This window comes from Cobetia sp. QF-1, assembly GCF_002213105.1.
In the GTDB taxonomy this organism is placed as follows: Bacteria; Pseudomonadota; Gammaproteobacteria; order Pseudomonadales; family Halomonadaceae; genus Cobetia; species Cobetia crustatorum.
The window spans coordinates 230686-461371 of the sequence record NZ_NBVS01000004.1 but is presented as its reverse complement, the minus strand read 5'-3'; the positions used below and the strand labels follow the sequence as shown (position 1 = coordinate 461371).

At 57.6% G+C, this 230686-nt stretch carries 181 protein-coding genes, 3 pseudogenes and 1 riboswitch (2 of these 185 running past the window's edge); of the genes and pseudogenes, 88 read left to right on the top strand and 96 right to left on the bottom strand.

The window, feature by feature from the left end; all coding sequences use genetic code 11:
- From CFN46_RS10435 to CFN46_RS17855, 6 genes are all read left to right on the top strand, one after another.
- Window positions 1-686 carry the end of an IS1380 family transposase gene (locus CFN46_RS10435; RefSeq protein ID WP_088743481.1) on the top strand. The gene continues 733 nt to the left of window position 1, outside the view, so 686 of the gene's 1419 nt are visible here — the last part of the coding sequence; the start codon falls outside the window, past its left edge; it ends in the stop codon at window positions 684-686.
- Window positions 687-1143: 457 nt separating this feature from the next.
- Window positions 1144-1608 (top strand): hypothetical protein, encoded by a 465-nt coding sequence (locus tag CFN46_RS10430; protein ID WP_088743480.1) that lies wholly within the window; start codon window positions 1144-1146, stop codon window positions 1606-1608.
- Between the two features lie 276 nt (window positions 1609-1884).
- Window positions 1885-3405, top strand: coding sequence for an SAVED domain-containing protein (locus CFN46_RS10425; RefSeq protein ID WP_088743479.1), 1521 nt, complete (start codon window positions 1885-1887; stop codon window positions 3403-3405).
- 34 nt (window positions 3406-3439) lie between these two features.
- Complete coding sequence (locus tag CFN46_RS10420; RefSeq protein WP_088743478.1) at window positions 3440-4567, top strand: nucleotidyltransferase; 1128 nt, start codon at window positions 3440-3442, stop codon at window positions 4565-4567.
- A gap of 286 nt (window positions 4568-4853) precedes the next feature.
- Window positions 4854-6428: a ThiF family adenylyltransferase gene (locus CFN46_RS10415; RefSeq protein WP_176426458.1), complete on the top strand. Its 1575-nt coding sequence runs from the start codon at window positions 4854-4856 to the stop codon at window positions 6426-6428.
- Window positions 6429-6440: 12 nt separating this feature from the next.
- The gene (locus tag CFN46_RS17855) at window positions 6441-6950 is read left to right on the top strand and encodes a Mov34/MPN/PAD-1 family protein (RefSeq protein WP_088743476.1); all 510 of its coding nucleotides are present in this window, start codon (window positions 6441-6443) and stop codon (window positions 6948-6950) included.
- Between the two features lie 345 nt (window positions 6951-7295).
- On the opposite strand, the gene CFN46_RS10405 is transcribed toward CFN46_RS17855, so the two are convergent.
- The 4 genes from CFN46_RS10405 to CFN46_RS10390 all read right to left on the bottom strand — a co-directional run bounded on the left by CFN46_RS10405 (window position 7296) and on the right by CFN46_RS10390 (window position 12807).
- Entirely contained in the window at window positions 7296-7811 is a 516-nt protein-coding gene (locus CFN46_RS10405) for a flavin reductase family protein (protein WP_088743475.1), read from the bottom strand.
- Between the two features lie 273 nt (window positions 7812-8084).
- Window positions 8085-9119 (bottom strand): methionine synthase, encoded by a 1035-nt coding sequence (locus CFN46_RS10400; RefSeq protein ID WP_088743474.1) that lies wholly within the window; start codon window positions 9117-9119, stop codon window positions 8085-8087.
- 97 nt (window positions 9120-9216) lie between these two features.
- Window positions 9217-10206 (bottom strand): DUF1852 domain-containing protein, encoded by a 990-nt coding sequence (locus CFN46_RS10395; RefSeq protein ID WP_088743473.1) that lies wholly within the window; start codon window positions 10204-10206, stop codon window positions 9217-9219.
- Window positions 10207-10755: 549 nt separating this feature from the next.
- Entirely contained in the window at window positions 10756-12807 is a 2052-nt protein-coding gene (locus tag CFN46_RS10390; RefSeq protein ID WP_254918462.1) for a sigma-54-dependent Fis family transcriptional regulator, read from the bottom strand.
- Between the two features lie 400 nt (window positions 12808-13207).
- Between CFN46_RS10390 and CFN46_RS10385 the strand changes: the two genes are divergently transcribed.
- Window positions 13208-15004, top strand: coding sequence for an NAD(P)/FAD-dependent oxidoreductase (locus CFN46_RS10385; protein ID WP_088743472.1), 1797 nt, complete (start codon window positions 13208-13210; stop codon window positions 15002-15004).
- A gap of 84 nt (window positions 15005-15088) precedes the next feature.
- Entirely contained in the window at window positions 15089-15865 is a 777-nt protein-coding gene (locus CFN46_RS10380) for an SDR family NAD(P)-dependent oxidoreductase (RefSeq protein WP_043336843.1), read from the top strand.
- A gap of 263 nt (window positions 15866-16128) precedes the next feature.
- Here the strand turns inward: CFN46_RS10380 and CFN46_RS10375 are convergent, their stop codons facing one another.
- Complete coding sequence (locus CFN46_RS10375; RefSeq protein WP_024952471.1) at window positions 16129-17169, bottom strand: SDR family oxidoreductase; 1041 nt, start codon at window positions 17167-17169, stop codon at window positions 16129-16131.
- A 147-nt stretch (window positions 17170-17316) separates the two neighbouring features.
- Here CFN46_RS10375 and CFN46_RS10370 point away from each other — a divergent pair, with 147 nt between their 5' ends.
- Window positions 17317-18231: a LysR family transcriptional regulator gene (locus CFN46_RS10370; RefSeq protein ID WP_211242444.1), complete on the top strand. Its 915-nt coding sequence runs from the start codon at window positions 17317-17319 to the stop codon at window positions 18229-18231.
- Window positions 18232-18319: 88 nt separating this feature from the next.
- Here CFN46_RS10370 and CFN46_RS10365 read toward each other — a convergent pair.
- The 3 genes and pseudogenes from CFN46_RS10365 to CFN46_RS10355 form a co-directional block, all read right to left on the bottom strand.
- A pseudogene (locus CFN46_RS10365) lies at window positions 18320-19492 on the bottom strand (IS3 family transposase).
- A 60-nt stretch (window positions 19493-19552) separates the two neighbouring features.
- Window positions 19553-19816 (bottom strand): IS3 family transposase, encoded by a 264-nt coding sequence (locus CFN46_RS10360; RefSeq protein ID WP_088743471.1) that lies wholly within the window; start codon window positions 19814-19816, stop codon window positions 19553-19555.
- Entirely contained in the window at window positions 19813-20100 is a 288-nt protein-coding gene (locus CFN46_RS10355) for a transposase (protein ID WP_088743470.1), read from the bottom strand. Before CFN46_RS10355 ends, CFN46_RS10360 begins: the two co-directional genes overlap by 4 nt.
- A 73-nt stretch (window positions 20101-20173) precedes the next feature.
- Here CFN46_RS10355 and CFN46_RS10350 point away from each other — a divergent pair.
- Window positions 20174-21250 (top strand): annotated as a pseudogene (locus tag CFN46_RS10350) (aspartate aminotransferase family protein); the annotation flags it as partial.
- A gap of 264 nt (window positions 21251-21514) precedes the next feature.
- Here CFN46_RS10350 and CFN46_RS10345 read toward each other — a convergent pair.
- Entirely contained in the window at window positions 21515-23542 is a 2028-nt protein-coding gene (locus CFN46_RS10345; protein ID WP_088743468.1) for a TonB-dependent receptor, read from the bottom strand.
- A 357-nt stretch (window positions 23543-23899) separates the two neighbouring features.
- On the opposite strand from CFN46_RS10345, the gene CFN46_RS10335 reads away from it, so the two are divergent.
- Window positions 23900-24778, top strand: a complete 879-nt coding sequence (locus tag CFN46_RS10335; protein ID WP_024952241.1) for an ABC transporter substrate-binding protein — start codon at window positions 23900-23902, stop codon at window positions 24776-24778.
- Between the two features lie 106 nt (window positions 24779-24884).
- On the opposite strand, the gene CFN46_RS10330 is transcribed toward CFN46_RS10335, so the two are convergent.
- From CFN46_RS10330 to CFN46_RS10280, 11 genes are all read right to left on the bottom strand, one after another.
- Window positions 24885-25877: a nucleoid-associated protein gene (locus CFN46_RS10330; protein ID WP_024952240.1), complete on the bottom strand. Its 993-nt coding sequence runs from the start codon at window positions 25875-25877 to the stop codon at window positions 24885-24887.
- Between the two features lie 80 nt (window positions 25878-25957).
- A complete protein-coding gene (locus CFN46_RS10325; RefSeq protein WP_176426456.1) occupies window positions 25958-27013 on the bottom strand; it encodes a LacI family DNA-binding transcriptional regulator in 1056 nt (351 codons plus the stop codon).
- Between the two features lie 145 nt (window positions 27014-27158).
- Entirely contained in the window at window positions 27159-28877 is a 1719-nt protein-coding gene (locus CFN46_RS10320; protein ID WP_088743466.1) for an alpha-amylase family glycosyl hydrolase, read from the bottom strand.
- Window positions 28878-29013: 136 nt separating this feature from the next.
- Complete coding sequence (locus tag CFN46_RS10315) at window positions 29014-30318, bottom strand: ABC transporter substrate-binding protein (RefSeq protein ID WP_254918461.1); 1305 nt, start codon at window positions 30316-30318, stop codon at window positions 29014-29016.
- Window positions 30319-30410: 92 nt separating this feature from the next.
- Window positions 30411-32075 carry an alpha-amylase family glycosyl hydrolase gene (locus CFN46_RS10310; RefSeq protein ID WP_088743465.1) on the bottom strand — a complete coding sequence of 555 codons (1665 nt, stop codon included), beginning with the start codon at window positions 32073-32075 and terminating at the stop codon, window positions 30411-30413.
- 41 nt (window positions 32076-32116) lie between these two features.
- The gene (locus CFN46_RS10305) at window positions 32117-33766 is read right to left on the bottom strand and encodes an alpha-amylase family glycosyl hydrolase (protein ID WP_088743464.1); all 1650 of its coding nucleotides are present in this window, start codon (window positions 33764-33766) and stop codon (window positions 32117-32119) included.
- A gap of 151 nt (window positions 33767-33917) precedes the next feature.
- Window positions 33918-35024, bottom strand: coding sequence for an ABC transporter ATP-binding protein (locus tag CFN46_RS10300; protein WP_088743463.1), 1107 nt, complete (start codon window positions 35022-35024; stop codon window positions 33918-33920).
- Window positions 35025-35069: 45 nt separating this feature from the next.
- The gene (locus CFN46_RS10295; protein WP_088743518.1) at window positions 35070-36710 is read right to left on the bottom strand and encodes an alpha-glucosidase family protein; all 1641 of its coding nucleotides are present in this window, start codon (window positions 36708-36710) and stop codon (window positions 35070-35072) included.
- A gap of 26 nt (window positions 36711-36736) precedes the next feature.
- The gene (locus CFN46_RS10290; RefSeq protein ID WP_084208934.1) at window positions 36737-37579 is read right to left on the bottom strand and encodes a carbohydrate ABC transporter permease; all 843 of its coding nucleotides are present in this window, start codon (window positions 37577-37579) and stop codon (window positions 36737-36739) included.
- Window positions 37580-37590: 11 nt separating this feature from the next.
- Entirely contained in the window at window positions 37591-38565 is a 975-nt protein-coding gene (locus CFN46_RS10285; RefSeq protein WP_088743462.1) for a carbohydrate ABC transporter permease, read from the bottom strand.
- Window positions 38566-38580: 15 nt separating this feature from the next.
- Complete coding sequence (locus tag CFN46_RS10280; protein WP_088743461.1) at window positions 38581-39849, bottom strand: ABC transporter substrate-binding protein; 1269 nt, start codon at window positions 39847-39849, stop codon at window positions 38581-38583.
- 373 nt (window positions 39850-40222) lie between these two features.
- On the opposite strand from CFN46_RS10280, the gene CFN46_RS10275 reads away from it, so the two are divergent.
- Entirely contained in the window at window positions 40223-41764 is a 1542-nt protein-coding gene (locus CFN46_RS10275; protein ID WP_254918460.1) for a carbohydrate porin, read from the top strand.
- 204 nt (window positions 41765-41968) lie between these two features.
- On the opposite strand, the gene CFN46_RS10270 is transcribed toward CFN46_RS10275, so the two are convergent.
- Window positions 41969-42337 (bottom strand): PH domain-containing protein, encoded by a 369-nt coding sequence (locus CFN46_RS10270; RefSeq protein ID WP_024950899.1) that lies wholly within the window; start codon window positions 42335-42337, stop codon window positions 41969-41971.
- Window positions 42338-42724: 387 nt separating this feature from the next.
- Between CFN46_RS10270 and CFN46_RS10265 the strand changes: the two genes are divergently transcribed.
- Window positions 42725-42919, top strand: a complete 195-nt coding sequence (locus tag CFN46_RS10265) for a CsbD family protein (RefSeq protein ID WP_024950898.1) — start codon at window positions 42725-42727, stop codon at window positions 42917-42919.
- Window positions 42920-43106: 187 nt separating this feature from the next.
- Here the strand turns inward: CFN46_RS10265 and phnP (CFN46_RS10260) are convergent, their stop codons facing one another.
- Window positions 43107-43883 (bottom strand): phosphonate metabolism protein PhnP, encoded by a 777-nt coding sequence (phnP, locus tag CFN46_RS10260; RefSeq protein WP_254918470.1) that lies wholly within the window; start codon window positions 43881-43883, stop codon window positions 43107-43109.
- Between the two features lie 743 nt (window positions 43884-44626).
- Here phnP (CFN46_RS10260) and CFN46_RS10255 point away from each other — a divergent pair.
- From CFN46_RS10255 to CFN46_RS10225, 7 genes and pseudogenes are all read left to right on the top strand, one after another.
- On the top strand, window positions 44627-45295 hold the full coding sequence (locus tag CFN46_RS10255; protein WP_088743459.1) for an ABC transporter permease: 669 nt from the start codon (window positions 44627-44629) through the stop codon (window positions 45293-45295).
- 46 nt (window positions 45296-45341) lie between these two features.
- Window positions 45342-46532 (top strand): ABC transporter ATP-binding protein, encoded by a 1191-nt coding sequence (locus CFN46_RS10250; protein WP_254918459.1) that lies wholly within the window; start codon window positions 45342-45344, stop codon window positions 46530-46532.
- 4 nt (window positions 46533-46536) lie between these two features.
- Window positions 46537-47268 carry an ABC transporter permease gene (locus CFN46_RS10245; protein ID WP_088743458.1) on the top strand — a complete coding sequence of 244 codons (732 nt, stop codon included), beginning with the start codon at window positions 46537-46539 and terminating at the stop codon, window positions 47266-47268.
- Window positions 47269-47371: 103 nt separating this feature from the next.
- On the top strand, window positions 47372-48253 hold the full coding sequence (locus tag CFN46_RS10240) for a glycine betaine ABC transporter substrate-binding protein (RefSeq protein ID WP_088743457.1): 882 nt from the start codon (window positions 47372-47374) through the stop codon (window positions 48251-48253).
- A gap of 75 nt (window positions 48254-48328) precedes the next feature.
- Window positions 48329-49213 (top strand): annotated as a pseudogene (locus CFN46_RS10235) (glycine betaine ABC transporter substrate-binding protein).
- A gap of 163 nt (window positions 49214-49376) precedes the next feature.
- Window positions 49377-50795, top strand: coding sequence for an MmgE/PrpD family protein (locus CFN46_RS10230; protein WP_088743456.1), 1419 nt, complete (start codon window positions 49377-49379; stop codon window positions 50793-50795).
- A 65-nt stretch (window positions 50796-50860) separates the two neighbouring features.
- The gene (locus CFN46_RS10225) at window positions 50861-51703 is read left to right on the top strand and encodes a nitrilase-related carbon-nitrogen hydrolase (RefSeq protein WP_088743455.1); all 843 of its coding nucleotides are present in this window, start codon (window positions 50861-50863) and stop codon (window positions 51701-51703) included.
- 230 nt (window positions 51704-51933) lie between these two features.
- Here the strand turns inward: CFN46_RS10225 and CFN46_RS10220 are convergent, their stop codons facing one another.
- The 3 genes from CFN46_RS10220 to CFN46_RS10210 all read right to left on the bottom strand — a co-directional run bounded on the left by CFN46_RS10220 (window position 51934) and on the right by CFN46_RS10210 (window position 55743).
- The gene (locus CFN46_RS10220) at window positions 51934-53421 is read right to left on the bottom strand and encodes a CoA-acylating methylmalonate-semialdehyde dehydrogenase (protein ID WP_088743454.1); all 1488 of its coding nucleotides are present in this window, start codon (window positions 53419-53421) and stop codon (window positions 51934-51936) included.
- Between the two features lie 101 nt (window positions 53422-53522).
- A complete protein-coding gene (locus CFN46_RS10215) occupies window positions 53523-54806 on the bottom strand; it encodes a Xaa-Pro peptidase family protein (protein ID WP_088743453.1) in 1284 nt (427 codons plus the stop codon).
- A gap of 55 nt (window positions 54807-54861) precedes the next feature.
- The gene (locus tag CFN46_RS10210) at window positions 54862-55743 is read right to left on the bottom strand and encodes a hypothetical protein (protein WP_088743452.1); all 882 of its coding nucleotides are present in this window, start codon (window positions 55741-55743) and stop codon (window positions 54862-54864) included.
- A 113-nt stretch (window positions 55744-55856) separates the two neighbouring features.
- Between CFN46_RS10210 and CFN46_RS10205 the strand changes: the two genes are divergently transcribed.
- Window positions 55857-56795 (top strand): LysR family transcriptional regulator, encoded by a 939-nt coding sequence (locus CFN46_RS10205; protein ID WP_088743451.1) that lies wholly within the window; start codon window positions 55857-55859, stop codon window positions 56793-56795.
- A gap of 180 nt (window positions 56796-56975) precedes the next feature.
- Here the strand turns inward: CFN46_RS10205 and phnP (CFN46_RS10200) are convergent, their stop codons facing one another.
- From phnP (CFN46_RS10200) to CFN46_RS10135, 14 genes are all read right to left on the bottom strand, one after another.
- The gene (gene phnP, locus CFN46_RS10200) at window positions 56976-57794 is read right to left on the bottom strand and encodes a phosphonate metabolism protein PhnP (RefSeq protein WP_088743450.1); all 819 of its coding nucleotides are present in this window, start codon (window positions 57792-57794) and stop codon (window positions 56976-56978) included.
- Window positions 57795-57927: 133 nt separating this feature from the next.
- Window positions 57928-58488 (bottom strand): ribose 1,5-bisphosphokinase, encoded by a 561-nt coding sequence (gene phnN, locus CFN46_RS10195; protein WP_088743449.1) that lies wholly within the window; start codon window positions 58486-58488, stop codon window positions 57928-57930.
- Window positions 58488-59648: an alpha-D-ribose 1-methylphosphonate 5-triphosphate diphosphatase gene (locus CFN46_RS10190; protein ID WP_088743448.1), complete on the bottom strand. Its 1161-nt coding sequence runs from the start codon at window positions 59646-59648 to the stop codon at window positions 58488-58490. The genes phnN and CFN46_RS10190 overlap by 1 nt, the downstream gene beginning before the upstream one ends.
- Window positions 59645-60439: a phosphonate C-P lyase system protein PhnL gene (gene phnL, locus CFN46_RS10185; protein WP_088743447.1), complete on the bottom strand. Its 795-nt coding sequence runs from the start codon at window positions 60437-60439 to the stop codon at window positions 59645-59647. Before phnL ends, CFN46_RS10190 begins: the two co-directional genes overlap by 4 nt.
- A gap of 76 nt (window positions 60440-60515) precedes the next feature.
- On the bottom strand, window positions 60516-61334 hold the full coding sequence (gene phnK / locus CFN46_RS10180; protein WP_088743446.1) for a phosphonate C-P lyase system protein PhnK: 819 nt from the start codon (window positions 61332-61334) through the stop codon (window positions 60516-60518).
- Window positions 61331-62191 carry an alpha-D-ribose 1-methylphosphonate 5-phosphate C-P-lyase PhnJ gene (locus tag CFN46_RS10175; RefSeq protein ID WP_088743445.1) on the bottom strand — a complete coding sequence of 287 codons (861 nt, stop codon included), beginning with the start codon at window positions 62189-62191 and terminating at the stop codon, window positions 61331-61333. Before CFN46_RS10175 ends, phnK begins: the two co-directional genes overlap by 4 nt.
- Window positions 62188-63444 (bottom strand): carbon-phosphorus lyase complex subunit PhnI, encoded by a 1257-nt coding sequence (locus CFN46_RS10170; RefSeq protein WP_088743444.1) that lies wholly within the window; start codon window positions 63442-63444, stop codon window positions 62188-62190. Before CFN46_RS10170 ends, CFN46_RS10175 begins: the two co-directional genes overlap by 4 nt.
- Window positions 63444-64148 (bottom strand): phosphonate C-P lyase system protein PhnH, encoded by a 705-nt coding sequence (gene phnH / locus CFN46_RS10165; RefSeq protein WP_088743443.1) that lies wholly within the window; start codon window positions 64146-64148, stop codon window positions 63444-63446. The genes CFN46_RS10170 and phnH overlap by 1 nt, the downstream gene beginning before the upstream one ends.
- Window positions 64149-64150: 2 nt before the next feature.
- The gene (gene phnG / locus CFN46_RS10160; protein ID WP_088743442.1) at window positions 64151-64627 is read right to left on the bottom strand and encodes a phosphonate C-P lyase system protein PhnG; all 477 of its coding nucleotides are present in this window, start codon (window positions 64625-64627) and stop codon (window positions 64151-64153) included.
- Window positions 64624-65481 carry a phosphonate metabolism transcriptional regulator PhnF gene (phnF, locus tag CFN46_RS10155; protein ID WP_088743441.1) on the bottom strand — a complete coding sequence of 286 codons (858 nt, stop codon included), beginning with the start codon at window positions 65479-65481 and terminating at the stop codon, window positions 64624-64626. The genes phnG and phnF overlap by 4 nt, the downstream gene beginning before the upstream one ends.
- 90 nt (window positions 65482-65571) lie before the next feature.
- Entirely contained in the window at window positions 65572-66366 is a 795-nt protein-coding gene (gene phnE, locus CFN46_RS10150; RefSeq protein ID WP_088743516.1) for a phosphonate ABC transporter, permease protein PhnE, read from the bottom strand.
- A gap of 130 nt (window positions 66367-66496) precedes the next feature.
- A complete protein-coding gene (gene phnD / locus CFN46_RS10145; RefSeq protein WP_088743440.1) occupies window positions 66497-67552 on the bottom strand; it encodes a phosphonate ABC transporter substrate-binding protein in 1056 nt (351 codons plus the stop codon).
- A 138-nt stretch (window positions 67553-67690) separates the two neighbouring features.
- Window positions 67691-68551 (bottom strand): phosphonate ABC transporter ATP-binding protein, encoded by an 861-nt coding sequence (phnC, locus tag CFN46_RS10140; protein WP_088743439.1) that lies wholly within the window; start codon window positions 68549-68551, stop codon window positions 67691-67693.
- Between the two features lie 341 nt (window positions 68552-68892).
- On the bottom strand, window positions 68893-69786 hold the full coding sequence (locus tag CFN46_RS10135; protein ID WP_024950885.1) for a LysR family transcriptional regulator: 894 nt from the start codon (window positions 69784-69786) through the stop codon (window positions 68893-68895).
- 114 nt (window positions 69787-69900) lie between these two features.
- Between CFN46_RS10135 and CFN46_RS10130 the strand changes: the two genes are divergently transcribed.
- From CFN46_RS10130 to CFN46_RS10105, 6 genes are all read left to right on the top strand, one after another.
- Window positions 69901-71355, top strand: a complete 1455-nt coding sequence (locus CFN46_RS10130; RefSeq protein WP_088743438.1) for an aldehyde dehydrogenase family protein — start codon at window positions 69901-69903, stop codon at window positions 71353-71355.
- Window positions 71356-71364: 9 nt separating this feature from the next.
- Entirely contained in the window at window positions 71365-72366 is a 1002-nt protein-coding gene (locus CFN46_RS10125) for a dipeptidase (protein ID WP_176426455.1), read from the top strand.
- Between the two features lie 111 nt (window positions 72367-72477).
- A complete protein-coding gene (locus CFN46_RS10120; RefSeq protein ID WP_088743437.1) occupies window positions 72478-74094 on the top strand; it encodes a BCCT family transporter in 1617 nt (538 codons plus the stop codon).
- Between the two features lies 1 nt (window position 74095).
- A complete protein-coding gene (locus CFN46_RS10115; RefSeq protein ID WP_088743436.1) occupies window positions 74096-75895 on the top strand; it encodes a hypothetical protein in 1800 nt (599 codons plus the stop codon).
- On the top strand, window positions 75892-76680 hold the full coding sequence (locus CFN46_RS10110; RefSeq protein WP_088743435.1) for a DUF3726 domain-containing protein: 789 nt from the start codon (window positions 75892-75894) through the stop codon (window positions 76678-76680). The genes CFN46_RS10115 and CFN46_RS10110 overlap by 4 nt, the downstream gene beginning before the upstream one ends.
- A gap of 97 nt (window positions 76681-76777) precedes the next feature.
- A complete protein-coding gene (locus CFN46_RS10105) occupies window positions 76778-77155 on the top strand; it encodes a RidA family protein (RefSeq protein WP_088743434.1) in 378 nt (125 codons plus the stop codon).
- A gap of 91 nt (window positions 77156-77246) precedes the next feature.
- Here the strand turns inward: CFN46_RS10105 and CFN46_RS10100 are convergent, their stop codons facing one another.
- The 4 genes from CFN46_RS10100 to CFN46_RS10085 form a co-directional block, all read right to left on the bottom strand.
- A complete protein-coding gene (locus CFN46_RS10100; RefSeq protein ID WP_088743433.1) occupies window positions 77247-78269 on the bottom strand; it encodes a GTP-binding protein in 1023 nt (340 codons plus the stop codon).
- Between the two features lie 63 nt (window positions 78270-78332).
- Window positions 78333-80078, bottom strand: a complete 1746-nt coding sequence (locus tag CFN46_RS10095; RefSeq protein ID WP_176426454.1) for an amidohydrolase — start codon at window positions 80076-80078, stop codon at window positions 78333-78335.
- A 90-nt stretch (window positions 80079-80168) separates the two neighbouring features.
- Complete coding sequence (locus tag CFN46_RS10090; protein WP_217897812.1) at window positions 80169-81404, bottom strand: YjiH family protein; 1236 nt, start codon at window positions 81402-81404, stop codon at window positions 80169-80171.
- Window positions 81405-81707: 303 nt separating this feature from the next.
- Entirely contained in the window at window positions 81708-82448 is a 741-nt protein-coding gene (locus CFN46_RS10085) for a class II aldolase/adducin family protein (RefSeq protein WP_088743431.1), read from the bottom strand.
- Window positions 82449-82618: 170 nt separating this feature from the next.
- Between CFN46_RS10085 and CFN46_RS10080 the strand changes: the two genes are divergently transcribed.
- Entirely contained in the window at window positions 82619-83521 is a 903-nt protein-coding gene (locus tag CFN46_RS10080) for a LysR substrate-binding domain-containing protein (RefSeq protein WP_217897811.1), read from the top strand.
- 40 nt (window positions 83522-83561) lie between these two features.
- Here CFN46_RS10080 and csiR read toward each other — a convergent pair whose 3' ends face one another.
- Entirely contained in the window at window positions 83562-84245 is a 684-nt protein-coding gene (csiR, locus tag CFN46_RS10075; RefSeq protein ID WP_088743430.1) for a DNA-binding transcriptional regulator CsiR, read from the bottom strand.
- A 229-nt stretch (window positions 84246-84474) separates the two neighbouring features.
- Here csiR and glaH point away from each other — a divergent pair, with 229 nt between their 5' ends.
- The 3 genes from glaH (at window position 84475) to CFN46_RS10060 (ending at window position 88871) form a co-directional block, all read left to right on the top strand.
- Window positions 84475-85437, top strand: a complete 963-nt coding sequence (glaH, locus tag CFN46_RS10070; RefSeq protein ID WP_088743429.1) for a glutarate dioxygenase GlaH — start codon at window positions 84475-84477, stop codon at window positions 85435-85437.
- A gap of 70 nt (window positions 85438-85507) precedes the next feature.
- Entirely contained in the window at window positions 85508-86749 is a 1242-nt protein-coding gene (gene lhgO, locus CFN46_RS10065; RefSeq protein WP_088743512.1) for an L-2-hydroxyglutarate oxidase, read from the top strand.
- Between the two features lie 277 nt (window positions 86750-87026).
- Entirely contained in the window at window positions 87027-88871 is a 1845-nt protein-coding gene (locus CFN46_RS10060; RefSeq protein WP_254918457.1) for a type VI secretion system Vgr family protein, read from the top strand.
- On the opposite strand, the gene CFN46_RS17745 is transcribed toward CFN46_RS10060, so the two are convergent.
- The gene (locus tag CFN46_RS17745) at window positions 88833-89120 is read right to left on the bottom strand and encodes a hypothetical protein (protein WP_254918456.1); all 288 of its coding nucleotides are present in this window, start codon (window positions 89118-89120) and stop codon (window positions 88833-88835) included. The two genes, CFN46_RS10060 and CFN46_RS17745, sit on opposite strands and share 39 nt — an antisense overlap.
- On the opposite strand from CFN46_RS17745, the gene CFN46_RS17740 reads away from it, so the two are divergent.
- From CFN46_RS17740 to CFN46_RS10040, 6 genes are all read left to right on the top strand, one after another.
- The gene (locus CFN46_RS17740) at window positions 89100-89624 is read left to right on the top strand and encodes a DUF2345 domain-containing protein (protein ID WP_369597145.1); all 525 of its coding nucleotides are present in this window, start codon (window positions 89100-89102) and stop codon (window positions 89622-89624) included. The genes CFN46_RS17745 and CFN46_RS17740 overlap by 21 nt on opposite strands.
- Before the next feature lie 10 nt (window positions 89625-89634).
- Window positions 89635-90564 carry a DUF4123 domain-containing protein gene (locus tag CFN46_RS10055; protein WP_176426453.1) on the top strand — a complete coding sequence of 310 codons (930 nt, stop codon included), beginning with the start codon at window positions 89635-89637 and terminating at the stop codon, window positions 90562-90564.
- Window positions 90561-93347, top strand: a complete 2787-nt coding sequence (locus CFN46_RS10050) for a T6SS effector BTH_I2691 family protein (RefSeq protein WP_088743427.1) — start codon at window positions 90561-90563, stop codon at window positions 93345-93347. The genes CFN46_RS10055 and CFN46_RS10050 overlap by 4 nt, the downstream gene beginning before the upstream one ends.
- An 8-nt stretch (window positions 93348-93355) precedes the next feature.
- Window positions 93356-94390, top strand: coding sequence for a DUF6708 domain-containing protein (locus CFN46_RS17440; protein WP_141103653.1), 1035 nt, complete (start codon window positions 93356-93358; stop codon window positions 94388-94390).
- 90 nt (window positions 94391-94480) lie between these two features.
- Window positions 94481-94759 carry a PAAR domain-containing protein gene (locus tag CFN46_RS10045; protein ID WP_088743426.1) on the top strand — a complete coding sequence of 93 codons (279 nt, stop codon included), beginning with the start codon at window positions 94481-94483 and terminating at the stop codon, window positions 94757-94759.
- A 255-nt stretch (window positions 94760-95014) separates the two neighbouring features.
- Complete coding sequence (locus CFN46_RS10040) at window positions 95015-95602, top strand: GNAT family N-acetyltransferase (RefSeq protein ID WP_088743425.1); 588 nt, start codon at window positions 95015-95017, stop codon at window positions 95600-95602.
- Between the two features lie 85 nt (window positions 95603-95687).
- Here CFN46_RS10040 and CFN46_RS10035 read toward each other — a convergent pair whose 3' ends face one another.
- The 4 genes from CFN46_RS10035 to CFN46_RS10020 form a co-directional block, all read right to left on the bottom strand.
- A complete protein-coding gene (locus CFN46_RS10035; RefSeq protein WP_088743424.1) occupies window positions 95688-96452 on the bottom strand; it encodes an SDR family NAD(P)-dependent oxidoreductase in 765 nt (254 codons plus the stop codon).
- A gap of 306 nt (window positions 96453-96758) precedes the next feature.
- Window positions 96759-98234, bottom strand: coding sequence for a mannitol dehydrogenase family protein (locus CFN46_RS10030; RefSeq protein ID WP_088743423.1), 1476 nt, complete (start codon window positions 98232-98234; stop codon window positions 96759-96761).
- Window positions 98235-98381: 147 nt separating this feature from the next.
- Entirely contained in the window at window positions 98382-100142 is a 1761-nt protein-coding gene (locus CFN46_RS10025; protein ID WP_088743422.1) for a cytosine permease, read from the bottom strand.
- A 541-nt stretch (window positions 100143-100683) separates the two neighbouring features.
- Window positions 100684-102963 (bottom strand): molybdopterin cofactor-binding domain-containing protein, encoded by a 2280-nt coding sequence (locus CFN46_RS10020; RefSeq protein ID WP_088743421.1) that lies wholly within the window; start codon window positions 102961-102963, stop codon window positions 100684-100686.
- A gap of 349 nt (window positions 102964-103312) precedes the next feature.
- Here CFN46_RS10020 and CFN46_RS10015 point away from each other — a divergent pair, with 349 nt between their 5' ends.
- Window positions 103313-103792, top strand: a complete 480-nt coding sequence (locus CFN46_RS10015; RefSeq protein ID WP_084487933.1) for a MarR family winged helix-turn-helix transcriptional regulator — start codon at window positions 103313-103315, stop codon at window positions 103790-103792.
- Window positions 103793-103947: 155 nt separating this feature from the next.
- On the opposite strand, the gene CFN46_RS10010 is transcribed toward CFN46_RS10015, so the two are convergent.
- The 4 genes from CFN46_RS10010 to CFN46_RS09995 are packed head-to-tail and all read right to left on the bottom strand — an operon-like array spanning window position 103948 to window position 107367.
- On the bottom strand, window positions 103948-104592 hold the full coding sequence (locus tag CFN46_RS10010) for an N-carbamoylsarcosine amidohydrolase (protein WP_024950872.1): 645 nt from the start codon (window positions 104590-104592) through the stop codon (window positions 103948-103950).
- A gap of 10 nt (window positions 104593-104602) precedes the next feature.
- Window positions 104603-105355, bottom strand: a complete 753-nt coding sequence (locus tag CFN46_RS10005; protein ID WP_024950871.1) for an Asp/Glu racemase — start codon at window positions 105353-105355, stop codon at window positions 104603-104605.
- Between the two features lie 15 nt (window positions 105356-105370).
- The gene (locus CFN46_RS10000; protein WP_088743420.1) at window positions 105371-106204 is read right to left on the bottom strand and encodes an alpha/beta fold hydrolase; all 834 of its coding nucleotides are present in this window, start codon (window positions 106202-106204) and stop codon (window positions 105371-105373) included.
- Window positions 106201-107367, bottom strand: coding sequence for an FAD-dependent monooxygenase (locus CFN46_RS09995; protein WP_024950869.1), 1167 nt, complete (start codon window positions 107365-107367; stop codon window positions 106201-106203). The genes CFN46_RS10000 and CFN46_RS09995 overlap by 4 nt, the downstream gene beginning before the upstream one ends.
- 463 nt (window positions 107368-107830) lie before the next feature.
- On the opposite strand from CFN46_RS09995, the gene CFN46_RS09990 reads away from it, so the two are divergent.
- The 5 genes from CFN46_RS09990 to CFN46_RS09970 all read left to right on the top strand — a co-directional run bounded on the left by CFN46_RS09990 (window position 107831) and on the right by CFN46_RS09970 (window position 114316).
- On the top strand, window positions 107831-108871 hold the full coding sequence (locus tag CFN46_RS09990) for a hypothetical protein (RefSeq protein ID WP_024950868.1): 1041 nt from the start codon (window positions 107831-107833) through the stop codon (window positions 108869-108871).
- Window positions 108872-109043: 172 nt separating this feature from the next.
- Window positions 109044-109538 carry a (2Fe-2S)-binding protein gene (locus CFN46_RS09985; protein WP_088743419.1) on the top strand — a complete coding sequence of 165 codons (495 nt, stop codon included), beginning with the start codon at window positions 109044-109046 and terminating at the stop codon, window positions 109536-109538.
- Window positions 109531-112578: a c-type cytochrome gene (locus CFN46_RS09980; protein WP_088743418.1), complete on the top strand. Its 3048-nt coding sequence runs from the start codon at window positions 109531-109533 to the stop codon at window positions 112576-112578. The genes CFN46_RS09985 and CFN46_RS09980 overlap by 8 nt, the downstream gene beginning before the upstream one ends.
- Window positions 112579-112602: 24 nt before the next feature.
- Window positions 112603-112791 (top strand): hypothetical protein, encoded by a 189-nt coding sequence (locus tag CFN46_RS09975; RefSeq protein WP_024950866.1) that lies wholly within the window; start codon window positions 112603-112605, stop codon window positions 112789-112791.
- Window positions 112784-114316: a sodium:solute symporter family protein gene (locus CFN46_RS09970; RefSeq protein ID WP_088743417.1), complete on the top strand. Its 1533-nt coding sequence runs from the start codon at window positions 112784-112786 to the stop codon at window positions 114314-114316. Before CFN46_RS09975 ends, CFN46_RS09970 begins: the two co-directional genes overlap by 8 nt.
- Window positions 114317-114442: 126 nt before the next feature.
- Here the strand turns inward: CFN46_RS09970 and CFN46_RS09965 are convergent, their stop codons facing one another.
- Window positions 114443-115051 carry a helix-turn-helix domain-containing protein gene (locus tag CFN46_RS09965; protein ID WP_051510666.1) on the bottom strand — a complete coding sequence of 203 codons (609 nt, stop codon included), beginning with the start codon at window positions 115049-115051 and terminating at the stop codon, window positions 114443-114445.
- Between the two features lie 360 nt (window positions 115052-115411).
- Between CFN46_RS09965 and CFN46_RS09960 the strand changes: the two genes are divergently transcribed.
- The 5 genes from CFN46_RS09960 (at window position 115412) to CFN46_RS09940 (ending at window position 120692) form a co-directional block, all read left to right on the top strand.
- A complete protein-coding gene (locus CFN46_RS09960) occupies window positions 115412-116470 on the top strand; it encodes a C4-dicarboxylate ABC transporter substrate-binding protein (protein ID WP_088743416.1) in 1059 nt (352 codons plus the stop codon).
- Between the two features lie 78 nt (window positions 116471-116548).
- Window positions 116549-117064 (top strand): TRAP transporter small permease subunit, encoded by a 516-nt coding sequence (locus tag CFN46_RS09955; protein WP_024950862.1) that lies wholly within the window; start codon window positions 116549-116551, stop codon window positions 117062-117064.
- Entirely contained in the window at window positions 117061-118389 is a 1329-nt protein-coding gene (locus tag CFN46_RS09950; protein WP_088743415.1) for a TRAP transporter large permease subunit, read from the top strand. Before CFN46_RS09955 ends, CFN46_RS09950 begins: the two co-directional genes overlap by 4 nt.
- A gap of 33 nt (window positions 118390-118422) precedes the next feature.
- The gene (locus CFN46_RS09945; RefSeq protein ID WP_024950860.1) at window positions 118423-119463 is read left to right on the top strand and encodes an Ldh family oxidoreductase; all 1041 of its coding nucleotides are present in this window, start codon (window positions 118423-118425) and stop codon (window positions 119461-119463) included.
- 314 nt (window positions 119464-119777) lie between these two features.
- Window positions 119778-120692, top strand: coding sequence for a LysR family transcriptional regulator (locus CFN46_RS09940; RefSeq protein ID WP_176426452.1), 915 nt, complete (start codon window positions 119778-119780; stop codon window positions 120690-120692).
- 152 nt (window positions 120693-120844) lie between these two features.
- Here CFN46_RS09940 and CFN46_RS09935 read toward each other — a convergent pair whose 3' ends face one another.
- A complete protein-coding gene (locus CFN46_RS09935) occupies window positions 120845-121594 on the bottom strand; it encodes a 2OG-Fe(II) oxygenase (protein WP_088743413.1) in 750 nt (249 codons plus the stop codon).
- Window positions 121595-121677: 83 nt separating this feature from the next.
- Window positions 121678-122466 carry a CmcJ/NvfI family oxidoreductase gene (locus CFN46_RS09930; RefSeq protein WP_141103652.1) on the bottom strand — a complete coding sequence of 263 codons (789 nt, stop codon included), beginning with the start codon at window positions 122464-122466 and terminating at the stop codon, window positions 121678-121680.
- Between the two features lie 195 nt (window positions 122467-122661).
- Between CFN46_RS09930 and CFN46_RS17570 the strand changes: the two genes are divergently transcribed.
- Together CFN46_RS17570 and CFN46_RS09920 are read left to right on the top strand one after the other, a co-directional pair.
- Window positions 122662-122799, top strand: coding sequence for a hypothetical protein (locus CFN46_RS17570; RefSeq protein ID WP_176426451.1), 138 nt, complete (start codon window positions 122662-122664; stop codon window positions 122797-122799).
- 136 nt (window positions 122800-122935) lie between these two features.
- A complete protein-coding gene (locus CFN46_RS09920) occupies window positions 122936-124030 on the top strand; it encodes an ADP-ribosylglycohydrolase family protein (protein ID WP_217897810.1) in 1095 nt (364 codons plus the stop codon).
- Window positions 124031-124201: 171 nt separating this feature from the next.
- Here the strand turns inward: CFN46_RS09920 and CFN46_RS09915 are convergent, their stop codons facing one another.
- Window positions 124202-124924, bottom strand: a complete 723-nt coding sequence (locus CFN46_RS09915; RefSeq protein WP_088743411.1) for a hypothetical protein — start codon at window positions 124922-124924, stop codon at window positions 124202-124204.
- Between the two features lie 827 nt (window positions 124925-125751).
- On the opposite strand from CFN46_RS09915, the gene CFN46_RS09910 reads away from it, so the two are divergent.
- The 3 genes from CFN46_RS09910 (at window position 125752) to CFN46_RS09900 (ending at window position 126939) form a co-directional block, all read left to right on the top strand.
- Window positions 125752-126096: a hypothetical protein gene (locus tag CFN46_RS09910; RefSeq protein ID WP_024950854.1), complete on the top strand. Its 345-nt coding sequence runs from the start codon at window positions 125752-125754 to the stop codon at window positions 126094-126096.
- Window positions 126097-126168: 72 nt separating this feature from the next.
- Window positions 126169-126519 carry a hypothetical protein gene (locus tag CFN46_RS09905; RefSeq protein ID WP_024950853.1) on the top strand — a complete coding sequence of 117 codons (351 nt, stop codon included), beginning with the start codon at window positions 126169-126171 and terminating at the stop codon, window positions 126517-126519.
- 72 nt (window positions 126520-126591) lie between these two features.
- The gene (locus tag CFN46_RS09900) at window positions 126592-126939 is read left to right on the top strand and encodes a hypothetical protein (protein ID WP_024950852.1); all 348 of its coding nucleotides are present in this window, start codon (window positions 126592-126594) and stop codon (window positions 126937-126939) included.
- Window positions 126940-127322: 383 nt separating this feature from the next.
- On the opposite strand, the gene CFN46_RS09895 is transcribed toward CFN46_RS09900, so the two are convergent.
- Window positions 127323-128216, bottom strand: a complete 894-nt coding sequence (locus CFN46_RS09895; protein WP_024950851.1) for a LysR family transcriptional regulator — start codon at window positions 128214-128216, stop codon at window positions 127323-127325.
- Between the two features lie 136 nt (window positions 128217-128352).
- Between CFN46_RS09895 and CFN46_RS09890 the strand changes: the two genes are divergently transcribed.
- The 15 genes from CFN46_RS09890 to CFN46_RS09820 all read left to right on the top strand — a co-directional run bounded on the left by CFN46_RS09890 (window position 128353) and on the right by CFN46_RS09820 (window position 146252).
- Window positions 128353-129339 carry a zinc-dependent alcohol dehydrogenase family protein gene (locus CFN46_RS09890; protein WP_024950850.1) on the top strand — a complete coding sequence of 329 codons (987 nt, stop codon included), beginning with the start codon at window positions 128353-128355 and terminating at the stop codon, window positions 129337-129339.
- A gap of 61 nt (window positions 129340-129400) precedes the next feature.
- Window positions 129401-130207: an SDR family NAD(P)-dependent oxidoreductase gene (locus CFN46_RS09885; RefSeq protein WP_088743410.1), complete on the top strand. Its 807-nt coding sequence runs from the start codon at window positions 129401-129403 to the stop codon at window positions 130205-130207.
- A gap of 528 nt (window positions 130208-130735) precedes the next feature.
- Complete coding sequence (locus CFN46_RS09880) at window positions 130736-131077, top strand: hypothetical protein (protein ID WP_088743409.1); 342 nt, start codon at window positions 130736-130738, stop codon at window positions 131075-131077.
- Window positions 131078-131149: 72 nt separating this feature from the next.
- Window positions 131150-131482 (top strand): hypothetical protein, encoded by a 333-nt coding sequence (locus CFN46_RS09875; protein ID WP_088743408.1) that lies wholly within the window; start codon window positions 131150-131152, stop codon window positions 131480-131482.
- Between the two features lie 596 nt (window positions 131483-132078).
- Window positions 132079-133107 carry a LacI family DNA-binding transcriptional regulator gene (locus CFN46_RS09870; RefSeq protein ID WP_088743407.1) on the top strand — a complete coding sequence of 343 codons (1029 nt, stop codon included), beginning with the start codon at window positions 132079-132081 and terminating at the stop codon, window positions 133105-133107.
- A 493-nt stretch (window positions 133108-133600) separates the two neighbouring features.
- Complete coding sequence (locus CFN46_RS09865) at window positions 133601-134845, top strand: Gfo/Idh/MocA family protein (protein WP_088743406.1); 1245 nt, start codon at window positions 133601-133603, stop codon at window positions 134843-134845.
- 123 nt (window positions 134846-134968) lie between these two features.
- Complete coding sequence (gene araD, locus CFN46_RS09860) at window positions 134969-136696, top strand: L-arabinonate dehydratase (RefSeq protein WP_217897809.1); 1728 nt, start codon at window positions 134969-134971, stop codon at window positions 136694-136696.
- Window positions 136697-136803: 107 nt separating this feature from the next.
- Complete coding sequence (locus CFN46_RS09855) at window positions 136804-137760, top strand: SMP-30/gluconolactonase/LRE family protein (RefSeq protein ID WP_176426450.1); 957 nt, start codon at window positions 136804-136806, stop codon at window positions 137758-137760.
- A gap of 48 nt (window positions 137761-137808) precedes the next feature.
- Window positions 137809-138591: an HpcH/HpaI aldolase/citrate lyase family protein gene (locus tag CFN46_RS09850; protein WP_088743404.1), complete on the top strand. Its 783-nt coding sequence runs from the start codon at window positions 137809-137811 to the stop codon at window positions 138589-138591.
- A 55-nt stretch (window positions 138592-138646) separates the two neighbouring features.
- A complete protein-coding gene (locus CFN46_RS09845; protein WP_088743403.1) occupies window positions 138647-139411 on the top strand; it encodes an SDR family NAD(P)-dependent oxidoreductase in 765 nt (254 codons plus the stop codon).
- 352 nt (window positions 139412-139763) lie between these two features.
- Complete coding sequence (gene iolD / locus CFN46_RS09840; protein ID WP_088743402.1) at window positions 139764-141614, top strand: 3D-(3,5/4)-trihydroxycyclohexane-1,2-dione acylhydrolase (decyclizing); 1851 nt, start codon at window positions 139764-139766, stop codon at window positions 141612-141614.
- A 124-nt stretch (window positions 141615-141738) separates the two neighbouring features.
- Window positions 141739-142941 (top strand): Gfo/Idh/MocA family protein, encoded by a 1203-nt coding sequence (locus CFN46_RS09835; protein WP_088743401.1) that lies wholly within the window; start codon window positions 141739-141741, stop codon window positions 142939-142941.
- Between the two features lie 92 nt (window positions 142942-143033).
- Window positions 143034-143990 carry a TIM barrel protein gene (locus CFN46_RS09830; protein WP_254918454.1) on the top strand — a complete coding sequence of 319 codons (957 nt, stop codon included), beginning with the start codon at window positions 143034-143036 and terminating at the stop codon, window positions 143988-143990.
- A 164-nt stretch (window positions 143991-144154) separates the two neighbouring features.
- Window positions 144155-145660: a sugar porter family MFS transporter gene (locus CFN46_RS09825; RefSeq protein ID WP_088743399.1), complete on the top strand. Its 1506-nt coding sequence runs from the start codon at window positions 144155-144157 to the stop codon at window positions 145658-145660.
- Between the two features lie 196 nt (window positions 145661-145856).
- Window positions 145857-146252 (top strand): VOC family protein, encoded by a 396-nt coding sequence (locus CFN46_RS09820; protein ID WP_088743398.1) that lies wholly within the window; start codon window positions 145857-145859, stop codon window positions 146250-146252.
- 194 nt (window positions 146253-146446) lie between these two features.
- On the opposite strand, the gene CFN46_RS09815 is transcribed toward CFN46_RS09820, so the two are convergent.
- From CFN46_RS09815 to CFN46_RS09775, 9 genes are all read right to left on the bottom strand, one after another.
- Window positions 146447-147901 carry a sugar porter family MFS transporter gene (locus CFN46_RS09815; RefSeq protein WP_088743397.1) on the bottom strand — a complete coding sequence of 485 codons (1455 nt, stop codon included), beginning with the start codon at window positions 147899-147901 and terminating at the stop codon, window positions 146447-146449.
- 147 nt (window positions 147902-148048) lie between these two features.
- On the bottom strand, window positions 148049-148891 hold the full coding sequence (locus CFN46_RS09810; RefSeq protein WP_217897808.1) for a sugar phosphate isomerase/epimerase: 843 nt from the start codon (window positions 148889-148891) through the stop codon (window positions 148049-148051).
- A 100-nt stretch (window positions 148892-148991) separates the two neighbouring features.
- Window positions 148992-150494, bottom strand: coding sequence for a CoA-acylating methylmalonate-semialdehyde dehydrogenase (locus CFN46_RS09805; protein ID WP_088743396.1), 1503 nt, complete (start codon window positions 150492-150494; stop codon window positions 148992-148994).
- Between the two features lie 54 nt (window positions 150495-150548).
- Window positions 150549-151451 carry a myo-inosose-2 dehydratase gene (iolE, locus tag CFN46_RS09800; RefSeq protein ID WP_088743395.1) on the bottom strand — a complete coding sequence of 301 codons (903 nt, stop codon included), beginning with the start codon at window positions 151449-151451 and terminating at the stop codon, window positions 150549-150551.
- Window positions 151452-151579: 128 nt separating this feature from the next.
- Window positions 151580-153457, bottom strand: a complete 1878-nt coding sequence (iolD, locus tag CFN46_RS09795) for a 3D-(3,5/4)-trihydroxycyclohexane-1,2-dione acylhydrolase (decyclizing) (RefSeq protein WP_088743394.1) — start codon at window positions 153455-153457, stop codon at window positions 151580-151582.
- Window positions 153454-155445, bottom strand: coding sequence for a 5-dehydro-2-deoxygluconokinase (gene iolC, locus CFN46_RS09790; RefSeq protein WP_088743393.1), 1992 nt, complete (start codon window positions 155443-155445; stop codon window positions 153454-153456). Before iolC ends, iolD (CFN46_RS09795) begins: the two co-directional genes overlap by 4 nt.
- Before the next feature lie 118 nt (window positions 155446-155563).
- Window positions 155564-156346, bottom strand: a complete 783-nt coding sequence (locus CFN46_RS09785; protein ID WP_084209753.1) for an ATP-binding cassette domain-containing protein — start codon at window positions 156344-156346, stop codon at window positions 155564-155566.
- 110 nt (window positions 156347-156456) lie between these two features.
- On the bottom strand, window positions 156457-157575 hold the full coding sequence (locus CFN46_RS09780) for an ABC transporter permease (RefSeq protein ID WP_176426449.1): 1119 nt from the start codon (window positions 157573-157575) through the stop codon (window positions 156457-156459).
- A gap of 73 nt (window positions 157576-157648) precedes the next feature.
- Window positions 157649-158662, bottom strand: a complete 1014-nt coding sequence (locus CFN46_RS09775) for a sugar ABC transporter substrate-binding protein (protein WP_084208914.1) — start codon at window positions 158660-158662, stop codon at window positions 157649-157651.
- A 360-nt stretch (window positions 158663-159022) separates the two neighbouring features.
- Between CFN46_RS09775 and CFN46_RS09770 the strand changes: the two genes are divergently transcribed.
- The 3 genes from CFN46_RS09770 to iolB all read left to right on the top strand — a co-directional run bounded on the left by CFN46_RS09770 (window position 159023) and on the right by iolB (window position 161885).
- Window positions 159023-159943: a MurR/RpiR family transcriptional regulator gene (locus CFN46_RS09770; protein WP_088743392.1), complete on the top strand. Its 921-nt coding sequence runs from the start codon at window positions 159023-159025 to the stop codon at window positions 159941-159943.
- 107 nt (window positions 159944-160050) lie between these two features.
- Window positions 160051-161046 (top strand): inositol 2-dehydrogenase, encoded by a 996-nt coding sequence (iolG, locus tag CFN46_RS09765; RefSeq protein WP_088743391.1) that lies wholly within the window; start codon window positions 160051-160053, stop codon window positions 161044-161046.
- 35 nt (window positions 161047-161081) lie between these two features.
- Window positions 161082-161885, top strand: a complete 804-nt coding sequence (iolB, locus tag CFN46_RS09760) for a 5-deoxy-glucuronate isomerase (RefSeq protein WP_084208911.1) — start codon at window positions 161082-161084, stop codon at window positions 161883-161885.
- Between the two features lie 396 nt (window positions 161886-162281).
- Here iolB and CFN46_RS17650 read toward each other — a convergent pair whose 3' ends face one another.
- The 5 genes from CFN46_RS17650 to CFN46_RS09740 all read right to left on the bottom strand — a co-directional run bounded on the left by CFN46_RS17650 (window position 162282) and on the right by CFN46_RS09740 (window position 168473).
- Window positions 162282-162410, bottom strand: coding sequence for a putative transporter small subunit (locus CFN46_RS17650; RefSeq protein WP_211242445.1), 129 nt, complete (start codon window positions 162408-162410; stop codon window positions 162282-162284).
- 26 nt (window positions 162411-162436) lie between these two features.
- Window positions 162437-164140 carry a sodium:solute symporter family protein gene (locus CFN46_RS09755; RefSeq protein WP_088743390.1) on the bottom strand — a complete coding sequence of 568 codons (1704 nt, stop codon included), beginning with the start codon at window positions 164138-164140 and terminating at the stop codon, window positions 162437-162439.
- Between the two features lie 936 nt (window positions 164141-165076).
- Window positions 165077-166492 (bottom strand): amidase, encoded by a 1416-nt coding sequence (locus tag CFN46_RS09750; RefSeq protein WP_088743389.1) that lies wholly within the window; start codon window positions 166490-166492, stop codon window positions 165077-165079.
- 204 nt (window positions 166493-166696) lie between these two features.
- On the bottom strand, window positions 166697-168223 hold the full coding sequence (locus CFN46_RS09745) for a sodium:solute symporter family protein (RefSeq protein ID WP_088743388.1): 1527 nt from the start codon (window positions 168221-168223) through the stop codon (window positions 166697-166699).
- A 10-nt stretch (window positions 168224-168233) separates the two neighbouring features.
- On the bottom strand, window positions 168234-168473 hold the full coding sequence (locus tag CFN46_RS09740) for a hypothetical protein (protein ID WP_088743387.1): 240 nt from the start codon (window positions 168471-168473) through the stop codon (window positions 168234-168236).
- A gap of 345 nt (window positions 168474-168818) precedes the next feature.
- Between CFN46_RS09740 and CFN46_RS09735 the strand changes: the two genes are divergently transcribed.
- The 3 genes from CFN46_RS09735 to CFN46_RS09725 all read left to right on the top strand — a co-directional run bounded on the left by CFN46_RS09735 (window position 168819) and on the right by CFN46_RS09725 (window position 171976).
- Complete coding sequence (locus CFN46_RS09735; protein ID WP_088743386.1) at window positions 168819-171011, top strand: OsmC domain/YcaO domain-containing protein; 2193 nt, start codon at window positions 168819-168821, stop codon at window positions 171009-171011.
- A gap of 168 nt (window positions 171012-171179) precedes the next feature.
- On the top strand, window positions 171180-171509 hold the full coding sequence (locus CFN46_RS09730) for a hypothetical protein (protein WP_088743385.1): 330 nt from the start codon (window positions 171180-171182) through the stop codon (window positions 171507-171509).
- Window positions 171506-171976, top strand: a complete 471-nt coding sequence (locus tag CFN46_RS09725) for a hypothetical protein (RefSeq protein ID WP_088743384.1) — start codon at window positions 171506-171508, stop codon at window positions 171974-171976. The genes CFN46_RS09730 and CFN46_RS09725 overlap by 4 nt, the downstream gene beginning before the upstream one ends.
- 122 nt (window positions 171977-172098) lie before the next feature.
- Here CFN46_RS09725 and CFN46_RS09720 read toward each other — a convergent pair whose 3' ends face one another.
- The 6 genes from CFN46_RS09720 to CFN46_RS09695 all read right to left on the bottom strand — a co-directional run bounded on the left by CFN46_RS09720 (window position 172099) and on the right by CFN46_RS09695 (window position 179240).
- Window positions 172099-173271 carry a fumarylacetoacetate hydrolase family protein gene (locus tag CFN46_RS09720; RefSeq protein WP_088743383.1) on the bottom strand — a complete coding sequence of 391 codons (1173 nt, stop codon included), beginning with the start codon at window positions 173269-173271 and terminating at the stop codon, window positions 172099-172101.
- A 44-nt stretch (window positions 173272-173315) separates the two neighbouring features.
- Window positions 173316-174743: an FAD-binding oxidoreductase gene (locus CFN46_RS09715; RefSeq protein ID WP_088743382.1), complete on the bottom strand. Its 1428-nt coding sequence runs from the start codon at window positions 174741-174743 to the stop codon at window positions 173316-173318.
- A gap of 151 nt (window positions 174744-174894) precedes the next feature.
- The gene (locus CFN46_RS09710) at window positions 174895-176151 is read right to left on the bottom strand and encodes a TRAP transporter large permease (RefSeq protein WP_088743381.1); all 1257 of its coding nucleotides are present in this window, start codon (window positions 176149-176151) and stop codon (window positions 174895-174897) included.
- Window positions 176148-176633, bottom strand: a complete 486-nt coding sequence (locus CFN46_RS09705; RefSeq protein WP_024952487.1) for a TRAP transporter small permease — start codon at window positions 176631-176633, stop codon at window positions 176148-176150. The genes CFN46_RS09710 and CFN46_RS09705 overlap by 4 nt, the downstream gene beginning before the upstream one ends.
- Before the next feature lie 73 nt (window positions 176634-176706).
- On the bottom strand, window positions 176707-177825 hold the full coding sequence (locus CFN46_RS09700) for a TRAP transporter substrate-binding protein (RefSeq protein WP_088743380.1): 1119 nt from the start codon (window positions 177823-177825) through the stop codon (window positions 176707-176709).
- Window positions 177826-177941: 116 nt separating this feature from the next.
- Window positions 177942-179240, bottom strand: a complete 1299-nt coding sequence (locus CFN46_RS09695) for an L-fuconate dehydratase (RefSeq protein WP_088743379.1) — start codon at window positions 179238-179240, stop codon at window positions 177942-177944.
- 362 nt (window positions 179241-179602) lie between these two features.
- Here CFN46_RS09695 and CFN46_RS09690 point away from each other — a divergent pair, with 362 nt between their 5' ends.
- Window positions 179603-180529 carry a LysR substrate-binding domain-containing protein gene (locus CFN46_RS09690; RefSeq protein ID WP_024952485.1) on the top strand — a complete coding sequence of 309 codons (927 nt, stop codon included), beginning with the start codon at window positions 179603-179605 and terminating at the stop codon, window positions 180527-180529.
- A 209-nt stretch (window positions 180530-180738) separates the two neighbouring features.
- Here the strand turns inward: CFN46_RS09690 and CFN46_RS09685 are convergent, their stop codons facing one another.
- Complete coding sequence (locus tag CFN46_RS09685) at window positions 180739-182331, bottom strand: aldehyde dehydrogenase (NADP(+)) (RefSeq protein WP_088743378.1); 1593 nt, start codon at window positions 182329-182331, stop codon at window positions 180739-180741.
- Window positions 182332-182738: 407 nt separating this feature from the next.
- On the opposite strand from CFN46_RS09685, the gene CFN46_RS09680 reads away from it, so the two are divergent.
- The 3 genes from CFN46_RS09680 (at window position 182739) to CFN46_RS09670 (ending at window position 187679) form a co-directional block, all read left to right on the top strand.
- The gene (locus tag CFN46_RS09680; RefSeq protein ID WP_248623692.1) at window positions 182739-184517 is read left to right on the top strand and encodes an IlvD/Edd family dehydratase; all 1779 of its coding nucleotides are present in this window, start codon (window positions 182739-182741) and stop codon (window positions 184515-184517) included.
- A 137-nt stretch (window positions 184518-184654) separates the two neighbouring features.
- The gene (locus CFN46_RS09675) at window positions 184655-186457 is read left to right on the top strand and encodes an IlvD/Edd family dehydratase (protein ID WP_024952483.1); all 1803 of its coding nucleotides are present in this window, start codon (window positions 184655-184657) and stop codon (window positions 186455-186457) included.
- Window positions 186408-187679, top strand: a complete 1272-nt coding sequence (locus CFN46_RS09670; RefSeq protein WP_369597144.1) for an aldose epimerase family protein — start codon at window positions 186408-186410, stop codon at window positions 187677-187679. Before CFN46_RS09675 ends, CFN46_RS09670 begins: the two co-directional genes overlap by 50 nt.
- On the opposite strand, the gene CFN46_RS09665 is transcribed toward CFN46_RS09670, so the two are convergent.
- Window positions 187625-188848, bottom strand: a complete 1224-nt coding sequence (locus CFN46_RS09665; RefSeq protein WP_024952481.1) for an ROK family protein — start codon at window positions 188846-188848, stop codon at window positions 187625-187627. The two genes, CFN46_RS09670 and CFN46_RS09665, sit on opposite strands and share 55 nt — an antisense overlap.
- A gap of 391 nt (window positions 188849-189239) precedes the next feature.
- On the opposite strand from CFN46_RS09665, the gene CFN46_RS09660 reads away from it, so the two are divergent.
- A complete protein-coding gene (locus CFN46_RS09660; RefSeq protein WP_088743377.1) occupies window positions 189240-190007 on the top strand; it encodes an SDR family NAD(P)-dependent oxidoreductase in 768 nt (255 codons plus the stop codon).
- Window positions 190008-190123: 116 nt separating this feature from the next.
- A complete protein-coding gene (locus CFN46_RS09655) occupies window positions 190124-191545 on the top strand; it encodes a sugar porter family MFS transporter (RefSeq protein WP_051510958.1) in 1422 nt (473 codons plus the stop codon).
- A gap of 106 nt (window positions 191546-191651) precedes the next feature.
- On the opposite strand, the gene CFN46_RS09650 is transcribed toward CFN46_RS09655, so the two are convergent.
- The gene (locus CFN46_RS09650) at window positions 191652-192416 is read right to left on the bottom strand and encodes a FadR/GntR family transcriptional regulator (protein WP_024952478.1); all 765 of its coding nucleotides are present in this window, start codon (window positions 192414-192416) and stop codon (window positions 191652-191654) included.
- 151 nt (window positions 192417-192567) lie between these two features.
- Window positions 192568-193491: a LysR substrate-binding domain-containing protein gene (locus tag CFN46_RS09645; RefSeq protein WP_088743376.1), complete on the bottom strand. Its 924-nt coding sequence runs from the start codon at window positions 193489-193491 to the stop codon at window positions 192568-192570.
- A gap of 213 nt (window positions 193492-193704) precedes the next feature.
- Between CFN46_RS09645 and CFN46_RS09640 the strand changes: the two genes are divergently transcribed.
- On the top strand, window positions 193705-194388 hold the full coding sequence (locus tag CFN46_RS09640; RefSeq protein ID WP_088743375.1) for a type 1 glutamine amidotransferase domain-containing protein: 684 nt from the start codon (window positions 193705-193707) through the stop codon (window positions 194386-194388).
- Between the two features lie 186 nt (window positions 194389-194574).
- Here the strand turns inward: CFN46_RS09640 and CFN46_RS09635 are convergent, their stop codons facing one another.
- The 9 genes from CFN46_RS09635 to CFN46_RS09595 all read right to left on the bottom strand — a co-directional run bounded on the left by CFN46_RS09635 (window position 194575) and on the right by CFN46_RS09595 (window position 215130).
- Window positions 194575-203148, bottom strand: a complete 8574-nt coding sequence (locus CFN46_RS09635; protein ID WP_254918452.1) for a glucoamylase family protein — start codon at window positions 203146-203148, stop codon at window positions 194575-194577.
- Between the two features lie 318 nt (window positions 203149-203466).
- Complete coding sequence (locus CFN46_RS09630; protein ID WP_088743373.1) at window positions 203467-204186, bottom strand: Crp/Fnr family transcriptional regulator; 720 nt, start codon at window positions 204184-204186, stop codon at window positions 203467-203469.
- 569 nt (window positions 204187-204755) lie between these two features.
- On the bottom strand, window positions 204756-206588 hold the full coding sequence (gene atzF / locus CFN46_RS09625; protein WP_254918451.1) for an allophanate hydrolase: 1833 nt from the start codon (window positions 206586-206588) through the stop codon (window positions 204756-204758).
- On the bottom strand, window positions 206588-210415 hold the full coding sequence (gene uca, locus CFN46_RS09620; RefSeq protein WP_088743372.1) for an urea carboxylase: 3828 nt from the start codon (window positions 210413-210415) through the stop codon (window positions 206588-206590). The genes atzF and uca overlap by 1 nt, the downstream gene beginning before the upstream one ends.
- Window positions 210416-210596: 181 nt before the next feature.
- Complete coding sequence (locus CFN46_RS09615; protein WP_254918450.1) at window positions 210597-211331, bottom strand: urea amidolyase associated protein UAAP2; 735 nt, start codon at window positions 211329-211331, stop codon at window positions 210597-210599.
- Between the two features lie 67 nt (window positions 211332-211398).
- Window positions 211399-212157, bottom strand: a complete 759-nt coding sequence (locus CFN46_RS09610; RefSeq protein WP_088743370.1) for an urea amidolyase associated protein UAAP1 — start codon at window positions 212155-212157, stop codon at window positions 211399-211401.
- Window positions 212141-213052, bottom strand: a complete 912-nt coding sequence (locus CFN46_RS09605) for an ABC transporter ATP-binding protein (RefSeq protein WP_088743369.1) — start codon at window positions 213050-213052, stop codon at window positions 212141-212143. Before CFN46_RS09605 ends, CFN46_RS09610 begins: the two co-directional genes overlap by 17 nt.
- Window positions 213049-213873 (bottom strand): ABC transporter permease, encoded by an 825-nt coding sequence (locus CFN46_RS09600; protein WP_077371317.1) that lies wholly within the window; start codon window positions 213871-213873, stop codon window positions 213049-213051. The genes CFN46_RS09605 and CFN46_RS09600 overlap by 4 nt, the downstream gene beginning before the upstream one ends.
- A gap of 108 nt (window positions 213874-213981) precedes the next feature.
- Window positions 213982-215130 carry a putative urea ABC transporter substrate-binding protein gene (locus tag CFN46_RS09595; protein ID WP_088743368.1) on the bottom strand — a complete coding sequence of 383 codons (1149 nt, stop codon included), beginning with the start codon at window positions 215128-215130 and terminating at the stop codon, window positions 213982-213984.
- A gap of 53 nt (window positions 215131-215183) precedes the next feature.
- A riboswitch (guanidine-I (ykkC/yxkD leader) is annotated at window positions 215184-215291 on the bottom strand.
- Between the two features lie 315 nt (window positions 215292-215606).
- Here CFN46_RS09595 and CFN46_RS09590 point away from each other — a divergent pair.
- The 3 genes from CFN46_RS09590 to CFN46_RS09580 all read left to right on the top strand — a co-directional run bounded on the left by CFN46_RS09590 (window position 215607) and on the right by CFN46_RS09580 (window position 217962).
- Window positions 215607-216083 (top strand): hypothetical protein, encoded by a 477-nt coding sequence (locus tag CFN46_RS09590; protein WP_088743367.1) that lies wholly within the window; start codon window positions 215607-215609, stop codon window positions 216081-216083.
- A gap of 232 nt (window positions 216084-216315) precedes the next feature.
- Window positions 216316-217197, top strand: a complete 882-nt coding sequence (locus tag CFN46_RS09585) for a hypothetical protein (protein WP_088743366.1) — start codon at window positions 216316-216318, stop codon at window positions 217195-217197.
- Window positions 217198-217272: 75 nt separating this feature from the next.
- A complete protein-coding gene (locus tag CFN46_RS09580; protein WP_088743365.1) occupies window positions 217273-217962 on the top strand; it encodes a hypothetical protein in 690 nt (229 codons plus the stop codon).
- Between the two features lie 129 nt (window positions 217963-218091).
- On the opposite strand, the gene CFN46_RS09575 is transcribed toward CFN46_RS09580, so the two are convergent.
- From CFN46_RS09575 to CFN46_RS09555, 5 genes are read right to left on the bottom strand one after another with little or no spacing between them, the layout of a single operon-like run.
- On the bottom strand, window positions 218092-218916 hold the full coding sequence (locus CFN46_RS09575) for an ABC transporter ATP-binding protein (RefSeq protein WP_088743364.1): 825 nt from the start codon (window positions 218914-218916) through the stop codon (window positions 218092-218094).
- Complete coding sequence (locus CFN46_RS09570) at window positions 218913-220070, bottom strand: iron chelate uptake ABC transporter family permease subunit (RefSeq protein WP_088743363.1); 1158 nt, start codon at window positions 220068-220070, stop codon at window positions 218913-218915. The genes CFN46_RS09575 and CFN46_RS09570 overlap by 4 nt, the downstream gene beginning before the upstream one ends.
- A complete protein-coding gene (locus CFN46_RS09565) occupies window positions 220067-221119 on the bottom strand; it encodes an iron ABC transporter permease (RefSeq protein WP_088743362.1) in 1053 nt (350 codons plus the stop codon). Before CFN46_RS09565 ends, CFN46_RS09570 begins: the two co-directional genes overlap by 4 nt.
- On the bottom strand, window positions 221079-222284 hold the full coding sequence (locus CFN46_RS09560) for an iron-siderophore ABC transporter substrate-binding protein (RefSeq protein ID WP_254918449.1): 1206 nt from the start codon (window positions 222282-222284) through the stop codon (window positions 221079-221081). Before CFN46_RS09560 ends, CFN46_RS09565 begins: the two co-directional genes overlap by 41 nt.
- A gap of 20 nt (window positions 222285-222304) precedes the next feature.
- Window positions 222305-224497 (bottom strand): TonB-dependent siderophore receptor, encoded by a 2193-nt coding sequence (locus tag CFN46_RS09555; RefSeq protein WP_088743361.1) that lies wholly within the window; start codon window positions 224495-224497, stop codon window positions 222305-222307.
- A gap of 342 nt (window positions 224498-224839) precedes the next feature.
- Here CFN46_RS09555 and CFN46_RS09550 point away from each other — a divergent pair, with 342 nt between their 5' ends.
- From CFN46_RS09550 to CFN46_RS09535, 4 genes are all read left to right on the top strand, one after another.
- Complete coding sequence (locus tag CFN46_RS09550) at window positions 224840-226087, top strand: histidinol-phosphate transaminase (protein ID WP_254918448.1); 1248 nt, start codon at window positions 224840-224842, stop codon at window positions 226085-226087.
- A gap of 461 nt (window positions 226088-226548) precedes the next feature.
- Window positions 226549-227931, top strand: a complete 1383-nt coding sequence (locus CFN46_RS09545) for a glutamate decarboxylase (RefSeq protein ID WP_088743360.1) — start codon at window positions 226549-226551, stop codon at window positions 227929-227931.
- Window positions 227932-228064: 133 nt separating this feature from the next.
- Window positions 228065-229837, top strand: coding sequence for an aspartate:alanine exchanger family transporter (locus tag CFN46_RS09540; RefSeq protein ID WP_246116532.1), 1773 nt, complete (start codon window positions 228065-228067; stop codon window positions 229835-229837).
- A 238-nt stretch (window positions 229838-230075) separates the two neighbouring features.
- Window positions 230076-230686: the 5' portion of a glutamate carboxypeptidase gene (locus tag CFN46_RS09535; protein WP_088743358.1), read on the top strand. 637 nt of this gene lie beyond the right edge of the window; 611 of the gene's 1248 nt are visible here — the first part of the coding sequence; it begins with the start codon at window positions 230076-230078; its stop codon lies beyond the right edge, outside the window.

Sequence of the window (230686 nt, the reverse complement as noted above, 5' to 3'; positions counted from 1 at the left end):
CCCAGGTTCGGGTGCGTATCGACGCCGGCTTCACCGACAACGACACGCTGGAGGCGCTGGAGAAGCGCAGCATCGAGTACCTGGGCCGGCTGCGCAGCCACAAGGGCTTGCAGGCGCTGGCAGCGCCCTACCTGAAGCGGCCACGCGGCCGGCCACCTGAGCAGCCTCGGGAGTGGTGCCACGACCTTGAATACCAGGCCGGTACCTGGCCAACGCCACGACGCGTGGTGCTGGTGGTTCAGGAACGCCCCGATGACCTGCTGCTGCATGCCTTCTTCCTGGTCACCAACCTCGGCAAGTTCGACTGGCCGCCCGAGAAGATCCTGGCACTCTATCGCAAGCGCGGCAGCGCCGAAGCGCACATGGGCGAGGTGAAGTCGGCGCTCGACGTGCATCTCTCGTCGACCGATCGCGGTGCCTCCACCGTCCAGGACGTGATGGCCCGCAATGAGGTGAGCCTGTTGCTGAGTCTCTACGCCTATCAGGTTCTGCATGGCCTTCGCTGCTTGCTGGGGCGCCAGACTCGGCAGGGTTGGAGCCTGAGCCGGATGCGTGAACAGGTGCTCAAGGTGGCGGCGACGCTCTCGCTGCACGCTCGGCGCATTACCGTTCACCTCGGCGATGCGGCTGATAAATGGTGGCCTGCCTTGCTGAAGGGGCTGCCGAAGCTGACCGCGCTCAGCTGACGTTCGGCGCAACCACCATAGCTTCAAGAATCGAGCGACCGCAGCGACGGTCGACGATGACGGCTGCTTTAACGGCGTGATTAATTCCTGAACGTTATATAGATACGACAGAAGAGCAGCATTTGGGCATGATTCAGCGGGCCGTTACGGCGTAGATAGCGCCCCTGGTGCGAGAACCCAACGGCCAGCCACTTCAAGCCGCCCGATCAGGGCACTCGTGAATAAGGCGGGCTAATGGGCGTCGATCGACTGCCTGCTGTGCGTTGGAAACTCGCTAATATCCAGAGGATGGAGGCTGACAAGCATCGTCAGTCTCTGGAACTATTGGAGCAGGCTTTGGGCAGGCTTCACCCATGATGCGGCGTGCCCTGGAGGTTTAACGGCCTAAGTCGACTTCTCCTTATATCCCTGAGGCGCTAGGCTGTTACGCATAATTACGCCACGCGCAGGGAATGACATGGCGAACAGCAATGAAGCTCAGTTCAAGCGGGACATCATCGAGGCCATAACGGCCTATGACTGGGAGGTCGGCATAGCCGGCGACTGCGAGCTTGCGGGGGAGGAGGTCAGCGAGCTGGAACTGCCTAACTACCGCCTCACCAAGCGCGAGAAGAAGAGCCTGCGCCTGGAAGAGGCCGAGGGTGACTACGGCCTCACCCCGGTTAGTGATATGTGCTCCGGCAAGCCCCGCGACCCCGGAAAGCGGCGCTTGGCCGAGATCATTGACAGGCTCAACGACCTCCACGATGCCGAGGTCAACGCCGAAGACAAGCTGCGCTTCGCCAACGGTATTGCCGAAGGCATCGAGCGTGACGAAGCGGTGATGGCCCAGGTGCGCAACCACAGCGAAGTTCAGGTGATGCACGGCATCTTCCCCAAGAAGGTTACCGACGCTGTGCTCGACGCCCTTAGCGACCACTAGAAGCTCAGCATGCCGCTGCTGGAGGACGAGGAAACGGGAAGGCAGTTTGTATTGTTGATTTTGCAGCTGCTGGCGGGGAGATCGAGCCGTGACTCGCGTGCTTAGTAGGCAGCTAAGGAGGAGGTCAGTTATGGCGGATAACTATCCGAAGCGGACATGGCGGGGGAAGACGGCAAGATGTCCATTCGGTATGTGCTGCATGCGCGGTGATCGATGTTTGGCGCACGAGGACATAACTATGACAACAAAGAAACAGCGGGCACGGAGGCAATCTTAATGGCGCTGAATCAAGTCGGGGCCCGAACGGAAGGCGACGTGTTCCAGGGGTTGTTCTTCTGGCGACAGGCCGCCGACCTTCTTCGACCTGCCTCAAGGGTTGAACGTGTCGTACTGGAGCACGACGAGGCTGACGGCGTGGATGACGTGGCCGTGTTCTACAGCAAGTCCGGTGTCAACGCCGGTGGCTGGGTGGTGAGCGCCGACTACTTTCAGCTCAAGTACCACGTCGACAACCGGGATTCGTACAGCTCTGACGCCTTGATCGATCCAGCTTTCATCAACGCGAAGTCCTCCCTGCTTCAGCGATTCCATTCCGCCTACACCAACCTCGCGTCCGAGCATTCCGGCTTCAGACTGCATCTCGCGTCCAATTGGCGCTGGAAGGACGACGACAAGCTGGCGCAGCTGTTACGCGAGTACGATGGCGCACTGCCTCGGAAGTTCTTTGATGACGGCCCCCGGAGCGCACTTGGCAAGGTGCGCGAGAAGTGGCGAACCCACCTTGGGCTTGAGGACGACGCTTTCAGGGCATTCGCGAAGACGCTGCGTTTTCAACTGGACCACTTCGGACGCCGAGATTTCAAGGCGTATGTCTACACGACACTGGAGGCGGTAGGTCTAAAGACACCAAGTGCTGATCAAGCCGCGTGCCCGTACGAGAGCTTGATCCAGCAGTTCTTGATGAACGGTCCGAACTCATTCGACGGGGCGTCATTTCGGGAGCTGTGCGAGCGCGAGGGGCTTCTGACCAACGGTTCCTGCGGCCGCCCCCGACCGCCGGCGATCGGCGTTCGCAGCTTCGTCCGTTTTGCAGAACGGCTCGAATCCGAGGTCGATGAGATCATCTGTGTCTCGAACAACTTCGAGGGACGGCATCTGGCAGGGAGCGGCTCGTGGCACACCGCAGCATCCCAGGTACTAGCCTATCTGGGCGATCCTGACCGCCGCGCACGACTAAGAGGTGTTCCGTCTGCGATCGCCCTGGAGTGCCACGGTTCGTTCGCGCTGTTGGCTGGGTGGGAATTGAGCCGGAACTCGGGCGTGGACCTCGCGCCGATCCAGAAACCCAGCCTAGAGATCTGGAGGCCATCGTCGGATGCCGAGTGTGATGCTTCTTGGATCGCTCAGACGTTCGAATTGGCGGCGGAACACCCGGATATCGCCCTCTGCCTGTCGGTCACGCATGACGTGCGTGCGGATGTCGAGGCGTTTCTCGCATCGGAAGGTGCGCCCCAGGTGGGCCGCCTCGTGTTAGTGAGTCCAGTCGGTGGCCCATCTCCACAGAGCATCGAGGGGCCAGATCACGCGTACCGGCTCGCCACGCAGCTTCCTGGCGTCCTCGCCGAAGCTCGTCCGTCCCGTGCGGCTCGTGCTCATATTTTCTTTGCATGCCCGAACGCACTGATGTTCTTCATCGGCCAGCAGCGCGAAGCGATGGGGCGGGTTGCGCTGTACGAGTTCGACTTTGGTATAGAGCGGGGCGGGTCGTACAGCCATTCCCTTTCGCTTCCTGTCTAGGCTAGCTCCCGCAACGAAGCCAATGAGGTACCTGATGATTCTTCAGTCTGATTTCAACAAGTTTTTGCAGGAGATCCGGCCGACGAAGGCGATGCGAGATCAACTGATCAAAGGGCACAAGACTTTGCGTGAACGCCTAAACGAGGATGAGGAACTCAAGCCAATCTTGGTCAGCGATTTCCTGCAAGGCAGCTACCGCCGATACACCGCTGTACGCCCCAAAGGCGACAAGCGCTCGGACGTAGACCTCATCATTGTCACCAAGCTGGACGAGACCGAGTACACGCCTAAGAAAGCTATGGCTCTCTTCGAGCCTTTCCTGAATAAGCATTACAGGGGAAAGTGGCGTCCCCAAGGCCGTTCCTTCGGTATCGAAATGAGCTATGTAGACCTCGACATTGTTCCGACTTCCGCTCCGGCGAGGCAGGAATACGGAATACTTCAGTCTGACGCTGTCACTTCTGATGACGATATCTTCGAAGCTCGAGACTGGCGCCTGCATCGGTCTTGGCTTGCACTACACAACCGCTCGCGCATCGACGCAAGGTCGCTGCTTGATCAAGCCGCTAGCGAAGCAGAGTGGCAGGCGAAACCACTTCGGATCCCGGATCGCGATGCAGACGAGTGGGATGATACTCATCCCCTTGAACAAATTCGCTGGACCCGCGATAAGAACTCACGATGCAACGGGCACTTCGTTAACGTAGTGAAGTGCATCAAGTGGTGGAGGCTCGAGCATTATGCCGACCCCGTACACCCTAAAGGATTCCCACTCGAGCGCTTGATCGGAGAGCACTGCCCTGATGGCCTCGGGTCCGTGGCAGAGGGCGTAGTGAAAACGCTCGAAGCGATCGTAAGCAGCTACTCTGTTTTGGTGCTTGCCAAGGGAAAACCGACGCTCCCAGACTATGGCGTTCCGTCGCATGATGTGTTCAAGCGAATCACCGGAAAGGACTTCTGCACGTTCTACGACCAGGTTAAGACTGGAGCTGAACTGTCGAGGCGGGCTTTAGATTCCGAGGACCGCACGGAGAGTGGCAACCTCTGGTGTGAGATGTTCGGCTCCAAGTTTCCCGAGCCGCCGAACAATGGGTCAGGAAAGAAGGGAGGCTTCACCCCACCCATAGGCCCGGCTGCGCCTGGCACTGGCCGGTTCGCGTAGAGGAGGATGAATGGTGGACGAGGCGCCAAGGTCCATTCGGGTCGCACTTGATCGACTTATAGGTGTGCCCAGCGTAGCATTGGAGTCGCACCCAGAGTTCATCTCGGGTGAGTCTGCGTGGGCAGTTCGTCTTCGACTGACCTCTCCGCGCTCCTCTGACTTCGTGGCCGAGCAAACGTGTTGGGTCGTCCTAATTGATGGCTCCTATCCTGCCGGTAGCATACGCATCTTTCCAGCTCAAAACGGTGGCATCGTCCACACGTTTCCGCATCAAGACCGGAATGTCGTGTCCACCTCGAATCACGCAACTTGGCGAACCGGCAAGCCGTGTCTCGATAGTCCATCCCAACGTCTCGGGCGCATTGCTGGAGGTCCGGAGCCCAAGGGCGATGTAGAACAACGGTTACGCTGGCACGTCGAGCGTTGTATCGCTTGGCTCGAGGTTGCTGCAAATGACCAGTTGATGGTGAGAGACGAGCCTTTCGAAGTCCCGCAGTGTCCTTTTGATCTTATCAACTCCTGCTTCACTGTGATTCACGATGAGGGCGCAGACTCATGGGAAGCTTGGGGTAAGCACGTAGGACATCACGGTGAGGTTCACTGGGGCGTGATTCCAAGCCTTGATAAAACAATTGTCGCGGAGAATTTTTTCGACACGCGTGGTGATTGGATTCGAAGTTGTCGTCGCGGCTATCAATCAAGTGAGAACCCGTGGGTCGGCTATTGGTGGCTATGGCCATCACCAATCGTGATTCCGCCGTGGCATGCTCCAGGTACGTGGGCCGAGCTTCGACGAGCCGGTGCGAGGCTCAATGTGGATGTCGATGGTTTCTTCCGTTGGATGGTCCACCAAGCCCGAGGAAAGGAGGATGTGATCATTATCCTCGGGTATCCGATTCCCTCGCGTTGGCATGGCGCTCCGGTTGAAGTTCATTGGCAGGCTATCTCGTTGCCTGCAATTCCCACAAATAACACCCCGATGAAAGGGTTTCGGGACAACCAGCGCGGACGGTATGAGCGACTGCGCTTGGGACTCTTCAGCGGGAGCAAGAAATTATCATACCTGCCAACGGAGAACTGGCATCCAGACCGACTGCAGGCGCGCGGGCGACTGCACGCAGAAGTCCGAAAAAGCTCAGTGGCTTTAATCGGTGCCGGTGCCCTCGGTTCTGCCGTCGCCGAACTCTTGGTGCGCGGTGGTGTAGCCGAGATCATTATCATCGACCATGACGACCTCAACGCTGGAAACCTTGTGCGTCATACGCTCACAGGTGAAGCTCTCGGATACAATAAGGCGAAAGCCGTAGCTGCTAGACTCCAGGCAGCTGCTCCGATGTCGCGAGTCAACTCGTTGGCGGCACCACTCCCTCACGGCGACGCACTCCAGACGCTCTTGGAGTCCTTCGAAGTCGTTCTGGACTGCACTGGTGACGATGATGTCCTCAGAAGACTCGACGCAGCTTGGTGGCCTGTCCCACGACGATTCCTCTCAGCTTCTCTCGGGTTCTCCGCAGCTCGATTGTTTTTATTCAGGGCGCACGCATGCTGTTTTCCTTTAGAGAAGTTCACGGGCGCCGTTGGACCATGGCTTGCGGAAGAGCGTTTAAAATGGACGGTGAGTGGGGAGACGCTTGAGGGGGCGGGCTGTTGGTCACCTTTGTTTCCGGCGCGAAGCGATGACGTGTGGCTTGCAGCAGTTGCGACGGTCAAATACTTGGAGAAAGCTGAAGTGGGGATGATTCCTGATGGTCTTATCGTTCTTGAGCAACGCTTTGATGAAGGTCTTGCAGGCTACCAGCTCGTTGAGTTGGGGGAAGCATGTGACGATTCGTCGCCATCCATACTTGAACCTGGCCAATAACGGGGATACCCGATGAGTTGCGGTCGCGACTGGATCACGCCATGCAGGGGGTATGCCCTTCGATTGACGGTCGCAGCATGGAATCAAATTGATCGCGAGTGCGGGCACTCGGGAGAAATTGAAACAGGTGGAATTCTGGTCGGACACTACACGACTGATAAGTCGACGGTCGTTGTGATAGAAGCACTTTCCCCGACAAAGGATTCAGCTCGCGGCCGGAGTTGGTTTCATCGAGGAATCAGGGGGTTGCATGAGCTACTAGAGAAGCGCTGGGAGGGCCGAGTTCGAACCTACTACATCGGCGAATGGCACTACCACCCAGCTAGTATTGTAGAACCAAGCGGCGATGACTTGGCTCAGATGTACGATATCAATGCCGATTCTCGATACAGTTGTCGGGAGCCTGTGATGCTGATTTTTGGCCAGGCACAGCGTGGTGAAGAGCGACCGGTTAGAGCCTTTGTCTTCCCACAGGGTGAGTTACACATCGAGTTTAAAGAGCACGCAGGTGCTGGACGATGAGCTGTAGTTTATTAATTACAGACAACATCTATTTATTGCATGTTAGTTGATTCTAAATTTCTGCTTCTGGCCGTAAGAGGTCAGCATGCCTTTGAGGCGAGCAGTTTTCGCTGCTCTGAGGCATGCTACTCGAGAGAGAGGGACCCCCCGATGGTACACGAGCGGTACACATACCAGCCTCGTGTGCTATCCTCAACCTTCGCTAAGCTACTGATTCCAAAGAGCCGTACATTTCGCTCGATTACGGTCGCTTTCCCTTTTTTTCAGTAACTTATTGTTTTATAAGTAAAATCATAATCCCCTAGTCTGATCCTAAAGAATCCAGCCGATTAGTATTCTCCAGTCTTATTCTTCTCCAGCCAAGCCCCCGTACTTCCCTTTGAAATACAATAGCGGCCGAGCGGTCGCAATAACATCCAGATTTAGTCCCTTCACTTCCCCGATCACGATCAGGTGATCACCTGCGGGGTGCTCTGCGTGAATCTTGCAGTCGAGCCAGTGCAGGCTGTCATTGATGACTGGGTTGCCGAGGGGAGAGAGTTTCCAGTCGATGCCTTGCCATTTATCCGCGCCGCGCATAGCGAATTGGTTGGAGACATGGCTTTGTTCGCTGGAAAGAATGTTGACGGCAAAGCGCTCTGCCTGGCGGATCTTCGGGTAGCTGAAGGAGCTTGCCTTGACGCTGAAGGAGACCAGCGGCGGGTTCATCGAGACGCTGTAGAACGACTGGCAGGTGAAGCCGATCGGTTCGTCGTCGACCTGGGTAGTGATGATGGTGATGCCGGAGGCGAAGTGGCCGAGGGCTTCACGGAAACTGGCGGGGTCGATGGTGGGGGCTGGGTTAGTGTTGGAGAGCGACATGGCAAATCCTCGGAGATTGGGGAGGTAGTAATGATCAGCCGTGGGGGAAGGGCTGCAGCGATAGCGCTGGACTGAGCGCTTGAGTGACAGGGGTGTGAGTGATGAAAAAATGGCCGTCGTGAATCCTTCACGATGGCCATTTTTGTTTGCGGCGGTGTCAGTCGCGTCTGCTTTCACTCTCGAGCACTATCGTCGGGCCAACTCGGTTTGGAACTAGCTGGACGCTATCTGTCAGTGCTGTGCCCTAGCCCGCGCTCTGTCTCGGCCAAGCGATCAGCGCTGTGCTTCGAGTTCCTTGCGCACGATAGCGGCGCCGGCGCTGAGTGCCAGCAGCTTGCCGCGGGCGACTTCACGGGAGAGAGGTGCCATGCCGCAGTTGGTGCAGGGGTAGAGCTTGTCGGCATCCACGAACTGCAGCGCCTTGCGCAGGGTCTCGGCGACTTCTTCCGGCGTCTCGATGGTGTTGTTGGCGACGTCGATGGCACCAACCATCACCTTCTTGCCACGGATCAGCTCGATCAGCTCCATCGGCACGTGAGAGTTGTGGCATTCCAGCGAGACGATATCGATGTTGGATTGCTGGAGCTTGGGGAAGGCTTCTTCGTACTGACGCCATTCTGAGCCCAGGGTGTTCTTCCAGTCGGTGTTGGCCTTGATGCCGTAGCCATAACAGATGTGGATGGCGGTCTCGCACTTGAGGCCTTCGATCGCACGCTCCAGCGTGGCGATGCCCCATTCATTCACTTCATCGAAGAACACGTTGAAGGCCGGTTCATCGAACTGGATGATGTCGACGCCTGCCGCTTCGAGTTCCTTGGCTTCCTCGTTGAGGATCTTGGCGAATTCCCACGCCAGTTTCTCGCGGCTCTTGTAATGGCCATCGAAGAGGGTGTCGACCATGGTCATCGGTCCCGGCAGCGCCCACTTGATCGGCTGATCGGTCTGCGAGCGCAGGAACTTGGCATCTTCGACGAACACCGGCTTCTGGCGGGAGACCGGACCGACCACGGACGGCACGCTGGCCTCATAGCGATCACGGATCTTGACGGTTTCGCGCTTCTCGAAATCCACGCCATTCAGGTGTTCGATAAAGGTGGTGACGAAGTGCTGACGCGATTGCTCGCCATCGCTGACGATGTCGATCCCGGCGTGCTGCTGCTCCTGCAGGGAGACGCGCAGCGCATCCTGCTTGCCCGCGATCAGTGCCTCACCTTCGAGCTTCCAGGGGGACCAGAGGACCTCCGGTTCGGCGAGCCAGGACGGTTTCGGCAGGCTGCCAGCGGTGGAGGTCGGGAGTAATCTCGTCATGATGAATAACCTTGTCCTTGGAATGGTTCAGATAGCGAATGTCGTTCGTCGATCAGCGCGCGCTGTTTGCGGATCAGTGAGCTGACCGATGATGGATTTATCGGTTGGCGGACCAGTTGGCGGACCACTGCTCGAGCAGGTTCTGGTAGGGCTTGATGAAGCTCTCTTCCACGAACTTGCCCTGCTCGATGGCGAGCTGGCTGCGCTCTTCGCGGTCGTACACGATGCGCGTCAGTGAATGGTCCTGCTGCTTCAGGCTCGCCTGATAGGATTTACCGGCCACGGAATTGGCGTTGTAGACCTCGGGACGATAGATCTTCTGGAAGGTGTCCATGGTGCTGATGGTGCTGATCAGTTCCAGATTGCTGTAATCGTTGAGCAGGTCGCCGGTGTGGTAGAAGGCCAGCGGTGCAACGCTGCCCGGCGGCATGAAGTAGCGCACCTTCAGGCCCATCTTGCTGAAGTAGGCATCGGTCAGGGAATCATCGTCCTGGCGATATTCCATCCCGAGGATCGGGTGCACGTTCTCGGTCTGCTGGTAGGTCTTGGTGGTGGAGACGCTGATGCAGATGACCGGCGGCTTTTTGAAGCATTCCTTGTAGGCAGCAGAACCCACGAAGGCCTGGAACAGATTGCCATGCAGTACGCCGAACTGCTCCGGCACGCTGAAGGAATCCTTGCCCTTGTTGTGCTCCAGCAGGCGCACGCTGAAGTCATAATCGCGCACGTAGGACGAGAAGTTGTTGCCGGTCACGCCGTCAATGCGCTGATTCGTCTGGTGGTCGACGATGGTGGTCTGCAGGATCTCGATGATCGGCAGGGCATTGTCGGAACGCGCGGCGTCGAGATTCAGCTCGACGGAGATGATGTCCAGCTCGACGGAGTAACGATCGCCCTTGGGGTTGTCCCAGTTGGCCAGCGCATTGAATCGGTTGTTGATCATGTTCAGCGTGCTGCGCAGGTTCTGCTGACGGCTCTCACCACGCGCCAGGTTGGCGAAGTTGGTGGTCAGGCGGGTGTTTTCCGCCGGAACGTAGTTCTCGTCGAAGCGCAGACTGTTGATGCTGAAACCGAATTCGTTGTTCATGGCGTTCACCCTGATCCTGAGAGAGAAAATTCACTGTGTCGTCGACATCTTCCCGTGATCTTTCAGGCGTCTCGTGAGCGGGTTGCTCTCTGTGAGAACGCATCCATGCCGGGAGAGGCACGCTGCTCGCCATCACGTTCCGTGTGCTGGCTGTGAAGTGCAGCGTCATGGGAAGTCTTCATCAACGATCTGATGCAGGTGAGTATCTAGTGCCTGTCTCCATGACACAAACTGGATTTTTTAATGTTCAAGTTGAGTTAAATTCATGATGAGGGCGGGCGTCATTTCGCGCGTTGTGAAAGCCGGCGAATCGAGCGGGGATAGGTGGGCTCAGCAAGCACGCAACGTGAGCCGCAGAGACGTTGACGTGAGGAGTGGGTAAGAAGGGTAAGAAGGGAAAGAGGGGTAAGGGGGAAAGAATGGAGAAACACACACGCTGGCCCGAACTTCCGCTCGGGCCTGTGTGTGGCAAGCACCTGACGTTTCAGAGCACGTCACCCTCATGCACTCTTCACGTTCTCCATACTCGGCCATGAAGATGCAGCTGGCTCATGAGGCGAGCGGCTGATGATTGGGCGCCACCAGGCCATGGCGGCGCATGCGGCGGTAGATGGTGGGCCGCGAGACGCCGAGTTGGCGGGCGACCTGGCTGACGTTCCAGTCCGTGTGGCGCAACAGCTCGAGCAGTTCGTTGGCGTCCGCATCAGTCCCCGCATCAGCCCCTGCAGACGCGGGCGCTGGAGAGGCCGGGTTCGAGGAAGCGCCGGATGCGAAGGGGGAGGCAGCGGCAAGCGGACTGGCAGCCCCGCGGGTGCTGCCGGTGTGGGTCTGGCAGACCTCCGGCAGATCATGCAGGGTGATTTCATCGCCTTCCGCGGTGGCCATCGCGAAGGCAATCGCATTGCGCAGTTGGCGTATGTTGCCCGGCCAGTGATGACTCAGCAGCGCACTGATGGCATCGGCGCGCAGGTGGAGTGACTGTTCGCGTTCGGCTTGCAGTTCCGCATGCAGCTTGCGAATGAGGTAGTGACGATCGGCGCGCTCACGCAGTGCAGGTAGCAGGAGTTCGGCGCCGTTGAGTCGGTAGTAGAGGTCTTCGCGGAATTGCCCGCTGGCGATCAGCTCCGTGACATCACGATGCGTGGCAGTGATAACGCGAATATCCACCTTGATGGGCGTCTCGGCCCCCAGTGGCGACACCTCCCGTTCGGCGAGCACGCGCAGCAGGCGTGACTGGAGCGACAGCGGCATGTCGCCGATCTCATCCAGAAACAGCGTGCCGCCGTCGGCCTGTTGGATCAGGCCGCGCATGCCCTTGGGCCTTCCTCCCGTGAAGGCGCCCGGCAGATAGCCGAAGAGTTCACTTTCAATCAGCGATTCCGGAATGGCGGCGCAGTTCACCGCCACGAAGGGCGACTTGGCGCGTGGTCCGCTGTCATGCAGCGCCCGCGCCAACACTTCCTTGCCGGTTCCCGTCTCGCCACGAATCAGGATGCTCACGTTTTCATGGCGCATGCGGCGCGCCAGCTTGAGCAGCCGGTGCATGGAAGGGTCGTCTCCCGCGAGCTGGTCCAGCTCGGGCACCGGGTCATCCTGCTGGCTGACGGTGGGGAGGGCCCGCACCGGATAGCCGCGTGGCTCGATCAGTGTCACGAAGACGATGGCGTCATCCGCCCGCAGGCGGAAGGCGCGAATCTGATCCCGGCTGGCGTGCGGAATGCTCAACAGCTCATTGAGCTCCCCATCGAACAGCTGCGTGACGGCGGGCAGGGTGGAGACCGTCCACGGTGGCCAGCGCTCCAGATGCGCATCGATCAGACGCCGGCCTTCGTGGTTGGCGGCGATCACCTTGCCATCTTCCTGAATGGCAAACAGGCCGCGACCATTCAGGTGCACGAATTCCCGCGCGGTATCGAAGCGAAGGATCAGGCAATCCCGATAGCGATGCAGGAAGTAGGCATCCTCGATCATGCGGGCATGCAGGGTGACGAGGGAGAGCGCAAAGGTCTGGCTCTCCTGCGGGCGGGGCGACTTCAGCGCCGAGATGTCGAGGGCGGCGATCACACGGCCCTGGGGATCGGTGATGGGGGCTGCGGTGCAGGTCAGGTCGATGTGGGTGGCATCGAAGTGCTCACGCTGATGGCAGGTGACGGCTGCACCATCGTGCAGACAGGTGCCCGCCGCCGAGGTACCGGCATAGCGCTCGTTCCAATCCGAGCCGAGATAGAGACCCGCGCGCCGCAGCTCACTCAACTGATCACGTTGACCCCGAAAATCCACCGCGATGCCGCGTTGATCGGTGAGGATCAGCGCATAGCCATGTTGTGCGATCTGACTATAGAGCCGCTCCACACCGGCACGTGCCACGTGCAGCAGCTCATCCGCCGATTCCTGATGATCGCGCAGCGCCTGCTGGGTGAGAACGCGGACCGGGCGAGGGCGGCTGGGATCGAGCTGATATTCCTCCAGACAGCGCTGCCAGGAGCGACGGATGACATCGCGCTGCGTCTCAGGGAAGACGTCGCGGCCTTCGCCCAGTTGCATCAGGGTCTGGATATGCTGCCGCTTGTCGGGCTGCATCGTGTCGAGTTGGCGGATCATGGCTGCCTCGGCGCTGGCCGTCTTGAGACGGCTCTTTTGGTAGTGGCTATGGCGCTTGTGAAAGTGGCAATCGCGGTTGTCACAACAGTGGCCATAGCAATAGCGGCGTGTACTCCTTCAAGCGTATGCGGTGTGGCGGGAGCGTCAATCATCCTGTCCTGCATCCTTGGTCGGGGCGTTACAGGTGTAACGCCCCGTGTCAGGCGTACGGCGTACAGTTGTCACGAGGACGGTGGAATGCCCAGCGAGGCGAGGAGGGTGGTGATTCGGTAGTGGCGAATTTTTGTCATTCACGACAAGTGCTTACGAGCTTTGTCAGTCGTGCATGACGAAGCTGGCATGCTTGATGCCTTGGATGGAAGGCGTGACTACAACATCCAACAACACGCGGAGAGACGCCATGACCGCACGCACGCCAACTCAGATCGCTCAGCAATGGCTCGATGATTTCGAGTCCTCCCTGACTCAGCGCGATATCGCCCGGGTTCTCTCGTTGTTTGGCGAGGAATGCTACTGGCGCGATTTGATCGCCTTCACCTGGAATCTCAAGACGTCGGAGGGCAAGGACGAGATCCAGTCGATGCTCGCGGCGACCCTCGAGCATGTCGCTCCCTCTCGCTGGCAACTGGATGGTGAGGCCAGTGAGGCCGGCGGCATCGTCGAGGCCTGGTTCACCTTCGAGACCGCCGATGCACGCGGCAAGGGCTTGTTGCGCCTGAAGGAAGGGCGCTGCTGGACGCTGTTGACCGCCATGCGTGAACTCAAGGAATTCCCTGAGCCGCTGGGCATGCAGCGCCCCAAGGGCGCCGAGCATGGAGCCAACAAGCAGCGTGAGACCTGGCTTGAGTCGCGTCAGCGCGAAGAGGCTGAACTGGGCTACGAGCGCCAGCCGTATTGCGTGATCATCGGTGGCGGTCAGGGCGGCATCGGGCTGGCCGCAAGGCTCAGACAGATGGATGTGCCGACCATCGTGATCGACAAGAATCCGCGTGCGGGCGATGCCTGGCGCAATCGCTACAAGTCCCTGTGTCTGCATGATCCGGTGTGGTACGACCACATGCCCTACATCCCCTTCCCGGCAAACTGGCCGGTCTTCGCGCCCAAGGACAAGGTCGCGGACTGGCTGGAGATGTACACCAGGATCATGGAGCTCAATTACTGGAACTCCACGGCCTGCGAGAGTGCGCACTTCGATGAGGCGAGCGGCGAGTGGGTGGTCGAGGTGGTACGCGACGGCAAGCCCGTGACCCTGCGGCCCAAGCAGCTGGTGCTGGCCACGGGCATGTCGGGCATGCCCAACGTGCCACACTTCCCGGGGGCCGAGACCTTCGAAGGCGAGCAGCAGCACTCCAGCCAGCACCCGGGGCCGGATGCCTATCGTGGCAAGAAGGTGGTCGTGGTGGGCGCCAACAATTCCGCTCACGATATCTGCGCCGCGCTGTGGGAGCACGATGCAGATGTGACCATGCTGCAGCGCTCCTCCACGCATGTGGTGAAGTCCAACTCGCTGATGGAAGAGGCGCTGGGGCCGCTCTATTCCGAGCAGGCGGTGCAAAACGGCATCGATCACCACAAGGCGGACCTGATCTTTGCCTCGATTCCCTACCGGATACTGCCTGACTTCCAGCGCCCGATCTTCGAGGCGATCCGCAAGCGCGACGCCGACTACTACCGTCGGCTGGAGGCGGCAGGCTTCCTGCTCGATTTCGGCGATGACGACTCGGGCCTGTTCCTGAAATACCTGCGCCGCGGCTCCGGCTACTACATCGATGTGGGCGCCTGTGATCTGGTCGCCAATGGTGACATCAAGCTGCGCAGTGGCGTCGGCATCGAGCGCATCAATCCGCGCTCGGTCATCTTGACCGATGGCTCGGAATTGCCCGCTGATCTGATCGTCTATGCCACCGGCTACGGCTCGATGAATGGCTGGGCGGCACGCATCATCTCGCAGGACGTCGCCGACAAGGTCGGCAAATGCTGGGGCATGGGCTCCGATACGCTCAAGGACCCCGGGCCCTGGGAGGGCGAGCTGCGCAACATGTGGAAGCCGACCCAGCAGCAGGCGTTATGGTTCCACGGCGGCAACCTGCACCAGTCCCGCCACTATTCCCAGTATCTGGCGCTGCAGCTCAAGGCGCGGCTCGAGGGTATCCCGACGCCGGTCTACGGCCTTCAGGAAGTCCACCACCTGAGCTGAGGCCAGTGGCGCTGGACCGTGTGCCAGCGTCATGGCAGCAGCGCAGCATTTGCAGATTTCAGTGAGAGATTCAGGAGACGACTCATGCAACTGAACGACAAGATTGCACTGGTGACAGGTGGTGGGCGCGGTATTGGCCAGGGGATCGCGCTGGCATTGGCCAAGGCGGGCGCGGATGTCGTGGTGGCGGATCTGGATCTCGCCATCGCCCGCGAGACGGCGGCAAAAGTGGAGGCACTGGGTAGACGGTGTCTGGCGCTACAGGTCGATGTCGCAGATGCGGCGTCCGTGCGGCGCTTGATTGAAGAGGCAGAGGTCGGACTCGGCCCGCTCGATATCGCCGTCAACAATGCCGGCATCATCGGCATCCATTCCATCGATGCGCTGACGGTGGAGGAGTGGGACCGCGTCATGAACGTCAATGCGCGAGGTACCTTCTTGTGTACTCAGGCCGAGGTCGCCGTGATGCGCTCACGCCGCGTCGGGCGGATCATCAACGTGGCCTCGATGGCCGGCAAGGTCGGCTTTCCTGATCTGTCGCACTACTGTGCCTCGAAGTTCGCGGTCATCGGCTTTACCAATGCCGTCGCCAAGGAAGTGGCAGCGGAAGGCATCACCGTCAACGCGATCTGCCCGGGCGTGGTGGGCACCGGCATGTGGCGGGGCGAGAGTGGGCTCTCGGCACGCTGGAGTCAGGAAGGCGAAAGCGAGCCCGCTGCATGGGAGCGCCTGCAGAAGAGCCTGCTGCCCCAGGGAGTCGCCCAGACACCTGAGGACATGGGGCAGCTGGTGGTCTACCTCGCCCAGGCCGAACACGTGACAGGGCAGGCCATCGCCGTCGATGGTGGCTTCACGCTGTAAGCTAGCGCTGATCATGGTTCGATACATGATGACAGCACGAGACAGGCCACCTTCGCTAATGGAAGGCGGCCTGATTGTCGTGACGGCTCCTGACTTCTGTCACTTGAAGGCTTTATGACCCTCGCTCATGGGGCGGTCTACTCTGCAACCGCGTAGGCTCATGCGGTTATCTGTCAGCGTGTTAGTGCCCCCGTAGTACGTCATCGCTCAAGCACTTAGGGCGAATCGAGCAGGTGCGTACCAGAGGGTCGAGTGATCAAACGTCAAGGGATCAGGCGGCGTTCCTTCATGGCCTCAAGGTGCTGAATGAGACTCTGGGGTGAGTGGCGACACATTTCTGCAAAGCCGGCTTGGCGAGCCTTCGTCAAATCAAAGACAGCGTCCTCTTCGACATGGAAGATGAAATCTCCGAAGCCACCTTGGGCAATCTTGTCGATATCTGTCTCGGCAAGTCCTTGGCGCTCTGCAAGCGTCTTCCAAGTGCCTGACACGGCAGCGAGACGTGTCTCCAACGAAATAGGTTGAGGCTCGCCGGTCTCAAGCCCAAACCAGTTGGCGATCTCTGGCCAGACGTGGCGCCACCGAATCTGATCACCATTGGTGACGTTATAGGGCCCTTGCTGGTTCTCTGCGATGGCCCACAGGGCGGCTTTGCCCACCAGATCGGCATCGCAGATGTTCAGCAAGATATCGTAGGCACGCGCCGTACCGGGAAATTGCATGGCAACACCGAGCTCCCGGCAAAGCGTGCCATAGAGACCGATAAGGTTACCGAGGTTCATGGCTGAACCCAGGGAATGGCCTATCACGATGTCGGGACGCAATGCGGTCCAACGAATTCCCTTGCCTTCGAGTTCGCGAGCCAGATCTTCATGCTCGAAATACAGGTTGGGGGGGAAATGCCGGCTGTCCTCTTCTCGAGCCGGTGTTTTGTAGACCCCGAGGTGAGCACCGTAGACCTTCCCGCCCTGTACGAAGACCTGGTGCTCGATTGACGCTTGGGATTCTTCAAGCACCTGGAAGAGGTGCCGCATCATGTCGCCATTCTGTTGTGCTTCAGTGGCAGGGTCCGGATCCGGTTTCAAGGCGGCGTAAAATACGTGCGTCACGCTGCTCAGTACATCACTTGCATCTCGCAAAGAGGCAATATCCAAGAGATCGGCGCTGATGTGGTGTCCGCTTCCCGGACCCTCTGAGGAGCGAGAGAGTGTCGTGACTCGCCATCCTGCCTCTTCAAAGGCCAATGTTGCTGCACGGCCGATGACGCCACTGGCACCAGCGACTAATAGGTGATGTTGGCTCATGAGACTCTCCTGTCCTGTGGCGCATGATCATGGGAGGGGTCGCCCATGACGTCGGCCCTGACAGTGGCATTGTTTGTTTTGCTAATAAATGCTCGACTGATGAATTCATCCTTCACTATATGGTGAATAATGGATCGCTTGGCGTTAATGAAACTTTTTGTGGATATCTGTGAGCGTGGGTCAATGGCGGCGGTGGCCCGTCAGCGAGGCCAGTCCCCGTCATTGGTCACCCAAGCCTTACAGAAGCTTGAGCAGCAGGTCGGGGCCAAGCTTATCGTCAGAACAACGCGTGCCATGCATTTGACGGCGGAAGGCGAACAATTTCGAGACGACAGCGAAAGGATCCTGGCCGAGTATGACAAGGCTCTTGAGCGGATCTCGGGCACAGGGTCGCTGAGTGGCACCATCAGGCTGACGGCGACCAATGATTTTGGCCGCACGCGCCTACCACGGCTGATCGATCAGTTCCTGATACAGCACCCGGAAGTAAAATTTGAACTCGTGCTATCCGATGGAGTGTTGGACCTGGTCGATGAACGATTTGATCTGGCCATTCGTCATGGGCCGATGGCGGACTCAAGCTTGACGTCACGACGTCTCGTCAGTACCCATCGTGTTGTGTGTGCGGCACCTGCTTATTGGCAGGACGCAGGGCGCCCCCAACACCCATCAGAGCTGTCATCCCACCAGTGCATGGTGCTCGCTCGCCCAGGAGCGCCCCAGAACCATTGGGAGTTCCAGGAGGCAGGGCAGGTATTTTCCGTGACGGTGGCGGGGAACCGAATGGCCAGCGATGGTGGCGCGTTGCGCGAGTGGGCGATCGCAGGGGCTGGAGTGATATTTAAATCGATGGTGGATGTGGCAGAGGATATTGAGGTCGGACGACTGGAAGTTGTGCTGAATGACTATCGGATTCCTGAAGTGAATCTGTACGCCGTGTTTCCGGAAGGCAGATATGCAAGTCGACGGATCAGTACCTTCATCGAATTTCTTCACGACAAGCTTGGCAGTGAGAGAGAGGCCTCACACTGCCAGAGTCGTGCATCCAGCTCCCGCGCTTGAGGGCTGCCGGGGAGTGGCAAGGGCAAAGAACGACCCACATCATGTCTATGGCAGGCTGGGCCTCGGATGGCCAATCCGGTTGTAGTGGTCAAGTGTTTTTGGCCACCGATCTTTGAGCATTCCAGTAGTTCTTTTCTGCCAAGTTCGGCGGTATCCCATCGTTATGCTTGTGCGGCCTGAGGCTGCTGTAGTGACCGATCATATAATCAGTGACAGATCGCTTCGCCGCAGCGACATCGGGATAGCCGATCTCTGGTATCCATTCCGTTTTCAGGCTTCTGAAGAAGCGCTCTGTTGGGGCATTGTCCCAGCAATTGCCACGGCGACTGAGACTCAGCGTCATTCGGTAGCGCCAAAGCATCTGCCGGAATGCCCGGCTGGTGTACTGGCAACCCTGATCCGAATGAAACAGGATATTCCGTGGCTCTCCACGCGATTCGTAGGCCATGGTCAGCGCTTTCTTTACCAGCTCCGTGTTCGGCGATAGGGACAATGCCCACCCCACGGGTTTACGAGCATACAAGTCGATGACCACTGCCAGATAAGCCCAGCGTGCCCCTGTCCAAATATAGGTAATGTCGCCGGTCCATACCTGATTGGGCTGCTTTACATCGAACTCCCGAAAGAACATTCGGTATATCCAGGTGTGGCTGATCAGCCTTCTTGTAGGCGTGCCTCGGCGGCTGCGAACTCATCAGCCCCAGCTGCTTCATCCGCCTGCTGGCCCGATAACGACTCAACTGTATTCCTGCCTGCGTGACCATTTTTGCAATGCTGCGAGCGCCGGCAGAGCCGTTACTGACGGTATGCGCCTCGACAACCTGATCCAGCAGCTTCTGCTCAGTCTCACAGGGCCTTCTATCCCGGTCACGCCAGGCCCGGTAGCTACTGCGATGCACCCCAAACACTTGACACAAGTGCTGCACCGCATAGCTCTCTTCAAGTCGCTCGATTATCGAGAATTGCTCAGGGAGTCCGACATCAAGAGAGCGGTAGCCTTTTTTAATATTGCCTTCTCTTCCTCCACCCGCCGCAGCTTGCGCTTCAGTTCCTGGATCTCACGCTGTTCCGGCGTCAGAGCCTCACCTTTCAGCGGCGCCTTGCCTGCTCGCTCAGCCCGAAGCCTGCGTACCCAATATTCCATGGTGGATTTGCCAACTCCCATGGCCTCACACGCCGCCTTCAGCGTGTAACCCTGATCGACCACGAGTTGGGCCGCTTCCAAGCGAAATTCCGGGCTGAACGTTCTCTTCTTCGTCATCATCTGCACCTGACTGTCTCTGTGAGTGATCATACACTCAAAATCAGGTGGCCAGATTCACTATGCCACTACAGTGCCACTACACTTGCGGTTCACCGCGTATCCCTGGCGATTGAGATGGGCTGACATCCGTCGTGAGCCATAGACCGGTGTGCGCAGATGCTCCGCGTCGATCAGACGCATTAACTCCAGGTCATAGGCCCCTAGCGCCTTGCGCTGATAGTACATTGAGGAGCGACTGATACCGAGTAGCTGGCACTGACGCCGGAGGCTGATGTCGGGCGCCTGCGGCTCGACCAGTGCCACGCGCTGGGCCCGGCTCAACGACCGAGCCCGCGTGACAAAAAATCCCGTTCCACCGTCAGCTTGCCGATCTCGCGGTAGAGCGTATCGATCTCCTCCTGGGTCTTCTGAGCGGTTTTACCGGAACTCTTGCTCTCGAAGACGCCGGTGGCATTGTCCAGCAGTTCGCGTTTCCACTGACTCACCATGGTGGGGTGGATCTCGAAGCGGGCTGCGATCTCCGACGTGGTCTGCTCTCCCTTGAGGGCGGCGAGGGCTACCTTGGCTTTGAACTCACTGCTGTACTGTCGACGTTTCCTGCTCATGATCAAGCTCTCCTGGTCGGTCTGATCAGAGCTTAGCGCCTGGTCCGAATTCCGGGGACCACTTCACCAGGCGGTCGCTGAACAGATGGGGGCCCTCAACGTGCACAACCGCTATCTGCACGAAGGCATCCATCGCTATGCCGAGCGTCTGCTGGACACGCTGCCGCGCGCGCTCAATCGACTGGTGATGATGTGTACCGGCAGTGAAAGCAACGACATGGCGCTGAGGCTGGCGCGTGGCTGGACGGGCCGGCAGGGGATCATCGTCACCGAGGCGGCCTACCACGGCAACACGGCCGCCGTGACGGAAGTTTCACCGTCTTCCTACAAACAGGGAACGCCGCCGGATCACGTACATATCCTGCCGATCTCCCGGATGAGTGAGCAGGCAGACCCGGCCGTCTGGTTCGCCGAGCAGGTGCGGTACGGCATCGAACAGCTGGAGGCGAGGGGCCATGGATGCGCGGCGCTGCTGGTCGACTCCATCTTCTCGAGCGATGGCATCTATGCCGACCCCGCAGGTTTCCTGAAGCCCGCGGTCGAACTCCTGCAGTCCCGGGGCGGCCTGTTCATCTCCGATGAGGTCCAGCCCGGCTTCGGGCGCACGGGGCAGGGGATGTGGGGCTTCTCGCGCCACGGCGTGACGCCGGATGTGGTGACCATGGGCAAACCGATGGGCAACGGCTTCCCGATGTCCGGGCTGGCGGCACGCGAGGAGTTGCTGGCGGTCCTGAACGCTGATGTGGGCTACTTCAATACCTTCGGCGGCTCACCGGTCGCCGTGGCGGCGGGCACGGCGGTGCTGGACGTGATCGCCGAGGAAGACCTGATGGCCAATGCAGAGCGTCAGGGCGAGTACTTCAAGCGACAGCTGCAGGACATTCAGGCACGCTTCGAGGAGGTGAGCGATGTACGAGGCGCCGGGCTTTTCCTGGGGCTGGACCTCTGTGACCCGACGCGTGACGGAGCGCCGGACGCCCAGCGCACCACGGCGTTGATCAACGACCTCAAGCGCAATGGCGTGTTGATCGGCGGGGCCGTCAAGTCCGGCAGTACCTTGAAGATTCGCCCGCCACTGTGCATCGAACGCTCGGAAGCCGACCTCTTCCTGGACAGGTTCGAGCAATCCTTGAGAACGACTGCCAGGTAACCCACTCGCAACACGTCATGGGTCATCGGTGAATAACTCCGCTGCGGAGCTGCAAGTTGCAATTGAAACACTTGCCAAGGTGCAAGCTTTCCGCGAGTGGTTCTTGGAGGAAAATGGCAGCGAGTATCGTGGATCTGATGGAAGATGCTGATGATGACACCGGCCCTCATGCCTGACGTCCTATTTTTAGGTTATGAACTGAAACGCGACAAGGGGAGCCTCGGCTCCCCTTGTCGCGTCAGCATGAATGCTTCTAGTTGAGGGTCAGAAGTCCATGGTCAGCCCCAGGTTCAACCGGCGGCCATCCAGTACCACGCCGTAGGTATCATTGGTGACTTCCTTGTCGGCGATGTTGTAGAGGCCAGCCTTGACGCGAGCGTTCTCGTTCAAGGCATAGACGACACCCACATCGAAGAAGGTATAGCTGGGCGTGCCTTCGCTCATGCTGGTCCGTGACAGGTAATCACTGGTTTCGCCACGGTAGTTCCCCTGTGCCCACAGGTTGAGGTCGTGAGTGGCTTGCCAGTCTAGCGCCACGTTGAGCATATGTTCCGGGATCTTGTTCAAGGGCTCGCCCTTGAATTCACCACTTTTCTGCTCGGAGTCGGTGTAGGTGTAGCTGGAGCTAAGGTTCACGCTTGGCGTGATGGCATAGTCCAGTGACAGCTCGATACCCTGCATGACAGCTTCGTCGATGTTGCGGTAGGTGCTGACGAAATAGTAATCAGTGCCGGCATAGCTGCACTCGCGGAAGGCGGGATCGGAGAAACCTTCATCCGGGCCCTGGCAGAGGCGGTCTTCGGAGATCTTGTCCTTGAACTGGGTGTAGAACAGGGTGGCGCCGGCGCTGAGCGTGCCAGACTGGTTCTGGAAGACGGTGCCCAGCTCGTAGTTGGTACTGGTTTCCGGATCCAGCTCCTCGTTACCGATGATGACAGCGCTGCCCCGACCGGTTCGACGTCCAAAGCCCTCTGTCGCAGCGGATAGGCTCGGCTGACTATAGCCCGTGGAAACCCCGCCCTTGAGTGTCCATTGCGGGTCAAGGTGATAATTGGCGTAGACGCGCGGCGAGAGATGTCCGCCAAACAGCTCGTCATCGTCGTAGCGCAAGCCGGTGGTGACGTTGAGGTCCTCGGTCAGACTCCATTCCATCTCGACGAATAGCGCCGCGATCCAGCGATCGACGTTATCGACGGCCCCCGGGACATTCGAATCCAGCAAACCATTGGTCTCATCGGTCAGCTGCTCGAATTTGTACTGACCGCCGAAGGTCAGCATATGGTCGCCCCAGAAGTACGTGGTCTGGTTGTTGAGCGTGGTGACTTCTTCGCGTTTCTCATCATCGGAATCCAGCACGTTCTCCGAGATGTCGTGCTGCAGATAGGTGTCCGTGAGGAAGCTGCCGTAACTTCCCTTGTGGCCAAGGGTATAGACATCCTTGTCGTAGCGATAACGACTGGTTTCGGAATCATCTGCGATGCTCACGCCAGCATTGTGAGTGTATTCTTTCTTGGAGGCGGTATAGCCGAGCGTGAACGCATTGTCCTCATCTGGTGTCAGCGTGAACTCGGCACCTCCTTGACGTGTGTCGCTGTCGGGCATGCTTTCAGCATTGTCGCTACCGCCCTGGTAATCGCTTTCTTCATAACCGGTCCAGTTTCCGTGGACCTTGAGACCGAGCAGGCCTTCGATGAGCGGCCCGCTGGTATAGAAGCTCAGTTGCTGCCCGTCATTGCTGATGTCGTTGAGCGAATGGGTGTATTCCGTCGTGACAGACCCCGACCAATCATCCGCCACTTTTTTTGTGATGATGTTGATGACGCCGCCCATGGCTTGTGAGCCGTACAGCGATGACATCGGTCCGCGAATCACTTCCACTCGCTCGATCATCGAGATTGGGGGGAGGCCAATCTGCTTGCCTTCATCATTGCCATTGGTATTGACGGAGCGGCCAGCCGAGAGAGGGCGGCCATCGATCATGTAAAGCGTGTAGCTGTTGTCCATCCCTCGAATACTGATGTCCTGAGAATTCCCGCCCCCCGTGACATAGACGCCAGGCACATTATCCATGGCATCTGTGATGTCCGTGTACGACTGCTTGTTGAGCTGCTCGCCGGTAATGACCGAGATACTGGCAGGGGCATCCGAGATCACCTGTTCGTAGCCGGAAGCTGTCACCACCACAGGTTCCAACTGGCTGGAGTCGTCAGCCTGTACGCCAGCAGGTAGGCAAGCGGCGGCGATACCGATAGCCAAGGCCGATCGAGCAAAGGGGAGTGCGGGGACTGTCATGTTCCTGGATCCTTGAGGTCGCGATTATGTCGTTATTGAGCCACGAGTTTTTTAGGGTTGTGGGCCACTGAGTGCTCTGTTGACGTCGACTTCGGGTTGGGAATACGACAGGCATCATCGCATCAGTGTCGATCTTTTTTTCGTGTTTAAGAAAACAAATGATAAACATTCGTATTTTATAGTTCAGGTGTGTTTCTTTGTTGACAGAGTTGCGTTCTACGCAACCCTTGGTGATGGCATGGAGTCGTTCGTAAATTGCGGGTTATGCAACGCACAGTTGCATGATTTTGAGGAAATAGTCGTGCTAGGATCGCAAACACAAATGATATTAATTATTATTCAATAAAGGGAATGTCGATGAACGTCACTGGGCTCACCTTGTCTGTCTCTACTCTGTTGTTGGCTGCTTTACCCTTGAGTGCACAGGCACACGAAGTCGCCGGGGGAGAGCATGGCCCTTCCGTCGTGAGTCTGGACTGGGGCGCTGCCGATACGCTGGATGAGCTGGGCTTGGCCGAGCATCTCGTCGGGGTTCCACATCAGTCTGCACCCGCCTATGTGTCGCATTTGATCAAAGATCGAGCAGATGTCGGCGGACTCAAGGAGCCTGATGTCGAGGCGATCGCGGGATTGGAGCCGGACCTGATTCTGGTCACCGGCCGTCAGTCTGGATCGCTTGAGGCGCTCAAGGCTGTGGCGGAGACGCGTGATGTCACTCTCGAAGAAGGCAATTACTTCGAAGCATTTAGTGACAAGGTGCTGAGCCTGGCGTCCCCGTATCATGCTGAGGAAAAGGCGCACGATCATCTTGCAGCGCTTGAGTCTGCAATCGATACGGCACGGGAGGGGCTCGTTAACGATCTTCGAGTGCTGGTCGTGACTCACAATGACGGTCGCTATGCTTTGCGTAACGAGCCGGTAGTGACTGAGCTGCTGCAGATCGAACAGCCGGCGTTGCCGGATTCCGTGGAGCCGGTCAGCCGTGGTGCGCGTACTTTCTACCCGCTGACGCCAGCGAATATTGCCGAGATGGCGCCGAATGCTCTTTATGTGGTCGATCGCAGTGCTGCCATTGGCCAGACCCCGATGGATGCTGACGCGCTTGAGGCCGCGCTGGCCGATGCTGGCGGCGCGGACATTGGTGTCACCGTGCTATCCCCGGGGCTTTGGTATCTCTCCGGCAATGGCTTGCAGAGTGTACGTGCTCAGATGAATGAAGTTCTCGAAGGGCTGTAAAGGCCGGGGCACACGGTTTCTTGTCAGACACACGAAGGCCAGGCATCTGCCTGGCCTTCGTGTGTCTGCCGGGTGTGCATCAGGTGATGTCGTCTGATCAGAGGCTTCAGCGTTGCTTGAGCTGATCGCGCAGGCCCGTCGGGACCTGCTTGATGATCAGACGGTCACTCGCTTCATCGTATTCCACCGAGTCGCCCAGCAGGTGCGAATCAAAGCTGATCGAGACGCCCGCGGCGCGCCCGGTGAAACGCTTGAACTGGTTGAGCGTCTTCTTGTCCGGCGGGATTTCCGGTGACAGCCCATAGTCGCTGTTGCGAATGTGGTCGTAGAAGGCCTGCGGGTGCTCTTCATCGATCAGCTCAGACAACTGATCCAGCGTGATTGGCTCGCCGAGCTTGGCCTGATCAGTGGCGTAGTCGACCAGGGTATCGGTTTTCTCGCGACTGGCCTCCTCGGCCATGTCTTCCTTCTCGACGTAGTCGCTGAAGGCCTTGAGCAGGGTGCGGGTTTCCTGACCGGCATCCCGCTGCTCCTGTGCGCCCAGCGTTTCGGCGAAGGCCTCGGCGAGCTTGGTGCGTCCGCGATCGCGCGCCCAGGACAGATAGGGGTGAGACGTCGAGCTGCCTTGCCATTGACTGATATCCAGTCGTGCGGCCAGCGACATCTGGGTCATGTTGAGCTGTCGGGCGGGGGTTACCGCGAGGGACTCGTCGATCGCGAAGCCGTCACGATGGTGCAGCAACGCCATGAACAGGTGACGCGTCTCGCCCTGTTGGTGATCCACCACCAGCAGATGACCGCCTGTCGGGAGGTTGTCATCGATCAACGGCATGAGTCGACCGGCAAGCGTCTGGGTCAGGCTCGCGAAATCGCTATCACCTGCGAGGAAAGACGCCAGCTCGGCGGGGAAGGCGGCAGGTGCGTCTTCATTGAAACGGCCCCAGTTCTTGGCCTTGCCGTGGTAGGCATCATTGAGCCCGGACACCAGATCCTCCAGTGCATCGGATGCCGGCAGGGCAGTGGCGGCAGGCACCAGCTGGGCCGGCGTCTCGCTATTGCCCTTGTCGATACGGTGAATGATGCTGTGCAGGATCGGCATGGAAACCTCCCTCGGCTGCGATGAACGGGCTGGGGATGATACCTGCCACGCCCCATAGCGTCACTCCTGGCGACACCTCCTCACGGACAGGTCTCGCCCTGGATCAGCTGTGTCGAGAGCCGGTGTGATGACGCGGGCTCCAGCCCCAGAATCATTCGCGCGGCAAGGCGGCCTTTCTCGGTACTGTCCTGGTGGACGGTGGTCAGGCGCGGTGACCGATATTGTCCTTCCTCGATGCCATCGAAGCCGGTGATACGCAGATCCTCGGGAATTCGGATGCCACGTTGTTCGGCCAGGGTCACGGCGGTCAGAGCAATACGGTCTGACATGCACAGCAGGAGGTCTGGCCGCTCGCCGGCCGGCAGGTCGAGTATCTCTGCCAGCACCGGCGCGCAGACCTCATAGGTGTTTTCCTCGATGTTCCACATCGCGACGTCTTCCAAAGCCACCTCTCGCTCAGTCAGGGCGCGATGAAAACCTGCCAGACGTGAGCGGGTGATTGTCTGACCCGTCGGAATCAGCGCGTGGGCATCGGTGATGGGGCCATTGCAGGGCGTGTCGGTCAGGCGCAGGTTGACGATGCCGATACGACTGGCGGGTGTCTGCAAGGCATGTTGCGCGATGGCGTAGCAGGCGGGCTCATCATCCACATGGATGGCGGGGTGATCGCCCAGATCGAAGTCGACGGCCACGATAGGCTTGTGACCCGCACTCTGGAGTTCTTCCACCAGCGCCATGCTGGCCATCAGCCCGTAGACGATGAAGCCATCGGCGATGCTGGAAGACCCGGGCACCTGGGAGGCATTCTGGCGGCCTGAAAGCAGCAGTAGGGTATGGCCGTGAGCATCCAGCACTTCCGCGATGCCCGACAGCAGTTCGCTGGCGACGGCGTCCTTGAGGCTGTAGGTCAGCGTCTCCGCGAGTACCACGGCGATGATCCGTGAGCGCCCCGTGCGCAGACTGCGCGCCTTGGCGTCCGGGCCACGGTAGCCAAGGCGTCTGGCCTCCTCGAGCACCCGCTCGCGCAATGCTGGCGAGAGCTGGTCGGGGCGGTTGAAGGCGTTGGAGACGCTGGCGGTGGAGACGCCGAGTTGTGCGGCTAGCTCCTTGAGAGTGATGCGGCGAGGCGATGACACAGGCGTCGGGTTCCTGAAGATGAAAAGCTTGAACGATTAAGTGCAGAGATAGCATATCGCCACGTACCAGAAATGCCCAGAAAGTGAGGGAGTTGGCCGAACGAGCGGTCAACTGCGCACAAGGTGTCCAGCCGGGCAACGCTTGCTAGCGGTCCTGCACATGCGGGGTATCGGTTGGCACGACCAGCCAGACAGCCATCCCCGGCAACAGCCTCAATTGGCCTGCTTCAAGCGAGGGCGTTGCCATGCCGGGCAACGAGACGATCTCTATCGGGACATGACGCTGGCCAAGAGGCGTTCGGAAGCCCAGCAGGGTCGGCAGATCGAGCATGACGGGGGCGTTGTCGTGTTCCGGGTCGTGACTTGTTTCGTGTGCCAGATTGGCCAGGCACACCATCTGCTGGTAAGGGGTGTGACGTATCACACCAAAGATACCCTTCGGCAATTCGGACGGGGAGATGAGCATCTGTTGCCCCGTCTTCAGCGTCGCATTCTTGCGACGCAGTTCCAGCAGCTTGCGAACGCGATTCAGCAGGCTCTCGGACGCCTCTTGTTGCAGCGAGACCGCCTGTGACTGATGAGGGGCATGGACGGGAAGCCAGGGCGACAGGGAGTCAGCGCAGAAACCACCATTGCGTTGAGGCTCCCACACCATGGGCGTGCGACAGCCATCGCGTCCCTTGACCTCGGGCCATAGCGCGATTCCGAAGGGGTCCTGCAGCTCGGCGTAGCTCAGCTCCGCTTCCTCGAATCCAAGCTCTTCGCCCTGATAGAGGCAGAGGCTGCCCCGCAATGAGCAGAGTACCGTCAGAGCCAGCAAGGCGCGTGCGCTCCCCCAGCGGCTGGCACTGCGCGGAACATCATGATTGGACAATGCCCAGCACGGCCAGGCGTCTTCGCCATGCTCGGCAAAGCGTGCCAGAACGGCGTGCAAGTCCACGGCATCGCCCGTGCTGTTGAGCAGGTCGAAGGTGTAGGCCATATGCAGGCGGTGCTGGCCCGCGGTGTAGGCTGCCATGGCGGGAAGCGGGTCGCTGCCTCCGACCTCGCCGACGCTGGTGGCGCCGGGGTATTCCTCCAGCAGGGCACGAATCTCTTCCAGATAGTCGAGATTCTCTGGCTGATCCGCATTGTGTTTCAGCAGTTGATAGCTGCGGGGATGCCCACGGCTACGGTAGTCGTCCGAGGACGGCGGATTGTCCGTCAGCGCCTGGTCATGGAAATAGAAGTTGGCGGTGTCGAAGCGGAACCCGTCGACGCCCAGCTCCAGCCAGAAGCGCAGATTGTCGAGCTGTGCCTGACGCACCTCCGGATGATGAAAGTTCAGGTCCGGCTGGCTGGCGAGAAAGTTGTGCAGATAATACTGGCAGCGCCGTGAATCGAAGGTCCAGGCCGGGCCACCGAAGGCGGCTAACCAGTTATTGGGCGCACCGCCGTCCGGGCGCGGGTCCGCCCAGACATACCAGTCAGCCTTGGCATTGTCCCAGGATTGGCGACTTTCCCGGAACCACGCATGCTGATCGGAGCTGTGTGACAGCACCTGATCAATGATGACGCCCAGCCCGAGCTCATGTGCGCGGGCGACGAGCCGCGAGAAGTCCTCCAGAGTGCCGAACAGGGGATCGATGTCACGGTAGTCCGAGACGTCATAGCCGAAGTCCTGCATGGGCGAGGTGAAGATGGGGGAGACCCAGATGGCGTCCACCCCCAGGGTCGCGAGGTAGTCCAGACGTTGGATGATGCCGGCAATATCGCCGACACCATCGCCATTGGCGTCCATGAAGCTGCGCGGATAGATCTGATAGAGCGTTGCGCCGCGCCACCAGTCGTGTGCGGCATGGCGATGGAGTTGGGTAGATGTCATTGCACGATCCTTGTTGTCGAGGCGGCAGGGGTCACGGGCATGCTAGAGCGCCGGAAAGGCCCCGCGTCTCTGCGCGAGACCTTCCGGGCGTCATCAGTCTGCAGGCGCAAGGCCTGGCGGGGTGAGGCCGTTGGCGTTACCAGCCGCGGCGTCCGATGCGGGTGAGTTCTCTCCCGAGCGCTTCCACCGCCTGAGCACCGGTCTCCTCGCCCGACAGCACCTGATGGGTGCGGTTGAAGAAGGCATTGGAGACGCGAGCGTAGGCATCGCCCGTCACCGAGGCCGGGCGCGCGACGCCGGTTCTGAGCGCTTCATAGAGCTCCCCCATCGAGGGGGTGCTCGCCAGCACCTCGTCATCCTGATAGAGGTGTTCGATGGTGGGGTTGCGCCCCATCTTCATGGCATGGGCCTTTTGCTGCGGGGCGGCGGTGATGTAGGCGACCAGCTCCGCTGCGGCCTGTGGGTGCTCCGAGTAGCGTGATACCGCAAGATTCCAACCGCCCAGGGTTGCGCGTGACTCGCCCTGCGGGCCATGCGGGAGGGGGGCCATGCCGACCTTGCCTGCCACCGGACTGCCCTCGGCCTGGCTGAGCTTCCAGACATAGGGCCAGTTGCGCAGGAACAGCGCATTGCCCGACTGGAACAACCCACGTGACTCCTCCTCGGTATGATTCAGCGCACCTTCCGGAGCGATGCTGCCGATCCAGGAGGCGGCAAGATCGAGTGCCTCGGCGGCGCGCGAGTTGTCGATGGTGACCTCACCGGCATCATCCACCAGGGTGCCGCCGCCCTGGCTTGCGACCCACTCCAGTGCGTTGCAGGTCAGCCCCTCGTAGGCGCGCCCCTGGAAGCTGTATCCCCAGAAATCGGCATTGCCGGCGTCACGTTCCGCCGCCTGGATCGTGCGCGCCGTCTCGGTGAGTTGCTGCCAGGTCTCCGGCACCTGCTGGTCGTATTTTTCCAGCAGGTCCTTGCGGTAATAGAGCACGCCTGCGTCGGTGTACCAGGGCATGGCCACCAGACGTCCCTCTACGGTGCCGTTGTCGACCAGCGCGGGGAAGAAGCCCTCGGTGGCGTCGTCGGGCAGATAGCGGGAAAGGTCGACCAGGTGATCGTCGAGCAGCCCTGGCCACGCCATGTCGACGATCAGCACGTCGATGTCACTGGAGCCGCTGCTCAGCAGCTGCTGATACAGCGAGAGCTTCTCGGTGGTGTCGTTGGGAGTGGAGATCACATTGACACGATTGCCGGATTGCTCAGCCCATTGCTGGGCGAGCTCCGGGCACATGTCGGAATCTCCGCCAGGGCCACAGGCAATCGTGACCTCGGTGGCCAGTGCGAGGGGTGCCGTCAATGAGGCCCCGCTCAACAACAGGGCACCGGCGCTACCCTTGAGGGTCGTGAGCATCCGTTGGCGTGGGGTGCTGATAACAGAAGGCATGGCGTGCGACTCCATCATTGTGATTGTTGTTGCGGCGTCCGGGATGACCGTCATCCACCGAGCATCCCGTGAAGCATCGAATCTGCCAGGCGTCAGTTGAGGGCGAGCCACATGGCGCTGCCTGGCATCAGCGACAGGGGGTGGTGAGAGGCGTGTGTCGCCGTGACACCGGCGATCTCGAGGGTGGTCCAGGTGGTGATATCTGGCGCCAGTTGACTCGGGTCGATCACGCTCGGCGTATCGCCTGTCCCGAGGTGTGCCAGACACAGCAAGCGTTGCGCTCCATGCTGGCGCACGCTGGCGAAGACGTTGTCCGGGAGCCGCTCGGGGGCAATCAGGGTCTGATCACCCTCGCGCAGCACCTGGCTGGTCCCGCGATAGCGCAGCAGGCGACGTGCTCGCGACAGGAAGCTGTCATCACGGTTTTCCTGCTGCGCCACCGACAATGGCAACTGGCGTGGGGAGACCGGTAACCAGGGCGTGGCCTCAACGCCGGACTTCGTCGCGCAGCGGCTGAACCCACCGTTCAGGCTGTCATCCCAGACCATCGGCGTGCGACAGCCATCGCGGCCCTTGATCTCGGGCCACAGGTTGATGCCGAAGGGGTCCTGCAGGTCCTCGAAGGCCAGCTCCGCTTCGGGAAGCCCCAGTTCTTCTCCCTGATAGAGGCACAGGCTGCCACGCAGCGAACACAACACCGTCAGGGCGAGCAGGGCGCGCGATTCTCCCCAGCTGGTCGCACTGCGTTCCACGTCATGATTGGACAGGGCCCAGCAAGGCCAGGTGTCTTCGCCTTGCTCGGCAAAGCGCGTCAGCACGTCGTAAAGCGCGCGGGCATCGCCATCACTGTTGAGCAGGTCAAAGGTGTAGGCCATGTGCAGGCGGCGTTGGCCGGCGGTATAGGCAGCCATGGTCGGGAGAGGGTCATTGCCGGCGATCTCGCCGACACTGGTGGTGCCCGGGTACTCATCGAGCAGGTCGCGGATGCGCTCCAGATACGCCAGATTCTCCGGTTGCTCGATATTGTGCTGCATCCGCTGATAGCTCTGCGGGTTGCCCGGGTTGACGCCTTCGCGCGCCATCGCCGGGTTGTCGGTCAAGGCGCGGTCATGGAAGTAGTAATTGACGACGTCGAAGCGGAAGCCGTCCACCCCCAGATCCAGCCAGAAGCGCAGGTTGTCCAGCTGCGCCTGGCGCACCTCGGGATGATGGAAATTCAGATCCGGCTGACTGGCCAGGAAGTTGTGCAGATAGTACTGGCGACGCTTGGCATCGAAGCTCCAGGCGCGACCACTGAAGGCTGCCATCCAGTTGTTGGGCGGGTTGCCATCCGGGAGCGGGTCGGCCCAGACATACCAGTCGGCCTTGGCGTTGTGGCGGTCCTGACGGCTTTGCTGGAACCAGACGTGTTGATCGGAGCTGTGAGACAGCACCTGGTCGATGATCACGCGCAACCCCAGCTGGTGGGCTTGCGAGACCAGGTGCTTGAAATCCTCCAGGTGGCCGAACATCGGGTCGACATCCCGATAGTCCGCGACGTCATAGCCGAAATCATTCATCGGCGAGGTGAAGAAGGGGGACAGCCAGATGGCATCCACGCCGAGGCTGGCCACATGGGGCAGGCGCTCGATGATGCCGGCCAGGTCGCCGATGCCGTCGCCGTTGGCATCCATGAAACTGCGGGGGTAGATCTGATAGATCGTGGCACCACGCCACCAGTCGAGGCGTGCGTGAGGATCGAGTTGAGACAGGGTCATCATGACCTCCTTGTGAGTCGCGTGATCGGCAAGCGGGAGATTCAGTGCACCTCGCCAACACAGCGCGCGATGGCAACGCCGTGGGGCGGCAGCGTCAGGCGACCTGCCTGCCAGTGACCATTGATCATGCCGGGGGCATCCTCGAGGGCTTCCGCTCGCCAGGCGGTCTCCAGAGTCAGGGCCTGAGCAGAGAAGTTGAGCGCGATCAGCAACGACTCGCCGCCTGAGAGACGCGTGAAGCAGATGACTTCCTCATGCAGCGAGTGGAAGTGGATCTCTCCTCGGCTGAGGGCGGGGTGACGGCGGCGGAAGGCGAGCAGCTCCCGGCTGGCATTCAACAGCGATGCCGGGTCGTGTTCCTGATGGTCGACGGCCAAGGCATGATGGAAGTCGGGAACCGGCAACCAGGGAGACACGCGAGAGAAGCCCGCATGTGACTCACCGGCCTGCCACGGCATGGGCGTCCGGCAGCCGTCGCGTCCCTTGTAGCGTGGCCAGAAGGTGATGCCGGCGGGGTCCACCAACTGGTCATGGCGTAGCTGGGCTTCACTCAGCCCCAGTTCTTCGCCCTGATACAGACAGACGCTGCCGCGCTGGGTCAGCAGGAAGGCGAGATAGAGGCGCAGGCGCGCCGGCGAGGCTTCGGCGTCCCAGCGCGTTGCCAGACGTGTGACATCGTGATTTCCCAGCGCCCAGCACGGCCAGCCGTCCCCGATCTGCGCTTCCATCGTCTGTAGGGTCGCCAGGAGGTGGCCGGGTGAGGCGTTCTCGGTCAGCAGATCGAAGGAATAGGCCATGTGCAGCCGCTGGTCGCCCCGGGTGTACTCGGCCATGACGCGCAAGGAGTCATCGTCGCCGACCTCGCCAACGCTGGTGGTGCCGGGGTATTCATCGAGCAGACTCCGCAGCCGTTCGAGAACGGCGAGGTTCTCGGGTTGGGTCTTGTCGTGAAGATGTTGTTGATAGCCGTAGGGGTTGTCCGGGCGCACGCCAATGAAGCCCTCGGCGATCTCACGCCGCGGCGGGTTATCCTTTAGCTCACCATGTGTGCAGAAGTTGATGGCGTCCAGGCGGAAACCATCCACCCCCCGCTCCAGCCAGAAGCGCACTTCTTCAAGAATGGCCGTCACGACTTCGGGGTGATGGAAGTTGAGGTCCGGCTGCTCGATCAGGAAGTTGTGCAGGTAGTACTGGCAGCGGCGAGTGTCCCATTGCCACGCGGAGCCCCCGAAGATCGATTGCCAGTTGGTGGGCGGTGCGCCATCGGGTCTGGGGTCTGCCCAGACATACCAGTCGGCGCGCGGGTTATCGCGGCTCTGGCGGCTTTCCTCGAACCACGGGTGGGCGTCGGAGGTGTGTGAGAGCACCTGATCGATGATGACTTTCAGGCCGCGCGCATGCGCTGCCTCGACCAGACGGTCGACGTCCTCCAGGGTGCCGAACATCGGGTCGACATCGCGATAGTCGCTGATGTCATAGCCGAAGTCCTTCATGGGCGAGGTAAAGAAGGGGGATAGCCAGATCGCATCGACATTCAGCGAGGCGATGTAATCCAGGCGCTCGAGGATGCCCGGCAGATCACCGATGCCATCGCCATTGCTGTCCTGAAAGCTGCGCGGGTAGATCTGATAGATGACGGCGCCGCGCCACCAATCGTGGGCCGACACCTGGGTGTCTCGAATCGTGGACATGCGAGTCTCCTGGGCGGGAACCATGGCTCCCGCCCGTGGGGTCCTTGCGGAGAATGAAGCGGTTGGCCTGAGGCGCCGTGAGCAGGCGCTGGATACTCAGTCCTGGCTGCCAGGCCCTCGAGAAAAAGCCCTGCAGAACAGGCCCTGAACGTCAGGCTGCCTGGCGTTGCTGGGTCAGGCTCAGCGCGCGATCCTGGCTGTCGAAGAGATGCACGTGCTCCAGGTCCGGCACCAGCGCGACGCGTTGGCCGATCTTCCACTGACTGGGGGCTTCACTGCGGTGGATCAGCAGGCTGTCGCCGACTTTCGGATCCAGATAGACATAGACTTCGTTGCCCAGGTACTCGACGTTGACGATCTCGAAGGCGTTGTCGCCACGGGCCTCTTCCAGGCAGAGGTGTTCGGGACGAACCCCCAGCATCAGACGGCTACCAACGCGCTCGCTACCGGCATCGCGAGGCAGGCCCAGCTCGCCGATCCCGGCCGTCGTGATGCGACAGTTATTGGCATCGCTGCTCAATAGCTCCGCCGGCAGGAAGTTCATGGTCGGGGAGCCGATGAAGCCGGCCACGAAGCGGGTCGCCGGTGCCTGATAAAGTGTCTGGGGACTGCCGACCTGTTCGATACGGCCATCACGCAGTACCACGATCTTGTCGGCCAGGGTCATGGCTTCGACCTGGTCGTGGGTGACGTAGACCATGGTGGAGCCCAGGCGGTGGTGCAGGCGGGCGATCTCATTGCGCATCTGCACCCGCAGTGAGGCATCCAGGTTGGAGAGCGGCTCATCGAACAACAGGATCTTCGGCTCACGCGCCATGGCGCGCCCCATGGCGACGCGCTGTCGCTGGCCGCCGGAAAGCGCCTTGGGCTTGCGGTGCAGCAACTCCTCGAGCTGAAGGATGCGCGCCGTCTCCATCACGCGTTGTTCGACGCTTTCCTTGTCGGTCTTGGCAAGCTTGAGGCCGAAGGCCATGTTCTCGTACACCGTCATGTGCGGGTAGAGGGCATAGGACTGGAAGACCATGCCCACGCCGCGCTCACGCGGGGGGAGGTCATTGACCAGATCGTTGGCGATATGCATCTCACCGTCGGTGATCGATTCCAGCCCGGCGATCAGGCGCAGTAAGGTCGACTTGCCACAGCCTGACGGCCCGACGAAGACCACGAATTCTCCGCTGCCGATCTTCAGGTCCAGGTCCTTGATGATGTGCGTGCTGCCGAAGGTCTTGTTGATCTTGGAGAGGGTTACGCTTGTCATCTTGCGACTCCCAGCCGGTGCTCGGCACCGGCTTTCGAAAGAAGGTTAGTCGAGTGCCAGGAAGGCAGCCTGATAGGGCGGCAGTACCAGGCGCGCTGTCTGGGGCTGAGCCTCATCCAGTTCGGCAGTGAAACCCGTGCCCTTGAGAAGACGCGCGCCGCCTGCGTAGGCTTGCGGCAGCGCGGTACTTAGTTCAGTGCCTGTGAGATTGAACAGGCACAGCATGCGCTGACCGTCATGCTCACGCAGGAAGCCCAGAAGCTCGTCCCCCACGTCGACCAGTTGAATGTCCCCCTCACGCAAGACCGGATGCTGACGGCGGAAGTTCAGCAGAATCCGCGTGGCATGAAGCACAGAGTTAGCGTCGTCTTCCTGGTTGGCCACGGCCAGTGGCAGGTGGCGCTCATCGACCGGTAGCCAGGGCTCGACACTCGAGAAGTCCCCCTGGGCCGTCTGACGCCAGGGCATGGGGGTCCGGCAACCGTCGCGGCCCTTGAACTCCGGCCACAGCACCTTGCCGTAGGGGTCCTGAATGCGCTCGAAGGGCACGTCGGCTTCCGGCAGGCCCAACTCCTCACCCTGATAGAGGCAGACGCTGCCGCGCAGTGACAGCACCATGGCCAGAGCGACCTTGGGGTAGGCCACCGGGTCTTCGTCGGCGCCCCAGCGTGTGGCGCTGCGCACGACGTCGTGGTTCGACAGCGCCCAGCACGGCCAGGCATCGCCGGCCAGACGCTGGAAGCGCTCGATGACTTCGCGGAGATAGCCTGCTGAGTGCGGCGCATTGAGCAGATCAAACCCGTAGGCCATGTGCAGCTTGTCGCCCCCGGCGGTGTACTCCGCCATGCGCTCCAGCGGCTTGTCATCACCGATTTCGCCCACCGTGGTGGTGCCGGGGTACTCATCCATCAGGGCGCGCAGCGCTTTCAGGAAGTCGAGGTTTTCCGGACGGCTCAGGTCATAGACGTGTCGCTGCCAGGTATAGGGGTTGGAATCCGGCGCGCCCAGGGTCTTGGCCTCGCCCGCCGGCACCGGCGGGTTGTCGCGCAGGGCCTGATCATGGAAGTAGAAGTTGACGGTATCCAGGCGGAAGCCATCCACGCCCAACTCAAGCCAGAAGCGCATGTTGTCCAGCTGTGCCTGTCGGGCTTGCGGGTGGTGGAAGTTCACGTCGGGCTGGCTGGTCAGGAAGTTGTGCAGGTAATACTGCTGGCGACGCGAGTCGAAGGTCCAGGCCGAGCCGCCGAAGATCGACAGCCAGTTGTTGGGCGGCGTGCCGTCGGGCTTGGGGTCTGCCCACACGAACCAGTCGGCCTTGTCGTTGGTGCGGTCCTGACGGCTCTGCTGGAACCAGGGATGCTGGTCGGAGGTGTGGCTGATCACCTGGTCGATCATGACCTTCAGGCCCAGGGAATGGGCGCGCTCCAGCAGGGTCTTGAAGTCCTCTAGGGTGCCGAACATCGGGTCGACATCCCGGTAGTCGCTGATGTCATACCCGAAGTCGAGCATCGGGGAGGTGAAGAAGGGCGACAGCCAGATGCCATCCACGCCCAGCGATGCCACGTAATCGAGTCTGGTGGTGATGCCCGGCAGATCGCCGATCCCGTCGCCGTTGCTGTCCAGGAAGCTTCGTGGGTAGATCTGGTAGATGACGCCACCGCGCCACCAGCTGGAGGAGGTCTGCATTTGGGCTTCGAGCAATGACATGACGATTATCCTTTGACGGCGCCGGCGGTCAGGCCGGAGACGATGCGGCGCTGGAAGATCATCACCAGGATGACCAGCGGTATGGTGACGGTGACGGAGGCGGCCATGATCGGGCCCCAGGGGAGCTCATGCTGGCTGCCGCCGGAGATCAGGGCGATGGCGACCGGCACGGTGCGTTCGCTGTCGGTCAGCGTGAAGGTCAAGGCGAACAGGAACTCGTTCCAGGCCGCGATGAAGGCGAGCAACCCGGTGGTGGCCATGGCCGGCCACATCAGGGGCAGGAAGACCTTGGTGATGGTCTCCCACGGCGTGGCACCGTCCATGATCGCGGCCTCTTCCAGTTCCATGGGCAGTTGACGCATGAAGGTCGTCAGTACCCAGACGGTGAAGGGCAGCGTGAAGATGGTGTAACTGAGAATCAGGCCACCGGGGTTGTTGTAGAGATTCAGGCTGCGAATCACCTCGAAGAGCCCGGAGAGCACTGCGACCTGAGGGAACATCGAGACCCCGAGGATGATCAGCATCACGGTGGAGCGGCCGCGAAAGCGCACGCGTCCCAGCGCATAGGAGGCGGTGATGCCCAGCAGCAGCGCGATCAACACGACGCTCAAGGCGATCAGGATCGAGTTGCCGATCGCCTGCAGGAAGCTCTTCTGCGCAAAGATCTGGGCATAGTTGCTGAAGTCCAGCGAGGTCAGCCAGTAGTTGACCTCGAACAGCTCACTGGACGGTTTCAGTGAGGTGATCACCGCGTAATAGAAGGGGAACACGGCGTAGACGATGATGATGGCGATCAAGGCCCATTTGCCGACATGCTTGGCGAGTCGGGTCAGCTGGTAGCGGTTCATCGGAGTCTGATTCATTTCTCCACTCCCAGTTGGCGGCGGCCAAGGTAGAGGTAGGCCACGACGGCCAGCGCGATGATCAGGAACAGCATCGTGGAGGCGGCACTGCCGTAGCCCACGTCCTGGAACTCCACCAGTTGCTGGCGGGCGTAGATGGACATGGTCATGGTGCTCGACGAGTTGGAGGTCAGCACATAGATGACGTCGAAGACGCGCAGTGCATCGAGAAGACGGAAGATCACGGCGACCAGTAGAGCCGGGGTGATCAATGGCAGGGTGACACGGAAGAACACCTTCACCGGGTGGATGCCATCGACCTCGGCGGCTTCATAGCAGTCCCTGGGCAGCATCTGCAGCGCGGCGAGTACCAGCAGTGCCACGAAGGGGATGGTCTTCCAGACATCGACCATGATCACGGCCCACATCGACAGATCGGCATCCGCTGTCCAGGCCAGGGGCGCATCGATCAGCCCCAGCCCCATCAACATGTGGTTGATGATTCCGAACTGGTCATTGAGCATCCAGGCCCACATCTTGGCGGAGACGATGGTCGGGATGGCCCAGGGAATCAGTACCGCGGCCCGGACCAGCATGCGTCCCTTGAATTCGGCATTCAGGAGCAGCGCCACGATGATGCCGAAGACGACTTCCAGCGATACCGAGATGACGCTGAAATAGACGGTGTTCCAGACGGAGTTCCACCACACCGGGTCAGCCAGCAGGCCGTACCAGACGCCGTCGTCCTTCACGAGATAGTTCTCGAAGCCGATGAAGGCGGCACCGGTCGTGTCCGAGAGCGAGGCATCGGTCAGGCTGAGATAGAAGGTTCTCAGCAGGGGCCAGCCGGCCACCAGCGCCAGTGCGACCAGCATCGGGGCGAGATAGGTCCAGGCCGCGCGTACCCGCTGGCGTCTGACCTTGGTGCCGCGTTTGCGAGTCCTGGCCGAGGGCGAGCCCGTCGGCACTGACTCATTGAGCGTGGTTGTCATGCGAAACCTCCCGGGTTACCAGCGACGACGTTTGATGCGTGACAGTTCGCTCTTGAGCTGGGCAACCGCCTGGGCACCGCTCTGCTCGCCGCTCAGCACGCTATGGGTCGCGTTGAAGAAGGCATTGCTCACCTGGCCGTAGTTGTCTCCGGTGACGGCTGACGGACGGGCCACGGCATTGGTGAAGGTGTCGTAGAGCGTGCCGAAGAAGGGCACGGCGGTGAGCACTTCCTCGTCCTGATACAGCGCCGTGAGGGTCGGGTTGTAGGCGGCCTGGATGGCTCGGCGTTTCTGCTCGGGTTCACCGGTGAGGAAGGCCACCAGCTGAGAGGCGAGCTCGGGATTCTCGCTGTACTTCGAGACCGCCAGATTCCAGCCGCCCAGCGCCGCCGCGCTTTCTCCCTCGGCGCCATGGGGCAGCTTGACCACCCCGACCTTGCCGGCCACCTTGCTGTCATCGCTCTGGGTCAGCGACCAGGCGTAGGGCCAGTTGCGCATGAAGACGGCGTTGCCGGACTGGAAGATGCCGCGGGCTTCTTCCTCGGAATAATTGAGTGCGCCCTGCGGGGTGATCTCGCCGATCCAGCTGGCGGCCAGGTCGAGTGCAGTGGCCGTGTTGGGGTTGTCGATGGTGATCTCGCCATCGGCATCGACAATGGCGCCGCCGTCATTGCTGGCGACCCACTCCAGGGCGTTGCAGGTCAGGCCCTCATAGGCACGCCCCTGGAAGACGTAACCCCACATCTTCTCGCTGCCCGCCTCACGCTCCTTCGCCTGGATCTGCGTGGCGGTCTCTGTCAATTCCTGCCATGTCTCGGGAGGTGCGAACCCGTACTTCTCCAGCAGGTCCTTGCGGTAGTAGAGCACCCCGGCATCCGTGAACCAGGGCATGGCCACCAGGCGGCCATCCACCGTGTTGTTGTCGACGATGGTCGCGAAGTGGCCTTGCGCCGCCTTTTCGCCGAGCGTCTGGTGCAGATCAAGCAGGTGATTGGCGAGCAGCCCCGGCCAGACCACATCGATCTGCAGGACGTCGATATCCCCGGACTGGGCCGACAGAATCTGCTGGTAGAGCGAGAGGCGTTCCGTCGAGGAATTGGGCGTGGAAACGATGTCGACTTCATGGCCGGTCTTTTCCTCCCAGGCCGCGACGCCCTGTTCACAGAGTTCCAGCTCGGCCCCGACCGCACCGCAGGAGATGGTCAGGTCCGCGCCCATGGCAGGGGCGGTGGTGGCCACTCCCAGCAGGGCGACGCTTGAGGCGATCAGTGTCTTGCGTTGCATGGCAAATCCTCGTCACTTGTTGTTGTTGGGCATTCATCGGCCATCTGGCGGGGGAGAATCCTGAGGTTGTCCGATGGTGCTTCTTAAACGATTAAGGCGTGATCACAGTCAAGCGATTGGCGTCGATATCCGCAACCTGAACTTTGGTCTTGCTGTCGCTGATATGTCGCCAGAAATGGGAGTTTTACGCGGTGATCGCTCCCCTTTGGTCGAATTTCGACATAGGTCGTGTGTCTGAGAGGCCAGATTGCCACTAGGGTCTTAAACGATTAAGTGAGTATGGCGCCTACGACAACGCCAATGACGAAGGCGCCACTTCGCTGATCATCGCCAAGCGAGTGATTCGTCAACAACAACAAAGGCTCTCTCCAACATGACTACTTCCCCCCAGCGCCCGCTCAAGGCCCCTCTGGCCATGGCTGTTGCCATTGCCATCATGAGTACCAGTGGTCTCGCCACTGCCGACAGCACGGGCGACATCGAGGCGCGGCTCGCAGAGCTGGAGCAGCGCATCAATGACGCCGAACAGCGGGCCAGAGCAGCGGAACGCCGCGCCGCCGAGGCAGAGCAGGCGATGGCTGTTCAGCGCCGAACGAATGAGACTGATCAACCCGCGCGCGTGACCGCGCAGACCGAGGACCTCGAAGAGCGTCTGGCCGCCGTGGAGCGTCAGGCCAGTGGCGAGGAAGGTTTCTCCTTCAATGCCTATGCCCGCTCAGGTCTCCTGATCGGGGAGGGTGGCAAGAGCATTGATGGCGGCCCCTATCTCACCCCGGCGGGGTCGGTGGGGGGAGCGGTCGGGCGGCTGGGGAATGAGCCCGATACCTATGTCGAGACGGTGCTCAACTACAAGACGCGCTACGACAACGGGGCAAAGGCGCACTACCGCACCATGATTGCCGACGGGGTGGAGACCAGCAACGACTGGACCTCGGACGAGTCCAGCCTGAACGTACGACAGGTCTACGTGGAATTGAGCGATCTGCCGAGCTTCACTGGCGCCTTCGAGAATTCCGCCATCTGGGCCGGCAAGCGCTTCGATCGGGACAACTTCGACATCCACTGGCTCGACAGTGACTTCATCTTCCTTGCCGGCACCGGCGCGGGTATCTACGACGTCCGGCTCACCGATGACTGGAAAGCCAACTTCTCGGTCTACGGACGCAGTTACAGTGAATATCCGACCGAGGATTCCGACACTGGCGGCGATACCGACAACCTGACCTTCACGATGAACAACTACGTCGGCAACTGGCAGTGGATGGTCAGTGCATTGTCTGCCGCAGACAACGAAGAGCGCGCCATGGACACGGGCGCCACAGCCGCGGATTCCGGGTTCCATACCATGCTGGCCTATCATGGCGACAGCTTCTTTGGTCTCGCCGACGGCAGCTTCAAGGCCGCCGTGCTGCATGGCCGAGGGCTCGGCGCGGAGACGAAGGTCATCGGGGGGGACGGGAATCTGACAGATGACGCGACCTCGACTCGACTCGGTCTGTATGGCACGACCTATCTCGCGCCCAAGTGGCGTCTGGCACCGGCCGTGCTGGCGGAAGTCAGTGAAGACCGTTACGCCGAAGGCGACGAATACTCATGGGCGACGTTCAATGCGCGTCTGGCCAATGAGCTAACGGCGAATTTCGAGATGCAATATGAACTCAGCTATCAATGGATGGATCTTGACCCCGGTGCCTCAGGCACTGCCGTGGAAGGGAGCTATCGAAAATTCACCATCGCGCCGACCTTCAAGCCTGAAGTCGGTGGCTTCTGGAAACGTCCGGAAATCCGCCTGTTCGCGTCCTGGAGTGACTGGGATGAGGAGCTCAATGACTTCTCGGATGAAGATGCGCTCGGGAGTGCAGGCTTCACGGGAGGCGAATGGGCCTTTGGTGTCCAGAGCGAAATCTGGTTCTAATCTATACATTGACTTGGTAGCGCTTAAAACGGTTTCGATCCTGCCTGCACCCAGGTGCAGGCTTTTTTAGGTTACTTGAGTACTGATCGCTATTTTTATTATGGATAGATGCTGGGTATGGCACTTTACAGAAAGCCTCTGGTATTATATTCAATATCTGTGGTTAAAATATAATTTTATTTATTATCTAAAGCAAGAGCATTGTTAAAGTATATATTTGGAAATGAATTTTGAAATTTCGACGATCTCTGTCTTCCCCGTGAATTCGAATTTTATTTTGCCAAGTGAGGAAAAATATATTTCCAGTTCCGAATCCAGATCGAAGGTGCCAGAAGTTTCAATTGAGTAAGCGACTATGTTTTTATAAGGCAGTGAGGTGAAGTCTTTTTTACTTCCGGTGAGACCTTGTACGTTGACAGCGATAATGCGCTTATTCGTGAAGACGACTCCATCGCGCATGGATTTATAAGCATCAATCACATTTTCGCCATCCAGTAGTAAAGTACTGACGCGATCAGCATATTCATTATGTTGCTTGAGTTTTAAGAAACCTTTATTGTCGAAATCTATCATGTCGTGATTATCCTTGTCCGGAGAGTATTGTTAGTGATCCGAATCAATGTTGGTGAGTGTTTGATGTAACATTCTGAACGTTTACTCATATAATGTGAATGATAATTTTACACTACTGTTTACGTTATGCTTGGGAAGGCGCTCCAAGAGGCTGGCCTGCATGGAACCTTTTATCGATATTGTTGTATGGGGTCTTCCAACTTGGACTTTGCTTTTATTCAAGGACAATGATGATGCTGCCCATTGATCAAGATGATAGAGTTGTTGTTGAATCCTAACATACGTGCTAGCTTATATTTTGATCAGATATGAGGCGTGTCAGCCTCACATCATTGATCAGTAATTGAGTTTATTTGTCGCATTACCTGATTGACTTAGGAGGCTGCCATGAATAGCGATATCGCTGAAGGTAAGTGGAAACAACTCAAAGGTAAGGTTCGTGAAGGTTGGGGAGAGCTTACTGATGATGATGTCGACGAAATTGCTGGTCGTCGGGAAAACTTTGTAGGGAAGGTTCAAGAGCGATATGGCATGAAGAAAGACGAAGCTGAGAAAGAGTGGGATAAACTATCCGATTCCTGAGGCTTTGCTAATATATGCTTCATGTAGCCGATGCTTGCACTATGCAGGTGTCGGTTTTTTAGTTTTATTTTATCGCAGTGATCTATCGTCTTGCGTACCCAGCGAGATGCTCCTGACGAAATACATCCAAACCCGCTCTCTTGAGTCAATCATGACGCAATGGCGTTGACCGATGTCATGGTGATGATCACCTGCGGCCTTGTATTGAGGGTGATGCACTAGCCGCGACCTTCCCGGACAATCGATCCCAGTCCTCCAGCGTTTCACCGTCTTGGGTAATACGCACTTTCGGGGGGAGTGGTGGCGGTACTGCCAGGCACTCAGCATCGAGTTCGTGACTGATATGCGTCAGGTAGGCGCGTGGCGGGTTGAGTCGCGCGATGATATCCAGCGCTTGAGTGATGGTGTTGTGATTGCGAGGCGTGGTGAACGCGGCGGGGTGGCTGGAATCCAGTATCACTACATCGGGCTCCCAGCTGCGTAGGAAACGCTCGGTTTCCGGGGGCAGGCCGAGCGTATCAGTGAGATAGGCCAGCCGTGTGCCACCGTCATCCAGGCAATAGCCAAGTGTCGGTTTCGAGTGATTGAGCGGCACTGGTGTCACCGTCAGGCTATCCAGCTTCAAGGGCTTGAACGGCTTGAGTCCGGACTGAAAGTCCAGAATGCCGGGATTGCGGTAGAGGTCCGCGCAGCCTTGTGGGTCCTTTGGGCCGTAGACAGGAATGCGCTCACCGCACCCCCAGCGCAGATGGAAAAGCCCCTGTACGTGATCAGCATGATAATGGGTGATCAGGATTGCCGTGGGACGCTCGAGCTCACAACTGTGCGCCAGATCCATTCGGCCTGCATCCAGCAGGTAGCGCTTGCCATCGATGCGAACCTCGGCGGAACACGGCCTACGCGTGAGGCTAGTGAAGACGCGGGCCCTGTTGCAGGCTGGGCAATCGCAGCCAAAGCAGGGCACCTGGGCGACAGAATTATTATGACCAGACAAAGCGAAGCTAGATTCTGATTTACCAATTGGCTAATAAATTGTGTGCTTTACTCTAGCCGTGTCTTGTGACACGTGCCACTTGGTGCGGGTTTTTCGTTATTTAGCAATCACGACTTTGCGTCATCGGACGTTGATCTTCAAAAACGACATGCCGATTGTACGGAAAAATGCCTAGTACAAAGCGTTCGGCCACAGCGAGTAGGGATGGTATTGGTGCTGGCCTGTCGGTTCTTCTATGAGGGAGGCTCATGCCACGAGCCTTTACTCTTTTCAGGGAAGCCATTGCCATTGCTCATGGACAGTGATTCACTAATTTTTTGTTAATCGATATTCTCTAAGTGATTGATATTAAATGATTTTTATTACTTTCAGAAGGTTTTTCTTGTTTTTCAACCCCTTGTTCCGATGAATTGTGCAACAAATCTTTGTATGGCCTTATTCCTGCAGGATCAATTATCGCTTTCGCAATGCAGCCTGCCAAGTTGATCTCGTGGCCCTTTCAGATAGGTAGGATCACTGATTTTAATAACTGGCATTTTGCATACTCATCCAAAACGATAAATAGATGCTATCTCACTTTGCTAAGCTAAGCAGGCTCCAGCGCTGGCCTCTACATGACGTCCTCCCTGAAACGTCTTCTTGATACGGCGTCTGTGGTGCCATTGGGAGACTGCGCCGGCCGTGAAGAACACAACAACGCAAGGAGATCTCGCTTGGAACTGATCCAGTATGCTCTGGACAATCTGGAGCTCTTGACCACACGCACCCTTGAGCACATCTCGCTGGTCGGGGTGGCGGTGGGTATCGCCACGCTCACTGGTGTACCCATCGGTATCGCGATTACCAAAAATGAGCGCGCAGCCAAGACAGTGCTGTATATCGCCTCGATCATCGTGACGATCCCCTCCATCGCACTGTTCGGCATCATGATTCCGATCCTATCGTTGATCGGGCAGGGCATTGGCTATGTGCCGGCTGTCATTGCCGTTTTGCTGTATTCGCAGTTGCCAATCATCCGCAACACCTATACCGCGATCAACAATGTCGACCCTGCTCTGCGTGAAGCGGCCAGAGGGCTGGGCATGAGCCAGAACCAGCGCTTGTGGATGGTCGAGATTCCACTGGCGGTACCGATCATCATGGCCGGTGTGCGCACTGCCGTAGTGCTGAACATTGGAGTGATGGCGATCGCGGCCTATATCGGTGCCGGAGGGCTTGGCACCTTTATCAGTCGAGGAATTTCCCAGTCAGACCCGCGTCAGTTGATTGTCGGGGCGGTAGCAGTCAGCGTGCTTGCCATCCTCGTCGACTACGCATTGTTGGCGCTACAGAAGCGCCTGACGCCCATGGGTATGGACCGTGCAACAGCGGCCAATGCCTGACAGCGTCATACGCGCGCCATTCTGCCAACTAGACAAGGAATTCTTCATGATCGAACTCGACAATCTCACCAAAGTCTTCGACACCCCCAAGGGTGCCGTCACGGCGGCTGACCATATCAGCATGAAGGTGCCGAGCGGCGAAATTTGTATCCTGCTCGGACCGTCCGGCTGTGGCAAGACCACCAGTCTGAAGATGATCAATCGCATCATTCGCCCGACATCTGGCCGAGTGCTGATCAATGGGGAAGACACCACCAATCTCAATACGCAGGAACTGCGTCGCAACATCGGCTATGTCATCCAGCAGATCGGACTGTTCCCGAACATGACCATCGAGGAAAATATCACGGTGGTGCCCAAACTACTGGGCTGGGACAAGACTCGGTATCGCGAGCGTGCTCGCGAAATGATGCGCATGATCGCGCTGGAACCCGATGCCTTTCTCAAGCGCTATCCGAGTGAGCTTTCCGGCGGGCAGCAGCAACGGATAGGTGTTGCGCGCGCCTTGGCGGCGGATCCGCCTGTGATGTTGATGGATGAGCCATTCGGCGCAATCGACCCCATCAATCGCGCGGTGATTCAGGATGAGTTCCTCAAGATGCAGCAGGATCTCAAGAAGACCATCATGTTCGTCAGTCACGATATCGATGAGGCGATCAAGATGGGCGACCGCATCGCGATCTTCCGTGGCGGCAAGCTGGTGCAGTATTCCCCGCCAGATGAGCTGTTGGCAGCGCCGAAGAATGACTTCGTCGAATCTTTCCTGGGAGAAGACCGTGCTTTGAAGCGCCTCAACCTGGTCAAGGTGCGTGACTTGGCGAGTGAGGACATAGGTATGGTGAGGCCGGATGACACCCTGACCACGGCACTCGAACGCATCGAAGCCTACGGCTACCAGAGCAGCATCGTGATGGTGAACGACAAGCGTCAGCCGGTAGGCATCATCAGTGCTGCCATCGCACGTACTTCCAAGGGGCATTGTCGGGATCACTTCCAGGGCGTGCCTGTCGTAGTCAGCCTCGATGACGATCTGCGCAAGGTGGCCTCGTTGATGTTTGCCAATGACATGACATGGATACCGTGCGTGGATGATGAGGGTCGCATCGTCGGTCAGATTACGCAACGGGCCATCACGCATCATCTGAGCTCCCGCTACCGGGCACATTCGGGGTCTTCCGCTGCCTTGACTTCCGGCCAGCAGGGCGAGATGTCCCCGACCACGGTGCACAAGGAATAAGCCCATGCCAACGTTGAAATTCACGGGCGTATTGCGACTGGTGGCAGTGATCGCGATCTTCATGGCTGGTGTCTGGAGCCAGTCGACTGGCGTGATCGAAGAGTTCATGTTCTATCTGCCGGATATCCAGTTCCTGACGGTGCAGCATCTGTGGCTGACGGCGCTGTCCGGCGGGTTAGCGATAGTGGTTGCCATTCCATTGGGGATCGTCCTGTCGCGCCCCAGCATGACGCGTTATGCCGAATCGGCCATGCAAGTACTCAATGTAGGCACCACCATCCCGACGCTGGCGGTATTGGCGTTGTCGATGAGCTTCCTGGGTATCGGCACGGTACCTGCTGTCTTTGGCTTATTTGTGGCGACCCTATTGCCCATCACCCGTAACACCTATGTGGGGCTCAAGGGAGTGTCACCCGCCTTGAAGGAAGCGGCATCCGGAATTGGCATGTCACCGTTCCAGCGCCTGGTGCGTGTGGAACTCCCCAATGCGCTGTATGTGATGTTTGCCGGAATCCGTACGGCACTGGCCATCAACGTCGGTACGGTACCGCTGGCCTTTCTGATCGGTGCCGGTGGGCTGGGTGAGCTGATCTTCACCGGTATCGATCTCTATGACCCGGTCATGATGTTGTCTGGCGCCATCCCTACCACACTGCTGGCGATCGGTGTGGATGTGCTGGTGGCCTTCGTGGCCTTCATCGTGGTCCCACGCGGCGTCAACCCTGCGCGAGCATGAACGAATACGCCTGTGGCAGCCAAGGCTGCTACAGGTTGGCATACCGCTAGACCTTAAAAATAACAAGTTGTTAGACCGATTTTTCATAGGATAGGAGAGCATCATGAAGACCTTGACGACCCTGCTGACAGGCGCTGCCCTAGCCGCCACGCTATCAACGGCGTATGCCGAAGAGATTGTGGTGGGTGGCAAGAATTTCACCGAACAACAGATCCTCGCGAACATGACAGGACAATATCTGGAAAGCTTGGGCTATGACGTGGAGGAGCGTTCTGGCATGGGCTCTGCCGTGCTGCGTCAGGCTCAGGAGAATGGCCAGATTGACCTCTATTGGGAATACACCGGCACGTCACTGATCAACTACAACGATGTCAGTGAACGTCTGAGTCCGGAGGAGACCTATTCCCGCGTCAAGGAATTGGATGCCAAGAAGGGTCTGGTATGGCTAGTACCTTCCGCGGCCAACAATACCTATGCGCTGGCGATGCGTGAGTCGGATGCCCAGGAGCGTGGCATCGCCTCACTGTCGGACCTCGCGCAGGCGGTCAATGATGACAAGGGACTGACCTTCGCGCTGAACGCCGAATTCTATGCGCGGGATGATGGATGGCGACCACTGCAGAAAGCCTATGACTTCCGTGTCGGGCGCGCCGACGTCAAGCGCATGGATTCCGGTCTGGTCTACCAGGCCCTGCGTGATGGTCAGGTCGATGTCGGTCTGGTGTTCGCCACCGATGGCCGCATTCCGGCGTTCGATTTCACGGTGCTCAAGGATGACAAGGGTTATTTCCCGGCCTATGCCCTGACACCAGTAGTGCGTGAGGAATCTCTCAAGGCCAATCCGGAGCTTGAGGCCCAGATGAATGCCCTGTCTGCCGAGCTCAATGACGACACCATGGCAAGCCTGAACGCGCAGGTCGATGTCGAGAGGAAGTCTGTCGAAAAAGTCGCCGAGGACTTTCTTAAGGAACACGGCCTCAAGTAATTGCTTTTTATAAAAGGGTCGACATAAATGTCGGCCCTTTAATTCCCTCGATGTCGCTTGTGAAAGGATTCAGCGATGAAACTAATAAAAATGATTGTATGCTTCATGATGACTTGGTCTATATTATCAAGCTCCGCACATGCTGATAAAATATCAGTAGGTGGAAAGAATTTTACAGAGCAGCTCATCTTATCTAGCATGACTAGTCAATATCTTGAAAGTAAAGGTTACGATGTACAGGAGCGTTCTGGAATGGGAACTGCTGTGCTGAGAAATGCACAATAAAATGGGCAGGTAGATTTATATTGGGAATATACTGGTACATCGTTGATTAGCTATAATAAAGTAACAGAAAAGCTAACTCCAGAGGAAGCTTACCAGAGGGTTAAGCAGTTAGATGGAGAGAAGGGGTTGGTCTGGCTTTCACCCTCGGAGGCCAATAATACATACGCTTTGGCAATGCGTAAAAGTCATGCCAATGAGCTAGGAATAAACATGATTTCTGACCTGGCGCGAGCGATAAATTCAGGTGAGTCGTTAGTTTTGGCATCCAATGCTACTTTTTATGCTCGCGATGATGGTTTACGACCCATGCAGAAGAAATATGGCTTTGAATTCGGGAGAAAGAATATTAAACGTATGGATCAAGGATTGACATTGCCATCTCTTGATAGCGGTGAAGTTGATGTGGCGATGACTACAGCAACCAATGGTCGTATTCCGGCTCTTGATTTAACCGTTCTAGAAGATGATAAGGAATTTTTCCCGGACTATGCCTTAACACCGGTAGTACGTGAGGAAGTTCTTGAAGCTAATCCTGAGCTCGAGGCTCAGATGAATGAGCTCTCGGCAAAGCTCAACGATAGCGTTATGGCTGGTTTGAATTCACAAGTAGATGTTGATCGGAAGTCTGTCGAGAAAGTCGCCGAGGACTTCCTGAAGGAGCACGGCCTAAAGTGACCGTTCGTCACGCCTGAGTCACTGTCATTGACGTTCAGGCCCGCGAGATCACGACAAGGCCGCCCGCTAGGCGGCCTTGTCGTCTCTGATAGTGAAAACTGCCACTCCCCTCTGCCGTTATCCCGCACGTCATAGCTACCGCTTGCTACAGTGGAGAAACCTTATGTCTGCCTCGAACTGCTCGCCTGATGATACGAAGCCTTCCCGGATCACGACACCTTCTTATGCACCCTTCAATGAACCCTCCGCTACGTCTTCCGATACCGCTGTTGCTGCATCCAGAGATAGCTCGGCGCTGGTCTTTATTCACGAGTACGACCTTGCCAGTCTCAGCGGCTCCCAACTGCATCAAGCCAAGCGCTGCCTGCTGGATCTGTTGGGAGTCGCGGCAGGCGCGACGCGTACCCCATTGGCGGCCAAGGCAGCGCGTTATGTGACGCGCCAACATGGTGGTGACTTGCCGCTGTTGTTTGCGCATGGCAGTGCCTCTTCCAGTGGCGTTGCCCTGCAGGGCGGCTGGTTGATCGACGCGCTGGATGCCCATGACGGTCAGGTATTGACCAAAGGGCATGCCGGCGTTGCCTTGTTGCCCGGCCTGTTGGCGTTGCCGGAAACCCGCGAGCTTGCCGGGCGTGATTTTCTGGCACTGCTGGCCTATGGCTATGAGATCGCGACGCGGGCAGGAATCGCTTTGCATGCACAGAGCCCGGATTACCATACCTCGGGTGCCTGGAATGCACTGGGTGTGGCTGCGGTGACGGCGCGTCTGCGTGGCTTTGATCGCGAGACTCTGCACCATGCGCTGGGCATCGCCGAGTTCTACGGGCCGCGCAGCCAGATGATGCGTTGTATTGATCATCCCACCATGCTCAAGGATGGCTCCGGCTGGGGGGCCATGACAGGGATCTCGGCAGCGCTGCTGGCGGAGGATGGTTTCACTGGCGCGCCGGCATTGACGCTCACAGCTCCTGCCGTTGCAGAGCTGTGGAAAGACCTCGGTCAGCGACACTACCTGTTCGAGCAATATTTCAAGGCTTATCCGGTGTGTCGCTGGGCGCAGCCTGCGGTAGAGGCGGTGCTGTCGTTGGCTGACGCCGTCCCTGAGCCTGAGCATATCGCGCGTATCGAGATTATTACCTTCCACCAGGGCAAGCGACTGCATGTCATACATCCCCAGACTACCGAACAGGCTCAGTACAGTCTGCCTTGGTCTGTCGCCTGCGCACTTGGGCGTGGTGTCGTGGATGTCGAGGGCGTCTGTGAGGCATTGGGTGATCCATTACTCAAAGCTCTGGCGAGCAAGGTGGTGATTGAGGAAGATGACGTGTTCAATGCTCGCTTCCCCGCCGAGCGCTGGGCCCGCGCGCGTATCGTGCTGGTGAATGATGATGTGCTCGAAAGCGAGGACCACGAGGCACTGGGCAATCCGGACAAGCCCCTGAGTGATGCTCAGGTGCTGGCCAAATATCAGGCCCTGGCAGAACCCGTGCTGGGCGCGCGAGCGACTCAGTTACGCGATGTCGTGATGAGCCTTGAATCACGCCCGGTATCGGAGCTGCTGGTGCTACTGGGTGCACCTTGAATCTGGCTGCCGCGGCTGACATTCTTCACGGTGCTTTCCCTTTCTTTTGTCTTCGAGATCATCCAATGCACCATCAAGACCACTTACGCGTTGGCGCGGCACAGATCAACGCCACTCTCGGCGATATTGATGCCAACCTTGAGCGTCATCTCGATGTCATTCACCAGGCCCGCGATATCGAGTTGGATCTGCTCGTCTTCCCGGAGCTCTCGTTGACCGGCTACGGTATGGGGAATCGGGTCATTGATCTGGCTTTTCCTCTGCATGATCCACGCTTGCTGATTCTGGCGCGCGCGGCGGACGACATGCAGTTGGTGGTGGGGTTTGTCGAAGAGGCAAGTCCGGGCGAATACTACAATGCGTTGGCGATCTTGCAGCACGGCAGTCTTCAGATGGTGCACCGCAAGCTAAACTTGCCGACCTACGGAGGGCTGGAGGAGGGCAAGCTGTTCACCCACGGCAATGATTTGACTCAATCAAGCGTGCGCGCAGGGTGGTCCGCCACGTCATTGATCTGTGCGGACCTTTGGAATCCGGGGCTGGTGCATGCTGCTATGCTCGCGCGTCCCACCGTGTTGTGCGCGCCGATCAATTCGGCATCTGGCATTGTCAGTGATGACTTCTCCAATGAGCAGAACTGGGCGGTCAATCTGCAGTTCTACGCCATGACTTATGGCACACCGGTCATCATGGCCAATCGCTTCGGGCCGGAAGGTGGCAGTCATTTCTGGGGCGGCTCACGGATTCTCGGCCCACGCGGGGAAACGCTGGCACAGGCGGAAGACCGCGAGATGCTGATACATGCCGAACTGTCGCGCACCGCGATCGCCAAGGCCCGTTTCGAGCTGCCGACGCACCGCGACGCCGATACGCCGCTGGTACGTGATTTGATGCTGGGCTATCGCTGATCGGGAGGGCAGCCTGTTGGCGATTAGCGCTGTCAGTAATGCCACTGATGAAGGCAATACGAAAAACGCCCGCTCCAGAGTTCAGGAGCGGGCGTTTTTCGTTCCGGGGCAATTTCAGAACAGGACAATTTGCAGGACGGGGGTGACATGAAAGCCATTGGGGATAACTGGACGGGGTAGCTCAGTTGCTGGCACTCATTCTTTTATCTCGCGGCGAGAACAGTGACGCCTCAGGAAGGAAAGCTGAACTGGGCGGATTCCTGGACACTGCGTTCTGGCCAGCGCTGGGACACGCTTTTGCGTCGAGTATAGAAGCGCACAGCATCTGGGCCATAGGCATGCAGATCGCCGAACAATGAATCCTTCCATCCGCCAAAGCTGTGGAACGCCACCGGTACCGGCAAGGGAACATTGATGCCGACCATACCGACTTCTATCTTGTCGGCGAATCTCCGTCCAGCTTCTCCGTCTCGGGTGAAGAGGCAGGTACCGTTGCCATACTGGTGGTCGTTGATCAGTGTGATGGCATCTTCGAAGCTTGCCACGCGCACCACGCACAGTACCGGACCGAAGATTTCGTCGCGGTAGATGCTCATCTCGGGCGTGACTCGATCAAACAGTGTCGCCCCCATGAAGTAGCCGGATGAGCTGGAGACTAGTGAGTGAGTTCGCCCATCCACTACCAAGTGTGCACCCGCGGTAGCTCCTGCCTCGATATAGCCAGCGACCTTGTCGCGCTGTGAGGCATTGATCAGAGCTCCCATGTCGTGACCTGGCTCGGCGCCCGGGCCGATGCTCAGTGCACGTGCCTGTGGGGCGAGGCGTTCAATCAGCGCATCCGCTGTGTCATCCCCCACACAGACTGCGACAGAGATGGCCATGCAGCGTTCACCGGCGCTGCCGAAGGCTGCACCAATCAACGTGCTGGCGGCGTTGTCAAGATCGGCATCCGGTAGCACCACAGCATGATTCTTGGCGCCCCCCAGTGCTTGGATGCGCTTGCCCTGGCGTGTACCTCCTTCATAAATGCTGCGCGCCACGGGGGTCGAGCCCACAAAGCTCATCGCCTTGACCTCCGGTGCAGCGATCAGTGCCTCGACTGCCTGGCGATCACCGTGCACCACGCTGAAGAGACCTGCAGGCAGGCCAGCCTCTTGAAGCAGAAGGGCCATCTTGTTGGCCGCCGACGGGCTCTGTTCTGAAGGCTTGAGGATGAATGCATTTCCACAGGCGAGTGCCATGGGGAACATCCATAGCGGTACCATGGCCGGGAAGTTGAACGGTGTGATGCCAGCCACGATTCCCAGCGGCTGATGGTTGGACCAGGTATCGATACTCGGGCCAGCGTTGTGGGAGTATTCGCCCTTGAGCAGTTCCGGCACGCCACACGCATACTCGACATTTTCAATGCCTCGTTTGAGTTCTCCCATTGCATCATCTAGCACTTTGCCGTGTTCTTCGCTGATCAGCGCACAGATCTCATGGGCATCACGCTCCAATAGCATTTTGAAGCGATACATGACCTGGGCACGTTTGGCGGGTGGCATGTTGCGCCACGCAGGTAAGGCAAGCTGCGCTGCGATGATGGCGCGTTGCACGATGTCGGCATCTGCCAGCGGCAGGCGGCGAACTGCCTCTGCGGTGGCCGGGTTCAGTACGTCTAGAGTGCGATCGCCAGTAACGGCTTCACCACCAATCAGGTGAGTCAGGGTATCCATCAGTCAGATTCCAGCCTTGTATTCAGTCGCGAAAATAGTCGGTGTCATGAAGCGTTAGTCACTCGATGAGCCGCGCGTGCGTCTCATCAGGCGTTGCCTGTCTAGAACTGACGACCGAGTAGTGCTTCATCGAAGGGATAGCGCGAAATCTTCTCGATGCCGGTATCGGTGATCAGCACTTCTTCTTCCAGCTTGACGCCATCGGCTGCGCCGACTTCGCCAATATAGCTCTCTACCGAGACCACCATGCCGGGTTCCAGCACGCCATCCTTGGAGAAGCGATCAAAGTCCATGTGGTGTGCGACCAGTGGCGTCTCGCCATGCATGCCGACCCCATGAATGATCGAAGGATAGCGGCGGTCGAGGAAACGCTCGGGAATCTTCCAGGCGCTCTCAGCGATTTCTCGATAGCTGATGCCGGGTTTGAGTATCGACATGTTGTGATGCACTTGCTCGTGAGCCATCTGATAAAGGGCTTGTTGATAGCCACTGGGCCGACCCGGGCCGACATGGAAGGTACGTGAGAAGTCGGAGTAGTAGCCATGACAGCCGATAGTGTCGGTATCGAGGGCTACCAGCTCTCCGGGGCGAATCACACGATCACTGGCCTCGTTGAACCACGGATTGGTGCGCGGACCAGATGACAGGAGGCGTGTTTCGATGAACTCCCCGCCCTGGCGAATGACATCACCGTACATGATGGCGAATAGCTCGTTTTCGGTGACGCCGGGCTTGATGGCGGCCTCTACGGCAGCAACGGCAGCTTCGCTACCCGCCATTGACTGTGCGAGACAGGCGATTTCTTCGGGTGTCTTGAGGCGACGGCAATGCAGGGTGTCTTGCATGCAATCGAACACCTCCAGTCCTTGAGCCTCCAGCGAGCGCGCCAGATTCAGGGTGCAGCGATCCAGGCCTACCTTGCGATTACCGCCACCATGCTTCTCGACCAGTTGGGCGATCTCGATGCCGAAGGGGTCGCTCGACAGATTGTCGCGCTGGTTGACGGCTGACCACACCACCTTGGAGGTGCGTGCCTCATCGATGGTCTCGAGCCAGGTCGAGATATGAGCGCTACCGGGATACTCGAAAAGTATCACTGGGCCTTCGAGGGGTACGTAGATGTAACGGGTGGAGTTGCGCAGAAAGTAGCCGAACATGTTGCGCGAGCCAGTGGCATAACGCTGATTGTTGGGATCAAACAGCACTACGGCGGCATAGCCTTGTTCAGCCATCATGGCGCGCATGCGTGTCAGGCGTCCGCCACGTAGCTTTACGGGATCAAAGGCGGTGGGAATACTATCCCCATTTCCCATCGGTGCAGAAGGTACTACCGAGAAAGAGGCGGGTTCACTGTCTGTCAGGCGTTCGAAATCGACGATGCTCATGTCAGGTAGACTCACAGTCAAAATGAAAAGGAAGATGAAAAGGCCGCCAAGAAGCTCAGTCGGCTAAGTTGTCGCTGCGCTTCATGCCTTCCTTGAGCAGTTGCTCATGGATAGGTGCCATGCGTCCAAAGATCCGCTGCGCTCGCTCGGGACGCCCGATGAAGCCTGGCTCCTTGGCGTAGGCGAAGATCACGGTATGACGTTCGCGTTCACCACTGACCTGCGTGACGCGATGCAGCGAGTAGCGCCCGAAGAAGATCTGCAGATCGCCCGGTTTTAGATCGATGGCGGTGAGGCGTGAGCGGTCCCCATCAAGTACCTTCTCGACATCGGCGAAGTTCTCGCCTTTGGGATTACGAATGCCTGCGGCGTATTCGAAGCGGCCTCCCGCATGCGACTTACGGGTCATCATGGTGACGATGAATTCGTTGGTGTCGTAGTGCCAGGGGTGCTGACAGCCATCACGCAGCACGTTGACAACCAGGTCTGCGAGTGGATCTGCGTACTGATGGATCTGCTCCATGCCCACTACGCTTGCGATGAAGTGCTGGAAATCGGGATGCGAGTAGACCTGACGAATCAAAGTATCCGTACCGATGCGATCACCTGCGACAAAGCCATTGGTGCGATCATCGAAACGATTGCGCGGATGGGAGTCGGGCAGTGAGGTATCGCCGTCGCTGTTATAGGGATTGGTTACGGTCTGGTTGTAATGCGCCAGTGGCGACAGACGTTCTGTTTCTTGCTCCAGTCGCATCAGAGCTTCTTGGGGCACGAAGCCCTCCAGCACGACACAACCATCCTGAGCGAGCTGTTCGCGACATTGGCGCATCAGTTCGCGACCACGCGCTTCTTCCAGCTGATGGATGGGATAATGTTCAAGATCTATCAGTCCATCGAGAGAGGTATTACTTTCCTGCCCTTCGATTGCGTGCATGGCCCAGCCTCCTATTTCCTGCTCTCTGAATAACGTAGGAATAGGTTAGGGGGTGTGTTTTCATAATAGAAATGAATGGTCAAGATCAAATGCATTGCGAGGGCTCATAGATCATGGATACCGACTTGCTACGTGCGTTTGTCACGGTTGCCGAATGTGAAGGGTTCAGTGCCGCCGGTAAGGTGCTGCATCGCACGCAATCTGCAGTCAGCCTGCAGATCAAGCGGCTGGAGGATCTGATGGGAGGACCTCTGCTATCTCGAACCAGTCGTAGAGTAGAACTTACGGCCTCGGGTGGCCGGCTCTTGCCCTATGCGCGACATATTCTCAAGCTTCAGGATGAAGCTCGGCAGGCGATGGGAGTAGATCGCAAAAGTGAGCTGATACGGCTGGGGACGTCAGAAGAGCAGGCCAGTACCTATCTGCCAGCATTGTTGTCGCGCTTTGCGGCTGACTTTCCTGAGGTACGTCTGGAAGTGACTTGCAATATCAGTGCTTCACTGGTGCATGACTTTCAGGAAGGGCTGTTGGATGCAGTACTTGTCGTGCGACACGGACCGACACAGACCGGACGCTTGTTGGGACGAGAGCGTATGGTATGGGTGGTGGCCGAGCACCAATCCATCGCGGAGTGGGATGTGCTTCCTCTTGCACTTAATCCGGAAGGCTGTATTTTTCGCGCGCATGCCTTCGCCGCGCTTGGCCGTGAAGACAGGCAATGGGACGTACGCTATTCCAGTCAGTCTCCGACCGGTATCAATATCCCAGTAAAGGCTGGCTTGGCACTGACGGTCAAGACGCCGCGTAGCGTGCCGCAAGGGTGCCGCATGGTCGGTGATGATGAAGGCCTGCCACCGCTTGGGTATGTGGAAATTGAGTTACATCGCTCCCCTGGGCATGTGAGTGATGCCGTGACCGCTTTTTGCAATTATCTGGAGACAATCGTGACGGAAGAAGGAAAGCTGGAGAGTTTCGGAAAGCTTAATAAATCTTCAGCGGATGATTGTAGTGCCATGAATCTGGAAGCCGAGAGCATTGCGAAAATGATCTGATATACCGTGAACCAATAATTCCAGGCACCAAGGTGGGTGGGAGACTTGCCACTGTAATCGAGGTGTCTTATGACGAGAGAGCGACATGCTTTTACCCCCGAATTCAAGCAGGAAGCAGTCAGTCCCGGCGCTGTACTGCATCGTTGAGGAGCTGATGTACACATTCGCACTCTCCAACACTCATCCAGTGGCTCCCTTCCGCGAATGTATGTCGTGAGCCGCGACCTTCCCGGACAATCGATCCCAGTCCTCCAGCGTTTCACCGTCTTGGGCAATACGCACCTTCGGGGGGAGTGGTGGCGGTACTGCCAGGCACTCAGCATCGAGTTCGTGACTGATATGCGTCAGGTAGGCGCGTGGCGGGTTGAGTCGCGCGATGATATCCAGCGCTTGAGTGATGGTGTTGTGATTGCGAGGCGTGGTGAACGCGGCGGGGTGGCTGGAATCCAGTATCACTACATCGGGCTCCCAGCTGCGTAGGAAACGCTCGGTTTCCGGGGGCAGGCCGAGCGTGTCAGTGAGATAGGCCAGCCGTGTGCCACCGTCATCCAGGCAATAGCCCAGTGTCGGTTTCGAGTGATTGAGCGGTACCGGTGTCACCGTCAGGCTATCCAGCTTCAAGGGCTTGAACGGCTTGAGTCCGGACTGAAAGTCCAGAATGCCGGGATTGCGGTAGAGGTCCGCGCAGCCTTGTGGGTCCTTTGGGCCGTAGACAGGAATGCGCTCTCCGCACCCCCAGCGCAGATGGAAAAGCCCCTGTACGTGATCAGCATGATAATGGGTGATCAGGATTGCCGTGGGACGCGCGAGCTCACAACTGTGCGCCAGATCCATGCGGCCGGCATCCAGCAGGTAGCGCTTGCCATCGATGCGAACCTCGGCGGAACACGGCCTACGCGTGAGGCTAGTGAAGACGCGGGCCCTGTTGCAGGCTGGGCAATCGCAGCCAAAGCAGGGCACCTGGGCGCTGTCACCGGTGCCTGAAAACCGAAACTCCATCGTAAGTTCTCCTGACCTGCGTTTCCGGCACCGCGATGCGGTGCCGGTCTCTCGTGCCTGCATATCTTGTCGAACTATCGAACCTGCATATCTTGTTGAACCACCGAACGACTGCTGTCTGATGTTCGAGGCGTCAGGCCAGTGTTGCGCCATGCCCTTCGATGATATCGCTCAGTGCCGCGAGGCTTTCCGCGAGCGCTCCACCGTTGTCGATGCTGGCGACATCGGCGCAGGCGCCCATCAGCTCAGCCTGTACCTCCTGATGACGTTCCAGTCGACGTTCGATGTCGTCACACGACTCTCGACCGCGCTGAGTCAGACGCTGACGCAGCACCTCGGTCGAGGCCGTGATCAGCACCGGCACCAGCGCCGCCCCGAAGCGTTGTCGTGCCTGGGGCAATGCCCGTCGGCTGCCGTTGAGCAACACGGTAGCACCACGCGCCAGCCATGCCTCGATTTCCACGCCGATGCCATAGTGCAATCCATGCGCCTGCCACTCGAGGCATAGCACCTCCAGCTCACGGCGCACGGCAAACTCGGTATCACTGAGCGTCACGCATTGCTCATAGGCGCCACTGGCCCTTGTCAGATAGCGATGCGCCACCAGCCAGTCAGGTTGTTGATGGCGGACAGCCTTCAGCAGGCTGTCCTTGCCGACGCCACTGGCGCCCATCAGGTAGATCAAGCGCCCCATCAGTGCACCTGCTTGCCGGCGCTCCAGACGCGCTGCACCAGCGGGTGGCCATCCACCTCACGGACGCGCACAAGATCGGCACGCAGCCCCACCGCGATACGCCCACGGTCTTCAAGTCCTGCCGCGGCCGCCGGATTGCGCGATGCACAGGCCACGGCACGCGGCAGGTCATAGCCATCTGGCAGTTGAGTGATCCGGAACACGGCGTCCAGCAGCGCAGCGGGATAGTAGTCCGAGGACAGAATGTCGAGCACTCCCAGCGTGACCAGTTCACTCGCGGCGATATTGCCAGAGTGGGAGCCGCCCCGTACCACATTGGGCGCGCCCATCATCACCGCCATGCCGTGCTGGTGAGAGGCACTGGCGGCTTCACGCGTGGTGGGGAACTCGGCGATTCGGGTGCCGTATTCGAGACTTTCCACGACGTGCTCCACGGTCGCATCGTCATGACTGGCCAATGCCAGCCCACGGCTGCGACAGGCCTCGGCGATGGCCTTGCGATTGGCGCTGGAATACTGGGCGCTGAAGGCCTGCTGGCGGACGATGAAGTCTTCCAGGCTGGCATCATCGAAACCGTGCTTGCCCTTGTAGTAGATGCGATAGGCCTCGAGGCTCGCGAACTGGCGTTGCCCCGGCGAGTGGTCCATCAGCGAGACAAGTCCGAGTTCAGGCGTGTCGGCCAGTGATTCAAACCGCGCGAGGGTGTCCGGGTGGCAGACCTCGCAACGCAGGTGCAGGCGATGATCGACCCGCGCCATGCCGCTGCGGTTGATCTCGCTCAGGGCCTCGACCATCTTGTGCAGCGCATCGTGGCGCATGCTCTGATCATCGACATCACCGATGGAGACGGCATCGAACACCGTGGTGATGCCGCTGGCCGCCATCTGTGCATCGTGTGCCAGCGCCGCTGAGCGCGCCGGCCATGACACTTTCGGGCGTGGCTGGAAGTACTTTTCCATGTTGTCGGTATGCAGCTCGATCAAGCCGGGGATCAACAGATCGCCCTCGCAATCGATGGCCCCTGGCAGAGGGGAGGGCAGTGGGGGCGCGCCTTCCGCGATCGACAGGATCTTGCCGTCTCGAATCACGAGGCTACCGAGCACCACCTCATCGTCGAGTACCAGGCGGGCGTTGGTGAGAATCTGGTCTTGGGAACTCATTGCAGTGACTCCTTGTGGGACGGCGCGGTGGCGGACGATGACTCGGATGAGACGGGCATGGCGGATGAGGCAGGCATCTCGGTACCGCCCAGCATGTGGCCTTCCAGCGGTAGCAGACGATCGGCCACCCGCGTACGCACCTCCTCATCGTGGAAGATGCCCAGCATGGCCGTGCCGCGGGCCTTGGCTTCCTGAATCAGCTCCACCACGACATCGCGATTGGCGCTATCCAGTGAGGCGGTCGGTTCATCCAGCAGCAGCAGGGGATGTTCGGCGATGAAGCCACGAGCGATATTGACGCGTTGCTGTTCGCCCCCCGAGAAGGTGCCCGGAGCCAATGCCCATAGACGCTCGGGCAGATTGAGTCTGGCCAGCAGCGTTTCGGCGCGTTGATGGGCGTCGTGGGTATCACACCCACGGGCCAACAGCGGCTCCATGACGACCTCGCGGGCAGAGACTCGCGGCACCACGCGCAGGAATTGACTGACATAGCCGATCACGTCGCGACGCAACCTGTGCCAGGCCTGGGCAGGCAGGTCTGAGAGCTCCAGCGCACCGTCATCGAAGTGAAGCGTCAACCGGCCGCCGGAGACGCGATAATTGCCGTTGACCATCTTGAGCAGCGTGCTCTTGCCGATACCGCTGCGGCCCGCCAGTACCAGACATTCGCCCGGTGCCAAGCTGAGTGACAGTCCACGCATGACAGCCAATTGCTGGCCGCCCTGTGCATGCAGCACGAAGGTCTTGTCGAGCGACGAGGCGCTCAGAAAGGGGGAGCTGTTGGCGGTCATGATGGCCTCTGGATAAGGGGATCTTGCGCTGAGCAGTGACGCGACGGGTGGCAGATGCCAGGGAGGAATATTCCGCTCATGGCGTCAGCACCGATGACACCAGCAGCTGGGTATAGGGGTGCTGCGGATCGTCGAGGATCTGGTCCGTCAAGCCGGCCTCCACGACACGGCCTTGGCGCATCACCATCAATCGATGGGCCAGCAGGCGTGCCACGGCCAGATCATGCGTCACCAGAATGACGGATAGCCCCAGCTCCCGCGTCAGGGTACGCAGCATGTCGAGCAGACGTGCCTGCACGGACACATCGAGGCCGCCGGTGGGCTCATCCATGAAGACCAGTCGCGGCTGAGTGACCAGGGTGCGCGCGATCTGCAGGCGCTGCTGCATGCCGCCGGAGAAGGTGCGTGGCGCATCATCGATACGGCGCGGGTCAAGCTCCACCCGCTCCATCCAGTCCTGTCCGGCAGCACGTAGATCCCCGTAATGGCGTTGACCCAATGCCATCAGGCGCTCACCGACATTGGCTCCGGCAGAAACCCCCAGGCGCAATCCATCGCGGGGATTCTGATGCACCAGCCCCCATTCCATGCGCAGTAGCGCTCGACGACGCGCTTCCCCGATGGCGTAGAGGTCGAGACTCTCAGTGGCGCTCCCAGCGGCGGCGCTGGCCTGTTGAGTGCTGTGATAGATCACCTGGCCCTCATCGGGTGCTTCCAGGCCTGATAGCACGCGCAGGAGCGTCGACTTGCCGGAGCCGGACTCCCCGACAATGCCCAGCACTTCGCCCTGATGCAGGGTGAAGTCGATGTCCTGACAGCCCTGATTGGGGCCATACAGCCGCGTGATGTTGCGGGCGTCGAGCAGAGCGGGACGCTTCAGCTGAGGGCGTTTCATGCCACCTCCTCGCGACGGTTCTGGCAGTAATCGGTGTCAGAGCACACGAACATGCGTCCGCCCTGATCATCGGTGATGACTTCATCAAGAAAGCTGTCCGTGGCGCCACATAGTTCACAGGGCGTGTCCCACGCTTGAATCTCGAAGGGGTGATCCTCGAAATCGAGACTCTTGACGCGGGTGTAGGGCGGAATGGCGTAGAGGCGCTTTTCACGTCCCGCCCCGAACAGCATCAAGGCGTCACTCATGTCGAGTTTGGGATTGTCGAACTTGGGGATGGGCGAGGGATCCATCACATAACGCTCGTCGACCTTGACCGGATAGGCGTAGGTGGTCGCGATATGGCCATGGCGAGCGATGTCTTCATAAAGCTTCACGTGCATCACGCCGTATTCCTCAAGGGCATGCATGACACGAGTTTCTTCCTCACTGGGTTCGATGAAGCGCAACGGTTCCGGAATCGGCACCTGATAGACCAGAATCTGGCCCTTGGAGAGCGCTTTTTCAGGAATGCGATGGCGGGTCTGGATCACGCTGGCGGCTTCGGTGCGGGTGGTCGTCTCGACATGGGCGACGCGCTCGAAGAAGGTGCGAATGCTGACGGCATTTGTCGTGTCATCGGCACCCTGATCGATCACCTTGAGGACATCATCCGCGCCCAGGATGCTGGCGGTCAGCTGCATGCCGCCTGTTCCCCAGCCATACGGCATCGGCATCTCGCGACCTCCAAACGGCACCTGATACCCCGGGATGGCGACCGCCTTCAGCAGGGCACGGCGAATCATGCGTTTGGTTTGCTCGTCCAGGTAGGCGAAGTTGTAGCCGCTGTACTGGCTGTCTTGACCAGAAGTGTTCATGCCGAGGTCTCCTGTGAACGCCGCGGCGCTGAGGGTGCAGAAGAAGGTGCAGAAGAAGATTCAGTAGAGCTTTCTGACGGGAGTTCTGAAGAGGACGCAGACAACGGAGCTGATGCGGTCGTATCTTTCAGCCCAGCATCCATCTCGTGCGCTCTTGCGCTCTCGACTTCATCAGCAGTGCCACCGCCGTCGCGGGCCGCATGCTCACGGCGCAAGCGACGCAGCAGCTCAAGTTCGGACTGAAAATCGACGTAATGAGGCAGTTTCAGGTGAGAGACGAAGCCGGACGCTTCGACGTTGTCAGCATGCGCCAGCACGAACTCTGGTTGCTGAGCCGGGCTTTCGACGGGCTCGCCCAGCTCCTCGGCGCGCAGTGAACGATCGACCAGCGCCATCGCCATGGTCTTGCGCTCATTGCGGCCAAACGCCAAGCCATAGCCCCGCGTGAATTGCGGTGCTTTCTCACGGCTGCCGCCGAATTGATTGATCATCTGGCATTCGCTGATGATGATCTCCCCGATACACAACGGGCCATCGAAGCCCTCTACCTCGATTTCCACCTCGACCGCCCCTTGGCGAATCTCACCGCTAAAGGGGTGGTTGCGGCCATAGCCCCGCTGAGTGGAATAGCCCAAGGCTAACAAGTAGCCTTCATCACCGCGTGCCAGCATTTGTAGTCGTGTTGCGCGGTCTACCGGAAAGTCAGGTGGATCACGCGTGATGTCATAGGGCATGGCACCGTCATCGACTTCCTGCTCGATCAGACCCTCTGCATCGAGGCTATCGAGAACCTGAGGACAGGCCTCTAGCGCGACCTCGGCGCGTGCTGGTGCGGGGCACTCACCCTCGGCCAGCAGCATGAAGTCGAGCAGGCGGTGGGTGTAGTCGTAGGTGGGGCCAAGCACCTGACCGCCCGGAACATCCTTGAAGGTGGCGCTGATGCGGCGTTCGACTCGCAGATCGGCGGTGCGCAGGGGCACGCTGTCAGCTAGACGCGGCAGGGTGGTGCGGTAGGCGCGCAACAGGAAGACGGCTTCGGTCAGATCGCCGCTGGCCTGCTTCAGCGCCAGTGCCGCAAGGTCAGGGTCATGCAATGAGGCTTCTGCCATGACACGGTCGACCGCGAGTCCGAGTTGTTCGCGGACCTGTTCGACGTCGATTTCGGGTTGATTGCGATCACCACGACGGCGGTCTGCCATCCAGCGATGCGCATTGGCGATGGCTTGCTCGCCTCCTTTGACGGCAACGTACATCAGGCGTGCTCCTCGGTAGCAGTGACGACATCGATCTGAGTGCTGCGGGGGATGGCTATCAGATGCGTATCAGCGGTCAGAAGGGCATCGAGCCCCAACGGAAAATGCGCGCGATTGCAGGCCAGTCGCTGCATCAGGGCCTCTGCCTTCACGTCCAGCGCCACCACACGGCTGTCACGGATGCCGGGGCCGCTCAGGCGCCAGTCTCGAGTCGGCAATGGCCCATGTGCCGGGGCGTGAGGGGACCCCTCGGCAGGCCTCAAGGTACCCGTTGCCGCCAGTACGACGATCAAGGTGGTGCTGCGATCAGGGTAGGTATCGCTGCCTTCACTGACATTCGGCATGCGCTGACAGCTGTGCGGTGTCACGAGGGCAAAGTCGGCCTCGTCCGCGCATGTCACGATCCGTGCACCGGTGTGAAAGCTGATGGCGGCGGCTAGGCCATCACGGTTGAGCTCATCGGCGATCCAGAGGCGTGACTCGAGATCGCACAGGGCCAGCAGCGTCCCCCATGCCGCGCTGGACAGCGCCACGCCCTGGGGCATCGACGACACTGGAATGTCGTGCACGGTCCCCGGCTCTGACATGGCGCTCAGTAGCTGGCGGAACAGGCGCTGGCTGTGGTGGACGGCATCATCGAGCGCTGGCCAGTCGTGCGGACGCAATTCGCGGGTGGCGACATCGTATTGAGCTGCATGAGGCATGTTCATTCCCCTCGAACCAGAGTGAAGAAGTCGACGCGGGTCGCTGCGGCTTGTTGAGACTGTGCGTCATGCTCGGCCGCGAGGCGCTGTGTCAGCGGGGCAATCAGGGCTTCATCTATCTGGCGTGACCAGCGCGCTTCTCGGGCACACGCATCAATCACCGCGATGAGTTCGGCATGTTCGCGATCTCGCCCGGCTATCCAGCCGTGGCCCAGGGTGCCGCCGCTGGACGTGCCGTCGTCGAGCGCGACACTGACGCGGGTGAGGGTCATCTCACCGAGATTGAAGGCATTGCCCGAACCGCCCATGCGGCCCCGGACCATGGCCATGCCGATGTCGGGTCCACGCACACAGCGATGCGAGACGGTGATGTCGAGCCGCGCCCAGCACTCGCGCAGGTGCGCAAGAGGTGTCAGTGCGAGCACGCGGTGACGTTGTGCCGGGGTGACGAGCTCTGAGGGAGAGGAGTCAGGAGTCATGATGCGCCTTCGTCGTGGTCAGCCTGATGAAGACCAGAGTCGTGTCGTGGACTCGAGTCATGAGGGAAATCAAAGTGATAGGCGACGCGGTCAGCACGGGCTCGACTGACCGAGACTTCGACCAGGCGCCGTTGCTCATCGACGTTGTCACTGGTCAGCACCATCAAGGGCGACAGGTGCGGGCACTGCAGCAGACGGCTGTCATCGCGATCGGCCTGGCTGGCTTCCAGTCGTACCTGAGCGCGGGACAACCGCAGGTGGTAATGCTGGTCGAGTAGTGCCCGTGTCGACCCCCCGCGATAGCGCTCGCACCAGTCCGGCACGCGCGCGGGATCAAACCAGTGGCGCAGGCGCAGCAAGGGCGCGCCATCGACGCTGCGCAGAGTGTCCACGCACAGCAACGATGCATCGTCATCCAGCCCGAAACGCGCGGCGATGCCGGCGGGAGGGCGTAGCAAGCCCTGGTCCAGGCAACAGGTGTCGGTGTTGAATCCCAGCTCCGCCAGGTTGTGCGTCACCTTGCTGCCGGCATTGACCCTGTAGTCCAGGCGGCGATCGACCACCTGAGTGCCCCAGCCTTGATGGCGCGTCACCATGCCCGCCGCCACCAGCTCATCGAGCGCGTGGCGCACGGTATGGCGATTGACGCCGAAGCGCTTGGCCAGAGCGGCCTCGCTGGGCAACTGGTCCCCCGCGCTATGCTGGCGACGAATCTCATGCGCCAATTCATTGGCGAGCTGGCGATAGCGCGGCTCGCTTTGGGGCTGTTGACGCGCTTGCTGGCGCAGCTGTTGTTGACGATCAGTCTGACGATTGTGTTGCTGACGCTCGGGAGCGGCGACTTGTCTAGACATGTGAGCTCCTGGAGAAAGACCCCTGCATCAGGGCCTCTTCTCATCCTTGTTGATCAATGGGCGCGATCTGATGATCATTCCCTGCAGTCGCTAGATGAAGCGTTTGCGCAGACGTTGTGAGGCCATGTCCAGTCCGGTCACGGCGACGATGATGACCAGCATGACGGCGGCGGTTTCGGCGTACTGAAAGCCACGCATGGTTTCCCACAGCGCCACTCCGATACCTCCGCCCCCGACCATGCCCAGCACCGTGGCGGAGCGGATGTTCGATTCAAATCGATACAGGCTGACCGAGATCCACAGCGGCAGGACCTGAGGAATCAGTCCGAAGATGATTTCCTCGATGCGCCCGGCCCCCGTCACGCGGATACCTTCTCGGGGGCCGGCATCGCTGGCCTCGACCGCCTCTGAATACAGCTTGGCCAGTACGCCCGTGGTATGGATGAACAGCGCCAAGGTGCCAGCGAAGGGCCCCAGGCCCACGGCAACCACGAACAACATGGCAAAGACCAGCTCATTGATGGCGCGACAGGCATCCATCAGGCGGCGCATGGGTTGATAGACCCACCACGGCACCAGGTTTTCGGAGCACAAAAGGCTGCAGGGCACCGCGACGATGATGGCCAGCAATGTGCCCCAGATGGCGATCTGGATCGTGATCAGCATCAGCTCGATGTAGTGGCTGAGATTGCCCCAGGTGGGCGGAAAGAAATCGCCGGCGAGAATGGCCATGTTGTCGGCATTCTCGATCAGCAGCCCCGGGCGCATCTCGGCGCCTTGCCAGGCCCAACTCAGGACACTGATGACCACGAACCAACCCAGCAGGGTGGTCCAGCGGCGCGGTGCCGGCAGGGACAAGGAAGGATGTGTGATCGGAGTACTCATCGTGTCTCTCTCAGAGGCGTTCACCCGCGGGTGTCGGCAGTCGCTGTCGTCATCGTGATGATCAGGCGGAGCGAGCATCTCTTGCTCGTGGGTCGCTCATGGGTCGCCCCGCCTGACAGGGATGCAATGCTCAGCCCGCGACGGCTGCTTGCTCAGCCTTGGCATCAGCCGTCTTGTTGTCAGACGCTTGGGTATCAGCCGCCTTGATTTCCTTCATGCGCATGTCGAGTGCTTCAAGCTGTGTGTCCAGCGCGGCCAGCTTTTCCTTGCGGTCGTCGTCTGACAAACCCTCGTCCTTGGCGATTTCGGCGCGCTGCTTGAAGAAGGCCAGCTGGCGAATCGGCAGCAGCTGGTCGTTGTCAGACTTGACGAATCCGGCCCACTGCAGCGGCGTGAGCACGGCCTGTTCTTCCGGGCTATCGCCATAGTTGAGGAAGAAATCACGCAGGTGAGTCTTGGTGTCTTCCGCCAGATTGGTGCGCCATACCAGTGGGTCAGAGGGGATCAGCGGGGACTTCCAGACGACACGAAGCTGCGCGGCCTTCTCGGGTGCCGTGATCTCCAGGCGCTCCATGCCTTCGCTGTTGAAGGTGGCAACATCCACCTGCTTGTTGGCGACTGACAGCGCGTTGGTCTCGTGGCTGGAATTCAGGGTGCGTTTGAAAGCGGTGGACGCATCGATTCCGTTCTTGGCAAACACGTAATAGCCCGGGACCAGATAGCCGGAGGTGGAATTCGGATCGCCGTTGCCAAAGATCAGGTCAGGCGCATTTTTCAATACGTCATCGATGTCGTGTAGATCACTGTCACGATTGACGATCATCAGGCTCCAATATCCCTGCTTGCCGCCTTCTGCCACGGTCTGGGCAAAGATTTCACCACCGGCACGATCCACGGCTTCCATGGCGGACTTGTTGCCGTACCAGGCGATGTCGATCTGATTGAAGCGCATGGCTTGAATCACCGCGGCGTAATCCGTGGCGAAGAATGGCTCGACCTTCATGCCGAGGGACTTTGACATGTCAGCCAGGAAGGGCTTCCACAGCGGCTGCTGGTTCTGGCTCGATTCAGTGGAAATGATGCCGAACTTGAGCGTCTCGGCGGCAGCGGCCAACTGGGCACCAGCGGCCAGACCTAGACCTACGATCAGCGGAAGGGTCAGACGACGAAAGGAAGCGGAAGCCATGGGGGAGTCTCCAAGAGGCAAGCAGTGGATCAAGCAATGGGGGAATGAAGCGCTGGTCTTGAGATGGACTGGTCCATAAAAGTGCTGATCAACAAGTAGTGCTGGTCAACAAGTAGTGCTGGTCATGGAAGTGCTGGTTCACACCATGGCCGGTGCGACTTTTCGGGGCGCCGTGTTCTTGACTGCGCTGAGGGCAGGCGTTGTTGCCGAAGGCTCACCCGCGCGGAGTTCATCGAGCCCGGCATTTTCATAAAGCGCCTGCAGACGCTCGTCCGTCAGCTCGCCAATGGCGCCGTCGAAGTAGAGACGGCCATCTTTCAGTGCAATGGCGCGATGACAGTAGCGGCGGGCGACATCGACTTGATGCAGTGTGATGACGACGGTACGACCATCCTCGGCATGGATACGACTCAGAATCTCCATCACCTCGCGGGCGCTGCGCGGATCAAGCGAGGCGATGGGCTCATCGGCCAGGATTACCTCGGCGTCCTGCATCAATACCCGCGCGATGGCGACACGCTGCATCTGGCCGCCTGACAGGGTATTGGCCCGCTGATGGACCATTTCTTCCAGCCCGACGCGTGCCAGGCAGGCGAGGGCGCGTTGGCGCTCCTCATTGGTGAAGCGGCCCAGTAGCGAGCGCAGACGCGGCATGCTGCCCAGCGTGCCGATCAGCACGTTGGTCAAGACGCTCAAGCGGCCGACCAGGTTGAATTGCTGGAAGATGTAACCCGTGCGGCAACGCTCACTCCGGCGGGCACGACGCAGCCGTCCGGCATGCTGGACTTCACGTGCCATCAGCGTGATGCGCCCACCGCTGTGACGATTGGCGCAGGTCAAGCCGACCAGGTGGCGCAGCAGCGTGGACTTGCCAGACCCCGAAGGGCCGATGAGGGCCACCATCTCGCCGGGAATGACACGAAAGCTCACGTCGTCGAGCACCTGGCGGTGTCCGAAAGACTTGTTCAGGCTCTCGACAGTAATCGTGGGAATGCTCATGACGCCTCTCCTCTGGGGATGGCATCAGTGTGACGGGAGAAGATGAATGGCAGTTGTCTAGACAATGTCAGTTTGATGATGATCGTGGTTCATCATCTTGCCGCCAAGTGGAGGGGCCACTGATCAATGAACCATAAATCAATGACTTGACGGTGAGTGACATCCTGATGACATGTTATTGCCATCGAAATGCCATCTTGGCTGGTGAAGTATGAAAGAGACTGGAGTCGGCAAGAAGCCGAGAGTGGGAATGGTGATGGCTAGCATCAATGTTGTGCGTGATGACACTGGTCTTGATGCCGAGCACTGCGTTCCTCGTCGAGATAAGAGATTGGCCCATATCACTGCAGGGGGATACCAGATGCTCCCAGACTTTCAATGATGAAGTCCGTCATGGCTTGTGCTGCAGGTGAGAGGCTGTAGCCTTTTCGGCGGATCAGTCCGACCTCACGACTGACACTGGGGTCGGCCAGCTCAATGAAGCGAAGGCGTTCGTATTCCTGCGGAAATGCCAGGCGAGGAAGCGTCGTTACCCCCATGCCGGCGACCAGGGTGGCGGTGAGCGAGATCATGTTGGAGATATAGAGGTCATGCATCTCCAGTAGTGATTCAGCAGCGGTCCCTTGCAGCAAGCGCGAGGTGCCATTTCCTATCAGGGATTCACCTTGAAGCTCCTGCCACATCAGTGATGTGCGTCCTGCCAGTGGATGGTCGTCTCGGCAGACGACTCCCACTTCATCATGAAACAGCGGCTGGAACTGCAGCTCTTCATCACTTCCCCATAGGCTCGATAGACCGATATCGACTTGTCCGCTGATCACCTGTTCCCGTACGAAGTCGGCATTTCCATCGTGCAATCCCACCTTGATGCCTGGATAGCGACTGACAAATTCCGAGAGCAATTTCGGCATCAAACGACTGGCCACCGAGGGCACCACTGCCATGTCCAGCTGGCCGGCCTCCCTGGCCGCGCGTGCCTGCAGCTCACGACTCAGGCGATCATGTTGATTGATCAGCTCTCTGAAGCGCGGCAAACAGTAGCTGCCGTAGGGTGTCAGGGTCGCCTTGGTTCCCTTTTCAAACAATGCCTCGCCCAGGCGTCCCTCCAACTCTCGTATGGCCATCGACAGGGCGGGTTGTGTGCGGTGCAGATAGCGAGAGGCGGCATGGAAACCGCCGTGGTCCACGACCGCCAGAACATAGCGCAATGGCGTTATCTTGAGCTCTGCGATCATTGAAATAGACCTTAGTTTGATGGTAAGAAAAACTTATCATAAGTGATTTATTATTGATTATCTTTATCCCATGAACCCTCTTAGGCTGATGTCACCGCGTCTAAGGAGGTTCACATGTCTCAGCAGTCTACTACCACCGCTTACTCTCTCTATATCGATGGCCAATGGGTCTCGGGACAGGGCAATGTCGCTAACATCAATCCGTCTGATACCCGCGATGTCATCGGCCATTATGCGCAGGCCAGTGTCGATCAAGTGGCTCTGGCGATTGCCGCCGCCAAGCGCGGTCAGATCCAGTGGGCGACTTCCGGGCTTGAGCAACGCTATTCGGTATTGATGACCATTGGTGACGAGCTTATCGCGCGCAAGACGGAGCTAGGCAAGCTATTGGCACGCGAAGAAGGCAAGACATTGGCAGAGGGCATCGGTGAAGTTCATCGCTCTGGCCAGTTCTTCCATTACTACGGTGCTGAAGTTCTGCGTCAGATTGATGAGCGTGCTGACTCGGTACGCCCTGGCGTCGAGATTGAGATTCGCCGTGAGCCTGTTGGTGTCGTGGGTGTGATCAGTCCCTGGAATTTCCCGCTGGCGACGGCGGTGTGGAAGATTGCGCCCGCATTGGCCTTCGGCAACTCGGTTGTCTTCAAGCCGGCCAACCTGGTCCCCGGCAGTGCCTGGGCACTCGCCGAGATCATCCATCGTCAATCGCTTCCGAACGGGACGTTCAACCTGTTGATGGGCCCGGGCAGTAGCGTAGGTGATGCGCTAATTTCCAGCCCTGATATTCACGCATTGTCCTTCACCGGCTCTCTGGAAGTCGGGCGGCGTGTTGCCGCGGCGACGGCCGCCAATCTGGTCAAGTGCCAGCTGGAGATGGGCTCCAAGAATGCGCTGATCATCGCAGACGATGCTGACATGGAGCTGGCGGTTGAAGCCGCCTTCAATGGCGCTTACTCGGGCACTGGGCAGAAGTGCACGGCGTCATCTCGTTTGATCGTTACGGAAGCAGTGCACGACGAATTCGTGGAAAAGCTGACGCAGCGACTGGCTGAGGTGCGCGTTGGGCATGCACTGGAGGACGGCGTTCACATGGGGCCGGCCGTCGATGCCAAGCAGCTGGAATCCAATCTCGGCTGGGTTCAGCGTGCACAGGAAGAGGGCGCGCGGCTGGTCTTTGGGGGAGAGCGCCTGGAAGGTGCGACTGATGGCTACTTCATGAGCCCGGCACTGCTGGTGGATACCACCAATGACATGGCGATCAACCGTGAGGAAATCTTTGGTCCGATAGCGTGTGTCATCAAGGTGCGCGATGCAGAAGACGCCATCGATGTGCTCAACGACACGCACTTCGGCCTGACTGCCGGCATCATTACCAACTCGCTGAAACTGGCCAGCAGCTTCAAGGCGCGAGCGGAAACGGGCTGCGTGATGGTCAATCTGCCGACCGCGGGCACGGATTACCACGTCCCGTTCGGTGGACGTAAGTCATCGAGCTTCGGCCCGCGTGAGCAAGGTCGCTATGCGCGTGAGTTCTACACGGTCGTGAAGACCTGCTACATCAAGGCGTGAGGAGGCTCCATGTCAAAGACAATGCTGACGATCGATGGCCTGCAGTACTCCAACTGGTCTCGCGAGATCTTCGAGCAGATGCGTGAAGGGGGGCTGGATGCCGTGCATGCCACCCTTGTGTATCACGAGACGACCCGGGAAACGCTGACACGTCTTGGCGAGTGGAATCGACGTTTTGAAGCCTATCCCGACCTGATCATGCCCGTACATGTGCCACAGGATATCGCTATCGCTCAAGCCAGTGGCCGCATCGGTATCATCCTCGGGGCGCAGAACTGCTCACCCATCGAAGATGACATCGACATGGTGGAAGTGATGCGTGATCTCGGTCTGATGATCATGCAGCTGACCTATAACAATCAGAGCCTGCTGGCGTGTGGGTGTTACGAAGCAGAAGACAGTGGGATCACCCGTTTCGGGCGCCAGGTGATTCGCGAGATGAACCGCGTCGGCATGGTCATCGACATGTCGCACAGCGCCGAACGTTCCACGCTCGAAGCGATCGAGATATCGGAGCGGCCGGTCATCATTTCGCATGCCAATCCGGAAAGCTTCCATCCGGCCAAGCGCAACAAGTCAGACAAGGTGCTCAAGGCAATCGCAGAAAGCGATGGCTTGTTGGGGTTCTCGGCCTATCCCTTCCATTTGAAGAATGGCTCGGACTGCACGCTGACCGAGTACTGCGAAATGATCGCGAGAACCGCCGACCTCATGGGCATCGAGCACCTGGGTATCGGCACCGATCTCTGCCAGAACCAACCCGTCTCCATTCTGGAGTGGATGCGCAATGGCCGCTGGTCGAAGGACATGGATTATGGCGAGGGCAGTGCAAGCAATGCCGACTGGCCTCGTCCGCTGCCCTGGCTGCGGGATAGTCGTGATTTCCCCAATCTCATTGCTGGTCTGAGAGCGGTCGGCATGTCCGAAGAGGAAGTGGCGGGCATCATGGGCAAGAATTGGGTCGCGCTACTTGAACGTACCGCCACGAAAAGAGAGGCAGTCCTCTACTGAGAGGAGATGCATGGCACCTGTGCCGAGCCAGGAATCCCCGGGATATCGCTCGGCCACCAACAACCATAATAAACGCCTGCCAATGACGAGAGTTCGTCAGAGGAACGCCACATGAAATCATCACAAAAGATTGCTGCGCGTGAGAAGCACGAGGCGCTGCCCGAAGGTCAGTATCGCTTCGGGGACCCTGTCGTCCTGATCTGCAGCATCGGTTTTATCCTGCTGTTCATCGGTCTGTCCCTGTTTGATCTTGAGGGGGTGGCGGAAGCCATCAGTGCCGGCTTTGCCTGGACCGCCAGGACATTGGGAAGCTACTTCCAGATTCTGCTGCTGCTGACCTTCTTCATTGCACTGGGGCTTACCGCCACGCCTGCGGCCAGCGCCCGGATCGGCGGTACGCGTACTCCGGAGCTATCCACCTTCAAGTGGGTATCGATCATCATGTGTACGCTGCTGGCCGGAGGGGGGGTCTTCTTCGCTGCCGGCGAGCCGGTCTATCACTTCCTGGTGACACCGCCGGCTTTTGATACCGAGCCGGGTACCGCGCAAGCCATCGCTCCTGCACTGGCCCAATCCTTCATGCACTGGGGCTTTCTTGCCTGGGCGATACTGGGCAGTTTGACCGCCATCGTGCTGGCGCATGCCCATTACGATAAAGGGCAGCCATTGCAGCCCAGAACGCTGCTTTACCCGGTCTTCGGCGAGAAGGTCATGAAGGGCAAACTGGGCGGAGTGGTGGATGCCTTGTGTGTCATCGCTGTCGTAGCGGGTACGGTTGGCCCCATTGGCTTTCTGGCGACCCAGGTCAGCTTTGGACTGCATGAGCTTTTCGGGGTGACCAATGACTATACGACACAGTTGAGTGTGTTGGTGGTGCTCGGCATCGTTTATGTCACCTCGGCGGTGACCGGCATCGACAAGGGCATTCAGATCATGTCCCGCTTCAATGTCTTCCTGGCCTTGGCCGTGGCTGCCGTGATCTTCATCTTTGGCCCGACCTTGTTCATGGTCAATGCCTTCACTCAGGGCTTCGGTCAGTATCTGACCTCGTTCTTTGCCATGTCGACCATGACGGCCCAGAGCGCACCTGATTGGTGGATGCAGTGGTGGACGGTGTTCTTCTTTGCCTGGTTTCTGGGTTACGGGCCTCTGATGGCCATCTTCGTCGCACGTATTTCCAAGGGCAGAACCATTCGCCAGATGATTCTGACTGTGGCCGTCCTTGCGCCAGTGGCGACAGCGATCTGGTTCACGTTGCTGGGGGGCGCCGGTATCTTCTATCAGTTCACTGGCGTGATTGACCTCACTGATGCCTTGAACAACTTCCAGTTCGATGTTGCCACACTGACCGTCGCTCAGGCGCTGCCCGGTGGCACGGCCATGGCAGTCGCCATCCTGACGTTGACGACTATCTTCGTGGCCACCACGGGTGACTCGATGAGTTACGCCATTGCCGTCGTCAGCGCGGGACATGATGACCCCAGTCCACTGGTACGCGCCTTCTGGGGGATCAGCATGGCGTTGATGGCGGCGATCCTGTTGTACATGGGGGCCGGCCAGATCAGCGCGTTGCAGCAGTTCATCGTCATCACGGCCATTCCCGTGTCACTCGTACTCTTGCCGTCACTGTGGACCGGGCCACAAGCCGCATTTGCAATGGCGCGTGCCCAGGGCATCACTAGCCAGCGTCCTGCGATACTGCCCGCTGATGAAGCAGGGGAGCGTTGATATGTCTCGCAAGGAGTATGGCGTGCGCCTCTCATCAACAGAGCAACGTCTGCGGCTGCGGGCGCCGGATGATGTGATGCAGCTTGAGCGTCTGGGCAGCCTGCATGCCAGCCGCCTGAGTTTCGTGAGAAGTCTGATGCGTCAGATGGCTCGTCAGCGCTGGCGGATCACTACGACACGTTTCGAGCTGGATGCCCACGGGCATGGCGTGGCGATTTATTGCTTGCAGACGCCGAACAAGCGTTATCACGGCGTCATCTTCTCCCAGGCACTGGAGGATGCGGCGCGTTCTGATCGCGTGATCGCAGAAGCCTGGGATGTCACGTTCGGCGTGGTGGAAGGTGACGTGGACGATGCTCTGCTGGAGCAGATGGCCGCCAATGTGCCGCTGCAGGAAGCAGGGCGTCAGCATCCAAGAATTCTGGTGCTATCGCGAGCCAATCGCAGTCTGCGTAATTTCTCAAGCTTCCTGGATGCCCTCAGCGCAGGGCATCAACCACAGCCTGAGTGGTTGACGAACGTGGGCTATCTCTACCGGACCACGGCGGTTTACGGCAACGGCAAGTTTGGTATCGCGGATTATGACCGCCTCAAGGACAACGCCGATTTCCATCGCCCATTCTCAGCCCAGATGCTGGCGGTGTACCTGCTGCGCCATTTCTCGATCCAGCAGATCGAACATATGGCATCTGCCCGCGCGCCAGAAACCGCTGTCCCGTTGGCAACGTCACTGAGACGCTATCTCGGCATTGGCAATTCGACCGGCTTGGGGATGGCGCCCTTCCTGATCAATCATCCGCAGCTGGTACAGCGCTGGATGGAGAGTCGTGAGCTAGCTCTTGCAGAAGTGACAGCCCAAGTGCCGAGAGAGCAGGAGCGTGCGCAACTGCTGGCACTGCTGCAGCGTGCCGAAATCCATCTACGGCAGACGATCACCGATGATCATGAGCAGGCCCTGCGCAATCAGGAGACGGTTGCCTCGCTCCCGGAGTTGAGAGTCTGGCTTGAGGTCGTGCCATTGGGGCCTGAGTTGTGGCAGGAGCTCATCGATTGGAGTCGCCAGCAGCATGGGTTGGAGGCACAGGAGTTGGTGAACACCCTGTTACTGGAGCTGTATCCGGACATCGTTGATCGCTACGAGGATTCCATGGCGGTGACGGAAGGCCTGGAATTGACGCCAGACATGCCGCTGGTTCATCTCAAGCAAGTGATCGAAACGCATTATGACTGGGCGCTACGTTTTGATTTCACCCAAGGCGAGAATCGTCACTGGTTCTGGTATCGCTCGGTAGAGAAGGAAGAGCCTCGTCTAGGCGAGCGAGACAAGGAAGCGGGAGCCGACAAGGAAATGAAACTGGCGATTGCCCCGCGGGTCGCGGATACCCATGCCGCGATCAGCCAGTATCTGGAAGAGAACCCGCGGGCGCTCGTGGTGGAGTTCCTGATTCATTGCCCACGCCACAAGGATATCGTGCGGCGTATCCAGACCATGTCCAGCACGAGCTTTGGTGAAATACGCGCCAATCTCTGGGCACGTGACATGAAGCCCATGCATCTATTGCGCACCAAGCTGTCTTTCTTCGGTGCCAGTCGTTTCGACCCGAAGTCCGATCGCTGGGTGCGGATCACCCTGTTCCAGGGAGCACCGCTGGTGGAGGAGCTCAACGCCGAGCCCGATGACCTGCTTGCCTTTGATGACTGGAGCTTTCCGCTGGAGCCGCAGATCAACCGCGAACCCGTAATGGGTATCACTGAGACATCACAACAAGAATCACCTCAAGCAATGGGAGGGATGTCATGAAGGTCTCCTACAACGAACTTCATGGTCTTTGCCGCAAGGCATTTCAGGCGATGGGCTTCGAGGATGGTGACGCGGGAGATGCCGCGGATATGGTCGCCTGGATGCAGTTGTATGAGCTGCAAGGCCTTGCTGCGCTCAATCGTGGACTGCGCTATCTGCTGGAAGACTCGGAAGAGCGACCGCCGGAAATCATCTATGCCGATGGAGATCTCGCGGTGCTCGACAGTCATGGGCATAGCGTATTGAAAAGCTCATCGCTGGCACTGGAACTCGGCTTTGCCAAGGCGCGGGCGCGTGGTCTTGCCGTCATCAAGATTCAGCATTGTCATAACCGCCAGTTGATCATGGGGTATCTGGCTCGTCTGGCGGGGCGGGGCATGAACGTGACCGCGTTCTGGCGCAATGCCCAGGATGTGAACGAGGCGGTTGGAAGTCCCATGATCGAACAGGTAGTGGGCTTCAGGGCCAACAGCCCGGTGCCCGAGATACGGGTATATGCCGTGCGTGAAGTGCCGGAGGAGAATGAGCCCAATGATGGCATCACTCTGGTGATGGCCAACCACGTGGATCTCTTGCCGTCGCTCCGTTCTGAGTACGACGTTGATCTTCTGGCCTGTCATGAAGAATCCCAACTGCTTGCCTGCCGTCAGCGTGCCATGCAGGAAGGCATCGACGTCGACGACGAGCTGTGGCTGAGACTGAAAGCACTGTCCACGCGTCTGCTGGTCGAGGCCACGGAAGATTCCCGTAGTGGTGCCGGTGCTGGCACGACTGACAACGACTGATCATCAGTCTCCTGATAGACGATACATCGTGCAGTGCTTGTCGGTCTCGGATTGGCGAGGGGCTGCGCGTCAATTGAAAAATTCTCGAGGGTTCACCATGGTTCATCCTGTCGCAACTGATCTATTCGCCTCTCGTGCACCCTTGTCCTGGGCGAGTGTCGGCAATGGCATTCTCTTCACCGCACAGATTCCCATTGATGCTGGTGGCAATGTCGTAACAGGAGGGATCGCTGCCCAGACACGTCAGACATTGGATAATTTGATGCATACGCTGGAATGCGCAGGAGGGAATGCGTCATCCCTGACGCAGGTGCTGATCTATGTGACTGAGCGTGAACACCTGGCGACGGTCAACAGCATCTATGCCGAATACGTTCGTGAACCCTACCCCAATCGTGCCGCCATCATCGTGTCTGGATTTGCGCGCGAAGAGATGTTGGTCGAGATGGTGGCGTATGCTGCAATAAGTGAATGAGAGGATATTGAGTTTTTGAATGTCTAGTGACTCTCCACCAGAGACTCCTGTGGCGTCGAGGAGTCTCTGGTTTTAGTTCTTGTTGAACGCATCAATTGATGACGGCTGTAGGCTCTACCTCGTCATGACATGCCTCAAGGAGCGTCCTCAAGGTATTTGCGTCGATAGCGCCGCGCTTCCCAATCATGATCAATTGAGTGCTTGGCGTTGCTCCCTTCCATGGCCCCGCAGGCGTGATCTCGCAACGCGTTCCTACAAGATGAAGAATGCACCTCTGGTCGCGAGCTTCCGCGACATGACAAATTCCCTTGGCACGATAGATGGCGGCAGGGAGGCTAGCCATCACGTTGCGGAGAGCCTTCAGGTTGAGCGGGATGTCGCTTTGCCAGCTCCATGTGTCGAACAGGCTGTCGTGTTGGTGAGGTACTGTCTTGAACGTCTCGAATGTCGTCGTGGATGGCGTCGATGCCGGGGCGTGACGGCCATCAGGACTGACAGGTTCAGCAGTGGTCTTTCTTTCCACGCCGAGCAATAACGCCAGCGGAACCACCCCATGTTCACTTTCTATCACGCGTGCGTTTGGATATAGCCAGCGTGACTTGAGTGCAGTGCGTTGATCCGGTGTGAGCAGGTCGGTTTTGTTGAGTATGATGATATCGGCGGCATCGAGCTGCTCGGTGGCCAGCCGTGTCATATCACTATCCAGATCATCAAATTGAGCAGCATCGACTACCGTCAGAATGCCATCGATATGGAGTGACTGACGAAACTGAGGATAGCGCAAGGTGTTGGCGATCTTGACCGGATTCGAGACACCGCTGGCTTCGATGACCAGATGCTCGGGACGTGTCTGTGGGTCTGCCAACAGCGTGGAAAGTTGCGCGATCAGGTCGCCCTCCACCGTGCAGCAGATACATCCATTCGCCAGACTGACGGTGGTCTGGGTCTGGCTGACGATCAACTGCGAATCAATGTTGATAGCCCCGAAGTCATTCACCATCACGGCCATGCGGCGACCATGATCACTGTTGAGCAGATGATTGAGCAGCGTCGTCTTGCCCGCACCGAGAAATCCTGCAACCAGCGTGACGGGAATGCTGTGCTGTTGTGACATGGAAGTTTCCTCTCATTATTGAGCCAAGCGGCTTCGCTTGGCTCGCGGTCAGGAAGTCGGGTGTCAGAAGGCGGGCAGTGGTTCCTGCCAGGTAGCAGCCATATCGGTATCCGTGAAGGCTCCCAGACGATCCCAGGTCACTTCTCCTTCCAGCAGAGTCAGCTCCACTTGTGTGGCATGCAGATTTCCCTTGATGGCGATATCGAAGAGGTCACGGTCCAGCACGATGAGATCGGCAGACTTGCCGATGGAAATTGAACCGGCATGTTGCTCGATACCCATGCACCATGCGCCGTTGATCGTCATGACACGAATGGCTTGCTCGAGTGAGATGGGCTGGCCAAAGAATTGACCCTCTTCTTCACCGAAGGGATTTTGACGGGTAATCATGGCCTCGAACCCGATCCACGGATTCAGGCTGGAGACCGGCCAATCTGTCCCCATCACGGCATTGCCGCCGGCCTCCAGGACCCCCTTAAAGTTGTAGGCACGCTGCATGCGTTCTTCGCCGAAGACAGCGCGAGCATTCGCGAAGGAGGAGGGGAACCATCCGACGGGCGAGAATTCGGCAGTGACATCCAGTGCCTTGAAGCGTGCAAGGTTGGTGTCCAGTAGCGTTGTGCTATGGGCGCATTGATGACGCACGCCACTATTGCCATTACGTGCTCTTGCCTGAGCGACGGCATCCAGGAAGATATCGGAAGCTCCATCACCGGTGCAGTGCGCGATGACACGAATCCCTTTGCGATCCATGTCGACCACCATGTCGACGATATGCTCTGGCGTGAGATTCAGGTGTCCTCTCCAGTTCTTCTCGCCTGGCCAGGGAGTTGATAGATAGGACGAACGTGATTCGTGAGTGCCATCGAAGTGAAACTTCACCGCATTGGCATTCAGGCGATTGCTCCGATAGTAATGACGCTCTCCTGCCAGTAGCTCCCAGCGCCGTTTGACCGGGAAGATATCATCCTGCCAGCTGATGGCTGCTTCTACTCGGACGGATAGCTTGCCATCTTGATCGAGACTGCGAAGTGCATTCAGGCGGTGTTCGCAGACGTGCACGTACTTGGTGCCCACCACGCCATGTCCACTCTGGAAATGCAGCCCCTCTCGATAGGCACGTGTCAGCGCATGCTGCGGTGTTGGTGGCATGGTGGCGTGGATGATGGCGTAGGCACCATCGACTAGAATGCCGGAAGGTTCATGGGTAATGGAGTCTCGCTCGATATAGCCATGACGTGGGTCCTGAGTCTCAGCGGTAATGTTTGCCAGCGCCAGCGCGCGCGAGTTGACCATCATGCAGCCCCATGAGCGATCAAGAATGGCCACGGGGCGATCAGGCATGAAGCTGTCCAGCCAGTCACGATCAGCGACCAACCCAGCCTGCTTGAAGGTATAGCGCACGAAATATTGGCCGTAGATCCAGCCATCGCCCGGATGACTGTCGGCGTAGTCGAGTATTGCCTGCTTGACCTCCTCCGGGGTGGGATCCTCAAGGCCGATATTCAGATAGTCGGCATAGCCGGGTGCCAGCGCCAGGTCGGGGTGAGTATGCATGTCATAAAGCCCTGGCATCACGAAACGACCTTCAAGGTCGATGACCTTGGTGTGGTCTCCAATGAATGGTGTCACATCATCTTCATTACCGACGGCCATGAAGCGACCACTGCGAATCGCGACGGCTTTCGCCCAGGGAGTATTGTCGTCCACGGTATGGATGTTGGCATTGATCAATACGATATCGGCGGTCTCTGTCGGTGAGGAGGCCGCTATAAAAGAAGGTGTCGACAGGGTGCTGGAGGTAATCATTATCATGAACTCATAATCTAAAGGAGAAGGCACAGCACGAGAGAAGAGCGAGGCACGGGCGTGCATCACGATGGGATGCACGCCCGTTCATCAGCCGATCATCCAATGTCCCAGCAGGGCGAGGATAGGCAGCGAGATCAGCACTCGCAGGGCATAGATCATGACCAGGTCACGTAATGTGAGCCCAATGTCAGCTCTGACCAGGATGATGGCAGCTTCGGTAAAGAAGATGATTTGAGTGACGGCGACACCCGCCATCACGAAGCGTGTCACTTCGCTTTCGATTCCAGCCCCCAGAATGGAAGGCATGATGCTGTCGACGATGCCGGCGAGTAGCGCGGGCGCTGCCTGAGCAGCCTCAGGAAGACGCAACAACTCCAGATAGGGCACCAATGGCAGTGATAGCACCTGGAATAACTGGGTGAACTCGATCAGTGCCAATCCGACACATCCCACCAACATCATGGCCGGATAGATGGAGAAGGCCACATCTGCGCTGATCTGAAGCCCTTGCTTGAGCTGTTCTGTGGGAGAGTTGGCTTGCTCGGCACGTTCGACGGCGCGGCGTAGACCAAGGGCCAGTACACCTTCTCCAGGACGACGGTCTGTCTTGAGCTGCTTGCCGACTGCGGGATGGTAGACCGGCAATTTGTTACGTAGCGGTGGCAGCTTGGGCACAATGATGGCGCACAGGACGCCGGTGATGGCAACGGCGATGTACCATTGAATGAACATCTCCTCGAGGCCGATCAGCTTGAGCAGCAAGTAAGAATACGCAATCGAAACGATCGAGAAGTTGGTCGCGATCGTGCACGCCTCACGACTGTTGTAAAATCCCTGACGGTACTGCTGAGTCGTAAGGATGATGCCCACGCTGGAGGCTGACAGCCAAGAAGCGAGGCAGTCCACCGCTGCTCTCCCCGGCAGGCCGAAGAGACGCTCGAACATGCGGCTGCACAAGGTACCGGCGAACTCCATCAGTCCGTAGTCAGTCAGCAGAGGTAATAGCAGTGCTGACAGGAAGTAGATGGCCAGGACGACTGGGCCAATATCATAGAGCATCACGCCGCCGGTATTGCGGCTCCATACCCACTCAGGCCCTACCTCGAAATAGACCATCGTCATCAACAAGGCGCCGATGACGCGTACGATGGTCCAGCCCATGCCGGGATTGAATAGCGTGATCAAGCGTCCCTTGCGGTGGCGTAATGGACTGAAGGTGACGGCCAGAGTGATCAGACTAGGAATGATGGCGACCGCGGCCGTTGCCGTCACCATGAGGGGTTTGAGTACATCATTGATGTAGTCGATGACGAACGCGATCATGATTGTCGTCCGCCCATCAACACTGATGGGCGTAAAGAAAAGCAAAACGCCGAGAAGAGTGGGGATCAAGCATTTGAGCAGCTGTTTCGTGCTGTAGCGAGATTGAGGGGCTTCTGAGGCGACGGGAGTCGGGCGGTCGGTCATGGGACGCGTACCTTTTTTATAGTTGTAATGACGAGTTGATGGTTGTCGTGAATCATCAATCTGTGCTTTTACGATGTCATCGTGCAGGCAGCTCGTGCCAGGGCGGATGTGTCCAGCGCGAGTATGTCTGCCGTGCTCATCCAGAAACGGCGTGCCGTTCTAGAGACGGAAGTCGGGCGCTTCTCTGTCCAGACGCCGTAGTTCCGCAGCCCAGGTCAATGCCACGCTTTCTGCGTGGTAGCGAGGGTTCTCGAACTGCTGAGCAGTGAATTCACACTCTTGTGGTGAAGGCATGATGAGAGGGCGACCCATCTTCATCGCCTCAAGCTGAATCTCGCAGGCCTTGTTGAGGTAGAACATGTTGAAGTAAGCCTCAGCGACACTGCGGCCGGTGGTCAGCAGTCCGTGATTGCGCAGAATGGCGCATTGTCGATTACCGAGTGCTGCCACGATGCGATTACGGACTTCAAGGTCGAGTGGAATACCTTCGTAGTCGTAATAGGCCACGCGATTGTAGAAGGCCATGTTGGTTTGATTCAGAGGAAGAAGACCCTCTTCCAATGCCGCGACTGCCATGCCAGCCAAGGTATGAGTATGCATGACGCATACGGCATCATGACGATGCATGTGGATGGCACTGTGAATCGTGAAGCCCGCAGGATTTACCTCAGGATCATCAATATTCAGTTTCTGCCCATCAATACCGATAGTGACCAGATTGGAGGCGGTAATCTCTTCTGGCAGCAAGCCATAGGCATTGATCAGGAAAGCCGGTGTCTCACCTGGCAGGCGTACGGAGATATGAGTGAAAACTTGATCGCTCCAACCGTTTCGCTCCAGCAGGCGATAGGCGGCGGCCAGATCGGCTCTCAAGGTCTCTTCAATCGCGGGTTTTGGCATGTGGCGCACTCTCGGACGGGAAGGCATAAGACAGCGGTGCGGCTCAGGACACGGGATAAGGGAGTGCTCGTCCTGTGGCAGGCTGGCCTTGCATGCATCCTAGGTTGCTTGTGAGAGAGCGAATATCGATTTATTCTTCAGAAGCTCATTCCAAAAAGTCATGACCTACCATGCAACGACAGCTCCCCAGCATGATCTCTCTTCGGTGCATCGTCGCCTTCGCACGCTTTTCCAGCGTTACACGTGCAGCCGAAGAGCTGAATATTACCCAGAGTGCCGTGAGCCGCCAGATCAAGAATCTGGAGGAGTTTCTGGGCTGCCCGCTGGTAACGCGTTCTCGACAGCGGCTGACGCTCAATGAGTTGGGGCAGGCCTATGTTCATGAGGTCTTGCCATTGCTCGAGAGCCTGGAAACAGCAACTCATCATGTGCGTACCAGTCATGTTGGTCATCTGCGTATCGGGGCTGAACCTTCGTTTACCTCTCGCTGGTTATTGCCAAAACTCAAGTCCTATGCCGGACTCAATCCCGAGATTGAGCTCGAGATCATGAACGATCTGCGCCGGCTGTATGACAGTCACGAAGGCTATGATGTCGGCATTCTTTTTGGAGAGGGCAACTGGCCAGGGTTTGATGCACGCTTTCTCATGTCCAGTGAACTACTTGCCGTCTGCACACCGGACCTTTTGACAGAGAGAGGTCCTGTCATCGAACGACAGGATATTCTGCGTTACCCGATTCTCCATCACGTGGCGCATTCACCGTTGATGAAGTCTTCCACTCAGTTGTGGTTGGAAGCAGCGGGGCTGTCGATCAGAGAGTGCAATGCATTACCAGGGCAGCGGTTGGAGCACTTTCAGTTTGTTCTTGAAGCGGCTTTGCATGGGCTTGGATTAGCGATATTGCCGCGTTATTTCGTGGCACCAGAACTTGCTGAGGGACGGCTGGTGGTCGCAAGCACCTCGCCCTTGAGGTGCGGTGGCTATTATGTGGTAGTGCCCTCAGGGCAGCATGATCCCAAGGTCAGTCGCTTTGCGGATTGGTTATTGTCCTGGGAAACCTCAAATGAGTGAAGCTCGATTTGAGCGAACATGTCTGACCCGATTGAAAGAATTAGCCGGCTTGAGATTCCAACAAGGCGGTAATCAGAGGCACTGGCGTCATGAGGTGTGCGCGGACGAGTTCGCCGGCGCCTTTGGCATCGCGTGACAGGATCACCTCTACCAGCTCGTCGTGTTCATGGCGTTTGGCTTCCAGTGCTTGTGGCGAGAATACCGTCTGGCATAACCACAAGTGCCGGTAGCGCTCAGCCTGATTGAATAGCGACTCGCGCGCCTGTAGTAGATGAGGTGAGCGACAGCCGGCTGCAATGGCCGTATGAAAACTCTGGTGACGAGCATCCCATACGTCCAGCATCTGCTCTGGACCATTGATCTCGATGACCTTGTTGAGTGTATGCGCCTTGGCAATGATGTCAGCCTCCCAGTCATCGTCTCCCCGCGCGATGGCCAGTTCCAGAACCAATCCTTCCAGATTGGCCCGCGCGTCATAGATATCCTTGAGTTCCTTCACCGACATCGGTGCTACACGGTAACCGCGCTGGCTGACTGCCGTGACGAGGCGTTCGCCTACCAGCTGCGACAGCGCTTCGCGCAATGGTCCGGTACCCAGTTCGTAGCGTGCCTTGAGGCGACTCATCAGCAGCTTTTCACCGGGAGTATGTACGCCCCGGATGATGTCCTGCTTTATCTGCTGATAGGCGCTGATGGCGAGATTGGGGCGTGAAGATACAGGCATGGTAGTGATCCGGACAGCAAGGGTGGGGCGATGATACCCAATCAAGCTGTCGTGTGTGAATCGAGGTTCGAGGCAATGAGAATGTCATTGGCAGTGCTAGTAGAGATTAATTTTGATGTTTTTACAAAATGTAGATATTTTCTAGAGTGTCAGCGCAAGAATCACTTTTCCTCGTCGAGGTGGCTGACATGCTCGCGGCGCTGCCCGCCGGAACTCAGGAGATATCATCATGACCATTTCAACTCGATTGACCGATCTTGCCCCACAGGGCTTCACTATCACGACGTCTGATCAATCATCTCGACTACTGGCGCTGACACTCGATACCGAGGTCGTCGCGGCTTTCGCCATGGCGATGGAGGAGACGCCGGTGCAGGCGCTAGAGTACAAGTCGATGCTGCGCTTTCGGGCCGCACGGGTGTTGGATGAGCTGTGTGGCAACACCCTCCGGCCATTACTGATCAATGCGATGGTGGACCGTGCGACCGGTGGGTTACTGGTCACACCAAGCAGTCTCGACCGCGTTGAGCAAGCTGATGATATGGTCAAGCTGGCAACCGCTGTAGCGCACTGCTTCGGGCGTTCCAACTTTGATGCCATGAGCGGCCAGTACTATGCGCGCTTCGCAGTAAAGAATGTTGATGAGTCCGACAGCTATCTACGCCAGCCGCACCGTGTGATGGAGCTGCACAACGATGGTACCTACGTCGAGCAGGACACCGACTATGTATTGATGATGAAGCTCGATGAGCAGCACATGGAGGGCGGTGACTCGTTATTGTTGCATCTGGATGACTGGGCTGAGCTACCACAATTCTTCAACCACCCACTCGCGCGTCGCGAGATGCGCTGGTCTTCACCGCCCAGCAAGAATATCGGCAAGGATGTCTTTCATGCCGTCTTTGCGCTGGATGCGCACGGACGCCCGGTGATGTCGTATATCGATCAGTTCGTACAGCCGCGTGACTTTGAAGAGGGTAATTGGCTGACGGATCTCTCCGAGTCACTGGAAAGCAGTTCCGCACGGTTATCAGTCCCCGTCCCTGTAGGCAGCTTCCTCTTGCTCAACAATCATTTCTGGCTGCACGGGCGAGATCGTTTCACACCGCATCCGGATTTGCGTCGTGAGCTAATGCGCCAACGCGGCTACTTTACCGACCGTCAGACTCTGGCCAATCCATTGCATGGCTGATCTAGTGGACGACATGTCACGTTGCTCGACCCGAATGACTGTTTCTTTCTATTGATCCTGTGAGGTGCCGGTGTACGACTTCATCATTATTGGCGGCGGTATTCTGGGTATGTCGACCGCCATGCAGCTTATCAAGACCTATCCCGACCGACGGATGTTGGTGGTGGAAAAGGAAAGTAGCCCCGCGCAGCATCAGACTGGCCACAACAGTGGTGTGATCCATGCAGGTGTCTATTACACACCTGGCAGTCTCAAGGCGCGCTTTTGTCTTGAAGGTAATATCGCCACCAAGGCTTTCTGCGACGAGCACGATATTCCCTATGAGTCCTGCGGCAAGCTACTGGTCGCCACCGATGCACTGGAAATGCAGCGCATGGAAGCGTTGTGGGAGCGCACGGCAGCCAATGGCCTGACTCGTGAATGGCTTGATGCCGCACAGCTACGTGAGCGTGAGCCGAATATCCAAGGTATCGGTGCTATCTTCGTACCCTCGAGCGGCATCGTCGATTACGCCAAGGTGACGGCTCGCATGGCGGTGCTTTTTGAACAGGCCGGTGGCGAGGTGTGCTATCAGGCGGCAGTGACGTCAATTGAGGAGCGCGAGGACGCGGTGGTGGTCACCACCTCTCAGGGTGACTTCAGTGCGAGTCATCTGGTGTCTTGCGCCGGACTGATGGCCGACCGGGTGGTGCGTATGCTCGGTATCGAGCCTGATTTCACTATCTGCCCCTTCCGTGGTGAGTACTATCTGCTGCCAGAGCAGCACAACCGGATCGTCAATCACCTGATCTATCCAATCCCTGATCCCTCAATGCCGTTTCTTGGCGTACATCTGACTCGAATGATCGACGGTACCGTCACGGTTGGGCCGAATGCGGTGCTTGCGCTCAAGCGTGAGGGCTATCGCAAGCGGGATATTTCTCTGAGTGACATGACCGAAATGCTAGGAGATGCAGGGATTCGCAAAATGTTGCGCGACAACCTGCGTCCCGGGTTTACCGAGATGAAGAACTCGTTGTTCAAACGGGGTTATCTCAAGAATGTGCAAAAGTACTGCCCGAGCATTGCGCGCAGTGATTTGACACCTTATCCCGCGGGTGTGCGTGCCCAGGCCGTATCTCGTGAGGGACGTTTGATCGAAGATTTCGTGTTTGTAAACACAGCCCGCACCATCAACGTCTGCAATGCACCGTCACCAGCAGCAACCTCCGCTATTCCCATCGGGGCACATATTGTCGAACGTGTGATTGAACACCTGACTCCGTCTACCGAGATTGGCTCGATGTCCTCTACCGGCGCGTTATCTTCCTGAGCGTCAGCCATGGCCCGTTATCACCAATCGCGAAGGCGGGTTTTATCTGCTTCAACCCTCCGCCGAGCCAAGAGGTGGCGTCCCATACTCAGCCGCTATTGAGGCCATTCAATAGCGGCTGAGTATGGGGATTTATCAAGCTTTGCAGCACCCTTTACCCTGGATGCTCCATTAACTAAATGCATCTATTACTATATGCTGTATGACCTAGCTGAGAACCAAGGATGGTCATCCGCAGCCAGGCAACCGCCTACGTTAAATGCCAGGGACGCTGAATATGTCGGATTCATGGGTGCTGGATTCTTTACTGTCGTCATTTGATATCTCACTGAGTCAGAATGAGCGCCTGCTCACTCTGGAGATGAGTGACGCAGACTTCATTCCTCATCGTCTGGTGGCAGAAGAGCGCCTCTCACGGCCCTTCGCCTACACGCTTGACTGCATCTCACAAAACGGCGATATCGAACTCAAGACGCTGATGGCGCAGTCCGCTGTGCTGTCAGTGCGTCAAGCGAATGGCGACTATCGCAAACTCTCCGGGTTGGTCGAATCGGCGGCGCTGCTCGGTGAGGACGGTGGCGTCTTCTATTACCAGCTGACGCTGGTGCCGTGGATGGCCATGCTCAAGCTCGGGCGCGACAGCCGCATCTTCCAGGACCTCACTGCCGTCGAGGTGATCGAGTCGGTGTTCTCGAACCACGCCATCGCGCAAGGCGAAGCCCAGGGTGGCTGGCGGTTGGATCTGCGCCGCGAATATCCGGCGCGCAGCTACTGCGTGCAGTATCGCGAAAGCGACTTCCAGTTCGTCAATCGCCTGATGGAGCAGGAAGGGCTGTTCTATTACTTCGAACACGCCTCTGATGACAGCGACTTCAATGGCCACCGCCTCGTCATCACCGACGATGTCGCGACCTGCGCACCGGTCGAGCCGCAGGTCATCCGCTTCCACCGTCAGGATGCCACCGAGCTTGAGGACTCCATCACCCAGTGGAGCGGCCGCCGTCAGCAGCAACCGACCCGCGTCAGCCTCGGGACGTTTGATTACAAGCAGCCGGGCCTGGAGAAACGCTCCGGTCAGGACACGCGCACCGATCAAGGCAACCTTAGCGAGCAGGAAGTCTACGACTATCCCGGCGAGTACTATTTCGATGATCACTCGCGCGGCGAACGCCTGACCGTCAATCGCCTCGAGGCCCATGAATCCCGCGCCAAGCGCTTCTACGGCGCCGGGGGTACCCGCCAGTTGAAGGTCGGCCGCTGGTTCGAACTCAGCCAGCACGCCCGCCATGAAGACGGCGATTCCAGTGAGCGCGAATTCCTGGTGCTGGGCCTGACCGTCTGCGCCGAGAATGCGTTGCCGGTGTCGGCGCACCTCAAGGCGCTGCCGGGCAGCCTGCTGGCGCGCATGGCCGAGGCGCGCCAGGCGCATGGCCTTGAGAGTGATGTGCAGGACGACTACGCCGATGTCGGCACCGGTCAGTACCTGATCGACTTCGAAAGCCAGCGCCTCAGTCAGCCGTATCGTCCGTCGCTCGATCACCCGCGCCCCAATCTGGGTGGCCCGCAGACGGCGATTGTCGTCGGGCCTGAGAATGAAGAGATCCACACCGACTCGCTCAACCGCGTGCGCGTCCAGTTCCACTGGGACCGCAGCGAGAAGGGCGCCGCCGACGCCAGCTGCTGGCTGCGTGTCGCGCAACCCAACGCCGGTGCTGGCTGGGGCAGTGTGTTCGTGCCGCGTATCGGCCAGGAAGTCATCGTCGACTTCCTCGAAGGCGACGTGGATCGTCCGCTGATCACCGGACGCGTCTACAACGGCGACCAGACCCCGCAATGGCACTCCAATGGCCTGCTCTCTGGCCTCAAGAGCAAGACCTATCGCGGCAACAAGTACAACGAGCTGGTATTCGATGATGCGACCGATCAGGAGCGCGTGCGCCTGAACTCGGAGCACGAGAAGTCCCAGCTCAACCTCGGTTATCTGATCCACCAGCAGGGCAACACGCGCGGCAGCTTCCGCGGTACAGGCTTCGAGCTGCGCTCGGACGCCTATGGGGCGATTCGTGCCAACAGCGGCCTGATGCTAAGTAGCTGGGGCCAGATCGCCGCCAGTGGCGAATAGCTGGATCTCTCTCCTGCGCAACAGCAGCTCGCCAGTGCCTATCAGCTGGCCAATACGCTCAGCGACAGCGCCACCAGCCACAACGCCGAGGCGCTCGCGGCGCGCACGCAGATCAAGCAGGCCAGTGACGATACCCAAGGCACCTATGGCGCCGATGACAGCGGTAGCCGCTTTGACGGTAGCTCCGCTCAGAGCGCTACCAATGGCGGGCGAGGGCAGGCGGCGCGCCTGAATGCCCCCTGGCTGCATCTCACATCACCTGCCGGCATCGCCACCAGTACGCCGGAATCGACGCACCTGGCACAGGGCCGCTCGCTCAGCGTCACCAGTGGCGAAGACATCAACCTGGCCACCGGACGCAGTCTGATTGCCTCGCTCTCCGAAAAGTTCTCGCTGTTCGTGCAACGTGCCGGCATCAAGCTGTTTGCCGCACGCGGCAAGGTGGAAATGCAGGCGCAGAGCGACGCGATGGAACTGACCTCCGAGAAAGGCATGACCATCACCTCCACCGAAGGCGCTGTCACCCTCCAGGCCAAGAACGAGATTCTGCTTTCCAGCGGCGGCGGTTATCTCCGCCTGAGTGGTGGCAACATCGAAGTGCATGGTCCGGGATTGGTGGACGTCAAAGGCGCGCAACACAGCTTTGGTGGGCCGGCGAGCATGGAGGCCAGCATGCCGGAGCTACCGGAAGGCGGCTGTGAGACACAGATGACAGGAGCCGATGATGACAATGCCGGCGCCGTTGCACTGTGAGGGGAATCGCATGACGGATGTCATCAGTGATATGAGAGAAGACTCCCGAGTCGTGCAAGCCACTGATAAGGCCAGTGAGCCATTGTCAGAGTTAGTGGCACAGCATCGGTTTGCCTTGCTCAATCCATTGACCGTGGAAGAGATGGACTGGAGTGATTTGCCCTCACAGCCATTGGAAAATGCCGCAGCGAAGATTCGCCCGCATCTGATGCCGCGACTGGTGCGCTTGCATGAACTCTCCGACGATCAACGAGATGCACTGACGACACGTATTGAGCGTTACCAAAAACGAGGAAGTGCCTTCTTCTGTGCCCTACTGGAAACGCAAGCCTCGACTGAGCGCGTCGCGACACATCTACAAGAGCACCTTGTACAGCGGCGCAAGGGAGATTCGCGTCGCTGGTGGCTGCGTTTTTATGACCCCCTCGTGTTCCGTCATCTGTGTTGGCAATGGCAAGACGATCAATTGGATCGTTTGCTTGGGCCTATCTCCGCCTGGTGTTGGCCGGGGGAGGGTGGTCAGTGGTATCGGCGACGCTATCAAGCGGATACCGAAGCGCGCTATAGCTATCTCTTTTTGGAGCCACAGCAGTGGACGCAGATCGATCGCATCACGCTGCTGAATGCCTGCCTGATGAATCTGCAAGTCTTCGCACCACAGCAACCTCAAGCTCCCGCACTCTGGCAGTGGGTTGATAACCTGATAGTGAACGCCAGGAACATCCCGCTGGCCAGTGATCGAGACTGCCAACGCTACGTCGAACAAGCTATCTGTCACCATCCCGATATTCACGCCCATCCAGAATTGCGTGCCCGCCTTGACCGCATTCGTGAGCAAGGCGGCAGCTACATCACAGCCTGCAAAGATCTCGACGCTGCCACGCTGGAACGCCTGGCAGCCGACATGAATTCCCGCATTACCCGCAAGGAGGCCCCATGAGCGCCGACGACACGACATCCATCGCCAATTGTTCATTCTGCCGTGGAGAAGGCCTGCCTATCTTGCCAGTGCGCTACGCCATCGCACGCACTGACAGCAAGATCCCTGCGCCACGCGCACCAGTCGTCAATGGCCCCTTCGGTGAAGGAGTGACAGATGTCGCGACGTTGCCCGACGGGCAGGACTACACACTACGTTTGATGCGTGCTGGCTTCCTTTACGTCTACAACGAAGCGGCGGGGACATGGTCGGGTTATGTGGTCACCGAGAAGGGATATCTCTATGCCTATGTCAAAGAGATAGAGCATTCATTGCTGGTGGCAATGGATCCTGCAAATCCGACACAAGGTGTCAGCAATAAGCTTAAGACTCCGTCTAGTAAAGTAGAATTTTCTTGTGCTGCCAATAACTCCGCACATCAATATCCAGGGCGCTGTATTTCCATACCGGATGCTGCCAACGCCGATAATATCTATCTTGCTTTTTCTGATACTGCTTGGACAAACCGGGTCTGGCATGAGCATGCTACAAACGCAGTCATAGAAGGAACATCGACTCATCGACATGATCAGATGCGCCAACTCTCCCTTGCTGAATGGCGCGGCGGACAAGCCAGTCATGCTTCTTCAATTAGTACAATATCCCAATATGTTGCTGAAGCATCGATTGAAAAGCTGTCAGATAGTCAAATCAAAGATTCCATAGATGAGACTGGTCTTGAATTTAGCTTGGATCCAGTGAATGGAATAGCTGATGACGTCGATAATTTAGTGAGCTGGGCAGAAAGTAAGTCTGTAGATGACGTACCTGCTGTTATGATAGCTTTGGATGATCCTGTGGGTATAACATCAGATATAGCTCCGCTCATTTCTATAAAAGTTAAAGAATTTATGGCTGAGCCTGATAGATCATGGCCATTACAAACGCATGCATTGATTGGAAGCTTTAAAGAAGCTATTAATGAGAAGACCGTATACGATTATATATCTGATGAAGTAAAATCCTCAAATCTAAGAGCAAGCGATCGTATTTATGCTATGCATGGTGGTGGGCCTGGAGCAAGAATGTATGCTGATACTGATCATAATTTAAATATTAGGAAAAAGCATATAAGTGATGCAGTAAATAATATTGATACTAAAGATTTAAAAGAGAAGATGGAGGATGATTGGAGCAATTATGAGAATAGAATAAGAAGTAGTTATGACAAAAGTGGGAAGAAAACATTAAAAAGTGATAGCTGGAAAAATGAAGTATATCAGAAGCAGGTTAAGATTTTCGAAAAAAAACAAATCGCACCGTTAATAAAAGCACACTATAGCTGGATTATTTCAGATTTGATAGAAAACAATTTAACATGCAATTATGACGACTTGGTTATTGAGTCGGGTTTATCTTATACGGCTGTCGTATTGAAATGTATATCAGATACTCAGCAACATGGTTTGCATCATCTGAAATATGAAGAGTGGCTGAATTCATCTCAGATAGATAATAGTAACTATGTTATGAATGCTCTTTGCTTAAACAATAAAGTATTGAGAGAAGAAGTGTTTGTGTCTAAGGCGAATACTAGTTATGATGATCGTGGGTTTATAACTCTTCCTTGGACTAATTTGATTGATACGTTTAATGCAGCTATTGAAGAATCCCCAGTTGTAAAAAATAGTATTGCAGCGATGTTGGGTGCTGTTACGTCACCACTTGTTAAAAGCATGGCATCTAAAAAATTTATTGTAAGCAGCCCTATACATAAAATGTTAGGAGCCTTTGCAGGTATGCCGGTGGATAAGGTTACTATACGTAATGGAAATGTGAGCGATTTAATTGAATCAATTAGATTAGCTATGGTAGATATTAATCCAGAGTTTAAGCGTATCAATCCTCAAATCTTTAAGTATAAGATGGATGTATGGACTCGTCGCACAGGTAGATCTGATGTATCAACAGGTGCTGGTAAATTTAATTTTTCCGTTACTTATAATAGATTTGTACTAAAAGCGGCAGCAGTAGAATTGACAGAACAAGACTTATTAAATCTAGCTAAAAGGAGTGTATTTCAAAAAATATCCGATGTGGAAAATAAAAGTATAAGCGATAGTATCAAATCTGGCTTTGGTCATGGAGCTTCTAGTGCTCTAGTGACAATGATTACTATGATTGTTGGTCAGGCAGCTTATATAGAACAAAGTAAAGCACTAGTTACAGCAACTAGTGAGGGGAACAGAATATATATAGAAGGAAAGCTCAAAGCTATAGCAGCTGGGATTTTTTCCGCTGCAGCTGATCTTGTCAATCTAACTATTGTTGGCTTAGCATCTCTGGCTAAATCGGCTTCCATTATATTAATTAAAGCTGTTTCTACGTTCCTTACATATGCCACATTCGGTTTAGGTTTAGTATCAGCTTTATTGTTTTCACTACTCGATATATTTTCAGGCTATGAGTCTGCTCAAAAAGGCGACTATGTAACAGCTGGCCTTTATATCATATCAGCGGTCTCTGGTATCGCATCATTTATTACTGTAACAATTGCAATCTCTGTCGCGACCGGATTTGGAATTGGTGCGGGAGCTGCTACAACTCTTTTAGGTTTAAGTTGGACTGGATGGGCAGTAATAGCATTCCTAGTTCTTATACTTGCAAATATTTTTATAGTAATTTGGACTGATGACAAAATTCAGACATGGATTGGGCGTTCCTACTTCGGAGATTATAATAAAGAAGATAGATTTAGTAGTTTGAATGAGCAGCAATTGAACTTTGAATCTATAAATAAATAGGCGATAATATGGATTTTTTAGGATTAGAAAAAAAAGGTTTTTTTGCTCACAAACTTAATAGAGAATTGTCTGATGATGAATTAACTAATGAGCTTGATCGTAATGTCAAAGCTAGCGATAGTCCTAGAGATAATTTAAACATAATTAAAGTCAATGATTCATATTTAGAGATAATAGATAAATGGTATGTATTTAAGGGTTTAGTAACTTTTGCAGGCTGTTGTTTTTCAATATATTTAATATTGATGCTCTCCGTTTTAACATATGGGACAGTAAAAAATAATGATCCATCTGCGATATGGTTTCTAATTTTTGCAGTAGTTATACATTTACCTATTTTTTATATAACAATTCGATTACTCTCTTTAGAGCTTTTTCAGAAAACACACTATCCAATTAGATTTGACTATAATAAGAGAAAAATATTTTCTTTATTACCTAAAGGTGGATATGTTGAGACGAGCTGGGATGATGCGTTTATTTTTATTAAGAGAGCAAGGCACCCTTTCTCTATACATCCTTCAGCATCATATCATTATGAGATTTGTGTACATGTTTTGTCTAGTGACCGTAAGCTGGTAAAGCAAACATTCTCTTTGGGAAGCTTTTCAGAAGCGAAGAATGATGCAATAAATTTTTGGGAGTTTGTTCGGCTATATATGGAGGATAGTTCTAGTCATAACATGCTTTCTCGTAACGTTAGGCATTATCTCCCTATTGACACTAAGGCCGAAGAATTTAGACTTAGTGTTGTATTGACAATGGCACCAATAAGTAGCTACCCTCTTTTACAACTGATAACATCACCAATAAGCTGCCTTTTCGTGTTAGGTAGAAGATTGTCAATAATTACTAGTACAGTTCCTAAATGGCCTAAGGATAGTCTTGATAATAGAGTTGCTAAGCTAAGTATACGTCAGAATGAAAATACCTCTCTGAATTTTATAGATAGTACATGGCCGCTAATATGTTTTATTTTCGGGGCTGTAATCACCACGTCGTTAATAATTTGGGGTGGCCTGAATGTATACTATATTTTATAATATAGAGAAATCCTAGTTATTGACTCTGTCTATAAATTACTATTGTTTGACTCAGGTTTTTATAATAATCGATTAATTATGTAGGTGTTTATGTTCAGTTCCGGTGACGGCGTTATCGTGCTCGGTGATAGCACGACTCATGGCGGTAAGGTGGTGTCTGCCCAGTCCAACTATCTGCTGGAGGGCAAGCCAATCGCCGTCGTGGGCGATACTGTGGTGTGCCCCAAGGATGGCCACAGCAAGTGCAAAATTATCGAGGGGCATCCAACGATCAGCCTGAATGGCAAGCCTGTCGCATTTCATGGCTGCCATACCTCATGTGGTGCGACGTTGATTTCAGCGGCGAGTGGTACCCACGGCTTGGGGTAAACCCTTGAACTCACCATTGAGGTATCTGTTTTCGATGATCCCGTAGGCCTGGCTACGGGATTTTTCGTTTTGGCCCTATATGAATCCCCCGGTCGGGTTGTCAGTGAGAAGACGCGTGAAGCCATGCCCCTCAATAGGGTTATCTGCTGTGCATGAAGAGAGAGGTGGGAGTTGTCTCCTGTGAGGGCCTGGTGGTGTACTGACCTTCTGTTCTCTCTACTCATCCGCCGTGGAGAGCTGACTGAGGAGTCTGTCATGGTTACCTGGCCGGAGCCCTTTTCGGTAAAAGGGCAGTATGTCGCGTTGGTGCCGCTATCTCACGATCATCATGATGATCTGGTGGAGGCCACTGCCGATGGGCAATTGCATCGTCTCTGGTATACCAGTATTCCGGACAGTGCCGGGATGGCGGAGGAGATCGAGCGCCGATTGGCGCTGGAGACGATGTTGCCATTCACAATCTTGGATGTCGCAACGGGCAGGGCGGTGGGTATGACGACCTACATGAATGTCAGCCAAGAACATCGGCGTCTGGAGATCGGCTCTACCTGGTATCGTAAAGCGGTACAGCGCTCGCCAATGAATACTGAGTGCAAGCTGTTGTTGCTACGGCATGCGTTTGAGCAGCTTGGGTGTGTCTGTGTCGAGTTCCGCGCGCATGTCTTGAATCAGCAGAGTCGTCGTGCCATTGAGCGCTTGGGCGCAAAGCTGGATGGTGTGTTGAGATCCGACAGGATCATGGCCAATGGCACCGTGCGAGATACTGCAGCGTATTCCATCATTGCCAGTGAATGGCCGATGGTGAAAGCCAATCTGATAGGGCGGCTTGAGCAAGCGAGCTAAGACGCTGCTCGTATTCTGCCGCCCAGTAAACAGAGAGGAGTGCGGAAGCACGCTGTCTGGTTGTCTCTCTGGGCGATGCTGATGATCAGCGTGCCATCCAGCCACCATCGACGGTCATGATAGTGCCATGCATATAGTCTGAGGCGGCTGATGCCAGAAAGACGACAGGGCCTTTGAAGTCTTCTGCTGCTCCCCAGCGTCCGGCAGGGATGCGCGCGAGAATATCGCGTGAGCGTTCCGCGTCTCGGCGCAGGCCATCAGTGTTGTCGGTCGCGATATAGCCGGGAGCGATAGCATTGACGTTGACGCCTTTGGCTGCCCATTCATTGGCGAAGGCTTTGGTGAGCTGAGCAATGCCGCCTTTACTGGCCGCGTAGCCTGGTACGGTGATGCCACCCTGGAAGGAGAGTAGTGAGGCGGTAAAGATGATCTTGCCGTTACCGCGAGTCACCATCTGTTTGCCGATTTCTCGCGTCAGGATGAACTGGGAGGATAGGTTGATATCGATTATGCGGTCCCACAGTTCATCGGAGTGTTCGATGGCTGGAGCACGTTCGATGGTACCGGCATTGTTGATCAGAATATCGACCTGTGTAGTGCTTAGTTGTTCAGCCAAGCGATGAATGGCTGTGCGGTCTGAAAAGTCACAGGCGATACCGGTGAATGTGCGGCCTAGTGCTCGAATTCGTTCACCTACCTCGCCGCCACGCTCCGACATGCTGGCACTGACACCGATGATATCGGCACCGGCCTCTGCCAGCCCAATAGCCATGGCGGCACCGATACCTCGACTGGCACCGGTCACGATGGCTGTCTTGCCGTATAGCGTGAAGGTGGTCAATACACTCATGCTGAGACTCCTGCTCCATGGCACGTGAAGCTAGAGCCTTCCGTGTATGGTTGTAATCCTGTGGTTCATTGTCTTTCGTGTGATCCGCGCAGACTCATGAAGTCCAAGGTAGGTTAGATAAGGCTAAATCAAGACTACCTGAGACGTGTGTTCATGAGTAGTTGGCTAAAGTCGTTGTCATGAGTCGCAAGCGGGATAGTAATAAAAAAGCGAGACAGGCCTGAGCCTGTCTCGCTTTTTTACGTTCTGCCGCTGTCAAACTCGCGCGATATCCTGAACTTCGTCAATCATCAGGTATCAGCGATTTCAGGAAGCGACCAGCATTTCCAGCGTGGTGCGAGCGCCATTGTCGTGCAGGCTCTTGAGTGCCTTGAGGTAGGCATCACGGAAGCGCGGTTGGTCGACCAGATCGCCGAACAGCTCACGGTTATCGATGAAGGCGGTCGGCTCATCATGTTGACGGCTGGCACGCTCCATCAACTCTTCCTTGAGCGGATCGACCACGTCGATGGTTTCGCCTTGCTCATCCACGCCTTCGGCGTAACGTGCCCAGCTGGCCACGACAGCCGCGGTACGGCGCAATTCACCCCCATTCTCCAGCTGTGCATGGGCAACGGGAATCAGGAACTTCGGAATGCGATCAGACGTCTCGGCGCACAGACGGGCGAGGGTGTCTTTCACTTCCGGATTGGCGAAGCGTTCGATCAGGGTGCGGCAATGCGCATCGAGATCGATACCCGGCAGCTGGGCCAGCGTCGGGCGAGCTTCCTCGTTCATGTAGCCGAGCAGGAAGTCGACGATCAGCGGGTCGTTGCAGGCTTCGTGGGCGTAGCGATAGCCGGCCAGATAGCCGAAGTAGCACAGCGCCTGGTGGCCGGCATTCAGTAGACGAAGTTTCATCAGTTCATAAGGTTCGACGTCTTCCACCGGCTGCACGCCGGCGTCTTCGAAGGCCGGGCGGCCATTGGCGAAGTGGTCTTCCAGCACCCACTGGGTGAAGGGCTCGCAGACCACCGGCCAGGCGTCTTCCACGCCGAAGCGTGAGGACAGCTCTTCGATGTCATCCGGGGTGGTCACCGGCGTGATGCGGTCGACCATGGAGTTGGGGAAGGGCACTTCGGCTTCGATCCAGGCGGCCAGTTCGGCATCGCGTGCACGCGCGTAGGCGGTGAACATCTTGTGAGCGACGTTGCCGTTGCCCTCGATGTTGTCACAGGACATCACGGTGAAGGGGGCGACGCCGCGCTCGCGACGACGTGCCAGGGCCTCGGTGATCAGGCCGAAGCTGGTCTTGGCCTCACCCGGGTTGGCCAGGTCGTGCTGGACGTCGGCGTTCTCGAGATTGAATTCGCCGCTGACCGGGTGGAAGTTGTAGCCACCTTCGGTGACGGTCAGCGAGACGATGCGGATCGCCGGGTCGGCCATCAGCTCGATCACGGCATCCGGGGAATCCGGTGCAAAGCGATAATCGATGATGGAGCCCACCACGCGCGGCTCGTAGTTGCCGTCCGGGTGCTTGAGCACGACGGTGTAGAGGTGGTCCTGAGAGGACAGGGCTTCCTGCATGCGGCGATCGCCCGGCATCACGCCGACACCGACGATGCCCCAGTCCAGTGCCTTGCCCTGGTTCATCAGCTCGTTGAGGTACATGGCCTGGTGTGCACGATGGAAGCCGCCCACGCCGAAGTGGACGATGCCCGTGCTGACCGCAGCACGATCATAGGTCGGGGTGGCTACCTTGGCGTCCAGCTGAGTCAGACTGGCATTGGAGAGACGAGTCATGGGGGGAGGTCTCCTGCCGCGTATCGCGGTCGGGTCAAAAGAGGTAAAGAAGTCGTCGGTACTAACGACCAGCGGCGAAGGTAGCCCGGTGTCTTGGGACTACCTTCGCCGCTGGCCTGTCTATTTGCCTGTTGGCACGTTGTCGACTCAGCTAGTAGCGGGTGCTTGCTTGGCAGGCTGATTGTTGAATAGCGCCTTGCCGCGCTGAAGCTCCCAGTAGGCGAATGCAAAGTAGATCACCGTGCACCAGATCGTCACGTCATAGAACATCTGACGATTTGCCTCGTAGGTCGCCATGTCCGGGCTACCGAGCAGCACGCGAAGCGCCAGGACAAGAGGAACTGCGAGCCCCAATACCATCCAGATGGCCTTGATGACCTTGGTCAAGCCGGAGGTGTCCTTGATCGGCGCATAGTTCGTCGTGTCTGCCTGTTTGGCGTGCAGTGCTTCTACGCGCTGCTGGAAATCCTGCTCTGCGGCTTCAGCTTCCGGATAGGACGCCGCAGCACCTGCTTTCCTGGCCATCACGGTGTAGAGGGCGATAGACACGAACCAGGTCGGCAGGAACAAGTAATAAAATGGAATCAGATCCAGCGTCTCCAGACTGAAGCCGAAGATCAGCGAAAGACCCCAGGTCGCCAGTGCCGGTACGTTGTGCTTGAGGCCCTTGTAGCGTGCCCAGTAACGGCTGAAGCCGAGTTTTGGGAACAGATGGTGCTCGGCAAAGATGATACCGCCGACCGGGACCAGTACGAGGCCAGCATAGGTCAGCAGCGGCAACATACTGCGATAGACGAACGGGAAGCAGCTGAGCACGGCCACGCAGATACCGACGGCCAATGTTGCCTTGTTGCGCGACAGGTTGGGCATCGCGGACTGAGCGGCAAGACCTGCGCGATAGAGATTGGCGTTGGCGGTGGTCCAACCAGCGACAACCACGATCACGAAGCCGGCAGCGCCAAGGGCGTGCAGAGCAACCTCACCCGGTTCCAGCACTTCGATGCTGATACCCGCAACGGCAGCAGTCGCAGCGCCCATCAGGCCAGCAGAAATCCAGGCAACGTAGTGGCCGAACATCATGCCAGTGCCTGTTGCAAGGCCAGAGCGCATGCGCTTGGCATAGCGCAGCAGCGCCATGTCGATCAGGCCGAAATGAGAGAAGGTATTGGCAGCCCAAGCGAAACCAATGACTTCCCAGATGCCGATGCCGGCTTCACCATCGGAATTGATACCCGTGAAGACGGTGCTGCCTGCGACATCAATGAAATTCGAGAAACTGGTCAGGCTGGTGTTGCCGGTCACGGACTCAGCGAGTTCTGGCAATAGCACTAGGCCGCCAATGGTGAACATCAGCATCAACCACGGGGCACAGATGCTGGCGAATTCGGTTAGCGCATTGAAGCCATAAACCGCGACAAGTACCACGATGGCGGCAACGGACAACGCAAGCAGAATGAACTCAAAGCTGGTCGGATACGCCTGAGTCTGTGCGGGAATATCGAACAGAAGTCGCACTGCCGTTGCTGAGACAGTGATCATCGCCGCCGAGATGGCGGTGAAGATGATGACGTTGGCCCAGTTATAGAGGCGCGACATCGAATCACCGGCGATACGGTGTAGATAGGTGAAGAGGCTGAGACGCGTTTCGATGGCGATCGGCGTCGTGATCAACCAGAAGCTGAGAACGGCCAGGGCATTACCGATCAGCAGGCCGAACAGGATGTCCCATATTCCGGCACCGAGCGCAACGAAGGTTGCACCGATGACGAACTCGGTAGCGGCGACATGCTCGGCGGCGTAAAGACCGGCGAAGTGCGGCCACCGATGCAGTTTGTGACGTGGTACCGGCAGTAGTTCATCGTCCATCTGGGCGATTTGCCGATCCAGGTCTGGCGCAGTACTGGCCATGTTTGGCTCCTTTTTTACGGCTTATCTTGCTGCTCCTACCTGAGGCGTCACGTAAGTGCGATGGCGTTCAAACCAGCAATGACGAGGATAAGTCGTCAACCAAACGATCAAATTACTCAGTGTCGGTGCAAATGATCGGCGAATGGTTCTGAAAACGCAAAGCTCTCGTGCTAGAACTTTGGGCTATGTCGCCAGAATATCGCGCTTTCATGGTATGTCGAAGCCGCTGCATCTCCCATGACACGGGGCTTATAGCGAAAGCCAATATGAATCAATGACACGATTCAGCAAAGAAAAAATCCCTCACATCTGGTCATTGGCACGTATTCGGTCATTTTTTACGTATGAAGAGGGGCCAATGCCAAGAGAAACGACAAGAGTAATGCCGTTGCAAAATGCGCGGATGCGTACTGGCCCCAGTGATCGCACAGTCATCCGCGGCTGTCCTCAAGGATCATTTCGCAACGATGCTGATTCACGTGACAGGTGGGCGGGGGGCATTACTTTCTGCCGGGGAGAGGTAGGTAAAAGCATCAGGCTATTATGTGTTCAATCTTTCTTTCAGCGTCTCTCTCACTGCTTCAGGAGTGAACGGAGGCTGCAAGAAGCGTATGCCTGTCGCATCAAACAACGCATTGGCAATGGCGGGAGCGCCGGGCAGTGAGGTGGATTCTCCGACGCCCAGAGGTGGTTGGTCCGGTCGATCCAGCAGCATGACATCGATGTCGGGAATCTCGGAGAAGCGCAGTATGGGATAGCTGCCCCATTCACGGCTGGTCGGCAGGCCATGTTCAAAGCTGACGCGTTCCTTGAGGGCCCGGCTAAGCGTCTGGATGACATTGCCATGCACCTGGTGGCGGACACCGTCAGGGTTGATCATCAGTCCTGCATCTTGCCCGACAGTCAGTCGAGTGATGACGATGCGGCCGCTCTCTGGATGTACCTTGAGCTCGACGACCCATGCGGCGAGTGCCGCACCAAAGCCCGGGAATTTGCTGTGCACATACTGGGCGTAGGCGAATCCTCGTCCTGTCAGCCAGCCATCGTCATCGACACTTCCGGCAGGGGCAGAGTGCGCAACGCGTGTTTCCCAGCCTGCGCGTGTCGCCACACGCATGGAGAGTTCGATCGCACGCGAGTCCGTGAGTGCGTTGAGTCGATAGGCAACCGGGTCCTGCTTGGCGAGGTATGCCAGCTCATCGATGAAGCTCTCGTGGGCAAAGGTATTGGGCATGGCCGAGACGCCGCGTAACCAGGAGGCGCGCACCAGAGTGGGCACGTCATCGCAGCTGATGTCGCGTTGTGGATAGTGGTAGGGCGGTACGGATGTTCGATCGCCCATCTCGAAGGGCAGGTCGCTGGGCGTGGTGGCGCCGGTCAGCAGGAGTGCCAGGGTCGGTGAGTTATTCGAGGGATAGCGTGAATTGAAGCGATAGGCGATAGGGATGCCGTCTGCATCGATCGCTCCCGCGACCGTCATGAGCTGAGCGGCCCCCTTGGGTTCCCAGGCATGTTCCTGCGCGCGTGTCAGCTGGACGCGGACCGGGCGGCCCACCGCACGTGAGAGCAGGGCAGCATCCGCCCCGACATCATCAGCACAATTGCGACCGTAGCAGCCAGAGGCCTCCATGCGAGTGATCGTGATCTTCCCTTCATCCAGCGCCAACAACCGAGCGAGGTCCGCTCTCAAGCTATGAGGATTCTGAGTGCCTGACCATAGCGTCAGCTCGCCATCACGATAGTTGGCCAGTGAGCAGGAAGGGCCGATGGAGGCATGCAAGTGATAAGGCCATAGATAGGTACGCTGCAGTGAGTGGCTGGCAGTGTTCAGCGTGTCTTCGACATTCCCCTCTTTCAGCAAAGGGCGGTGCTTGGCGGGCAGTGCGCGCAATGCTTGCGCGATGTCATCCAGCACTGGAAGGTCCTCGCAGCGTCGCCATTCTGTCTTGAGCTTGTTCGCGATGGCAGCCGCTTGCTCTTCGCGCTCCGCGACTACACCCACGAAGTCACCGATGACCACGATATCTACCAGCCCCGGCATGCCCATCACGGATTGAGTATCGACATCCATCAGGCTGTGGCCGATGAAGTCACCGCGATCATGTCCTATATAAGGAGGGCGAACGACAGCTCCGTGCAACATGTCTGGCAGTCGCATGTCGTGAACGAAGGTCAGTTGGCCCATGGCTTTTTCGGGGATGTCGACGCGTGGTGTCGGCTTGCCGACAATTCGATAGTCGCTCACTGGCTTGAGAGTGACCTGCTCCTCAAGCTTGAGGGCATGTCGATGTCCTTTGAGCAGCTCGCCATACGCGATACCGTGAGTGCTGGCGTGTGGCGCCTGCGAGGGCTGTATTGACTGCACTCGACCGCCGGAGCAGCGCAACGTCGTGCGAGATACGCCAAGGCGTTTCGCGGCCAGATCCAGCAGATATTCTCGAGCCTGGGCCGCCGCGCGCCGAAGGGGAGCAGCCGTGATCTGAATGGTGGCGCTGGCAATGGTCGGCCCCTGGTTGGGTACCTCAAAAGGATGGCCCAGCACCATGCTGACCTGTGCGTAGGGGACTTCCAGCTCTTCGGCCACGATCTGGGCAAGTGAGGTGCGAATGCCGGTACCCAGATCGACATGACCATTGAAGGCCATGACGTAACCATCCTCGAGTATCGCAATGAAGAGTTCCGGCTCGAGAGGAACGAAATCGGAATGTGTGCCGGGCTGGCCAGGGGCAGGCCTGGGGGGAATGACAGGGTCACGGTAGACCACCAGTACATCAGTGCTGGTGAGGAGTGCATGGCGGTCTGGCACTGATGGGCGAGTCATGTCGAGTCCCTGTTGGTGGTTGGATATGAGGTGATGGCCTGTCAATGTCTTGCATCAGTCGCTGACCGCTACTCGTCATGCCAGTCCCTTCTTTCAGGTGCCGAGGTCATTATTCATGGTGTATACATGATGAATATCGAGGGTCAATCTGCCAGATGACTTGAGATTAATATCCAGATACTTTCTTTTATAGTCAATCTTTCAAGCTGTTGATGATGTGGTTGTCGCACACTGGTCACACCGTGTTGTTAAGGTGTACACCTCATTATATTGGTATGATCCCCTTCTTGAGTCATTGCCAGACGGGATACCTGCCACTAGTCGGGGCCGTATATTTCAAGGATGCATTATGACGATCGACAGACAGGACAAGACGATGCCCGGCACGGAGCATCCGACTCCAGCAGAGCAGGGCTATGATTTTTCCGAGCAGGTTGGCCATTTGCTGCGCAAGGCGTATCAACGTCATACGGCCATCTTTCAGCGTCACTGCAGTGATTCGCAATTGACGGCTATTCAGTTCGTGACGCTGTGTACCGTGATGGAGCGAGGGGCCAGTTCACTGACGGATATCGTCAAGGCGACCGATATTGATCCTGCCACCATTCGCGGAGTCATCAAGCGTCTCAAGGCGCGCGAGTGGGTGACACTGGCGACGGATCCCGCTGATCAACGCAAGGTCATGGTGGCGATTACCGAAGCCGGCGAAGCATTGGTCGAGAGCATGATTCCGGTGGCGCACCAGATTACTGATCAGACCATGAGCAAGCTCAATTCTGCTGAGCGCATCGCGTTGCTGCATCTGCTTGAGAAGATGAACAGACCCTAGTCATGAGTCATCGGCGTCGTGTTCGGTGCTCAGTCTAGTGAGAGCTCGATCTAGCAAGGGCTCAGCCTAGTGAGGACCTAGGCTCGAGAGGGCTCAGGTATCGCCGAGAATCTGTCGACAAGCATGCCCAGCGCATCATGGCTGGGCATGCTCATTCACGCTTGTTGCAAGTGCTCAAGCGTCTCTTTCAGTGATACGACGTCACCATATTTACTGTCGATGTCGAACAGATTGGCTTCATGAGGCGCGGGATGCCGGTCACCGACGCATTCACGTACCACCATCATCCGGAAGCCATGCTGCACACCATCGACGGCAGTGGCGCGAATGCAGCCGCTGGTAGAGCAGCCCACCACGATGAGAGTGTCCACGCCCATTGCCACCAACGTGGAGGCCAGCGAGGTGCCGAAGAAGGCACTGGCATATTGCTTGGTGATGACGAGTTCGTCATCTTGCGGCACAACCTCCTGGCAGAATTCTACATAGGGGCTGCCGGGCACCATGGCGCGCATGACGGGCGCCTTCTTGACCCAAATGCCACCATCACGCTGGTCAGGTGCCTGATAGAGAATGTTGGTGTGAATGACGGGAGTGCCGGTATCGCGAGCACATGCGAGCAATGCTGGCATTCTCGCCACGGCTTCCACTACGCCAGGGGCATAGAGAGGCGACTCGGGCTTGATATAGCCCTGCATGAAATCGACGACCAGCAAGGCCGCCTTGCTGCCAAAGCCCAGGCGTCCATCCCAGACACCTTTGTAGTTGTCTGCTGCCGCAGTGTCTTGATCAAAGGATTGCATGCCAGTCTCCTCAGTAGGCGCCAGACAGTAGCGCACCAGCACCGGGGACTACCGGCTCCAGTTCCAGCGCTTTCAGCATGGCATAGGTCGTCGCGATGGCCGCAGTGATGACCGGCTTGCCCGTTAGCGCCTCGACCTTGGCCACGGCCGAGAGTGACGGCATCTGGACACAGGCCGAGAGTACGATGGCATCGACCTCGCTCACATCCATGCTGGCCACGATCGCTGGCAGGTTGTCTGGATCATGACGAGCAACATCAAGATTGTTGGGGATTTCCAGCGCCCGATAATCGAGCACATCAATCCCTTCCTCGCGAATGTAGTTCACGACCATTTCCGTCAGCGGTTTCATGTAAGGGGCAACGACGACGACGCGCTTGGCGCCTAGCACTTCCAGCGCATCGACCAGTGCACCGGCACTGGTCACGACCGCGGTCTCCGCGCCGTTGTCGGCAGTGCACTGGCGCAAGCGTTGTTGAGACTCGCGATGATACCCAGGCCCCATCGACATGATGGCGACGAGACAGGCATAGCCCATGACATCGACCGCTGCGTCCGAGAGCTCCAGTGCACAGCGATCGGACTGGGCATCCATCGCTGCCAGCTCTTCCTTGGCAACGGTCTTCATGCGCATCCGGCTGGAATGGAAGGTGAAGCGCTCAGGGCGAATGAGTTGCCGTGCTGTCAGCATGGCGGGAATTTCCGTCTCCATGGTGATGTTGGAGCTCGGGACGATCTGGCCGATACGGTAGGTCTTGGTCATGACGAATATCCTTGCTTAGAGGGGGTGGCCGAGGAAGTCTTCAAAGGCCTCGAAGAAGCCTTCGTAATCATCCCAGGGGATCATGTGGCCCGCGTGCTCGGCCAAGGTGATGCGGATATTCGGCATGAGGTTCTGTATTTCCGTCTTGTCTTCTTCTTGAATCACGCCGCCTTTACCGGCGCACATCAGCAAGGTCGGCACCTCGATATCGGGCAGGTCTTGATGAATGTCCACCGAGTGGAATTCTTCGAAGGCCTGCACGATAGCCGGGGTGAAGCAGGTATGAAGCCATTCGGCGCGCAGCTGCAACTGGTCATCGCTCCAGCTGGCGCAGTATCCGCGCATGGTTTCGATGTCAGCGCCGAGAGTGCAGTCACGAATAGAGTCGACATACCAAGGCAGCTTGCTGGGATACTCCCGGCGACCCGGGCCTGAGACGGGCGGGTCGATCAGTACTAGCTTGCTGACACCTTTCGCTCCTCGTGTCTTCGCACGGATGGCAAATCGTGCGCCCATGGAATGTCCGGCTAGAATGACGTTTTCAAGCTTCAGGGCATCAATGAAGGCGATGAGATCGTCTGCACAGGTATCGATGCCGTACTCAAGCTCAGCGCCCGTAGAAGACAGACCGCGTCCTCGCACATCCAGTACATAGGTATCAAAGTGACGCCCGAGGCGCTCTGCGACAAATCCCCAGGTGATGGCGGGGCTGGTAATGCCGGGCACGAGAATCAGTGCCTGGCGTGGTGCGCCACCGGCTACCGCGGCGTCTCCTCCCCCGTAGCGAAGGTAGTGCTGACGAATGCCATTGGCCTGAACGTTGGCGCCATACAGGTAGGTGCTGTTCATGCGACATGCTCCTTGGGAGAAGAGGCTGGTTGTTTGAGCGGCACCTCATAGACGTCATACCCGAATACCCAGGCAGGATCTTCGTCATGGCGTAGCCAGGTGTTGTCGTGAGAGACCTGTTGCACGCGTGAGGCACGTTCGAAGCGGTTGGTGCGATAGAGCTCGAACGCTTCCTGATACTGGTGAGCACCGACGTCTTCGAGGCAGCGCACCAGCATCGCAGCATCTTCAATTGCCATGGCAGCCCCTTGCGCCATATGGGGCTTCATGGGATGGCAGGCGTCGCCGAGGAGGACTAGTCGATTCTCGTGCCACGTGGGCAGCGGGTTGCGTTCGAGGAGGGGCCATTTGGTGACCGTCTCAGTACAGTCAATCAGTGCCTGGACTGTCGGGTGGTAGCCTGCAAAGGCGGCTCGCATCTCCTCGCGAGAGCTGTCGACGAAAGAGGTGCCATGATTCCACTCGGGTTCAGGCACGCCTGTCACGTAGTAGTACTCTTTCTCATCGCCTGTCACGAAGTAGACCATCATGTGCCGATCTTCTGACCACCACTTCACGCACGCCTCGAAATCGAGATCGTAAGCCTTGAGCTTTTCTGCCGAGATGATGGCGCGATGCGCGACCCAGCCACTGTAGGTCGGTGCCTCTGGGCCCAGCAGTTTTTCGCGGATGCGCGAGTTCACGCCGTCCGCTCCAATGACGATATCGGCCTCTTCGATACTGCCATCGGAGAAGGTCATGACGACCTTGTTTCCGGTCTCGTCTATGTCGACCAGACGCTTGTCGAAATGCAGCCGCTCCTGGTCAAGAGTGCTCACCATGAGTTCATGCAGGTCACCACGGTGCACGGTGATGTACGCCGCACCATATTCCTGTAGCGCAACGCTGCCGAGCGGAATACGTGACTGATGATCGCCCGTCTTTCCGTCACGACTGAACCAGTAGTCGGGGTGCGATCCCATCGCGTTCAGTTTTTCTTCTATTCCGATGCGTCGCATCACCTTCATTACATTGGGACCGAGGTGAATGCCGGCACCCAGTCGAGAAAATGCTGCCGCTTGTTCATACACCTTGGTGTCATAGCCGGCCTGTTGCAGCAGGGCGCCAGCTGCAGCGCCTCCGAGTCCGGCGCCGATCACGGCAATGGTAGGTTTCTGTGTCATCTCGACGTTTCCTCTTGGTTTTTTTATTGGTAGACCGTCCGGCGTGCGATGCAGGATTGGCCCTGTGAGAAACCAGGGTGTCTGGTCGCTCTCAGAAGGGATGTGAGGCGGATGTATTACTAGGGTGTTGATGATGTAAAAACAACGTATACACCATTAATGGGAAGGTCAAGAAAGTATTCGCACATTTGTACCAGTCGTATTTTGCGAATTTTTTGATGATTCATCGGCAATAATGTGCCGATTAATGCTATGTGTGGCGGTTTTATCAAATTATTGGTCAAGACTTGCCAATCTCTTTGATCCAATGCTATATGTTGTACTCATTGGAATTTATGAGCGTACACACTATTTTTCTGGGCATGGTAATGCACCGTGATGGACAGGATTTTCCATGCGATGCACCAAGCGTGGGCATGAGGCGTCAGGTGCCACCCGTATCCGGATGACAGAGAGGTGAGAGATGCCAGTCAGTCAGAGCGAGCTAACGCAACATTTTGAGCATGTGCTGTCGCTATCGAAAATTGACGACACTCAAAGTGTGGCGGTACTGAAAAGTCACTATTCCAACGGCATGGTCGTGACCGCCGCCATGGAGGCTGCGCAGCGACTGGGGGCCAAGGCGTATATCGTCGAGTTATCGTCGTTCAATCATCGAACCGCCGTCGGCAATGATCTGACTGCCTATGTGGGGCACACCGCGTTGACCAATCATCCCGCGGCCCAACAGGCGTTGATGGCCGCAGACCTGGTGGTCGACACCATGATGTTGCTTCACTCGCCTGAGCAAGAAGCCATTCTCAAGTCCGGTACACGGATCTTGTTGGCGGTAGAGCCCCCCGAGATGCTGGCACGGATGCTGCCAACCCAAGAGGACAAGCGTCGTGTCGAGGCGGCTGCGAAGGTTTTCAGGGGGGCGTCCACGTTCAGCGTGACGTCAAAGGCAGGGACGAATTTCACGGCCAGTCTCGGGCAATACCCCGTGGTCAGTGAATACGGGTTCGCTGATGAACCGGGGCGTTGGGATCACTGGCCGAGCGGATTCCTGTTCTCATGGCCGAATGAAAGCACGGCAGAGGGAACGATCGTGGTGGATATCGGCGATATTCTGCTGCCTTTCAAGACCTATGTACGCGAAAAGCCGATCACGTTGGAAATTCGTGAAGGTTTCATTCATCGGATTCACGGCGGTTTTGATGCCGAGTATCTGCGCGAGTACATGGCCCACTTCAAGGACCCTGATGTCTACGCGTTTTCCCATATTGGCTGGGGCTTGCAGCCGAGAGCTCAATGGACGGCACTGGGGTTGCACGACAAGAACGATGCTATCGGAATGGATGCGCGTGCCTTCGAAGGTAATTTCCTGTTCTCCACGGGTCCCAATACCGAAGTCGGTGGGCCACGCAATACGCCTTGTCACATGGACATTCCGCTTCGCCATTGCTCCGTTTTCCTTGATGGTGTTGCCATGGTGGAAGAAGGCAAGGTAGTCGCGCCCAAGTAGTTTCGCCTAAGCAGTGGCGACCAAGGAGTCCTGCGGCGAGCACTGATGGCGATCAGCGCTACCCCATATTCCGTCGCCACATGAGAGGAACTTACGCCCTCTGCTCATCACGGTAATGCTTAAATGAGGCTCCTCAGAGAGCCCAGACCATCTAACAAAAATGACGAGTCCCATGACCCAGACACTGACGTTGACGGTTGATCGAAAAACACATGTATTGGCGGTGTCTCCGAACATCCCGCTGCTGAATGTGTTGCGCAATGATCTGGCGCTCAACGGCCCCAAATATGGCTGTGGGTTGGGGGAGTGTGGTGCGTGCAGTGTGCTGGTCGATGGCATGGCTGCGCGTGCTTGTGTCATCCCGGTGTCATCGGTCGTTGGACGTGACGTCACGACACTGGAGGGCTTGGTCGTTGATGGGCGTCTTGATCCGGTACAACAGGCATTCATCGATGCTCAGGCAGCGCAGTGTGGCTATTGCCTCAATGGCATGATCATGACCGTGCGTGCCTTGCTCAACCGCACGCCAATGGCAACGGCTACTCAGCTGCGCACCGCCCTGGAATACAACCTCTGTCGCTGCGGCACTCACATTGAAATACTGGCAGCCGCTCAGCGTGCGGTGATCCTCAATGCCGCATCGAGCCAGGAGGCGAGCCATGAGTGAGTCTCAAGGCCTGATCATCCCGGCTGAATGGCCATCTGGACTGGCGCAGAGTGTGCGTTACGGCGTGGTCTTGCGGCCGCCCCATTACGCGTGGGATGGCGACAAGTTCACCTGCGATCAGCTGCTGGAGGTTGCACCGCTCCATGACGTCTCTCTGTCGGGAAATGTCGATATCGTCATGGAGGGCAACTTTGTCGGTGTGGTGGCAGACAGCCTGCTGGCGGCGCAGGAGGCTGCGCGTCGACTGACGGTCACATGGCATCCCGATGGAGACAACGGCCAGGTGGCTGGTGTATCTCCGATCGCGAGAGAAGTGATGAGAGCGGCGACGGCGGACGAGATCGCAGTGTCGACCGCCGAGCGAGATAGTCAGCGTCATGACCATGAATATGGTTGGCCGAGCCGGATGGGATGGGGAGATGTCCCAAGCTGGATCATCGCGGACTGCACGGCGGATAGCCTCAGGGTGTGGGGGCAGACTGCGACCCCCGAGACTTTGACGCGTGATCTTGCGCTATTGACGGGACTGGATGCCAACAGCATCTCGTTGTCTGTCACCTCCCCTGAACAGATCTCCGGATTGGGCCGTCATTGCGGCGATGATGCAGTCGTTGATGCGGCGCTCATGTCTCACGCCATTGGTCGCCCGGTGGCAGTATGGCTGGATGCGAGCTATGTCCGCGATGTGCATGCCCTTGGCTTGGCGCAGCGTATTTCCATCGATGCAGAGCGCGAAGCGAGTGGAAAGATACTGCGTTACCGCAATCGTCAGGCACATGCGGCGAGCGATGTTCCTGCGGTAGGTCTGCTGTTGTCAGGGGCGATGACTGACGATGCAGCAGATGAGGCAAGGGCGTCTGCACCAGGCGAGACTGCAAGCGAAAGTGTGCGGCTCTTCTCCCCGTATGTCTTTCAAGATGAGTGCCTCTCTGCCCGGAGCGAGAAGGAAAGAAACGCGTCCGTGGAGACGGGAAGCACGGATGACACCTTGGCTGACGTGCAGCAAGCGTTTGCTCGCGAGTCCTTCCTGGATGAAGTGGCGCACGAGAGTGGCCAAGACCCCATCGCACTCCGGCTTCAGCACCTTGAAGATCCACGCGGCATCGAGCTGATTCGTTCAGTCTCGAGTCGTGCTCAGTGGCAGGAAGCGGTCTCCATGTCGTCGGGTCCGCGAGATACCGTGACAGGGCGTGGCTTTGCTTACTCCCAGTTGCCGGATCGTCATCAGCGTGTCGAGGAGGGGGTACGCTCCGCCTGGATTGCCGATGTCGAAGTCAACCGTATCACTGGTGATGTCACCCTGACTCGACTGGTCGTGGGGCAGGATGGCGGACCCGCGCTTGATACCGCGCGCTTGCAGCAGACACTGCAGGCGCGCGTGCTCGGTGAGGCGATGCCCTTGCTGGGCAATGAAGCGGCATTTGATGAGTGGGGGGATGGTCGGCGCAATATCGTGACGCCAGTGCGCAGGGACTCTGCCATGGCAGTCACCGACACCGCTGTCACCGACATGCCACCAGGTGACGATGCACGGCTGACGTCAATGTCAGGTCTTCCTGACGATGTCGACATGTCGCCGGGCGTTGCTGTCATTGCCAATGCCTTGTTCGATGCCACGGGTGTGCGATTCAGACAGCCACCCTTTACGGCCCGTCGCGTGCGTCAAGGGATTAGCGATCGTGACATGACAAGCGCTGCGGCAATCGCTTTGCGCGCTGAGCGTCCTGCCAGTCGCTGGTTGAAGGTGACGGCCCTGACCGCCGTTGCCAGTGCCGTGGCTGTGGCCTGGCCGTGGAAGAGTGCCATTGCGCCAATTAGCCGTCCCGCAGCCAATGTCTATTCTGCTCAGACCCTTGAGCGGGGGCGATTGGTCGCTGCGGCGGGTGACTGCGCGGCATGCCATACCGCTGAGAACGGTGTCGTCAATGCTGGCGGACGCTCCTTTGAGACGCCCTTTGGCACGCTCTTCAGTACCAACCTCACCCCTGATGAGAAGACGGGCATCGGGCGCTGGTCTTATCCGGCCTTTGAGCGGGCAATGCGCCATGGCATTAGCCGTGATGGACACAATCTGTATCCAGCATTTCCCTATACCGCCTTTGCGAAGGTGACGGATGCCGACATGCAGGCGCTATATGCCTACCTCATGGTGCAGCCGGCAGTCAGCACGCCGCCGCCGGACAATGCCTTGAATTTCCCGTTCAATCGGCGGGAATTGATCGGCGGTTGGAACAGCATCTACCACGACAGCACGCCCTTTTCGCCAGACCCGACGCAAAGTGAACTGTATAACCGGGGAGCCTATCTCTCTGAAGGCCTGGGGCATTGCAGTGCGTGTCATACGCCGCGCAATGCCTTGGGTGCTGAGCGTGGCGGCAACGATTACCTGTCGGGAGCCATGGTCGATGGTTGGGAGGCGCCCGCACTCACTGGCATGAGTCGCGCGCCGATCCTCTGGAGCGAAGCTTCGCTGTATGACTATCTCCGCGAAGGGAAGTCGTCCTTGCACGGCGTCGCGTCTGGCCCCATGGCGCCTGTCGTCGCGGGACTGGCGGAACTTCCAGAATACGATGTGCGTGCCATCGCACACTATGTGGCGGCGCAGATGGATGCACCGGCTGGCGATAGCCTCGCCATGCGCGAAGAGGCTCAGTCGAGAGTGGCTCGGTCGCAGACAAGCCCTGCGGGAATGGAAGGTGGGGAGCGGCTGTTCGAGGGGGCGTGTGCCTCCTGTCATGTCGAACATCTCGTGCCGTCATTCTCCAGTGCAACGACCTCGTTGGCATTGAACACCAATCTGCACAGCGCCTCTCCCGACAATACCCTTCAGACAATTCTGGGAGGTGTGCATGCAGAGCACGCTCCCGGGGTTGGCAATATGCCCGGATTTTCGGACAGCTTCACGGATGCTCAAGTCGTCACGCTGACCCGATACCTGCAAGTGCGCTTTGCACCTGACAATCCCCCTTGGCGTGACGTTGAACAACGCGTATCCGCGATACGCGAGGAACACCGCAACGCATCATCATCTCACCCCTAAAGCGACAATAATAAGAGGTTGATCATGAAGAGAAGTAAATGGATATGGCTGATATGGGCCCTGGTCCTGCTCTGTTACCTAGTGCCCTATACGTTACTGACCCATGTGAGTGCATGGTACGGCAGTTTCTTGTTCTGGTCGGTGGCGGGGGTGATCGTCATTGCCGTGAACCTCTATATCACCAAGGATTTCGAGGAGCACAGCAATGACTGAGTCACTGATCTGGTGGTCCATCGCCATCTACATGTTGATTGCCGTCGGAATTGCCTTGCTGGCGCGCCAAGGGGGCGCGGAAAGTATGTCGGGCTACTTCCTGGGCAATCGTCAGATGAACGGCTTTGTCTCGGCAATGAGTTACAGCGCCACGACCTACAGTGCCTTCATGATGGTGGGTCTTGCGGGGCTTACGTATGCCGGTGGAGTCGGCGCCCTGGGATTCGAGATCATTTATTTTGCCGGTGTGTCGCTGGTTGCCATCTTTGGTCCCAAGTACTGGGCAGTGGGCAAGGCGTTTGGCTTTGTCACCCCAAGTGAAATGTTGGGGCGACGTTATAACAGTCGTCATGTCGCCATGGCAGTCTCGATTGCCAGTTGTATCTTCCTGATTCCTTACGCGGCAGTGCAGCTGGCGGGGGTAGGGTATTTGCTTCAGGGGACGACCAACGGCGCGATCGACTTCACCACGGGTGTGGTAATGGCGACGGCCATTGCGATCTTCTTCTCGTATGTCGCGGGCATTCGGTCTGTCATGTGGACTGACTCACTGCAGGCCATCATGATGATAGTGGCCTCCACATTGGTCGCGTTTCTGGTGATCAAGGGACTCGGTGGCTTCGGGACCCTGTTTGATACGCTGGCCACCGAGAAGCCGCAGTCATTGACGGTGCCGGGCTCGGGGCTGTTCAGCTTCGTGACCTTCCTCGGGCTTACCATTCCGTGGTTCTTCTTCAGTCTGTCCAATCCTCAGGTCAGCCAGCGCCTGTTCATGCCATCCTCGTTGAAGGCCATGCGACAGATGCTGCTCGGATTCCTGGTGTTCGGCCTGATTTACACACTGGTATCGGTGCTGTGGGGGTTCTCGGCCCTGGTCGCCTTCCCGAGCCTTGAGAGCGCTGATCTGGCAACAGCATCGTTGCTGAGTTCCGGATTCGTGCCGCCGGTGCTGGGTGTCATTGTGTTGATTGGCATCATGGCGGCTGCCGTCTCTACCATTGACTCCATCATGCTGACGCTTTCATCAATGCTCGCGCGTGATGTCTATGCCAATATCAATCCTGCTGCCAGTGAGAAGCGTCAGTTGATGGTCGGCAAGATTGTCGTTCCCTTGATTGCATTGATGGCGCTGGGCTTTGCTGAGCTCAAACTCGACCTCATTGCCGTATTGTCGGTGGCCGCCTCGTCAGGCCTGGTCGCGGCAGTGCCAGCCATCATTGGTGCCTTCTATTGGAAGCGCGGCACGGCAGCGGGCGTACTGGTCAGTGTGATCGGTACTGGTGCCTTCGTACTCTTCATGTATGCCACCGGCAATTCTCTGCTGGGCTTGCCTGCGGGTATCTGGGGAATCATTGTCTCCACCGCGCTGTTTATCGGTGTGAGCCTCGTGACGCAAGTGCATTCAAGCTCCGCTGATGAGTTCATGCTGGCCATTTCCGATGAACTCAACAGCAAGCGGACATCATCGCAACGGAGTCATGAAGCTGACCGCCTTGACGCTAATCCCTTGAAGCATGCTCCTTGAAGCCTCTTCTCGTGAAGCTGGTCCCTTGACGCTAGCCAGCGAGCAATGAACTCAGTAGCAACAAAAAAGCCCCTTTATAGGGGCTTTTTTCATGGTGCAGGGTTGCTGCTTCAATGCTGGCCGTCATCAGGCGTAGGCGCTGCAGACCCACGTCAAGGTGGCCGGCGTCGATCCCTTGTAAGTGATGGCATGTCCCAGAGTGCTGTCAAACGCCAGGCTGTCGCCAACGCTGAGATCGATCGGATCGTACAGCTCTGTCCATACCGTCACTTCACCGCTGGTGACAATGACCTGCTCCTGCCCTGAGTGCTTCTGCAAGTCGCCAAACTCTTCCAGATTCCGATTCAGAATCGTGGTCTCCAACACCATGTATTCCTTTGAGGCCACATTGTTGCAGAGCGGCCTGAAACGATAATTCGGCGTTTCAATTACTTCTCCCTGCTGGGCGCGTGTCAGCGCCAACCAGCCGCGAAAGGTCTTTTCTTCGGCGTGATAGAACAGCTCACTGACATCGACTTCCAGTCCCTTCGCAAGACCCACTATCACTTCAAACGTAGGAGAGATGCGTCCATTTTCGATGCGCGAAATGCTGGCAGCGGAGATCCCCGAGGCGAGTGCCATGGCAGCGATGGTGAAGCCTCTCGCCTTGCGTAACGCCCTGAGATTGTCACCGATGGCGCCTGCCTTGCGTTGTCTGTGCTTCAGGACAGATGCCTGTTCCGGATGAGTGGACATGATGAATTGGCTCCGTCGTGATAGTGAGCGTAGGGCAGTGTTCAACCGTATCTGCCACAGCAGGCTGTTGGCGTGGCACGGAAGTGTACAGCGTCTCGCGATGAGGGTGCTGGTTGAATGCCATGAGTGACCTGGAGGTGAATATTTAGAGCGTAACGGGATCAAAAGTCGAGGCAATATTCACATTTGACGCAATATTGCGTATATGCAATGCTGGCTTGGCGAAGTGAGAATTCAGTCTGTCTGGTGATATACCCCCTTGATGGTGCAGGTCACGCCTCGGCGTCGACGAGGCAGTCATCAGCCACATCAGCCCCGATACCCGACACGTCCGTCCAGGATGGTCTGAGGAAAACAATAATGTATAACCTCAAGAAAAATGCACTCGGCATGGGAATGGCCGTCACTCTCCTGGCAAGCCTGCCGGTTCAGGCAGAAGAGATTGACTGGAAGATGGCGACCCCCTGGGGCGGTGGCCCTTGGCTTGAACGAGATGCCAAGACATTTGCCGACTATGCGACTCAGCTGACGGGCGGGGACGTGAACATCCAGGTGTTTCCCGGCGGTACGCTAGGGGGAGCGCTGCGCGTCACCAATACCGTCAAGTCAGGTGTTGCCCAGATCAGCCATAACTATATCAATTACGATTACGGCACCGATCCCACTGCTGCGTTGTTGGCTGGGCATTCCAGTGGTCTGACACCGGAAGAGTTCATGTTGTGGATGTATGAGGGCGGCGGCGTTGAGTTGTATGAAGCGTTTCGTCGCGAAGTCTTCGGAGTCATTGCCTTCCCGTGCTCCACGCTGGGCACCGAGATATTCCTCCACTCCAGCAAGAAGGTGCAGACGCTTGAGGATTTCCAGGGCTTACGTCTGAGGACGTCTGGGGCCTGGGCGGAAATCGCCTCGCGCCTGGGCGCTTCTACCGTGGTGATGGCGGGCAGTGACATCTATACGGCGCTGGATCGCGGCGTGATCGATGCCGCGGAGTGGGGCAGCCCCGAGCTCAACAAACCTACCGGTTTCCAGAACGTGGCTCAGTACGTCATCTTGCCGGGTATCCATCAATCCGGTGGCATTCTCGAGTGTGAAGTGAACGTCGATGCCTGGGATGGCCTGACTGAGGCTCAGCAGAGCCAGTTGCGTCTGGCGGGCAAATTGAGTGTCTTTGAATCCTGGCTTGATAGCTCCTTTGCAGACCTCAAGGCCTTCAAGGAACTCCAGGATGGCCCGAATGAAATCGTCCAGCTGGATCCGTCATTCATCGACGCCATCTACGAAGAAACGCGTGCATGGGAAGATGAAAAGGCCGCTGACAATGAATGGTTCGCGCGTGTTCTCCAATCCCAGCGCACGTTCAAGCAAAGCATGACCACATGGCAGGATTATCGCTTGCCGATAGGCGGCATGGGTCGCTAGACATTTCGTGATCTTCCCTTCATGACACAGGCGACGCGTTCGTCTGTGTCATCCCCATGCCGTCATTCGGATCTTGTCATGAAAATAATCGATGCCATCGAGCGTCAGACCCGCTGGGCGGGGTATCTGGGGGCTGTTCTGATACTCCCCCTCGTACTCGCTCTCGTCTATGAAGTCTTCAGTCGCTATGTACTCGGGCAACCCACGCTGTGGGCGTTTGAGGTCAGTTACATGGTGATGGGTGCCATCTTCATGCTGGGCATGGCCAACGCACTGCGTGTTGGGCAGCATGTCAGCGTTGATGTCCTGAGTCAGAACTTCTCACCCCGCACCAAGGCATGCGTCCATCTCTTGTGCTACTGCCTGTTTCTACCTGTGCTGGTGTGGCTGGTGTGGGAATTGTCGTTCTATGCACTGGATGCTTTCTCTTCCAATGAGCGCTCAGGCCGTTCTGCATGGAACCCAGTCGTCTGGCCTGTCTTCAGCGTCTGGTTGATCGGCTTCATCTATCTTGCGCTTCAGGTCGTGGCAGAAATGCTCAAGTTCCTGTCGATTCTGGTAGGTAATGACGCCACGAAGGGGAACGCGCCATGAGTGATTATCTTGCCCTTATCATGTTCCCCGCGCTGATCGGATTGATAGTGCTGGGGTTCCCCATCGCTTTCTCGATGATCGTGATCGCGACGGTCTTTGGTATCGCTCAGTTCGGTGATGCCGCGGCCTATCAATTGCTGACCAAGATTGAAGATACCGCGTCCAATTCTATTCTGGCCGCCGTGCCACTCTTCATCTTCATGGGGGCAATGCTTGAGAACTCAGGGATTGCCGAGCGGCTCTTTGGTGCCATTCATCTATGGACACGTCGCTTGCCAGGAGGCCTGGGTGTTGGTGCTGTCATCATGGGGACCGTGTTCGCAGCGGCCAGTGGTGTCGTAGGCGCGACGGAAGCGGTCATCGGCATGCTCGCAGTGCCCGTCATGCTCAAGCACAATTATGACAAGTCACTTATCTCAGGCACCATTTGTGCCAGTGGATCTCTGGGAACGGCGATTCCGCCTTCCATCACTGTCGTCATTCTCGGACCTGTCGCCGGTGTTTCCGTCGGCTCACTGTTCAGTGGCCTGTTGATTCCGGGCTTTTTGATGGCATTGCTTTTCCTGCTGTATATCGTCGTGATCTGTGCGCTGAAGCCGGCCTTGGCACCGCGTCCGGAGACTGATGAGCAGGGCCCGGGATGGGGCGAGATGCTCTGGATTACCTTGAGCGCTCTTCTCCCGACCATGAGTCTGATCATGGTGGTGCTGGGTACGATATTGATGGGAGTGGCCACGCCGACGGAAGCGGCCGCATGCGGCGCCCTGGGGTCGGTATTGCTGGCACTGGGGTATCGCAACCTCACGGTCTCCATTCTATGGAATGCGGCCATCAGAACGCTCAATATCACCGCGATGATCTTGCTGATCGTGCTGGGCGGCAACATGTTTGCAGGCGTGTTCTTCGCCTCTGGTGGCATGGCGACCGTTCAGTCGCTGCTGCTGGATACCGGCATGAGTCCTTGGTTCATCCTGGGCACCATTCTGTTGATCGCCTTCCTCGCGGGCTTCGTGCTCGACATGATTTCTGTCGTGCTGATCATCATCCCTGTGGCCATGCCCGTCGTCGGCTTGCTCGGATTTGATGAAATCTGGTTCTGTGTCGCCTTCCTTGTCGTCATGCAGACAAGTTATCTGACACCGCCGCTGGCACCTTCCATCTTCTATCTCAGAGCCATTACGCCGCCTGAAGTCACGCTCAAGCATATGTACAAGGGAGTCATGCCCTTTATCTTCCTGCAGTTGCTGGTATTGGCACTGGTATTGGCTTTCCCGTCACTGGCGCTCTGGTTGCCCGATGCCATCAGTGGTCCGTCATGGAAGTAACGATTTTCTGTCTCGATAAAGGAATGATTCCGAATGAGTGATGCAAGACGTGATGATGCAGAGGCGGATGTCGTCCTGAACCGGGATGAGCTTCATTCGATCTGTTGCCAGGTACTGTCACGGCATGGCTTCAGCGAGCCTCATGTCGCGGCGATCAGCGAAGCACTGGTCGCGGCAGAAATGGCAGGGAGTCGATCGCATGGCCTTTACCGACTCATGGGATTCGTGGCGACACTGGGCAATGGAGGCGTCATCCCTGACGCAGAACCTGTCGTGGAAGATACGGCGCCTTCCGTCATCAAGGTGGATGCGCGGGGAGGATTCTCCTCTTATGCCTTCCGCCAAGGCGTACCGGGGCTAGTCAGCAAGGCAAGATCCTCCGGCATCGCCATTCTTGCCATCAATCGCTGTGTGCATGCCACGGCATTGTGGGTCGAGATCGAGCGCCTGACGCAGGAAGGTCTGGTCGCGATTGCCTGTAATCCAACGCAGTCCTACATGGCGCCTCATGGCGGCAAGGAGCCGCTGCTGGGCACCAACCCGATCGCCTTCGGATGGCCGCGCCCGGAGGGTGACCCCTATGTGTTCGATTTCGCGACCAGTGCGATTGCACGTGGCGATATCGAGCTGCATCGCCGTCAAGGTGATGAGATTCCACTGGGGTGGGGGGTCGATCGAGATGGAGCGCCGTGTCAGGACCCCGGCGAAGTGCTGGACCATGGCGCAATGTTGCCCTTTGGTGAGCACAAGGGCTCGGCGCTTGCGATCATGATCGAACTGATCGCTGGCCCCTTGATTGGCGACATGCTCAGTATCGAGTCGACTGAGTACGATCAAGGCAAGAAAAGCCTGCCGTATCATGGTGAACTGATCATCGCGATTGACCCGGCGCGCATCACCGGAGGGGATTCTCGACAACACATGCTGCGTTCCGAGCGACTCTTTGACATGGTGCAGCAGCAGGGGGCACGTCTGTCATCCGAGCGTCGTTATCAGGCGCGTCAGAAACATGAAGCGCAGGGCGTGTCCCTCTCGCGAGCGCTTTACGACGATGTCATGAAACTGGCCTCGTGATAGGGGAAGGTCACTCGCGATTATTGGCATGATGAAACAGAAAGGCCGCCTTCAAAGGCGGCCTTTCTGTTTATGGCGAATTCTCGGCATGACATGCCTTTCTACCTGAATTCTCGAACGTCAGCCGCGTCATGAAGAAAAATGCTGGCAGTCGTTGAGCTGGAGCGGGAACTGACATAGTCAGACATGGCTGATTGGTGGCGGGCGGAGGACAACCTTAGCAGTGACGATGATATGCTCGGCTCTCGATATCGCCCGTGGACAGTCTGGTTTGGCAACTGTGCCACAAGAGGCCGATGATTCGCTGGAGCGTCATGAACGAACTGACACAACGCCTGCGCACCTTTCTCAAGGTGGTGGAACATCAAAGCTTCAATGCGGCGGCGCGCGAGCTGGATATCGCCAGTTCCACGGCCACGCGCCACATCAATCATCTGGAGCGACAGCTCGGTGAGCCGTTGTTGGTACGCACTACTCGTCACGTGCGCCTTTCGCCAGCCGGTGAGCGCGCCCTGGTTCGCTTTCGCGCCATCCTGGACGAGGTGGATCACCTCACCGGTGAGCTTGAATCGCTGAGCGAGCGGGTCGCGGGGCCATTGCGTCTCTCGGTGCCGTGGCGATATTCGCGTCTCTATATAGCGCCGCTGGTGAGCGAGTTCATGCAGTGCTATCCCGAGGTGACGCTGGACATCGTCAGCAGCGATCAGCGCGTGGACCTGGTCGAGGATCACTTCGATGTGGCGATACGTATCGGCCATCTGGAGGATTCGAGCCTGATCGCGCGTCACATCAGTGATCAGCGCTTCGTGCTGGCCGCCGCGCCGTCCTATCTCGCGGCTCAGCCGCCTATCCAGCAGCCGCAGGATCTGGAGCAGCATCGACTGCTGACCTTCAGCTACACCACGGCCAATCATCACTGGCGGCTGATACGCGATGGCCGAGAGTACCGTATCTCGGCACGCGCCCGTGCGCTGCGCACCAACAATGCCGATATTCTCACCCAGGCCGCTCTCGATGGCGCTGGCGTGGTAGTGCAGCCGCTATGGGCGATTCGCGATGAGCTGGCAAGTGGTTGTCTGATACCGGTACTGGAGGGCTATCAGGTCACCGCGGCAGAGTTCGACACAGGTATTCACGTCGTCTTCGCGCGCGAGAATCAACACAACCCACGCGTGCGTGCATGGGTCGATTTCCTGCTCGCCCGCCGCGAGCGCTTGTCCTGTGGTTGAGCCTGCGTCACTCCAGTGGAGTGGCCAGGCCGTGAGATGAGCCTGCAAGGCTGCAACACCAGAAATACCAGAAACATGAAGGGCCCGATCTCGGGGGAGATCGGGCCCTTTTTACATCTTCATGGTGATTATCTCGGCGAGTCGTGTCCGCCTCAGTAAAGAATGTCGCTGCGGATGATGTACTTGGCGCCGTTACCGATTGGCTCGCCGGCATGCACGCAATGCTGCGGATGCGAGCCATGCGGGAAGCACAACACGCCACCCTTGGGCGTGGCGACCGAGACGGTATGGATATCATCGCGTGACTGGGCAGGCTTGCTGGGGTCACTGCGGCTGACCAGAAACTCGGTACGCCCGCCGGTGTAGCCATCGCTCAGGAAGATGAGGAAGGTGTACTGGCTCATCAGGCCCGGGGAGGCGTCGTGCACCACCTCACCATTGATGACGCGGCTGCCCGGCCAGGCGCCATCAGTGTGTGGCTTGAAGAAGTCGCCGGCTTCGTAACGGTAGACACGAAAGCGCGCATTGATGCCCTTGGCACCTTCGCCCTGGATCTGCTCGGTGACCAGTGGGGCAGAGCGCTCCCAGATGACCTGATCGACCGCTTCACTGACGATCCAGTTGACGTTGTGATTGTGGCGTACCGAGCGCGGCAGCGAGACCGGCGCATCTTCCTCGAAGCCCATTTCTTCCAGGGTGGCGACGAAGTTGTCGGCCTCTTCGGGTGTCAGCACATTGAGCAGCTGAAAGGCGCCGGGAACGCCCTCGACTTCCTGACGGACCACCTCTGGCGCGGCGTCGGCCTCGAAGAGGTCAGACACGTCGCCGTTGTCGGTCCAGATGGGCAGAGGCGTGGGAGAGAAGCCGCGTTCGTGGCGGACGACATGGAAAGACAAGCTCATGGCAAAGCTCCTGAAACTGGAAAATAGGGGTGACGAATATCTGGCCGGCAGGCGCGATGCGATTCAATGCCGGGCGTTGTGATTCAATCGGGATAACGGACCAATACCCGTGTCTCCAGACTGGTGCGCGTCGGCGCATCGTTCGAGTTATCGAGCAACTCGGCGGCGGTGTGTGCGACCGGTGGCTTGCCGGCACTGTCGAAGGCATTGAAGACAATGGCCTCGTCGGGGCGCATGTGAGATGCGAAATACCAGCGGTGATCCGGGTTATAGACGAGCCCCTGAATCTGCCCGCAGCGATCCGGATACAGAATATCGATATTGACCCAGTCGCCTGGCTGCACGGTTTCGGCATCAGCGAACGCTAGCGGGTCGCGCTCGACAGCATGCCCCATAGGCTGCCAGACATTGACGATGCCGTAGTGGCCGCTCAACCACTGCTCCGCCTGCTCGGGTGCCAGCAGGTCACGCACGCGCTGTGGGCCGGAACTCGGCGAGTAGTCGACATGCACGTGCTGTGCTGGCACACGTTCCCCTTCGAAGCCGCGCAAGGTGTGGTCGAACACATGCACCTCACTGACGCCGAGCTGCTGCTTGAGCAGTGCTTCGATGGCCGGTGTGTGCAGGCGGTCACGTACTTGTGCATCGCGCGCATCCACGGCAAGTGAGGGTGCCTCGAGAAATAGCATTCCCTGAGTCACAAAGCTTGGAGGAACGGCTCGCAGGTCTTGCAGCTTGACGCCACGGCGGTCGTGTTCCGGCTCGATGCGCCGCCCAGACTCACCATTCGGATCCACCTTGATCTGCAAGCCTTCTGGGCGGTCAAGCTGATAGTTGACGTATGCCATACGAGTAGGAATAGGGGCTGGCATGAGCGGGATCTCCTTCACGGTGAGTCGCCAGATAGCGTGGTCCAGCAATAACCCTCGAGCAGGCCATCTGGCGGGTGATGTCCTCAGTCCGCAAGGCTAGTGCACTGCTGGGTGAGGAAAAAGGCGCTCATGTGCAATTGGTTATTGCATAAACGGCAATAATTCCCCGAGAGCACGAGCACTCCGAGGTTTGCTATGCGGCGAAACGAGAAATACTCCCACCAGAACAGCATGCTGATGGTGGCGCAGGTAGTGCTGGCGGAAGAAATTCCCGAGAAAACCACGCCATTGATACTGAACTTCCACTTAGCCATGTCATCCAGTGATGCCTGATTATGCGCACCAACCCATCGGTGGGTTTTTCATAAAATGCGAATTAACTGATAGCGTAAAACTGACAGGACTGAATGCAGGTCTTTGACTGTGTCCTTTGCGGATCGCCGCTTGAGAGTTACTCCGGGAGCCTTGCATGACACTGGATATGAAATCTCAGTTTCGAGGTTGTTTGTTAGGAGGCGCCGTCGGTGACGCGCTGGGTGCACCGGTGGAGTTCATGTCGCGAAATGAAATTCTCTCTCGCTTCGGGCCCACGGGTGTCAGTGAGTATGCGCCAGCCTATGGTGGGATAGGGTGTATTACCGATGATACTCAGATGACGCTTTTCACTGCGGAAGGTTTGCTGCGCAGCCATGTAAGAGGCTGTCTAAGAGGAGTCTCGACACAAAGTAGATTGGTGAGCAGTGCCTATGAACGCTGGCTTTATACCCAGGGAGAGCTGACTCAGCAGGATACTGAGCAAGATTGGCTAACCAGTGGTTGGTTGATAAAGCAGCAAGCCCTTCATTCACGTCGGGCACCTGGCATGACATGTCTATCTGCACTGAAGCAGATGCGCGCATATGGTGATCAAGCCCGTAACGACAGCAAGGGCTGCGGCGGTGTCATGCGTGTCGCCCCCGTCGGATTGTTCGCCCATGTCAGTAGAGCCTCCTTCGAGATGTGCTTCGAGTTGGGAGTAGATGTCTCTGCGCTAACGCATGGTCATGCGACTGGTCAGCTGGCCGGTGGTGTGTTGGCAGTGATGATTCAATTACTGGTGGTGGGTGAATCACTTTCCGAGGCACTGGGTCAGGCATGTCAGATACTCAAGCGCCACCCACGGCATGAAGAGACGTTAACGGCGCTTGAGCTGGCGACTGTATTGCTTGAAGAAGGCATTGCTCCCAATGATGCGATTGCCCGTTTGGGGCAAGGCTGGATCGCCGAGGAGGCGCTAGCCATCTCGGTTTACTGCGCCATGAAATGCGCCAATTTCAGAGATGCCATTGAGATGGCCATCAATCACGACGGCGATTCGGACTCCACTGGCGCCATCACCGGCAACTTGTTGGGAGCGATGCTAGGCGAGGAGGTGATCCCTGCAAGTTGGCACACGTCGCTGGAGCTACGTGAGGTCATCAGTGAGATGGCGGATGACTTGCATGACTGCCAACGTTGGGAAATCTATACCGATGGCGGTGGCAAGGATGAAGCATGGGCATGGGAGAAGTATCCGGGCTACTAGCGTCATCAAGTACTGAATGTGATTCAGTACTGTGAGCACTGTTGCTTTTTGCAGGCCATAAAGCCCCTGCCAGGTAATACCGACCTGGGTGATAAATGGCAGCGGCGTTAGTAAGACAATGGAGTGCGAACGCATCGCTCACGAAAGGGAGTGGTTTCAGTTATCGAGTGTTCAGTGGCTCGTTTTTGTCTGCTCAAGGTGCTGAATGAAGGGAGTTCTTGCCAGCAAGGCAATCACGCCAACCGCGAATATCAGGCGCGCGCCGAGGATGGCCCACAGGTCGGCGTCTAATAAAAGGATCAATAGCGTGTCTTCGATGACGCTGTGGCAGAGCCCGAGAAAGCACGGCACTAAAAAGCTATCGCGAATACTCATGACGCCTCTATCCAGATCACGTATCAGCAGCCCCGCGCCATAGCTGAGCCCCAGGGTTGCGCCGATGACGGTCACATTGGTTGCGGCCCGCCCGATGCCCAATGTCGTGAGCAATGGCGCCAGCAACCAATGCAATACGCCTTCCAGCCCCAGTCGCTTGATCAGTTCGAGCAGTAACATCAGTGCGGTAATTACAGCGAGAATTACCAGCAGTGTCTTGCCTTGTGCCAACATCCAGACCTGCCACTGATCAGAGGCCGCTTCGGGACGCCAACTGATCGTCGCCATCTCTTGTCCCCAGCCGAATACGCTGTAAACCTGATGGATGATTGCAGCGAGCACCAATGCACCGGCTACGCGCAGAGATAGCGTAATCCACCAGGGGACGCCGGCTCGCTTGGCGACAACGCCTTCTACTGGCAGTGAATGGCCGATTAATAACAACGTGCCGAGCACCGTCATCTCGGCCACGCTAACACTGAAGATGGAAAGAGCTGTGAAACGAAAAAGAAGCAGCATTGGATAGCAAGAAGGACATGGAAATGGCGAGCGCGGGGCAATCCAACAGATTGCTCCGCGCTTTTTTGTGCCGTGCCCATAGAGGGAGTGCCTATGTCACTGGCACATACTGTATCTCCATCCACGGCGCAATTGCTCGCAAGAGACTGATAATGAAGACTTTCTTATGATGAGACCGTATCGGCCGTTGCTCATGTCGTCAGACTTGGCATTTTTTGATGCCATAGTGGAATCAATGCTGTTCCGACTAAGGTATATGTTCGCTGCATCCATTCGTCCACAATGTGCGTATTCCAGATTGCAGAAGACGCAAAGCTTGGGGTGGAAGCAGTATGTCCCTGTCGTCAAAGCATACTGTCAAGTTTTTCTACGGTTCACATCATGAGATTGCATCCAGACTGCTTTTCTCAGCGTAGTAGTAAATATGCGCAACAGTAAGGCTGGATGGAGGGTCGGGTGATTGGACTTCACTTGAAAGACTTCCTTTCGATGCGACCAAAGTTGAAATTGAGGATGCTGGGCTAGCGGAAGTTTCTACTGCCAAGCGGTTGCAGGATAAAGGGTTAACTAGGCCATATTAGTTGTACAAAAGTTATCCAGAAATGATTCTAGAATTGATTTTCTGATTCACGAGCTATTTTGAATGATTTTTGAATTGGTTCACGATAGCTCGCTCGTTGTTTCTTTTATGGAAACAGTGAGCTGCCAGTGAGATGGCTAGTTAGGAAGCACGTTAAACGTTAGCATGGTAATAAGTTAGCGAGGTCAACAGAATTGATCTCATCACAACAGGGCGAAAACGCCCAGGACAGAACAGGAAACACATCATGAAAACTCTGAACCTCAAGACACTGATCGCCACTATCGCTCTTGCCACTGCCAGCACCGCCGCTCTGGCCGCTGATGACAGCCCTGCGGCACAGCGAGTGCAGCATTCCGTCAATCAGCAGGTCATTGAAGGCAATGCGCAGCAGGCACCGACAGGCCAGGCAACCTTCGCCGAGACAGGTATGAGTACCGCTGCTGGTCGCTTTCAGTACGCCTCCAATGACTATCTGACCCGTGGTTATGATCGCTCTATCCATCTGCACAGCAATGATGTTGCCAATGACGCCGGCAAGAGCGTCGCTGCCACTCGTGTTCAGCATGCCCTGAGCGATAGCAGCGTCTGATAGCGGGCTATCACGTCCCGATCTAGTTTCTGAACTTGAACTGATTATCTGAATTTACCGAGGAGAATGACCATGAAAGCCATCAATACTCTATTCGCCGTTGCCGCTCTATCTGTTGCAGCCACTGGTGTTGCCTCTGCCAGCGACAGTGCTGCAGATGCCCGTGTACGCGCTGCTCTCAGTGACAATGTCATTGTCGGTCAGGCTCAGCCTGCGACTCAGTCGTCTGCGCTGCGTCAGGCCAGCTTCGCTGACACTGGCATGAGCGCTGCTGCCGGTCGCGTTCAGCAGTCCATCAGCGCTGAGCGTATTCAGGGCGAGTCTCGTGCAGTAGCTAGCGATAGTCAGGGTTTCGTGAACGATGCAGGTAAAAGCGTCTCCGCCACGCGTGTGCAGAATGCCTTGAGCGACAGCAGCGTCTGATCATTGGCCATCACGCCAGGATCTGAATCATCAATCCAAAGTCATTACCTAGGTTTAATGAGGAGAACGATCATGAGAACCATCAATACCCTATTCGCCATCGCTGCCTTGTCCGTTGCAGCCACTGGCGTTGCCAATGCCAGTGACAGTGCTGCTGATGCCCGTGTACGTGCTGCCCTCAGTGACAGCGTCATCATGGGTCAGGCTCAGCCGGTGACTCATCAGGCAGCCGTACATCACACAAGCGCCATTGATACTGGAATGAGTGTTGCTGCAGGACGTGTTCAGCAGTCCATCAGCAATAGTGGTATCCAGGGCAATACTCGCGCATTGGCGACTGATTCCGTGGACTACGCCAACGATGCTGGCAAGAGTGTCTCCGCGACACGTGTCGAGCATGCATTGCACGAAAGCGCTTGAAGATGGTGATCGTGTGAGGCTGAAGTCGGGCCTTCTGCGATTGGCCTCGTAAAGCTAGCCCTGCAAAGACAGCAAGACAGTAAAGGATGCTTATATGCCATCGCCTTACCCCTGTCAGTTGCTAGTGGTACTTACTGACCGTCGTGACCAAGTGTGATACGTCGTGACGGTCAGAGCCCCAGAACGCCAACAGTAGGAAAGAAGAACGCTTGAGCAAGTGTTTTGGACAAGCCTCATCGTAGGTGGGTGTGTCTGACAGATGTAGCAGAATCCTTTCTCAAACGCTTTCCTGTCCTGAATGTCCTGTCCCGACATTCTTTGCCCACCACTGGTGGGCTTTTTTGTGGGTGTTTGTCGTGAGAGTGGCTTGCTGGGTGGGAGGCTCATCGGTCCCAATAGGGCGGATTCCCGAAGTACTCTGAGAAGTAGTCCAGAAAAGCACGCACCTTGGGTGCTAGCTGCCGCGAACTGGGGTAGACCGCCCAGATCTCTGTCTCATTGACGAGAGGTGTTTCAGACAGCACTTCCACCAGCTCTCCACGCCCGAGATGACGATAGACGCTCCAGGTGGACGACAGGGTGATACCAAGCCCAGCGACACAGGAATCGCGTACGGCTTCACCATTGTCGGTACGAATGCGCCCCTTGACGCGGATCTGTTCGATGGCGTCGCCACAATGAAAACTCCATTGATCCATGCCTATCAATGTCAGGCACTCATGATGATGGAGCTCACTTGGCTGCATTGGCATGCCATGACGCTTCAGGTAGGTGGGCGAGGCGCAGACGATGCGCTTGTCGGTGGCAAGTCGGCGGGCGATAAGTGTGGAGTCCTTGAGCGCGGAGTTACGAATCGCGATATCAAAGCCGCCCTCCACTAGGTCTACGATGGTATCGGTCAGACGCAGGTCCAGTTCAAGCTCCGGGTAACGCTCGAGAAAACCGGCAAGTCCAGGCACCAGGTGCATGCGACCGAAGGAAGCCGATGCCGTGATACGCAGTGTCCCACGTGGGTTGTCATTACCGACACCCACAGAGGCCAGCGCCGCATCGGCGCTGGCGAGTACCTCCTCGGCATGCGGGAGAAAGGCACGACCTTCCTCGCTCAATGCGACATGGCGAGTGGTGCGGTGGAGTAGGCGGACTCCCAGGTTGTCTTCCAGCTTGCGTAGGTGCGCGCTGGCGACGGCGGGTGACAGCCCAAGATGTTCACCCGCTTCGCTGATGCTATTGACGGCCGCCAGGCGTACAAACAGTTTCAGGTGTTCAAGATGCATCTCGCTCTCCTGGTAGATGCCATTGTTTGCCACAGATTATCAACAGAATCTATAAACTGATTGTTCTTCATTGTCATTTATCATGCATGTTGATGCCAATTATCATGACGTCATCATCCATGAAGGAGAGCGAATCATGAAAGCGATGCTGGTCAAGTCATTTGGTGGGTCTGAGGTATTCGAAGTCGCCGAGATTGCCAAGCCGCAGGCGGCATCTGGACAGGTATTGGTGCGCATCGCAGCGACCAGTATCAACACTGTCGACACCATGATTCGCGAGATGGGTCCGGAACTGCCGTTGTCTCCGGCTCTTCCAGCGCTACTGGGCATGGATTTCGCCGGCACGGTCGAGGCTATAGGAGAAGGTGTCGAAGGTTACGCTGTTGGTGATGAAGTTTACGGATGTGCTGGCGGCTTGGCGGATCTGCCGGGTACTCTCACCGAATATATTGCGGCGGATGCGCGTCTGATTGCGCACAAGCCCAAGACGCTGAGCATGGTGGAAGCCGCCGCTCTGCCGATGGTCGGCATCACGGCTTACGAAGGCCTCAAGCGTGCTGGCATTCAGGCTGGTCAGAAGGTACTGGTGCACGGCGGTGCGGGTGGTGTGGGACATGTTGCCATTCAGTTGGCGCGTCATTTTGGAGCTCACGTTGCCTCTACCGTAGGGCGGGGTGAACATGAGGCCCTGATAGAAAGCTTGGGTGCCAGCGCCATCAACTATCGGTATGAGAAGGTGGCTGACTATGTCGCCAAGCATACTGACGGCCTTGGTTTCGACATCGTATTCGACTCTGTTGGCGGCGCCAACCTGCCGACCTCCTTCGAGGCAGCTGCGCTCAATGGCCATGTCGCGACGACTGTCTCCTTCATGGAAATAGATCTCTCCGTCGCGCACTTCAAGGGGTTGTCTCTGCACGTGGTGTTCATGCTGATCCCGATGCTGCATGACTTCCGCCGTCAGGATCACCACGAGATTCTGGCTGACATGGCGCGTATTGCGGATGCCGGTGAACTGAAGCCGATTATCGATGAGCCGACCTATCGTCTGGAAGAGGTAGGCCAAGCTCACGCTCGCCTCGGTAGTGGCAAGGCGACGGGCAAGATCGTCGTCGAGATATGATCAGCTTGAGCGGTGTACTGAGCACTGCTCAAGCTGCGCGATGTAAACAGGAGAGAGCAGCATGAAAACCATTCTCGTGACAGGTTCCACTGATGGAATCGGTCTGGCGACTGCCAAGGCGTTGTTGGCGCGTGGCCATCGGGTGCTGATTCACGGTCGTAACCAGGTGAAGGTAGACGAGGTGGTTGCTGAGCTTGCCAAGCTGGCAAGGGCAGCGCGCGTCTCTGGGCATGTGGCCGATCTGTCTGACATGGCGTCAATCGAGTCACTGGCGAGAAATCTGCTAGCTGAGTATCCCCGACTGGATGTACTGATCAACAATGCCGGCGTCTATCGAGTTCCCGAGACGGTCACTTCGCAGGGCTGGGACATGCGCTTTGCCGTCAATACGCTAGCGCCTTACCGGCTAACCCAGCTGTTGATGCCATTGATGACGGGGGAAGGGCGCGTGATCAATCTGGCCTCGGCAGCACAGGCGCCCGTGGATATGGAGGCGTTGGCCGGCGAGACTCACCTGAGTGATGATTTCTCCGCTTACGCTCAAAGCAAGCTGGCGCTGATCATGTGGACACGTCATCTGGCTCGGAAACGTGATGCGCAGAGTCCACTGCTGATTGCTGTCAATCCAGGGTCTCTTCTGGCCAGCAAGATGGTCAAGGAAGGGTTTGGTGTGCCTGGCAAGGACATCAATATCGGCGCTGACATCTTGCTACGTGTTGCATTGGATGATGAGTTTGCCAAGGCCAATGGTGAGTACTTCGACAACGATTCTGGTCGTTTCGCCTCGCCTCATGCCCATGCCCTTGATGATGAACGCTGCCATGAAGTGGTGGCCGTGATGGAGCGCTTTCCTCGGGAGAGTGCGTGATACAGCAAGATGCCACCTCTTTGAAATTGCCGATCTCTTCTCGTCAGTGTTTCTCGTCATTGCCTGTCATCAGAAAGCCCGAAAGACACCTGTCTCTCGGGCTTTCTGGCATGAGACTTTCCTGGACGAACACTCGTGATGCAGCGGTGCCCACAAGATTTATTTCAAAATCTTTCGCCTCATCCGCATCCAAGAGGTGGCAGTCAGCGTATTAATCATCAAGAACGACAGAGATGCACCACGCGATACTCAGTGGCTCTGGCAGTAGAAAGATTGCATCAGATAGACCGTATGAGTCCGACCTTGAAGGTTGGATGGTCAGGGACATGAACAGGCAGTAGTGATCGGCTGGCATCATTCTCCGATTGGCAGCGTGATAACAGCATGACTGCGCCTGTTTAGTTGTACAGAAATAATACAAGAATTATTCAAAGATATTATTTCTGGGGCGACACACCTCACGAGGCAGACAACACAGCCTCATCAAAACAAGGGCATCAATGCCCGGGACAGCACAGGAATCACACCATGAAAACTCTGAACCTCAAGACACTGATCGCAACCGTTGCCTTGGCTACCGTCAGCACTGCCACCTTTGCCGCTGATGATAGCGCTGCTGCATTGCGCATTCAGCAGTCGCTTAGCCAGCCGTTGAGCCAAGGATCTTTCCAGCAGACTCCCACGGTACAGGCAACTTTCGCTGACACTGGCATGAGCGTTGCTGCAGGCCGTCTCCAGCAGTCCATCAGCGCCGAGCTGCAGGGCCAGAGTCGCACCGTCGCTTCACAGCAGCAGGAACTCCTGAATGATGCCGGCAAGAGCGTGTCTGCCACCCGTGTCCAGAATGCTCTGAGCGATGCCACCGTCTGATGACGGGTAGCGTCTCGCTGAATTGAATGACTTGTCCGCGATAACACATCGATACGATTGAGGTGAATTAACATGAAAACCATCAAGACACTCTTTGCCGTTGCAGCACTTACAGCCTTCAGTACCGCGGCGTTGGCCGCCGACGACAGCCCTGCAGCACAGCGCGTGCAACAGTCTCTCAGCCAGTCCTTGAATGAGGGCGTCGCACAGCAGGCTGGCGTTTCCCAGGAGACGTTTGCAGATACCGGTATGAGCGTTGCCGCGGGCCGTCTGCAACAATCCATCAGTGCAGAAATTGAAGGTCAGAATCGTAGCGTCGTCTCACAGCATTCTGAATACCAGAATGATGCTGGCAAAAGCGTCGCCGCGACTCGCGTAGAGCAATCGATCAATGAGCGCGTTTAAATCCCGTGCTGCAACGATGTGATACGTCAGCATGAAAAATAGCAGGGTGTTGATATGCCATTGATTGATGAAACACGAGTAGTACCTGATGAAATGCTGGCCGTCGTTGAACCTTTGGGCGGTCAGTTGGCAGGCATCGCGCTAGAATGTTGCTAAAGCACTTGAGCAAGCATTCTGGCTGGTCAACAGACCTCTTGCTCAAATGCTTTACCTGTCCTGAATGTCTTGTTCAGGCATTCGCAGCCCGCCCCCTGGCGGGCTTTCTTGTGGGTGTCAGTTCCGTCGGCCCGCATGCTCTCGGTGACAACGATGCGTGTAACCCTTGGCGTCTTGAAGCGGATTGACGCAGAGCGATGATTCACCTGTTGCCCCTACATGACCTGTGCGCGTGAGAGAAATCGACATTCATATTCATTCTCATTCTCTGGCGCGTTAAGATAAACGAGCGTTCTAATACCAGCCTATTTGGCTGACAGCCGCTATTCCCTTGGAAGATTTCCTTCATTATCGTGGCGTGGGCATCGGGCAATGATGCGCAATCCATGTATTTTGGTATTCCTTTTGGACGCGATATCGACACGGGGCAGGGAGAGAGCATGAGCAAGCAGGACCCATCATCTTCAAAGCGCGTCACGATCACGGATGTGGCCAAAGAGGCCAATGTCTCGATTGCAGCGGTATCACGTGCCATGAATCCTGAAGGCAGCAGCTCTCCCGAAATGCGCAGTCGTATTCTGGCGGTGGCGGAGCGTTTGGGTTACAAGCCCAATCGTCTGGCACGCGGCATCAAGTCGCAATCAAGCCTGATCGGGATCCTCGTGACCAACTTTGAAAATCCCGTGTATCTGGCCATTCTCAGTGAATTTTCCGCCGCCATCCAACGACACAATTGCCATACGTTACTGATCAATGTGAATACCGAGAAAAGTATCTCGGAGGCCGTGTCATTGGTGATGGAGTATCACGTTGATGCATTGATCGTCACGTCGGCCTCCTTGCCGCCGGAACTGGTCGAGGCCTGTGCCCAGCAGAATACGCCGGTCGCCATCTTTGGCCGCGACGGTGAGGATTCAGGAGCTTCTGTGGTGACCTGTGACGATGTCGAAATCGGTCGAATGGCAGCTGATCATCTTATCGATCATGGTTATCGTCGCCTTGCCTACGTGGGTGCCTCCACCAAGGAGCAGGCAACGCTGGATAGAAAGCGTGGCTTCATTGAGCAGCTTGAACGGCGTGAATTACGCTCCTATGGGGTGGGAGAAGGTCATCGTCACAGTTATGATGCCGGTTATGAAGCCACCTGTGATCTGCTTACCGATGTAAACATCATTCCCGACGGTATCTTCTATTTCGATGACATCATGGCCTGTGGTGGCATGGATGCCATTCGTCATGAGTTTTCTCATAGAATCCCGCAAGAAGTCGGTATCGTGGGTGTCGACGATATCCGGTTTGCGTCGAGCAAGTCCTACGACCTGACGACCATCTGCCAGCCATTCAGTGAAATGGTCGACACGACGGTGTCATTGCTTTTCGCCCGCATCAAGCGCGGTGTCTTGCCCCCCACTCGTGTCATCATGCCGTGCCATATCATTCAGCGTGGCTCCACCGAGAGCGTTGACTGACAAAGACCATGGCAGAATTTTCCTGCCAGGTGCCTGTCATTATCGGAGTCATTCTCCTCGTCATGACTCTCCGAATTCCGGCATATCCTCAAATGCCTCCTCAACCATCTCTTTGCTCTGCCATTGCCGCTATCCCCGATGACATCCGTTCAGAGGGTTATGTTTCATGGCATGTCGCCCATCCGGCAGCATGCTGAAGCGTGCTGTGTCACACCTCATGTCAGCCGTTGACCTGCCAGGTGTTTTTCTGTCGTTTCCTGTCTCGTCATGGCCATGACTTTCCTGAGGTTTCAAGCTTGGGACGTGGGTCTTGATGCATGAGAGTGCCACCTCGGTTGCGCCGGATTTCCTCTTCTCGTCCCTTGGTCTAAATCGGATTGAAATTGTTTTCAAAGCGAGTGGCGCTACGCTAGTCTTTCTCTCGAGCACGGCGCCACAGGAGCGCGCCTCACCGAGTAGAACACCGACTCAGCAACCAAGGCAGGTACGCCGCATGATCTACCGTTCAGTCTCAGCCTCAATCGATCCAAGCACGCCTCTGGCCAACGACACTGTCGAAAGCGGTGCTTCTCGATCCAATGACGATGGGCTGTCTCAACCCGTCCTGCGGCTGGGCATGATCGGTGGTGGTGTGCAGTCGTTCATTGGTCAGGTGCATCGTGCGGCGGCTCAGATGGATGGCCAGTACCGATTGGTTGCGGCAGCGCTGTCTTCGCATCCGGCTCGGGCGCTTGCCCAGGCAGAACAGCTCAATGTCTCCCGCGGGTATACCGACGGCGAGACACTGTTGCGCGAGGAAGCAGCCCGCGATGATGGCGCCGAAGTCATCGCCATCCTGACGCCCAACGACAGCCATTTTGCACTGGCCAGGCTGGCACTCGAGCTTGGTTTTCACGTGATCTGCGAGAAGCCGCTGGTCAATAGCGTCGAGCAGGCGCATGAGCTTGAGTCACTGGCAGCACAGGTCAGACGCTGTTTCTGTCTGGCCTATGGCTACACGGGCTACCCGATGGTGCGCCAGGCGCGAGCCATGATCGAGAACGGTGAACTGGGCGAGATTCGCCAGCTGCAGTGCGATTACGTGCAGGGGCATCTGGCTAGTCTGACAGAGGCTGAACGTGCGGGGCATGATTGGCACATGGACCCGGCCATCGCGGGGGAGTCGATGATTCTCAATGATATCGCGACCCATGCCTTCCATATGCTCGAGTTCGTTTCGGGTCTTGAAACACGAGAGCTGAGTGCTGATGTGGTTGCTTGCGTGCCGGGGCGTGAGGCGCATGACAACGCCAATCTGATGATGCGCTACGCCAATGGTGCGCGAGGAATGATGTGGATCACCCAGGCGGCAGCGGGTGCAGAGCATGGCCTGACCTTCCGGATCTTCGGCAGCCTTGGGGGCCTCGAATGGCATCAGGAAACACCCAATCAGCTGTTGCATCGACGTCTTGAAGGCGCTCCAGTCCTGCTCTCCAAGGGGGCTGAGGGATTGCATGAGGCATCCACCCGCATTTCCCGCGTGGCCTTCGGTCATCCGGAAGGATATCGCGAAGCCTTCTCCTCGCTGTACCGAGATCTGTTCGAGGATATCAGTGCGCGAAAGCGTGGGATGACACCGCATCCGTTGGCGCAGTGGTATCCAGATCTGGCCAGTGGTGTACGTGGGGTAGAGTTTGCTGCCGCAGCACTGTCCTCGAGTCAGCATAACGGGGAGTGGGTCAGGATGGATCGGCGCTGATTTCCTGATGCCACCTCGGTCATCGTCTATTGATTGATCCCGAATCATCTCTTGGCAGTATATCTATTGCGCCGTGAGATAGATCGACATCCCGTTCAATTCTCCTCGCCCATGGAGGCCATGATGCACAAGAAACCCGTCGACGAACTGCGCAGCAATCGCTGGTTCAAGCAAGATGACCTACGCTCGTTCGGCCACCGGTCACGCGTCAAGCAGATGGGGTATTGGGGAGAGGAGTTTGTCGGCAAGCCGGTCATCGCCATCATCAATACCTGGAATGATCTCAATACCTGTCATTCCCATTTTCCGGAACGCGTCAAGGATATCAAGCGCGGCATAACCGCAGCAGGTGGCTTTCCGGTAGAACTGCCTGCCATGTCACTCGGCGAACAGCTGATGAAACCCAGCGCCATGATGTATCGCAACATGCTGGCCATGGAAGTCGAGGAATTGCTGCGCAGCTATCCCGTCGACGGGGCAGTGGTGATGGGTGGCTGTGACAAGACCACACCGGGCGTGCTGATGGGGGCCATTTCGATGAACTTGCCCACTATCTATGTACCTGCCGGTGCCATGCTGCGTGGCAACTATCGTGGCCAGGTATTGGGTAGCGGCACGGATGTCTGGAAGTACTGGGACGAGCGTCGTATCGGCAATGTCTCTGATAACGATTGGAGCGAGATCGAGAACGGTATCGCACGTTCACCGGGCACCTGCATGACCATGGGTACGGCAGCCACGCTGATGTCGATCGGTGAGTCGCTGGGCATGAGCCTGCCGGGGGCCTCAAGCATTCCTGCGGTGGACGCGAACCATAACCGTATGTGCTACGCCAGCGGCAAGCGTGCGGTGGAGATGGTCTGGGAAGATCTCAAGCCCACCGATGTGATGAGTGAGGCGTCATTCGACAATGCGATCGCGGTGGACATGGCGATCGGGGGCTCTACCAATGCCATCATTCACATTGTCGCCATGGCGCGCCGTCTTGGTTTCTCTCTGCCCATGGAGCGCTTCAATGAGATATCGCGTCGTGTGCCGCTGGTGCTGAACCTCAAGCCTTCCGGCGAATATCTGATGGAAGACTTCTTCTATGCCGGAGGGCTTCCGGCCTTGATGACGAACATCGGCAGTGAGCTGAAGCTCTCCGCCATGACCGTGACCGGCCGTACCCTGGGCGACAACATCGAGGGTGCCAAGGTCTGGCGCCCGGAAGTCATTCTCCCGCTGGACAGTCCGGTCAATGCCTCGGGCGGGACTGCCGTGCTGACCGGCAGCCTGGCGCCGAAGGGCGCCATCATCAAGCCGACCGCGGCGGACCCTCGCCTGCATGTCCATCAAGGGCCTGCCTATGTGTTCGAGAACATCGCCGACCTCAAGGCACGTATCGATGATGAAGATCTTCCGGTGACGGCTGACAGCATCATCGTGCTCAAGAATGGTGGGCCGGTAGGCGGCCCTGGCATGCCGGAGTGGGGCATGATGCCGATTCCCGCCAAGCTCCTGAAGCAGGGCGTACGCGACATGCTGCGGATCTCCGACTCGCGCATGAGCGGTACCAGCTATGGGAGCTGCATTCTGCATGTGGCGCCGGAAGCCGCCGTCGGCGGGCCGCTGGCCATCGTTCAGACCGGTGACATCATCGCGGTCGATGTCCCCAATCGTCGGCTGGACCTGATGGTCGACGAGGAGGAGATCCAGCGTCGACTGGCGGATTGGCAGCCGCCCAGGGATCGGCACCCTCACGGTTATGCCTCTCTCTACAAGGCACATGTCACCCAGGCGGACGAGGGCTGTGACTTCGACTTTGCCAATGGCGCGCCTGGCAGTACCCCTGAACCCGATATCTATTGAGCGTCGCTGCGTGAAGCAGGGAGATGAGGTCGAGGGTATCGGAGCAGAGGTATGGGAGGCGTGCGCGCACGCAGGTGCCATGGCCATCGTCGACGGGAGTCCAGGAAATGGCGGAAATCGAACTGCTGATAGAGGCCCGGGCGGAACTGGGCGAATCCCCGGTCTGGGATGCCAGTGGCAACAGCCTGTTCTGGGCAGACCTTTATGCCCCGGCGATCGAGCGCTACTGCCTGAGTGATGGCAAGCGAGAGCGTCGCGTGCTGCCAGAGACCTTGGGTGCCTTCGGGCGCTGTGCCGATGGGCGTCTGATCGTTGCCATGCGCTCGGGAATCCATCTGCTCGATTTCGCGTCTGGTGCACTGGAGTTCCTGGCCTGCCCACCCGGAGAGCCGTTGGCTGGCACGCGCTTCAATGACGGCAAGGTCGCGCCGAATGGACACTTCGTGATCGGCACCATGGATGAGGCGAGTCGTTCACGGCCGCTGGGGCATTTTTATGATGTCGCTCCCACTGGACAGACCCAACGGCTGCAGTCAGGTCTCATCGTCGCCAATGGCCTGGCCTGGAGCGCTGATGGACGGCGCATGCTTTTTGCGGATACGCGACGCGACACCATCCATGTCGCGGACTACTGCCCGGAAAGTGGTGTCATGGGCACACCGCATGTATTCGCCGAGACCCAGCCTGCACTGCACGGCCGCCCCGATGGCGGAGCGATGGATATGGCGGGAGGCTACTGGAGTGCAGGCGTCTTTGGCGGAGTGCTCAATTATTGGGATGCCGAGGGACGTCTGGCGCGCCAGGTCTGCCTGCCATGTCCCGGCCCGACCATGCCATGCTTCGGCGGGGCCGACATGACAACGCTTTACGTGACCACCTTGCGCAAGGGCATGAGCCCTGAGGCGCTGGCCGCGGCCCCGTTGTCCGGCAGCGTCTTCGCGCTGGAGGTCGAAGTGCCGGGCGTCCCCGTCGCCGCCTTTGCCTCTCGCTCTCCAGCATCACCCGCCATGCCGAGTGGGGAACGCTCACCCTCCCTGGTCACGATTCGTGAGCCTCACGAGTGACCTGTCCCTTGTGACTTCCACCATTGATGAACTCCAGAGGGAGACCCCATGCGCCTCAATCGCCTCAAGCAACGCATTGCCCAAAAGGAGGGCGTCGTGAATGGCTGGCTCTCCATGCCGTGTGCCTTTTCGGCAGAAATCATGGCCCATCAGGGCTGGGACAGCCTGACCATCGACCTGCAGCACGGGGTGATCGATTACAGCGATCTGCTGCCGATGCTGACGGCCATCTCCACCACTGACACCGTTCCGCTGGTGCGAGTGCCGAGCCTGGAATCCGGTTTGATCATGAAGGTGCTGGATGCCGGTGCCTATGGAGTGATTGCTCCCTTGATCAACAACGCGGAAGACGCCCGGGCACTGGTGGCTGCCTGCCGCTATCCCCCGCTGGGGATGCGCAGCTTCGGCCCTCATCGCGCCATGCTGTATGGCGGTGCGGATTATGCGAAGCATGCCAATGACGAGATGCTGGTGCTGGGCATGATCGAGACCCGCGAAGGCGTGGCGAACCTCGAGGAAATTCTCGCTGTCGAGGGGCTGGATGGCCTCTATATCGGTCCCGCGGATCTGGCGCTCTCTCATGGCCATGCTCCGGGGTTCGATCACGGAGATGGCCCGATGGATACCTTGATCGGTCAGCTCATCGAGCGGGCTCGTCTGCATGACAAGATCGTCGGTATCCACAATGGGGGGGCAGCGCATGCGAAGCGAATGCTGGCACGTGGCTGTGACCTCGTCACCGTCGGGTCAGATACTCGTCTGCTGATGGCAGGGGCCCGCGAGTTGTTGAGTGCCATGGAGCGCGAGACGGATCACCGCGAAGGGTATTGATCGAGGCGTGCGTTACCTGCAAGTCACGAACCCGCGATAGGAGAGGAGAGGCAACATGAGTCAATTTGCACGTTATCCGAGTCTTGAGGGGCGACATGTCTTCATCAGTGGGGGCGCGAGTGGGATTGGCGCCACGCTGGTCGAGCATTTCTGCAAGCAACAGGCCTGTGTGAGCTTCGTCGATATCGATGATGCGGCAGGCGAAGCGCTGGCGGAGCAGCTCTCAGGCACAGGTGGGAAGGTACGCTATCAGCATTGTGACGTGACCGATATTACACAGCTTCGTGCTGTGATCTGTGCCGCCGCTGATGAGTTCGGGACGATTGAAGTACTGATCAACAATGCGGCTCGGGATACGCGTGTGCCTTTGTCGGAGTTGGATGTCGAGACATGGGACAACCTGCAGGCCACCAATCTGCGTCATGTGGTCTTCGCAAGCCAGGCGGTGTTTGCTGGCATGCAGGCAGCGGGCGGTGGGTCGATCATCAACTTCAGCTCTCCCAGTTTCTTGCGGCGTTCGCGTGATATCACGGGCTACTCGAGCGCCAAGGCCGCTACCATCGGCCTGACGCGGACGCTGTCGCGTGACATGGGAGACGCCGGAATTCGCGTCAATACGGTCTTGCCGGGATGGGTCATCACCGAGCGCCAGAAAGCCTTGTGGTGGGACCCGGAGCTTGAGCGCCAGGTGCTGGAAAATCAGAGTCTGCATCAACGTGTGCAGCCGGAGGATGTCGCACGGATGGTGCTGTTCCTGGCCGCGGACGATAGCCGGATGATCACCGCCCAAACCTATATCGTGGATGGTGGGCTGGTCTAGATGGACGGGTCTAGAGGGACGGGTCTGTATGGGCTGTATCGTGGGGAAGAGGGCCGGGACAAGGCGACGTTGCTGATACGCCTCTCGATAGGTGAAACGTGTCTTTTCTGCCTGTCGGATAGGCCACTTCAATCATGCATGAATGACCTTATTGAACTTTGATCCAAGGCGGGGCCTTTTTTTTGAAATTTGGGTGAAAACGTTTTCAAGCACTGCTAGTGTCTTTTCAAACGGTGAAGAATTCAGCGCTGACCATCATTTGCCTGCGTCATGATCACTGAGCTTCAGGTGCCGATTTTTCGACCTGAATGCACACAATAAAACAACGCCATATGCTCGTCGGGAGAGAGGAATGAAAACGATAAAATTGACCGTCTCCGAAGCCATCGCCAGATATCTGGCGGCGCAGAAGATCGACATCGACGGTAAGGTCGAGACCTTGTTCGGTTGCGGGTTTGCCATCTTCGGTCACGGCAATGTGACGTGCCTGGGGCAACAGCTTCACAACATCCAGGACACCATCCCGATCTGGCGCGGCCAGAATGAGCAATCCATGGCGGTTGCCGCCGTTGCCTACGCCAAGGCCAACAAGCGTCAGCGGATCGGGATCGCGAGCACCTCCATCGGGCCGGGTGCCACCAACATGATCACGGCGGCGGGTATCGCGCATACCAACCGACTGCCGTTGCTGATGTTTGCCGGCGATGCGCATGTCTCGCGTCTGCCGGACCCGGTGCTGCAACAGGTCGAGCATGCCCATCAGCCCAGCCTGAGCGTCAATGATGCCTTCAAGCCCGTCACTCGTTTTTGGGATCGCATCACTCACCCCGCACAGCTCATGCAATCCTTGCCGACCGCGATCGCGACTCTGACGGATCCCGCCAATTGCGGCCCGGTCATGATTTCATTGCCTCAGGATATCCAGGGCGTGGCTTATGACTATCCAGAGGCGCTCTTCGAAGAATGCATTCACCATATTCGTCGCCCGGAAGCTGACACACGCTCGATTGAAGCGGCTATTTCTCTGCTGGAAAAGGCCGAGAAGCCACTGATCATCGCTGGCGGTGGTGTGCATTATTCCGAAGCCAATCAGTTGCTGGCGGAGTTTGCTCAGCGTCGCAATATCCCGGTGGTCGAGACCATCGCAGGGCGTTCTTCCCTGCTGCAATCTCACCCCTGCAATATGGGCCCCATCGGCGTGACTGGCTCGAATTCCGCCAATGCCATGGCAGCGGAATGTGATGTGCTGGTGGCCATCGGCACACGTCTGCAGGACTTCACCACCGGATCCTGGTCGGTATTTCGCAATCCGGCGGTGAAGATCGTATCCGTCAACGTGGCGCATATGGATGCCATCAAGCATCGCGCCATGGCGGTCATCGGCGATGCTCGCCACACGCTGGCGCGTCTTGATTCAGGGTTGGGTGAATGGCAGGCCGATCAGCGCTGGCTGGAAAAGGGTCAGGCTGAAGTCGCCGAGTGGAAATCCCTGTGCGCCAACCGCGGGGAGATCGTCGCGGGGCAGATGTCGTCCTACGCCCAGGTCATTGCCAGCGTCAATGCGGTTCAGGAGCCCGGTGATACCGTGCTGACGGCCGCCGGTGGCCTGCCGGCAGAGCTGAACATGAACTGGCAGAGCAAGCAGCTCGGCAAGTTCGACATCGAGTTCGGCTTCTCCTGCATGGGCTATGAAGTGGCCGGTGGCTGGGGTGCCAAGATCGCCAACCCCGACAACGAGGTCGTGGTCCTGGTCGGCGACGGCTCCTACATGATGATGAATTCCGATATCTACAGCTCGGTACTGACTGGCCACAAGATGATCGTTGTCGTCTGTGACAACGCCGGGTTTGCGGTCATCAACAAGCTGCAGAACAACAGCGGCAACCCCTCCTTCAACAACATGCTGGCCGATTGTCGTAGCCAGGCCGACGAGCTGGTACGCGTCGACTTCCTCCAGCATGCCCAGTCGCAAGGTGCCTACGGTGAGCACCTGAGTGACATCAGTGATTTCCGGGCCGCTTACCAGCGCGCCAAGGAGAGCCCACGCACCTACGTCATCGTGGTGGATATCGATTCCACCAAGTGGTCTTCCTGTGACTGCTGGTGGGATGTGGGGCTGCCGGAAGTCGTCCGCGAGGACGTGGATGAAGCGCAGGTGGCCGCCATGAATGCCGGCCGTGTCCATCAGCGCCGCGGGCTTTGATTCTGCTGGACTTTGATTCTGCGTGAGTCGTGAGGTCGGGCGCACGCAGCAACGGGCCTCATGAACACCTCTGCAATGACAACGCCAATTATCAGCACCCATGCATTTGCCAGGAGAATCTCTGATGTTCAATGAAGAACACAATCTCGCGCCGCTGCGCTGGGCCATGGTCGGTGGTGGCCGTGGCAGTGAAATCGGCCACGCCCATCGTGCTGCTGCCCATCGTGACAACTTGTTCCAGCTGGTCGCCGGTGCCTTCGATCTCGACGCGGAACGCGGTCGTGAATTCGGCACCAACCTGGGGCTCGATCCAGAGCGTTGCTACCCGGATTACGCCAGCCTGTTCGAGGCCGAAGCTGCCCGCGACGATGGCATTCAGGCCGTCAGCATCGCCACACCCAACAGTACCCACCATGCCATCAGCCTGGCAGCGCTCAAGGCTGGCCTGCATGTGATCTGTGAAAAGCCGGTGACCTTCACGGTTGCCGAGGCAGAGGAGCTCAAGGCTGAAGCACAGGCGCGCGGTCTGGTCTTCGGTGTCATGTATGGCTACAGCGGCTATCAGATGCTGCATCAGGCACGTGCCATGGTGCAGTCGGGTGAGCTGGGGCAGGTGCGCATGGTCAACATGCAATTTGCCCATGGCTTCCATAGCCAGCCGGTCGAACAGGTCAGCAGCGGCGCCAAGTGGCGTACCAGTCCTGCCGTTTCCGGGCCGACCTATGTGCTGGGGGATCTCGGGACGCACATCTTCTATGCCGGCCAGTTCATCACCGGACTCAAGGTCGAACGCCTGATGTGCCACCGCCAGAGCTTCGTGGCCTCGCGGGCGCCGCTGGAAGACAACGCCCAGGTGTTGCTTCAGTACCAGAACGGCGCGGTGGGATCACTGTGGGCCAGTGCGGTGAATGCGGGCTCCATGCATCAGCAGAAGATTCGTGTAGTGGGAGAGAAGGCCAGTATCGAATGGTGGGATGAATATCCCAACCAGCTGCGCTACGAGGTCCAGGGTGAACCGGTACGGATTCTGGAACGTGGCATGGGCTATCTGGCCGAGGGCGACAACGCCGTGAACAGCAATCGCATCGGCGGCGGCCACGCGGAAGGCTTCTTCGAATCCTGGGCCAATGTCTATCACCGTTATGCCCTCGCCATGCAGGGCGCTGAAGCACGCCGGAATGGCACAGGTACTCAACACCTTGGCCTGTCGGAGCAGGAGCTGGAGTCTCTCTGGTTCCCCAATATCGATGCAGGCATCGAAGGCGTGCGGTTGCTGGAGTGCTGTGTGGAATCCTCTGACAACGAGAATCGCTGGGTCGCGTTCTGATCTGACTGCGACATCAGGAGCGCCTCATGTCGGCTCCATCGATGCCACTCGGTCGGCACCCGATGTGAGGCCTCATTTCCACGTCACTGACGATGGTCATCCCGAAAGACAACGACAACGCCAAGAAGAAGGACATCATCATGCACATCAAGCTTTCCAACGCACCGTGTTCCTGGGGTATCGAGTTCGCCGACAACCCCGCCAATCCCAGCTGGCAGACCGTGCTCGACGAAATCGCCGGCGCCGGTTTCAAGGCGACGGAGCTTGGCCCGCTCAATTACCTGCCGACCGAGCAGGCCGCACTGGCGTCCGCGTTGGACAGTCGAGGGCTCGAGCTGATCGCCGGTACCATCTTCAAGCATCTGCACGATGCGTCACGCCGTCAGGAAATCCTGGATTACACCCGCGCGACCTGTGAAGTGCTCAAGCCTCAGCAGGGCAACTACATGGTCATCATCGACCATGTCAGCTCGCCACGTACTGATGAAGCCGGCCAGCAGGAAACCGCGACCCGTCTCGATGAGGCGCAGTGGAAAGAGATGATGGTCACTATCCGTCAGGTGGCGGAAATCTGTCAGGAATATGCGGTCACACCGGTGCTGCATCCGCATGCCGGCACCTACATCGAGTATCGCGATGAAGTGGACCGTGCGATGGCTGAGCTGGATGCTGATCTGATCAAGCTGTGCATCGATACCGGGCACTGCACCTATGCAGGCATCGATCCGGCTGAGCTGATTCGCACCTATAGCGAGCGCGTCGCCTATATCCACTTCAAGGATATTCAGGCCCCGGTGCTGGAAAGCGTGGTGAAGGATGGCATCGATTTCTATACCGCTATCGGCCAGGGCGTGTTCTGCCCATTGGGGCAGGGCTGCGTCGACTTTGACGCGGTTCGCGAGAGCCTGGAGTCCATCGGCTATCAAGGCTGGATCACCGTCGAGCAGGACGTCGATCCGACCAAGGACAACAGTGCGCTGGAAAACGCCCGCGAAAGCCGCGAATTCATCGAACGCAGCATACTGGAGAAAGGGCTGGCCGAAGCCTGATCCGCATGAAGTCCTGCCGTCATCACGCCAGAAGACGGCAGGGCATGGAAGGTACCGCAATGACTTGTCTCGATCGCGTGGTGCGACAGGTACCACGAGTGCTCGAGATACATCTGCCTCAGCAGTTCTCGTAATACTATAACAATCGATCACGAGAGGTCGTCATGCCCACTTCGCACCCCGGTAGCGATACCGCTACCTCCGCAGCATCAGCCAATCCCGCCTCACCCAAGATTCAAGAGAAGCTGACGCCAACGCAGCTTGTCTTCCTGATCAAGATCATTCTGGTGGCTGCCCTGGGCGGCCTGTTGTTCGGTTATGACACGGGGGTCATCTCCGGGGCCATCGGGCCGATCGCAGAGTATTTCGACCTGTCCGCCGCAGAGAAGGGTTGGGCGGTCTCCTCGGTGGTCATCGGCTGCATCGGTGGCGCCCTCATCGCTGGACGCCTGTCCATTGCCTATGGCCGCAAGGCCGTGTTCATGCTGTCAGCCGTGATGTTCACGGCTTCTGCATTGGGCTCTGGCCTGGCGAGCACCTTCGATGCCTATATCTGGTGGCGTATTCTGGGGGGTATTGCCGTGGGGATGGCCAGTGTCATGGCACCGATGTACATCTCCGAGATGTCACCCGGGTACATGCGCGGGCGTACCGTCAGTCTGTTCCAGCAGTCCGTGGTGTTTGGCCAGATGGTGGTGTTCTTCGTGAACTACTTCATCGCCAAGGGCATGGCGGAAACCTGGATACTGAATCACGGTTGGCGCTGGATGCTGGGGTCTGAAGCCATCATCTCGATCCTGTTCGCCGTGCTGATCCCCTTCGTTCCCGAGTCACCACGCTGGCTGGTGCTCAAGGGGCGCTTCGAGGATGCTCGCAAGGTCCTGGCGCGCTTCTATGATGGCGATGCCATCGACCGGACCCTTGGAGAAATTCAACAGTCCTTCAAGCACAGTGAAAGCAAACGCAATGTCTCGCTGCGCAGCAAAGGCATGTTGGGGCTGGTGGCCATCGGTGTCTTTATCGCCGCCGCCCAACAGCTGACTGGCATCAATGTGGTGATGTATTACGCGCCTGATGTCCTGTCGACGGTGACATCCAGCAATGAAGACGCCTTGCTGCAGACTTCCATCATGGGCGTCACCTTCGTCGCCGGTAACCTGCTGGGCATGCTGCTGATCGACAAGGTCGGCCGTCGACCGCTGCTGATCGCCGGCAGCCTGGGCAGCATCGTCGGCATGACCTTCCTGGGTGTCGTGATCGGCAATGGCGAACCGGGCATAAGCGCCTTGATCGCCCTGATCGTCTATGTCGTCTCGTTTGCCATCTCCTGGGGCTGTGTCTGCTGGACACTGGTGTCCGAGATATTCCCCAATGCGATTCGCGCGCGTGCCATGTCTCTCGCGGTCGCCGCACAGTGGTTGCTGGGCTTTATCGTCACCCAGACCTTCCCGATGATGCGCGAGAGTGATTTCCTCAATGACCTCGTCGGTGGTGGCTTCAGCTTCTGGCTCTATGCCGTGCTGACCTTCCTGAGCCTGTTGGTGGTGCTGCGTTATGTCCCTGAAACCAAGGGCAAGACCCTGGAGGAGCTCGAGAACATCACTGGTAGCCGTCTCAGCAAGCGTCGTCGTCAACTGACACGTCAGGGTCTGCCGTTGACAGCAGAGTAGGTCTCTCTTCATAAGTTGTAGTGCCACGGTGCATGGAATCATTTCCTGTTTCGTGAATCATGCGAACCCCGCCAGCCCTTGTGGAGCTGGCGGGGTTCGCATGATCATTAGGCGTGCACTTGTCACGTCAGGCGTGAACCGATGGCATGACGAATAGTGCGTGCCTTCTCATGTCATCTGTTACCAGGAGTGAGTGATGCAGCATAATATCGCCCGTTACGGCCTCATTCTGAACACCGAATGCTTCGATGCGTGTGTCAGTTTCTACCGTGATCTCTTCGAATTGCCGGTGCTGTTCGAGAAGCAGGCGGACGACAGCAAGCTGACCTGCCTGGCCTATGGAGACGGGTATTTGATGATCGAGCAGGGCGGAAGGGCGATTGAGGGCGGCAAGAGTCCCGAGCAAGGTAGCGCCAAGCTGCGCTTCAATGTCAGCGACATCGAACAGGCCTTGGCGGATGTCAGGGCATGGGGGCTCGATGCCGAAATCGAAGAGACGCCCTGGGGGAGGACGATCCATCTGTATGACCCGGATGGTAATCGAGTAGGGATTCGAGATGAGGCCGGATTCGTGGGGCAGATGGCGAATTGAGCGCATGTGCAATGCCAGGAGGAGGCCCTGTGCTGTACTGCTGAATTTTCCCCACCCGGGCTCCCTACAGGAAAGCTCCTTGCCAAGGCCACGTGATCAGGTGGTCGGCAAGGAGCTCATGTGGCATGCAACTCATGTGTCATTGGGCACATGGGTCATGACGCCCAGGCGACGCTGGGCGTCACCAATGGCCGTCAGCTGCTCAAGCTTGTGCTGGCGAGCGCCCGCCGACGTTTGCTGAGGCGAGTGCCTGTGATGTTCTCAAGCTCTTCCAGGGTCTTGCCCTTGGTTTCCGGTACATAGCGCAACACCACCAGCAGGCTCATCAGCGTCAGCACGGCATAGAGCCAGAAGCTGAAACCGCTGCCAAACAGGTGGTTGAGCCAGTCACTCTCGCGCAGCATCGGGAAGGTCTGCGTGACAATGAAACCCGCGAACCATTGGCCAGCCACGGCCAGCGCCATGGCGCGTCCACGAATCGCGTTAGGGAAGATTTCTGACAACAGTGTCCAGCAGACACAGCCCCAGGAAATGGCGAAGGACACCACATAGACGATCAGCGCGAACAGCGCGCCATAGCCCACCGCGTCTCGCCCGATGATGATGCCCAATGCACACATGCCGATCATGCTGCCGATACTGCCGGCAATCAGCAGTGGGCGGCGCCCGACCTTGTCGATCAACAACATCCCCAGCAGGTTACCGCCCACGAAGGTGACACCCATGATCGAGGTCTGCAGCAGGGCATCCTCACTGCTGGCGGTCACCGAGGACAATACGTCCGGGGCGTAGTACATGACGACATTGATACCGGTCAGTTGCTGGGCACTGGCGAGGAAGACGCCGAGTATCACCAGCCCCAGCAGGCCGCGCTCACGCAGACTGATGAGATTGTCCCGCGAGGAGTCACGATAGGAGGTGATGATGCTGTTGAGTGTCTGGTCCAGGTCTTCGGCAGGAGTGAAGCGGCTCAGTATGCTGCGGGCTTGCTCGGGATGACCTCTCAGCACCAGCCAGCGTGGCGATTCCGGAATGAAGAACAGCAATGCGCCGAACAGCAAGGCGGGCAGGGCCTCGGACCCGAGCATCCAGCGCCAGCCATGATCGATCATCCAGTGTTCGGCCATGCCCTTGGCGATGAAGTAGTTCACGAAGAACACCACCATCTGTCCGAAGACGATTGACTGCTGGAACAGGCTGACGGTACGTCCTCGCAGATGGCTGGGGGACATTTCAGAGATGTACATCGGCGCGACCACACTGGCCAGCCCCACCGCCATCCCGCCGATGATGCGCCACAGGGTGTAATAGTGGAAATCAGTCGCCGTGGCAGAGCCGATGGCGGAGAGCAGGAACAAGATGGCGGCAATCAGGAAGGCCTTGCGTCGGCCGAATCGGATGGAGATCCAACCGGCGCTGATGGCCCCTGCGATACAGCCGATGACGACGGAGGACACCGCCCAGCCTTTTTCCGCGGGTGTCAGTTGGAAATATTCAGCGATGGGGCCGATGGCTCCGGAGATGACGCCGGTGTCATAACCGAAGAGCAGTCCGCCCAGAGTGGCGATCAGCGTGATACGTATCAGATAGCCGAGTTGCTGACGTGACAGGGAATGTCCGGCCCTGTCGGGCGAGAGCTTGGCAGTCATGGGAAATCTCCAGCGTTGGGACGTGAAGGCGTCCTGCGCAGATGGCAACAGGCAGACGGGTGGGTTGGCGTGACTCGCTGCCCGCGATGTTGTTATGCCCATGCAGGTGATGAGGTATCACTCCATGGAGGTGAGGCGCCTGAAGGCTCAGGCAGGTACGTCGAGCGCGAAATGCTGGCGAAGCGCCGAGACACTGCGTGACAACTGATCTTCCAGTGTTGTCAGATAATCGCCCGTCTTGACCGGCGTGAAGGGGTCAGGACCCATGGCCGGTGCCTCGACGATGATCGGGCCGTCATAGTGCATGGCACTCAGCTGGGTGAATTGATCCGCCAGCTGACTATGCCCCTGACCGATACCGCCGCGATTGGAGTCGGCGACGTGATAAAGCCCCAGGTGATCGCCAGTCTCGGCCAGTGCGCGCACGGGGTCAGGCTCTTCGATATTCATGTGGTAGGCATCCAGCAATACCTTGAGCTGGGGAGAACCGATGTCCTGGATGAGCCTGCGACACTGGGCTGCAGTGTTGATGAGGTGGGATTCGTAGCGATTGAGAACTTCGAAGACGAGCGGCACCTCGCGACTTGCTGCATAGTCACACAGTGGAGTGAGCACTTCGACGAGGTGGCGGTATTCGCTGTCTTGATCACTGCCATCTGCGGGACGGATTCGCCCCACGAGTCCGTGCAGTGAGACTCGCGCGCCGCCGAGCGCCTGGGCAAAGTCGATCAGCTGTCGATAGTAGGTCTCGGCAGCCTCGCGATCCGACGCGTCGGGAGAGGCGGGATCGCAATCTCCCGGCGTGAGTGAGAACACTTCCAGCCTATGGGTCTGGCAAAGGGCGCGGATCATGTCTGGTGTGAAGGCGTCGAGATCGCCATGCAGTTCCACCCCGTCAAATCCCAGGCGTGCGGTCCGCGCGAAGATATCCTCGATCGGCAGCGGGCCGAAGGTCCAGGTACAGACACCCACTTTCATGTTGTGCGTCATGACGTGCCTCCATGGCGGTCATGTGCCTTACCGGTCTGGCAAGGCGCGATGAAAAGCGGTCGGGCATGACGCTGTCATGCCCGACCCTGAGAGTGGTGGATCAGAGTGTCGGCATGGTGAAGTGGCTGGCTTCACTGCGCAGACCGTCAGGCCAGCGGGTGGTGACGGCTTTCATGCGGGTATAGAAGCGCACGCCATCCGGGCCATGCATGTGAAGCGGGCCAAAGAGAGAGCGCTTCCAGCCGCCAAAGCTGTGGAATGCCATCGGTACAGGAATCGGCACGTTCACGCCGACCATGCCGACCTGAATGCGAGTGGTGTATTGGCGGGCAGCATCACCGTCGCGAGTGAAGATGGCCGTGCCATTGCCATACTCGTGGGCATTGATGAGCGCGATCGCCTCATCGAGTGACTCCTGACGAACCAGACACAGGACCGGTCCGAAGATTTCCTCGGCATAGATGCGCATGTCTGGGCGGACATGATCAAACAGGGTCGCGCCCACGAAATAGCCGTTCTCGTGTCCGGGCACCGTGATGTCACGCCCATCCACGACCAGCTCCGCGCCTTGCGCGACACCGCTGTCGATGAACTCGATGACCTTGTCGGCATGCACGCGTGAGATCAGCGGTCCCATGTCATTTTCCTGACCCTCGACTTCGCCGGGGCCGACTCGCAGGGTGGCCATGCGCTCGAGGATCTTGTCACGCAGTCGCTCTGCGGTCTGCTCGCCGATCGGGACTGCCACCGAGATCGCCATGCAGCGCTCACCGGCACTGCCGTACGCCGCGCCCATCAGGGCGTCTGCCGCCTGATCCAGATCGGCATCCGGCATCACGACCATATGATTCTTCGCCCCGCCCAGGGCCTGGACTCGCTTGCCATGTGCCGAGGCAGTGGAATAGATGTACTCGGCGATCGGGGTGGAGCCGACAAAGGACACGGCTTCGACACGCTCATCGGTGAGCAGGACATCGACGGCTTCCTTGTCACCGTTGACGACGTTGAACACGCCCGGCGGCAGACCGGCCTCCGTCAGCAGTTCCGCCATGCGCAGCGGGGCAGAGGGATCTTTCTCGGACGGCTTCATGATGAAGGTATTCCCGGTGGCCAGGGCGATGGGGAACATCCACATCGGCACCATGGCCGGGAAATTGAAGGGAGCGATGCCCGCGCACACCCCCAGCGGTTGCATCAGAGAGTGGCTGTCCACCCCGGTACCCACGTTCAGCGAGTGCTCGCCTTTCTGCAGGTGAGGCATGCCGCAGGCGAATTCGACGACTTCCATGCCGCGAGTCACCTCGCCAAGCGCATCCGAATGCACCTTGCCGTGCTCGCGGGAGATCAGCGTGGCGAGTTCGTCGCTGTGCTTTTCCAGCAGCGCCTTGAAACGGAACAGGATGCGTGAGCGCTTGAGCGCCGAGGTATTCGACCAGCCAGGGAAGGCGGCGCTGGCGGCCGCGATGGCACTGCGAGTTTCCTCGGCGCTGGCCAGCGCGACACTGGCGGACTGCTCACCGGTCGCAGGATTGAAGACCGCCGCATTGCGACCACTGTCGCCGGGTTGGATCTGACCGTTGATGAAGTGATGTAACTGTTGCATGAGGCATCCTTTGCGTCTTGTTCAGGGGTGTGGCGATGTCTGAAAAGGGGGAAATCAGTTGATGAGGCCTGCGTCCCGGGCAAGCCGGGAGAGGTTTTGGTAGCCCAGAGTGGCGTAGGTCAGCGGGTCGGCAACGGAGGGATCCTGCTCGGCCTCCACGACCAGCCAGCGCTCTGTATCCTTGCCGTAGCCTTTGCGTGCCAGTACGGCGAACAGCGCGGCGAAGTCGATCCCGCCATCCCCCGGCACGGTGAACACGCCATCGAGTACGGCATCCAGAAAGGACTTGTCACGGTTGATGGCGTTATCCATGACGGCGAGACGAATGTCCTTGCAGTGCACATGGGTGATGCGGTCCGCGTGGCGCTCGGCGATGGTGACGGGGTCTCCACCGGCATAGGTCAGGTGGCCGGCGTCCAGCAGCAGTCGTACCTGTGTGGTGGAGGCCATCAACCGTTCAATGTCGGCCTGGCTCTCGATGACGGTACCCATATGGTGGTGATAGGCCATCTCCACGCCCTGGTCTGCCATGTGGCGTGTTACGGCATCCAGCCCGGTGGTCAGTCGTTGCCAATCGGCATCGTTCATGACCGGGCGCCGCGAGACAGGCATGTCCTGGTCACCGTGCACGCAGCGACTGACCTCGCAGTACACCATGACTGTCGCGCCGCAGGCTTTCAGTAGCTGAAGGTGGTCATCCAGCGCGGCAATTTCCTCGTCAATGCTGCGTTCCAGCAGGCGGCTGGAATACCAGCCGGAAACGAGAGCCAGATCGTGCGCGCCGAGTGCGCGAGACAGGGCCTGCGCCTCGCGCGGGAACTTGTTGCCCAGCTCGAAGCCTGCGAAACCGGCCTGACGCCCCTCGGCAAGACAGACTTCCAGCGGTGTGTCGGCACCGAGGCTTGGCAGGTCGTCGTTGGTCCAGGTCAGCGGGTTGATGCCCAGGCGAATGCTCATGGCGGTATCCTTCTTCGAGATATTGAGATATCGAGAGTGCAGGGAGGCACGTTGGCCTCCGAGAGATGGCGTATCGTCCAGGCCGGCCAACTGATGTCGCAATGGCGGTTGGCCGGCCCTGAAATGCGTCAGCGAGCTTGCTGGCGTTTGTGCGACAGATAGCCCTGATAGGCGTCGCGGACGGCTTCGCGTTCGCTGACTTCGGGAATGGCGACTTCCCACCAGTGCCCGCCTTCCTGGGTGGAGGGCAATGGGTCCGTGTCGAGCGCGATGACGTAGGTCGTCGATGAGGCCCGAGCACGCTCGAGCGCGGCGTCCAGTTCGCCAATCCTCGTGACCTGTTCGGCCTGACAGCCCAGTGCACGAGCGTGCGCCGCAAAGTCCACCTTGGGGGCGCCTTCCGGAACGGTGCGGCAGTCCTTGAGCAGGTTGTTGAAGCCGGCGCCGCCGGTGGCATGTTGCAGGCGATTGATGCAGCCGTAGCCTCGGTTATCGAGTACGACGACGGTCAATTTGTGGCCCAGCATCACTGAGGTGGCCAGCTCGGAATTCAGCATCAGGTAACTACCGTCTCCTACTACGACGGTCACATCACGCGATGGGTGAGCCATCTTGACGCCCATCCCGCCGGCCAGTTCATAGCCCATGCATGAGAATCCGTACTCGACGTGATAACTGCCGGGGACAGTGGCCGCCCATAGCTTGTGAAGCTCACCTGGCAAGCCACCGGCAGCACAGACCACCGTGGTGTCATCTGTCGCTTGACGATTCACGGCCCCGAGCACCTGGGCATCGGTTGGCAGCGCGAGTCCCTGATCAGCCATCACGCTCTCGCGGACCGCTTCCCATTCCTGCTTGAGCCCGGATTGGCGTTGCACCCAGCTGTCTGGCGCGGCCCAGTCACCCAGCCCTGCCGTCAAGGCCTCAAGTCCCCGCAGGGCATCGCACTGCAGTTGCTGTGCGCCATGCTTGACGGCATCGAAGCGACCGACATTGAGGTTGATGAGTGTCTGGCCGGCGGCTTCAAAGAGCGTGCGAGAGCCGCTGGTGAAATCCTGAAGTCGTGATCCGATGGCCATGATGACGTCGGCTTCACGTGCCAGCTGGTTGGCGCTGGCCGCGCCGGTGACACCGATTGCGCCCATGTTGCGAGCGTGGTCCCAGGGCAGGGCGCCCTTGCCTGCCTGTGTCTCGACCACTGGAATGCCGTGTTGCTGGGCAAAGGCGGCGAGGGCCTCGCACGCCTCGCTGTAATGCACGCCACCCCCGGCAATCAGCAGTGGCCGCTTGGCTGTGCGCAGTGTGTCCAGGGCTGCCACCAGCTCTTCCTGAGCGACGGGAGCGCGACGGATGTGATGCACCCGACGGGTGAAGAAGTCTTCCGGCCATTCGAAGGCAAGCGTCTGGACATCCTGTGGCAGACACAGGGTGGCAGGGCCACAATCCACGGGGTCCAGCAGCGTGGCCAGCGCCTGAGGCAGGCTGGTCAGCAATTGTTCCGGTCGCGTGATGCGGTCGAAGAAGCGTGATACGGGACGGAAGCAGTCATTGACGCTCAGTCCCGGGTCATTGAAGTGCTCGACCTGTTGGAGCACCGGGTCCGGTGCGCGGCTGGCGAAGGTATCGCCGGGCAGGAACAGCACCGGTAACCGATTGACATGAGCAAGCCCGGCAGACGTCACCATGTTGGTGGCACCAGGCCCGATGGACGAGGTACACGCCATGATGCGACGGCGATTGTTGGCCTTGGCGTAGGCAATGGCCGCATTGGCCATGCCTTGTTCGTTGTGGGCGCGATAGGTGGGAAAATCATCGCCCGCGGCGTGCAAGGCCTCGCCGAGACCCGCCACGTTGCCGTGGCCGAAGATGGCGAAGCAGCCACCGAACAAGGGGACTTCCTGTCCACATTGTTCGATATATTGCCGGCTCAGGTAGCGCACCAGTGCCTGGGCGACGGTCAGACGCACGGTACCCGGCGCCGCCGCCGAGTGGAAAACGGGGCTCATTGCAGGACTCCTTCTGCGAGCGGTGTGGCAGGACTGACATCCGCTGCGCCGCAATGGGCATCACGCAGCTGCTGCCAATGGGTGATCAAGTCGAGATAGTTGTCAGCGGCCTGACGAATCAGGGTCGCATCGTCAATGCTGCCTGACAGCCAGGCCTGGCTGGGGGCAGTGAACAAGGTGCGTCCGACGGTGAACCCCTTGCAGATCGGGAAACGCGCTGCCTGCTCGAAACCGCGTTTGACCTCTTCGATCGGCGCATCAAGCCCCAGCAGCACGACACCATGACACCAGGCGTCGCGAGCGCTGATGATTCGGCTGACGCGTTCCCAACCTTGCGTCGTCAGAGCGGGCAGTTTCCACCAGTCCGGGCGAATGCCGAGGTTGTAGAGACGCTCCAGGCTACGTGGAACGGTGGTCTCATCACAGGCGGGTGCGTCTGCCTGACGTGGCGGGATGACTTCGATGAGCAACTCGTGCCCCGACATGCAGCAGGCGTCATACAGCTGGCGCAGGCGGGCTTCCTGATCGAGGCGCAGCGTGGCCTCATCGTCCGGGTGATAGAACACGAGGCACTTCACGATGTGGTGGCGCGGCCAGCGTCGCAACTGGCTACCGATGTCATCACCATGCTGGAAGCGCAAAGGCCGTGAGCTGGGGAGCTCGACCGGACGGCCTACCCACCAGTCCAGTGCTGCCGTGTCATTGAGCGCATCCTGTCCCAGGACATCATCACAGAGAATGGCAGGGCGCTGGATACCGGCCTGTTGCGCCGCGCTGCGGGTGGCCTCTACCAGTAGCTGCTTGAGGCGTGGCAGGCGCTCGGGGTCGCCTTCGACATCGCGTGCCATGTCCAGGAATTGACGACGGTGATCGAATGCCAGCCCCAGCACGCTCTCCCAGTGCGCTACCCGACGAGTGGTGACGCGATGCAGGTGGGTCAGATGATCATCAAGGTCCGGGCGTGGCACGGACTCGCGGCGGCTCAGATAATCGAACAGTTCCGCTTCCGTGGGCATGGCAGGTGCACATCCATGGCGAGACACGACCAATGCGCCACACGCGTTGGCGTAATGGCCGCAAGTGCCCCAGCTTTCATCGCGAAGATAGCCACGCAGGAAGCCACTCATGAAGGCATCACCGGCGCCAAGCACGTTCATGACCTCGACCTTGACACCCTCGACCAGAATGCCGTCTTCCAGATGTCGTGGGATGTCGCCCTCGAAGATGACGCAGCCGCGTGCCCCTATCTTGCATACGAGCACGGCATCGCTGTGACGGCGAACCTCGCGCAGCGCGTCCAGCGTGTCGGTACTGTTGCCCGCGATATGAAACTCTTCTTCCGTGCCGACGATCAGGTCGAAGTCACCCAGCCAACGGGCCATGTGCTGACTGACACTCTCGTCCGCGACAAAGCGCGTCTCGCCATCCCCGATGCTGGTCAGCCCCCAGAGTACGGGGCGATAGTCGATATCCAGCACGCGCTTCACGCCAGCCTCGCGTGCGGCATCCAGTGCCTTGCGGGCGGCACGTTGGGTGCGGGGAGTGGAAAGGTGGGTGCCGGTGATCGCCAGGGCGCGGGCTCGAGCGATGAACGCCGGGTCGACATCATCTTCATCAATGGCCATGTCGGCACAGTCGTTGCGCACGAAGAGCAGCGGGAACTGGTCCTTGTCCTTGATGCCCAGAAGCACCAGTCCGGTCAGACGTTCGGGGTCACGTTTGAGATGGCTGACATCGCAGCCGACCGAGGCGAGTTCCTCGCGCAGGAATTCGCCCATCTGCTCATTGCCGACGCGACCCAGCATCGAGGAGTTGAGTCCGAGGCGTGCCGTGCCATACGCCATGTTGCCGGAGCTGCCGCCCAGATATTTCTTGAAGCTGGTGGCGTCTTCGAGGCGCGCACCGATCTGTTCGGCATAGAGGTCGACGGCGACGCGGCCGAGGCAGATGACATCCAGGTCAGGTGAGTGAGGTGAGTGGCGCGTCATTGGCATGTCCCTTGATATAGGCCGGTGATGACCGGCATTGACAGTAATCGGTGCACGTCGAGGCGTTGGAGCAGCCTCGACGTCTCTGTTGCGGCGTGACCGGCGCGATGGTGCCGTGTCAGGCCACCGTGGCGGCGTCCATCCGCTGGAATTCCGCCAGTTCCGCATCCAGGCTGGCCATTTCCTCGCCGCCGGCCATCATGTTGAGCACTTCCTCCCGCGTGATGTCTTCCTTGCGCCAGCTACCCAGAGAGGTACCGCGTTTGAGCAGGGTGAACGCATCTCCGATGGGATAGGCATGATGAACGTTGTGCGTGATGAAGATGACCCCGAGCCCTCGATTGCGAGCCTGTGCGATATAGCGCAGCACCTTGGACGCCTGCTTGACCCCCAGTGCCGAGGTCGGCTCGTCAAGAATGAGCACCTTGGCACCGAAGTAGACGGCCCTTGCGATCGCCACGCACTGACGCTCACCGCCGGATAGGGTACCCACCGGCTGGGACGGATCGCGGACATCGATCCCGATCTTGGCCATTTCTTCCCGCGCGACACGGTCAGCGAATGCCCAGTCGACACGTTTGAAGAGGCCGACCCCCTTGGTGGGCTCACGTCCCATGAAGAAGTTGCGGGTGATCGACATCAGGGGAATCATCGCCAGATCCTGAAAGACCGTCGCGATGCCGGCATCAAGCGCCTGACCTGGTGTCGTGAAGTTGGCAGGGGTGCCCTCGAGCAGCAGCTCACCGTGGGTCGGGGCATGTACCCCTGACAGGGTCTTGATGAGGGTGGACTTGCCGGCGCCATTGTCGCCCAGCAGGCACATGACTTCGCCTGCGTACACTTTCAGCGAAATGTCGGAGAGAGCGACCACATTGCCGAAGTGCTTGTCGACGGCCTGCATCTCGATCAATGGCGTGCGAGTGTCAGCGGCTTTCGGGGTGTTACCTCTGGCGCGGTCTGCGGCGGTCGTGGTCTGTTCCGGCGCCTGTTGCAGGTTGGCATTGGCAGTCATCACTTGGCCTCCAGGGCTTTCTTGCGCACGTAGTTGTTGAACAGCACCGCGATCAGGAGCATGGCGCCGAGAAAGACCTTGAACCAGTCAGTGTTGACCCCGGTGTAGAAGATGCCCATCTGGACCGTGCCGAAGATAAGCGCACCGAAGACGGCCCCTACGGCAGACCCATAGCCTCCGGTAAGCAGAGCGCCGCCGATGACCACGGCAATGATGGCTTCCAGTTCCTTGAGCAGTCCGCGCGTCGTGTCAGCTGACCCCGTATCCATCACCTGCAGGCAGGCAAAGATGGTGGCGGCGACAGCCGTGAAGATGAACAGCACGATCTTGACCTTCATGACCGGGACGCCGACGTTGCGAGCGGCATTCACGTCGCCGCCACACGCGAAGATCCAGTTGCCGAATCGCGTGTAGAGCAGCAGCCAGGTCGCGGCGATGGCCAGCACGATCCACCAGACGATGGAGATCGGTACACCCGTGACGCTAGGGTTGCCCGCGAAGTTGGTCGCGATCCAGCCCTGCGCCGCCATCCAGCTGAAGAGGCCGGTGAATACCTCGCCGGAGAAGAGCGGGGCCAGCCAATCGTGATCCGCCAGTTCCTGAATGCCCCCGACTTGAGTGCGGCCGGTCGTCCAGCGCGTCAGGCCAATGGCCAGGCCACGAAGAATGAACAGGAACCCCAGGGTCACGATGAAGGAGGGCAGGCCGGTGCGCATCACCAGATAGCCGTTGATCCAGCCGATCAGCACGGCGCTGGCAAAGGCGAAGGTGATGGCCAACCAGAGTGGCCAACCGTATTGCACGGCAGGGATGGCGATCAGGATGCCGGCAAAGCCGATCATGGAGCCAAGGGAAAGATCGAACTCCCCTCCGATCATCAGCAATGACGCCGCGATGGCCAGGATCCCCAGCTGAGCGGAGACCTCCAGAAAGTTGAGTATGCCTGCCAGGCTGAACATCCCGGTCCCTGAGGCCGCGGCAGAGAAGAAGGCAAATACCAGGATAGTGCCGGCAATGGCACCGAATTCGGGGCGTTTCAGTGCGGCTTTCAAGGGGTGAACGCGACGGAGGCGCTCGTCATCCGTCTCTGATACAGCGCTCATGGCGTGATCGGTCATGATGTTCTCTCCTGGCGCCTCCTCGAGGAAGGCGCCATCTCACGGAAATGAAAGTGTTGCCAGATGGGAGAGCTCAGCGAATGCCTTGCTCTGACAGTTCGATGACCTGACCGGCATTCTCGGCGGTGACAAATCCGGGCCCTGTGGCGACATCGCCAGCCGGCATCAGACCGTGAAGGTGGTACTGATGCATGAAGACCACCGGCAGATAGCCCTGCAGGTACTGTTGCTGATCAATGGCAAAGTTCATTTCCCCGGCCTGGACGGCAGCGAGAATATCGGGAGAGAGATCGAAGGTGCCCAGCTGGAATTTCTGGGTGGCACCGGCTTCCTGCATGGCTTTGAGCATGGGTTCAGAGCTGAGGGGCCCCAGAGCCAGAATCGAGTCGATCTCGCTGTGTTGATTGAGATATGCCACCAGGGAATTCTTGATCTCGGTCGGATCGGTACTGGTCGCCAGCTCGTCTGCACTGCCGTCAAACCCCTCGATGAAGCCTGCACAGCGCGCATCCAGACCCACGTTGCCCTGTTCCTGGTTGATACACAGGCCGTGCTTGGCACCACTGTCCATCATGCGCTCAGCCGCAGCACGCCCAGCCTCATACTCGCTCTGACCGATATGCAGGCGAGCACCGACGTCCTTGGATTTGTCGCCACCGGAATTGATGGTGATGACGGGAATCTTCTGGTCCACCGCATTCTTGATGCCCTTGCCCAGTGCATCGGCATCGGTCAATGAAATGATCAGGCCATCGGGCTGAGAGGCCACTGCGGCATCCAGCAATTGCGCCATCTTGGCCATGTCAAAGGTGGAGGGAGCGCGATACTCGACCTTGACCCCAAGCGCCTGGGCAGCATCATCCGCACCGCGTTTGACGATGGACCAGAAAGGGTCGGAGTTCTGTCCATGGGTGATCATGACATAGCGCTCGGAGTCCGCTGCCCACACGGCATTGGCGGCTGAGGCTGCCAGCAGAGCCGTGACGATGCCGGCGGTGATGCGACGAAAGCGGGACGTTTCGTGGCGGGGCTTTCCGGTACGGGGATGGACTGGAACTGGATGAGCGTGTGAATTGGCGTGGTTCATCGATGACTCCTGACGTCTCTGATTATTGTCGTTGTCAGTACGGGCTGCCGGATTGGCGTCTCGGCATCCCGTTTCAGTGCCTCTATGGGCGCAAGCAGGATCATTTCATTGTGTGAGGTGGTGTGCCGTCACGGTGGTGCCTGTCACTCAGCGGGTGCCCTGACACAAGGCAGGAACATGGCGTTCCGTTTTGATCCGCTTATGGAATGTAGATTCCAAAATTGGGGAATGCAACAGGAATATTCGATTTATTTTTGTATTGGAATTTTCATTCCATATGCCTACACTGCCAATCATTGCTCACTCGAGGTACGGCCGCTCCGACGCCGAATTGGCAGGTGAGCCGCGACAGGAGTTCCCATGGCTGAGATAACCCCCTTGCAGACGACTGCACGCCAGATTGAGTCATTCGAGTCCCTCGAAGCTCATATCAGCCAGCAATACCCGTCCCTATCGCGCCGGTTGCAACAAAGTGCTCGATTTCTACTGGAGCATCCTCAAGAGGTGGCCTTCGGAACTGTGGCAGGGCTTGCCGAAAAAGCGGATGTCACGCCTTCGACACTGATACGTTTTGCCAACGCGTTGGGATTTTCAGGCTTTTCAGAGATGCAGAAGCTGTTTCGGGCTCGCCTGGTCGAAGCGGAGCCCAGTTATAGTGAGCGCATCAGGGTCGCCCGCGAGGTGACCGGCGAGAGTCCTGGCGCTCACGAGCTGTTGAGAAATTTCTCGGCTGCCAATCAGCAAGCACTTGGCGAACTGCCAGGACGTATCGCGCCCAAGGATATCGAGCGAGCTCTCGATCTGCTGGAAGCCGCGGAGGCTGTTCACCTTCTGGGAGCACGGCGAAGTTTCGTCGTCTCAAGCTACCTGGCCTACTCATTGCGGCATATCGCCAAACGCGCCTTCCTGATGGATGGCATGGGGGCGATGTATCGCGAGCAGGCAGAAGCGATCTCCCGCCAGGACTGTCTGCTGGTCACCAGCTTCGCGCCCTACGCAGAAGAGGTGCAGTCTGCCGTCCATGTGGCGCGTGAGCGCGGTACCCCCACGATACTCATTACCGACTCTTCCCTGAGCCCGCTGACTCACCATGCAGATGTCGTGTTGGTGGTGAACGAAGCGGAAGTGCAAGGCTTCCGAGGCCTGACGTCCACGCTATGCCTGGCCCAGGCACTTGCCATCGGACTGGGCGTTCGCCAGCAGGGCAGCGGGGAAGTGCAGGGCACCACACCGCACGACATCTCATTGCAGGAAGAGGGCGCTGCCAACCTTCGAGGCTGAAGTACGGCAAAGGCGAGCACTACAGGAGGTAGTGCTTGCCGACAATCTCTCTCAATTCGTTCGAGACGCAACAACAACAAACGCCATAGATATGGAGGACGCTTCACATGAAAATCGCTCTGCTGGGCGCCGGTCGCATCGGCCGTGTTCACGCTCGCGCCATCTCTGATCACCCCCTGGCGCAACTGGCATGTGTCAGTGATGCCTTCCCGGAGGCTGCCAATTCACTCGCTGCGGAATATGGTGTGCCGGTGATGACGGCGGAGGACATCTTCGCGTCAGCGGAGATTGATGGCGTTCTGATCGCCTCCTCCACTCCGACTCACTGTGACTTCCTTGAGCGTGCGGCCCGTGCGGGCAAGGCGGTACTTTGCGAGAAGCCGATCGATCTGGATCTTGCGCGAACGCGTCACTGTCTTGGTGTGCTGGCGGAGCACCCCGTGACCTGTGCTCTCGGGTTCAATCGTCGCCATGACCCTCAGTTCTCGGCGCTCAAGCAGGCGCTGGAAGCGGGACGAATCGGCGAACTCGAGATGATCACCATCACCAGCCGTGATCCAGAGCCGCCGCCCGCAGAATATGTGGCAGCCTCGGGAGGACTCTTCCGTGACATGAGCATTCATGATCTGGACATGGCGGTCTGGCTGCTGGGCGAGCCGGTCACGGAGGTGACGGTCAGTGGCAGCTGCCTCGTGGATCCAGCCATCGGTGAAGCGGGAGATCTGGATAGCGCACTCATCAATCTGAAGAGTGCTTCTGGCAAGTTGGTCTCCATCAGCAACTCGCGTCGTGCCTGTTACGGCTATGACCAGCGGATCGAGGTCTTTGGCAGCCAGGGCATGCTGGAGGCGCGCAACGAGACGGATACGCGCCTGCGCTTCACCGGCGTGGAAGGTGTGGTGGAAGAGCGTCCACAGTGGTTCTTCCTCGAGCGTTACGCGCAGGCCTATGTGCGTGAAGTGGGAGATTTCGTCACTGCCTGGCAAGAAGGTCGTGCCCCGCTGGCCGGCGCGCAGGATGGACTCGCCGCGCTTGAACTGGCCGAAGCGGCGTTGATTTCCTATCGCGAAGGGCGCCGGGTACTGCTCAGTGAGATTCGTTGAGCCCACTTCTCCCTGCTGCTGAAAAGGACAAGAACATGACACTTCTCGTGAGACCGCATGCCCCTGGTGAAGATGGAACGCTACTGGAAGTCACTCCGGAATCTGCAGGCTGGACACACGTGGGCTTTCGCGTACATCGCCTGAAACAAGGTGAGCGTTTCGAGCGCCACACCGAGAGTCGCGAACAGTGCCTCGTGCTGCTCTCGGGACGCGCAACCGTGCGTACCGGTGACCAGACGTTCGAGAACATCGGTGAACGCATGAGCGTGTTTGAACACCTGCCGCCGTACTCGGTATATCTTCCGGACGGGATAGCCTATTCAGTGGAAGCACTGACGGAGCTGGAAATAGCCGTCTGCAGTGCTCCGGGGCATGGCAATCATGCCGCTCGCCTGATTCGCCCCGAGCAGGTGGCCTGTTCGACACGTGGCGAGGGGACCAACACGCGTCACGTGCAGGACATTCTTCCCCAGACGGAGCCCGCCGATAGTCTGTTGGTGGTGGAGGTCTATACGCCCCCTGGCAACTGGTCCAGCTACCCTCCGCACAAGCACTGTGCCGACAATCTGCCGGAAGAGTCTTTCCTGGAGGAGACGTACTACCACAAGCTCAATCCGTCACAAGGGTTTGCGTTCCAGCGCGTCTATACCGATGACCGATCCCTGGATGAAACCATGGCGGTGGAAGATGGCTGCTGTGTGATGGTACCGGAGGGGTATCATCCCGCCGCCGCTCCACACGGCTATGAGCTTTATTATCTCAATGTCATGGCTGGCCCCAAGCGGGTCTGGAAATTCAAGAATGACCCCGCGCATGAGTGGATCGTCGACATGAAATGATAGCCGGATAGCCATCATTGTATTTCAGGCAGCATTGAGGGCGACGATCTCGTTATAGAGGTCGATTGTCCAGGCCAAGGCACAGGCTCTGAGGCTCCCATCGGTGTAACCACGGTAGTGCCATCAAACGCTTCTGCATGCCGTAGCAGGCTTGAGCTTGTTGGTAGGCCTTCGCGGGCACTTCGACTTACGTATCACTGCGGCTCAAGCGGTGATGCGTAAGTCGTTGTGTCATTGTTGTGGCGAAGTGCTGATATTTCTTGAGTGTTACAGATACAAGAAAGCCCGCCTCTGAAATCACCAGAGGCGGGCTTTGGGGTCTTGGGGTGTCATGCCACAGATCGAGGATGGCATGACGTTGCCAGCAGGATGCTCGAGATATCCCGGGCTGATGCTTTAGACCAGCTCGCGTTCTTCTTCTCGTGCGCTGCGGCGGTCGCGGGCAACCGCACGGCAGATGACAACCAGTACCGCCAGTGTCAGCACCGGCCAGACCAAGACATAAACAGCGAAGAGTAACGTCATGATGAATGTCTCCTTGTGTTCAGGTGCTATGCATTCGTTGGAGTGGCAGGCCGTGTCTGGATCGAATCAGAGTCACGGCGATTCTCGGCATCCAGCGCTTCATCGTAGTTGCCGACCTTTTCACCGATGGTGGCAAAATCGAAGCGCTCCTGACGACTGGACAGGCTCATCACCACACACACCAGCGTGCTGGTGCCGTAGGCGGTAAGTGAAGCCAGCAGCACGGTGTAATCGCGAAGGAAGCCGGTGGCGAAGATCAGCATGGCAATCATTGCCGCAACACCTGCAATGATGCCGAGTGTGCGTCCGAGGAAGCCAAATACCATCAGGCCGATGATGACACCGCCCCCGATGCAGGCGAGCAACTCGAAGAACAACCCACTGAGTCCAGTGAGCGGAACCAGTTCAAAGCGCGCAACGCAGAACAGCACCATGGCGACCAGTACCGAGACGGTAAAGGCGGCATTGGTGACCCGATTCCAGAAGCAGCTGGCGATGACAGGGAATACGATAGCCCCCCACAGCGCACCGACGAATACCAGCATCACGAGGATATCCAGTGAGAAACTGGCGAAGGTAATACCGAGCATCGTCGCGACAATCATGGTCACACGACCGATGAGCAGCATGCGTCTGGGGTCTGGCTTGCCGCGGGCGATATTCTTGCCGTAGACATCGGCCATGATGATGGCGGACAGCGCAGATAGATCAGAATCGGCGGTGGACGACAGTGAGCCGATCACCAGAATGAAGAACAGTGCGATGAAGAAGGGCGGCAAGTACTCAGACACCATCTGAGGGATCAGATTGTTCATGTCGCCATTCATGGGCTCGACACCCAGTGTCAGCGCCATCAGGCCGATCATGCCCAGGCCGATGACGATGGCGCCATAGCCTACGGTCGCCGTGATGAAGGTCGGTTTGATGTGGTCTTCATTGACGGCAAAGAGGCGCTGGGAAATGGTCTGGTTACCGATCGCGTAGGCCAGTACAGCCACGAAGAAGGGAGCCCCCTGATTGAGGATGGCATCCATCGAGAAGAAGTCCGCCTGTTGTGGCGTGACATGCTTCAAACCTTCGACGAGCTCTGCAGGCCCCCCCATGGCAAAGAACACCGCGGGTATGATGATGATGGCGATGGCCATCAGGGCGACCAGCTGGGCGAAATCGGTCAAGACCGATGCGCGGAAGCCAGACCAGAAGGTGTAGAAGAGCACCCCTGTCCCCGCCATGATCACGCCCGCCTGGAACGACAGCGGAGACAGCACGGAGACCAGTGCGCCGGCGGCAGTGAAGTTGACCATCAGGCTGATGATGCTGCCTAGCACGTTGGAGAAGGCCAGGATCAGCTGGCTGCTTGAACCGTGACGCGCATGGATCAGCTCCCCCAGCGTGTGGGCATTGGGGGCAAGCTTGCGGAACCGACGGCCGAAGGGATAGATGAATAGAATCATCAGTGCCCCCCAGAAGCCATAATGTATCGGGCCAGAGACGCCATAGGTGAAGCCCGAGGTAGCTGCTGCGTAGAACGATGCCGCCCAGATCCAGGTGGCGGTCATGCTCGCAGCGCCCATGCCGAAGCCGACTCTATGGTTGGAGACCATGAATTCGTCAGCATCTTCGGTTTTCTTGCGGATGCTGAGTGTTATCAGATAGGTGCCGCCATAGAAGGCAACCAATAGCAGCACGACAGTCAGCGTCGAGAATTGATATAACGATTCATTGTTCAAGAACGGACCCTCTGTGGGTTAACAGGGCACTGGTCAGCAGCAGAAATCACTGTCGACAGCGACGAGTAATGAGAGGAAGGTTCTTAGCCGTAGACGAATACAGCATTATTTGCACAGGCAACTGAGGTCCTGCGCAGCGCGATATGCCACGTCATTGATTATCGGCAGACTCAGTCGGTAGTGACTGGGCCCTTAGCACTTCCCGTCGAGGAAAGTGGCGGGGGGAGGACGTCGGGGCATGCATCGTCCTTCATCAGTATAATGAAGTCTCATGATCTTCCTTGTTATTGAGTGTAGCCATCAGCTATGGCGGTTTTTTTAAGCAATATCCTTGGTCTACGGCATACGCTATGCACCCTGAGCGACTGGTCGCCAGGCACGTAAATGTATGCGGAATGTAACAATTATTTTTTCGTATTATACTTTCCACAAGCAACCATAAATTATTCGAATCAATATGTCCAATTTGTCTCTATACGGCAGCTATTCTGAGTTCAATCAACGATATTCAAACTAAATTGCGATAGGAAAAGGAAATGCTACCCAGCAGGGGGGCATTACTCAGGCTATCAATGTTCGTGGGTTGGTGTCTGCTGATTAGTTTGTTTCCATTTGGCAGTATTGTATTGCATGTATTCTGTTGTCAGGGGAATCGTGTGGATAATGCGTAGAGTGATAATTCGAAGAGTTATAAAGGCTAAGTTGAGCTGTTTTTTACATTTAATTCTCTATTGGCGAATCACTAAAAAAGGGCTTTTATTGGACGCTGATAAATCTCGAATGCCATTTTCGGAGTTTTATATATGTCTGTCAGGATCTGTTTTATTTCAGATTTTTATTACGGTAATTATAAAACTGATAGTGAAGTAGCATCATTCTCCGCCATCAGTTTTGTAATAACGTTTCACTCGATGTTTGTCTCCACCAAATGATTGATCATCGCAGTGGCGGAGGAGACAGTCTCGGGAGGCGTGCTTCCAGCAGCATCGCAGCATGCATGACTTTCATATCTTCAAATTTCGCGCCGATCAATTGCAGGCCGACCGGGAGCCCCGTGTCATCCAGGCCACAGGGCAGTGATGCGGCTGGCTGTTGTGTCAGGTTGAAGGGGTAGCTGAATGGCGTCCACTCCATCCAATCTTGATGATCGCCGTCGGGAGGCACGTTGAATCCGGCAGCAAAGGGAGAGAGTGGCAGAGTGGGAGTGACCAGTAGATCCCATTTTTGATGGAAAGCCTGCATGTGCGCAGTCAGTGCCGTGCGCTCGCGTCCCGCTTCCAGATAGCGAGCCAATGAAATCTTGCTGCCTCGCTCAGCGATGTCCAGGAAACCCGGGTCCATCTCATTGAGCTGATTCTTTGCAAGTTTTTCGACGACTTGTGTAGCACCAGCAAACCAAAGCGTATTGAAGGTATCCAGAGGGCACGAAAAAACCGGGTCGATCTCTATGATCTCAGCGCCCAGCATCGCCAATTGCATTACTGCTTCATCCACTCGTCGACGTATGTCGTCAGCCACATCGACATAACCCAGTGTCGGGCTATAAGCGATTCGCCAACCCTCGAGAGAACGAGGTGGCGGAGCATTCCAATCAGGACACTGCGGATTCCCGAGGAAGCCGTCGCGCGCATCGGGTTGCGTCATGCTGGCCAGCATCAAGGCACTATCTGCTGCAGTACGTGTCATGGGACCTAGATGCGAAAGAGTCGACATGGCACTTGAAGGCCATTGCGGGATCCAGCCGAACGTTGGCTTCAAGCCGAAGGTACCTGTGAAACTGCACGGAATCCTGATCGACCCTCCTGCGTCACTCCCCTGATGCAACATGCCAAGATTCAAAGCGGCTGCTGCACCGGCCCCCCCAGAGGAACCTCCCGGAGTCAGCGACAGATCCCAGGGGTTGCGCGTGACACCATGAAGAGGGTTGTCCGTAACGCCTTTCCAGCCAAATTCTGGCGAGGCAGTCTTGCCTAGAAATATCGCCCCGGCGTTACGCAGATGCCCTGCCACGGGAGCGTCCGTGGTATTGGGAGCCTCGGCATCTGAGGTGGCTGAACCATATCGCGTTGGCATGTCGCGCGTCAGTGTGAGGTCCTTGATGGTTGTCGGTACCCCGTCCAACGGGCCACAAGGACTGCCGTTCATCCAGCGAGTCTCTGACTCTTGAGCTGTCTTCATTGCCTCATCGTGCACAACGTGAACGAAGGCATTGATGCTCGGGTTCATGTCGTCGATACGCGCAAGGCAGTCACGAGTCAATTCAATGGGAGACAGCTCATGACGTCGGAACAAGTCGAGCGCTTGATGGGCTGTCAGCTCTGAAAGCTGGGTAGGAAGATTGTGGTGCTTCATGAGAATGAGTTCTCCCTTGTAGAGGTGTGGCGTTAACCATTCGATGGGCCAGGAATATCTCAGCACGCTGAAAGTGCCAGTCATGTCACGGAGATGGGGGATAAGAAGATGCTCTCGAATTGAGTCCATGACGCGATAAGAGAGTGGAAAATACGGGGCACAAAAGAGTAAGGGCCTGCCATGAGCAGACCCCTATACCTTTCGTTATTGAGCGCTGGTCGCCTGACGGGATTCGGAGTCGGAGACTTCGAGCTGTTCGGGATGATATTCGGCAGTGTAGTCCTGGCGAGCCTTGGCGAAGCGCTCGACGACATCATGATCCTGTCGCTGCATGGCCAGGCTCAATACGACAAATACCGTAGCGTTGAGAATCAGGCCCCAGATGCCAGCATGTAGGCCCAAGGGGTTGCTGATACTGGATCCATATGAGAGCCACAGTACGGTTGCCACCCCTAGCATGAGTCCCCAGAAGGCCGCCATGGGATGGGCTCTGCGCCAAGTGATCGCGCCCAACGTCGGCACGATCAGCTGGGCTGTTCCTGCCAGAGCTGCAATACCGATGGTCACGAGGAGTCCCGGGACGGTGAGTGCCAGAATATAGGCCGCGAGGGAGAAGCCGACCAAAGAGAGGCGTCCAATATGGACGATTCTTGCCTGATTGGCGGCAGGATTGACGTAGCGCTTATAGATATCCATGGTCACGACGGTTGATACCGCATGAATCTGTGAATTTGCCGTGGACATTGCTGCCGCCGCGCCTGCGGCCATTATCAACGACGCCAGCAGGTAAGGGGCATAGTTCATCAGCATGACGGGGAGGATCTGATCAGCGTTCTCCAGACCCGGCTCGAGTAGCACACCGGTATAGCCCGTCAGGACTGAACCGAAGTACGCGAATGCAGCAAGCCCCAGCAGGAACGGCATCAAACCAAACAGCTTGCCGCTTTTTACGGAGTACATGCGTAGCCAGATTTGCGGGCCCATGAAAGCCCCGATGGCGACAATCACGAACAATGAGAACCACATGGAATAGCCCATGTTGCCATTTGGCCCGGGCAGGGTTAGATGCCCTGGTGAGCTGCTGGCAAGTTGGGCGAACATGCTGGTCGGACCGCCGACTTGGCCTGCGATGTAGTAGCCCGCATACATCATGCCGAAGAACAGAAGTGCCCCATAGATCACATCAGTCCAGGCGATGGCACGGATCCCACCGACCCAGACATAGACAATGATGATGAAGTAGAACAGCAGGGCAGCCAGCCAGAAGGGCACGACGCCCCCAGAGGCGACCTCAATCAGGTAGGCGCCGCCTGTAAGCTGTATCTGCAGATAAGGCACGGTGAAGATAAGCGTGATGACGGCGACAAGAATTCTCAGCGCTTCACTGTTGTAGAAGTCTCCCATCAGGTCTGACGGTGTCAGGTAGTCGAAGCGTTTTCCGAGATACCAGACCCGTTTACCCACCCAGTAATACATGAAACCAAATAGTAGATTCCACGCCAGTGCCGTGAGATAGATCGGTCCACTGGTATAGAACGTGGCGTTCGAGCCAAGGAAGGCAAATGCGCTCCACCAGGTGGCCGCGACCGTGAAGAACACGGCAACGCTGCCCATGGCTCTTCCCTGGACAAAGAAGTCCTCACTGGTGGTTTGAGCTTTGCGTGCTGACACGAGCCCGACGATCAGGGGGATGATCATGAAGGCCGCGATGATCAAGATACTTCCTGTCATGGTGAGCTCCTCAGCGATTATCGGTAGTTGAGGGGGCTTTAGCACTACCCCAGTTAGTCAGGTAGGCGTACAGGAAGACTGCGGTAAGAAAGCCCCACCACACTAGATTCCAGACAAGGAAGAACGGGATCCCCATCACCATGGGCTCGATCTTGTTGGCCATCAGGACCAGGGGACTTTCCAGCATGGCAAAGCCAAACAGCATACATCCATATATCGCGATCTTTCGGGCAGTAAAACGCTTTCTCATTGCATTCCCCTTTATTGTGTTTGTGGGGCGAGTTGAGGCCTGCCGTGGGACCACGTCAGGACACTTGAGTGGCAATGTTTCATTTATTGTATTTATGCGTATAAATAGAGATAGGTGAGAAACAGAATCTCGTCAAGAAATTGTCGTAAGAGAGATATCACTCGCAGTGTCCTGAAAGAGAAACCACTAGGTAGAGCGTGATGCCATGGCAGTAGCTGTTGCAGTGTGACTTCGTTGTCAGCGTCTGTACCCGCGACGCGGGCCCCCAAAATCTGGATAATGGCCCCATCGCGTAGCCGCCTTCGAGGCGCGCATGCTCATACTCTTCACAGCGGTGCATCGTTCATGGAAATCAAGGTCAACTTTCTCGACAACCTGAGGCTCGAGGCGAAATTCGATGACTTCACGGTCATCACCGATCAGCCCATTCGTTACAAGGGTGATGGTTCGGCACCGAGCCCGTTCGACTACTTCCTTGCATCGTCAGCGCTGTGCGCGGCGTACTTCGTGAAGGTGTACTGCGTGGCGCGGGACATTCCGGCCGAGAACATTCGTTTGTCGCAGAACAATATCGTCGATCCGGAGAACCGCTATAACCAGATCTTCAAAATTCAGGTTGAGCTGCCGGAAGAACTGTCGGACAAAGACCGCCAAGGCATCCTGCGTTCCATCGAGCGCTGCACTGTGAAGAAGGTCGTCCAGACGGGGCCGGGCTTTGAGATCGAGACGGTCGACAATCTCGACGAAGACGCCCAGGCACTGCTGATGGCAGAGCCGCCGGAAGGGCAGAGTACCTGGATAGAAGGCAAGGACCTGCCGCTGGAGCAGACCATCGCCAACATGACCGGTCTGTTGAATGACCTTGGCATGAAGATCGAGATCGCCTCCTGGCGCAACATCGTGCCGCATATCTGGTCACTGCATATTCGTGATGCTGCGTCGCCGATGTGTTTCACCAATGGCAAAGGCTCGACCAAGGAGAGCGCACTGTGTTCGGCACTGGGCGAGTTCATCGAGCGTCTGAGCTGCAACTTCTTCTACAACGATCAGTTCTTCGGCGAAGCCATCGCTGACAGCGAGTTCGTGCATTACCCGAACGAGAAGTGGTTCCAGCCGGGCCCGAACGACGAGATCCCGGAAGGCGTGTTGGACGATTACTGCCTGGAGATCTTCAATCCGGACGGTGAGCTGGGTGGCTCCAATCTGATCGACACCAACTCCGGGCGTGCGGATCGTGGCATCGTGTCACTGCCGTTCGAGCGCAAGTCAGATGGCGAGACGGTTTACTTCCCGTCCAATCTGATTGAGAACCTGTATCTGAGTAACGGCATGAGTGCGGGTAATACCCTGCCGGAAGCGCAGGTGCAGTGTCTCTCGGAGATCTTTGAGCGAGCCGTGAAGCGCGAGATTCTCGAACAGGAGCTGACGCTGCCAGATGTGCCGCAAGAGGTGCTGGCCAAGTTCCCCGAGATCGTCGAGGGCGTCGAGGCGCTCGAGGCACAGGGCTTCCCGATTCTGGTCAAGGATGCCTCGCTGGGCGGACAGTTCCCGGTCGCATGCGTCACATTGATGAACCCGAAGACTGGCGGTGTGTTCGCCTCCTTCGGCGCGCATCCAAGCTTTGAAGTCGCGATCGAGCGCAGCCTGACCGAGTTGATGCAGGGCCGTAGTTTCGAGGGCCTCAACGACTTCATGCCGCCGACTTTCAGCTCGCATGCGGTTTCCGAGCCGAACAACTTCGTTGAGCACTTCATCGACTCTTCCGGCCTTGTCTCGTGGCGTTTCTTCAGCTCGAAGACGGATATCGAATTCGTCGAGTGGGATTTCTCTGGCAGCAATGAAGAAGAAGTCGCCAACTTGTTCGGCATTCTCGAGGAGATCGGCAAGGAATCCTATATGGCCGTGCACGAGGATCTCGGCGCGCCGGTCTGCCGTATTCTGGTGCCGGGCTATTCTGAGGTCTATCCGGTCGAAGACCTGGTGTGGGACAACACCAACATGGCGCTGGACTACCGCGAAAACATCCTCAATCTGCATCGTCTAGAGGACGACCAGCTGGCGGATCTTTCGGAGCGTCTGGAGGAAAGCCAGCTTGATGATCATATGGACATCAAGACGCTGATCGGCATCGAATTCGACGAGAATACCGTGTGGGGTCAGCTGACAATTCTTGAGCTGAAGCTGATGATCGATCTCGCGCTGGGCCTGCATGAAGACGCGCTGGATCGCGTCGAAATGTTCCTGCAGTACAACGACAACACCGTCGTGCGTGGTCTTTATTATCAGGCCACGAAAGCAGTGCTGGAGATTACCCTCGATGACGAGCTGGAGCTGGAAGATTACCTCTACAACTTCCGCCGCATGTTCGGTGAAGAGACGATGGCGGCGGTTGTCGGCTCTGTGGAAGGTGAGGTTCGCTTCTATGGTCTTGAGCCGACCAACATGCAGCTGGAAGGTCTTGATCGTCACCAGCGTCTGATCGAAAGCTATCAGAAGCTGCACGCGCATCGTGCTGCATTGGCCGCCAAGCAGGCATGATGGGCTAATATCGTCGTGAAAACCCTCCTTTATCTGCCGGTAAAGGAGGGTTTTCGTGTCTGGGCGTGTAGAAACTTCTCGACCGCATTGGCGGGGCATTGTCAGACGACCGGTAGCATCGATTCTGGTATATTCAATACTTAAAATATTTCAATGCATGGAGGCATTATGTTACTGGTCGTCGGCTTGGCCCTGAATCTGTTGTTCGTGTTGTTTTTCCCGCAAATTGCAGCAGATAGAGACATGTCGGGAGATACTGCATTCGTCTTCCAGATGTCGCTGTTCGCCAGCTGGTGCATCAGTGTATTTGGCGCTGCCTTGCTGAAAGTCGGCAAGCACAAGGCCGGCTTCATTCTGGTGGCAATCGGTAGTCTGTTGTTCGTTCCTCTCGGGCTTATTGCCATGATCGGTGCACGCAAGTTGAAGGAGAAAGATCAAGGGTCGTCTCTTGAAGCGCGTCGCGAAGCCTTGGCGAACGCTGACAAGGACGCTGCATGAGCACTCAGGTTGCAACGGCGGAGCCGCTCGATTTCTATGCGGACAAGCACTCACGAATGAACATGACATTGGCCTGGATTGCGTTGGCAATTCTTGTCGTGGTGTTTCTGTTCACTATATCCCAGAACATGACTAGCTCTGGTTTCGCGCCGCTCGTCATGGCTATCGTCATCTGCTTCATGCATGGCAATGCCTACAAGAAAAAACCAGCGGCTATCCTGGAGACAGATCACGTGTCGTTGCTGCTCAATCCTCTGGCGGGGCGCAAGCTGGCACTCTACAAGGAAGTGACCGGTCTGACGCTCAAGAAGGGGAAGGTATGCATCATCAAGTATGTGCAATCTGATGATGCCAAGTCGCGCGAAAAGACACTCAAGCTCAGCCTCAACATGTTTGATGAGGGACAACGCAATCCCCTGATGGAAGAGCTTTCGGTGCGTACCGGGTGCGATATCCTTCGCTCATAAGGAAAGATGGAGGGGGCTGTCAGAACGTTTCTTTCGCGAAAGTCCTTGATGGCTTGGAAGGAGTGTCTGGTATTGGGACAGCCTCCACAAAAAGCGCCCGCATAAGCGGGCGCTTTTTGTGGTTATTTCGCGACCTGGTGAGCCATCCATGCTCGGAAGCCATACTGCCATGGAGGTAGTTGATCACTTCGCTCCACCCGGTTTTTCAAGGCACCCAAACCAGGGGTAGAAATAGTGACCGTATCACCAAGGTGGTGAGTGAAGCCTTGGCCTGTACCATCACGGTCCTGAATGGGGGAGAACATGGTGCCGAGAAATAACATGAATCCATCGGGATACTGATGATGTGCACCGACAGTTTGTGCGATTAGCTCTTCAGGATCACGACTGATTTCGCGCATGTCACTGGAGTCCTCAAGCATGAAGTTATCATCCTTCCCTTCGATACGTAGACTCACGAGCGCAGATCGCACATCGTCCATGCTGAAATGTTCATCGAAGAGGCGAATGAACGGACCAATAGCGCAAGAGGCGTTATTGTCCTTGGCCTTACCCAGTAGTAGAGCGCTCCGGCCCTCTACATCACGTAAGTTGACGTCGTTGCCCAGCGTTGCGCCTTTGGCATGACCGTGCGAGTCCACTGCTAGCACTATTTCTGGCTCAGGGTTATTCCAGTGTGAGCTTGGATGTAGCCCGACCGAAGCGCCGAAGCCCATTGATGATAGCGGCTGGGACTTGGTGAAGACTTCGGCGTCTGGTCCTATGCCTACTTCCATGTATTGAGACCAGGCGCCGCGCTCCTGAAGCTCCTTCTTTAGTGTCATTGCGGCATCAGAACCCGGAACGATTTTCGACAGATCAGTGCCAATGAGATGCTTGAGCTCTTCACGTAATTCATTGGCACGTGCCGGATCTCCTCCTGCATTTTCCTCGATGACACGTTCCATCAGACTGACGGCAAAGGTTACACCACAGGCTTTTATTGCCTGTAAATCACAAGGCGCCAGTAAATAAGGAGGGGTCGCGGGGGATGAGAGAGAGTTACTGAAAAGAGTATCGATATCACAAAGGGTCTCACCCTGTGCGCAGGCCGCGAGAGAGCTGGCATTCTCGTGATCAAGTAGATCTGCCATCACGTTGACAGTGGCTGAAATGTCAATAACCTCACGGTCACGAACTACCACGATGCCGGGGCCCCGCTTCTCGCTACGCCAGACACGACCCACAAGCAAGGCACGTTCATGGTCTTGGGGTAGTAGAGAAATATCCCTATTTATAGTCTTAGCACTAAACATGAAGCCTTTTCCTTTTGAGATGAATAGTCAGAAGAGTGTGATGGCTAATCATGTGTCGCTGGCAGTATCCGACCTGGCGACATCATGCCTCTGGGATCAAGCTGGCGTTTTATACCGCGCATTATTTCGTGTTCGGGTGCTGTCAGTGTTTCCAGGAAGGGGGCTTGTTTGGCTCGACCGATGCCATGTTCTGCGCTGATACTGCCAGAAAACTCGGCGACTATATCGAATAGCTGAAGCTCGAGTTCGTGCAGTAAACTGCGCTTGGCCTCTTGTTCGAGAGTCGGGGGTGGCAAGACATTGAAATGAAGATTTCCATCTCCGACATGCCCATAAGCAATCACCGTACACTCAGGAGATGTTTCTTCCATGGATAACTGCGCTCGGTGGTGGAATTCGGACAATGCTGATAGGGGCAGTGATACATCGGTTCGCAAATGTTCTCCGCGTCGTTGTTGTCCCTCAAGCATGGCTTCACGAATTCTCCAGAGCTGCTTGGCCTGATGATCGCTGGTCGCCAAGACACCATCGTTGATCCATCCGTTCTCGATACCGATCTCGAACAGAGCTTCTATCATGCCATCCAGATTTACCGGACCGCTGGCCGCGACCTCCATCAAAATATAGACAGGGTGTCCCTCATCAAGAGGGTCTGGAAGGTCGGGGGCGACCTCAATGGCGAGTTCGAGGCAGATGCGGGGGATCAACTCGAAAGCGCTCAATAGGTCGCAGCAGCTACGGCGTGATTGAGCATAGAGCTTGAGTACAGACTCTACATCCGGGCAGCCGATCAGCGCAGTACGCGTCACTTGCGGGCGGGGAAACAGCTTGATCACGGCACCGGTCACGATGCCAAGCGTGCCCTCGGCACCAATGAACAGCTGCTTCAGATCGTAGCCTGTATTGTTCTTGTGCAGCGCTTTCATGTCGCAGAGCAGGCGCCCGTCAGGTAGCGCCACTTCCACCCCTAGTACTAGCTGGCGCATCATTCCATAGCGCAGCACGTTTAGACCACCTGCGTTGGTGGCAATATTCCCCCCTATCTGACAGCTTCCCTGTGCCCCGAGTGTGAGAGGAAAGAAGCAGTCTTCCGCTTCGGCAGCGTCCTTGATGGTTTGCAATATGCATCCGGCATCAACACTCATGCTGAAATTGATAGGATCCACGTGACGAATTCCATTCAGACGCTCAAGGCTGATCACCAGCTCTGGCGTGTCCCTGTCCGGCAGTGCGGCTTCCACCAATCCACTTCCTCCGCCCTGAGGAACAACAGGAATATCATTTCGGTGGCAATATCCCAGAATTTCGGCTACCTGCTCTGGAGTCGCTGGGCGAGCGATTGCCAAGGGAATACCGCCCTGCGCGCCGGCCCAATCAATCCGGTAACGCGCGATATCAACATCATCACAAAGGACTCCAGAAGGTCCCAGCGTAGTGGTAAGAAAGGTAAGCAACTCATCGTGTGCGGTCATGATGTGGTCCCATTGAGCATGACTGAGCAATTACCTTTTGATGATGCAAGGTGATGCCCGTCTACGTGAATATGTGCCGAACTCATCTGAGTCCAGTAGTGAATTTCTGAGCTCAGAGCGGCCAGGAATATTGCGGCAGAATTCGAAGGACCTATCGGAACCACAACACCACCCCCGGGAATAGCAGGAAGACTGCCAATAGCCCGACAAGTGTGAAATAGAAGGGCATGAGACTCTTTACCAGGCTTTCCATGCCGACTTTTCCGACGCCACAGCCAACGTACAATACGGTTCCAACAGGCGGTGTGATCAGGCCAATGCCAAGAATGAATGACATCAGGACACCGAAGTAAACAGGATCAATGCCAAGCTTGACGACGACTGGTGTCATCAGCGGAGCCAGGATGACCATTGCTGGCGTTAAATCCATGAAGAAACCCACTACCAGCAGGAAGGCAGAGAGTATCAGGAGCAGGAGGAGCCTATTCTCGGTGATGGTCGATAGACTGGTAACAAGCTGCTGAGGAATCATGTTCGCTGTCAGCAACCAGGCCAGCACACTGGCGAAGGCGAGTAGTAGCATCACCACGCCTGTCAGCCTGCCGGTGGCAGCACATAGAGAGAAAAAGCGTTTGAGGCTAAGGCTGCGATAGACAAAAAACGACACGGCAAAGGCATAGACCAGTGCAATGGCGGCGCTTTCTGTCGGAGTGAAGACTCCCGTGAGAATGCCACCGACGATAATGATAGGAAGAAGCAATGCCAGAACTGCATCCTTGAGCGCGTCCTTGAGCTCAGGGAACGAGAAGGGTTGTCCGCGGCCATTCTTGCGTGATTGCACATAAGTCGTGGCGGCAAGGCCCAGGGTAATCAGAATGCCAGGGACGATACCTGCGAGAAACAATTGTGAAATCGAGGTGTTGGTGACCACGCCGAAGAGAATCATTGGGATAGAAGGAGGGATGATGATGCCAACGACGGAAGCCGCAACTACGATGGCAGTGGCGAGCGGGGCGCTATAGTGGTGCCGTTTCATGGGTTCGATCATCATGCTACCTACGGCAGAGGCATCTGCTACTGCTGAACCACTGATTCCACCGAAGAACATCGATGTCATCACTGCCACCTGACCGAGTCCCCCTGCGACAAAGCCGACCAAGGCGCTCGCCAGGCGTACCAATCGCGTAGCAATCCCTCCTTCACTCATCACTTCACCGACGAGAATGAACAATGGAATGGCGAGTAGTGGAAAGGAGTCGAGTCCATTGACGGCTTGAGCCACAATTGGTGACAACGAATAGTCGGCGTAGAAGAAGATGAACAGGCTAATGGCGCCAAGGCCGAAAGAGATCGGCATACCGATCACGATGCAGATGGCCAGACCGATCAGAATACTCCAAAGAATCATGTTGCTTGTCTCCGCAGTAGCTCGATAAGCGCGAGTGTGTTGGCAATCAGAGTGAGGATTGCCATGACAGGCATGGCGCTATAAAGCCATGTCTTGGGAATACCCAGCATTGGTGTGGCACTCGTATAGCCTGAGATCAGATCCGTGAATCCGACCAATATGCAAATGCACACTACATAAATAATGGCAATGGCCATGAGCTCAAGCAGCTTGCGTATACCGGAAGGAGCGAGCTCCTTGAAGTAAGTCACCGCTACATGCTCTCGTTCGAGGCTGCCGAGTCCGGCACCGAGCAGGACAAGCCAGATGAACAGTACGCGTGACATCTCTTCGGCCCACTCGTATGACGTGTTGAGTACGAAGCGACCGAAAACATTGGCGGTAACGCAAAACACGACCCCGATGACAAGGAGTCCGACAGATATCCTCAGGGTGGTGGTGATGTACCTCAACCAAGCTGGGGCTGTTGTCTGTAACGACATGAGTCACCTCCCTGGTGACGCGCCCTGCGTTGCCGCGAAATATGGCAATACAGGGCGCTTTGGGTAGAAGGGACTACTGTGAAACTGCGCGGATATCGTCTATCAACTTACCGCCAATCTTTTCACGCCAGTCGTCATAGACGGGAGCTAAGCTGTTCTGGAATGTCGCGACTTGTTCAGGTGTGAGCTCCGTTATTTTCATGCCTTCATCGATCAATTCCTGCTTGATCTGGACATTCATGGAGCGACTCACCTCGCGCTCATAGTCACCCATCTGCTGAGATGCTTCCGTCACCAGTTGCTGGTAGCCATCGGGAAGTTTTTTCCAGAAGCGTTCGGATACCAGCGTGATGAAGGGGGTGTAGACGTGGTTCGACTCAGTGGCATAGCCCTGGACTTCGTTGAATTTTGAGGACTGGATAGTGATCCAGGGATTTTCTTGTCCATCCACCACACCTTGCTCAAGTGCCGTGAAGAGTTCAGCAAAGGACATGGGAGTCGGATTGGCACCAAGGGTGCGCCAGATATCCAGATGAATCGGATTCTGCATGGTGCGGACCTTGAGGCCACCAAGATCACCAGGAGTCGTCACGGCCTGCTTGCTATTGGTCAATTGGCGATAGCCATTCTCTGCCCACCCGATGGCGACCAGACCATTCGTGCTAGCAGTTTCCAGCATGCGATCGCCAATCTCTCCATCCAGTACTTCATCCGCGACTTCTGGCGTGGGGAACAGGAATGGAAGATCGAATACGGCAAACTGAGGAAACATACTGACCAAGGGTGAGGTAGAAGGTGCCGTCATCTCCAGGGTGCCCGCCTGCAACGCGCTGACAGCCTGCAAGTCATCGCCAAGCTGAGCGCTGTGAAAAAGCTCGACCTGGATATGGCCCTCACTTCTTTTCTCGACAATATCCTCAAAATATTCCAGTCCACGATATTGTGCACTGGACTGTGTGGTACCTATGCTGAATTTCAACGTGTAGTCATCGCCATCACCTTGAACCACTGCTCCTTGTACTTCTGGAATGACGGGCATCTCTGTAGCGGCCTGTGCTGTCAATGATGTACTGGATAGTACAAGTGAGCTGATAGCAATCATCATAGATTTTCGAGATAATCGTGAGTTTTTATTTTCTTTACCGTGAAATGAATTGGCGTTTTTGGCGCAATGGCTTGTAATTGTTGTCATGCATTTTCTCCATAATGATAGGCCTAATGGGATTGGCCTATCGTGGAATGTCATAGTTTTAACATTCTTTTTTACGATGTTTAATGGATAGATATTTATGGCAGAGATGATTGGGTTTATTGCCACGCTTGTCCATCAGGAAATGTATGATTTATCCTAGAGTCGGGCTTCATGGTGATGCTGTACCCTGGTGAATCAGGGACAAGATAGTGACCAGATCTAATTTGTACGGGATCTACAAAATGATCATGAAGGTGATCGACATATTCGAGAAGACGACCATCGAGTGAGCCAGATATGGCGATATAGTCGAACATTGAAATATGTTGAGTATATTCACATAGGCCCACGCCACCACCATGAGGACACACTGGGACATCGAACTTTGCGGCCAGGAGCAACACAATGATGACTTCGTTTAGGCCACCCATCCGAGCAGCATCAAGCTGACAGTAATCTATAGCCTCGGCCTGCATAAGCTGTTTGAACATCACGCGATTATGGCAATGCTCACCAGTAGCAACACCGATATTTCCGAGGCGGCGGCGAATTTCAGCATGCCCAAGTATATCGTCAGGACTTGTGGGCTCCTCGATCCAATGAGGATTGTACTCAGCCAATCGACGCATGTTGACGATGGATTCATCGACATCCCACATCTGATTCGCATCCATCATCAGAGTACGTTCTTCACCGATTTCCTCGCGCAATATGGCAGCGCGGCGACGGTCTTCCTCAATGTCTCCACCCACTTTCTGTTTGAAGTGTTGCCAACCATCATCAATGGCTTCACGACATAGCCGTCGCATCTTGTCTTCTGAATAACCTAACCAGCCAGCCGAAGTGGTATAGGCCGGATAGCCATTTTTCCGAAGCTCGGCCTCACGTTCGGCTTTACCCGATTCACGACGCTTGAGTATCGATATTGCTTCTTCAGGTGTCAGGGCATCGGTGACAAACCGAAAGTCCAGGCAGTTGACGAGCTGCTCAGGGCTCATGTCGGCCAGAAGCTTCCAGACAGGTTTACTTTCACGTTTGGCCCATAGATCCCAAATGGCATTGATCATGGCGGCGGATGCCAGGTGGATGACACCTTTCTCAGGACCTAGCCAACGTAGCTGGCTATCACCACTCGTGAGTTCACGCCAGAATTCCCCCATACGCTGGGTAATGTCTTCGAGTCGTTGCCCCGTCAGGCGTGAAGCTAGAGAGTTCACGGCTGCTACGCAGATCTCGTTGCCTCGTCCGATAGTGAAGGTAAGGCCGTGTCCGGTGACATCCTCACCCTGATCGGTATGAAGAATCACATAAGTGGCGGAGTAATCCGGTGCTGCATTCATGGCATCAGAACCGTCAAGGTCCCGAGAGGTTGGGAAACGAATATCAAGTGCTTCAACGCGAGTAATAATTGTCATTCTAGTGAGTGTCCTATTGTTTTTTGATCCTGATATTCTGGCTGTTTGAATAAGTTACGAACTCAAAAGCATGCTTTTTCGAGCATGATATATTTCTACGTCTGATAGACTTTGGTGCCATTGTGATAAATTATTCTTACGATATATCACCGATGAAATCTATGAGTTTCGTAGAATGTATTTTGCTCATTTTCTTTCTATTGAATATTTTTATCAGAGAATTTTTCATGGATTTTTCAAGTCTGTTTTTCACTGACAAGTCAGTGTATGTAAATAGTAAAAGATTCCGCCAATGGTTTTTTTTGCCTAGGCGATAACGTCAGGTTATCATCAGGTTTTAGTCCTCGAAGATAAGGTGTTTCATGTCTAATGACAGTGGTTCTCACGTGAGAAGTTGGCTGAGATTGAAGCATTTGGTGGCGCTAGTTTCCTTGGACGAAAGTCGGAATATGCATGCTGCGGCGCGACAGATGAATATCAGTCAGCCTGCCGTAAGTAAAATGCTTAAAGATATAGAAGGGTTTCTTGGGACCGCGCTATTTGTCAGAGATGTTGGAAGAATAGAGACTACTCAGGCGGGAGGGCGAGTGCTCCAGTATGCTCGACGTGTACTCAATGATACCAATCGATTGATGGATGATCTTGTGTCACTGAGAGAAGGGGGATGTGGGAAATTGATGGTAGGGTCTGTACCAGGTGCCGCTCCTGTCATGCTGCCGCATGCCATGTCCATTCTGAAGGAGACGCGTCCACAGTTGGCAATCAGTCTTCTCGAGAATTCCAGTGACCGACTGCTTGTTGATCTGGAGTATGGCTTGCTAGATGTCGTGATAGGGCGCTATACAGAACACTCCCAGCGTCATCTTTTCGATTTTCATCGTCTTAAAGAAGAGCCGGTATCAGTGGTGGTAAGACCTGACCATCCACTATGTCAGGAAGTTCCAACATTATCTGATGTCGTCAGATGGCCATGGGTATTACACCCGATGACCAGTCCGATGCGCGGGCTTTTCGAGGCAGCCCTCGCTGAAGCAGGTGTGCCTTCGCCTCGAAATGTCATTGAAACGACATCGACACAGGCATCTCTTCAGCTGATAGCATCCTCGGATACCCTGTCCGTATTACCGAGCTCGGTATTGAAGACATTATTCGTCGAAGGAAAATTTGCGACATTGCCACTAGTTATCGGTGACCCACTCGGATACTACGGTGTAATGACTCGACGTGATGAGCCTCATACTGAAATCATGTCTGATTTTATAGCGGCGCTTGTTTCATCATCGGATTAGGGAAGTTGGGTGTGGTTGATACGTTACATTGATGTTTCTTTCTACTGTTTTGACACGCCATTAATGTGGAGTGAGATGATAAGTTATGATGAGATATTCATTGTTTCAGCTATGGTTTCAGTAGAGAAATACCAAGTCTATTAAGGGAGAGCACTTTATTGATGGAGTGCTCTCCCTCTTATGAGATATCTCTTGCCAGCCAGGCCCTGTTAGATTTCGCGTTTACCGTCCATCAGTCGGCTGACACCCAATGGATTATTATCCTTAAGTGCTTGGGGAAGCAGGTCTTCGGGCAGGTTCTGATAGCACACTGGGCGTAAGAAGCGGTGTATCGCAGCACTTCCTACTGAAGTGGTACGTGAATCTGATGTGGCTGGATAGGGGCCGCCGTGAACCATGGCGTGACAGACTTCCACACCTGTTGGCCAGCCATTGACCATGACACGCCCAGCTCGGCGTTCCAGCGTAGGAAGCAGTGAGCGAGCGATATCGATATCTGTATCATCCATCTGAAGAGTTACTGTCAGTTGTCCTTCCAGGTGTTCGGCAACGCGCTTAAGATCGCTGAGGTCAGAGCACTCTACGATCAGTGAAGTAGAGCCGAAGATTTCCTCTTGCAGAGCCTTATCTGCCAAGAAATCGCCAGCATTGGCGATGAAGAGCCCAGTCTGGCATTGGTTGGGCCCTTCGCCAGCCTCGCCATATGCGACGTGTCGAGCATGATTGTTGGAGGCCAGCTTTTCCACTCCCTTGCTGTAAGCATCGTAGATACCTGGTGTCAGCATGGTTTGACCGCCACTCGATTTGATCTCCGTGCTGGCGGCATCAATGAATGCGTCCAGGCCCGCGCTCTTGATGCCGACCACGATCCCCGGGCTGGTACAGAATTGTCCGGCGCCCATGTTGAGTGAACCTACAAATGCTTTACCTAGGTCAGGACCGCGAGTCTTGAGTGCTTCCGGTAGCAGGAATACCGGATTGATAGAGCTCATCTCTGCATAGACTGGGATAGGTTCCGAGCGATCTTGCGCGATTCTCATCAGAGCAGTGCCCCCAGAGCGGGAGCCTGTGAAACCTACTGCTTTGATCCGTTTATCACTGACGAGGGCTTGGCCAACGTCAAAGCCAGAGTCATAGATCAGCGAGAAAACTCCTTCGTCGAGTTCACACTCGGATACCGAGGCTTGTATGGCGCGGCCGATCAGTTCAGAGGTGCCAGGATGGGCGGAATGAGCCTTCACTATGACTGGGCAACCTGCGGCGAGCGCCGAGGCTGTATCACCACCGGCAACCGAGAAGGCCAGCGGGAAGTTGCTGGCACCAAATACGGCTACCGGGCCGAGGGAAATATGCCGCTGGCGCAAATCGACGCGCGGCACAGGCTGGCGTTCCGGTAGTGCGGGATCGATGCGCACATCGAGCCACTCCCCGGCGCGCACGATATTGGCAAATAGGCGCAGTTGGTTACATGTTCGCCCACGCTCACCCTCCAGCCTTGCGCGAGGCAGGCCAGATTCTCGCATGGCCCGCTCGATCAGGCTGTCGCCGATGGATTCGATATTTTCTGCAATGGCTTCCAGAAAGGTGGCTCGAGTGTCGAGATCGGTTTCGCTATAGCGATTGGAAGCCTTTTCTGCGAGCTCGCATGCACGTTCGACCTCCGCCTTGCTGCCTGCGTAATAGATTGGCTCCAGACGTTCGCCAGAGGAAGGATCGATTCCTTGGATGACAGAGCCTTGGATGACAGAGCCTTGGGTCAAGATGGCTTGACTACCGATGAGTTGCTTGCCTTCGAGGGTCATGATGATTCCTTGGTTAGGGCATGAAAGAGCGCTTAATGCTCAAGGCTGAGTTGGATCACATCAGGAAGCAGAACGGCACAGGTGGGAACGCATCTTGTAGCGTAGATCACGCTTTCGGTGTCACTCCTGCTCCTTATCTGTGCCTGACAGTCGCTGCCGGGGTATTTTCTGATCTCACTTTAGCGCCTATTTGAACAGTATGTACAACATACATAAGTATAAGTATGTCATATGAGTGTCCGCGTCTTGCTCAAGTTTCTTACTGGCATCCGAGCTGCTAGCTAACGACTGATAGTATGTTCAACATATACCTTTGTATGGTTTTTTTATTGCCGTCTCTCTCGTAGTGTTGCCACTACCACATCTGATCGCTCAGGATTCTGGCAATGACACATGACGCATCATCAGTGAGTTCATACAAAGTGCCTGCCAGCGGTGACACTCCTGCTAGTACGCCAAGACTACGTAGCGCTGAGTGGTTTGGTACTGCTGACAAGAATGGCTTCATGTATCGCAGCTGGATGAAGAATCAAGGTATTCCTGATCACGAATTTGAAGGAAAACCGATCATTGGTATTTGCAATACCTTCTCTGAATTGACCCCTTGTAACGCTCACTTTCGCAAGCTCGCCGAACACGTCAAGAAGGGGATTCTGGAGGCAGGCGGCTACCCAGTGGAGTTCCCTGTATTTTCCAATGGGGAATCGAATCTGCGACCAACGGCGATGTTCACGCGGAACTTGGCCAGCATGGACGTAGAGGAGGCCATTCGCGGTAACCCTATGGACGGCGTGGTGCTTCTGGTTGGCTGTGACAAAACCACTCCTGCACTGCTGATGGGGGCGGCCAGTTGCGACTTGCCGACGCTGGTGGTCACTGGCGGTCCGATGCTCAACGGCAAGCACGAAGGACGCGATATCGGCTCCGGCACCGTGGTCTGGAAACTCTCTGAACAGGTCAAGGCTGGCGAGATATCGCTGCATGAATTCATGTCCGCCGAGGCGGGCATGTCACGCTCGGCGGGCACCTGCAACACCATGGGCACTGCCTCGACCATGGCCTGCATGGCGGAGTCTCTCGGAGTCTCGTTGCCCCATAACGCGGCGATTCCCGCGGTTGATTCGCGTCGCTATGTTCTTGCCCACCTATCTGGGAATCGTATCGTCGAGATGGTGCATGAGGACCTGAAGCTCTCGAAGGTATTGACGAAGGAGGCTTTCGAGAACGCTATTCGCACCAACGCAGCCATCGGTGGCTCGACCAATGCAGTGATCCACCTGAAGGCCATCGCTGGACGCATGGGAGTGGGGCTCGAGCTGGATGACTGGAATCGCATCGGCCGTGGCACGCCGACCATCGTCGATCTGCAGCCTTCAGGGCGCTTTTTAATGGAAGAGTTCTACTACGCCGGTGGCTTGCCTGCAGTGTTAAGGCGCCTCGGCGAGGCCGATCGACTTCCCCACAAGAAGGCTTTGACTATCAATGGCAAGACCTTATGGGACAACGTCAGGGATGCGCCGCTGTACAACGATCAGGTAATCCGCTCGCTGGACAATCCACTGGTGGAGGACGGCGGTATGTGCGTACTACGCGGCAATCTGGCGCCAAAGGGGGCTGTGCTGAAGCCGTCGGCGGCAACTCCGGAGCTGATGCACCATCGTGGGCGTGCAGTGGTATTCGAGAATTTCGATGACTATAAGGCGCGTATCAATGATCCGGATCTCGAGGTCGACGAGCACAGCGTTCTGGTGATGAAGCACTGCGGCCCACGTGGATATCACGGTATGGCGGAGGTCGGCAACATGGGCCTGCCTTCGAAACTGCTGGCGAAGGGCGTGACCGATATGGTGCGCATTTCTGATGCCCGCATGAGCGGGACGGCCTACGGCACCGTGGTGCTGCATGTAGCGCCGGAGGCTGCGGCAGGTGGACCTTTGGCCGTCGTGCAAAACGGTGACTGGATTGAACTGGATGCTTATGCCGGAAAGTTGAATCTTGAGGTTGAGGAGGAGGTGTTGGTCCAGCGGCTAGCAGAAGGTGATCCGAGAGCAACCTCCAACCATATTGCCAGCCAGGGCGGTTATCGCCAGTTATATATAGAGCATGTGCTGCAAGCTGATGAAGGCTGTGATTTCGACTTTCTGGTCGGCTGCCGTGGCGCGGATGTGCCGAGGCACTCTCATTAGAATTCCTTGCGATATATTCATACCGATCTTTCCGACAGCGGCTCACCCGAGTCATTCAGCTCCAGAATGAGCTTGAGCACAACATCCTTCTTAAGTAATCAGATTATTGCGCTTGTCACCCTTGAATGGAGTCTCGCATGACGAATCGCCCCCGCCTCACCTCCGACCAGCTTCGCTCACGCTGGTGGTTTGATAACCCGGAACACCCGGGTACCACTGCGCTTTGTATCGAGCGTTACATGAATTACGGCGTGACCCTGGAGGAGTTGACGTCGGGGAGACCAATTATCGGTATTGCTCAATCCGGCTCCGACCTGACTCCCTGTAATCGTCATCATCTCGAGCTGGTAAAACGTGTGAAGGATGGTATTCGCGCAGCTGGTGGGGTGCCCTTTGAGTTTCCCATGCATCCAATCCATGAAAACGTTCGGCGGCCAACCGCTGCGCTCGATCGAAATCTGGCATATCTCGGTCTAGTTGAAGTGCTGCATGGTTACCCACTGGATGGTGTGGTAATGACCACTGGCTGTGACAAGACCACACCAGCCTGCCTCATGGCGGCGGCTACGGTGAACATTCCCGCTATCGTGTTATCAGGTGGGCCGATGTTAAACGGCTGGCGTGGCAATGAGAGGGTGGGGTCAGGTACGGTCATCTGGGAGCTGAGGAAGCGCTTGGCTACCGGCGACATTGAATATGCTGAATTTCTCTCCAGAGCGACTGACTCCGCCCCGTCGGTTGGCCATTGCAATACCATGGGTACTGCCTCAACCATGAACTCCATGGCCGAGGCCCTGGGGATGAGCTTGCCTGGCTCCGCGATGATTCCCGGGCCTTACAAGGAACGCTCGATGGTTGCCTATCAAACAGGCGATCGGATCGTGAATATGGTTTGGGAAGATATCAGGCCGCTCGATATTTTGACGCGCGCGGCCTTCGAAAATGCGGTGGTGGTGTGTTCCGCGTTGGGGGGGTCTTCCAATGCGCCGGTTCATGTCAATGCCATCGCGCGTCATGCCGGTGTAAAGCTCGATAACGACGACTGGCAGCGTCTTGGGCATCCCGTGCCTCTGCTGGCTAACGTGATGCCGGCGGGAGCCTACCTCGGTGAAGAATTTCATCGTGCTGGTGGGGTACCTGCCGTGGCGCTCGAGCTACTAAAGCATGGGCTGCTGAATGGTGACGTGATGACCGTCAATGGCCATACGATGGCTGAGAATCTAAAAGGTAACGATACGTTGGATGATGACGTCATTCGCCGTTTTGATAATCCGCTGGTTGCCCATGCAGGATTCTTGAACCTCAAAGGCAACCTTTTCGACTCGGCACTGATGAAAACCAGTGTCATCTCGCCGGATTTTCGGCGCCGATTCCTGGATAACCCAGAGGATATTGAGGCCTTCGAGGGCCGGGTGGTCGTATTTGACGGCTCCGAGGATTATCACGCTCGCATCGATGACCCAAGCTTGAATATCGACGCGACGACCATTCTCGTCATGCGCGGAGCGGGGCCAGTAGGGCATCCGGGTGGGGCTGAGGTCGTCAACATGCAACCTCCTGAAGCCTTGATTCGACAGGGTATCGAGTCGCTGCCGTGTCTCGGTGATGGCCGTCAGTCAGGAACATCCGGGTCGCCTTCCATTCTTAACGCATCACCCGAAGCTGCCACTGGCGGCCCCTTGGCATTGCTTGAAACCGGGGATCGGTTGCGTGTCGATCTAGGCAGAGGGCGGGTGGTTTTGATGGTGGATGAAAGCACCCTGGAGCTGAGGCGAGAACGTCTTGATGCGATAGGTGGATATCCTTATCCGGCTCATCAGACTCCGTGGCAGGAAATACAGCGAACACTGATAGAACCACTAGATCGAGGGATGACGCTACGAGGCGCCGATGAGTATCGCGATGTGGCCCGCGTCAGCCCTCCACGAGACAACCACTGATTGGCGCGCACGCAGGCCTGATCGTCGGCTAGCGATCATCCTGAGAGTCATGGTTTCAGGAGCAATGGAGCGCCTACTCAAGAGGAGTCATTTCATGGCGCCAGGTGGCATCCGTACGACTTCCCACGGCCAGCTAGCAGATGGTCGAGAGGTAACGCTCTTCACGCTGGAAAATGCCGCTGGCATGCAGGTATCGATTAGTCCCTATGGGGGAATCGTGACGTCATTGATCGTTCCGGACTGTCGTGGAAGGAGGGATGACGTAGTGCTTGGTTTCTCAAATCTGCAGGCCTATACATCGAGGGAATATCACGATGCCAGCCCTTACTTCGGGGCATTGATAGGACGGTATGGCAATCGCATCGCGGGAGGCAGCTTCATAATTGATGGTACCCGTTTTGCGTTAGCAACAAATGAAGGAGGCAATACACTTCACGGTGGGGTAGATGGATTTGAGCGTCGCTTATGGGAGGCCCGGCCTTTCAGGGAAGGGACGGGCGTTGGTCTTTCGCTGATATTGGAAAGCGCTGACGGTGATCAAGGTTTTCCTGGAAGGCTGAGCATTGAAGTGCGCTATACCCTGCTTGCGGAGAATACTCTCGATATCCGCTATCAGGCAGTGACGACGAAAGCCACTCATGTGAACCTGACGCATCATGGTTATTTCAATCTTGAGGGAGAGGGTGAGGGCAATGTTCTCGATCATCTTCTGATGATCAATGCCGACGCCTTCCTACCGATAGATGACGCTCTGCTTCCTGTCGGTGATCTTCGCTCTGTCACGGATACGCCTTTTGACTTCCGGCAACCGATCTCTATTGGCGCCCGCATCGAGACAGACGATAGGCAGCTTGTGCAGGCCAATGGCTATGACCACAATTTCGTGGTGACACAGGGGAATGAGGATAGCGAGACTCTGACACTGGCTGCGGTGCTTGAGGCACCACGGTGTGGACGAGTCATGAAGGTCTATACGACGGAGCCCGGAATTCAGCTGTATTCCGGGAACTCTCTGGATGGCAGTTTGATTGGAAAATCAGGCAACGCCTACTCAAGATATGCTGGTGTGGCGTTGGAAACACAGCACTTTCCGGACTCACCTCATCATCCGTCGTTTCCATCGACATTGCTGAAGCCCGGTGAGAGATATACCAGCAATACTCAATATCAATTTTCTACCCGTGCCGACCTGGGGCTTGCTGGCGTATCAGAAAGGGCCTGAGAGAGTATCTCGGCAGCAATTCCGCGCGCTGCGACGATGCGGCTGTCGTCGAGAACCCTTGGGACGATGCGTGAGGCATCTGGAAGCAGTCGATTCTGATGCTCCTCAAACATGGTCAGGGCTGGCTCCATCAAGGCTGGGCCAAGGCGGGTCAAAGAGCCCCCAATGACAATTTCCGCGGGGTTCAGTGTGTGATGCAGGTTCAATAGAAGCATGCCGAGTGCTTCGCCGGCATGCTTCAGTGTGGTTGCGACTCTGTTCTGCTCCGGATGACGAGCTATCGCCTTATCCAGCTCACTCTCTTCTGAAATACCCAGTGCGGCACGAATTGACCAACCACTCACCAGAGTTTCGGCACACCCTCTATTGCCGCAATGGCAATAGAGGCCGCTGGGTTGGAGTACCGTATGGCCGATTTCTCCCGCCAGACCATGAACCCCGCGGATAACGCGCAAAGGTCTGCCTTCGACGAGGCCGCTGCCTATCCCCGAGCCTGCACTTATATAAAGCAATGATCCCGGAGTGGGATGATGTGCGTTTCGGAAGTACATTTCACCAAAAGCCGCTGCTTTGGCTTCGTTATCCATCAGCCATATTCCCCCGAGATGTGGGAGACGTTCCCGCAGCATGTCGAGCAGGGCGACATCTCTCCATCCAAGATTTGGGGCCAGGCTCAGGCGTCGTTGACTTGGAGAGGTAGGGCCCGGAACGGCAAGCCCTAGTCCAAGACATTCACGCTGCTTGATCTCGGGTGTCTCGAGTATCTCCTCGACAAGGATTGCCAGCCTATCCAGCGTCTCTTCTGGAGTAGTTTGGAGCAAGGCCAAATGGCGCTCTTCAAGAATGGTTCCTCTCAGCGTGCAGGTCACGACGTGTAGTTCGTGCACACCTATCTCGACACCTACGAGTGCGTGGCGAGTTTCGTTGAGATAAAGCGCTCGTCCGGGGCGCCCACCGCCGCGGCGTTGTAAATCCCCCTCCTGTAGCCACCCTTCGTTCAGTAGTGCCTGTACGGCGGCGCCGACTGTCACCTTGGTAAGTTTTGAGCCTTGAGCGACTTCTGCTCGAGTAAGCCCCGGGGTTTGACGCAACGCCTCCAGGACGGCGCTGCGATTGAGCTGTTTCAAGAAGCTGAGGTCACCGGCTTGTGGACGAGGAGCAAAGGTCATGGGCTGGAAGGCTTCCTGTCGAACGATGGGTGAGAATTCTTACAGTGTATCAAGAAGTTGTCATTCATGACGTAGCTGAAAGCTAGACGTGGTTGGTAATCATAAATTACTAATTGGCATGAAAAGGAAGGTGAGTGATGCTGGCTCTGTGATGGAGGTGTGCTGTTTAAATATGGCGGAATAATCCATAAGTCCGTGGATAACAGGTGTCTATTGGAGAGATATGGGGGACTTAAGTGTAATGGAAGTTGGCGAAAATATCGTTAAGCTCCCATTGATAAGTAAATACTGTTAACTAACCATTTCGCAGGCTTGCCGATACAAGGGCGGACCTCATTGGGTGCCTTTCATGAGTCAGGCGCCTGAATCCACGCCATTCAGAGGTAATTTCATGACTCCACCTTCCACGTCTCCCATCGCTATCTACCCGGGATTGGCCACCAAGCGTGTGGTCATCACTGGTGGTGGTTCCGGTATTGGAGAGGGCTTGGTAACGGCTTTCGTCGAGCAGGGGGCAGAGGTCCACTTCCTGGATCTACGGGATCAGTCATCTGATATCTTAGCGGTAGGTCTTGATGGCGAAGCAGGCTCACGTGCGATCTATCACCAATGTGACCTCACCAATCTCGAAGCGCTAAAGAGAACCCTAACTGATATCGGTGATATCGATATTCTCGTCAACAATGCGGCCAACGACGATCGCCACTCACTTACTGATATTACCCCTGCTTATTTTGATGAGCGTATAGCAGTCAATCTTCGGCACTTGATTTTCGCAAGCCAGGCTGTCGCACCGGGGATGGCGCGTCGAGGAGGTGGCTCCATCATCAATATGGGGTCCATCAGCTGGCATCTCGGGCAAGCGGACCTCGCACTCTACGAAACCTCCAAGGCCGGTATTGAAGGTCTGACACGAGCGCTAGCACGTGAACTCGGGAGTGATGCCATCAGGGTCAACTGCGTCGTTCCCGGTAACGTCAAGACACCACGACAGGCATGCTGGTACTCCGAAGAGGATGAAGCGCAAATTGTCGCTGAACAGAAACTCAAGGTGCGTATTTATCCCCATCACATCGCCTCAATGGTGCTGTTTCTGGCATCAGAAGGTGGGGCTGCCTGTACTGCGCACAATTATTGGGTCGATGCGGGTTGGCTATGACGGCTGATGGCGTTTGTCAGGGATGCCATTAATTACCTGTCGTCATCATCACTCGTTTTGTCAGCAAGCAATATCAGGTTGTAAGTCACGCCAATGAATAACAAAAAGGAATTCCCATGCACGCCGAGACCTTGCCAGAGCTGGCGCAATTAAAGCATCAGCGCTATATCTTCGGAATCTGTTGTATTGCCGCTATCGGTGGCTTTCTCTTTGGTTTTGATAGTGGTGTCATCAACGGCACTGTCGATGGGCTTCAAGCCTCATTCAATTCGAATAGTGCAGGCACTGGGTTCAACGTCGCCTCAATGTTGCTGGGTTGCGCTGTCGGTGCTTTCTTTGCGGGACGTCTGGCTGACCGATTTGGTCGACGTACGCTGCTGATAGCCTCTGCCGTATTCTTCATCGTCAGTGCCTGGGGTTCTGGCGTAGCCGAGAGCTCGCTGGAATTTGTCGTATATCGGGTATTGGGAGGGATTGCAGTAGGCGCTGCCAGTGTCATGACGCCCGCATATATCAGTGAGGTTGCACCAGCCAATAATCGTGGTCGCTTGGCGACCATTCAGCAGGTGGCAATAATCTCTGGTTTATTCGTGGCTTTTCTCAGCAACTATGTATTGGCTAACGTTGCAGGGTCTTCCACGGAAAGTCTATGGCTCGGTTTTGAGGCTTGGCGTTGGATGTTCTGGATCGAGATGGTGCCTGCGACGATATTCTTCCTCGCATTATTGAGCATCCCGGAGAGCCCGCGCTTCCTGATCAGTCGGGGGCGCGAACAAGAAGCGGGTAGTGTGCTGACAACCCTGATGGGCGAAGAAGACGGGCGTGTCAAAGCGGAGGAAATCCGCCATTCACTCGTCAAGCATCATGCTCCAAGCTTGCGTGACTTGTTCAATACCTCCAATGGACGTGTTCATCGTGTCGTCTGGGTGGGTATCGGGCTGGCAGTATTTCAGCAGCTGGTGGGTATCAATGTCGTCTTTTATTATGGCGCGGTGCTGTGGCAGGCAGTGGGCTTCTCCGAGGGTGATGCCCTATTGATCAACGTGATCAGTGGCGCAGTGTCTATCGGGGCTTGCCTGGTGGCTATCTCGCTGATTGATCGTATCGGACGTAAGCCACTGTTATGGGCTGGCTCCGTTGGCATGGCGGTGACGTTATGCATAGTGGCATATGCTTTCTCTACCGCCTCAAACATTGACGGAGCATTATCATTATCAGGCAGCATGGGGATTGTTGCGCTGCTGTCGGCCAATGCTTATGTGTTGTTCTTCAATGTGTCATGGGGGCCGGTAATGTGGGTCATGCTAGGGGAGATGTTCCCTAACCAGGTTCGTGGCTCCGGGCTCGCTGTCGCGGGACTATTTCAGTGGCTCGCCAATTTTGCTATTACCATGACTTTCCCGATCATGCTGGCGGGTATCGGCTTGGCGGCCGCGTATGGTGTTTATGCTTTCTTCGCTGCCTGTTCCATTGTGTTCGTGATGAAGGCTGTCAAGGAAACGCGTGGTAGAGAGCTGGAGGAGATGGAGTACGAATAAGGTTTGGCTTCAGTGACGTTCTCTATTGGAGTGAAGTTCACTAATTGATGGTCAGCGGTATCACTCAATCAGCCCCTCATTGTTATCAATGAGGGGCTGATTGAGTTCAAGAAGAAGGGGGAAGTGCAAAGTGACTGCCAAGGATGGTCTCGCCTGGCTCGAGGCCGAGTGCATCCGCTGTTCCGCCGAGAACTGCTTGAGCTGCAAGAAAGGCTTTCTGAGGCTGACGTGTGCGAATTGCCTCCATCAGTATTCGATGGCGCTCCAGGCTTGCTTCGGGGTCAGTAGCATTCTCGTTGGACATCTCAATCAGCAGGTAGATTGAAGGCCGTAGAATATGCGAAAGCTGTGACCAGACGATGTTGCGAGTCGCTTTGAAGATTGCCACATGAAACGCGATATCGTAATCACTGTGCAGACGCTTCATGCCATTTTCCGCGGCATTCATGTCCTGGGCCATGCCATCGAAAGCTTCCTCTATGGCGACGAGATCTCGTGCAGTGGCACGACGTGCGGCCGTCATCGCTACATAGGGTTCGACGTCCAATCGAAAGGCGAGAATCTCGCGTTGTATTTCTGGATTGGGGGCCGCGTAGCAGGTCATCCAATGAGTGACCTGAGGGTCCAGAATATTCCATTCTTCAAACGCCCTGACCTTCGAGCCATGGCCCGAGATGCGCTCAATGATGCCTGCGTCCACAAGCTGGCGCAGATCGCTACGGACTGCGGAGCGATTGATCTGAAATTCCTCGGCTAGATCCACCTCTTTGGGGACGAAGCTGCCGGGACGATATTTACCGGAGAAGATGGCTTCAGCAAGATATTCACTGATGCTAGGCCGTGATCTGGTGCCTTGAAGAGGGGGCTGCACTGGCTGACTCCACTAGAAAACGCGTTTGATGCTAGCGAATGTTGAACATAGTCTCAATCTTATCAGTTTCTTGCTACCGCGTTCCTGCTATCAAGTTCTTGATACATGCTATGCATGCTGCCTTTTTTACTCGGTCTGCATGTCGGTAGGATCATTCTCCTGAATTGCGACAGCACTCGATAATCTGATCCCTTAGCCAGCGATGTGCAGGGTCTTTCTGATAGCGGCGATGCCAGCTGAGATGGAAGGGGAAGGAGGCGAATGCTACCGGTGGCGCGACGGTGGTCACGGAAAATTGATCGCTGAAATGCTGACACAAGCCTGTCGGCAGGCTGGCGATCAAGGGCGAGCGCTCGAGCAAAGAGGGCACGGCCATGAAGTAGGTGACGGCAAGAGCCACCTCGCGCTTTAGCCCTTGGCCTTCCAGCTGCTTGTAGATACCGCTCTTGAGTCGAGTATGGGGTTGTACGAGTACGTGGGCATGTTGCTCGAAATCCGCTTTCGTCATTCGCCCCGCGCTATCCAGCCGCTCCAGAAGCGGGTGGCCGTTGCCGACCAGACACTCGATGCCTTCCCGAATCACCTCGCGTACCACCAGATTTTCCGGTGGCTCTACCTGACGCCCGAAGGCGAGATCCGTGGTGCCGCTCATCACGCCGGCTTCGCTCATGTCCTGTGAAAGACGACGTATCTGAATCGTGATGCCGGGTGCGCATACTCGCAGAATGACCGCCAGTTGTGGCAGTACCAGCACTTCGAAGTAATCGTTGGCGGCGATCTCGAAATGACGTTGTTCAGTGGTTGGATCGAAGTGACGCTCACTGTTGATCAGGCCGTCGAGGTCCGTCAGAGCTGCCTCGATGGTCGGGAACAGATGCTCGGCCTTCTCCGTCGGACGCATGCGCTGACGGTCACGGATGAACAGTGGATCATTGAATAGCTCGCGCAGCTTCGAGAGTGCTGCACTCACCGAAGGCTGACTCAGGTGCAGTCGTTCACCCGCACGGGTGACGTTCTGCTCCAGGTAGAGCGCGTGAAAGGTGCGCAGCAGGTTGAGATCGTAGTTGAGTTTCATCATGACACCCGACAGGCATTGAGCTCACACAAGAGTGAGGGGTGAGTACTATTTGTGTGGATGATAGCAGCTATATGGACTATCGATTGTGATGATGGTGGCAGGCGCAGTATGGTGGATCCCAACACACGGAGAGCGAATTTCCGTTTCAAGCTTCATCAAGCGCGTTTCATCTACTGCAATATCGCGGTATCCCCGCACAAGGAGAGCGTCATGAGCAAGGTTCTAGTGGTTGTCACTTCCCACGATACCCTCGGTGACACTGGCAAGAAGACAGGCTTCTGGCTGGAAGAGCTGGCAGCGCCCTACTACGTGATGAAAGATGCAGGTGTCGAGGTGACACTCGCCTCTCCCAAGGGTGGTCAGCCGCCGCTGGACCCGGCCAGCGAAGGCGAAGACTTCCAGACGGATGCCACCCGTCGCTTCAATCAGGATGACGCCGCGCAGCAGGATCTTGCCACCACCGCCGTGCTGTCCGAGATGCGCGTCGAAGATTACGATGCCGTCTTCTATCCGGGTGGCCACGGCCCGCTGTGGGATCTGACCAACGACGCCGATTCCATCCGTCTGATCGAGCAATTCCATGCGGCTGGCAAGCTGGTCAGCTCTGTCTGCCACGCACCCGCCGTGCTTCTGAACGCACACAAGCCGGATGGCACTCCCTTTGTTGAAGGTGTGCATGTCACTGGCTTCACCAATGGCGAAGAGGAAGGTGTCGGCCTCACCAACGTCGTGCCGTTCCTGGTGGAAGACGCGCTGCAGCAGAAGGGGGGAATCTATGAGAAGAAGGACGATTTCACGTCCTATGCCATTCAGGATGGCCTGATCATCACTGGTCAGAACCCGATGTCTTCCGAGGCGGTGGCAGAGCTACTGCTCAAGAGCCTCGAAGCCTAAGTCACGTCACAAAACGGCCCTTCACCATCAGGTGAAGGGTCGTTTTTTTATGGGCTGACGCCGAGTGGGACGGCGACGAGATTCCGTTCAGCACGAGACGTCATCCTGTTGAGAGACGCGCTTTTCGCTACTCCTGATCAGCTGTCCGTTCTCCCGCCAAGGTCCTGTTGAGAGACGCGCTTTTCGCTACTCCTGATCAGCTGTCCGTTCTCCCGCCAAGGATGACGTGGCGGGTAACACGAGCGTCACAAGATGGCGTGCGCCATCGAGGGGGACACGGATCGTTTGCGCCTCGCAGAGTATCTCATCTCCATTCAGTTGCGCTGTTGAGACAATGAGAGCGGCGTCTGTCGAGCGTTTTACCTGAAGCGTGTAATGCGACGACGCCACGCTGATGGTTGCCTCGAATCCCGGCCAGGCAGGCGGCAGGCACGGGGCGATGACAAGGACATCGCCTTCGCGACGAATACCGAGAATGCCCTCCAGGCCCGCGCGGTACATCCAGCCTGCGGAGCCCGTGTACCAGGTCCAACCACCGCGTCCTTCATGTGGCGCAATGGAGTACACATCCGCGGCGACGACATAGGGTTCGACCTTGTAGCGTTCCGCTTCCTCCCGGCTGAGAGCATGATTGATGGGGTTGAGCAGCGAGAACAGGTTGGCCGCCTTGTCGCCCTGTCCCAATGTTGCATACGCCAGGATGGCCCACATCGAGGCATGGCTGTATTGGCTGCCATTTTCCCTGAGTCCGGGAGGATAGCCACCGATATAGCCCGGGTCATGTTCAGGCTTGTCGAAAGGCGGCCAGAACAACAATGCCAGCCCGGGGTCCACCCGGATCAATTCTTTCTCCATCGACCGCATGGCGAGTGCGGCACGTTGTGGATCGGCCGCGCCGGACAGCACCGCCCAGGTCTGGGCAATCGAATCAATGCGACACTCATCGCTTGCATGAGTCCCCAGCCAGGTGCCGTCATCGTAGGTCGCACGTCGATACCACTCACCATCCCAGGCATGTTGTTCGAGGGATTCGCGTACCGACTCTGCGTGGGCACGCCAACGTCTGGCGCGAGACTCTTCGCCGCTTCGTTGCTCTGCGAAGGGCACGAAAAGCGCCAGGGTGCGTATCAGCAACCACCCCAGCCACACGCTCTCGCCCTTGCCGGCTTCCCCTACACGGTTCATGCCATCGTTCCAGTCACCCCCGCCGATCAATGGCAGACCATGCTCACCCGTCAGCGTCAGGCATTGATCGAGACCACGAGCGCAATGCTCATATAGTGAGGCTGTTTCGTCAGCAATCATGGGCTGGAAGAAGGCGTCGTGTTCACCGCTGGCCAGCAACGCGCCTTCGAGGAAGCTCACCGGCTCATCCAGCACGGCAGTGTCGCCAGAGGTGGTGACGTACCGGGCGCAGGCATAGGACAGCCAGACCCGATCGTCGGAAATGCGCGTACGCACGCCCTGACCGGAATGCGGAAGCCACCAGTGCTGGACATCTCCTTCGACGAACTGACGCGATGCGGCACGCAGCAAGTGATGTCGAGTCGTTTCGGGGCTGGCGAAGGTCAAGGCCATGCCGTCCTGCAGTTGATCACGGAAACCGTAGGCACCACTGGACTGATAGAACGCGGAACGCGCGGTGATGCGGCAGGCCAATGTCTGATAGAGCAACCAGCCATTGAGCATGATATCCATGGCGCGATCGGGGGTTGTGACTTGCACCGCTCCCAGCTGCTCATGCCAGTGGGCGGCCACCGCCGCGAGCTCAGCATCCAGGTCGGCCTGACGATACCGGAGAATGAGTGCCCTGGCGTCTTCATCGCTATGACATTGGCCGATGAAAGAGGCGATCTCGACGGTCTCGCCGGGCGCCAGCACGATGCTGCATTGCAAGGCCGCGCAAGGATCCCACCCAGCGCCCACGGCGCCTGAAAGAGGAGTGCGACCAGCAAGGCTTGCGGGGGCGGCATGGCTGCCACCATGGCCGAGAAATTCGCCGCGATCAGCGGTCCAGGTCGTTTGCAGGCCGCTGAGATCGGCGAAGGCAACACGTCCGGGGAAGTTCATGTTCCACGGATTGCTGGCCAGCAGCGCGCCACAACTTTCATCCCGGCGTGTGACAATGAAGGGGGCGGATGCGCCGCGAGACAAGCTCAATGTCCACTCCGCATAGGCCGTGACAGACAGCTTGCGTGGCCGTTTCGAATGGTTTGTCAGGGTGAGACGCGAGATCCGGATAGGGTCATCCAGCGGCACGAAATGGATCAGGTCGAGGCCGATACCGTGAGCCTCGTGTTCGAAACGGCTATAGCCGAATCCGTGGCGGGCTACGTAACGCCCCTGATCACGTACCGGCATTGCCGTTGCCGTCCATACTGCCAGGCTCTCTTCATCGCGCACGTAGATCGCATCGCCGCAGGGGTCCATCACAGGATCGTTGGACCAGGGCGTGAGCGTATTCTCGCGGCTGTTGTCGGCCCATGTATAGCCTGCGCCTTCCGCCGATACCTGAAAACCGAAGCCGGGGTTGGCGACGACATTGAGCCAGGGAGCCGGCGTGCTGCGGCCGGCCTCCAGGATCGTCACATACTCCTTGCCCTGCTTGTCAAAGCCCCCGAGACCATTGAAGAACTCCAGCGCAGGCAGCATGTCTTCGTTCTGAGGTGCTTCGTCCTGAGGTGCTTTGTCCTGAGGTGCTTCGCCCTGCAGCGGTTGCACTGTTGCAGGCTCAGGCTGGTTCGTCGTCTCGGACATCGCGTCGGGCATCTTCCCGGACGGCGGATAACACAGTGCAGGCGGTATCAGAGCGAGCTGGTCGGCAATGGGTCCACGGTGCGCCATCAGCATCACCCTCGCCACGGACTGCAGCAATAGACGTGATGCAAGGCTCATCAGGTCAGCGCGCAAGACGATGACCGAGCCCTGATCATGGCCCTCGTGCATGCGCGGGCGTGTCTGGCTGCTCTGCACCGCGGTTTCTATCGCTTGCTGGAGGTCCTGGACATAGGAGGAGGCGCGCTCATTGATGATCACCAGATCGACGCCAAGGCGCTTCATTCGCCAATATTCATGGGCGCGCAGCAGCTGGCGTACCTGGGCCATGTCCTCGGTGGAATCGATGCGCACCAGCACGATCGGCAGGTCGCCGGAAATGGCCAGCGGCCATAGTGAGGATTGCAGGCCAGCGCCGCGTGCAATGGCTTCCCGCGAGGCCCTGAATCGGATATCGGCATACAGGATGGGGGCGGCCAGGCGCTGGAAGTCCGAGGCCTCTTCTGGCGTGATCCCCAGATGGCGAAGCTGAACCTGTGCCTGGGTCCAGGCCAGCGTCTTGGCGCGTTCATAGGCGCTGCGGTCGTGGTGCTTGTCGATCAGATCCAGCAGCGCTTCGCGAGACGCCGCCACGACAGTCCAGAAGGCGATGCGAGTGACTTTGCCGGGGGGCACCTTGAGGCAATGGCGCAGTGAGAATACCGGGTCGAGAACCGTGCCGGTCGTGTTGCTCAGGCGCTGTTTTTCCTTCAGTGCAGCGGCTGTCATCACCGTGCGCCCCCTGCCGATGAACTGGGCGCGATCGGTCTCATATTGGAGCGCGCCGAGGGATTCGCCTTCCACTATCGCGAAGTGCGCGGCCCAGATCTCAGCCTCATCTGGACTGCGTCGACGACGTGTCGCGATCAACGCCTCGAATTCTTCCAGGTATTCGGTAACCACGAACAGCTTGGCAAACGCTGGATGAGCATTCTCGGTGGTGGGCGTGGTCAGTACCAGTTCCGCATAGGAGGTCACTTCGATCTTGCGCGCCTTGCGCCCGCTGTTGGTCAGGGACACGCGACGGACTTCGCTATCATCCTCGCCAGAGACAAGGACATCGAGGTGAGTGGTCAGGGTGTCCTGGCGATGCGTGAAGCGGGCATAATCTTCTGCAAAGAGCACATCATGGCTGTCTGCCTTCGCTTCTCTGCCACTGCCGGGCATGGGGCCACTGGCTGACCAGACGGTGGATGTGTCCCTGTCACGCAGGAAGATGAGGCTGCCCAGGTGATCACGGGTCGCATCTTCCAGCCAGCGACTGATGGCGATGTGCTGCCAGCGGCTATAGCCGGCTCCCGTCGCCGTCAGCATGACGGAATAACGACCGTTCGAGAGCAGGTGGGTGACGGGTGCGCCGGCACACGTTGCCGGGATACACCGGATCGCCCGACCATCGTTGAGCGTGTCTCGCGGGGGTGACGTGACTTCTTCTGCGCGAGGATGCGCGATTGCCATGTTGCGCGGGATGCGTTCCTGCAACAGCAGCTCGCAGGCCTGAATGATCGGCTCACGATGGAAGCGTTCACGCATCTGTCCGTCATGAAGGGTATTGGCAATCGCCACGATGCTCATGCCCTGATGGTGGGCCATGAAACTGCGCACGATGGAAAACGGCTTGCCTGCCTGGAGGCGCGAGGGCGTGAAATCGAGTGCCTCATAGAATCCATGGCGACCCAATGCGCCCAGCTCAGCAAGGCGCGCGAAATTGCGATGCGCGGCGAGGGGCTCGACCATCGTGGCCAGCCCGGTCGCGTAGGGCGCGACGACCAGGTCCGCTGACAGGCCACGCTTCAGCCCCAGCCCCGGTACGCCGAAATTGGTGTACTGATACGTGAAATGCACATCGCGAACGTTATAGGCCGATTCGGAGATCCCCCACGGCATGTCGCGTCCTGCGGCATAGGCCATCTGGCGCTTGACCACCAGGCGATTGGTTTGCTCAAGCAGACTGCCGGCCGGCGCCCGCATCACCAGCGATGGCATCAGGTATTCGAACATCGAACCTGACCACGAAATCAGCGCTGAGCCATGCTCAAGTGGCGTGGCCGTCCGTCCGAGACGGAACCAGTGGCGCGTCGGAGCATCGCCCTTGGCAATCGCCAGCAGACTGGCCAAGCGGGCTTCGGAAGCGAGCAGGTCATAACAGCTACTATCGAGTGCATTGTCGTCCACGGAATAGCCGATCGACAGCAACTGGCGTTCAGGCACGAGCAGGAAGGCGAAATTCATTCCCAATGCCATCGCTCGAGCGTCGGCAGCAATCTGTCTGAAGCGCGCCAGGAGCTGGTCACAGGGATCAGTCTTGGTGGACTCTTTTTGATCGTGGTAATGCTCGGCGGCCGACTTGCGCAGCACCCCTACCCAGAACAGCACTTCTTCGGCCCAGCCTGCCTCGGTACCGCGCAGGGAATCATGGGCGATTCTCGTGGTGTGATCCGCGAGTTGTCGCAGTGCGGACAGGCCCGTGATGAACGACGCCTCTGTCTGCAAATATCCTTCGATGTCCTTCAGGCAGAGGCAGAGCGGTGCGATCAGCGTTGCATGTGTCGCCGGGACTGCCTTGAGGGCGTCGCGTAGCAGGCTCAGATTGTCGGCGACGCCTTGACGCAGAGTGGGCAACTGCCGGGTTCTTGACCAGGTATCACAGGCATTGGCGACCACCAGCAGATGGCCCGCCAGGTTGCCGCTATCGACCGAGGAGACATATCTTGGGTCCAGCGGGCGCAGGTCACGAGTATCGTACCAGTTGAAAAAATGTCCACGGTAACGGGGAAGCGTCTGCATGACGCCCAGTGTGGCCTCCAGACGCTCGGCGGTATTGAGCGCACCCAGCCACCCAAAATCCCGGGCGGCCAGAGTGGACAGCAGATAGAGCCCCATGTTGGTGGGAGAGGTGCGATGCGCGATGACGGGCTGAGGGGTTTCCTGAAAATTGTCCGGTGGCAGCCAGTTGTCGCGAGCGGTGACGAAGGTTTCGAAGAAGCGCCAGGTCCGTCGCGCGATCAAGCGCAGTTCACGTGCTTCGGCATCAGACAGCGGCGCCTGATGTTCAAGGCACCCCGGCCGACTGACCCAGGCAGCGATAGCTGGCGCTGCCAGCCACAGCAGACCTGCCAGTAGTGCCACCGGCCAGGCCTCGGGCGACTGGATCACGACACTCAATGCGGCGGCCAGCGCCAGCAATATCCCCGGCGCCATACTGCGATAGAAGCCGGTCAACGTCAGTCGCGGGCGACCGGTTGACTGGGCCGCCGTGGTCCACTCAAGCAGATGGCGGCGAGTGATCGTGACCCGAATCAGCGTCCTGACGATGGCATCCAGCATCCGCCAGGCTTGATCGGGCAGGAAGGCGAGCCACAATAGTGTCTGTATCGACGCCAGTCTGAGTTCGGAGAACCATTGCTGAAAATAGTGGCGCACGTTGATGCCAGACCGCCTTGGCACCAGCGACAGCAACAGCGGCAGAAGCGGAGGCGCGGCAATGACGATGATGGTGCCCAATGTGCCCAACAGCGCCGCGGGCAGCGGCAATAACCAACTGATGATCAGAAAGGCGAGCAGGAGTGGTGCAAGGAGTGAGCGGCGAAGGTTGTCCATCAGTTTCAGACGCCCGGTCCAGGGCATCGTCTGCGCAACGATCCATGGCAGCAATTGCCAATCGCCTCGTGTCCAACGGTGCTGGCGCTTGGAGGCAACATCGTAGCGGGAGGGGAATTCCTCGATCACTTCGATATCCGAGGCCAGCCCGGCCCGAGCAAACACGCCTTCGAACAGATCATGGCTGAGGACGCTGTTTTCTGGCACACGCCCGCTGAGCGAGGCTTCGAATGCATCAATCTGGTAGATGCCCTTGCCGGCGAAGGACCCCTCGCCAAGCAGGTCCTGATAAAGGTCTGAGGTCGCCGCAGCGTAGGGATCTATTCCGCCGGGCGCGGAAAAGAGGCGTTGGAAGATCGAGCCTTGTCGACCCATTGGTAGCGAGGGTGTGACACGTGGCTGCAATACCGCATAACCCTCAACGACGCGCTGGCGGCTTTCATCGAACCTGGGCTGATTCAGCGGATGCGCCATCTTGCCGATCAGTCGACTGGCTGCCCCCCGCGGCAAGCGGGTGTCCGCATCCAGCGTGATGACATACTGCACATCACTCGGCATGGCCGCGGGCGCCAGGAAGGTGGTGTCGTTGGCACCGCGCAGCAGGCGGTTGAGCTCCTGTAGCTTGCCGCGTTTTCGCTCCCAGCCCATCCAGCAGTTTTCACTGTGATTGAAGACCCGTCGCCGGTGCAGCAGGAAGAAGCGATCATGGCCATCAATGTCGCCATGGCGCTGGTTCAATTGCGCGATCGCTTCACTGGCGGCCGCCAATAGCGGCGCATCGTCGTTGATGTGTTCGTGCTGAGCATCGACCCCATCGGTGAGCAGCGCATAGACAAGCGCACCGCCACCGCTGGCCAGATGATGTACCTCCAGTCGCTCGATCTGCTCGTGAAGTTCGGCCGCATTGGTCAGCAAGGTGGGTACGGCAATCAGGGTGCGCAGGCTAGAGGGGACACCTTCCGAGAGATCAAGGCTGGGTAGCGGCTTGGGGCCAACACAGAAGATGATGAGGCGACTGGCCAACAATGTCGCGATCTCGGTGGCCGGCAGCAACCCAAGCAATCCGAGTAGCCACAGCCAGCCAGTGACCGATTCACCGCCGGACAGTGACCATAACCCTGTCAAGGTCACTGCCAGCAACGCGGCGGTCATGAGTGCAATCAGGCTCACGTAACCGCCAATGCCTGCGCTGACAAAGCCCTGGCGTATGCGCTGGCGCAGTGAAGGCCGAAAGCCGAGGGTTCGTTCAAGTGCAGGGCGCCCAGCGGCTATCAGAAAATAGCCGGGATCACCGCGGCGAGCGGTTTCGATGGCGCCCTCAGCGTTGGCCAGTGCTGCGTGTGCGGCGGCCAGGGCGTGCTCGGCAACCTCCAGTTCTTGCCAGTCAGAGCCACGCGCCAGTTGCTCCACGGCACTGCGATAACTATTGCGGGTCGGGAAGTCGAGAGTCGCGAAGAGAGGGCTCTGGTTGAGCCGCGCATTGACCAGACTGACGCTTTCGAACAACTCCGCCCAATCGATACTCGAGACGAAGTGCATGCTGGTGATGATGTTGCGCACGGTAACGTTGGCGGCCCCCTGATGTTGCTGGGCTCGCTGCACCACATTGTCGACAGAGCCGCCTTGAGACCTGACTTTCCGCTCAAGCCAGTCCACCATGGGATTGGTGCGCGGATCCAGACCTCGCAAGCGCTTGGCCAGCTGGGCGACGAAGGGGTCTTCTAATGGCGTTGTACTTCGCGGCAGCGTGGTGATATCCAGGGTTGGATAGAGTTCTTCCGGCACCAGCCACTGACTGGCCAGGGCATCTGCCTCATTGCGGGCAGACTGCTCGCTGACAATTTGTTCGGCGAGGCGCCGCAGGTTTTCGACAAGCACGATGCGAAGCGTGATCGCGACCGCCCAGAGCTCGCCGATCGTCAAGGGCTGAACGCGCTGATAGGCCGTGATGAAGTCGTGCAGAGTGTCGATGTCGAGGTGGCTGTCGGTGTGAACCACAAAGGCCCAGGCAAGGCCAAAGACACGCGGATAGCCGGAAAATGGGCCTTCTGCCAGTTTGGGAAGCTGGTGATAATAGCCGGGAGGAAGGTCATCGCGAACCTCGCGAATCTGGGCCTCGATGAGATGATAATTATCGAGTAGCCAGGTGGCGGCAGGCACGATGTCGCGTCCCTCCGCGACTTCCAGCGCACTGGCGCGATAGGCCTTCAGTAGCACCTTGGCATTATCCTCAAGCCGTGCCGACAGCGACAATACTTTAGGAGGCGTGTCAGTGACACCCTGCGCGAGCGCAAGGCTACCGGCATGTTGTTCGAGACGCTCAACACTGAACAGCTCTCCCCGCACGGGGGCTGTATCATGCCAAGGTGAAGACGAAGACGAAGGAAAAGCCCGGAGCACCATATTAAGGAGAGAGGTCACGAGCGCTATCCTGGTCGATGCGCATTACCCATGGGGGCAAGCGATAGTACGTCACCAGAAAGTATGTAGAAAGCTCATGAAACTGTCTGTTCGCTAGCGCACATATCCCTCCCTGCCGCGGCGCCTCGGCAATTTAACGTAGTGTGGTGTTCAACGGTTTGTTATTACCAGTGAGCACTCAGTCTTTTTAAGCATTCAGGCATTCAGGCATTCAGGCATTCAGGCATTCAGGCAGTTAGATAATCAGATAATCAGCGAATAGGGCATCAAGCGATCGCTTTCCTTTTTTACCACCGCATAACACTCACAACTTCGTTCTTCGAGTCGCGGTCTGTCGAGTACCGTGATATGGCCACGTCGATATTCGATGATACCCAGTTTATGCAGTTTTCCGGCCGCCTCGGTAACGCCCTCACGACGCACTCCCAACATGTTGGCGATCAACTCCTGGGTCATGTCCAATTGATTACTCGGCAGCCGGTCCAGGGACAGCAGCAACCAGCGACATAACTGTTGGTTGATCGAATGATGGCGGTTGCATACCGCTGTCTGCGCCATCTGAGTGATGAGTGACTGGGTATAGCGCAACAGCAGGTGCAGCATTTCGCCATGGCGGTTGAATTCATCCTTCAGCTGATCTACCGGCAATCTGAACGCCAGCCCAGCACTCTGCACAATCGCGCGACTGGTGGTGCTTTCTCCCCCCATGAAGACAGCAATACCGACCAGGCCTTCATTGCCGACCACCGCGATTTCTGCAGAGGCACCATTCTCGGTCACATAAAGTAATGACACGATCGCATCAATGGGAAAGTAGACGTGATTCAGTGCGCTTCCTGACGTGTGAATGATCTGCCCCAACGAAAGTGGCACGGTGTCTATGTGCGGTGATAATCGTTTCTTCACGTCATCAGGCAGTGCCGCTAATAAATGATTATGATCATGAGTCAGACGCTCGGTCATACCTTTCCTCCAATGAAAGGGTTTGTGTAGCAACATCCATTGTCTTGACATTATGTATGTCTTTTACTTCTGTGATTTTATATGGCTATAGGTGGGCGTAGTATTGTCTTCGCTATTCAAGATGAATCGAAGGTCTAACGACGTTACTCACCTTCTCGAGAAAAGCCGACATCAAGTGTGATCAGTCTATTTGTTGAGAATGGAGGTGACGCTGAGTATTGGCACCCCGCAACAACGTCAATAATGATGGAATGTTACTGAATAAGTGCTAGTTGACTCGTCATGATGACGGTCAAGACGTGATGGCGAATGGAGCTGACGCTACAAAGTAACATAGTCTCAGTGACCACATGCTCATGACAGTCTCTTGTGATGCTGATGGATAGGCCAACCGTATCTATCGTCGGTGTGAGAAAGACGCGAGGTTTGACTGCCTGAAACAGGCCAGCGTCATCAACGAAAATGGGCGCCCACTCATCGAGAGTTGGACGCCCATTTTCATCTTCCTATCATTCTCTTCCCGTCATCATCTTTCTGTCTAGAAGTAGAAGATAGGTCACGCCACATGCTTATTTTTGCTCCACCCAGGCCTTCCAGCCGCCGTACTCGCTGATGTCCGTCATCGGCACGTCGCAGTCAGCGGAGACCGAGCAGATGAAGCCCGCGACCCAGCGGCCGTCTTCGAGTTCGATCTGACCCAGTCCCAGCGGGAAGGGGATGCCGGCGAGGAAGCTGCCGACACTGGCGATGGGCAGTGACCAGACTTCCAGCGCGATGCTGGTGCCGCCCTCTGGCGCACGCAGCATGGCCGGTTTGGCGGGTGTGGCGTCATCCAGTTGATAGAGGCGATAGCGGGGGGCGCTGTGAGTACGGGCGACCAGGCGGGCATCGCGCTGGGTGAGCTGGTGATTGAGCGGCATGCCAGTGAGATGCGCACCGCAGACCGCGATCTCGAGCCGGCCATTCTTCGCCATCGGTAGATCGCTGTCGGCGAGACGTGCCTGGGGGCGAGCAACGGCACTGGCACCCAGCGGCAGCGAGAATTCCTTCTCGAGCAGGCGGGCGATGCTGAGCAGTTGCAGGTCTTCAAAGGCGGGCGCGAACAGCGTCACGCCGCCGGGCAGGCCCTGGCTATTGAAGCCGACCGGCACTGCCAGTGCACTCAGGTCCAAAAGGTTCATGAAGTTGGTCCAGGTGCCCAGCTCCGAATTGACGGCAATCGGCGCCTCGGCCAGTTCCGCCTTGGTCGGCAGACGCGGCGTGGTCGGGGCCAGCATCACATCCACCTGCGCGAGCAGGGCATCGGCCTGGCGACGATATTCGGCCAGTTGATAGCGCGCATCGAAGGCATCGACTGCCAGCGGCGTAGCGCCGCCGAGGGTGATCTCGCGCGTGACCGGATGCAGTGCCTCGGGATTGCGCTCGATCAGTTCACGCACCGCGTGATAGCGCTCTGCCACCCACGGGCCTTCATAGAGCAGGCGTGCGGCAGCCAGCAGCGGGCTGCAATCCAGCTCGATCAGCTCGGCGCCCAATACCTTGCACTGGCGCATCGCCGCTTCCATGTAGCCGCTGTAATCGGCATCGGTATGCCATTGGGTACGCGGCGGCACGCCGATACGCAGGCCGGCAAGATCCGGCAGCAGGCCGTAGGCCTGGCCATGCACGGCGAAGTCATGCTCGCGCGCCCAGCGGTTGTCGGCATCGAATTGAGCCGTGATAGACAGCACCCGCGCCGCATCATCGCAGCCCAGCGCGAAGATGGAGATGGTATCCAGCGTCGCGCAGGCCGGCACCACGCCACCGGCACTGAGCAGGCCAAGTGTCGGCTTCACGCCCACCAGATTGTTGAAACAGGCCGGCACACGTCCGGAGCCTGCCGTATCGGTGCCCAGCGCAAAGCTGACCTGGCCATGTGCGGTCACGACGGCGGAGCCGCTGCTGGAGCCCCCCGGCACATAGGCGGGGTCGAAGGCATTCGCTGGCGTGCCATATACCGGCAGGGCGCGCTCGCCGACCAGGCCCGTGGCGAACTGATCCAGATTGGTCTTGCCCATCGGGATCGCACCTGCCGCGATGAGCTGCTTGACCACGAAGGCGTCATCGCTCGGTGTATAGGCAAATTCCGGACAGCCTGCGGTGGTGGTGATGCCGGCCAGGTCAATGTTGTCCTTGGCCGCGAAGGGAATGCCATAAAGCGGCAATGACTCAGGGGCGACGCCATCGAGTTTCGCCAGATAAGGCTCCAGCTGCTCGGCCGTCAGACGGGTGATCCAGGCAGCATCTGTCTCGGGGCGTGCGGCCAGCAGGTCGTCGATCAATTGGCGTGGCGTCAGTTCACCGGCCTGGTAGGCCTTGCTCAGCGCCGTGATGCTCAGGTTATGCGGGGGTTGGGTCATCATCACAGCGTCTCCTCGGAGGACAGGGTCTGGGGTGTGCCGTTGTCGCGGTCGCTTTCAGTTCCGGTGGTATCAGCATTCAGTTCAGTCGACAGCACAATCAGTGGCTGGCCGGGGGCGACGCCACTGCCTTCCTTGATCGGCAGACGTACGACCCGGCCTGCAGCGTGGGCACGAATCTCGACTTCCATCTTCATGGATTCGACCAGTGCCACCACCTGTCCGGCCTCGACGAGATCGCCCTCGGCGACTTCCAGCTTCCACAGGCTACCGGTGACCGGCGTCTCGATACCCAATTCATCCTCGGCGAGACTATCGGCTTCCTGCACGTCATTGACCTGGTCTTCGAAGGTGAACTGGCCACGCGCGTGCCAGTCGTCGATTTCCTGCTGGAAGGCGGCCTGACGGCGGGCGCGGAAGGCGTCGGTCTCATCCTGATGCTCGGCGATCTGCGCCTGATAATCGGCGAGGCGGAAGCGGGTCTTCTCGATCTTGAGATCGTAGCGGCCCTGTGGGTGGTCACGACGGATCTGATTGAGGTCCTCGTGGCTGACCGGATGGAAGCGCAGCTGATCGAACACGCGCAGCAGCCATGGGCTGGTGAAGTGCTCGGTGCGGCGATAGCGATTCCACATCTGCAGCGTGCGGCCGACGAACTGATAGCCACCGGGGCCTTCCATGCCATACACGCACAGATAGGCGCCGCCGATGCCCACCGAGTTCTCGGCGGTCCAGGTGCGTGCCGGGTTGTACTTGGTGGTCACCAGGCGCTGGCGCGGGTCCAGCGGCGTGGCCACCGGCGCGCCGAGATAGACATCGCCGAGGCCCATCACCAGATAGCGGGCGTTGAGCACCGTCTCGCGCACCGCCGCCTCATCGGCGAGGCCATTGATGCGGCGAATGAATTCCAGATTGCTCGGGCACCAGGGGGCGTCCGGGCGCACCGAGCGCTGGTACTTGTCGATGGCCTGCTGACACGCCGGGTCATCCCAGGACAGCGGCAGGTGTACGGTGCGCGCCTCGATCTCGATGTCCTCGACATCCTTGAGCGCGACTTCCGCCTGTTCGAGGTGCGTCATCAGTGTGGCGAGGGCAAGCTTGCGCGGATCGTAATGCAGCTGCAGCGAGCGGATGCCCGGTGTCATCTCCATCAGGCCGGGCAGCGGATGCTCCTTGAGCCACAGCATCCAGGCGTGGGCGCGGAAGCGCAGCGCGATATCCAGCTCCATCTGGCCGAATTCGATCAGCAGGAAGTCATCCCCGGCGCGGCGATAGACGATCTGCTCGCCGCCTTGCTCGGCGCTCAGACGCTTGAGGACAGGAGAGTCATCGGGGCGTGGGCGGCTCTCGGCGATGGTGCTCACCGCAGTGCTGGTGGTTGCCGCCGTGGGCTTGTCCAGAGTCTCGAGCTCGCCGCTGGCGAGGGCGGCGATCACGGCGTCCTGCTGCACCTCTATGGTGCGGGCTTCTTCCAGTGTCAGTGCGACGAAGCGGATGCGATCGCCCGCGGCCAGCTGGCCCAGCTTCCAGCGTTCCGCGCGCACCACGGTGGCCGGACACACGAAACCGCCCAGCGACGGGCCGTCCGGGCCGAGGATGACCGGCATGTCGCCGGTGAAGTCGATGGTGCCGAAGGCGTAGGCGTTGTCGTGGATGTTGGAGGGATGCAGACCGGCCTCGCCGCCGTCGGCGCGTGCCCACTGCGGACGCGGGCCGATCAGGCGCACGCCGGTGCGGCTGGAGTTGTAGTGCACTTCCCAGCGGTGGCCGAAGAAGGTGCTGATGTCGTCTTCGGTGAAGAAGTCAGGCGCACCGTGCGGGCCGTAGAGCACGCCGATCTGCCATTCGCGGCCTGAGGTCTTGCCTTGCTCATTATCGATAATGCTAGCGCCCTGCGGGATCAGCGCCTCGGGCAGCCGGGTCAGGGCGGGCTGGGGGCACTCGGCGAGACCAGCAAGCGGCAGGGTGTCGCCACTGCGCAGGGCACGTCCGGCATGGCCGCCGAACTGGCCCAAGGTGAAGGTCGCGCGCGAGCCCAGATACTGCGGGCAGTCGATGCCCCCGGCGATCAGCAGATAGCTTCGCGCGCCGGCGGCGACCTTGCCCAGGCTCAGGGTGCTGCCAGCGGCGATCTCATGCACCTGCCACAGGGCAAGGTCGTGAGTCGCGGTGTCATCGGAGCCGCCTTCAAGTGCTGGAGCGGAAAGCGTGGCGGGCAACGGCGCACCGGCCAGCACCACGCGCGTGGCGCGGTGGAAGTGCAGCGTCGGGCCGTTGAGGGTGATCTCGAGGCCTGCGGCATCGGCCGCGTTGCCCAGCAGCGCATTGCCGAGACGGAAGGCGTAGTCATCGAAGGGGCCGGAGGGCGGCACGCCCACATCCCAATGCCCCTGGCGACCCGGCATGTCCTGCACGGTGGTCAGGGTGCCGGGGACGATCACTTCAAAGGTCGGTGCGGCCCACTCGAGACCTTCCAGCCAGCGGGTGTAGATCTCGACATTGCGGAAGCGCGGGTCTTCCAGCAGGTGCGACAGCCACTGGCGGTTGGTCTCGATGCCGTAGAGGCGAGAGGCGGCCAGTGCCCTGGAGAGATCGCCGCGTGCCTGCTCGCGGGTCGGGGCGTGCACCATCACCTTGGCCAGCATCGGGTCGAACCACGCCGGGACCTCGAAGCCGGCCTCGATGGAGTGATCCACCCGCAGCTGGCTGTCCTCGGCGAGGGCGGCGGTCACGGCGTCATTGGCGAACTCCACCTCGGTGAGCAGGCCGCTGGAAGGGCGGAAATCGTGCTGCGGATTCTCGGCATACACCCGTGCCTGCATGGCGTGGCCGCGGGGCGTCAGCGGCGCGACCCGCTCGCGCAGGTTGCCCAGCTCACCGGCGCCCAGCTTGAGCATCCAGGCGACGATGTCCACGCCCCACACCAGCTCCGTGACACCGTGCTCGACCTGCAGGCGCGTGTTGACCTCCAGGAAGTAGAAGGCCTGACGCTCGGCGTCATAGATGAATTCGACGGTGCCGGCGCTGCGATAATTGACGGCTTCGCCCAGGCGGATGGCGGTGGCGATCATGTCGTCGCGAACGCGCTCGGGCAGGTCGGGTGCCGGGCATTCCTCGATGACCTTCTGGTGGCGGCGCTGACTGGAGCAGTCGCGCTCGCCGAGGGCGATCACCGTGCCTTCACCATCCCCGAACAGCTGCACTTCCAGGTGACGGGCGCGGGCGATGTACGCCTCGAGGAAGACGCCGCCATCCCCGAAGTTGCGCTCGCCCAGACCCTTGACCGAATCGAAGGCGCGACTGAGGGAGGCGTCATCCTCACACACCTGCATGCCGATGCCGCCGCCGCCGGCAGTGGACTTGAGCATCACCGGATAGCCGATACGGGCGGCCTCGCTCAGTGCGCTCTCGACGTCGTCCAGCAGGCCGGTACCGGGTACCAGCGGCACGCCGGCGTTTTCGGCGATGGTGCGCGCTTCGTGCTTGAGGCCGAAGGCGTGGATCTGCTCGACGGTCGGGCCGAGGAAGACCAGGCCGGCGGCGTCACAGGCCTGGATGAAGCGGGTGTTCTCGGACAGGAAACCGTAGCCCGGGTGCACGGCCTGGGCGCCACTCTCGCGGGCGATGGCGATCAGCTTGTCGATGTCGAGATAGGTCTCGGCTGCAGCACCTTCGCCGAGGCTGTAGGCGTCATCGGCCTCGCGCACGAAGGGGGATTCACGATCGGCTTCTGCGTAGACGGCGACGCTCTGGACACCGAGGGCACGCAGCGTGCGCTGGATTCGGGTGGCGATGGCGCCACGGTTGGCAATCAGGACCTTGTGGAACATGACGGAGTCATCCTTCCGGCGGCGGGTCGTCCCGCCTTCAAACTGTGAGCTGCCGGTCGTCCGGTAGCCGGGCAGAGCCTTGGGGGCTGACGAGTGATGCAAGAGAGATGACATCGTCAGGTGGGGCTCGGCCGTTTCTTGTCGTATGCGTGTTCGAAAGCGTCGCTGTCAGCTCGGCGGCTCAGCTCAGTGGCGAGTCGCTGATGCGGATGGCGACCGGTGTCGGGTCATAGCCGTTGCAGGGGTTGTTGAGCTGCGGGCAGTTGGAGAGCAGCACGTAGACGTCACGTTCGGCGACCATCTCGACGTACTTGCCCGGGGCGGACAGGCCGTCCTCGAAGCTCAGGCCGCCATCGGCGGTGACCGGCACGTTCATGAAGAAGTTGATGTTGTGGCCGATGTCGCGCTTGGTCAGGTCGTATTTCGGATAGCGGGCGATAGCCAGCATCCAGTTGTCACGACAGGAGTGCATGTGGCGCTTCTCCAGGTCGTAACGCACGGTGTTGGACTCGCTGGAACAGGCGCCGCCCAGGGTGTCGTGACGGCCACAGGTATCGCCGGTGATGGTCAGCAGCGGGCGGCCACGGGTGGAATACAGCACGCTGCCGGTGGTCAGGTAGACCTTGCCCTGCTCGCGCACGGTGTCCATCGCGCTGTAGCGCTCGGCGGTGTCGTCGGCCGAGAAGAACAGGGTGTCGGCGGCCTGATTGCCGTGCAAGTCAGTGATGCGCAGGTGCTGACCGGCGCGCACCAGCCCGATGAAGTGATCGCCGGCCTCGACGGTGCGCTCAAGCTCGCGCGGCTGCTGTGCGGGGTCTGCGTAGCTCAGCGGGGCGTCGTCCTTCGTGGCCGGGGTGTGGGCATGGGGGTGTTCGAGTGTCGAGGTGCACATGGGGATGTCCTTTGTCCTTGTCATCTGGGGCGTCGTTTCCAGTTGCCACTGGGCCCGTCGGCGTGGCGTCCGTCTGCTGTCGGGGGACGCCTCAGCCCGCCAGGTGATAGAGCTGGTTGTTGGCGTAGGCGCGGGCATTCTCGGGGCGCGACAGATAGCAGGCGTCGTGCTCATCCATCGGTGTCGCGGTGCCGAAGGTCATGTCCACGCCGCGCAGCGGATATTCCTCGGCGGGGTCCAGCGGATGCGGACAGGTGTGCAGCAGGACGAGGGTGTCCATCTCGAAGCGCAGGGTGACGCTGTCGCCGGCGGCGCAGTGGTCCGTGACGTAGTGCAGGTTGGCGTCTTCATCGGCGCGCACGCGGGAGAACAGGTTGAGGTTGGCGCACAGGTCGCGCTCGCTCAGGCCGTACTTGGCCATCTCGATCAGCAGGCTGTCGTGGCCGGTGGGCGTGAAGTCATTGAAGGCCTGCTGGTAAGCCTTCTTGTGCCAGCCCTTGGCGGCGAAGTGCTGCTCCATCAGGTTGCCGCTGGCGCTGTCATGCCAGCCGAGATCATCCTGGATGATGGAGGCGAAGATGCGGCCCATGTCGGAATACAGGCAGTGCCCTTCGGTGAGGCGGAAGGTGTGCTGACCCTTGAGGGTGTCCGGCAGATTGAGGCGCTCAAGCGTGTCCTGCGGGTTGTACATCACCAGGCCGACATTGGCGTTGGCCTCGCGGGCGGTCAGCTTGAGCGCGCTGCCACGCGGCATGCGCATCGACCAGTGATGGCCGCCGGGCAGATGGGTCTGATACTTCGCGGTAAAGCTGGCGCGGGCGGTGGTTGCGGCATCAAGCGGTATGTTCATTGAATTGGCCTCCGGTGAGAGTGGCTTGGGAAACGGAGTGGGCTGGCGTCGTCAGCGTTTCGTGCGCGAGCGTCGGCTGGTCAGCGCCCATCTGGTCAGCGCCCATCTGGTCAGCGCCCGTTTGGACAGAGCCCGGCTGGTGAGCGCCCGGCTGCTGAGACGACGCCTTGGCCTTGCTGCGCTCGGTGGGCAGGTCGTAGGTGATGGTCGAGCCATAGGCCTGCGGGGCCTGCGGGTCGACACGCACCTTGTCGAACACCCAGACGCGCGAGCCCAGCTCGAACGCTTCCTTGAGGTCGTGGGTGATCATGAAGATGGTCAGCTGCTGTTCTTCCCACAGACGCAGGATGAGCTGGTGCATGTCCTTGCGGATGCCCGGGTCCAGTGCGCCGAAGGGCTCATCCAGCAGCAGGATGCGCGGCTTCATCATCAGCGCCTGGGCGATGGCGAGGCGCTGCTGCATGCCGCCGGACAGCTCATGCGGGTACTTGTCCAGCGCGTGGGACAGGCCGACTTCTTCCAGACGCTTCTCGGCGGCGACCCGTGCCTCGCGACGCTTGGCCCCGAACAGCTTGCCGGTCAGCGGGGCGCGCGCCAGCTCCTCGGCCATGATCACGTTGCCCAGCACCGTGAGATGCGGGAAGACGGAATACTTCTGGAAGACGATGCCGCGGTCCGGCCCTGGCTCGCCGGGGATGGGCTTGCCGTCCAGCAGCAGCTCACCGCGCGAGACGCCTTCGGTGCCCAGCAGCAGCTTGAGGAAGGTGGTCTTGCCGCAGCCAGAGGCGCCGACCAGGGTGATGAATTCCCCGGCCTCGACGGTCAGGTTCATGCGTTCCAGCACGACCTGCTGGCCGTAGTGCTTCTCGAGACCCTTGGCGTGGATCAGGCTCATGATTGGCTCTCCTCAGCGTGGTACCAGGGGAAGGCGCGGGTCGAGACGAGCACCAGCAGACGGTCGAGCAGGAAGGCCAGCAGCGTGATCCAGGCCACGTAGGGCAGGATGACGTCCATCGCCAGATAGCGGCGCACCAGGAAGATGCGATAGCCGAGGCCGTCCTGGGCGGCGATGGCTTCCGCGGCGATCAGGAACAGCCAGGCGCTGCCGAGTGCCAGACGCGTGGCGCTCAGAAGGCGCGGGGTCAGCTGCGGCAGCAGCACGCGGGTCAGCACCTGCCAGGAGCTGGCGCCCAACGTCTGGGCCTTGATCAGCTGCTCATCGGGCAGGCGTAGCGCCTGATTCTGCAGGTCGCGAATCAGGAAGGGCGTGATACCGATGACGATCAGCGCGATCTTGGCCAGCTCACCCGTTCCGAAGGCGATGAACAGGATCGGCAGGATCGCCATCGGCGGAATCAGGGATAGCACGGTGATCAGCGGGGACAGCTTGGCGCGCAGCAGCGGCAGGCCGCCGGTGAGCAGGCCGACGCTCAGGCCGATCAGCGCACTGATCAGCACGCCGGCCAGCAGGCGTTCGAGGCTGGCGAAGGTGTCGGTCCACAGCGGCAGATCGCCGGTGCGCACGTTGACCTCGGTGGCCAGCTTAGCGAAGGACTCGCCCATGGACGCGAAGGACGGCAGCAGGCGGTCGTTGGGGTTGTCGAGCAGTCGCTGGTTGGACTGCACGATGTAGAGGATGGCCAGCAGCGCGAAGGGCAGGCCACCGAGCAGCCAGCGGCCACCACGGGAGGGTGTCAGATTGATCAGGCGTTTCATGCGCGGGCTCCACGGGTGCGAACGAGGGTGCGGTCGAGGGAGGCGGTCGGTTCACCAGCCACAGAGACAGCTTTCCTGCGGCTGGTATGCGGCATCCACCGCGTGGCGTTACTGGCTGTCGGCCAGTGCGGCGGTGTAGCTCGGGTCGAAGCGCAGCATCACGTTGCCCTCATTGCCGACGATGCCGGCAGGCGTCTCGATACCGATGAAGCCGGCATCCGGCGCGCCTTCGCCCAGCAGCCCCTGTGCGAAGCTGAAGTCGGCGATGTGCTGCATGGTGTCCTTGAGGCTCGGCGCATTGAAGGCGGCCACGGCCTCGGCGGGGGTGTAGTACATGTGGGTCGCGGCCAGCTGGGACTGATAGCCGGCGAGGTCGGTGCCGGCGGCATCGGCCATCTGGGAGAGCGCGGCTTCGTCGCCAGCCTTCATCTTCTCCATAACCTCATACCAGGCGCCGACGAGGGCATGGCCGAAGTCCGGGTTGTCTTTCAGGGTCTGGGTGTTGACGACCATCAGGTCGAGAATCTCGCCGGGAATGTCGCTGGAATTGAAGACTTCGGTGTAGCCGGGCATCTCCTTGAGCGTGGCCAGCTGGGGGTTCCAGGTCACCACTGCCTGGGTGTCCGGGTTGCTGGCCAGCGCCACGATGTCAGCATCGCCGGTATTGGTGGTGGTGAGGTCGCGCTCGCTCATGCTGACGCTGTCCAGTGCGCGTGCCAGCAGATAGTGGGAGACACTGAACTGCACCAGATTGACCTCACGGTCCCTCAGGGACTCGAGGGAATCGCCATCGCGTACCATCACGCCGTCATTGCCATCGGAGTAGTCACCCAGTATCAGCGCGGTGGAATCCACGCTGCTGGCGGCGGGGAGGGTGAGGGCGTCCATGTTGGTCATGGCGCAGCCATCGACATTGCCGGAGGTGTACTGATTGATGGACTCGACGTAATCGTTGACCTGCACCACATCGATATTGATGTCGTACTTCTTGGCCCACTTGTCGACGATGCCCTGGGTATCCGCGTATTCCCACGGCATCCAGCCGGCATACACCGACCAGCACACGCTGAAGGAATCCTGCGCCATGGCCTGCGGGCTCAGCGATGCGCCAAGCAGCAGGGCGCCGGCCAGCGCAGCACGTCTGGAAGCGTTTCTGGAAACGGTAGATGAAGCAGATGAGACAGCAGCGGATGACACCTGGGCGCTGGCATCCGAGGGGGAAGTCGTAGACGGGGAAAGGCGAGTGGGCTGGGTCATTGTCGTTATCTCCGGCGGAAAAAGTGAGAGGCGCCGACCTTTACAGGCGTTGCGTCTCCCGGGCTTTTATCCCGCCGTGTAACCCCAGCTTGGAGGTCGAGTGCTCTCGGACCAGTCGTGACGGCTATCAGCCAGTCACCGGAACCCTAGCGCTCTATTGGTGTAGATTTTCGATTGTTGTATGCCTATCGGTGCCTCGCTAAGTGTCTAGCATGAAGTGTGCCGGAAATAATTTCTCGATATAAACCAATGGTTTATAAGGATTTTTGCAGCATGGATACGCGCATCGAAAGTGTACGCTGCACCAATTTGATGAATTTTGTCGATTCTTGCACCTCGGTGAAGTCAGTCGAGAGTGAGTGCTATACAGTGGTCAGTGAGAGAGAAATTCAGAGATATTTTCAATACACAGTTGGTTGTTTTCAAATTAAGGTGAAGATAATATGTAATCAGTCTGGATAATTGGTGATTAAAATATGGATAAAAATAAACTCAAAAGCTTGGTGGGCGACTTATATAATATTGTAAATGAGCTGGAAGAAATGTTCCCCGGGCGACACTTTACTCCAGATGGCCATATGGTAGGGAGTCTAGGAGAGTGTCTAGTTGCCAATGCATATGACCTAGAGCTTTTGACTGCTTCCAACAAAGGGTATGACGCTATCGCCAAGTGCGGTACCAAGATCGAAATCAAGGCAACACAAGCGAAATCGGTTGCATTCTGCAGTGAGCCCGAGCATGCAATTGTGATCAATATTTTACCCGATGGTAGCTTTGAAGAAATCTATAATGGCCTTGGGTCACTAGTCTGGCAGCAGTTCTCTGAAAAGAAATTACCTAGTAACGGACAGTTTCAGATTTCTATCCGCAAGTTGAAATATTTGAATTTTCAGGTTGATTCTAATGATAGAGTCAAGCCGAAGAGGACAGGGGGCAGATCTTTGCGAAATTAAAACTAATATTTTTTGATTGTCGAAGTTACGGTTATATCTATAGTTATAATTCGCTTTGAGTTTTATTTTTCGTTAGGGTATAGGCTGTTCTAATATAGGCCTATAAAAATTGGTGTTATCCTGTGGTATTGATAAATCTTATTATGATCCTAGAGAATTTCTGTCTTGTTAATGCTTAATGTTTATTACTTCCTTCTGGCTACATTAACTAAAATATTTATGAGGATTTATTATGAGGAAAGATAATTTAATCTACAGGTCTGCAAGTGATTTAAAAGGTTTTTTTAAAACATTAGATCAATGTTATGGTGAGATTTTGTTTCCTATGCTTTATATAATTGCAACGATAGGCTCTTTTGTGGCAGCTTACATAGCAAATGGATACTATATAGAGGATGTAAAAAGTCTATCATTCATTATAGGTCCAGTGATAGCAGGCGTAATTGCTTTCTTGGTTGGTGAAAATAATCGTGAGAATGAAATAATAAAGCTGAGAGAAAAGTGGCTTTCAGAAGTAAAGCAGAGTATATCTCGGCTGATGTCTAGATCTGAATCATTTTTTAGACTTGTGCTTACAATAGCTTGGAACACAAAAAAACCATCGGGTCCAGCTACATTAACTCCTTTGGATTTCAAGAGCAGTGTTAAACAAAAAGAAGTCCACGATTTATTCTCAATAATTGTAGATGATAAAACTTTTTTGCTTTATACGCTGAGGAATGCAGGGGGCGGAGAGGTTGCTATCAAAAAACAAATAAAGAATGTGTATTCTAAAGTCGGTCTTGTTGCTAATCAATGTAATATTGAGAAGATGAGTTATAAGAATTTTAAGAGCCACAGAAGTGACTTTAGAAATAGACTGCGTAATGCTATGGCCAGTGTATCTGATGACTATTTCCAAGAAGAGTGGCTAAGGATTAAAAAAGGTAGTTTGTCTATACGGCTGAAAAGGTTTTTCTGTTACTGCATTATCTGCATTTTGATGGGTGGTTATATCGGAGTTGCTTTAAATAATCTGGAGATAGATGAATTGAAAAAGAGCAATAGTGATGTTAGTACTAATTGTGTTGTTTATAATCTAGCCTGTAAAGAGTTCTTTATATTTAAAGAGTAGTCTTTATTATCAGGGCGGTTGTTTTAATTATATGTAATTATGTTAACCTTTACGCAATTTTATAAGTAGATCAATATGGCTCTTTCACAGATGCAGATTATCCAGTCACTGGGTGAGGCGATGGCCTGGTTTGAACGAGAACTGAACTGGGGCGTGCCGCCGACTGAGCTACGTCATCTTTGCGGACGCATTGGTGAACTTTACGCTGCATTGATCACCAATGGTCAGATGGCGACCGAGGTGAACCAGCGTGGCTATGACGTGGTAAGCGGTGACGGTGAGCGAATCTCGGTCAAGACCACTGCGATGATGGGCGGTGGAGGCCATGTTGCTTTCAATCCCCGTTCGCTGGAGGAAGTGGAGCGCATCATCATCCTGCGTATCAATACGGAAGAGATGCAGATCGAGAAGTTGCTGGATGCCACAGTGGAAGAGGCAAGGTCGTTGATGTCACCGGAACGCGCAGGCAAACAGAGCATCTCGTTGTCTCGACTGGCCAAGACTACGAAGCCACGCAGCGAGCTGAAAGCCGTGCGTGAAGTCATGTTCGCATCTTGTCTTGTTCGCGAACTTGAGAACGGCAGCATCGAAGTCGAGCGCGATGATGGTCAGGGGATGCAGGCAGTGAGCCCTGTTCAGCCAGTGCTGCGTGAATTGGCAAGACAACTGAATCTGCCGCTGGTCAATGGCAACGGCAATCCGCACAACACCCGTCAGCTGGGTAGTCTGGTTATCAAGAGTCTGAGTGAGTCGTCGCATATCTAGTAGCGAGAGAGTCATCATATGAAGCGCTGAACAAGGGGCCATGGCGGCCCCTTGTTCAGTGATACCGATTCTGATGTCTCATGTGGACTGTGTTGCATTGAATGTGCCTTGGCCTATCCAACAGCGTGATCAGCTCGACATGGCTTCGTTCTTCGCGGCTTTCATCCCATGACGCCCGACGGGCACCATCATCGGCTTGCCGGTGACGGGGTCCGGGGTGATGTGGCTTTCCAGCCCGAACACCTCCTTGACCATTTCGCGTGTGAGTACCTGTTCGGGCGGGCCGCTGGCATGAATCTGGCCGTCTGACATGGCGATCAGCACATCCGCGTAACGTGCGGCCAGGTTCAGTTCATGCAGCACCATCACGATGGTGGTGCCGCGAGCGTGGTTGAGGTCCGTCAGCAGGTCGAGCACTTCCACCTGATGATTGATATCGAGGAAGGTGGTGGGCTCATCCAGCAGCAGAATGTCCGTCTGCTGGGCGAGCGTCATGGCAACCCAGACACGCTGGCGTTGGCCGCCGGAGAGTTCATCCACCGCGCGTTCGGCGAGTGCGGCAGTGTCGGTGGCGTTGAGGGCTGCCAGCACCGCGGTGTCATCGTCACGCGTCCAGCGCTGGAACAGCCCTTGATGCGGGTGACGCCCTCGGCTGACAAGATCCAGCACCGTGATGCCTTCCGGGGCGATCGGTGACTGGGACAGCAGCCCCAGCTGGCGGGCCAGTTGGCGTGCCGGCAGGCGGTGGATCGACCTGCCATCCAGCAGCACCTCGCCCCGCGAGGGGGGCAGCAGGCGCGAGAGCGTGCGCAGCAGGGTGGATTTGCCGCAGGCATTGGCGCCGACGATCACGGTGATCTCGCCCGAAGCGATGTCGAGGTCTATCGACTCGAGCACCGGTCGTTCGGCATAGCCTGCCGTCAGGCCATTCACGCACAGGGAAGGGTGGGTCATGAGGAAACGACTCGCTGAGATGACGGGCGGTGAGGGTCGGAGGAGGAAGATGGCGGCGTCGGCTGTCTGCCGCGTCGCTGTATGCGCCCTGAGGTGCCCGGCCCTTGATGTTCCCGCATCAGCAGCAACAGCAGCACCGGTGCGCCCAGCACGCCTGTCACCACGCCCACCGGATAGCGCGCAGGCAGCAGGAACTGGCCGATGAAGTCCGCGACCAGCATCAACAATGCCCCGATCAGGGCGGCCGGGATCAGCATGGAGCCGCGTCGCCGGAACAGGCGCGTCGCGATGGGCCCGCTGACGAAGGCGACGAAGGCCACCGGGCCGACCACCGCCGTGGCGCAGGCGACCAGCCCGACCGCCGAGAGAATGATGATGAAGCGCGTGAGCGAGAGCCGCACGCCGAGACCGCTGGCCATGTCATCGCCCATGCGCATGACGTCCAGATGCCGACTCATCATCAGCAGCAAGCTGCCCAGCAGGCCCAGTGCCACGGCAAGTGGTGGTAGCTGACTCAGGGTGATGCTGTTGAGGCTGCCGGTCATCCAGCGCAGCGCCTCCTGCAATGACCAGCTGGGCGCCTGCGTCAGCAGATAGGCGGTGATGCTCTGCAGCATGGCGCCCAGTCCGATACCGACCAGTATCAGCCGTGCCCCGGCCACCCCCTTGCGCCAGGAGAGGGTGTAGATCAGCAGCGCCACGCCAAGCGAGGCGGCAATCGCCAGCAATGACACCAGCGTGCCGCTCAGCGACAGCATCACGATGGCGAATACCGCCGCCGTGCTGGCGCCGGCACTGATGCCGATGATGTCCGGACTGGCCAGCGGATTGCGCAGCATGGCCTGGAAGGCGGCGCCGCCCAGTCCGAAGCAGCAGCCCGCGAGAATCGCGACCAGCGCACGCGGCAGGCGCAGCTCGGTGATGATGAAGCTGGCCCCTGGCACGTTCTCGCCCAGCAGTACCTGAAGCACCGTGAGTGGGGGAATGAAGCGCTGTCCCTGCATCAGGACAAGGCTGAAGACGGCGAGCACCACGGCCAGCAATCCCCAGAGGGTGAGGCGGCGCTGACGCTTTCGGGCACGCCGCAGGCGCGTCAGGGTGGCACGCGAGGTGGGATGCGTCGCAGACGAGGCGTCAGGCAGGAGAGGGCTCACAGTGATTTCACCTTGTGGCGACGGACGATCCAGATGAAGAACGGTGCGCCGACCAGTGCCGTCATGATGCCCACGTCCAGTTCGGCGGGGCGTGCGATCAGACGTCCGAGAATGTCCGCCGAGGTCAGCAGCAGGGCACCAGCCAGCGCCGAGAGCGGCAGAATCCAGCGGTAATCGCTGCCCACCATCAGGCGACAGACATGCGGCACCACCAGCCCGACGAAGGCGATGGGGCCACATACCGCGGTGATGCCACCACATAGCAGAATCGCGCCCAGTGCCGCCATCACCCGCACCCGCGCCACGCGTTCGCCCAGCCCGCTGGCCATGTCATCGCCGAGCGCCAGCAGGTTGAGTCGGCGCGCCGAGAGCCCGCAGATCAGCAGGCCGCTGAGCAGGAAGGGCAGCGCCGGGGTGATCTGTGCCCAGGTCGCGCCGCCGACACCGCCGATCAACCAGGACTGGATCAGCCCGCCGATGTCGGCGCGCGGCAAGATGATGGCCGTGCTCAGAGAGCTCAGCGCCGCGGAGATGACGGCCCCGGCGAGTGCCAGGCGCAGCGGGGTCGCGCCGCCACGCCCGAGACTGGCGATCAGATAGACCACCACGGCGCTCAGCCCTGCCCCGAGAATGGCCAGCCACAGATAGTCGCTGGCCTGCTGGATGCCGAACCAGGCGATGCCGATCACCACGGCGAGCGCCGCCCCGGCATTGACGCCGAGCAGCCCCGGGTCTGCCAGCGGGTTGCGGGTCAGACCCTGCATCACGGCGCCCGACACGCCCAGCGCCGCCCCGGCCAGCATGGCCAACAGGGTGCGCGGCAGGCGGCTGGCCACGGCGGCCTCGGCCATCGAATCCAGCGAGCCGTCCAGCAGCCCCGTGATGTCGGCCCAGTGGGTCACCCGCGCACCGAAGGCCACCGACAGGGCGAGGCTTGCACACAGCGCCAGCAACAGCAGCAGGGTGCCCAGCCAGCGCCGCTGACGGCTGGCCGACAGCGGCGTGAGATCACTCGCCCTTGCGAGCGGCGACGGACAGCTGGTCAACATAGTCGTCGAGTACCCAGGGAATCGAGAGAGGTGTGGGGTTGGCGGCAGTGCCCATCGGGCCGTTCTCCAGCAGCACCACGGCGTCCTGCTGGATGGCGGGCAGGCGGGAGGTCAGCAGATGCTCGTTGAGGCGGTCGATCAGCGGCTGGCCACCGTAGGTCAGCACGATATCGACATCGGCCAGCTCATCGAGGCGCTCGGCGCTGATCTGACCGGCAAAGCGACCCTCGACGGCGGTCTCGCTGACGAATGGCGGCGAGACCATGCCCAGCTCGTGGAAGAAGCGCACTCGGGCATCGTTGTCGTTGTAGAAGGCGATGCGGCTCAGATTGGTGGGGTCGATGTGGCTGATCACGATGATCGACTTGCCCTGGATCTCGGGATGATCCGCGATGTTCTCGGCGATCCGGGCCTCGAGACGCTCGATCAGCGCCTCACCCTCGGTGGCCATGCCCATGCCGGCACTGTCGTGGCGGATCATGTCGCGCCAGCTGGAGGACCAGCGCGGCCCCGGACGTGCCACCACCGGCGCAATCTTGCTCAGTGTCTGATAGTCGGCCTCGCTCATGCCGGAATAGGCCGCCAGGATGATGTCCGGCTGGCTGGCGGCCACCGCTTCGAAATCGATGCCATCGCCCTCGTCGAACAGCGTGTACTCGCCGGCGTCAAGTTCCTCCAGGCGCGCCTTGACCCACGGCATCATGCCGTCATCGTCGTCATCCCCGAAGGCCTGGCGCGGAAAGCCCACCGGTACCACGCCGAGTGCCAGCGGCACCTCATGATTGGCCCAGGCGACGGTGGCGATGCGCTGCGGCTTTTCCTCGATGACCGTCGTGCCGAAGGCGTGCTGGAGGGTGATCGGGTAGTGCTGGGCGTGTCCTGCCGCTGGTGAGGCGTCAGACGCGGATACCGTGGAGGGGGTATCAGCGTGAGACGTCGCTGATGCCTGTGCCTGGGCGGCAGGCACGAGACTGGCGGCCATGATGGCCAGGCCAATGGCGCAGGAAAGTCGTGTGAGTCGCAAGGGAGAATCCTTTTTCAATCGGGTCGCGGATGACAGCCCCTGCACCTGAGGGGCTGTCCAGAGGAAAGGCTGTCCAGAGGAAAGGCTGGCCATCGGAAGGGCTGGCCATCGGAAAGGCTGGCCATCGGAAAGGCTGGCCATGAGAAATGACGCGCCTGTCCTCAGAAGTCGTAGGTCATGCTCAGCAGGGCACTGCGCGGCGCACCATAGAGGTACTGGCTGTAGAAGCCTTGCTGGGTGTAGTACTCCTCATCGAAGAGGTTGGAGACGTTGAGCTGGGTGCTGAAGTGGTCATTGATGCGATAGCGCGCCATGGCGTTGGCCAGGAAGACATCGCCCTGACCGACCTTGTCGGTGCCGGTCGGGGTATCGGCGTCACGATAGGTGTCGCCCTGCCAGGTGCCGCCGGCGCCCAGGGTCAGGCGTGACCAGTCACCGGGCAGCTGCCAGGTGGCGTAGGCCTTGGCCTGCTGGCGTGGATAGCTGGTATTGAGCTGGGTGCCATCGGAATCCTCGGCATCCACCAGCGCGTAGCTGGCGGAGAGGTTGATGCCCGGGGCGACTTCACCGGCCACTTCCAGCTCGAACCCTTCCACCACCGCGCCGTCGGATTCGGTGTAGGCCTGATCGGTGGTGCCCGCGACATAGACGCCGGGGATCTCGACGGCCAGATTGTCCTGCTCGCTGCGGAAGACGGCGAAGGATACGTCAGCGCGATCATTGAACAGCTCGGCTTTCAGGCCCGCTTCATAGCTGGTGCCTTCCAGCGGATCGAGCAGGGCGCCATCGGGGGCGCGTTCACTCTGGGTGTTGAAGATCTGCGTGTAGCTCGTGTAGGCGGTGAGGTTGTCGGTGATGTCGACGATCAGGCCGGCATAGGGCGTGAACTCGTCGTTGTATTCGTAGCTGCGCTCACCGCGGTAGTCCTGGTCGATCTCCCAATCCGTCAGGCGGGCACCGAGGATCAGATGCACGGGGTCTGCCAGCGAGAAACGCGTGACGGCGTAGAAGCCTTCCTGCTTGGTCTCGGTGTCATCGCTCAGGCCCCACTCGCCCCATTCGGGCTCGGCCAGTGCCGGGTCGTCACGATCGGTGAAGCTGCCCAGCGCCGGCACGCTGCTCGCCGGGGTGCGACTCCAGATCTCGTACTCTTCCTTCAGCTGCATATAGCCGAAGCCCAGCTGATGCTCGCGTCCGAACAGCTCGAAGGGACCTTCGGCGCTCAGGTTGAGGTTCTTCTGGGTCCGGTCTCCGCGGTAGTCCAGCAGATAGGAGCTGGTGGGCACCTGGCGGTTGGTGTCGTAGTAGAGGATGCCGTTGTCACGGTCGACGTAACCGCCACGGTAGTTGTAGGTCAGCCCGTAATTGGCGTCGCCGTGGCTGTAGGCGGCGGTCGCCTTCCAGCCATTGGCGAAGTAGTGGGTCAGGTCCGCGAAGCCACGCGTGTTCTCGGTGAAGAAGTGGGCCCACTCGGTATTGTTGGCGACTGACTGATCGAAATCGGTCCGCGAGCCGTCGGTGTAGTAGAGCGGCACGCCCAGATAGGCACCGTCCTGGTCGTAGCGCTGGTATTCGACGCCGACATTCAGTTCGGTATCCGGTGTCAGTTCCGCGGCGATCACGCCGTAGAGGGTCTCGCGGTCATTCTCCACGTCATCCATGAAGCTGTCGGAGCGGTCCTTGGCGGCCACGAAGCGCACGCCGACCTTGCCGGCGTCATCCAGCGGCGTGCTGACATCCACCACACCACGGCGGCGGTCCCAGCTGCCCACGGCACCGGTCACGCTGGCGGCGGCTTCCTCCAGCGGCTTCTTGCGCACGAAGTTGACGGTGGCGGAGGGGTCGCCCACCCCGGTCATCAGGCCGGTGGCCCCGCGAATCACCTCGACGCGGTCATAGATGGCGGTGTCCCACTCGGCGTCACCGAAGGGCCAGAAGCTGCTGGTGTTGCTCTGCTGACCATCGAACTGGAAATTGCGGATCGAGTAGCCACGCGACTGGAAGTTGGTGCGCGTGCCATCGAGACGATTGGAGGACACCCCCGGCAGGCGGTTGACGGCTTCTGTAGTGCTGGTGAGCGCCTCATCGTCCATCTGCTGGCGGGTCAGGAAGCTGATCGACTGCGGTGTCTCGCGCGGTGACAGCGTCAGGCCATTGGCGCGGGTGCTGGCGCCGACCGTGTAGTCACGGGTCAACTCGGTGGTGGAGGTCTGCGCTTCACCGACGATGGTCATGGCTTGCAGCTCACGCGTCTCGTCAGCCGACACCAGGCTGGGAGATGCAGCGCTAGCCAGCGCGATGGCGAGGGTCAGTCGTGACAGCGGCAGTGCAGATGGCGCGGATGGATGTGACACGTTGGCGTTCCCTGAGTACTTTTATAAGAATGATTATTATTGCTTTTTGGGAGTGGCTTTAGCTTTGCGAAATGACAAGTCAGTTTTTCGAGATGCCAGGAATAGGCAGAGGAGGGGAACTTTCGATAGACGAAGGGTTGTCCTGCTATCAGCAGAAGTCTGTCTGCCAGGCAAGAGGCTATATGCGGATTGTCGGGTTACGTCAGACGAGACGGTAATCAGTTGTGTGTCTGACGAAAGTCTTATAAGTTGAATTTGATTATTTAGAATATACAAATACAACAGCGACAGTCAGATTTCTCGCCATGATGGCAAGGACTGAAGCATAAGCAAGGACAGAAAATGACCCAGTTTGCAGAAAAAGATGTGTCCGAAAAAAGCGCGTTAGAAGTCATGGGTCAAGAGACGACACATGCGCCGATATCTCGCTCACGGCGTGGCTTCCTGGGTATGAGTGGTGCGGCAATTGCAGGCGCTGCTCTTGGTCAATTCATGCCGGGTATTCCCAAGGCTTTTGCGAGAGAATCGACGTCAGAGGCGACAGTACTAACTCCCTCTTCTCAGTCTCCGGTACGACTCAATTACAATGAGAATGCCTTGGGAATGGCACCCTCTGCTCAGCGCGCGGCTTCTTCCTCTATCGCACACTCCAATCGTTACCCCTTCGCGCACCTTGGTAAATTGCAGTCACTGGTGGCAGAGCATCACAAGGTAAGCGGAGACAGTATTCTCTTCACCCCGGGGTCATCTGACGCGATTCGCGCGAGCATCCTTGCCCACGCAACACCTGAGACGCAGTTGGTCATTCCTGAGCTAACTTACGGCGATGGTGCGCTCTATGCAGGGTTTTATGATCTCGTCATCCATAAGGTGCCTTCCTCGCGCGAGGATTGGTCTTTCAAGCTGGAAGACATGCAACAGGCGGTGAGAAATCACGCTGGCCCGTCGATTGTCTATCTAGTGAATCCCAATAATCCGACCTCAACCATCGTTTCAAGTGATGCGCTGGAAGCGTGGGTCAAGAATAGCCGTACGGACACGCTATTCATCATTGATGAGGCCTATGGCGAATTCGTCAATGATGAGACGTATCGCTCTGCGGATCGCTTGATTGTGAATGGCGCTGGCAATGTGCTGGTGCTCAAGACCTTCTCCAAGATTCACGCGATGGCAGGGTTACGTGTTGGTTATGCTGTGGGAAGTGCAGAGCGTCTCGAACGCGTGTCGCATTACGTCGAGGAAGACTCGATGACGCTGTCTTATCCCGGCGTCATGGCAGCCACCGCCTCGATGCAGTCGCCGGATTTTCTGGCACACAGCAAGCACAGCAATGATGAGTCGCGGGCTATCTATACTGCCGCACTGGATGATTTGGGCTGGAATTATCTTCCGGGACAGACCAATTTCGTCTTCCACCGTATCTCCAAACCGCTCAAGGAATTTCAGGCGAGCATGAAGGCGCATCATATTCTCATCGGGCGTGCCTTCCCGCCGGCTGATGGCTGGTGCCGCATGTCATTGGGTACGCCGGAAGAGATGCGCTATGTGGTGGCAGTGCTGCGTGAAATGAAAGCGAAAGGTGCGGTATAAAAGAGAGTGTAGATATACGAATAACGTGCTTTTTAATGTCAAACGCCCGCTATTGCGGGCGTTTTCGATAGTCGCGACTGATGGTTCTGATAGTGCCAATATTTCTATCCTGGCATCATCTTCCCTTCTTTCAAGAATATTCCTCTACGGTTCTTGATCCAACGCAAGCTGTTAGCAATATCTCTTTAAACGCTACATAAATATCCATCTTTATTTGGCACTACATGTTAATGTGATTGGCATCCAGGAATGCTCGAATTGAAGACTGTGATTGGCTATTTTCTCATGGAAAAGGTCGGTCGCAGAGGCTGTCGTGTGCCGTGCTGAAAAAGAATGACAGGTCCAGCGTCTTCTGCGTTGTCATGGCCGCCTCCCTGCCGATGCCCGAGTGATCGATGGTGAGAGTATCAGTCACTGCTTTTTGTTGTTTACGCACGTACATTCCAAGAGGAAGTATAAGAATGCCTATTCACCATATTAATGCAGATGATCAATCTAGCCTTCGGGACATCTATGCGACGGATGCGTCCAATAGAAGCCTGCCAAAATACCGGATACCCGAGAATCGGACCGAGCCCCACGCGGCGTACTCCTTCATCCGTGATGAGCTCTTGTTGGACGGTAATGCTCGCCAGAATCTCGCGACGTTCTGTACCACCTGGATAGATGATGAAGTGAAGCAGTTGATGACGGATTCCATCGACAAGAACATGATCGACAAGGATGAGTACCCGCAAACTGCTGAGCTTGAAAATCGTTGCGTGCATATTCTGGCGGACCTGTGGCATGCGCCGAAATCATGGCAAACGATAGGGTGCTCCACCACGGGCTCAAGTGAAGCGGCCATGCTGGGTGGCCTGGCATTCAAGTGGAAGTGGCGCAAGAAGCGTGAAGCAGAGGGCAAAGATGTCAGCCAGCCGAATATTGTCACCGGGCCTGTGCAGATCTGCTGGAAGAAATTTGCGCGCTATTTCGATGTTGAAATCAGAGAAGTCCCCCTCGAAGGTGATGCACTCGGGTTAAAGCCAGGAGATCTCAGAAAGTATTGTGATGAGAATACGATTGGTGTCGTGGCGACGCTCGGCGTGACCTTCACGGGTATCTATGAGCCCGTCGCAGCGCTAGCTCATGAGCTGGACGCCATGCAACGAGATCTTGGTCTGGATATTCCTATTCATGTCGATGCGGCTTCTGGCGGTTTTATTGCCCCCTTCATCCAACGTGATCTCGTCTGGGATTTCCAGCTGGATCGCGTACGTTCCATCAATGCGTCAGGTCACAAATACGGATTGGCTCCGCTTGGGGTGGGCTGGATAATCTGGTCATCCAAGGAAGACCTGCCGGAAGAGCTTATTTTCAATGTTGATTACCTTGGCGGTAATATGCCGACCTTTGCACTTAATTTCTCCCGACCTGGTGGCGAGATAATTGCGCAGTATTACAACTTCTTGCGTCTTGGCCGAGATGGTTTTGCCGCCATTCAGCAAGCCTGTTCTGATACGGCGCAATGGTTAGGCAAGGAATTGGCAAAAATAGGGCCTTTCGAGATGGTCTATGACGGTCATGGTGGCTTGCCTGCTGTCGCCTACAAGCTGACCGAGGGTGACCATGGCTATACGCTTTACGATCTTTCCGAGCGTGTGAGAATGCGTGGTTGGCAGATTGCTTCTTATCCATTGCCTTCAAATCGCCAGGAAGTCGTTGTGCAGCGCATTCTGATACGCCATGGCGTAAGTCGTGATCTGGCACATTTATTACTGGATGATATAAAGCGTGGCATCGAACATCTGACACAGAACCCCATTCCGAACTCAAGCGCCAAACCGGGGTTCCATCACGGGTAAGCATGGAAAATTACACGACGAATCTATTCCTGCGATGGTTCGTCTTGTTTTTCATCCCTTGTTTTTCATCCCTTGTTTTTTTGCTACTGGGCCAGCGATGGCCCAGTACCGCAAGATGTTTGAGGAGAGGCGCGTGATAGGTCAGATATTCGACAGAATAGAGCCTGTAGTGGAAACAGGCGCGCACGGTTTCTTTCAGTTGCTACACCACCAGCCAATCGCCTTTGTGCTTCTTGCGCTTGCACTCGGTGCATTGATTGGCAAGTTGAATATCAAAGGTATCTCGCTGGGTTCTACCGCAGGCACTTTGCTGGTAGGCATCATCATCTCGATGTCGGCTGAAGCCATCTATGGGATTACCTATTCAATCCCCGGGATATTGTCATCCTTTATGCTCTTGCTGTTCATGTACGCGCTTGGACTGAAAGTCGGCCCTCAGTTTTTCTCTGGGCTCCGCAAAGGCGGTTTGGCGTTCATGGGGATCGGCATCATCGTGTGGGTGTTGAACTGGGTGATTTGCTACTTTGGTGCCATGTTGGTCGGTTTGGCCCCAGGGTATGCGACAGGGCTTATTTCGGGAAGCTACACGATTACTGCAATTCTTGGTGTTGGCCAAGGGGCATTGTCCAGTGGTGCCTATGTCCCTCCCGTCGGGATGACGATCGAAGAGGTTGGCGCCAACATGGCAGCAGCGTATGCCATCAGCTATGTGCTATCGAGTATCGGTATCATCCTGTTGATCCGCTACCTGCCACGCATGTTTGGTCGTGATGCGAAAGCCGATGCCATCATTGCCGAGGCTGAATACAGTGGTGGGGCTCAGCATCCGGTGCCGGGAGCACCACACGCCTTGACGATGGGATTTTCGCCCTATGATCTGCGTGCTTTTGTCGTGACCCATGACAAATTCGACGGACGCACGCTATCGCAATTGGCCCATGATTTTCCGAAGGTCCCCATCTTGCGTGTCGTGCGCGATGGCGCAATCCTCGACCTTGAGAACGATCCCGTCATTACCAGAAATGACATTGTGACAGTGCGTGCCAATGTCCATGACTTGATTCTGGAAGAGGATGAGTTGATAGGGCCGGAGTCAGATAGTTCGCTTGCACGCAATGTCATGCTGGAGGTGGCAGATATCCACGTGACCTCCCGAGCGATCACCGGCAAGACCTTCGAAGAGCTTGCGCGCCATGGAACGGCGGGTGTCGAGGTTCAAGCGCTGTTCAGAGCGGGGAATGAGCTACCGGTAGGTCCGGCGAGCACAATGCTAGTCGGTGACGTGCTTCGTGTGACAGGGCCGGATATCGCCCTGAAAGCGGCGGCAAGACACATTGGCGGTCACGCCATTCTGCCCACACTGAAATCTGAAGTACTGTATCTGGCGCTCGCCATGTTGGTGGGGTATCTGGTCGGTATTGTCACCGTACATATCTCTGGCATTCCTTTCTCTCTTGGTACGTCAGCGGGATGTATTCTGGCTGGTGTGGGGGTGAGTTACTTCCGCAGTCGCAATCCCGAGTTTGGCGGTCCGGTACACGAAGGAGCGCGTAGCTTTCTGCAGGATTTCGGGCTCAACGCCTTTGTGGCAGTGCTGTCCGCGAATGTTGGACCCAAGGTCATTTCTGCCTTGGGTGGTGACACCATCCTCTGGTTGGCGCTGATCGGGACGGTGGGTGCACTATTGCCGCCATTCATTGCCTTTTGGGTGGGAATCAAATTCTTTGGACTCAACTCCATCATTGCAGATGGCGCCACAACGGGCGGCCGCAACAGTACACCTGGCTTGAACGCCATCATCGAAGAATCAGGAAGCTCTATCGCTGCCGTGCCTTATCCCGTGAGTTACGCACTCACCACGGTACTGGCGTTGATCGGGGGTTACTTCTCGATGATTCTCACCTAGCGGTGATTGATGGCGCAGTGACGTGGGGTTTCCAGCGACTCGAAGAGTTCGGATGCGTGTCTGAGAGATGTTTTTTATCAGTGCTTTATATGAAGACAATGTTGGCAGTAGCACAGCCTTGGGAAACCGTCCGTTCATCCATGAGTGATGATCCATCGAGCTGATATGCCTGTTTGCGTTTTACTAGCGCTGAGCTTACCTTCAGTGTCGCTTATATAATAAAAAACCGGAGATATGAATGAGATTCTCGATTCTCGCCATGGGGCTGTCATGCGCCATGGGTAGCGTGAGCGCGCAGGCTGCCTCACATCAGGATGTCCAGAAGGCTGTGGAACAACAACAACAGCCTTTGCTACAAACCTTGGAAACGTTGGTCAATGTTGATTCAGGCACAGGGTACAGTACGGGTCTGAGTGATGTTGAGGCACTGCTGACCAAGCATCTCAAGGCGCTTGGTGCAGAAGTGGAGACGTATCCTGCCAAGACTTATGGGGGCAATACCCTCGTTGGCCGGCTACAAGGTGATGGTGACCGCAATATCATGTTGATGATCCATTACGACACCGTCTTTAACGAAGGTGCAGCCAAGCAACGGCCTTTCCATATTGAAGATGGGCGAGCGTATGGCCCGGGAGTAGGAGATGCCAAGGGCGGTGTAGCCGTGATTCTGCATAGTCTTGAAGCGCTCAAGTCTCTTGATTTTGATGACTATGGTCAGGTCACGGTGGTGTTCAACCCAGACGAGGAGAAAGGCTCGCCCGGGTCACATGACCTGATTCACAAGTTATCTGCGGATCAGGATGCTGTGCTGGTGTTCGAACCCACCTTTGCCGATGAAGGTGTGGATGC

Bases quoted from the DNA above. Each gene is read 5' to 3' on its own strand.
- CFN46_RS10430 (WP_088743480.1), top strand. From the start codon at position 1,144: ATGGCGAACAGCAATGAAGCTCAGTTCAAGCGGGACATCATCGAGGCC.
- CFN46_RS10425 (WP_088743479.1), top strand. From the start codon at position 1,885: ATGGCGCTGAATCAAGTCGGGGCCCGAACGGAAGGCGACGTGTTCCAG.
- CFN46_RS10420 (WP_088743478.1), top strand. From the start codon at position 3,440: ATGATTCTTCAGTCTGATTTCAACAAGTTTTTGCAGGAGATCCGGCCG.
- CFN46_RS17855 (WP_088743476.1), top strand. From the start codon at position 6,441: ATGAGTTGCGGTCGCGACTGGATCACGCCATGCAGGGGGTATGCCCTT.
- CFN46_RS10405 (WP_088743475.1), bottom strand. From the start codon at position 7,811: ATGTCGCTCTCCAACACTAACCCAGCCCCCACCATCGACCCCGCCAGT.
- CFN46_RS10400 (WP_088743474.1), bottom strand. From the start codon at position 9,119: ATGACGAGATTACTCCCGACCTCCACCGCTGGCAGCCTGCCGAAACCG.
- CFN46_RS10395 (WP_088743473.1), bottom strand. From the start codon at position 10,206: ATGAACAACGAATTCGGTTTCAGCATCAACAGTCTGCGCTTCGACGAG.
- CFN46_RS10390 (WP_254918462.1), bottom strand. From the start codon at position 12,807: ATGATCCGCCAACTCGACACGATGCAGCCCGACAAGCGGCAGCATATC.
- CFN46_RS10385 (WP_088743472.1), top strand. From the start codon at position 13,208: ATGACCGCACGCACGCCAACTCAGATCGCTCAGCAATGGCTCGATGAT.
- CFN46_RS10380 (WP_043336843.1), top strand. From the start codon at position 15,089: ATGCAACTGAACGACAAGATTGCACTGGTGACAGGTGGTGGGCGCGGT.
- CFN46_RS10375 (WP_024952471.1), bottom strand. From the start codon at position 17,169: ATGAGCCAACATCACCTATTAGTCGCTGGTGCCAGTGGCGTCATCGGC.
- CFN46_RS10370 (WP_211242444.1), top strand. From the start codon at position 17,317: ATGAAACTTTTTGTGGATATCTGTGAGCGTGGGTCAATGGCGGCGGTG.
- CFN46_RS10355 (WP_088743470.1), bottom strand. From the start codon at position 20,100: ATGAGCAGGAAACGTCGACAGTACAGCAGTGAGTTCAAAGCCAAGGTA.
- CFN46_RS10345 (WP_088743468.1), bottom strand. From the start codon at position 23,542: ATGACAGTCCCCGCACTCCCCTTTGCTCGATCGGCCTTGGCTATCGGT.
- CFN46_RS10335 (WP_024952241.1), top strand. From the start codon at position 23,900: ATGAACGTCACTGGGCTCACCTTGTCTGTCTCTACTCTGTTGTTGGCT.
- CFN46_RS10330 (WP_024952240.1), bottom strand. From the start codon at position 25,877: ATGCCGATCCTGCACAGCATCATTCACCGTATCGACAAGGGCAATAGC.
- CFN46_RS10320 (WP_088743466.1), bottom strand. From the start codon at position 28,877: ATGACATCTACCCAACTCCATCGCCATGCCGCACACGACTGGTGGCGC.
- CFN46_RS10315 (WP_254918461.1), bottom strand. From the start codon at position 30,318: ATGCCTTCTGTTATCAGCACCCCACGCCAACGGATGCTCACGACCCTC.
- CFN46_RS10310 (WP_088743465.1), bottom strand. From the start codon at position 32,075: ATGACCCTGTCTCAACTCGATCCTCACGCACGCCTCGACTGGTGGCGT.
- CFN46_RS10305 (WP_088743464.1), bottom strand. From the start codon at position 33,766: ATGTCCACGATTCGAGACACCCAGGTGTCGGCCCACGATTGGTGGCGC.
- CFN46_RS10300 (WP_088743463.1), bottom strand. From the start codon at position 35,024: ATGACAAGCGTAACCCTCTCCAAGATCAACAAGACCTTCGGCAGCACG.
- CFN46_RS10295 (WP_088743518.1), bottom strand. From the start codon at position 36,710: ATGCAGACCTCCTCCAGCTGGTGGCGCGGTGGCGTCATCTACCAGATC.
- CFN46_RS10290 (WP_084208934.1), bottom strand. From the start codon at position 37,579: ATGAACCGCTACCAGCTGACCCGACTCGCCAAGCATGTCGGCAAATGG.
- CFN46_RS10285 (WP_088743462.1), bottom strand. From the start codon at position 38,565: ATGACAACCACGCTCAATGAGTCAGTGCCGACGGGCTCGCCCTCGGCC.
- CFN46_RS10280 (WP_088743461.1), bottom strand. From the start codon at position 39,849: ATGCAACGCAAGACACTGATCGCCTCAAGCGTCGCCCTGCTGGGAGTG.
- CFN46_RS10275 (WP_254918460.1), top strand. From the start codon at position 40,223: ATGACTACTTCCCCCCAGCGCCCGCTCAAGGCCCCTCTGGCCATGGCT.
- CFN46_RS10270 (WP_024950899.1), bottom strand. From the start codon at position 42,337: ATGATAGATTTCGACAATAAAGGTTTCTTAAAACTCAAGCAACATAAT.
- CFN46_RS10265 (WP_024950898.1), top strand. From the start codon at position 42,725: ATGAATAGCGATATCGCTGAAGGTAAGTGGAAACAACTCAAAGGTAAG.
- CFN46_RS10250 (WP_254918459.1), top strand. From the start codon at position 45,342: ATGATCGAACTCGACAATCTCACCAAAGTCTTCGACACCCCCAAGGGT.
- CFN46_RS10245 (WP_088743458.1), top strand. From the start codon at position 46,537: ATGCCAACGTTGAAATTCACGGGCGTATTGCGACTGGTGGCAGTGATC.
- CFN46_RS10240 (WP_088743457.1), top strand. From the start codon at position 47,372: ATGAAGACCTTGACGACCCTGCTGACAGGCGCTGCCCTAGCCGCCACG.
- CFN46_RS10230 (WP_088743456.1), top strand. From the start codon at position 49,377: ATGTCTGCCTCGAACTGCTCGCCTGATGATACGAAGCCTTCCCGGATC.
- CFN46_RS10225 (WP_088743455.1), top strand. From the start codon at position 50,861: ATGCACCATCAAGACCACTTACGCGTTGGCGCGGCACAGATCAACGCC.
- CFN46_RS10220 (WP_088743454.1), bottom strand. From the start codon at position 53,421: ATGGATACCCTGACTCACCTGATTGGTGGTGAAGCCGTTACTGGCGAT.
- CFN46_RS10215 (WP_088743453.1), bottom strand. From the start codon at position 54,806: ATGAGCATCGTCGATTTCGAACGCCTGACAGACAGTGAACCCGCCTCT.
- CFN46_RS10210 (WP_088743452.1), bottom strand. From the start codon at position 55,743: ATGCACGCAATCGAAGGGCAGGAAAGTAATACCTCTCTCGATGGACTG.
- CFN46_RS10205 (WP_088743451.1), top strand. From the start codon at position 55,857: ATGGATACCGACTTGCTACGTGCGTTTGTCACGGTTGCCGAATGTGAA.
- phnP (WP_088743450.1), bottom strand. From the start codon at position 57,794: ATGGAGTTTCGGTTTTCAGGCACCGGTGACAGCGCCCAGGTGCCCTGC.
- phnN (WP_088743449.1), bottom strand. From the start codon at position 58,488: ATGGGGCGCTTGATCTACCTGATGGGCGCCAGTGGCGTCGGCAAGGAC.
- CFN46_RS10190 (WP_088743448.1), bottom strand. From the start codon at position 59,648: ATGAGTTCCCAAGACCAGATTCTCACCAACGCCCGCCTGGTACTCGAC.
- phnL (WP_088743447.1), bottom strand. From the start codon at position 60,439: ATGACCGCCAACAGCTCCCCCTTTCTGAGCGCCTCGTCGCTCGACAAG.
- phnK (WP_088743446.1), bottom strand. From the start codon at position 61,334: ATGAAACGCCCTCAGCTGAAGCGTCCCGCTCTGCTCGACGCCCGCAAC.
- CFN46_RS10175 (WP_088743445.1), bottom strand. From the start codon at position 62,191: ATGAACACTTCTGGTCAAGACAGCCAGTACAGCGGCTACAACTTCGCC.
- CFN46_RS10170 (WP_088743444.1), bottom strand. From the start codon at position 63,444: ATGTACGTTGCCGTCAAAGGAGGCGAGCAAGCCATCGCCAATGCGCAT.
- phnH (WP_088743443.1), bottom strand. From the start codon at position 64,148: ATGCCTCATGCAGCTCAATACGATGTCGCCACCCGCGAATTGCGTCCG.
- phnG (WP_088743442.1), bottom strand. From the start codon at position 64,627: ATGACTCCTGACTCCTCTCCCTCAGAGCTCGTCACCCCGGCACAACGT.
- phnF (WP_088743441.1), bottom strand. From the start codon at position 65,481: ATGTCTAGACAAGTCGCCGCTCCCGAGCGTCAGCAACACAATCGTCAG.
- phnE (WP_088743516.1), bottom strand. From the start codon at position 66,366: ATGAGTACTCCGATCACACATCCTTCCTTGTCCCTGCCGGCACCGCGC.
- phnD (WP_088743440.1), bottom strand. From the start codon at position 67,552: ATGGCTTCCGCTTCCTTTCGTCGTCTGACCCTTCCGCTGATCGTAGGT.
- phnC (WP_088743439.1), bottom strand. From the start codon at position 68,551: ATGAGCATTCCCACGATTACTGTCGAGAGCCTGAACAAGTCTTTCGGA.
- CFN46_RS10135 (WP_024950885.1), bottom strand. From the start codon at position 69,786: ATGATCGCAGAGCTCAAGATAACGCCATTGCGCTATGTTCTGGCGGTC.
- CFN46_RS10130 (WP_088743438.1), top strand. From the start codon at position 69,901: ATGTCTCAGCAGTCTACTACCACCGCTTACTCTCTCTATATCGATGGC.
- CFN46_RS10125 (WP_176426455.1), top strand. From the start codon at position 71,365: ATGTCAAAGACAATGCTGACGATCGATGGCCTGCAGTACTCCAACTGG.
- CFN46_RS10120 (WP_088743437.1), top strand. From the start codon at position 72,478: ATGAAATCATCACAAAAGATTGCTGCGCGTGAGAAGCACGAGGCGCTG.
- CFN46_RS10115 (WP_088743436.1), top strand. From the start codon at position 74,096: ATGTCTCGCAAGGAGTATGGCGTGCGCCTCTCATCAACAGAGCAACGT.
- CFN46_RS10110 (WP_088743435.1), top strand. From the start codon at position 75,892: ATGAAGGTCTCCTACAACGAACTTCATGGTCTTTGCCGCAAGGCATTT.
- CFN46_RS10105 (WP_088743434.1), top strand. From the start codon at position 76,778: ATGGTTCATCCTGTCGCAACTGATCTATTCGCCTCTCGTGCACCCTTG.
- CFN46_RS10100 (WP_088743433.1), bottom strand. From the start codon at position 78,269: ATGTCACAACAGCACAGCATTCCCGTCACGCTGGTTGCAGGATTTCTC.
- CFN46_RS10095 (WP_176426454.1), bottom strand. From the start codon at position 80,078: ATGATTACCTCCAGCACCCTGTCGACACCTTCTTTTATAGCGGCCTCC.
- CFN46_RS10090 (WP_217897812.1), bottom strand. From the start codon at position 81,404: ATGATCGCGTTCGTCATCGACTACATCAATGATGTACTCAAACCCCTC.
- CFN46_RS10085 (WP_088743431.1), bottom strand. From the start codon at position 82,448: ATGCCAAAACCCGCGATTGAAGAGACCTTGAGAGCCGATCTGGCCGCC.
- CFN46_RS10080 (WP_217897811.1), top strand. From the start codon at position 82,619: ATGCAACGACAGCTCCCCAGCATGATCTCTCTTCGGTGCATCGTCGCC.
- csiR (WP_088743430.1), bottom strand. From the start codon at position 84,245: ATGCCTGTATCTTCACGCCCCAATCTCGCCATCAGCGCCTATCAGCAG.
- glaH (WP_088743429.1), top strand. From the start codon at position 84,475: ATGACCATTTCAACTCGATTGACCGATCTTGCCCCACAGGGCTTCACT.
- CFN46_RS10060 (WP_254918457.1), top strand. From the start codon at position 87,027: ATGTCGGATTCATGGGTGCTGGATTCTTTACTGTCGTCATTTGATATC.
- CFN46_RS17745 (WP_254918456.1), bottom strand. From the start codon at position 89,120: ATGCAGCCAGGGGGCATTCAGGCGCGCCGCCTGCCCTCGCCCGCCATT.
- CFN46_RS10055 (WP_176426453.1), top strand. From the start codon at position 89,635: ATGACGGATGTCATCAGTGATATGAGAGAAGACTCCCGAGTCGTGCAA.
- CFN46_RS10050 (WP_088743427.1), top strand. From the start codon at position 90,561: ATGAGCGCCGACGACACGACATCCATCGCCAATTGTTCATTCTGCCGT.
- CFN46_RS17440 (WP_141103653.1), top strand. From the start codon at position 93,356: ATGGATTTTTTAGGATTAGAAAAAAAAGGTTTTTTTGCTCACAAACTT.
- CFN46_RS10045 (WP_088743426.1), top strand. From the start codon at position 94,481: ATGTTCAGTTCCGGTGACGGCGTTATCGTGCTCGGTGATAGCACGACT.
- CFN46_RS10040 (WP_088743425.1), top strand. From the start codon at position 95,015: ATGGTTACCTGGCCGGAGCCCTTTTCGGTAAAAGGGCAGTATGTCGCG.
- CFN46_RS10035 (WP_088743424.1), bottom strand. From the start codon at position 96,452: ATGAGTGTATTGACCACCTTCACGCTATACGGCAAGACAGCCATCGTG.
- CFN46_RS10030 (WP_088743423.1), bottom strand. From the start codon at position 98,234: ATGACTCGTCTCTCCAATGCCAGTCTGACTCAGCTGGACGCCAAGGTA.
- CFN46_RS10025 (WP_088743422.1), bottom strand. From the start codon at position 100,142: ATGGCCAGTACTGCGCCAGACCTGGATCGGCAAATCGCCCAGATGGAC.
- CFN46_RS10020 (WP_088743421.1), bottom strand. From the start codon at position 102,963: ATGACTCGCCCATCAGTGCCAGACCGCCATGCACTCCTCACCAGCACT.
- CFN46_RS10015 (WP_084487933.1), top strand. From the start codon at position 103,313: ATGACGATCGACAGACAGGACAAGACGATGCCCGGCACGGAGCATCCG.
- CFN46_RS10010 (WP_024950872.1), bottom strand. From the start codon at position 104,592: ATGCAATCCTTTGATCAAGACACTGCGGCAGCAGACAACTACAAAGGT.
- CFN46_RS10005 (WP_024950871.1), bottom strand. From the start codon at position 105,355: ATGACCAAGACCTACCGTATCGGCCAGATCGTCCCGAGCTCCAACATC.
- CFN46_RS10000 (WP_088743420.1), bottom strand. From the start codon at position 106,204: ATGAACAGCACCTACCTGTATGGCGCCAACGTTCAGGCCAATGGCATT.
- CFN46_RS09995 (WP_024950869.1), bottom strand. From the start codon at position 107,367: ATGACACAGAAACCTACCATTGCCGTGATCGGCGCCGGACTCGGAGGC.
- CFN46_RS09990 (WP_024950868.1), top strand. From the start codon at position 107,831: ATGCCAGTCAGTCAGAGCGAGCTAACGCAACATTTTGAGCATGTGCTG.
- CFN46_RS09985 (WP_088743419.1), top strand. From the start codon at position 109,044: ATGACCCAGACACTGACGTTGACGGTTGATCGAAAAACACATGTATTG.
- CFN46_RS09980 (WP_088743418.1), top strand. From the start codon at position 109,531: ATGAGTGAGTCTCAAGGCCTGATCATCCCGGCTGAATGGCCATCTGGA.
- CFN46_RS09975 (WP_024950866.1), top strand. From the start codon at position 112,603: ATGAAGAGAAGTAAATGGATATGGCTGATATGGGCCCTGGTCCTGCTC.
- CFN46_RS09970 (WP_088743417.1), top strand. From the start codon at position 112,784: ATGACTGAGTCACTGATCTGGTGGTCCATCGCCATCTACATGTTGATT.
- CFN46_RS09965 (WP_051510666.1), bottom strand. From the start codon at position 115,051: ATGTCCACTCATCCGGAACAGGCATCTGTCCTGAAGCACAGACAACGC.
- CFN46_RS09960 (WP_088743416.1), top strand. From the start codon at position 115,412: ATGTATAACCTCAAGAAAAATGCACTCGGCATGGGAATGGCCGTCACT.
- CFN46_RS09955 (WP_024950862.1), top strand. From the start codon at position 116,549: ATGAAAATAATCGATGCCATCGAGCGTCAGACCCGCTGGGCGGGGTAT.
- CFN46_RS09950 (WP_088743415.1), top strand. From the start codon at position 117,061: ATGAGTGATTATCTTGCCCTTATCATGTTCCCCGCGCTGATCGGATTG.
- CFN46_RS09945 (WP_024950860.1), top strand. From the start codon at position 118,423: ATGAGTGATGCAAGACGTGATGATGCAGAGGCGGATGTCGTCCTGAAC.
- CFN46_RS09940 (WP_176426452.1), top strand. From the start codon at position 119,778: ATGAACGAACTGACACAACGCCTGCGCACCTTTCTCAAGGTGGTGGAA.
- CFN46_RS09935 (WP_088743413.1), bottom strand. From the start codon at position 121,594: ATGAGCTTGTCTTTCCATGTCGTCCGCCACGAACGCGGCTTCTCTCCC.
- CFN46_RS09930 (WP_141103652.1), bottom strand. From the start codon at position 122,466: ATGCCAGCCCCTATTCCTACTCGTATGGCATACGTCAACTATCAGCTT.
- CFN46_RS17570 (WP_176426451.1), top strand. From the start codon at position 122,662: ATGCGGCGAAACGAGAAATACTCCCACCAGAACAGCATGCTGATGGTG.
- CFN46_RS09920 (WP_217897810.1), top strand. From the start codon at position 122,936: ATGACACTGGATATGAAATCTCAGTTTCGAGGTTGTTTGTTAGGAGGC.
- CFN46_RS09915 (WP_088743411.1), bottom strand. From the start codon at position 124,924: ATGCTGCTTCTTTTTCGTTTCACAGCTCTTTCCATCTTCAGTGTTAGC.
- CFN46_RS09910 (WP_024950854.1), top strand. From the start codon at position 125,752: ATGAAAACTCTGAACCTCAAGACACTGATCGCCACTATCGCTCTTGCC.
- CFN46_RS09905 (WP_024950853.1), top strand. From the start codon at position 126,169: ATGAAAGCCATCAATACTCTATTCGCCGTTGCCGCTCTATCTGTTGCA.
- CFN46_RS09900 (WP_024950852.1), top strand. From the start codon at position 126,592: ATGAGAACCATCAATACCCTATTCGCCATCGCTGCCTTGTCCGTTGCA.
- CFN46_RS09895 (WP_024950851.1), bottom strand. From the start codon at position 128,216: ATGCATCTTGAACACCTGAAACTGTTTGTACGCCTGGCGGCCGTCAAT.
- CFN46_RS09890 (WP_024950850.1), top strand. From the start codon at position 128,353: ATGAAAGCGATGCTGGTCAAGTCATTTGGTGGGTCTGAGGTATTCGAA.
- CFN46_RS09885 (WP_088743410.1), top strand. From the start codon at position 129,401: ATGAAAACCATTCTCGTGACAGGTTCCACTGATGGAATCGGTCTGGCG.
- CFN46_RS09880 (WP_088743409.1), top strand. From the start codon at position 130,736: ATGAAAACTCTGAACCTCAAGACACTGATCGCAACCGTTGCCTTGGCT.
- CFN46_RS09875 (WP_088743408.1), top strand. From the start codon at position 131,150: ATGAAAACCATCAAGACACTCTTTGCCGTTGCAGCACTTACAGCCTTC.
- CFN46_RS09870 (WP_088743407.1), top strand. From the start codon at position 132,079: ATGAGCAAGCAGGACCCATCATCTTCAAAGCGCGTCACGATCACGGAT.
- CFN46_RS09865 (WP_088743406.1), top strand. From the start codon at position 133,601: ATGATCTACCGTTCAGTCTCAGCCTCAATCGATCCAAGCACGCCTCTG.
- araD (WP_217897809.1), top strand. From the start codon at position 134,969: ATGCACAAGAAACCCGTCGACGAACTGCGCAGCAATCGCTGGTTCAAG.
- CFN46_RS09855 (WP_176426450.1), top strand. From the start codon at position 136,804: ATGGCGGAAATCGAACTGCTGATAGAGGCCCGGGCGGAACTGGGCGAA.
- CFN46_RS09850 (WP_088743404.1), top strand. From the start codon at position 137,809: ATGCGCCTCAATCGCCTCAAGCAACGCATTGCCCAAAAGGAGGGCGTC.
- CFN46_RS09845 (WP_088743403.1), top strand. From the start codon at position 138,647: ATGAGTCAATTTGCACGTTATCCGAGTCTTGAGGGGCGACATGTCTTC.
- iolD (WP_088743402.1), top strand. From the start codon at position 139,764: ATGAAAACGATAAAATTGACCGTCTCCGAAGCCATCGCCAGATATCTG.
- CFN46_RS09835 (WP_088743401.1), top strand. From the start codon at position 141,739: ATGTTCAATGAAGAACACAATCTCGCGCCGCTGCGCTGGGCCATGGTC.
- CFN46_RS09830 (WP_254918454.1), top strand. From the start codon at position 143,034: ATGGTCATCCCGAAAGACAACGACAACGCCAAGAAGAAGGACATCATC.
- CFN46_RS09825 (WP_088743399.1), top strand. From the start codon at position 144,155: ATGCCCACTTCGCACCCCGGTAGCGATACCGCTACCTCCGCAGCATCA.
- CFN46_RS09820 (WP_088743398.1), top strand. From the start codon at position 145,857: ATGCAGCATAATATCGCCCGTTACGGCCTCATTCTGAACACCGAATGC.
- CFN46_RS09815 (WP_088743397.1), bottom strand. From the start codon at position 147,901: ATGACTGCCAAGCTCTCGCCCGACAGGGCCGGACATTCCCTGTCACGT.
- CFN46_RS09810 (WP_217897808.1), bottom strand. From the start codon at position 148,891: ATGACGCACAACATGAAAGTGGGTGTCTGTACCTGGACCTTCGGCCCG.
- CFN46_RS09805 (WP_088743396.1), bottom strand. From the start codon at position 150,494: ATGCAACAGTTACATCACTTCATCAACGGTCAGATCCAACCCGGCGAC.
- iolE (WP_088743395.1), bottom strand. From the start codon at position 151,451: ATGAGCATTCGCCTGGGCATCAACCCGCTGACCTGGACCAACGACGAC.
- iolD (WP_088743394.1), bottom strand. From the start codon at position 153,457: ATGAGCCCCGTTTTCCACTCGGCGGCGGCGCCGGGTACCGTGCGTCTG.
- iolC (WP_088743393.1), bottom strand. From the start codon at position 155,445: ATGACGCGCCACTCACCTCACTCACCTGACCTGGATGTCATCTGCCTC.
- CFN46_RS09785 (WP_084209753.1), bottom strand. From the start codon at position 156,346: ATGCAGGCCGTCGACAAGCACTTCGGCAATGTGGTCGCTCTCTCCGAC.
- CFN46_RS09780 (WP_176426449.1), bottom strand. From the start codon at position 157,575: ATGACCGATCACGCCATGAGCGCTGTATCAGAGACGGATGACGAGCGC.
- CFN46_RS09775 (WP_084208914.1), bottom strand. From the start codon at position 158,662: ATGAACCACGCCAATTCACACGCTCATCCAGTTCCAGTCCATCCCCGT.
- CFN46_RS09770 (WP_088743392.1), top strand. From the start codon at position 159,023: ATGGCTGAGATAACCCCCTTGCAGACGACTGCACGCCAGATTGAGTCA.
- iolG (WP_088743391.1), top strand. From the start codon at position 160,051: ATGAAAATCGCTCTGCTGGGCGCCGGTCGCATCGGCCGTGTTCACGCT.
- iolB (WP_084208911.1), top strand. From the start codon at position 161,082: ATGACACTTCTCGTGAGACCGCATGCCCCTGGTGAAGATGGAACGCTA.
- CFN46_RS17650 (WP_211242445.1), bottom strand. From the start codon at position 162,410: ATGACGTTACTCTTCGCTGTTTATGTCTTGGTCTGGCCGGTGCTGACA.
- CFN46_RS09750 (WP_088743389.1), bottom strand. From the start codon at position 166,492: ATGAAGCACCACAATCTTCCTACCCAGCTTTCAGAGCTGACAGCCCAT.
- CFN46_RS09745 (WP_088743388.1), bottom strand. From the start codon at position 168,223: ATGACAGGAAGTATCTTGATCATCGCGGCCTTCATGATCATCCCCCTG.
- CFN46_RS09740 (WP_088743387.1), bottom strand. From the start codon at position 168,473: ATGAGAAAGCGTTTTACTGCCCGAAAGATCGCGATATATGGATGTATG.
- CFN46_RS09735 (WP_088743386.1), top strand. From the start codon at position 168,819: ATGGAAATCAAGGTCAACTTTCTCGACAACCTGAGGCTCGAGGCGAAA.
- CFN46_RS09730 (WP_088743385.1), top strand. From the start codon at position 171,180: ATGTTACTGGTCGTCGGCTTGGCCCTGAATCTGTTGTTCGTGTTGTTT.
- CFN46_RS09725 (WP_088743384.1), top strand. From the start codon at position 171,506: ATGAGCACTCAGGTTGCAACGGCGGAGCCGCTCGATTTCTATGCGGAC.
- CFN46_RS09720 (WP_088743383.1), bottom strand. From the start codon at position 173,271: ATGTTTAGTGCTAAGACTATAAATAGGGATATTTCTCTACTACCCCAA.
- CFN46_RS09715 (WP_088743382.1), bottom strand. From the start codon at position 174,743: ATGACCGCACACGATGAGTTGCTTACCTTTCTTACCACTACGCTGGGA.
- CFN46_RS09710 (WP_088743381.1), bottom strand. From the start codon at position 176,151: ATGATTCTTTGGAGTATTCTGATCGGTCTGGCCATCTGCATCGTGATC.
- CFN46_RS09705 (WP_024952487.1), bottom strand. From the start codon at position 176,633: ATGTCGTTACAGACAACAGCCCCAGCTTGGTTGAGGTACATCACCACC.
- CFN46_RS09700 (WP_088743380.1), bottom strand. From the start codon at position 177,825: ATGACAACAATTACAAGCCATTGCGCCAAAAACGCCAATTCATTTCAC.
- CFN46_RS09695 (WP_088743379.1), bottom strand. From the start codon at position 179,240: ATGACAATTATTACTCGCGTTGAAGCACTTGATATTCGTTTCCCAACC.
- CFN46_RS09690 (WP_024952485.1), top strand. From the start codon at position 179,603: ATGTCTAATGACAGTGGTTCTCACGTGAGAAGTTGGCTGAGATTGAAG.
- CFN46_RS09685 (WP_088743378.1), bottom strand. From the start codon at position 182,331: ATGACCCTCGAAGGCAAGCAACTCATCGGTAGTCAAGCCATCTTGACC.
- CFN46_RS09675 (WP_024952483.1), top strand. From the start codon at position 184,655: ATGACGAATCGCCCCCGCCTCACCTCCGACCAGCTTCGCTCACGCTGG.
- CFN46_RS09670 (WP_369597144.1), top strand. From the start codon at position 186,408: ATGAGTATCGCGATGTGGCCCGCGTCAGCCCTCCACGAGACAACCACT.
- CFN46_RS09665 (WP_024952481.1), bottom strand. From the start codon at position 188,848: ATGACCTTTGCTCCTCGTCCACAAGCCGGTGACCTCAGCTTCTTGAAA.
- CFN46_RS09660 (WP_088743377.1), top strand. From the start codon at position 189,240: ATGACTCCACCTTCCACGTCTCCCATCGCTATCTACCCGGGATTGGCC.
- CFN46_RS09655 (WP_051510958.1), top strand. From the start codon at position 190,124: ATGCACGCCGAGACCTTGCCAGAGCTGGCGCAATTAAAGCATCAGCGC.
- CFN46_RS09645 (WP_088743376.1), bottom strand. From the start codon at position 193,491: ATGAAACTCAACTACGATCTCAACCTGCTGCGCACCTTTCACGCGCTC.
- CFN46_RS09640 (WP_088743375.1), top strand. From the start codon at position 193,705: ATGAGCAAGGTTCTAGTGGTTGTCACTTCCCACGATACCCTCGGTGAC.
- CFN46_RS09630 (WP_088743373.1), bottom strand. From the start codon at position 204,186: ATGACCGAGCGTCTGACTCATGATCATAATCATTTATTAGCGGCACTG.
- atzF (WP_254918451.1), bottom strand. From the start codon at position 206,588: ATGATGACCCAACCCCCGCATAACCTGAGCATCACGGCGCTGAGCAAG.
- uca (WP_088743372.1), bottom strand. From the start codon at position 210,415: ATGTTCCACAAGGTCCTGATTGCCAACCGTGGCGCCATCGCCACCCGA.
- CFN46_RS09615 (WP_254918450.1), bottom strand. From the start codon at position 211,331: ATGACAAGGACAAAGGACATCCCCATGTGCACCTCGACACTCGAACAC.
- CFN46_RS09610 (WP_088743370.1), bottom strand. From the start codon at position 212,157: ATGAACATACCGCTTGATGCCGCAACCACCGCCCGCGCCAGCTTTACC.
- CFN46_RS09605 (WP_088743369.1), bottom strand. From the start codon at position 213,052: ATGAGCCTGATCCACGCCAAGGGTCTCGAGAAGCACTACGGCCAGCAG.
- CFN46_RS09600 (WP_077371317.1), bottom strand. From the start codon at position 213,873: ATGAAACGCCTGATCAATCTGACACCCTCCCGTGGTGGCCGCTGGCTG.
- CFN46_RS09595 (WP_088743368.1), bottom strand. From the start codon at position 215,130: ATGACCCAGCCCACTCGCCTTTCCCCGTCTACGACTTCCCCCTCGGAT.
- CFN46_RS09590 (WP_088743367.1), top strand. From the start codon at position 215,607: ATGGATAAAAATAAACTCAAAAGCTTGGTGGGCGACTTATATAATATT.
- CFN46_RS09585 (WP_088743366.1), top strand. From the start codon at position 216,316: ATGAGGAAAGATAATTTAATCTACAGGTCTGCAAGTGATTTAAAAGGT.
- CFN46_RS09580 (WP_088743365.1), top strand. From the start codon at position 217,273: ATGGCTCTTTCACAGATGCAGATTATCCAGTCACTGGGTGAGGCGATG.
- CFN46_RS09575 (WP_088743364.1), bottom strand. From the start codon at position 218,916: ATGACCCACCCTTCCCTGTGCGTGAATGGCCTGACGGCAGGCTATGCC.
- CFN46_RS09565 (WP_088743362.1), bottom strand. From the start codon at position 221,119: ATGTTGACCAGCTGTCCGTCGCCGCTCGCAAGGGCGAGTGATCTCACG.
- CFN46_RS09560 (WP_254918449.1), bottom strand. From the start codon at position 222,284: ATGGCCAGCCTTTCCGATGGCCAGCCTTTCCGATGGCCAGCCCTTCCG.
- CFN46_RS09550 (WP_254918448.1), top strand. From the start codon at position 224,840: ATGACCCAGTTTGCAGAAAAAGATGTGTCCGAAAAAAGCGCGTTAGAA.
- CFN46_RS09545 (WP_088743360.1), top strand. From the start codon at position 226,549: ATGCCTATTCACCATATTAATGCAGATGATCAATCTAGCCTTCGGGAC.